At 39.8% G+C, this 218,607-nt stretch carries 198 protein-coding genes, 5 tRNA genes, 2 pseudogenes and 1 riboswitch; of the genes and pseudogenes, 92 read left to right on the plus strand and 113 right to left on the minus strand.

Annotated elements, in window-relative coordinates; genetic code table 11:
• Nucleotides 1-329 precede the first annotated feature (329 nt).
• From C502_RS0102595 to C502_RS0102605, 3 genes are read right to left on the minus strand one after another with little or no spacing between them, the layout of a single operon-like run.
• On the minus strand, nucleotides 330-1,388 hold the full coding sequence (locus C502_RS0102595) for a DUF6670 family protein (RefSeq protein ID WP_018677305.1): 1,059 nt from the start codon (nucleotides 1,386-1,388) through the stop codon (nucleotides 330-332).
• 16 nt (nucleotides 1,389-1,404) lie between these two features.
• Nucleotides 1,405-2,238: a CDP-diacylglycerol--serine O-phosphatidyltransferase gene (pssA, locus tag C502_RS0102600; RefSeq protein WP_018677306.1), complete on the minus strand. Its 834-nt coding sequence runs from the start codon at nucleotides 2,236-2,238 to the stop codon at nucleotides 1,405-1,407.
• A gap of 38 nt (nucleotides 2,239-2,276) precedes the next feature.
• A complete protein-coding gene (locus C502_RS0102605; RefSeq protein WP_018677307.1) occupies nucleotides 2,277-3,134 on the minus strand; it encodes a 23S rRNA (adenine(2030)-N(6))-methyltransferase RlmJ in 858 nt (285 codons plus the stop codon).
• Nucleotides 3,135-3,252: 118 nt separating this feature from the next.
• On the opposite strand from C502_RS0102605, the gene C502_RS0102610 reads away from it, so the two are divergent.
• Together C502_RS0102610 and C502_RS0102615 are read left to right on the plus strand one after the other, a co-directional pair.
• The gene (locus C502_RS0102610) at nucleotides 3,253-3,876 is read left to right on the plus strand and encodes a 2OG-Fe(II) oxygenase (protein WP_018677308.1); all 624 of its coding nucleotides are present in this window, start codon (nucleotides 3,253-3,255) and stop codon (nucleotides 3,874-3,876) included.
• A 63-nt stretch (nucleotides 3,877-3,939) separates the two neighbouring features.
• Complete coding sequence (locus tag C502_RS0102615; RefSeq protein ID WP_018677309.1) at nucleotides 3,940-4,467, plus strand: hypothetical protein; 528 nt, start codon at nucleotides 3,940-3,942, stop codon at nucleotides 4,465-4,467.
• 28 nt (nucleotides 4,468-4,495) lie between these two features.
• Here C502_RS0102615 and C502_RS0102620 read toward each other — a convergent pair whose 3' ends face one another.
• From C502_RS0102620 to C502_RS0102635, 4 genes are all read right to left on the minus strand, one after another.
• Entirely contained in the window at nucleotides 4,496-4,738 is a 243-nt protein-coding gene (locus C502_RS0102620; RefSeq protein WP_018677310.1) for a DUF2789 family protein, read from the minus strand.
• Between the two features lie 157 nt (nucleotides 4,739-4,895).
• Complete coding sequence (locus C502_RS0102625; RefSeq protein ID WP_018677311.1) at nucleotides 4,896-5,882, minus strand: malate dehydrogenase; 987 nt, start codon at nucleotides 5,880-5,882, stop codon at nucleotides 4,896-4,898.
• Nucleotides 5,883-6,049: 167 nt separating this feature from the next.
• Complete coding sequence (locus tag C502_RS0102630) at nucleotides 6,050-6,736, minus strand: ribonuclease T2 family protein (RefSeq protein ID WP_081401088.1); 687 nt, start codon at nucleotides 6,734-6,736, stop codon at nucleotides 6,050-6,052.
• A gap of 28 nt (nucleotides 6,737-6,764) precedes the next feature.
• On the minus strand, nucleotides 6,765-8,672 hold the full coding sequence (locus C502_RS0102635; RefSeq protein WP_171067605.1) for a lytic transglycosylase domain-containing protein: 1,908 nt from the start codon (nucleotides 8,670-8,672) through the stop codon (nucleotides 6,765-6,767).
• 299 nt (nucleotides 8,673-8,971) lie between these two features.
• On the opposite strand from C502_RS0102635, the gene miaB reads away from it, so the two are divergent.
• The 4 genes from miaB to C502_RS0102655 all read left to right on the plus strand — a co-directional run bounded on the left by miaB (nucleotide 8,972) and on the right by C502_RS0102655 (nucleotide 12,484).
• Nucleotides 8,972-10,423 (plus strand): tRNA (N6-isopentenyl adenosine(37)-C2)-methylthiotransferase MiaB, encoded by a 1,452-nt coding sequence (gene miaB, locus C502_RS0102640; RefSeq protein WP_018677314.1) that lies wholly within the window; start codon nucleotides 8,972-8,974, stop codon nucleotides 10,421-10,423.
• Between the two features lie 40 nt (nucleotides 10,424-10,463).
• On the plus strand, nucleotides 10,464-11,540 hold the full coding sequence (locus tag C502_RS0102645) for a PhoH family protein (RefSeq protein WP_018677315.1): 1,077 nt from the start codon (nucleotides 10,464-10,466) through the stop codon (nucleotides 11,538-11,540).
• Between the two features lie 148 nt (nucleotides 11,541-11,688).
• Entirely contained in the window at nucleotides 11,689-12,174 is a 486-nt protein-coding gene (gene ybeY, locus C502_RS0102650) for an rRNA maturation RNase YbeY (RefSeq protein WP_018677316.1), read from the plus strand.
• A gap of 10 nt (nucleotides 12,175-12,184) precedes the next feature.
• Nucleotides 12,185-12,484: an antibiotic biosynthesis monooxygenase family protein gene (locus C502_RS0102655; RefSeq protein WP_026315722.1), complete on the plus strand. Its 300-nt coding sequence runs from the start codon at nucleotides 12,185-12,187 to the stop codon at nucleotides 12,482-12,484.
• A 71-nt stretch (nucleotides 12,485-12,555) separates the two neighbouring features.
• Here C502_RS0102655 and C502_RS0102660 read toward each other — a convergent pair whose 3' ends face one another.
• Together C502_RS0102660 and C502_RS0102665 are read right to left on the minus strand one after the other, a co-directional pair.
• Nucleotides 12,556-14,694, minus strand: coding sequence for a TonB-dependent siderophore receptor (locus tag C502_RS0102660; protein WP_026315723.1), 2,139 nt, complete (start codon nucleotides 14,692-14,694; stop codon nucleotides 12,556-12,558).
• A gap of 285 nt (nucleotides 14,695-14,979) precedes the next feature.
• A complete protein-coding gene (locus C502_RS0102665; RefSeq protein WP_023274642.1) occupies nucleotides 14,980-15,867 on the minus strand; it encodes an energy transducer TonB in 888 nt (295 codons plus the stop codon).
• Nucleotides 15,868-16,109: 242 nt separating this feature from the next.
• On the opposite strand from C502_RS0102665, the gene C502_RS0102670 reads away from it, so the two are divergent.
• From C502_RS0102670 to C502_RS0102680, 3 genes are all read left to right on the plus strand, one after another.
• Nucleotides 16,110-16,790: a hypothetical protein gene (locus tag C502_RS0102670; RefSeq protein WP_023274643.1), complete on the plus strand. Its 681-nt coding sequence runs from the start codon at nucleotides 16,110-16,112 to the stop codon at nucleotides 16,788-16,790.
• Between the two features lie 198 nt (nucleotides 16,791-16,988).
• Complete coding sequence (locus C502_RS0102675) at nucleotides 16,989-17,693, plus strand: DUF3108 domain-containing protein (protein WP_018677321.1); 705 nt, start codon at nucleotides 16,989-16,991, stop codon at nucleotides 17,691-17,693.
• An 88-nt stretch (nucleotides 17,694-17,781) separates the two neighbouring features.
• Nucleotides 17,782-18,357, plus strand: a complete 576-nt coding sequence (locus C502_RS0102680; protein WP_018677322.1) for a xanthine phosphoribosyltransferase — start codon at nucleotides 17,782-17,784, stop codon at nucleotides 18,355-18,357.
• A gap of 50 nt (nucleotides 18,358-18,407) precedes the next feature.
• On the opposite strand, the gene C502_RS0102685 is transcribed toward C502_RS0102680, so the two are convergent.
• Nucleotides 18,408-19,190 carry a YwqG family protein gene (locus tag C502_RS0102685; protein ID WP_018677323.1) on the minus strand — a complete coding sequence of 261 codons (783 nt, stop codon included), beginning with the start codon at nucleotides 19,188-19,190 and terminating at the stop codon, nucleotides 18,408-18,410.
• A gap of 171 nt (nucleotides 19,191-19,361) precedes the next feature.
• Here C502_RS0102685 and thyA point away from each other — a divergent pair, with 171 nt between their 5' ends.
• From thyA to msrA, 4 genes are all read left to right on the plus strand, one after another.
• A complete protein-coding gene (gene thyA / locus C502_RS0102690) occupies nucleotides 19,362-20,204 on the plus strand; it encodes a thymidylate synthase (RefSeq protein ID WP_018677324.1) in 843 nt (280 codons plus the stop codon).
• A 21-nt stretch (nucleotides 20,205-20,225) separates the two neighbouring features.
• On the plus strand, nucleotides 20,226-20,735 hold the full coding sequence (locus C502_RS0102695) for a dihydrofolate reductase (protein WP_018677325.1): 510 nt from the start codon (nucleotides 20,226-20,228) through the stop codon (nucleotides 20,733-20,735).
• An 18-nt stretch (nucleotides 20,736-20,753) separates the two neighbouring features.
• A complete protein-coding gene (locus C502_RS0102700) occupies nucleotides 20,754-21,809 on the plus strand; it encodes an Lnb N-terminal periplasmic domain-containing protein (RefSeq protein WP_018677326.1) in 1,056 nt (351 codons plus the stop codon).
• Nucleotides 21,810-22,164: 355 nt separating this feature from the next.
• Entirely contained in the window at nucleotides 22,165-22,689 is a 525-nt protein-coding gene (gene msrA, locus C502_RS0102705; protein ID WP_018677327.1) for a peptide-methionine (S)-S-oxide reductase MsrA, read from the plus strand.
• 52 nt (nucleotides 22,690-22,741) lie between these two features.
• On the opposite strand, the gene C502_RS0102710 is transcribed toward msrA, so the two are convergent.
• The 5 genes from C502_RS0102710 to C502_RS0102730 all read right to left on the minus strand — a co-directional run bounded on the left by C502_RS0102710 (nucleotide 22,742) and on the right by C502_RS0102730 (nucleotide 26,466).
• Nucleotides 22,742-23,146, minus strand: coding sequence for an ExbD/TolR family protein (locus C502_RS0102710; RefSeq protein ID WP_018677328.1), 405 nt, complete (start codon nucleotides 23,144-23,146; stop codon nucleotides 22,742-22,744).
• Between the two features lies 1 nt (nucleotide 23,147).
• Nucleotides 23,148-23,768 carry a MotA/TolQ/ExbB proton channel family protein gene (locus C502_RS0102715; protein WP_018677329.1) on the minus strand — a complete coding sequence of 207 codons (621 nt, stop codon included), beginning with the start codon at nucleotides 23,766-23,768 and terminating at the stop codon, nucleotides 23,148-23,150.
• Between the two features lie 42 nt (nucleotides 23,769-23,810).
• Entirely contained in the window at nucleotides 23,811-24,569 is a 759-nt protein-coding gene (locus tag C502_RS0102720; RefSeq protein ID WP_023274645.1) for an energy transducer TonB, read from the minus strand.
• A 246-nt stretch (nucleotides 24,570-24,815) separates the two neighbouring features.
• On the minus strand, nucleotides 24,816-25,679 hold the full coding sequence (gene purU / locus C502_RS0102725; RefSeq protein WP_026315724.1) for a formyltetrahydrofolate deformylase: 864 nt from the start codon (nucleotides 25,677-25,679) through the stop codon (nucleotides 24,816-24,818).
• A gap of 85 nt (nucleotides 25,680-25,764) precedes the next feature.
• Nucleotides 25,765-26,466, minus strand: a complete 702-nt coding sequence (locus C502_RS0102730; protein WP_018677332.1) for a TetR/AcrR family transcriptional regulator — start codon at nucleotides 26,464-26,466, stop codon at nucleotides 25,765-25,767.
• Between the two features lie 119 nt (nucleotides 26,467-26,585).
• Between C502_RS0102730 and C502_RS0102735 the strand changes: the two genes are divergently transcribed.
• The 4 genes from C502_RS0102735 to C502_RS0102750 all read left to right on the plus strand — a co-directional run bounded on the left by C502_RS0102735 (nucleotide 26,586) and on the right by C502_RS0102750 (nucleotide 30,532).
• Nucleotides 26,586-28,040 carry a coniferyl aldehyde dehydrogenase gene (locus C502_RS0102735; protein ID WP_018677333.1) on the plus strand — a complete coding sequence of 485 codons (1,455 nt, stop codon included), beginning with the start codon at nucleotides 26,586-26,588 and terminating at the stop codon, nucleotides 28,038-28,040.
• A gap of 168 nt (nucleotides 28,041-28,208) precedes the next feature.
• Nucleotides 28,209-28,445, plus strand: coding sequence for a 50S ribosomal protein L28 (gene rpmB / locus C502_RS0102740; protein ID WP_018677334.1), 237 nt, complete (start codon nucleotides 28,209-28,211; stop codon nucleotides 28,443-28,445).
• 12 nt (nucleotides 28,446-28,457) lie between these two features.
• Nucleotides 28,458-28,613: a 50S ribosomal protein L33 gene (gene rpmG / locus C502_RS0102745; protein WP_003654787.1), complete on the plus strand. Its 156-nt coding sequence runs from the start codon at nucleotides 28,458-28,460 to the stop codon at nucleotides 28,611-28,613.
• Nucleotides 28,614-28,816: 203 nt separating this feature from the next.
• Nucleotides 28,817-30,532, plus strand: coding sequence for a cation:proton antiporter (locus C502_RS0102750; protein ID WP_018677335.1), 1,716 nt, complete (start codon nucleotides 28,817-28,819; stop codon nucleotides 30,530-30,532).
• Between the two features lie 71 nt (nucleotides 30,533-30,603).
• On the opposite strand, the gene C502_RS0102755 is transcribed toward C502_RS0102750, so the two are convergent.
• The 10 genes and pseudogenes from C502_RS0102755 to C502_RS0102795 form a co-directional block, all read right to left on the minus strand.
• Nucleotides 30,604-30,882, minus strand: a complete 279-nt coding sequence (locus C502_RS0102755; protein ID WP_018677336.1) for a hypothetical protein — start codon at nucleotides 30,880-30,882, stop codon at nucleotides 30,604-30,606.
• Nucleotides 30,883-30,994: 112 nt separating this feature from the next.
• Nucleotides 30,995-31,498, minus strand: a complete 504-nt coding sequence (locus tag C502_RS0102760) for a DUF6586 family protein (RefSeq protein ID WP_018677337.1) — start codon at nucleotides 31,496-31,498, stop codon at nucleotides 30,995-30,997.
• A 112-nt stretch (nucleotides 31,499-31,610) separates the two neighbouring features.
• A pseudogene (locus C502_RS19675) lies at nucleotides 31,611-31,730 on the minus strand (ASCH domain-containing protein); the annotation flags it as partial.
• A gap of 6 nt (nucleotides 31,731-31,736) precedes the next feature.
• Entirely contained in the window at nucleotides 31,737-31,982 is a 246-nt protein-coding gene (locus C502_RS0102765) for an RNA recognition motif domain-containing protein (protein WP_026315725.1), read from the minus strand.
• Nucleotides 31,983-32,047: 65 nt separating this feature from the next.
• On the minus strand, nucleotides 32,048-34,027 hold the full coding sequence (locus tag C502_RS0102770) for an ATP-dependent helicase (protein WP_018677339.1): 1,980 nt from the start codon (nucleotides 34,025-34,027) through the stop codon (nucleotides 32,048-32,050).
• Between the two features lie 118 nt (nucleotides 34,028-34,145).
• Nucleotides 34,146-34,718 (minus strand): HdeD family acid-resistance protein, encoded by a 573-nt coding sequence (locus C502_RS0102775; protein ID WP_018677340.1) that lies wholly within the window; start codon nucleotides 34,716-34,718, stop codon nucleotides 34,146-34,148.
• Between the two features lie 175 nt (nucleotides 34,719-34,893).
• On the minus strand, nucleotides 34,894-35,652 hold the full coding sequence (locus C502_RS0102780) for a hypothetical protein (RefSeq protein WP_018677341.1): 759 nt from the start codon (nucleotides 35,650-35,652) through the stop codon (nucleotides 34,894-34,896).
• Between the two features lie 104 nt (nucleotides 35,653-35,756).
• Nucleotides 35,757-38,396, minus strand: coding sequence for a type I DNA topoisomerase (gene topA / locus C502_RS0102785; protein ID WP_018677342.1), 2,640 nt, complete (start codon nucleotides 38,394-38,396; stop codon nucleotides 35,757-35,759).
• Nucleotides 38,397-38,429: 33 nt separating this feature from the next.
• Entirely contained in the window at nucleotides 38,430-38,879 is a 450-nt protein-coding gene (locus tag C502_RS0102790; RefSeq protein ID WP_018677343.1) for a hypothetical protein, read from the minus strand.
• A gap of 204 nt (nucleotides 38,880-39,083) precedes the next feature.
• A complete protein-coding gene (locus C502_RS0102795; protein WP_018677344.1) occupies nucleotides 39,084-39,329 on the minus strand; it encodes a SlyX family protein in 246 nt (81 codons plus the stop codon).
• A 32-nt stretch (nucleotides 39,330-39,361) separates the two neighbouring features.
• On the opposite strand from C502_RS0102795, the gene C502_RS0102800 reads away from it, so the two are divergent.
• Nucleotides 39,362-41,257, plus strand: coding sequence for an ATP-binding cassette domain-containing protein (locus C502_RS0102800; RefSeq protein ID WP_018677345.1), 1,896 nt, complete (start codon nucleotides 39,362-39,364; stop codon nucleotides 41,255-41,257).
• 63 nt (nucleotides 41,258-41,320) lie between these two features.
• On the opposite strand, the gene C502_RS0102805 is transcribed toward C502_RS0102800, so the two are convergent.
• Entirely contained in the window at nucleotides 41,321-41,842 is a 522-nt protein-coding gene (locus tag C502_RS0102805) for an O-acetyl-ADP-ribose deacetylase (protein ID WP_018677346.1), read from the minus strand.
• 124 nt (nucleotides 41,843-41,966) lie between these two features.
• Between C502_RS0102805 and C502_RS0102810 the strand changes: the two genes are divergently transcribed.
• Nucleotides 41,967-42,905 carry an LpxL/LpxP family acyltransferase gene (locus C502_RS0102810; protein ID WP_018677347.1) on the plus strand — a complete coding sequence of 313 codons (939 nt, stop codon included), beginning with the start codon at nucleotides 41,967-41,969 and terminating at the stop codon, nucleotides 42,903-42,905.
• A gap of 272 nt (nucleotides 42,906-43,177) precedes the next feature.
• On the opposite strand, the gene C502_RS0102815 is transcribed toward C502_RS0102810, so the two are convergent.
• Nucleotides 43,178-44,287 carry an endonuclease/exonuclease/phosphatase family protein gene (locus tag C502_RS0102815; protein ID WP_018677348.1) on the minus strand — a complete coding sequence of 370 codons (1,110 nt, stop codon included), beginning with the start codon at nucleotides 44,285-44,287 and terminating at the stop codon, nucleotides 43,178-43,180.
• A gap of 189 nt (nucleotides 44,288-44,476) precedes the next feature.
• Here C502_RS0102815 and asd point away from each other — a divergent pair, with 189 nt between their 5' ends.
• The 5 genes from asd (at nucleotide 44,477) to truA (ending at nucleotide 50,284) form a co-directional block, all read left to right on the plus strand.
• Nucleotides 44,477-45,595, plus strand: a complete 1,119-nt coding sequence (gene asd / locus C502_RS0102820) for an aspartate-semialdehyde dehydrogenase (protein WP_018677349.1) — start codon at nucleotides 44,477-44,479, stop codon at nucleotides 45,593-45,595.
• A gap of 141 nt (nucleotides 45,596-45,736) precedes the next feature.
• Nucleotides 45,737-47,191, plus strand: coding sequence for a type IV pilus assembly protein FimV (locus C502_RS0102825; protein WP_018677350.1), 1,455 nt, complete (start codon nucleotides 45,737-45,739; stop codon nucleotides 47,189-47,191).
• 61 nt (nucleotides 47,192-47,252) lie between these two features.
• Nucleotides 47,253-48,458, plus strand: coding sequence for a hypothetical protein (locus tag C502_RS0102830; RefSeq protein WP_018677351.1), 1,206 nt, complete (start codon nucleotides 47,253-47,255; stop codon nucleotides 48,456-48,458).
• Between the two features lie 44 nt (nucleotides 48,459-48,502).
• Nucleotides 48,503-49,471, plus strand: a complete 969-nt coding sequence (locus C502_RS0102835) for an asparaginase domain-containing protein (protein WP_018677352.1) — start codon at nucleotides 48,503-48,505, stop codon at nucleotides 49,469-49,471.
• A 15-nt stretch (nucleotides 49,472-49,486) separates the two neighbouring features.
• Nucleotides 49,487-50,284, plus strand: coding sequence for a tRNA pseudouridine(38-40) synthase TruA (truA, locus tag C502_RS0102840; protein ID WP_018677353.1), 798 nt, complete (start codon nucleotides 49,487-49,489; stop codon nucleotides 50,282-50,284).
• 42 nt (nucleotides 50,285-50,326) lie between these two features.
• On the opposite strand, the gene C502_RS0102845 is transcribed toward truA, so the two are convergent.
• Nucleotides 50,327-51,334 (minus strand): AraC family transcriptional regulator, encoded by a 1,008-nt coding sequence (locus C502_RS0102845; RefSeq protein WP_018677354.1) that lies wholly within the window; start codon nucleotides 51,332-51,334, stop codon nucleotides 50,327-50,329.
• Between the two features lie 229 nt (nucleotides 51,335-51,563).
• Between C502_RS0102845 and infA the strand changes: the two genes are divergently transcribed.
• Nucleotides 51,564-51,785 (plus strand): translation initiation factor IF-1, encoded by a 222-nt coding sequence (gene infA, locus C502_RS0102850; RefSeq protein ID WP_001284370.1) that lies wholly within the window; start codon nucleotides 51,564-51,566, stop codon nucleotides 51,783-51,785.
• Between the two features lie 64 nt (nucleotides 51,786-51,849).
• Here infA and C502_RS0102855 read toward each other — a convergent pair whose 3' ends face one another.
• Nucleotides 51,850-52,224 carry a lysozyme inhibitor LprI family protein gene (locus C502_RS0102855; RefSeq protein ID WP_409360628.1) on the minus strand — a complete coding sequence of 125 codons (375 nt, stop codon included), beginning with the start codon at nucleotides 52,222-52,224 and terminating at the stop codon, nucleotides 51,850-51,852.
• Between the two features lie 162 nt (nucleotides 52,225-52,386).
• Between C502_RS0102855 and C502_RS0102860 the strand changes: the two genes are divergently transcribed.
• Entirely contained in the window at nucleotides 52,387-52,773 is a 387-nt protein-coding gene (locus C502_RS0102860) for a hypothetical protein (RefSeq protein WP_018677356.1), read from the plus strand.
• A gap of 66 nt (nucleotides 52,774-52,839) precedes the next feature.
• On the opposite strand, the gene leuB is transcribed toward C502_RS0102860, so the two are convergent.
• The 4 genes from leuB to leuC form a co-directional block, all read right to left on the minus strand.
• Complete coding sequence (leuB, locus tag C502_RS0102865) at nucleotides 52,840-53,919, minus strand: 3-isopropylmalate dehydrogenase (RefSeq protein WP_018677357.1); 1,080 nt, start codon at nucleotides 53,917-53,919, stop codon at nucleotides 52,840-52,842.
• A 45-nt stretch (nucleotides 53,920-53,964) separates the two neighbouring features.
• Complete coding sequence (locus C502_RS0102870; protein WP_018677358.1) at nucleotides 53,965-54,540, minus strand: hypothetical protein; 576 nt, start codon at nucleotides 54,538-54,540, stop codon at nucleotides 53,965-53,967.
• Between the two features lie 148 nt (nucleotides 54,541-54,688).
• Nucleotides 54,689-55,336: a 3-isopropylmalate dehydratase small subunit gene (leuD, locus tag C502_RS0102875; RefSeq protein ID WP_018677359.1), complete on the minus strand. Its 648-nt coding sequence runs from the start codon at nucleotides 55,334-55,336 to the stop codon at nucleotides 54,689-54,691.
• Nucleotides 55,337-55,433: 97 nt separating this feature from the next.
• On the minus strand, nucleotides 55,434-56,852 hold the full coding sequence (leuC, locus tag C502_RS0102880; RefSeq protein WP_018677360.1) for a 3-isopropylmalate dehydratase large subunit: 1,419 nt from the start codon (nucleotides 56,850-56,852) through the stop codon (nucleotides 55,434-55,436).
• 404 nt (nucleotides 56,853-57,256) lie between these two features.
• Between leuC and C502_RS0102885 the strand changes: the two genes are divergently transcribed.
• From C502_RS0102885 to C502_RS0102895, 3 genes are all read left to right on the plus strand, one after another.
• Nucleotides 57,257-58,855 carry a hypothetical protein gene (locus tag C502_RS0102885; RefSeq protein WP_018677361.1) on the plus strand — a complete coding sequence of 533 codons (1,599 nt, stop codon included), beginning with the start codon at nucleotides 57,257-57,259 and terminating at the stop codon, nucleotides 58,853-58,855.
• A gap of 229 nt (nucleotides 58,856-59,084) precedes the next feature.
• Entirely contained in the window at nucleotides 59,085-59,291 is a 207-nt protein-coding gene (locus C502_RS0102890; protein WP_018677362.1) for a DUF2061 domain-containing protein, read from the plus strand.
• A gap of 59 nt (nucleotides 59,292-59,350) precedes the next feature.
• Complete coding sequence (locus tag C502_RS0102895; RefSeq protein WP_018677363.1) at nucleotides 59,351-60,214, plus strand: LysR family transcriptional regulator; 864 nt, start codon at nucleotides 59,351-59,353, stop codon at nucleotides 60,212-60,214.
• A gap of 16 nt (nucleotides 60,215-60,230) precedes the next feature.
• Here C502_RS0102895 and C502_RS0102900 read toward each other — a convergent pair whose 3' ends face one another.
• From C502_RS0102900 to C502_RS0102915, 4 genes are all read right to left on the minus strand, one after another.
• The gene (locus C502_RS0102900) at nucleotides 60,231-60,989 is read right to left on the minus strand and encodes a glycine-rich domain-containing protein (RefSeq protein ID WP_018677364.1); all 759 of its coding nucleotides are present in this window, start codon (nucleotides 60,987-60,989) and stop codon (nucleotides 60,231-60,233) included.
• Nucleotides 60,990-61,070: 81 nt separating this feature from the next.
• On the minus strand, nucleotides 61,071-61,817 hold the full coding sequence (locus tag C502_RS0102905) for a sporulation protein (RefSeq protein WP_018677365.1): 747 nt from the start codon (nucleotides 61,815-61,817) through the stop codon (nucleotides 61,071-61,073).
• Nucleotides 61,818-61,871: 54 nt separating this feature from the next.
• Nucleotides 61,872-63,308: a DUF2252 domain-containing protein gene (locus C502_RS0102910; protein ID WP_018677366.1), complete on the minus strand. Its 1,437-nt coding sequence runs from the start codon at nucleotides 63,306-63,308 to the stop codon at nucleotides 61,872-61,874.
• A 149-nt stretch (nucleotides 63,309-63,457) separates the two neighbouring features.
• A complete protein-coding gene (locus tag C502_RS0102915) occupies nucleotides 63,458-64,108 on the minus strand; it encodes an HAD family hydrolase (RefSeq protein WP_018677367.1) in 651 nt (216 codons plus the stop codon).
• Nucleotides 64,109-64,291: 183 nt separating this feature from the next.
• Here C502_RS0102915 and C502_RS0102920 point away from each other — a divergent pair, with 183 nt between their 5' ends.
• From C502_RS0102920 to C502_RS0102940, 5 genes are all read left to right on the plus strand, one after another.
• On the plus strand, nucleotides 64,292-64,768 hold the full coding sequence (locus tag C502_RS0102920; RefSeq protein ID WP_018677368.1) for an RNA pyrophosphohydrolase: 477 nt from the start codon (nucleotides 64,292-64,294) through the stop codon (nucleotides 64,766-64,768).
• Nucleotides 64,769-64,860: 92 nt separating this feature from the next.
• Nucleotides 64,861-67,155, plus strand: a complete 2,295-nt coding sequence (ptsP, locus tag C502_RS0102925) for a phosphoenolpyruvate--protein phosphotransferase (protein ID WP_018677369.1) — start codon at nucleotides 64,861-64,863, stop codon at nucleotides 67,153-67,155.
• Nucleotides 67,156-67,600: 445 nt separating this feature from the next.
• Nucleotides 67,601-69,121: a catalase gene (locus tag C502_RS0102930; protein WP_018677370.1), complete on the plus strand. Its 1,521-nt coding sequence runs from the start codon at nucleotides 67,601-67,603 to the stop codon at nucleotides 69,119-69,121.
• An 85-nt stretch (nucleotides 69,122-69,206) separates the two neighbouring features.
• Nucleotides 69,207-69,647: a thiol-disulfide oxidoreductase DCC family protein gene (locus C502_RS0102935; protein WP_018677371.1), complete on the plus strand. Its 441-nt coding sequence runs from the start codon at nucleotides 69,207-69,209 to the stop codon at nucleotides 69,645-69,647.
• Nucleotides 69,644-70,051, plus strand: a complete 408-nt coding sequence (locus C502_RS0102940) for a DoxX-like family protein (RefSeq protein WP_018677372.1) — start codon at nucleotides 69,644-69,646, stop codon at nucleotides 70,049-70,051. Before C502_RS0102935 ends, C502_RS0102940 begins: the two co-directional genes overlap by 4 nt.
• On the opposite strand, the gene C502_RS0102945 is transcribed toward C502_RS0102940, so the two are convergent.
• Nucleotides 70,038-71,090: an MBL fold metallo-hydrolase gene (locus C502_RS0102945; protein WP_018677373.1), complete on the minus strand. Its 1,053-nt coding sequence runs from the start codon at nucleotides 71,088-71,090 to the stop codon at nucleotides 70,038-70,040. The two genes, C502_RS0102940 and C502_RS0102945, sit on opposite strands and share 14 nt — an antisense overlap.
• A 386-nt stretch (nucleotides 71,091-71,476) precedes the next feature.
• Here C502_RS0102945 and C502_RS0102950 point away from each other — a divergent pair, with 386 nt between their 5' ends.
• A complete protein-coding gene (locus C502_RS0102950) occupies nucleotides 71,477-72,367 on the plus strand; it encodes a LysR substrate-binding domain-containing protein (RefSeq protein ID WP_018677374.1) in 891 nt (296 codons plus the stop codon).
• A 71-nt stretch (nucleotides 72,368-72,438) separates the two neighbouring features.
• On the opposite strand, the gene C502_RS0102955 is transcribed toward C502_RS0102950, so the two are convergent.
• From C502_RS0102955 to C502_RS0102975, 5 genes are all read right to left on the minus strand, one after another.
• Nucleotides 72,439-73,047, minus strand: coding sequence for a glutathione S-transferase family protein (locus C502_RS0102955; RefSeq protein ID WP_018677375.1), 609 nt, complete (start codon nucleotides 73,045-73,047; stop codon nucleotides 72,439-72,441).
• Between the two features lie 52 nt (nucleotides 73,048-73,099).
• Entirely contained in the window at nucleotides 73,100-73,798 is a 699-nt protein-coding gene (locus tag C502_RS0102960; protein ID WP_018677376.1) for a helix-turn-helix transcriptional regulator, read from the minus strand.
• 76 nt (nucleotides 73,799-73,874) lie between these two features.
• Nucleotides 73,875-74,549, minus strand: a complete 675-nt coding sequence (locus C502_RS0102965; RefSeq protein WP_018677377.1) for an HAD-IA family hydrolase — start codon at nucleotides 74,547-74,549, stop codon at nucleotides 73,875-73,877.
• Complete coding sequence (locus C502_RS0102970) at nucleotides 74,546-75,478, minus strand: RluA family pseudouridine synthase (RefSeq protein WP_018677378.1); 933 nt, start codon at nucleotides 75,476-75,478, stop codon at nucleotides 74,546-74,548. The genes C502_RS0102965 and C502_RS0102970 overlap by 4 nt, the downstream gene beginning before the upstream one ends.
• 62 nt (nucleotides 75,479-75,540) lie before the next feature.
• A complete protein-coding gene (locus C502_RS0102975) occupies nucleotides 75,541-75,888 on the minus strand; it encodes a hypothetical protein (protein ID WP_018677379.1) in 348 nt (115 codons plus the stop codon).
• A 376-nt stretch (nucleotides 75,889-76,264) separates the two neighbouring features.
• Between C502_RS0102975 and C502_RS0102980 the strand changes: the two genes are divergently transcribed.
• The 4 genes from C502_RS0102980 (at nucleotide 76,265) to C502_RS0102995 (ending at nucleotide 81,994) form a co-directional block, all read left to right on the plus strand.
• On the plus strand, nucleotides 76,265-79,669 hold the full coding sequence (locus C502_RS0102980) for an Rne/Rng family ribonuclease (RefSeq protein ID WP_018677380.1): 3,405 nt from the start codon (nucleotides 76,265-76,267) through the stop codon (nucleotides 79,667-79,669).
• 189 nt (nucleotides 79,670-79,858) lie between these two features.
• Entirely contained in the window at nucleotides 79,859-81,700 is a 1,842-nt protein-coding gene (locus tag C502_RS0102985; protein ID WP_018677381.1) for a long-chain-acyl-CoA synthetase, read from the plus strand.
• A gap of 120 nt (nucleotides 81,701-81,820) precedes the next feature.
• Nucleotides 81,821-81,896, plus strand: a tRNA-Lys gene (locus tag C502_RS0102990).
• A 22-nt stretch (nucleotides 81,897-81,918) separates the two neighbouring features.
• Nucleotides 81,919-81,994 (plus strand) — tRNA-Lys (locus C502_RS0102995).
• A 123-nt stretch (nucleotides 81,995-82,117) separates the two neighbouring features.
• Here the strand turns inward: C502_RS0102995 and hemW are convergent.
• Nucleotides 82,118-83,272, minus strand: coding sequence for a radical SAM family heme chaperone HemW (gene hemW, locus C502_RS0103000; RefSeq protein WP_018677382.1), 1,155 nt, complete (start codon nucleotides 83,270-83,272; stop codon nucleotides 82,118-82,120).
• 113 nt (nucleotides 83,273-83,385) lie between these two features.
• Between hemW and C502_RS0103005 the strand changes: the two genes are divergently transcribed.
• A complete protein-coding gene (locus C502_RS0103005) occupies nucleotides 83,386-83,847 on the plus strand; it encodes a DMT family transporter (protein WP_018677383.1) in 462 nt (153 codons plus the stop codon).
• Nucleotides 83,848-83,877: 30 nt separating this feature from the next.
• Nucleotides 83,878-85,239, plus strand: a complete 1,362-nt coding sequence (locus tag C502_RS0103010) for an MATE family efflux transporter (RefSeq protein ID WP_018677384.1) — start codon at nucleotides 83,878-83,880, stop codon at nucleotides 85,237-85,239.
• A 101-nt stretch (nucleotides 85,240-85,340) separates the two neighbouring features.
• Here C502_RS0103010 and C502_RS0103015 read toward each other — a convergent pair whose 3' ends face one another.
• Nucleotides 85,341-85,694 carry a hypothetical protein gene (locus tag C502_RS0103015; protein ID WP_018677385.1) on the minus strand — a complete coding sequence of 118 codons (354 nt, stop codon included), beginning with the start codon at nucleotides 85,692-85,694 and terminating at the stop codon, nucleotides 85,341-85,343.
• 138 nt (nucleotides 85,695-85,832) lie between these two features.
• Here C502_RS0103015 and C502_RS0103020 point away from each other — a divergent pair, with 138 nt between their 5' ends.
• Both C502_RS0103020 and C502_RS0103030 read left to right on the plus strand, forming a co-directional pair.
• Nucleotides 85,833-87,125 carry an ABC1 kinase family protein gene (locus C502_RS0103020; RefSeq protein WP_018677386.1) on the plus strand — a complete coding sequence of 431 codons (1,293 nt, stop codon included), beginning with the start codon at nucleotides 85,833-85,835 and terminating at the stop codon, nucleotides 87,123-87,125.
• 323 nt (nucleotides 87,126-87,448) lie between these two features.
• Nucleotides 87,449-87,697: a type B 50S ribosomal protein L31 gene (locus tag C502_RS0103030; RefSeq protein WP_018677388.1), complete on the plus strand. Its 249-nt coding sequence runs from the start codon at nucleotides 87,449-87,451 to the stop codon at nucleotides 87,695-87,697.
• Between the two features lie 104 nt (nucleotides 87,698-87,801).
• Here the strand turns inward: C502_RS0103030 and C502_RS0103035 are convergent, their stop codons facing one another.
• From C502_RS0103035 to C502_RS0103050, 3 genes are all read right to left on the minus strand, one after another.
• The gene (locus tag C502_RS0103035; protein WP_018677389.1) at nucleotides 87,802-88,128 is read right to left on the minus strand and encodes a DUF190 domain-containing protein; all 327 of its coding nucleotides are present in this window, start codon (nucleotides 88,126-88,128) and stop codon (nucleotides 87,802-87,804) included.
• A gap of 15 nt (nucleotides 88,129-88,143) precedes the next feature.
• Nucleotides 88,144-88,524, minus strand: coding sequence for a fluoride efflux transporter CrcB (crcB, locus tag C502_RS0103040; protein ID WP_018677390.1), 381 nt, complete (start codon nucleotides 88,522-88,524; stop codon nucleotides 88,144-88,146).
• Nucleotides 88,525-88,657: 133 nt separating this feature from the next.
• A riboswitch (Fluoride riboswitch) is annotated at nucleotides 88,658-88,724 on the minus strand.
• Nucleotides 88,725-88,783: 59 nt separating this feature from the next.
• Complete coding sequence (locus C502_RS0103050; RefSeq protein ID WP_018677392.1) at nucleotides 88,784-89,641, minus strand: DUF2071 domain-containing protein; 858 nt, start codon at nucleotides 89,639-89,641, stop codon at nucleotides 88,784-88,786.
• 138 nt (nucleotides 89,642-89,779) lie between these two features.
• On the opposite strand from C502_RS0103050, the gene C502_RS0103055 reads away from it, so the two are divergent.
• On the plus strand, nucleotides 89,780-90,112 hold the full coding sequence (locus C502_RS0103055) for a HopJ type III effector protein (protein ID WP_018677393.1): 333 nt from the start codon (nucleotides 89,780-89,782) through the stop codon (nucleotides 90,110-90,112).
• A 53-nt stretch (nucleotides 90,113-90,165) separates the two neighbouring features.
• Here C502_RS0103055 and C502_RS0103060 read toward each other — a convergent pair whose 3' ends face one another.
• On the minus strand, nucleotides 90,166-90,831 hold the full coding sequence (locus C502_RS0103060; protein WP_018677394.1) for a hypothetical protein: 666 nt from the start codon (nucleotides 90,829-90,831) through the stop codon (nucleotides 90,166-90,168).
• A 231-nt stretch (nucleotides 90,832-91,062) separates the two neighbouring features.
• Here C502_RS0103060 and C502_RS0103065 point away from each other — a divergent pair, with 231 nt between their 5' ends.
• On the plus strand, nucleotides 91,063-92,277 hold the full coding sequence (locus C502_RS0103065; RefSeq protein WP_018677395.1) for a winged helix-turn-helix domain-containing protein: 1,215 nt from the start codon (nucleotides 91,063-91,065) through the stop codon (nucleotides 92,275-92,277).
• 75 nt (nucleotides 92,278-92,352) lie between these two features.
• Here C502_RS0103065 and C502_RS0103070 read toward each other — a convergent pair whose 3' ends face one another.
• From C502_RS0103070 to C502_RS0103080, 3 genes are read right to left on the minus strand one after another with little or no spacing between them, the layout of a single operon-like run.
• Nucleotides 92,353-92,955 carry a flavin reductase family protein gene (locus C502_RS0103070; RefSeq protein WP_018677396.1) on the minus strand — a complete coding sequence of 201 codons (603 nt, stop codon included), beginning with the start codon at nucleotides 92,953-92,955 and terminating at the stop codon, nucleotides 92,353-92,355.
• Nucleotides 92,956-93,006: 51 nt separating this feature from the next.
• The gene (locus tag C502_RS0103075) at nucleotides 93,007-94,203 is read right to left on the minus strand and encodes a TIGR03862 family flavoprotein (protein ID WP_018677397.1); all 1,197 of its coding nucleotides are present in this window, start codon (nucleotides 94,201-94,203) and stop codon (nucleotides 93,007-93,009) included.
• Nucleotides 94,196-94,840, minus strand: coding sequence for a class I SAM-dependent methyltransferase (locus C502_RS0103080; protein WP_018677398.1), 645 nt, complete (start codon nucleotides 94,838-94,840; stop codon nucleotides 94,196-94,198). Before C502_RS0103080 ends, C502_RS0103075 begins: the two co-directional genes overlap by 8 nt.
• Nucleotides 94,841-94,931: 91 nt before the next feature.
• Here C502_RS0103080 and C502_RS0103085 point away from each other — a divergent pair, with 91 nt between their 5' ends.
• Nucleotides 94,932-95,123: a DNA gyrase inhibitor YacG gene (locus C502_RS0103085; RefSeq protein WP_018677399.1), complete on the plus strand. Its 192-nt coding sequence runs from the start codon at nucleotides 94,932-94,934 to the stop codon at nucleotides 95,121-95,123.
• Here C502_RS0103085 and C502_RS0103090 read toward each other — a convergent pair.
• From C502_RS0103090 to C502_RS0103110, 5 genes are all read right to left on the minus strand, one after another.
• A complete protein-coding gene (locus tag C502_RS0103090; protein ID WP_018677400.1) occupies nucleotides 95,120-95,764 on the minus strand; it encodes an MBL fold metallo-hydrolase in 645 nt (214 codons plus the stop codon). The two genes, C502_RS0103085 and C502_RS0103090, sit on opposite strands and share 4 nt — an antisense overlap.
• Nucleotides 95,765-95,794: 30 nt before the next feature.
• The gene (gene hemH / locus C502_RS0103095) at nucleotides 95,795-96,811 is read right to left on the minus strand and encodes a ferrochelatase (protein WP_018677401.1); all 1,017 of its coding nucleotides are present in this window, start codon (nucleotides 96,809-96,811) and stop codon (nucleotides 95,795-95,797) included.
• Nucleotides 96,812-96,880: 69 nt separating this feature from the next.
• On the minus strand, nucleotides 96,881-97,909 hold the full coding sequence (locus tag C502_RS0103100) for a DUF4062 domain-containing protein (protein ID WP_018677402.1): 1,029 nt from the start codon (nucleotides 97,907-97,909) through the stop codon (nucleotides 96,881-96,883).
• Nucleotides 97,910-98,009: 100 nt separating this feature from the next.
• Entirely contained in the window at nucleotides 98,010-98,891 is an 882-nt protein-coding gene (gene murI, locus C502_RS0103105; protein WP_018677403.1) for a glutamate racemase, read from the minus strand.
• Between the two features lie 43 nt (nucleotides 98,892-98,934).
• Complete coding sequence (locus C502_RS0103110) at nucleotides 98,935-99,558, minus strand: DUF1285 domain-containing protein (protein WP_018677404.1); 624 nt, start codon at nucleotides 99,556-99,558, stop codon at nucleotides 98,935-98,937.
• A gap of 187 nt (nucleotides 99,559-99,745) precedes the next feature.
• Here C502_RS0103110 and C502_RS0103115 point away from each other — a divergent pair, with 187 nt between their 5' ends.
• A complete protein-coding gene (locus C502_RS0103115) occupies nucleotides 99,746-101,458 on the plus strand; it encodes an electron transfer flavoprotein-ubiquinone oxidoreductase (protein ID WP_018677405.1) in 1,713 nt (570 codons plus the stop codon).
• A gap of 48 nt (nucleotides 101,459-101,506) precedes the next feature.
• On the opposite strand, the gene C502_RS0103120 is transcribed toward C502_RS0103115, so the two are convergent.
• Nucleotides 101,507-102,103, minus strand: coding sequence for a LysE/ArgO family amino acid transporter (locus C502_RS0103120; RefSeq protein WP_018677406.1), 597 nt, complete (start codon nucleotides 102,101-102,103; stop codon nucleotides 101,507-101,509).
• A gap of 3 nt (nucleotides 102,104-102,106) precedes the next feature.
• On the minus strand, nucleotides 102,107-102,364 hold the full coding sequence (gene tusA, locus C502_RS0103125; RefSeq protein WP_018677407.1) for a sulfurtransferase TusA: 258 nt from the start codon (nucleotides 102,362-102,364) through the stop codon (nucleotides 102,107-102,109).
• Between the two features lie 175 nt (nucleotides 102,365-102,539).
• On the opposite strand from tusA, the gene C502_RS0103130 reads away from it, so the two are divergent.
• From C502_RS0103130 to C502_RS0103140, 3 genes are all read left to right on the plus strand, one after another.
• A complete protein-coding gene (locus tag C502_RS0103130) occupies nucleotides 102,540-103,379 on the plus strand; it encodes an HlyC/CorC family transporter (RefSeq protein ID WP_023274603.1) in 840 nt (279 codons plus the stop codon).
• Nucleotides 103,376-104,935 carry an apolipoprotein N-acyltransferase gene (gene lnt / locus C502_RS0103135; RefSeq protein ID WP_018677409.1) on the plus strand — a complete coding sequence of 520 codons (1,560 nt, stop codon included), beginning with the start codon at nucleotides 103,376-103,378 and terminating at the stop codon, nucleotides 104,933-104,935. The genes C502_RS0103130 and lnt overlap by 4 nt, the downstream gene beginning before the upstream one ends.
• A 270-nt stretch (nucleotides 104,936-105,205) precedes the next feature.
• The gene (locus tag C502_RS0103140; RefSeq protein ID WP_018677410.1) at nucleotides 105,206-105,466 is read left to right on the plus strand and encodes a DUF2798 domain-containing protein; all 261 of its coding nucleotides are present in this window, start codon (nucleotides 105,206-105,208) and stop codon (nucleotides 105,464-105,466) included.
• 63 nt (nucleotides 105,467-105,529) lie between these two features.
• Here the strand turns inward: C502_RS0103140 and C502_RS0103145 are convergent, their stop codons facing one another.
• The 3 genes from C502_RS0103145 to gspF all read right to left on the minus strand — a co-directional run bounded on the left by C502_RS0103145 (nucleotide 105,530) and on the right by gspF (nucleotide 107,816).
• Nucleotides 105,530-105,874 carry a hypothetical protein gene (locus C502_RS0103145; RefSeq protein ID WP_018677411.1) on the minus strand — a complete coding sequence of 115 codons (345 nt, stop codon included), beginning with the start codon at nucleotides 105,872-105,874 and terminating at the stop codon, nucleotides 105,530-105,532.
• A gap of 263 nt (nucleotides 105,875-106,137) precedes the next feature.
• Nucleotides 106,138-106,587 carry a type II secretion system major pseudopilin GspG gene (gene gspG / locus C502_RS0103150; RefSeq protein WP_035308241.1) on the minus strand — a complete coding sequence of 150 codons (450 nt, stop codon included), beginning with the start codon at nucleotides 106,585-106,587 and terminating at the stop codon, nucleotides 106,138-106,140.
• A gap of 23 nt (nucleotides 106,588-106,610) precedes the next feature.
• Entirely contained in the window at nucleotides 106,611-107,816 is a 1,206-nt protein-coding gene (gspF, locus tag C502_RS0103155) for a type II secretion system inner membrane protein GspF (RefSeq protein ID WP_018677413.1), read from the minus strand.
• 156 nt (nucleotides 107,817-107,972) lie between these two features.
• On the opposite strand from gspF, the gene C502_RS0103160 reads away from it, so the two are divergent.
• From C502_RS0103160 to hslO, 3 genes are all read left to right on the plus strand, one after another.
• Nucleotides 107,973-110,198, plus strand: coding sequence for a primosomal protein N' (locus C502_RS0103160; protein ID WP_035308244.1), 2,226 nt, complete (start codon nucleotides 107,973-107,975; stop codon nucleotides 110,196-110,198).
• A gap of 258 nt (nucleotides 110,199-110,456) precedes the next feature.
• Nucleotides 110,457-112,274 (plus strand): cation:proton antiporter domain-containing protein, encoded by a 1,818-nt coding sequence (locus C502_RS0103165; RefSeq protein WP_018677415.1) that lies wholly within the window; start codon nucleotides 110,457-110,459, stop codon nucleotides 112,272-112,274.
• A gap of 118 nt (nucleotides 112,275-112,392) precedes the next feature.
• On the plus strand, nucleotides 112,393-113,268 hold the full coding sequence (hslO, locus tag C502_RS0103170; RefSeq protein ID WP_018677416.1) for an Hsp33 family molecular chaperone HslO: 876 nt from the start codon (nucleotides 112,393-112,395) through the stop codon (nucleotides 113,266-113,268).
• Nucleotides 113,269-113,485: 217 nt separating this feature from the next.
• Here hslO and C502_RS19715 read toward each other — a convergent pair whose 3' ends face one another.
• Nucleotides 113,486-113,590 carry a DUF6881 domain-containing protein gene (locus C502_RS19715; protein WP_369346758.1) on the minus strand — a complete coding sequence of 35 codons (105 nt, stop codon included), beginning with the start codon at nucleotides 113,588-113,590 and terminating at the stop codon, nucleotides 113,486-113,488.
• A 148-nt stretch (nucleotides 113,591-113,738) separates the two neighbouring features.
• On the opposite strand from C502_RS19715, the gene C502_RS0103180 reads away from it, so the two are divergent.
• Nucleotides 113,739-114,683, plus strand: coding sequence for a DnaJ C-terminal domain-containing protein (locus C502_RS0103180; protein WP_018677418.1), 945 nt, complete (start codon nucleotides 113,739-113,741; stop codon nucleotides 114,681-114,683).
• An 11-nt stretch (nucleotides 114,684-114,694) separates the two neighbouring features.
• A complete protein-coding gene (locus tag C502_RS0103185) occupies nucleotides 114,695-115,021 on the plus strand; it encodes a chaperone modulator CbpM (protein WP_018677419.1) in 327 nt (108 codons plus the stop codon).
• Between the two features lie 36 nt (nucleotides 115,022-115,057).
• Here the strand turns inward: C502_RS0103185 and C502_RS0103190 are convergent, their stop codons facing one another.
• The 4 genes from C502_RS0103190 to rpsO all read right to left on the minus strand — a co-directional run bounded on the left by C502_RS0103190 (nucleotide 115,058) and on the right by rpsO (nucleotide 120,612).
• Nucleotides 115,058-116,281 carry a magnesium transporter CorA family protein gene (locus C502_RS0103190; protein ID WP_018677420.1) on the minus strand — a complete coding sequence of 408 codons (1,224 nt, stop codon included), beginning with the start codon at nucleotides 116,279-116,281 and terminating at the stop codon, nucleotides 115,058-115,060.
• A gap of 140 nt (nucleotides 116,282-116,421) precedes the next feature.
• Nucleotides 116,422-117,738 carry a dicarboxylate/amino acid:cation symporter gene (locus C502_RS0103195; protein ID WP_018677421.1) on the minus strand — a complete coding sequence of 439 codons (1,317 nt, stop codon included), beginning with the start codon at nucleotides 117,736-117,738 and terminating at the stop codon, nucleotides 116,422-116,424.
• Nucleotides 117,739-117,997: 259 nt separating this feature from the next.
• Nucleotides 117,998-120,085, minus strand: coding sequence for a polyribonucleotide nucleotidyltransferase (pnp, locus tag C502_RS0103200; RefSeq protein WP_171067607.1), 2,088 nt, complete (start codon nucleotides 120,083-120,085; stop codon nucleotides 117,998-118,000).
• Between the two features lie 257 nt (nucleotides 120,086-120,342).
• Nucleotides 120,343-120,612 (minus strand): 30S ribosomal protein S15, encoded by a 270-nt coding sequence (gene rpsO, locus C502_RS0103205; RefSeq protein ID WP_004774141.1) that lies wholly within the window; start codon nucleotides 120,610-120,612, stop codon nucleotides 120,343-120,345.
• Between the two features lie 238 nt (nucleotides 120,613-120,850).
• Between rpsO and C502_RS0103210 the strand changes: the two genes are divergently transcribed.
• Nucleotides 120,851-122,149 (plus strand): EstA family serine hydrolase, encoded by a 1,299-nt coding sequence (locus C502_RS0103210; RefSeq protein WP_018677423.1) that lies wholly within the window; start codon nucleotides 120,851-120,853, stop codon nucleotides 122,147-122,149.
• Nucleotides 122,150-122,857: 708 nt separating this feature from the next.
• Here the strand turns inward: C502_RS0103210 and recD are convergent.
• From recD to C502_RS0103225, 3 genes are all read right to left on the minus strand, one after another.
• A complete protein-coding gene (gene recD, locus C502_RS0103215; protein WP_018677424.1) occupies nucleotides 122,858-124,597 on the minus strand; it encodes an exodeoxyribonuclease V subunit alpha in 1,740 nt (579 codons plus the stop codon).
• Nucleotides 124,598-124,696: 99 nt separating this feature from the next.
• On the minus strand, nucleotides 124,697-128,422 hold the full coding sequence (locus tag C502_RS0103220) for a UvrD-helicase domain-containing protein (protein WP_018677425.1): 3,726 nt from the start codon (nucleotides 128,420-128,422) through the stop codon (nucleotides 124,697-124,699).
• 3 nt (nucleotides 128,423-128,425) lie between these two features.
• The gene (locus tag C502_RS0103225) at nucleotides 128,426-132,106 is read right to left on the minus strand and encodes an exodeoxyribonuclease V subunit gamma (RefSeq protein ID WP_018677426.1); all 3,681 of its coding nucleotides are present in this window, start codon (nucleotides 132,104-132,106) and stop codon (nucleotides 128,426-128,428) included.
• Between the two features lie 182 nt (nucleotides 132,107-132,288).
• Between C502_RS0103225 and C502_RS0103230 the strand changes: the two genes are divergently transcribed.
• Nucleotides 132,289-132,795 (plus strand): hypothetical protein, encoded by a 507-nt coding sequence (locus C502_RS0103230; protein WP_018677427.1) that lies wholly within the window; start codon nucleotides 132,289-132,291, stop codon nucleotides 132,793-132,795.
• Between the two features lie 30 nt (nucleotides 132,796-132,825).
• Here the strand turns inward: C502_RS0103230 and pap are convergent, their stop codons facing one another.
• A complete protein-coding gene (pap, locus tag C502_RS0103235; RefSeq protein ID WP_018677428.1) occupies nucleotides 132,826-134,244 on the minus strand; it encodes a polyphosphate:AMP phosphotransferase in 1,419 nt (472 codons plus the stop codon).
• A gap of 204 nt (nucleotides 134,245-134,448) precedes the next feature.
• On the opposite strand from pap, the gene C502_RS0103240 reads away from it, so the two are divergent.
• From C502_RS0103240 to C502_RS0103290, 10 genes are all read left to right on the plus strand, one after another.
• Complete coding sequence (locus C502_RS0103240; RefSeq protein ID WP_167320983.1) at nucleotides 134,449-135,156, plus strand: FFLEELY motif protein; 708 nt, start codon at nucleotides 134,449-134,451, stop codon at nucleotides 135,154-135,156.
• A gap of 191 nt (nucleotides 135,157-135,347) precedes the next feature.
• The gene (ubiE, locus tag C502_RS0103245; protein ID WP_018677430.1) at nucleotides 135,348-136,289 is read left to right on the plus strand and encodes a bifunctional demethylmenaquinone methyltransferase/2-methoxy-6-polyprenyl-1,4-benzoquinol methylase UbiE; all 942 of its coding nucleotides are present in this window, start codon (nucleotides 135,348-135,350) and stop codon (nucleotides 136,287-136,289) included.
• A gap of 10 nt (nucleotides 136,290-136,299) precedes the next feature.
• Entirely contained in the window at nucleotides 136,300-136,980 is a 681-nt protein-coding gene (locus tag C502_RS0103250) for a ubiquinone biosynthesis accessory factor UbiJ (protein ID WP_018677431.1), read from the plus strand.
• Between the two features lie 12 nt (nucleotides 136,981-136,992).
• Entirely contained in the window at nucleotides 136,993-138,612 is a 1,620-nt protein-coding gene (locus tag C502_RS0103255; protein WP_018677432.1) for an ABC1 kinase family protein, read from the plus strand.
• Between the two features lie 120 nt (nucleotides 138,613-138,732).
• Complete coding sequence (locus C502_RS0103260; protein ID WP_018677433.1) at nucleotides 138,733-140,052, plus strand: FAD-dependent oxidoreductase; 1,320 nt, start codon at nucleotides 138,733-138,735, stop codon at nucleotides 140,050-140,052.
• Between the two features lie 26 nt (nucleotides 140,053-140,078).
• Nucleotides 140,079-140,465 (plus strand): VOC family protein, encoded by a 387-nt coding sequence (locus C502_RS0103265; RefSeq protein ID WP_018677434.1) that lies wholly within the window; start codon nucleotides 140,079-140,081, stop codon nucleotides 140,463-140,465.
• A 248-nt stretch (nucleotides 140,466-140,713) separates the two neighbouring features.
• Nucleotides 140,714-141,136, plus strand: a complete 423-nt coding sequence (locus C502_RS0103270; RefSeq protein WP_018677435.1) for a hypothetical protein — start codon at nucleotides 140,714-140,716, stop codon at nucleotides 141,134-141,136.
• Between the two features lie 82 nt (nucleotides 141,137-141,218).
• On the plus strand, nucleotides 141,219-141,986 hold the full coding sequence (gene hisIE, locus C502_RS0103280; RefSeq protein WP_018677437.1) for a bifunctional phosphoribosyl-AMP cyclohydrolase/phosphoribosyl-ATP diphosphatase HisIE: 768 nt from the start codon (nucleotides 141,219-141,221) through the stop codon (nucleotides 141,984-141,986).
• Nucleotides 141,987-141,995: 9 nt separating this feature from the next.
• Nucleotides 141,996-143,498 carry a UvrD-helicase domain-containing protein gene (locus C502_RS0103285; protein WP_018677438.1) on the plus strand — a complete coding sequence of 501 codons (1,503 nt, stop codon included), beginning with the start codon at nucleotides 141,996-141,998 and terminating at the stop codon, nucleotides 143,496-143,498.
• A 23-nt stretch (nucleotides 143,499-143,521) separates the two neighbouring features.
• Entirely contained in the window at nucleotides 143,522-144,904 is a 1,383-nt protein-coding gene (locus tag C502_RS0103290; RefSeq protein WP_018677439.1) for an ATP-binding protein, read from the plus strand.
• Between the two features lie 57 nt (nucleotides 144,905-144,961).
• Here the strand turns inward: C502_RS0103290 and C502_RS0103295 are convergent, their stop codons facing one another.
• The gene (locus C502_RS0103295) at nucleotides 144,962-145,471 is read right to left on the minus strand and encodes a hypothetical protein (RefSeq protein WP_018677440.1); all 510 of its coding nucleotides are present in this window, start codon (nucleotides 145,469-145,471) and stop codon (nucleotides 144,962-144,964) included.
• A gap of 506 nt (nucleotides 145,472-145,977) precedes the next feature.
• Between C502_RS0103295 and C502_RS0103300 the strand changes: the two genes are divergently transcribed.
• The 6 genes from C502_RS0103300 to C502_RS0103325 are packed head-to-tail and all read left to right on the plus strand — an operon-like array spanning nucleotide 145,978 to nucleotide 152,193.
• The gene (locus C502_RS0103300; RefSeq protein WP_023274605.1) at nucleotides 145,978-148,821 is read left to right on the plus strand and encodes a monovalent cation/H+ antiporter subunit A; all 2,844 of its coding nucleotides are present in this window, start codon (nucleotides 145,978-145,980) and stop codon (nucleotides 148,819-148,821) included.
• Between the two features lies 1 nt (nucleotide 148,822).
• Nucleotides 148,823-149,191: a Na+/H+ antiporter subunit C gene (locus C502_RS0103305; RefSeq protein ID WP_018677442.1), complete on the plus strand. Its 369-nt coding sequence runs from the start codon at nucleotides 148,823-148,825 to the stop codon at nucleotides 149,189-149,191.
• Nucleotides 149,191-151,002: a monovalent cation/H+ antiporter subunit D gene (locus C502_RS0103310; protein WP_018677443.1), complete on the plus strand. Its 1,812-nt coding sequence runs from the start codon at nucleotides 149,191-149,193 to the stop codon at nucleotides 151,000-151,002. Before C502_RS0103305 ends, C502_RS0103310 begins: the two co-directional genes overlap by 1 nt.
• Entirely contained in the window at nucleotides 151,002-151,529 is a 528-nt protein-coding gene (locus C502_RS0103315) for a Na+/H+ antiporter subunit E (RefSeq protein WP_018677444.1), read from the plus strand. The genes C502_RS0103310 and C502_RS0103315 overlap by 1 nt, the downstream gene beginning before the upstream one ends.
• On the plus strand, nucleotides 151,526-151,801 hold the full coding sequence (locus C502_RS0103320; RefSeq protein WP_018677445.1) for a monovalent cation/H+ antiporter subunit F: 276 nt from the start codon (nucleotides 151,526-151,528) through the stop codon (nucleotides 151,799-151,801). The genes C502_RS0103315 and C502_RS0103320 overlap by 4 nt, the downstream gene beginning before the upstream one ends.
• 11 nt (nucleotides 151,802-151,812) lie before the next feature.
• Complete coding sequence (locus C502_RS0103325) at nucleotides 151,813-152,193, plus strand: Na+/H+ antiporter subunit G (protein ID WP_018677446.1); 381 nt, start codon at nucleotides 151,813-151,815, stop codon at nucleotides 152,191-152,193.
• Nucleotides 152,194-152,856: 663 nt separating this feature from the next.
• Here the strand turns inward: C502_RS0103325 and C502_RS0103330 are convergent.
• From C502_RS0103330 to tpiA, 9 genes are all read right to left on the minus strand, one after another.
• Nucleotides 152,857-153,258, minus strand: coding sequence for a ribosome-binding factor A (locus C502_RS0103330; RefSeq protein WP_004659268.1), 402 nt, complete (start codon nucleotides 153,256-153,258; stop codon nucleotides 152,857-152,859).
• Nucleotides 153,258-155,972, minus strand: coding sequence for a translation initiation factor IF-2 (gene infB / locus C502_RS0103335; protein ID WP_018677447.1), 2,715 nt, complete (start codon nucleotides 155,970-155,972; stop codon nucleotides 153,258-153,260). Before infB ends, C502_RS0103330 begins: the two co-directional genes overlap by 1 nt.
• 10 nt (nucleotides 155,973-155,982) lie before the next feature.
• Complete coding sequence (gene nusA / locus C502_RS0103340) at nucleotides 155,983-157,467, minus strand: transcription termination factor NusA (protein WP_018677448.1); 1,485 nt, start codon at nucleotides 157,465-157,467, stop codon at nucleotides 155,983-155,985.
• A gap of 37 nt (nucleotides 157,468-157,504) precedes the next feature.
• Nucleotides 157,505-158,029 carry a ribosome maturation factor RimP gene (rimP, locus tag C502_RS0103345; protein ID WP_018677449.1) on the minus strand — a complete coding sequence of 175 codons (525 nt, stop codon included), beginning with the start codon at nucleotides 158,027-158,029 and terminating at the stop codon, nucleotides 157,505-157,507.
• Between the two features lie 201 nt (nucleotides 158,030-158,230).
• A tRNA-Met gene (locus C502_RS0103350) sits at nucleotides 158,231-158,307 on the minus strand.
• A gap of 87 nt (nucleotides 158,308-158,394) precedes the next feature.
• Nucleotides 158,395-158,471: transfer RNA gene (locus C502_RS0103355), tRNA-Met, on the minus strand.
• 44 nt (nucleotides 158,472-158,515) lie between these two features.
• A tRNA-Leu gene (locus C502_RS0103360) sits at nucleotides 158,516-158,600 on the minus strand.
• Nucleotides 158,601-158,657: 57 nt separating this feature from the next.
• A complete protein-coding gene (gene secG / locus C502_RS0103365) occupies nucleotides 158,658-158,987 on the minus strand; it encodes a preprotein translocase subunit SecG (RefSeq protein ID WP_018677450.1) in 330 nt (109 codons plus the stop codon).
• A 16-nt stretch (nucleotides 158,988-159,003) separates the two neighbouring features.
• On the minus strand, nucleotides 159,004-159,792 hold the full coding sequence (gene tpiA, locus C502_RS0103370) for a triose-phosphate isomerase (RefSeq protein ID WP_018677451.1): 789 nt from the start codon (nucleotides 159,790-159,792) through the stop codon (nucleotides 159,004-159,006).
• A 369-nt stretch (nucleotides 159,793-160,161) separates the two neighbouring features.
• Here tpiA and pilB point away from each other — a divergent pair, with 369 nt between their 5' ends.
• From pilB to coaE, 4 genes are read left to right on the plus strand one after another with little or no spacing between them, the layout of a single operon-like run.
• Nucleotides 160,162-161,871 carry a type IV-A pilus assembly ATPase PilB gene (gene pilB / locus C502_RS0103375; RefSeq protein ID WP_018677452.1) on the plus strand — a complete coding sequence of 570 codons (1,710 nt, stop codon included), beginning with the start codon at nucleotides 160,162-160,164 and terminating at the stop codon, nucleotides 161,869-161,871.
• A gap of 24 nt (nucleotides 161,872-161,895) precedes the next feature.
• A complete protein-coding gene (locus C502_RS0103380) occupies nucleotides 161,896-163,122 on the plus strand; it encodes a type II secretion system F family protein (protein WP_018677453.1) in 1,227 nt (408 codons plus the stop codon).
• Complete coding sequence (locus C502_RS19625) at nucleotides 163,122-163,982, plus strand: prepilin peptidase (protein WP_018677454.1); 861 nt, start codon at nucleotides 163,122-163,124, stop codon at nucleotides 163,980-163,982. The genes C502_RS0103380 and C502_RS19625 overlap by 1 nt, the downstream gene beginning before the upstream one ends.
• Nucleotide 163,983: 1 nt before the next feature.
• The gene (coaE, locus tag C502_RS0103390; RefSeq protein WP_018677455.1) at nucleotides 163,984-164,589 is read left to right on the plus strand and encodes a dephospho-CoA kinase; all 606 of its coding nucleotides are present in this window, start codon (nucleotides 163,984-163,986) and stop codon (nucleotides 164,587-164,589) included.
• Here the strand turns inward: coaE and C502_RS0103395 are convergent.
• From C502_RS0103395 to ppnP, 3 genes are all read right to left on the minus strand, one after another.
• Complete coding sequence (locus C502_RS0103395; protein ID WP_018677456.1) at nucleotides 164,586-165,497, minus strand: DMT family transporter; 912 nt, start codon at nucleotides 165,495-165,497, stop codon at nucleotides 164,586-164,588. The two genes, coaE and C502_RS0103395, sit on opposite strands and share 4 nt — an antisense overlap.
• Nucleotides 165,498-165,527: 30 nt before the next feature.
• Nucleotides 165,528-166,277 carry a 23S rRNA (guanosine(2251)-2'-O)-methyltransferase RlmB gene (rlmB, locus tag C502_RS0103400; RefSeq protein ID WP_018677457.1) on the minus strand — a complete coding sequence of 250 codons (750 nt, stop codon included), beginning with the start codon at nucleotides 166,275-166,277 and terminating at the stop codon, nucleotides 165,528-165,530.
• A gap of 166 nt (nucleotides 166,278-166,443) precedes the next feature.
• A complete protein-coding gene (ppnP, locus tag C502_RS0103405) occupies nucleotides 166,444-166,770 on the minus strand; it encodes a pyrimidine/purine nucleoside phosphorylase (protein ID WP_018677458.1) in 327 nt (108 codons plus the stop codon).
• Between the two features lie 357 nt (nucleotides 166,771-167,127).
• Between ppnP and recN the strand changes: the two genes are divergently transcribed.
• The 3 genes from recN (at nucleotide 167,128) to ruvX (ending at nucleotide 169,893) form a co-directional block, all read left to right on the plus strand.
• The gene (recN, locus tag C502_RS0103410) at nucleotides 167,128-168,789 is read left to right on the plus strand and encodes a DNA repair protein RecN (RefSeq protein ID WP_018677459.1); all 1,662 of its coding nucleotides are present in this window, start codon (nucleotides 167,128-167,130) and stop codon (nucleotides 168,787-168,789) included.
• Between the two features lie 113 nt (nucleotides 168,790-168,902).
• Entirely contained in the window at nucleotides 168,903-169,457 is a 555-nt protein-coding gene (locus tag C502_RS0103415; protein ID WP_018677460.1) for a YqgE/AlgH family protein, read from the plus strand.
• Complete coding sequence (gene ruvX, locus C502_RS0103420) at nucleotides 169,450-169,893, plus strand: Holliday junction resolvase RuvX (protein WP_018677461.1); 444 nt, start codon at nucleotides 169,450-169,452, stop codon at nucleotides 169,891-169,893. The genes C502_RS0103415 and ruvX overlap by 8 nt, the downstream gene beginning before the upstream one ends.
• A gap of 271 nt (nucleotides 169,894-170,164) precedes the next feature.
• Here the strand turns inward: ruvX and C502_RS0103430 are convergent, their stop codons facing one another.
• The 3 genes from C502_RS0103430 to C502_RS0103440 all read right to left on the minus strand — a co-directional run bounded on the left by C502_RS0103430 (nucleotide 170,165) and on the right by C502_RS0103440 (nucleotide 173,524).
• Nucleotides 170,165-171,166, minus strand: coding sequence for an HlyD family secretion protein (locus C502_RS0103430; protein ID WP_018677463.1), 1,002 nt, complete (start codon nucleotides 171,164-171,166; stop codon nucleotides 170,165-170,167).
• Nucleotides 171,167-171,237: 71 nt separating this feature from the next.
• Nucleotides 171,238-171,438, minus strand: a complete 201-nt coding sequence (locus C502_RS0103435; RefSeq protein ID WP_018677464.1) for a DUF1656 domain-containing protein — start codon at nucleotides 171,436-171,438, stop codon at nucleotides 171,238-171,240.
• Complete coding sequence (locus C502_RS0103440; RefSeq protein WP_018677465.1) at nucleotides 171,431-173,524, minus strand: FUSC family protein; 2,094 nt, start codon at nucleotides 173,522-173,524, stop codon at nucleotides 171,431-171,433. The genes C502_RS0103435 and C502_RS0103440 overlap by 8 nt, the downstream gene beginning before the upstream one ends.
• A 430-nt stretch (nucleotides 173,525-173,954) precedes the next feature.
• Between C502_RS0103440 and C502_RS0103445 the strand changes: the two genes are divergently transcribed.
• Nucleotides 173,955-174,728, plus strand: coding sequence for an IclR family transcriptional regulator (locus C502_RS0103445; RefSeq protein WP_018677466.1), 774 nt, complete (start codon nucleotides 173,955-173,957; stop codon nucleotides 174,726-174,728).
• A 219-nt stretch (nucleotides 174,729-174,947) separates the two neighbouring features.
• Here C502_RS0103445 and C502_RS0103450 read toward each other — a convergent pair whose 3' ends face one another.
• The 7 genes from C502_RS0103450 to C502_RS0103480 all read right to left on the minus strand — a co-directional run bounded on the left by C502_RS0103450 (nucleotide 174,948) and on the right by C502_RS0103480 (nucleotide 182,846).
• The gene (locus tag C502_RS0103450; protein WP_018677467.1) at nucleotides 174,948-176,108 is read right to left on the minus strand and encodes a hypothetical protein; all 1,161 of its coding nucleotides are present in this window, start codon (nucleotides 176,106-176,108) and stop codon (nucleotides 174,948-174,950) included.
• A 121-nt stretch (nucleotides 176,109-176,229) separates the two neighbouring features.
• The gene (gene pgsA / locus C502_RS0103455; protein ID WP_018677468.1) at nucleotides 176,230-176,817 is read right to left on the minus strand and encodes a CDP-diacylglycerol--glycerol-3-phosphate 3-phosphatidyltransferase; all 588 of its coding nucleotides are present in this window, start codon (nucleotides 176,815-176,817) and stop codon (nucleotides 176,230-176,232) included.
• Nucleotides 176,818-176,922: 105 nt separating this feature from the next.
• Nucleotides 176,923-177,720 carry a thioesterase family protein gene (locus C502_RS0103460; protein WP_018677469.1) on the minus strand — a complete coding sequence of 266 codons (798 nt, stop codon included), beginning with the start codon at nucleotides 177,718-177,720 and terminating at the stop codon, nucleotides 176,923-176,925.
• Nucleotides 177,721-177,824: 104 nt separating this feature from the next.
• Complete coding sequence (gene uvrC / locus C502_RS0103465; protein ID WP_023274606.1) at nucleotides 177,825-179,624, minus strand: excinuclease ABC subunit UvrC; 1,800 nt, start codon at nucleotides 179,622-179,624, stop codon at nucleotides 177,825-177,827.
• A 98-nt stretch (nucleotides 179,625-179,722) separates the two neighbouring features.
• The gene (locus tag C502_RS0103470) at nucleotides 179,723-180,592 is read right to left on the minus strand and encodes a hypothetical protein (protein WP_018677471.1); all 870 of its coding nucleotides are present in this window, start codon (nucleotides 180,590-180,592) and stop codon (nucleotides 179,723-179,725) included.
• Between the two features lie 127 nt (nucleotides 180,593-180,719).
• Complete coding sequence (gene lpxO, locus C502_RS0103475; protein ID WP_018677472.1) at nucleotides 180,720-181,634, minus strand: lipid A hydroxylase LpxO; 915 nt, start codon at nucleotides 181,632-181,634, stop codon at nucleotides 180,720-180,722.
• Between the two features lie 153 nt (nucleotides 181,635-181,787).
• The gene (locus C502_RS0103480) at nucleotides 181,788-182,846 is read right to left on the minus strand and encodes a GGDEF domain-containing protein (protein WP_018677473.1); all 1,059 of its coding nucleotides are present in this window, start codon (nucleotides 182,844-182,846) and stop codon (nucleotides 181,788-181,790) included.
• A gap of 656 nt (nucleotides 182,847-183,502) precedes the next feature.
• On the opposite strand from C502_RS0103480, the gene fadB reads away from it, so the two are divergent.
• Both fadB and fadA read left to right on the plus strand, forming a co-directional pair.
• Entirely contained in the window at nucleotides 183,503-185,656 is a 2,154-nt protein-coding gene (fadB, locus tag C502_RS0103485) for a fatty acid oxidation complex subunit alpha FadB (protein ID WP_018677474.1), read from the plus strand.
• 12 nt (nucleotides 185,657-185,668) lie between these two features.
• Complete coding sequence (gene fadA / locus C502_RS0103490; protein WP_018677475.1) at nucleotides 185,669-186,841, plus strand: acetyl-CoA C-acyltransferase FadA; 1,173 nt, start codon at nucleotides 185,669-185,671, stop codon at nucleotides 186,839-186,841.
• 45 nt (nucleotides 186,842-186,886) lie between these two features.
• Here fadA and C502_RS19435 read toward each other — a convergent pair whose 3' ends face one another.
• Nucleotides 186,887-188,023, minus strand: coding sequence for a hypothetical protein (locus C502_RS19435; RefSeq protein ID WP_018677476.1), 1,137 nt, complete (start codon nucleotides 188,021-188,023; stop codon nucleotides 186,887-186,889).
• The gene (locus tag C502_RS19095; RefSeq protein ID WP_018677477.1) at nucleotides 188,001-188,210 is read right to left on the minus strand and encodes a hypothetical protein; all 210 of its coding nucleotides are present in this window, start codon (nucleotides 188,208-188,210) and stop codon (nucleotides 188,001-188,003) included. Before C502_RS19095 ends, C502_RS19435 begins: the two co-directional genes overlap by 23 nt.
• 347 nt (nucleotides 188,211-188,557) lie before the next feature.
• Here C502_RS19095 and C502_RS0103505 point away from each other — a divergent pair, with 347 nt between their 5' ends.
• On the plus strand, nucleotides 188,558-189,181 hold the full coding sequence (locus C502_RS0103505; RefSeq protein WP_018677478.1) for a PH domain-containing protein: 624 nt from the start codon (nucleotides 188,558-188,560) through the stop codon (nucleotides 189,179-189,181).
• A gap of 53 nt (nucleotides 189,182-189,234) precedes the next feature.
• On the opposite strand, the gene C502_RS0103510 is transcribed toward C502_RS0103505, so the two are convergent.
• Nucleotides 189,235-189,747 carry a hypothetical protein gene (locus C502_RS0103510; protein ID WP_018677479.1) on the minus strand — a complete coding sequence of 171 codons (513 nt, stop codon included), beginning with the start codon at nucleotides 189,745-189,747 and terminating at the stop codon, nucleotides 189,235-189,237.
• Nucleotides 189,748-190,051: 304 nt separating this feature from the next.
• Here C502_RS0103510 and C502_RS0103515 point away from each other — a divergent pair, with 304 nt between their 5' ends.
• Nucleotides 190,052-190,750, plus strand: a complete 699-nt coding sequence (locus tag C502_RS0103515) for a YidX family protein (protein ID WP_018677480.1) — start codon at nucleotides 190,052-190,054, stop codon at nucleotides 190,748-190,750.
• Between the two features lie 54 nt (nucleotides 190,751-190,804).
• Here C502_RS0103515 and C502_RS0103520 read toward each other — a convergent pair whose 3' ends face one another.
• Entirely contained in the window at nucleotides 190,805-191,554 is a 750-nt protein-coding gene (locus tag C502_RS0103520) for a hypothetical protein (protein WP_018677481.1), read from the minus strand.
• Between the two features lie 177 nt (nucleotides 191,555-191,731).
• Here C502_RS0103520 and C502_RS0103525 point away from each other — a divergent pair, with 177 nt between their 5' ends.
• The 5 genes from C502_RS0103525 to C502_RS0103550 all read left to right on the plus strand — a co-directional run bounded on the left by C502_RS0103525 (nucleotide 191,732) and on the right by C502_RS0103550 (nucleotide 196,807).
• Entirely contained in the window at nucleotides 191,732-192,427 is a 696-nt protein-coding gene (locus C502_RS0103525; RefSeq protein WP_018677482.1) for a DsbA family oxidoreductase, read from the plus strand.
• Between the two features lie 393 nt (nucleotides 192,428-192,820).
• Nucleotides 192,821-193,006 carry a hypothetical protein gene (locus C502_RS0103535; protein WP_018677484.1) on the plus strand — a complete coding sequence of 62 codons (186 nt, stop codon included), beginning with the start codon at nucleotides 192,821-192,823 and terminating at the stop codon, nucleotides 193,004-193,006.
• Between the two features lie 11 nt (nucleotides 193,007-193,017).
• On the plus strand, nucleotides 193,018-194,457 hold the full coding sequence (locus C502_RS0103540; RefSeq protein WP_018677485.1) for a hypothetical protein: 1,440 nt from the start codon (nucleotides 193,018-193,020) through the stop codon (nucleotides 194,455-194,457).
• A gap of 193 nt (nucleotides 194,458-194,650) precedes the next feature.
• On the plus strand, nucleotides 194,651-195,784 hold the full coding sequence (locus C502_RS0103545; protein ID WP_018677486.1) for a hypothetical protein: 1,134 nt from the start codon (nucleotides 194,651-194,653) through the stop codon (nucleotides 195,782-195,784).
• 135 nt (nucleotides 195,785-195,919) lie between these two features.
• Entirely contained in the window at nucleotides 195,920-196,807 is an 888-nt protein-coding gene (locus C502_RS0103550) for a hypothetical protein (RefSeq protein WP_023274798.1), read from the plus strand.
• Between the two features lie 94 nt (nucleotides 196,808-196,901).
• On the opposite strand, the gene htpG is transcribed toward C502_RS0103550, so the two are convergent.
• The 5 genes and pseudogenes from htpG to C502_RS0103575 all read right to left on the minus strand — a co-directional run bounded on the left by htpG (nucleotide 196,902) and on the right by C502_RS0103575 (nucleotide 202,827).
• Nucleotides 196,902-198,821 carry a molecular chaperone HtpG gene (gene htpG / locus C502_RS0103555; protein ID WP_018677488.1) on the minus strand — a complete coding sequence of 640 codons (1,920 nt, stop codon included), beginning with the start codon at nucleotides 198,819-198,821 and terminating at the stop codon, nucleotides 196,902-196,904.
• 118 nt (nucleotides 198,822-198,939) lie between these two features.
• Nucleotides 198,940-199,294: pseudogene (locus tag C502_RS18040) on the minus strand (lysozyme inhibitor LprI family protein).
• Nucleotides 199,295-199,428: 134 nt separating this feature from the next.
• Nucleotides 199,429-200,013 carry an OmpW/AlkL family protein gene (locus C502_RS0103565; protein ID WP_018677490.1) on the minus strand — a complete coding sequence of 195 codons (585 nt, stop codon included), beginning with the start codon at nucleotides 200,011-200,013 and terminating at the stop codon, nucleotides 199,429-199,431.
• 395 nt (nucleotides 200,014-200,408) lie between these two features.
• Nucleotides 200,409-201,830 (minus strand): Na+/H+ antiporter family protein, encoded by a 1,422-nt coding sequence (locus tag C502_RS0103570; RefSeq protein WP_018677491.1) that lies wholly within the window; start codon nucleotides 201,828-201,830, stop codon nucleotides 200,409-200,411.
• A 121-nt stretch (nucleotides 201,831-201,951) separates the two neighbouring features.
• A complete protein-coding gene (locus tag C502_RS0103575) occupies nucleotides 201,952-202,827 on the minus strand; it encodes an alpha/beta fold hydrolase (protein WP_018677492.1) in 876 nt (291 codons plus the stop codon).
• Between the two features lie 118 nt (nucleotides 202,828-202,945).
• On the opposite strand from C502_RS0103575, the gene C502_RS0103580 reads away from it, so the two are divergent.
• Nucleotides 202,946-203,431 carry a PaaI family thioesterase gene (locus C502_RS0103580; protein ID WP_018677493.1) on the plus strand — a complete coding sequence of 162 codons (486 nt, stop codon included), beginning with the start codon at nucleotides 202,946-202,948 and terminating at the stop codon, nucleotides 203,429-203,431.
• A 65-nt stretch (nucleotides 203,432-203,496) separates the two neighbouring features.
• Here C502_RS0103580 and C502_RS0103585 read toward each other — a convergent pair whose 3' ends face one another.
• The gene (locus tag C502_RS0103585) at nucleotides 203,497-203,856 is read right to left on the minus strand and encodes a YMGG-like glycine zipper-containing protein (RefSeq protein ID WP_018677494.1); all 360 of its coding nucleotides are present in this window, start codon (nucleotides 203,854-203,856) and stop codon (nucleotides 203,497-203,499) included.
• A 262-nt stretch (nucleotides 203,857-204,118) separates the two neighbouring features.
• Here C502_RS0103585 and C502_RS0103590 point away from each other — a divergent pair, with 262 nt between their 5' ends.
• Nucleotides 204,119-204,973 carry an alpha/beta hydrolase gene (locus C502_RS0103590; protein ID WP_018677495.1) on the plus strand — a complete coding sequence of 285 codons (855 nt, stop codon included), beginning with the start codon at nucleotides 204,119-204,121 and terminating at the stop codon, nucleotides 204,971-204,973.
• Nucleotides 204,974-205,087: 114 nt separating this feature from the next.
• Here the strand turns inward: C502_RS0103590 and rpoC are convergent, their stop codons facing one another.
• The 9 genes from rpoC to tuf form a co-directional block, all read right to left on the minus strand.
• Nucleotides 205,088-209,281: a DNA-directed RNA polymerase subunit beta' gene (gene rpoC, locus C502_RS0103595; RefSeq protein WP_026315731.1), complete on the minus strand. Its 4,194-nt coding sequence runs from the start codon at nucleotides 209,279-209,281 to the stop codon at nucleotides 205,088-205,090.
• A 143-nt stretch (nucleotides 209,282-209,424) separates the two neighbouring features.
• The gene (gene rpoB / locus C502_RS0103600; RefSeq protein ID WP_023274799.1) at nucleotides 209,425-213,513 is read right to left on the minus strand and encodes a DNA-directed RNA polymerase subunit beta; all 4,089 of its coding nucleotides are present in this window, start codon (nucleotides 213,511-213,513) and stop codon (nucleotides 209,425-209,427) included.
• A 307-nt stretch (nucleotides 213,514-213,820) separates the two neighbouring features.
• Entirely contained in the window at nucleotides 213,821-214,186 is a 366-nt protein-coding gene (rplL, locus tag C502_RS0103605) for a 50S ribosomal protein L7/L12 (protein ID WP_018677498.1), read from the minus strand.
• Nucleotides 214,187-214,234: 48 nt separating this feature from the next.
• Nucleotides 214,235-214,741, minus strand: a complete 507-nt coding sequence (gene rplJ, locus C502_RS0103610; protein ID WP_018677499.1) for a 50S ribosomal protein L10 — start codon at nucleotides 214,739-214,741, stop codon at nucleotides 214,235-214,237.
• 247 nt (nucleotides 214,742-214,988) lie between these two features.
• Nucleotides 214,989-215,684: a 50S ribosomal protein L1 gene (gene rplA / locus C502_RS0103615; RefSeq protein ID WP_018677500.1), complete on the minus strand. Its 696-nt coding sequence runs from the start codon at nucleotides 215,682-215,684 to the stop codon at nucleotides 214,989-214,991.
• Between the two features lie 3 nt (nucleotides 215,685-215,687).
• Entirely contained in the window at nucleotides 215,688-216,116 is a 429-nt protein-coding gene (rplK, locus tag C502_RS0103620) for a 50S ribosomal protein L11 (RefSeq protein WP_004637639.1), read from the minus strand.
• Nucleotides 216,117-216,229: 113 nt separating this feature from the next.
• Nucleotides 216,230-216,763 (minus strand): transcription termination/antitermination protein NusG, encoded by a 534-nt coding sequence (gene nusG / locus C502_RS0103625; protein WP_018677501.1) that lies wholly within the window; start codon nucleotides 216,761-216,763, stop codon nucleotides 216,230-216,232.
• Between the two features lie 7 nt (nucleotides 216,764-216,770).
• Nucleotides 216,771-217,211 carry a preprotein translocase subunit SecE gene (gene secE / locus C502_RS0103630; protein ID WP_018677502.1) on the minus strand — a complete coding sequence of 147 codons (441 nt, stop codon included), beginning with the start codon at nucleotides 217,209-217,211 and terminating at the stop codon, nucleotides 216,771-216,773.
• Between the two features lie 194 nt (nucleotides 217,212-217,405).
• On the minus strand, nucleotides 217,406-218,596 hold the full coding sequence (gene tuf / locus C502_RS0103635) for an elongation factor Tu (RefSeq protein ID WP_018679175.1): 1,191 nt from the start codon (nucleotides 218,594-218,596) through the stop codon (nucleotides 217,406-217,408).
• Nucleotides 218,597-218,607: the final 11 nt, after the last annotated feature.

Below are 218,607 nucleotides of genomic sequence, written 5' to 3' on the forward strand. Positions count from 1 at the left end.
ATTTTTACCATTCAATCAATGAAATATTTTCGATCGATCAATCAGTAAAAATCCACACAAGTTGTTCTTCTATTCTCTTAATGATCTTCTCGATGATTCGTCATCATCAAGCTAGGTCGGCTATGTTACTCTAATTTCAACTAAAGTCAACAGGTAATTTAGATATTTTCAAAACCTACCAATCTTTCCAAGAATCCAACCTTTAAGCCAAATCCTTGTTTCTCAACAAGTTTTTATCTGCATCACCGCCGATGGATGTGCATTCTACAGTATTTCAGATCGCTTGCAAGTGCTTTACTCAAATTTATTTAAATTATTAAATCAAGCGCCTATTTTTTACACAAATAAGGCTGAAAATGCGGAATTTGGTCCATTATTTGTTCAGATTTATTTTTTTCTTGCCAATGTAATGGTCTGCAATCGATATATTCACAATATCCTGAACCTTTGTGATTTTCATTATTCCATATCAATTCATAATGAAAGCTACCAACATAACCCGCCCCTAACCCAAATTTATAATCTCCTCGGCTTTGAGCTTTGAGTTGAAATATAATTTGGTTCTTTTCTTGGTATTGCCACATAAATTCTCGTGCCAAATACATTTCACGTCCATCTGGTGTTTGAACTTTAGGATAAACACGCGTGATATCAAGGATGACTTGATGATCATAAAGAATTGATCTCTGTTCATTCGACTGTATTTCAATTCTTGAAAAAACAATATTGTTCCATTGGTTTCTTAATTCAGACAAGATGATTTGCAAGTTTGCACTCACTTGTATGACTTGATACGTAAAAAAATGAAAGGCAATAAAGGGGAAGTAAATCGCTCGCGCGTGTTTCAATATTCCTTGTGCTTCAATTTGATATTTTTGTTTTTTATATGTGATTTCACCTTCGCATTGACAACGGGCGTACCAATAATCCCCCACTCCCCAATGTAAAGCTGAATGATTTTCGATGTCAGCACGAATATTCACGGTAAGTTGACAACTTAATTCTTCATCTATGCGCTTAAAATAATAATTAGGAAAATCAACTTGTATTTGATCAACATCTAAAAATTGATAACGATCTTGCTCTAATTGACATTGTTCTTTTGCACTGTAACTTTTAAGGTGCCCTACTGTAGACAAACCACTGGTGACCAGAACGGTAGCGGTATCAATTGCTGTTGTAGTAATGGCACTTGCATTATAGCAAATGGGAATACGCGGTTGCCCGATCAGACTAATAAAATTTAAATAATGAAAAGGCTCAGGTAAATTCGGCAGAATAAGTGCCTGATAAACAATCTTAAATAAGCCTTTGGGCGGGTAGAAGGTTAAAGCATCTGACTTATTGAGGTTCAGCTGCTTTAATTGATTATTACTCATCAATGGCATACTGAACCTCCATATTTTAAGTTGTTATTTTTGAATCATTCTTTTTAGCAAACAAGGTCGTTACAAATCCTGAGAGTGCATAAATAATACACACAACTAAGATTCCTACTGGAATGTTGTACGTGATTGCAGCAAAAATCAAGACTACAGGCAACATCACAACAAAAGGTACACGTTTACGATCCATTTGTTTAAACGAGTAGTATTTGATATTTGAAATCATCAGCAACCCAACCACGATCATTACAATACAGTTAATCACCTGAATCACAATATCTTTCAGATCAAAAACAAATGGATAATCACGACCAACCCAAACTAAAGAAATGACCGTGACTGCTGCAAGTGGACTCGCGATTCCAATAAAGTAACGTTTATCTACAACACCGATTTGCACATTAAAACGAGCTAAACGAAATGCAGCACAGGCGGTATAAATAAAACAACATGCTAAGCCAATACGCCCCAGATCATGCAAACTCCAGCTATACATCAAAATTGCAGGTGCGACACCAAAAGCAAGTAAGTCAGAAAGTGAATCATATTGTTCACCAAATGCACTTTGCGCACCAATCGCTCGTGCAACTCTCCCATCTAAACCATCAAGCAACGCAGCTAAAAATATGGCATAAATTGCTTGATTAAAGTTGCCATTCATACTGGCAATAATCGAATAAAAACCAGAGAGTAGTGCCGCAGTAGTTATTAGATTAGGCCATAAATAAATACCACGACGTTTCACTTTTTGCCCTTCATGCGTTTGTTCTTCTTCTTCAACTTCAAAGGTGATGCCATCAAAAGAATGATCATCTTTATTTAAGTCAGCATCAGGTTTAAGAGAATTTGTCATTATTTTCAATTCCTCGAGAATATTTTGACGCTGATGGGTTATTCACCCACCAACCAACGCACAGCAGCATGACCACCATTTTCACTCATGCGTAAATGTGGAAATAGCCATTGTAATGCTTGATCTGCATCTTCTGAGAATTTCCAAGGTGGATTAATCACAAGTAAACCACAGCCATTCAATCCAACTGGCGTGTCGTCTGGCCATACACAAATTTCACAAATGAGCTGACGGCGAATTCCCGTTTTAAACATTTTCTTTTCAAAACGTTCAATCATCGCGCGGTCTTTAATTGGATACCAAACTGCGAATACGCCTGTTGGCCATTTTTTATGGGCAGCTTGCAGCAATTCAACCAATTGTGGGAAATCTTTACGCTCAATTTCATAAGGTGGGTCAATCATGACCAATCCACGCTTTTCTTTTGGTGGAATTACACCCAAAAGACCTTCATAAGCATCACGCTCATGTAAGCCTGCACGTTTATCACGAATGTTAAAATACAATTGTTGAAACACATCACGTTGCATTTCAAAAATAGTCGCTTTATCAATATCACGCATGCCTTCAAGTGCAAACCAAGGTGAACCTGGGTAAGCGCCTTTACCAGAGCCTGCACGCATATCTTCAACAACTTTAAGATATTGTTTTATACCTTCAGGTGCATTACGTTTAATCGACTCATCAAGCTTGACCAAACGGTGTATACCCGTTAAGAACTCACCTGATTTTTGTGCTTCAGAAGTAGATAAATCATATTTACCTGCACCACCATGTGTATCTATATATCGATAAGGTTTATCTTTAGCATTTAAACGAGCAAGCAGTTGAAGCAAAAGCACATGCTTCATAACATCGGCAAAGTTACCTGCATGGAAATGGTGACGGTAATTCATGTTGACAATTATTCCTCAATTCAGAGGATAGTTTAACATGAAAGAAAAAAGTATTCTTTAGCGTTGATGTGATCGTCTAAAATTGTACTGTAATCAGATGAATATTCAGTGGAGCGCTATGCAAGACCCCCTACTCTCTCAGGCTTTAAATCTTCACCCATGGAACTTAGACCAAGTTTTGGATGATTTAAATGAGTTTGGCTTTGCCTTGATTGATGATGTCTACTCAAATGACTATGTACGAACTCTTGCACATGAATGTACGTCTCATCTTGCGGAATTCAGAGCAGCAGGCGTTCAAAATGGTGTCGTCAGCCATATTCGCAGTGATCATATTTTATGGATTAATGGTCAACTTCCACTTGCACAACAACATATTCAAACTTTAGAACATCTATCTCAAGCTTTAAATCAGGCTTTTTATCTGGGTATTAAAGAAGTAGAAGCTCATTTCGCTTGTTATAATGCAGGTGAGTTTTATGCATTACATCGCGATAATCCGCAACAGAAAAATGACCGAATGATTTCAACCGTTTTCTATTTGCATGAACACTGGCAAGACGATTGGGGTGGTCAATTACGTTTGCAGGATAAAAATGGTCAGTGGCATATCATCCAACCCTTAGCGAACCGTCTCGCTATCTTTCAAAGTGATTTATTACACGAAGTACTTCTATCTAAACAGCAACGTTTATCCATTACCGCATGGCTGCGCAGTGGTCATTCGATTTGGCACGGCTAAACCTTTAAATTCCTGAAAACAGCCCGATATAGTTTCTCATAACTGATGATTTTGGATCAATGAATGTCTACTGAAACTCAACAAGTCATTGCTCGAATTGGTGAAACCGACCAACTCTTTTTAAGCAACAATACGCCTGAACTTGCTTTAGAACGCGCTGATCTGCGCTTGCAGTTGGTCGTTTTGAGCCATATTCGTCAGGAACAACTGCACTTTCTCCAAGAAGCAATCGTGCTCCTCGAACAAGCACGTATTGAATATGAGGAAATGCCTCTCGATTTATATTTGAATTTATCTTTATATCTCGCCAAAGCCTATATGATTTACTTTGAGCTAAGCAAAGAGCAGCGTTTCGCCTTAATTACACAGCAAATTCTTAAACCTCTGGCATATAACGATCACTTAGATATTTATTTTTTCTTGGCTTACGCTTCAGCAGCGAAACAAGAACCAGCATTAACACGACATTGGTTGAAAAAATATGTGTCTTGCTTAGACCATGATTTAGAATTATTACAAGCGCACCCTGCTTTCGCAATTGCTCGTCAAGAAGACTGGTTTAAACTGCTAATTCAAAGCAAAGCTCACTAAACGAGCTTTGCTTTTACTAAGGATGGGATCAGTGGGTACTATCGACATGTAACTGCTGATTCAACTCATCAATCACGATTGCCCATTCATCATCTTTCTCAATATGACTTTTTAAAAAATCTCGCTGACCCGCACTCCAAAATACGGCTTCATGTAATTTTTGATCCGCATTGAGTTGATGTTCTTTTACAAAAGTTTCAATTGCTGCTTCATCAGCACTCAATCCAAGCTGTTCAAATAACAGTTCAAGTGTCGGTTGTTGTTCAAACATTATTATTCTCCAAACGATTTACCTTATAGAAATAATCTAACAGTAAATACATAGTGTCAGCATATGCATGCCTATATTTTCTTGTTGTTTTTTGTGTTTATACATAAAAAAAGCACCCCTCAGAAAGGAGTGCTTTTCAACTTATCAAAATGATAAATTAGTTTAACATGTCCGCAATTGCAGCACGTTCATCTTCAAGTTCTTGAAGTGTGATGTTCATACGCTCACGGCTGAACTCATCAATTTCAAGACCTTCAACACGTGTGTATTCGCCATTTTCACAAGTTACTGGCACACCGTACATTACGCCTTCTGGAATACCATAAGAACCGTCTGAAGGGATACCCATAGTTACCCATTTGCCGTTTGTACCCAACGCCCAATCACGCATATGGTCGATTGCAGCATTTGCAGCAGAAGCAGCAGAAGACAAACCACGTGCTTCGATGATCGCAGCACCACGTTTACCAACAGTTGGAAGGAACACATCTTTGTTCCATTCTGCATCGTTGATCTTGTCTTTTAAGCCTTCGCCATTTGCAGTTGCAAAACGGTAGTCAGCATACATTGTTGGAGAGTGGTTACCCCAAACCGTTAATTTTTCGATATCAGAAACAGCAACACCAGCTTTTTGAGCAATTTGAGTCAAGGCACGGTTGTGGTCAAGACGTAACATTGCTGTAAAGTTTTTCGCTGGAAGATCTGGAGCAGATTTCATTGCGATATAAGCATTGGTATTTGCAGGGTTACCTACAACCAATACTTTAACGTCACGGCTCGCAACTTCGTTGAGTGCTTGACCTTGACCGATGAAGATCTCGCCATTCACTTTTAACAAGTCAGCACGTTCCATACCAGGACCACGTGGACGTGAACCAACTAATAAAGCATAGTCAGCATCTTTAAATGCAACTTTAGGATCATCAGTCCCGATCATGCCCGCCAATAATGGGAAAGCACAGTCATCAAGTTCCATCATCACGCCTTTAAGCGCTTGTTGAGCTTTCTCAAAAGGAACTTCAAGCAATTGTAAAATTACTGGTTGATCTTTACCTAACATTTCACCGCTTGCGATACGGAATAATAAGCTATAACCAATTTGACCAGCAGCGCCTGTAACGGCAACACGAACGGGTTGCTTCATGTGATATTCTCCAATGAGATGCGTTTGCACGATTGAACGCTATGGTGGTTCAATCGAATTATCATAAACGGCAAAGATTGTACTCTAAAGCGAACACAGATGCATGTAAAAGAGAATGAATTTCAACAAAAGTCTGATAGAAAATACAAATTAAGTCAGGGAAATATTTAATAACTTCCTTTAATTGTAAATTCATTCGGGCAACCCGTTACAATATGGCTTGCACATTGTTTGTACTGACCATTTTTTTGATAACACACCCGAATCTCAGTCAAAATAGAATCAAACTTTGAAGACTGACAAGTAAAACGAATACCATTCGGCGGTAATGACGGATTTAATTTGGTAAATTGTTGTCTAAGATTTTCTTTTTGCACTTCAATCGTGTTTGGACTGGTCAAATCCGCAGGGACTTTCAGGCGCTCAGCGAAATTAATCACTGTTCTGAAATATTGACTGGCATTCATCGGTACACATCCACCCACATTTTGCCAGAGTTGCACTCGCGCATTTTCATCAGGCATCACTCGTGCAACAACTTTCGCTTGTAAAGGTGTCAATTTGGCAGACGTTTTCGTTTCACAATCGCGCCCAGCAGGGACTTCGGGCAATAGACTAGAAATTGTGAGGGAATACCCTTCTAAACACTTTCGCTGTTTTTGTCTTGATGAATCAAATGAACAGGCAGCAGGTGTCATTTGCACGTGCATCACATAGCCTGCGATATCCTGACTATCAGCTGCATATAATGGCGAACCAACTGACAAGACAAAGTAACAGACTAAAGCCTGCACCCATCTCATTAACCGTCCCTTGAATAAATTCATAGATTTCATCAAATATAAGAACTTCATTATTTCAAATTAAACATTATTGTGTCTTTTAGGGTTCATTACGTACTGGAATCGTACTCATGCGCTGTTCTAATGATTGCGCACCCTGCCCTAACACGACACCATAATGGGTTGCATTGGTCATGACATGTTTTACATAGTCGCGTGTTTCCAACAAAGGAATGGTTTCCGTGTATTGATCAGCTGCCATGATTTGGAAATCAGGCTGCCAACGTCTCGCTCGATTCGGCCCTGCGTTATAACCTGCCGTTGCTAATACTGCATTACCGCTCAGTTGGCTCTGAATCATTGAAAGATAATAAGTACCATAACGAATATTGGTATTCATTTCACTCAAAGCTGCTGGGTTATAGGTTTCACCCATTTGGCGAGCCACCAGTTTTGCCGTATTTGGCATGATTTGCATTAAGCCACCCGCACCAACATGAGAACGTGCAGACGTGACAAAGCGGCTTTCTTGGCGCATTAAACCATATGCCCAAGCAGGATCAATACCAGCATTGTAACTGTGACTGGTCACATTGCTACGATGTGGTGTTACATAGCGATAAGTATCATTATGCCGAGATGTTGTACGATCAGCCGCATAAATTGCACGATCATACCAACCCATATCATGTGCTTGCTTAGCCGCAGCTAAAAGCAAGCCATCATCATGTTGCAAATAGGCTTGGCGAACTGCCCAGTTCCATTCACGATTAATATAATTTGCTGGAGCATCTACATTTTTTAAGGCAAATGCCCGTTTAAAATGAATATTTTGATTTAGGCGTTGAATATCTTGTGAACTTGGCTGTTCATTATAAGGTTGGTGGTTATAGCGCTCACCTAAGCGATCCTTCGCCAACAAGTTATGGTAATCATCACCAGCTTGTGCCAGCTTGCGGTAAATCTGTTGTGCTGCTTGCTTTGAAGCAGTATCCGAGCGTTGCTCAGATGCACGCGCTAACCAATATTGCCAACGATCTTCTTGTTTCTGCGTAATTGACATGGCATCAATCGCGCGAATCAAACTTTCCCATGCGCCAAATCGAATGGCTTGACGTGCGTAAATTTCAGCTTCTTCTGGGCTGAATGGATAACCATAACTTTGATCATAAGCATTTAACACTTCACGATTAAAGCCATTCTTCATCACCGTTGTACCACCGATATAACCGATCGTGCGATACAAATATTTCTGTACAGGCTGCGGTGTATCTTGAGCAACTTTTTGAAGATTACCCAAAGCATTGGTGAAATCACTGTCTGCAACACGACCTAATGCAAAAATTAAATAGGCATAATCAGCATCATTGGCTTTCGGAGCGGTCCACAAATATGCTAATGGATTGGCTTGAATTTGATTCAACTGAGCTAAGGACAAATCCAGACCTATAGTTTGTGCTGTCGCAATCGCTAAACCAGATTGCCCCGCACGGAGTTGTCCCCAAAGTCGTTGTTGGCGATCTTGAGCAGTCATCAATGGGCTAGATAACATAAGTCGACCTAAACCATTACATGATTCAGGTTGGGTATTTGTGGTTAACCAAATATCTTTGTATTCCGCAAAAACCAGACTATCGCCTGTTTTGGCGCGAACTTGTGCAACCGCACAACTCTCTTCTTGGTCGGGGTTCGTCACATAACTGAGTACAGGTTTTGCTTCGGTAAAACTGGCTTGTTTTACTTTTTCCTCAACATAATCTGCCGCCAATTTTTCTGCCATCGCGGATTGAGGATAACGTTGCGCAAAACTAATAATTGAAGATGCGGGTTGTAACCCAAGATTGTTATTGAGTTTCCAATATTCTGGATAATAGCCTAGTGCATCATTTTGCATTTCATATTGGTATTGATCGAGTAAAGCAAGATTGCCTGAACTCGCAGCAGGTAATGCATCATTAAATTGCTCGTCCAAAGCATATACAGATGAACATATAACCATACCGCCCATCGCAATCAGCTGACGGAAGTTTTTCTTGTTATTCACTTTATGACTAACGGTTGTTATAAATTGGTGTTGCTTATTCATCTTCATCAATACGTTTGCTCAATTTTTCCCGCCATTATAGTGTAATAAGTCTAAGTTCCAACTATTGTTGTGTTATGTAACTTACTGATTCATATTCATTAAAATTTATCCATTTTTATTCACAAACTGTCCATTTTTGTCAGTTTTTTATTCTCTGCGTTCAGGCAAAAATGCTGTTATAATCCGCGGTTTGTTTAAATCCACCTTGTTTAGGAGCCTGCATGACGGTTCAAACATTCATTCCAAGTGCTGTAAAAGCTGCTTCAGAAAACACTGTTACCCAGCCAACGCACACCGCTGATGTTTCAATTAAAAAATTATTTATTGAAACGCAAGGGTGTCAGATGAATGAGTATGACAGTCATCGTATGGCAGACTTATTGGGTGATTCGCACGGTTATGTGCTGACTGACAATCCAAACGACGCAGACATTCTGCTGATGAATACCTGTTCGATTCGTGAAAAAGCACAAGAGAAGGTCTTCAGTGGTTTAGGTCGTTGGCGCAAACTCAAAGAACAGAACCCTGATCTCGTGATTGGTGTTGGCGGTTGTGTTGCCTCTCAAGAAGGTGACAATATTCAAAAACGTGCGCCTTATGTCGATATGGTATTTGGTCCACAAACCTTGCACCGTTTGCCACAAATGCTAGATCAGCATCAAGCACAGATCGAAAAACCAAAGAAAGAAAAGATCAAATTGGTTGATATTTCTTTCCCAGATATTGAGAAATTTGACTTTCTGCCCGAGCCACGTGTTGAAGGCTTTAAAGCATTCGTTTCAATTATGGAAGGCTGTTCTAAATACTGTTCATTCTGTGTTGTACCTTATACCCGTGGTGAAGAAGTTTCTCGTCCACTGGATGATGTATTGGCTGAAATTGCAGGTTTAGCTGAAAAAGGCGTACGTGAGATCAGTTTACTTGGTCAAAACGTGAATGGCTATCGTGGTGAGACCTTTGAAGGCGAAATTTGCACCTTCCCTGAACTACTTCGTTTAGTGGCTGAAATTCCAGGGATTGGTCGTTTACGCTATACCACCTCTCACCCACTTGAATTTTCTGATGATTTAATTCAATGCTATCGTGATTTACCGCAAATGGTTTCGCATTTACATTTACCAGTACAAAGTGGTTCGAACGATGTATTGCAAGCCATGAAGCGTAATCACACCATTGATGTCTATATCGATAAAATTGCCAAGCTACGAAAAGTACGCCCAGATATGCATTTATCGAGCGACTTTATTATCGGTTTCCCAGGTGAAACAGATCAGCATTTTGCTGAAACCCTACAGTTCATTAAAGATTTAGATTTCGATCATTCTTATAGTTTTGTGTACTCAAAACGTCCGGGTACGCCTGCATCAGACTTACCAGATAGTACGCCTGAGCAAGTCAAGAAAGATCGTCTCGCTCAAGTTCAGCAAGTGATTAAACAATCGAGTATTGATAAAACAGATGCAATGCTGGGTAAAGTTGAACGCGTCTTGATTGAGAAAGTATCAGATAAAGATCCGAATGTCTTAATGGGCACTGCGGATAATACCCGTTTAGTCACCTTCATTGGTGATGCAACATGGGTTGGACGCTTTGCAGAAATTGAGATCACTGAAATTAAAACTTTAAATTTAGTTTATGGTGAACTCTTGAATCTTGAACCTGACGTGGCGTAATGTAAGGGGTACTCTTACAAATCGACAAAAAGGGTTTCTCTTGACTGCAGCGATTCAACGTACAGTAATGTTCCCAGAAATTTCAATGGAACGTTTGAAAAGCATGCTCGGTGCGTATAACGGGCATATAAAGCAAATCGAACAACGTTTGGATGTCAAAATTAGTCACCGAGGCGATGCTTTCTATCTTGATGGTAGTATCGAAACGGTCGAAAGAGCCGAAGCATTATTGCAACGGCTCTATCAAGAATCAGAACTTTCCCCTCAAATCAGCGCCGATGTTCTTCATTTAATGATTCAAGGTTCACAGACAGACCGTGAACTTATAGAAGATGCAGATCAAGAACATACGGGCTTAGATAACGTTTGGTTACAGACCCGTAAAGGGCGAATTAACCCACGTGGTGCGAACCAAAAACGCTATGTGCAACGTATCTTACAAAGTGATATTTCATTCGGTATTGGCCCAGCAGGGACAGGTAAAACCTACCTTGCGGTTGCTGCCGCAGTAGATATGCTTGAACGTAACGAAATTCAACGTATCCTATTGGTTCGTCCTGCGGTTGAAGCGGGTGAAAAACTGGGCTTTTTACCAGGTGATTTAACCCAGAAAATTGACCCCTACCTACGCCCACTTTATGATGCACTCTATGAAATGCTGGGCTTTGATAAAGTTGCCAAACTGATTGAACGTCAAGTCATCGAAGTTGCCCCACTGGCCTATATGCGCGGACGAACGTTAAATCATTCCTTTGTCATCTTGGATGAAGCACAAAACACCACACCTGAACAAATGAAAATGTTTTTAACACGTTTAGGGTTTGGTTCTCGTGCAGTCATCACAGGTGACGTCACTCAAGTCGACTTACCTCGTGGGCAACAATCTGGCTTGGCACAGGCGTTACGTGTACTTGAAAATATAGATGAAATCCATATCACTCGTTTTCACTCTCGAGATATTGTGCGTCATCAACTGGTACAAAAAATTGTCGAAGCATATGAGGGCTGGGATTGTGAACAACAACGCTTATCTGCTGAAGCTCGTGCCGAACGTAAAGCTCGACAAGAAGCACTGACTGCAGAAAATGACTCTGCGGCAGATGCACAACACATTTAGAACAACCCTCTAACCCTCTGTTTAGAAAAATCCCGCTAAGTCCCCCTTTAATAAAAGGGGGACTTTCCACGAAATAAAGGAAATACTTACATTCGTGAAATGCCTTCCTTTAAAAAAGGAGGTCGGGAGAGATGATTAAGGATCTATTTTGAAAATCAACTTAAGCCTTCAACAAGACTTTCAAGCAACTGAATTACCACTTAAACGTGGTCAAATGAAAAAGCAGATTGAAACTACACTACGCCATGTCGGTTTCGATGTGGACTGTGAAATAGGGATTGCCTGTGTTGATCTTGCAGAAAGCCATGAGCTGAATCTGCAATATCGTGAAAAAGATAAACCCACCAATGTGCTGTCTTTTCCAAGCGACATCCCAGAAGAAATGCTCAGCTTACTGGATGCAGAACCTCTAGGTGACTTGGTGATTTGTATTCCTGTGGTTTTACAAGAAGCAACTGAACAACAAAAGACGCCAAGCGATCATTTCACCCATTTACTGGTTCATGGCGTTTTACATTTACTTGGCTATGATCATGAAACCAGTGAAGCTGAAGCAGAAGAAATGGAAGCTTTAGAAATTGAAATTCTCAAAAAACTAGGGATCACCAATCCGTACCAAGCAGATGAGATTTAATCAAGCTCCTATGTATATCGTCATTTTTAAAGCCAAGATCAAACAACTTGATTCGACCTACTCAGAAATGGCACAAAAACTGAGGAATAGAGCATTAAGCCAATTTAACTGCGCCAAGTTCGAAGCATGTAGTGAAAATGGTTTTGAAATTGCACTGTCTTATTGGCATAGTCTTGAAGATATTAAACATTGGCAACAAGATGCAGAACATCAAGTTGCGCAACGCTTAGGCAAAGAAAAGTGGTATCAGGACTTTAGTGTGGAGATCTGCAAAGTTGAACGTGCTTATTCAAGTCAAAATGGCTTGTGAATAACACGCGACTTATCCACATGTGTAATAAAAAAACGGCTGAATTCAGCCGTTTTTTTATTATTTATTTTTTAGAATTGATAACGTAAGGTCAATGTTGCATTACGTGGAGCGCCATAGACCATGCCATTCATACCAAGACCTTCATAATATTTTTCATCAAATATATTATTTAGGTTCAATTGTGCCTTGATATTCTGATCAAAATCATAGCCGACCATTAAATTAGTCAATACATAGGCATCCTGTGTAATTTGACCTAAACTTTCATCTACGTAAGTCTTGCTCTTATAATTTAAACCACCGCCCACGCTCCATTTATCCAATTTATATTTGGTAAATAGATTAGCAGTGGTGCGTGCTGATGTCGTTTGTACTTCTTTATCATTCGCATCTTTAGCATTGAAATGAGCGACACCAAAGCTCATATTCCAGTTTGGTAAAATCTCGCCATCTAGTTCAAATTCAACGCCTTTGCTCTTTACTCCATCTACACTACGATAAGCATCAACAGGTTGACCATTCACCGTAATTTTCTCTCCTGTGATCTCTGCAACATTATCCTGCTGGGTCTGGAATACTGTAAATGCGGCATTTAATTTGCCCTCATAGAATTCACCTTTTAAGCCTGTTTCATAATTTTTACCTTCACGGGGATCCAAATATTTACCATCCAGACCTCGTTTATCTTCTGGCTTAAAGATACCTGTATAACTGGCATACCATGAATAATTATCCAGAAAATCAAAGATTAGACCTGCATAAGGAGTAACCTCGTTATTAAACTCCCGATTACCATCACCATCTTCACTTTCATATTTCCAGTTAGATAAACGTACGCCTGTTACCAGTTTTAAAGGTTCTAACAGGGTAAATTTACCTGCGACATAAGCGCCTGTTTGAGTCGTTTTATTGGATGGCATTTTATTGTTGTTATTGATTGAACCCAGAAGTCTTGAATTTGCGGCTTCATCAAAGTCAATTACATAATCATCAAGCAATGGATTACCATAAGCGGCATCCGTTTTTTTGCTCTGGTTATACATAAAGCCTGCGATCACTTCCTGCTTTAAACCAGCAATGGTAAATGGGGCTGAAACTGAAGCATCCACATTATTCTGGGTAAATGTAGATTCACTCGTATAAGGATATAAATCCGATGCACTATTGGTCGCCTTGTCTGCACCATTCAGATCCCATATATACAATAAAGCAGTTTCGCCTTTTAATTGACGATAGTCATAATTGACATTTAGGCTAATGTCATTCCATAATTTTTGTTTAAATGTGGCAAACGCAGAAGTTGTATCCGCATTCCAGTATGTCCAGTCAGAAGTAACTGTTTTAGAACGGTCGAAATTAGTACGTGTACCATCGCTATAAAATGCTGGCAAACCACCCCATTTAATCCCATTTCGTTCAAGATTCTGATAACTTGCACCTACTGATAAATAGGTACTATCGGTTAAGTCTGCATCAATCACACCATAAACCAGATTATTGTCTTTATTATAGTGATCAGCAAAGGAATCCATTTGCTCGTGTTTTACCACCACACGACCACGAACACTGCCATCCGAGTTTAATGGCGTAGAAACATCGGCAGTACTACTCCATGCATTCCATGAACCTAAAGAAGTACTAACATTTCCTGTCAACTCTTTAGAATTTGCATGTTTTCTAACCATATTAATCGCAATGGCAGGGTTTCCTGCACCTGTCATCAGACCATTCGCCCCTTTTACCAATTCTACCCGATCATATAGACTTAAATCTGGATCGCCCGCATTATCAAAATCTGAAGTGCTTGGCACACCATCAAACAAGTAATAATCGACATCAAAACCACGAGCCGTTGGATATTGGCGCTCATCCCACTGGTTTACAGTAACACCTGTTACATTCTTCAGTAATTCCTGAAAAGAATTGATATTGGCATCATCCAAATATTCACGGCTAATCACTTTAACTGATTGCGGTGTTTCACGTAGAGACAAATTCAGCTTTGTAGAAGTATTAGTACTCTTTGCTGTATAACTTTTTGTCCCTTCTGTGGTTGCTGTATTTTCCTTCTCTGCATTTACAGTAATGGTCGGTAGCACAACATTTTCAGTTGTTGATTCAGCGTAAGCAAATGATGGTAAAAGCACCGCCATAGCGAGCATCAGTGGATGTGCTTTGAAAGTTTTTAACAATGTATATTGATACATGGAAGAATGCCCTTGATCGTATGGAACATTTGAAAACATGCACGCCTACCCCACAGCAATACTTAAAAAGGATGCACGCATTTCAAAATTAAAGATAATCTAAAATATACAGCGAATGATAATTGTTTTTATTATTATTTCAAATTTATTAAGGTGAATTTAATTGTCTGTTTTTATTTAATTAAAAATAGGGTTAAAACTTGCTAAAAATTAATATTTTGATTTTTATGAAATTTTTAATTGATTTTTTATGATCACAAATTTCTATCGAGCTGAGATATGAGTTCAATGTACCTCGAACTCCGCATCTACAGGGTCAAAACGCCATGTCCGAATAATGCGTAACTCAGAAATATCTTTTTTCATATTGGCATCGAATGCTCCAAATGGCGCACCACGGCGAACCGATGCTTTTGCCGCTTCATCTAAAATGGCATGCCCAGAACTCTCAATTAAACGAATTGCACGGATTCCGCCTTCTGTATTCAAAATCACCATCAAACGAACTTCACCTGCTAAGCGTTGTTGTTTTGCTTCATCTGGATAATAACGGTTACCATACAATTCAACTTTCTGACGGAACTTGTCGAGATAAGCCGCAGATGCATCCTGTTTTGCCTGAATCCCATCGATGGTTTTAATCCGTTGTTTACGGCTGAAATCTTGCTGTCGCTGTAAATATTGTGCTTCTAGGCTCGCCACCATCGCAGCTTTTGCCTGAAATTGACTTTGTAACTCATCTAAGGTTTTTTTACGTTCACTTTGTTCTGCTTGTTTTTGCCAACTTAGAATCGTCATTAAGACTTTTTCTTCAAATTTTAACTCTCGTTTTTGCTGAATCTTTTCTAAGCTTTCTAACTCAGACTCCCCTGTTGTCGCATCTGCTTTCATCGGTGCAGGCATATCACTCGACATACGATGTGCTTCACGAAAATCACCTGAACCTTTTTGATCAGCTTGTGCTAAAAAATCTGCATCTTTGACCTTATCTTGGCTTGGGCGAACCGTGACGGCGATTTCTTTAGTTGAGGTATCGGTCGGTGACGGCATTGCAAACTGAATTGCGAGCACAGCGCCATGCAGAAGCATCGCTAAAGTAACGGCCCCAACAAAAATTGGATCTTGCCACCAGAATGTAGGCAATTTAGATTGAAGATTTATATTCTTTAGCATGGTATTAAGCGGCAAAAATGCCTTATCCCCAACGGTGATAACCGTATAAAAACCCAACCAATATTCAAAATTTTACAAAAATGTGATCCACTTATGGCTAGAGTGTTTTGATACCATCATTTTATGAAAATGTAGCAATTAATTTTGCTACACTGCAAGTCAGAAATTTATTTTTATTTTTTATTGAATGCAAAGATCGTGGCATTGCTATCCCTATCAATTCACTTTCTGGAACAACTTTTATGCAAACGCTAATTTCATCCGTTGTTAAACGTCTACGTAAAGTTTACCAAAAAGCCGAAGAATTCATTGAAGAGGAAAGAGAGTTTTCACTCTCACAAGTTTTTGTCAATGCGACAATGGAACGCTACGTCACAGAAAAAGTAGCAATCATTAAAGATCTTCATGCCGATCTATATGATGGATGGCTACGTTTATATGCCACCATTGATGTGAAAGGTTTACATACCACCTTGTCTGTTGACTTAAAGCTTATTCAGATGGAAATGAATAAAGATGTGCAACTCATGGTATTTGAACAAATCAGCAATACTCAAGTGATCGAAGCTAGTTTTAAAAATATTTTCCAGAAATGGGGCTTCTATGTTGCGATTTGGTATTATCAAAAATTTCGTGATGAAGACCCACTCGGTAAAATTTTAGAACATTTTGAAGTTGTTTCAGTCCAAGATGAATTACTTTATTTGGATTTAAATCGCTGGTTTAAAAAGAAAGCAAGTATTATTGAAACACTAAGTAAAGTTCATGTGAACCGCGCGAGAGTTCGCCCTGCTGAGTTAATTGTTTGGGGCAATGTTAATTTAGCTGCTATTTTGTACCCGCCGAATGACGATGACTTTGATGAAGATGGGTTAGAGGACACAGAAGTTACGCCAATTCAGCAAAAAGATGTGAGAAAATAATCAAATGACATCTGTGTGGCATGGGCTGTTCCAGTGCATGCCGCTAAAATAAATATCTTCATGATACATACGAAAAATTAACAAGCATTTAATAAAAAACCTGATTTTTTCTTCATAATCTACAGGCATAATAACGACAAATCGTAATGATAAAGAGTGATTTCGTTATCTGTAATCATTCCAAGGATATATACTGTGATGACAAAGAAATTATTGAAAGTAGTTGGTATTACTTCAGCTACCATTCTAAGTGTGAGCTTATCTAGTCACGCATTAGCCATGACTCCATTCCAAGCAAGCTATCAATTCAGCTATAACAATAAAAACCTCGGCTCAGCAACACGCACACTTTCCCAACAAGGTAATAACTGGACTTATCAATTTAGTGCAAAAGCGGGTGGAATTGCGTCTGCTTCTGAAACCAGCCAATTTAGTTTTGCAGAGAATAAGATCACTTCGCAAAAATTTAGCCGTAGCAGTAAAATTTTGATTCACAGCAACACGATGAGTATTAACTTCAATCCGAATAGTAAAATCATCAACACCAAAAAAGATGACACTGCACGTTCATTTGCATGGCAAGCAGGTGCATTGGATGAACTCAATGCTGAATTGCAAATTCGTGAGGATTTAAAAAGTAATTCTTTAAAAACCAAATATTTAATTGCTGATGCAAAAGCATTAGACGATCGTCGCTTTGTCAAACAAGGTACGGAAACAGTTAAAACAAATTATGGGACGTTCAGCACCATTAAAGTGGTCATGCAACATGATCGACCTGAGCGTAACACCGTATTTTGGTTAGCGCCAAAACTCGATTATCTACCTGTCAAAATGGCACATAACGATGGTAAATCGTCTTATGGCTTATTATTAACAGGCTATTCAGGTAAGACCAACTAACCATTTGGTCAATTTTAACTTGCAATTTTTTAGATGCTTTTTAAAATATGCCTTTGCTTGAATAAGCATCCGTTTAGAGGATTCTCCCGTGTACGCTTTAGAACAGAAAATCTTAAATGAAGGTATCGTTCTATCTGATCAGGTTTTGAAAGTCGATGCTTTCTTAAATCACCAAATTGACCCTGTGTTAATGCAACAGATTGGTAAAGAGTTTGCTGCCCGCTTTAAAGATGCTGGCATTACTAAAATTATTACCATCGAAGCATCAGGGATCGCACCTGCGATCATGACAGGTTTAGAACTCGGTGTTCCTGTGATTTTTGCTCGAAAATACCAGTCATTAACGCTCAAAGATGATCTTTACCGTTCTAAAGTGTTCTCGTTCACCAAACAAACTGAAAGTACCATTGCGATTTCAAACAAGCACATCAATTCAAGTGATAAAGCACTCGTGATTGATGATTTCTTGGCAAATGGTCAAGCAGCATTAGGTTTAATCGACTTGATTCATCAGGCAAATGCTGAAGTTGTTGGTGTAGGTATCGTGATTGAAAAGTCATTCCAACCTGGTCGTGATGTATTACTTGAAAAAGGCTATCGTGTTGAGTCTTTAGCACGTGTTGAGTCTTTAACTAATGGCAAAGTTATTTTTGTCACAGAATAAGATTCAACATTGAATAAAAAAGCGGATGAATCTTCATCCGCTTTTTTATATTAGCAACAATCCCAGTTATACAAGACTTTGGAAAAGTCACGTTTCTTTAAGTCTTCAGGATGAATAAAGAAATTTGCCACACCACAATCACCCCACATAATATTGACTCCTTTACTATCATCAGTATCGACCTGAAATAGTAAGGTATAATCCATAATATTTTTGTTATAGTCTCGTGGATCAGATTGAGTAAAATACGGATAACCGCCTAAGCGATGTCCCATTGCAGACAATGTCTCACTATATGCTACATAGAAGTCATTTTCACCTGTTCCAATATTAAAACCATGGTCATCAATACTGATTGGCTGCTGCTCAAGTTTAAATTCAACTGCGTATTGTCCATCAAAAGGTAAATAATCAAGATCATCTTCCTCGATTTCAATATCAGAAAAATCCTGTTTAAGCTGCTGAATATCATCAATCACATGCTCAAAATACAAAATCCGAAAATCTGATTGCTTTTGCTTATTGTCATAATTCATACCAAATGAATCATCAGCTGCAATATAAAATTGCAAAATCCCCTTGTCTGGGAAATTAGGTAAACTTGGAATTTCAGCAAAATTAAACTGGGCCAATAAAGCTAGAGGGTTGCCATGAGAATCTAAAGGATAAGCAACATCTAAAGGTAAATACGGTTTTCCGCCCACCTTACTCTGCCATACAGTTAATCTATCATTAGGCGTGAGTTGCATACTGACTGTTGGCAAAATAGTAGCCGATATTTTTTCTAAGAATGGCTGCAAACTGTTCGGCAAACTTTCTGGTTTAAAATTCATTGTATTCATTACCCATGTCGTTATTTATAGAATCTAATATAAAACAATCGGCTATACTGGAACAGAGCATAAAGATTCGACTGCGACAATCAATGTCGCCAAATTCAAAAGATATTTATTACATAATTCTGATAAAATCAGCGCGATAAAAATTTGCGATTAGGAATCACGATGCGCACTTACTTAGACCTTTTACAACATATCCTCGACAATGGCGGCGACAAAGGCGACCGTACTGGCACAGGTACACGTTCAGTATTTGGTCATCAAATGCGCTTTGATCTTTCTAAAGGCTTTCCACTATTAACGACAAAGAAAGTACACTTCCGCTCTATCGTGATTGAACTATTATGGTTTCTCAAAGGGGATACCAATGTTCAATATCTCAAAGACAATAAAGTCAGCATTTGGGATGAATGGGCAACCGCAGAACAAACTGTACGTTTTGGTCGCCCTGAGGGTGAACTTGGTCCTGTTTATGGACATCAATGGCGCAACTTTGGCGCAACCCAAAATGAAGATGGTAGCTATCAGCAAAATGGTTTTGATCAAATCCAATGGCTTATAAATGAAATCAAGACCAATCCAAATTCACGTCGTTTGATCGTTTCAGGTTGGAACCCAAATGAAGCAGGGAAAGTGGCTTTACCACCGTGTCATACCCTGTTCCAATTCTTTGTACAAGACAACAAACTATCATGCCAATTGTATCAGCGTAGTGCTGACGTGTTCTTAGGTGTGCCCTTCAATATCGCTAGCTATGCACTACTTACGCATATGGTTGCTCAAGTTTGCGGTTTAGGTGTTGGGGACTTTGTTTGGACGGGTGGTGATACTCATTTATATAGCAACCACTTTGAGCAAGCACAATTACAACTTACCCGTGAGCCTCTGCCTTTGTGTCAATTAAAGCTCAATCCTGAGATCACCGATATTTTCGATTTTAAATTTGAAGATATTGATATAGTCGGTTATGAGTCACACCCTGCAATCAAAGCACCCGTTGCAGTTTAAATAGATCAGAGAGAATATAAAATGGCATGGCAAGGTCTTGAAGTTGTACACGTTGTGGCAATGGATAAAAATAACTGTATTGGCAAGGGCAATGCTTTGCCGTGGCATATCTCAGCCGATCTAAAACACTTTAAGGCAATTACCCAAGGTGGTGTTGTGATCATGGGGCGTAAAACCTTAGAGTCAATGGGACGCGCACTTCCAAATCGTGTGAATTGGGTCATCACGCGTGATTTAGATTGGCAATTTGAGGGCGTTAAAGTAGCACATAGCATTGAAGATGCTTTGACTCATGCACTTACAGACGTACAACACTCTGAAAAAGCATCTTTATTTATTATTGGGGGTGGAGAGATTTTTACTCAAACCCTTGCGATTGCCGATCGTCTTGAATTAACGCATGTTGATTTAGATGTACAAGGCGATGCACATTATCCAAAAATCTCTGAGGATTTTCGTAAAGTAAACTCAGAACAACACATTGATGAAAAATCAAATATAGCCTTCGAGTTTGCGACCTACCAAAAATAAAATGGATCGCACATCATCATGCATAATATTGGGTCACGTGAGTTTTTACTTGCTCTAGGCATTGGACTGTTACACAGTTGCTTTGCCTTATTTGTGATCCTCTCAAGTATATGGTTATGCTTTGCTTTATGGATTCAACAGCCTCTTGGAATAATCATTAGCCGAACCATCATCATACTTTGGGGATTGTTTGCGCTCAGCTTGCTTGGTGTTTATGTTAGTGGACATATTTTTAGCCGCCGCACTGATCTTTTAATTTATGGTGTAGCTTTTGCCTGCTCACTGGTTTGGTATTTTTCCTTAGAAGCGCGACAAGATCGCGACTGGAATCCCGAAGTCGCTGAGCAACTTTCTTATCAAAAGCAAGGTAACTTGGTACAACTCCATAATGTGCGTAATTTTAATTGGCATAAGAACGGCAGTTATGACATTCATTGGGAAAATCGTACGATCGACCTGAATAAAATTACAGGGGTCAATGTCATCACCTCCTACTGGATGGGACCTCAGATTGCACATACCTTAGTCAGTTTTGATTTCTCAGATCAAAAGCCTTTGGTTTTTTCTATCGAAATTCGTAAAGAAAATGGTGAGGAATTTTCTGCTATTGGTGGCTTCTTCCGTAAATATGAACTTAGCTTAGTGGCTTCTGATGAAAAAGATCTGATTTATACGCGAAGCAATATCCGCAATGAACAAGTTTACTTATTTCCAATCCGAATGCCTCAAACCGAGCGTAAAGCCCTATTCATAGAATATCTCCATAAAGCAGATGAATTACGTGCTGAAGCAAAATGGTATAACACGCTGACGAGTAACTGTACGACATTGGTTTTTGACATGATCCAAGCAATCAATCCACAAACCTTACCTAAAGATTATCGCTTATTCGCTTCGGGTTATTTACCCAACTATTTATATGATTTAAAAGCACTTAATCAAAATTATAGTATGAAAGAGTGGTATCAATTAGCGCAGATTAATACCCGTGCTAAAAAATATGAACAGCAAGATAATCAATCCAGTGAATACTTTTCAAAAGTCATTCGACTTGGATTACCAAAAGCCGATTAACAGCCCCCCTTTAACAAAACCATACTCAATCTCCTTATCGAATTCATCTTGATCTATTTAAATCAAGATAGATCAACGGGTATTTCATATCATCATCACTGTAGATCACAAATCGTCAGAGCCTAATCAGACGAAGGGCATTTATGAAAATAGGATAGGATGAGCTGATAGAAAATAGACTTAAGTTTGTAAATCAAGCTAAGGAGATTCTTATGAATTTTATGATATAAACTTGGTCACTTCATTGATTTGATATCATAAAAAGTGAAGAACGCTGATTCAGAGTGGGCTTTTACTTTTGGGTGACTTCGTATACTTTAGTAGTATTCTTAGAATTAAAAAATTGGGGAATTTCATGCAACAAGCATTACTTGGTGGTGGTTGTTTTTGGTGCGTAGAAGCGGTCTTTCTACAACTCAAAGGTGTCGACAAAGTTGTGAGTGGTTATGCAGGCGGTATTGTACAAAATCCAAATTATGAACAAGTCTGTCAAGGTAATACACAACATGCTGAGGTGGTATTGATTGACTTTGATGAACAGCAAATTAGTTTTATACAACTCTTAAATGTATTCTTTGCGACACATGACCCAACGACTTTAAACCGTCAAGGGAATGATATAGGTACTCAATACCGTTCTGTTATTTATTATTTTAATGATGAACAAAAGCAACAAGCTGAACACATTATCCAAGATTTAGATGATGAAAATTTAACTATTGTCACAGAACTAAGCCCTGCTCCAATTTTTTATCCTGCAGAAGAATACCACCAAAATTTCTATGCACGTAATCCATCACAAGGTTACTGCAATTTTAGCATTCCCCCGAAACTGTCAAAATTACGTTCCAAATATCTAGAATTGCTGAAACCTGAATAAGCATAAAAAAAGCAACTCTCAATCGGGTTGCTTTTTTTCACATCAAACAGTCTTAATTTTCACTGACAAATGCAATATCACTTAGACCTGCTTCGCTTGCACGAGACATCACTTGTGCAACCGTATCATATTTTGATTCTTTGTCTGCACGTAATTGTACAGTTGGTTTTTGTGCAGCTTGACTCTCTTCTTTAAAACGCTTCTGCAACTCATCTAAGCTAATGATTTTCGCATCCCAAGCGACTTCACCCTTATCATTAATACTAATGGTTATCGTCTTAGGCGGTGCATCTACAACCTCTGCCGCTGTTTTTGGTAAAGCTAATGGAATTGATGGGTTAGCAACCGTTGCTGTGACTAAAAAGATAATCATCAATACCAACATAATATCGATCAGAGGAATGAGATTCATCTCATTCATGCCACTGTCGTGGTCTTCACCCAATTGAAAGCCCATCTTAAGCTTGACCTCCAACTAAACTTTGTTGAGTCGCTTTAGTTTCTGTCTTTACTGCTGTCTCTTGCTGCAACATCGTATCAATTAACAAGCCATGTGCTTGATCTTGTAGGTCATGCGCTAGCCCACGATTGAAACGTACACAAATGTTGTAAGCCAGTACCGCAGGAATCGCAACAGATAAACCTAAACCTGTCATGATCAATGATTCACCAACAGGTATTGCAACTTGGGCTAAACCAGCCTGACCTTCCGTACCGACAGCAATCAGTGCATGGAAAATGCCCCAAACTGTACCGAACAAACCCACAAATGGCGCAAGCGAAGCAATCGTTCCAAGCACAGAGATACCTTTTTCTGCTTGAGATTTTTCTGCCGAAATTTGACGAAGTAATGCTTGTTCTGCAACAGCTTTACGTTGCTCAAAAGTCAAAGGTTGCAGTTTAGATTTAAGTGCAGCCAAAGCTTGAACAAGTTGAGCATAAGCCTGTTGTTTTAATTGGCGTGTTCCTAATATGCGTAGAATAAAAATCGTCCACGTTGCAATCGACATTGCTAAAAGGATGAAATACAGCGTTTTACTTACTGCATCTGCATGTTGCCAATAAACTGAAAAGTTCATATACGAACTCCTGATTTAATCTGTCACTAGGACGCAAATTTATTAAGGATTAAACTCAAACGGCTGCTCTGTTTTGATTGGATAAGCAATACCATTTTCCATATACGGTTTAAATTTTGAACTTCGTATCGCACGCAAAGTTTTTTCATCAATATTAGGCAAACCACTACTACGTGTAATACGTACATTCGTGATTTTTCCTTTCTCATCAGCCTCAATATACACACTAATTAAACGAGTTTGATTCTCTAAATCTTTGGGTGTAAATGATACTTTTGGAGATCGACTCCACTGAATACCTGACCCACCAATTGAAACTCGCTTCGGTGATGGATCTGCAACTGGTTGAGCTTTAGGAGCTTCTGGAACTGGTTGCTGTTTATCAGATACTTTTTCAGTCACAGTCGTACTAATGACTTTAGTCTCGACTTTAGACTCAACCTTAGGTTCAACTTTCTGAACGACTTGTTTCGGTACTTCAGTTTTTACCTGTTGTACTTTTTCAATTTTCTTTGGTGGCGGAGGGAGCTGTTTTTCAACAATTTTAACCTCTTTCACTTCCTTTTTAGGTTCAGGCTTTGGTTTTTCCTTCGGTTTAGGTAATTCTGGTTTAGGTGGTTCTTGAATTTTAACGAACTTGACCTTAAGTGGTTCTTTCTCAATTGGTTTCAACTTAATCGGTTTCATGTGGCTAACAGCCCACAAAGCACCTACATGTCCAATCACAACCGCAACTAAGGCAGTGATGATTTTCTTTTTCATCGAGTGTGGCATGTTGAATATCGCAGGAGATTGACTCATAAGAATCTAAGTACCGATATAGATGGTGACGTTTTACAAAGTAAAAAACGATTTCACACATCAGATAGAACAATAAAAGTGGCACAATAATAAATGAGAAGTGTTTTCATTTGCAACTGGTTTTTTGTGAATCGTATACAACCCATTGATCAAACTACACTTAATAAAATCAAATGTTATAACATAACATATAATAGCATAAAAAAAGCATGCGAATCAGCATGCTTTTAGAAAATTTAGTTTTAGTTAGAAAACAACAGTTTTATTGCCATCAACAATAATACGATCTTCCAAATGCCATTTGACCGCACGTGCCAATACGTTACGCTCAACATCTTCACCTAACTCACGTAACTGCTCTACATTATAGTCATGGCTGACACGTTCAACATCTTGCTCAATGATTGGACCTTGATCCAAATCAGCAGTGACATAATGCGCTGTTGCGCCAATTAACTTCACCCCTTTCTCATAGGCTTGCTTATATGGATTTGCACCAACGAAAGCAGGCAAGAATGAATGGTGAATATTGATAATCTTCATTTCCCATTGTGCAACAAAATCTTCACTCAGAATCTGCATATAACGCGCTAAGATCAATAAATCATTGCCTTGCATCATGTCATTAATTTGTGCATAAGCTTCAACTTTATTGTCTTTATTCACAGGCACAACATGGAATGGAATACCGAAGTTTTCAACAGACTCACGTAACGCTTCATGATTTGAAATCACTTGAGTAATTTCACATGGCAATGAACCACGTGCATGACGCCATAAAAGCTCTAATAAAGCATGATCCACTTTAGAAACGAGGATACCCACTTTCTTTAGTTCACCAACAAAAGTCAATTTCCATTGCATTTCATAACGTTCAGCAACATTGGTAGCAAATGTTTGCATCAATGCTTCTTTACGAGAATGTAAATGATCAAGTTCAAACTCAACACGCATAAAATAACGCCCGCCTTGAGCTTCTGTTGCGTACTGATCAAGTGCGGTAATATTTGCTCCCTGATGATACAAAAAGCTCGATACAGCTTGCACGATTCCAGGCTTGTCTTCGCAAGTAATCAGTAATCGTGCGGTATGGGCGGTCGTCGTGTTCATGTGGTTAATATCACTTATTCGAATCAAAGTTAAAATCAAGCCGAGCATTCTAGCTCTTTTTTGCTTGTGACTAAATACCTATCACTTATTCATCACTATCATTTTTCAGATTAGATAAACTCGCAAACAAGTCAGATGGGCCTAAAGACTTTAATAATTGTTCATACGTTTGACGACTTTCACCCATTAAATACGGGCCTTCCAAGAACACCATTTGTCGTAAAGCTTGCCATACCCATTTTTCTTCCAAATGGTTGTTGTCACTGATATGACCTGACATATACAAAAAGTTAGTCCAGTTGGTGAGTACAATCCACAAGTTGATAATCAACGCTTCAATTTCCGAATCGGTCATTTTCATCAAACCAGCATCTACAAAGGCACGATAAATTCTTTGCCCTTGTTGCATCACTTGCCCAGCAAACCGCGGATAAATCTTTCTAAAATCTTCGTTATTTTCAACAAGGTGATAAACATCACGATGAATAAACCGATAAGCCCATAATTGATTGCTTAACACTTGAAAATAGCTAATTTTATCATTGGCATTCAGTGGACGATCTGTCGGCAATGCCAACATTTCCAAAGTCTCTGCCTGATACTGCTGAGCCAATTCTTTAATAATTTCTTGTTTATTTCGAAAATGATAATACAAATTGCCAGGACTAATACCAAGTTCAGCCGCAATGTGATTGGTTGTTACTGAACGTTCGCCACGCTCATTAAACAACTGCAAACTGATTTGCAAAATTCGATCTTTCGTTTTGTTCGGTTTAATGTGCGACATTGATTTTAACCATCTATAACATTATCAATAGGTTATAAAGCAAACCCATAAAGTGACTTGACACTTTAGAGTATTTACTCTAAAAATTAAAAAATAATAAGCTTTTTTGGTCCACTCCTATGAACAGTCAAACAAAAACAACCGCAATGACACCTCATGCTGATGTGAAACGGTTACAAGATTTGCTTGAACAGCAACAAGCAGCGTACCAACGCCATCCAGTTCCAAGCGCCAAAGAACGTATTGAGCGCTTAGCTCGACTTAAAAATGTCTTGGTAAAATATCAAGATCAATTTGCTAACGCAATTAGTCAAGATTATGGCAATCGTGCCATTATGGAAACCAAAATTGGCGAAGTTTTAACGTGTTTAGAGCATATCAAATACTATAGCAAGAATTTAACTGAGTGGATGAAGCCCTCTAAGCGTCATATCAGCATGTTACACCAACCTGCAAAAGGCTGGGTACAATATCAACCATTGGGTGTCATCGGAGTCATTGCTCCGTGGAACTATCCATTATTGCTCTCTGTTGGCCCACTGATCTGCGCATTAGCTGCGGGTAATCATGCCATGATCAAGATTTCGAGTGCATCTTCTCAGTTTGGTGCTGTATTGGAAAATGCACTTGCTGAAGTGTTCCCTCAAGAACTGGTTACAGTTGTCAATGGTGGTGGCGCAATTTCAGATGCATTCAGCCACTTAGCATTCGATAAATTAATTTTTACAGGTTCAACGTCAGTCGGCAAAACAGTCATGGCCGCTGCTGCAAAAAATCTGGTTCCTGTTATTTTAGAGTTAGGAGGCAAATCACCTGCTCTTGTACATTCTGCAATGAATATTCGTGATGTAGCACAGCGCATTGCAGTCGGTAAACTTTGGAATGCAGGTCAAACGTGTGTTGCGCCAGACTATATGTTTATTCCGAAGGGTAAGACAGCAGAGTTCACCAAGCACTATAATGACTTTGTGAATACCATGTACCCAACCCTACGTGATAACAATGACTACACCTCAATTGTGAATGACAAGCAATACAATCGCCTTCAAGGCTATTTAGAAGATGCACGTGACCAAGGTGCGACGATTGTAGAGTTAAATAACAAGAAAGAATCATTACAAGAAGTTCGTAAAATTGCACCAACCTTACTCACAGGTGTGACCACAGAAATGGAAATCATGAAGAATGAGATCTTTGGTCCAATTCTTCCTATTCTAGAATATGAACATATTGAAGATGCACTTCAATTCATTAATAGTCGCCCACGCCCACTGGCATTCTACTATTTTGATATTGATATGGCTCGTGCTGATTATGTTGCAGGACGTACCCATTCTGGGCATTTTGGTATTAACCAAACCCTCACACATGTTGCACAAGATGACCTACCATTTGGAGGTATTGGTGCATCGGGTATGGGTAAATACCATGGTAAAGAAGGTTTCTTTAGTTTCTCTCATGAACGCTCAATGATGTCAAACCCTGTAAGCCCTAAACTCTATAGTTTAAAATTCATTCTACCCCCGTATAACAAACCAACACATAAACTGCTTTTGAAAACACTATTCCGCTAAGCTGATCAAGGCATGATCTATCACACTAAATCATGCCTAGTTTTTACCAAATTCGCTTGTCTTTTAATCGTATTTTTGGTATAAAACGCCCCTTGAATGATTTCATCTGTTTACTTGAATGGCTAGTTGCACGAATTTGTGCTGTATAAGCTAGCAATGGAGTTCACCATGTCTAAGGTTTGCCAAGTTACCGGCAAGCGTCCTATCGTTGGTAACAACGTGTCGCACGCAAACAACAAAACCAAACGCCGGTTCGAGCCGAACCTGCACCACCACCGTTTTTGGTTAGAAAGCGAAAAGCGTTTTGTACGTCTTCGTTTAACCACTAAAGGTATGCGTATTATTGATAAATTGGGCATTGAGAAGGTTGTTTCTGATCTTCGTGCTCAAGGTCAAAAGATCTAAGGAGTCTGAGCAATGCGTGATAAGATTCGTCTCGTTTCTACAGCTGGTACTGGTTATTTTTATACCACTACTAAGAACAAACGTACTATGCCGGAAAAAATGGAAATCAAAAAATTTGATCCAAAAATCCGTCAACACGTAATCTTCAAAGAAGCTAAGATTAAATAATTTTAGCTTCTTTAAAAAACGACTTCTTTTGAAGTCGTTTTTTTTGCTTAAAAGAAATGGATAAAAAATTATGATTTTTTTTGATAATTAAAAAAATTACCATCAACAAATTCGATTTTACTTGTTACAATTTATTCGATCTTTTCTTGGCATGTTTTATGCCGATTTATTTCTACCTTAACCGCAATGATTAAGGAGTTTCAATGCCACATGATGTTGATTTAATTATTTTGCTTGCTGTTGGTTTTGGTATAGCGCTTATTTTTGGCTATATCGCAGCACGTTTACGTTTACCCCCTTTGATTGGTTATTTAGTTGCTGGGATTATTATTAGCCCCAATACACCAGGTATCGTCGCTGACATACACCTTGCTAACCAACTCGCCGAACTTGGAGTGATGTTCTTAATGTTTGGCGTAGGGATGCATTTTTCCCTCAATGATTTATTACAAGTTCGCCGTATTGCACTACCAGGTGCTATTTTACAAATTGCAGTCGCAACACTATTAGGCGTTGCCGTATCCATGTTTTGGGGCTGGAGTTTTGGTTCAGCACTCATTTTTGGTTTGAGTCTCTCTTGTGCCAGTACCGTGGTATTACTCAAAGCACTTAGTGATCGCGGCTTACTCGACTCTGTAAATGGCAAAATTGCAGTAGGTTGGCTATTGGTTGAAGATCTTGTTATGGTCTTGGTCTTAGTACTATTACCTGCAACAGCCGTTTTACTTGGCGGACATCCTTTAGCTGGGACTGATCCATCTCAAAATATTTGGATCACCATTGGACTGACATTACTGAAAGTAACAGGCTTTATTGCCTTCATGCTGATTATTGGTAAACGTCTCATACCAATGATTATGCAACGCGTTGCTCGTTTAGGTTCACGCGAGTTGTTCACACTCACAGTCGTTGCATCGGCTGTTTCAGTTGCTTATGGTTCTTATGCAGTTTTCGGTGTTTCTATGGCACTAGGTGCATTCTTTGCGGGCATGGTAGTGAAAGAATCTGACTTTAGCCATCGTGCTGAAGAAGAAACGCTTTCATTACGTGAAATCTTCGCGATCTTGTTTTTTGTTTCAGTTGGAATGTTATTCGATCCAAAAATTTTAGTGGAACAACCCTTACATATTCTAGCCGTTGTTGCCATTATTATGATCGGTAAAACTTTAGCTGCCATGGCTTTGGTTTTATTCTTCCGCTATCCAATTAATACAGCGTTAACTGTCGGTGCAAGTTTAGCTCAAATTGGAGAGTTCTCGTTCATCCTAGCGACACTCGGTCTATCACTCGGCTTACTCACTCAAGATGCACAAAACCTGATTCTTGCAGGTGCATTATTTTCAATTACACTCAATTCATTCGTTTTCTCCGCCATTGAACCGGCACAACGCTGGATACGTGAACGCTCACATTTAGCTCGCTTATTAGAGCGTAGTGGCGACCCGCTTGCCATGCTTCCTGATGAAGTCGATCAAGCTTATTTACGTGATCAGGTGGTGATTATTGGTTATGGTGGTGTAGGACGACGCATTAGTGAAAATCTGATGCAACAGAACATCAAAGTAGTGATTGCTGAAGAAAATCGCGAGATTGTCGAGAAACTGCGTGAACAAGGAATAGCTGCCGTAAGTGGTGAAGCAACAGAACCTTATGTACTGATTCAAGCCCATATTCAGCATGCGCGCTTATTGGTCATTTCCCCGATGGATATTTTAGATATTCATCGTATTGTCGATATTGCAAAGCAATTAAATCCCAATATTCAGGTTTTGATCTGTGCTGAAAGTAAGGAAGAAGCTGCTGTCATCCGTGATGAAAATATCGGTGAAGTCTTCTATGCAAAAGAAGAAATGGCAAAGAATATGAGTCATCATATCCTGAGTCAAATCAAACTTGCTCATCAAAGCACGTCACATTAGTGTTTACTGCTTAATCGCATAAAAAACGCACCCAAGGGTGCGTTTATATCAAACTATCTATTCCAATTCTTTTAACTAAAATGCTGTGGCTGCTCATCAATCACTTCTGCTTGAAGCTGATTCATCTGTTTTTCTAACAAGCCAAATAAAGCAGCCTGAATCATATGCTGTGCAACGGCTGGTGTCTGATCACCTAAGATCTTTTTTACATCTTCACTAAACTGGATTTTGACTAAAGGTTCTGCTTCAGACCCCGCATTACGCAAAGCAAGCTCACCGCCTTCGAGTTGCACCAACTCAAGAACTGCTTCTTGACTACCAAATAACTCTTTTAACTGTTGCATTGACATACAATTACTCCATGTTTCTACATGGTGGCAAAGCACTGTTGTACTTTGCAATCTCACGTCTTATTTATATAGGTACTATTTACTCATATTTCAAGTCTATGTTTTATTCGACTTAAAACTCAACCATTTCATTACGGAAACCATCAATCAAATGCGTTAACTCTCGATGCCATTCACGTAAAATTTTCGCATCGGGCAACCATGCTTGCGAGCTTTGAGTCACTTTAATAATCAGATTAGATGAGGTCTCATTTTCAGGTTCTGGTGCAGTTGGTTCTGGTGCATATTGACACAAACGATAGGCACGTTTTAATTCTGCAATAAATCCATCTTTAGCCAATTGCTGTAATACAGCGACTTCTGGGGAAACTTGCCCTTTATCCGCCATCTGTTCTTCAATCGATTTAAACATCGGCTGCAAATCATTTAAACGATAATAACGTACTAATTCTTGCAAGAACGCTAAAATCGCACCATGTAAATGAAATACGGCTGACTCACGATGTGCCTGTGCTTGTTGAATATGGTCAGTTTGCTCAGCTTGTTGACATGCAAGTCGGGCAAAATACAATTTTTGATTGGTACGATCAGCATGGTAGCGAGCAACACGAGACATAAGAAATCCCTATTTTCATTTCATTTAAATCAGGACTGATTGTAAAGCGAATTGATGCTGAAACAAATAGCACTCATAACATCAATTCAATACGATAAAGTTTACGCTTTGCTATTGTATCGAGTGGCAAAGTTTCGGGCTGCCAAGAGCGAACATTAAGGGTCTTTACCCCCTGTACAATTCGCTCTGCATTTGGAACAACAATCGATAAAGCTTGATATTGCTTTAGTATTCAGAATTAAGCTTTATCTTCTGCTACTTTTACTTTAATGCCAGAACCTTTGACTTTTAAAGTATTTAGTCCTTTAACTGCCTTAATTGCTTCACGTGGATTAGACATTTCAACAAAACCAAAACCTTTTGATTTTCCTGTTTTAGCATCCTTCACTACAACACAAGAGTCCACTTTTCCATACGCTTTGAATAAGTCGAGGACTTCTGCATCTGTAACCAAACGATCTAAATTACGAACTAAAATTTTCATGCTAAAACCCGAAAAATGATTCATCATTCAAGATAATGAATCAAAATAAATTGAATAGATCTAGTTTAATCGAGATCAATACCAAAACCTAAACTTATTGCAGGGTTCCGTTGCCATTTACTTTGATTAAATGCTGAAGCAACTTGGCGATGAATCTGAATATCAACTAAATGTTGAGGTAAATCATTAAGGAAATAGCTTTCTACTTTTCGACCTAACTCATCATATTGATCTTGCGACCATAAATTTAAATTCTGTTTGGTCAAAATCAATTCATTTTCAGCACGCGTTAATGCAACATAAAGTACACGACGTTCCTCTTCCACATCATCAAAATCACCTTGCGCACGTGCATGTGGATATTGAGTCGGGGAAACATGTGGCACATAACAGACTTTTTGTTCCGCCCCCTTAGCAGAGTGAATCGTGATAAGTGTTACTAGATCTTGATCAGGTGTTTTATCTATTTCTGAAACTGAAATGGGATCAAGTACATACTCCTCCAAGAATTCTCCAAGTGAACTATGCTTACGTGCCAGTTGCTTGACCAAATCAAAGTCTTTGACACGGCGTGTCCAGTCTTTGGTTTTATAATTATTTTGCAACTGTTCATTCAGGGCATCCAGTGCTAAACCAATACAAGCTTCCACTTGCTGTTGTAATACATCCAACTGCATCAAAATCAGAATCGCTTGTTGTGGTACTTTGCCGTGTCGCTCTAAGCGCTGACACCGTGCTTCAATATCGGGAAGTTGAATCAACTCCTGCGCCAACTTACTGGCACCGACATCACCCACGCCATCCCACAGGGTCAGAAAGCGCATCCAAGCCAAATCATCCTGTGGATTAACACTAACCCGAAGCAGACTTAAAACATCTTTAACATGTGCGGATTCAAGCAACTTTACCCCACCAATGAAACGATAAGGAATGTTAGCAGCAATTAATGCCCCTTCTAGATAACGACCGCTAAAACCTGAGCGAAGCAGCACCATATGCGCTGCCCATGCCGCCCCTTGCCTATGACGGCGATTCAAATCTTGAACGATCCAATTGGCTTCTTCAAACTCATTGCTCAAGATATGCAATTGTGGCTTTAAACCTTTACCGCGATAAGCCTGTAAATGCTTGTCATATCCAATTTGGCTTTGTTCCAACAACCAATTTGATAAATCCAAAATGCCTTGTGTAGAACGATAATTCATGTCTAAAGTCAGTACCTCAGCATCAGGTACACGTTCTTTAAAGTGGTGAATATTTTCAAAATCGGCACCACGAAAGCCATAAATCGACTGGGCATCATCGCCAACACAAAAGAGTTTAACCTTGCCAATCAAGGGTTGCAGCAACGCCCATTGCAAAGGATTCGTGTCCTGCATTTCATCAACCAACAGTGCCGAACAAAACCCAATCACCCACTCCACCAGCTCAGGTGAGTTTTGCAAATGTACTGCAACGATCGCTAAAATATCATCATAATCGAGAAAATTTCGTTCTTGCTTGCGCTGTTCATACGCTTTCATTAACTCAGTAATTTGTGCCTTATACTCAATCGCTTGGGGTAACTGTTCAACCAAAGCATCTGAAAGTTTGCTTTTAGTATTACGTGCATAAGAATATAAATCACATAACTCTGCCGCCTTCGGCAATACATTTCCTTTATCTTTGCCACGTAATAGACGGAACATTAGCAATTGATCATCTCGGTCAATAATACTGAACTGGGTCAGACCAAAAGCGCGAGGATTACGACGCAATAAATACATACAAAAAGTGTGGAATGTTGAAGCACGTAAACCTTTCACCTGCCCACCCATGTGCTGCTCAACACGCGTAACTATTTCACTGGCAGCTCGGCGAGTAAAGGTCAGAATTTGAATCTGCTGCGCGGGCAAACCCTGATCAATTAAATATGCTGCTCTCGCCACAATCGTTTTGGTTTTTCCACAACCTGCCCCTGCCAAAACCAAGCAGTTTTGTGCAGTTGTGGTGGCTGCTCGTTTTTGTTGTGGATTCAGTTCATCAATTAGCTTGGCAAGCGTCATACAATCGATCAATTAAAAATGAACTGCTATTTTAACAGACTCTGGCAATCGAAAGATTTCCCACTACAAAAACAAAAAAGCATGTAAAAATACATGCTCTCGCTTTTGGATTCACACTTTAAACCGTTGTGGAACTATGTGGCAATTGTTTGATCGCACTTGCCAGTGTTAGGTAGTTAATCCCTTGGAATAGAATATCAATCGCAAGGAACATCCCCAATACCCAAAACGGAGAATCAGGTGATGATAAAATCAGAACCCCAGTTAATAAAGTCAAGATGCCTGAAAACAGTACCCAGCCCCAACCAGAAATCGGTCTAAGAATAAATGCATTTGCAGTTCGGATCACCCCTGCAATAATAAGCGCAATCGCTAAGAAGCTGGTTAAGACCACCGCAGTAATCACAGGTGTGGTAAAGGCAAAATAGCCTGCTGCTAAATACAGTACACCAAACAATGCCCAGAGCCAGCGTGTTCCGCCCTTAAAGACCATGAATGCCGCAACAAAATGTAGAACACCACCCAACATCATTAAAACACCAAACAACAATACGGCGGATAATGTTGCAAATGGTAAAGCAGCTAAAAGAACCAAACCAAAAATAACCAATAGCGTACCTAATAACAGATACCATTTGCGATCAGTGTGGAGTTGATTACGAATCAGATCATTACCCACTGTTTTCATCATTATTACTCTTTTATCATCAATGTTATACGTCTATATTGGGCGTATTTGTCGCTAAATTCTGTATAAAGCATGTTGAGAATTAATGACAGAATGTCAGAAAATTGGTGTTTTATTTCATATTTTTTATTCTGATTAGCATTTTAACGGTATGGATAAGTCAAAACTTATCCACAATTTATTTCATCCAGCCAATTTCTTGTGCTGTAAGCTGACGAATGACGGTTTGCTCTAAATCATTTGGCATTTTACTTTTATGTTCTGACAGCGGAATACGCCCGCCCATAATTTCAGCCTCGGTTTGAGGGTATAAAGGGTGTTGATCTGCATCTGCATAACCAATCGGAAAAATAGGTTCTCCAGTATTTAAGCTATATTTATCTGTCGCCCCGAAACCATGCAATAACTCATGTGTGAGTACCACATTATTCTGTGCTGCTTGTTTTTGTGAAGCAAATAAATTCACTGACCCGATTCGCCCTCGCTCTAGTGCTGTTGAATGTTTGAGCTCTTTAGTTTGCTTAGGATCATAAAAATTTAAATATAAGGTTAAAGCTGGTGTACCATCTATAGATTGATGCTGTTTCCACGCATAAAATCGAAACTTCAGACTCCACAAAATATTATTCAGGAGACTTGGTTGCTCGGACATCTTCGGGGGTATTTGATGTAATTCACGTCCGACCTGAACAATGAAATAGCTACTTTTTCCTCGATATTTTTGGCTGTTTTCCTCCAAATATTGTTTTACAACTGCAAAATCACTGTATTGTAATTGTTGAATATATTGTTGAGTGCTCGCTAAACCATCCGCATTGATTGGATGTAGAAGAATATTGATCGGCTTATTCCAATCCTGATTCTGGTCACGATAGGCATTGACTGCAACAATCAATAGCACTATCAATAAACACGCAACTCGAATATTTTTCCACATAGAAATCGCCCCAATAAAATGCAGATGCTCTTTTTTTTAATTCACTGGTCGAACATCAATAAAAAATGCCAGCAAATCGCCAGCATTTCTTATTCTACAAAACGCTAAGCTTCAACCCATTTCCCATTCTTGAAAACAAGACTCCACTTGGTTTGTTTTCCTTCAAGCGTCTCTGAACCCACGTATTGCTCTTGATTCTTACGACTGAATTTCACTACCGTTGGATTACCTTCAGGGTCGACATCTGGTGCTTGCAACAAGAACTGGTATTTTGGATCAAGTTGATCCGCTACACTTCGTAATTCAGCAACTTTGGGCGCACGCGTTTCACGGATTTTAGGGAACTTGCTTGCTGCCAAGAATAAACCTGCTGCGCCATCACGTAACACAAAAAAGTCGTCATGTTTAGTTGAACGCAAGTGTTCCATTTTGATTGGGTCTACACGTGGTGGGGCAGGCTGACCACTCTTTAATACTTTACGGGTATTGTCACAGCTTGAACATGCGAAGTACGGGCCAAAACGACCTGTTTTTAACTGCATCTCACCATCACATTTATCACATGGAATGGTTGGGCCATCATAGCCCTTGATCTTGAACTCGCCTTCTTCGACTTCGTAACCATCACAATCAGGGTTATTACCACAGACATGCAATTTGCGCCCACCATCCACCACATAGCTATCCATTGCGGTACTACATTTAGGACAACGATGTTTCGACATCAAGTCAGCAGTTTCAGCACCATCATCGTCCGACAATGCAGCCAAAGATTCGACTGGTGTTAAGTTCAAGGTACCTTTACAACGTTCTTTCGGTGGTAAGTTATAACCTGAACAACCTAAGAATACGCCTGTCGTTCCTGTACGCACTTGCATTGGACGAGCACATTCAGGACATGGCACATCAGGCACTTCTACAGGTTGATTACGGCGCATCCCGCTCTCACCTTGTGCATTGGTCAAACGCTTTTTAAAGTCACCATAGAACGTATCGAGTAACTCTTTCCAGTTACGCTCACCTGTCGCAACACGGTCTAATTGACCTTCTAAATCTGCGGTAAAGGCATAGTTCATCAAGTTATTAAAACTTTCATCAAGGCGGTCGGTAACAATCTCGCCCATCTTCTCAGCAAAGAGACGACGGTTTTCTAGCTTGACATAACCACGCTCTTGAATGGTCGAAATAATCGCCGCGTAAGTTGACGGACGACCAATACCTTTCTTCTCTAACTCTTTCACCAAAGAGGCTTCGGTAAAACGCGCAGGCGGTTTAGTAAAATGTTGGCTTGGGTCAAGCTTTTCTAACTTGAGTACTTCACCGACTTTCACTGCAGGTAATAAAATATCATCATCTGATTTATTGGCACCACGAACTCGGGTAAAGCCATCAAACACTAAAGTACGACCTTTGGCTTTTAACTCAACATTTGATGCTTCAACCGTTAGCGTTGAAGATAAATATTCAGCAGGTGTCATCTGACAAGCAACAAATTGACGCCAAATTAGGTCGTATAAACGCTGAGCATCACGCTCTACACCCGCAAGCTTATCACCGGTCAATCCTACATCAGATGGACGAATGGCTTCATGGGCTTCTTGTGCACCTGCTTTATTGCCATAACGATTTGGCTTGGCGGGTATATATTTATCACCAAAATTTTGTTGGATATGGTTACGCACCATATTTACAGCGTCATCACTCAAAAAGGTTGAGTCGGTACGCATATAGGTAATGAAACCACCTTCATACAAACGCTGCGCCAGCATCATGGTTTTCTTTACAGAGAAACCTAAGCGTGTACTGGCTGCCTGTTGAAGCGTTGATGTAATATACGGCGCACTCGGATTCACCTTCGTCGGTTTATCTTCACGTAATGCGACTTTATATTCAGCATCTTTTAAGACATTTAATAATGCATCGGTTTCAGCTTTATTTTTGAGTTTAAGCGTTTTACCCGCCTGTCTCACAGCTTCTAAACGAATGTCATCTTTTTTAGAAACGATATCTGCAAAAACCTGCCAATATTCTTCTGGGATAAAAGCACGAATTTCACGTTCACGCTCAACCACCAATTTTACTGCAACAGATTGCACACGACCTGCCGATAAACCACGAGCAATTTTTTCCCAGAGTAATGGTGAAACCATAAAGCCCACAACACGGTCAAGGAAACGACGTGCTTGTTGAGCATTGACACGATTAATATCTAACCGTGTTGGTTGCTTAAATGCTTCTTGGATAGCGTTCTTGGTAATTTCATTAAAGACTACACGATGAAAACGGCTGTCATCGCCACCAATGACTTCTCTCAAGTGCCACGCAATCGCTTCCCCTTCTCTATCCAAGTCCGTTGCGAGATAGATTGCATCTGCATCTTTGGCGAGTTTTTTCAGTTCAGCAACGACATGCTCTTTACCTGGTAGCACTTCATAATGTGCAATCCAATCATGTTCTGGGTCAACCCCCATCCGATTGATCAATGCAGATTGTGATTTTTCAGCTTTTTGTTCATCAGTTAGCTTTGTTCGTGTAGCAGGCTTTTTTTCTGTTGATTTTGCCCCACCACCTGTCGGTAAATCACGAACATGACCGACAGACGATTTCACAATAAATTGTGAGCCTAAATATTTATTAATGGTTTTCGCTTTTGCAGGCGACTCCACAATCACTAAGGCACGTTTAGTTGCAGCAGAGGCTGGAGCTGCTGTGCTTTTTGAAGCAGAGCGTGGAGTATTCGCCATAATAAATCGTTTTTCCTATAATCAATCAAATAATTAGCGTTGTGCCAATTCATGTAAATAAGCTTTCATATCTTCAAGTTGCGTGGCTCTTAGGTCAGTTTCTTCATCCCAATACAGCCCAACGCAGTTTGCCTGCATATCAATAGCATAAACTCCTTTTAATGCAATGGGTAAGTCATTAAATTTCTGATCACCTTGCACCACTTGAAGTTTGCCATCAACGGCTCTTGCTCGCATGAGTGCCAAACGAGCATCAGGAATGAGCACACTATAATAAGCCACCATACTGGCACGTTTTTCAGAAGCCATTGGAACTTTTGTCCACTCAGGTGCAACGATTAAGCGTGGATGTAATCCCATCTTCCGAGCTTGATCTCGCATCATCCCCAATGCTTTTTCTCGAGGACTCACACGTAGACCAAAAATCGAGCCTAATACAAATAGTACTATCGCAACCGTGATCCAAATTCCAACGTTACTCATAATGTAGCCCAAAACTTCCTTTTATTAGCGTTACATAACTTGAATCAAAAACGCAAGTTTTCCTTGCTATTCTATTCAGAATAAGAACTTAAACCTGACGATATCATCGTAATTTAACGTTATTATTCTGAAATTTAAAAATATTATTCCCTAAAAGTATGACTAAGTTTTAACTCAAATCCTTATTATTCAACATCTATATGATCAATAATGCGGTGGTTTATCACTCATCGGATCAAAAGGTGCAATCCCTTCTGATAAATCTGATGATTCAACTCGACGATATAAAAGTTGCATTTGTTTTTTTAAAATTGCGATTTCTTGAGTCTGAATCGCAAGCTGTTCATTCAATTGTTCAACTAAATCGTCTAAAAATGCAATTCGGACTTGCAAATCTTCAATGGGTGCGGACAATGACGCGTGATCATCACAATTTTGTTGTTTAGTCATTTCAGACCTCATCTGAGCTTTTAGGAAACATTATGGCCTATATTACTTTAAGGGATGTCCACCTCGCATTTGGTGGGCCTGCCCTACTCGATGGCGCACACTTTAACCTAGAACGTGGCGAACGAGTCTGTTTAATCGGTCGTAATGGTGAAGGCAAGTCTACTTTACTTAAACTGATTGAGGGAAGCTTATTACCTGATACAGGTGAAGTTTCGATTCAAAATGGTTTAACTGTTTCAATGTTAGCCCAAGACGTTCCAATGGACTCAGGCAAAGTGGCTGATATTGTGGCAGATGGTGCGGGTGAAGCTGCTGCTGTACTCAAAGCTTATCATGAAGCAAGTGATGCCTGTGTGTTGGGTGATATGGAAGCCTGTGATCATATGGGCATGTTACAACACAAGCTGGATCAGCTTGATGGTTGGGCACTCGAAAATAAAGTGAACTCTATTCTCAGTAAAATGGGACTTGATCCGAATGCCGATCTAGCCGATTTATCAGGCGGTCGTAAGCGTCGTGTATTATTGGCACGTGCATTACTGACTCAACCAGATGTGCTATTACTCGATGAACCTACCAACCATTTAGATGTAGAAAGTATTGAATGGTTAGAGAAATTCTTACTCGATCAAAACAATTTGACCTTGTTATTTATCTCGCATGACCGTTCATTTGTAGATAGCATTGCAACTCGTATTGTTGAGCTTGATCGTGGTATTTTACGTAGCTATGAAGGTAACTATTCACGTTATTTAGATCTTAAAGCACAACAAATGGAAGCAGAAGAAAAACAAAATGCTTTATTTGATAAAAAATTAGCTGAAGAAGAAGCTTGGATTCGTCAAGGCATCAAAGCACGCCGTACCCGTAATGAAGGCCGTGTCCGCGCATTAAAAGACTTACGTGAACAATCTAAAGCACGTCGCTCGCAACAGGGCAAAGTCAGCATGGCGACTCAAGATGCGAATCGTTCTGGCAAATTGGTATTTGATATTGAGCACTTAAGTGTCACCTTTGGTGATAATGCACCGATTATTAAAGGCTTCTCTGCATTGGTTATGCGTGGTGATCGTATTGGTTTAGTCGGTGACAATGGTGTCGGTAAAACGACCCTGATCAAAGCTATTTTAGGTGAAATCGAGCATGGTGGTTCAGTTAAAACCGGTACTCAACTGGAAGTTGCCTATTTTGACCAGCTACGTAACGCTTTAGACCTCGAAAAAACAGTGATGGCAAACGTGTCTGAAGGCTCTGACTTTGTCGATGTGAATGGTGGTCGCCGTCATATTTATAGCTATTTACAAGACTTCTTATTCTCGCCAGAACGTGCTCGTACACCAGTAAAAGCATTATCAGGCGGTGAACGTAACCGTATCTTATTGGCAAAACTGTTGCTGAAACCATCAAACTTAATCGTCATGGATGAGCCAACCAATGACTTGGATATGGTGACGCTAGAGTTACTTGAAGAAATGCTGTCTGACTATAAAGGTACGCTATTGCTAATCTCGCATGACCGTGCCTTTATGGACAATGTTGTCACGTCAACATGGGTCTTTGATGGTAAAGGTAATATTGATGAATACATTGGTGGTTATCAAGATTATCTAGAACAGCGCCCAGATGACAAAGTCGTCGATCAAAAAAGTGACGTCAAAAAAGCGCAAGCAAAAGCCGAAGCTGCTGCACAGAAGAAAGTAAAACTCAGCTATAAAGATCAGCGTGAGTTAGAACAACTCCCTGCTGAGATGGAAAAGCTAGAAAAAGAACAAGCTGAACTTTCAGCAAAACTTGCAGATGGTTCTTGGTTTGTGAGTGATGCCAATGCAGCAACGTTAGCGAGCCAACGCCTTGCCGAGATTGAAGAAGCTCTGCTTGAAAAATTGGAACGTTGGGACATCTTAGAAAATATGTCGAAAGGCAACTAATATCTACAAAGTGACTATCCTTTCGGGGATAGTCACTTCATTTCAAGAGCTTAGTCAACTGAGTTAAAAATCAGCTTTAAGCAATTGGTAAATATTAAAATTTTCATCATCAAAACAGACAAAAGTCACTTCTTGCACCCAATGCCCTTGGTTCAACTCTGCTTGAATGGTTTTTAAAGCAATTTCAGCCGCGAGCTGTTTTGGAAAATGGTAAATTCCAGTTGAAATATTTGGAAATGCAATAGATTTCAGCTCCAAACTTTCAGCAAGTCTAAAACTATTCCGATAAGCATTTTCTAATAAATTTATTTCGTTATGCTGACCATCAACCCATGTTGGTCCAACGGTATGAATGACATATTGAGCAGGCAAATGTCCCGCCGTTGTTACAACAGCCTCACCGACCTTACAACCACCTTGCTTTGCACGAATCTTCTGACAATCTGCCAAAATCTCCGCCCCACCACGGCGATGAATTGCACCATCCACACCACCACCGCCTAGAAGTGACGTATTTGCGGCATTAACAATCGCAGCAACAGCGATTTGAGTAATATCTCCCTTTATAATACTTATCGTTTTCAAAATACTCTCCTTATTCAGTCAGTGATCATAAAATCAATCTGGTTTTACCTTACAGTTAAAGTTGCAAAACTCAGTTCATGTTACACTGTTTGCAAATTCAATTTAATTCACATATCTAAGTTCTATGAGTCAAAAGCAGCCTTATAAACCTGGCGAATTTCAATGGGAATTTCTATTACCAAAATATTGGAAAATTTGGATCGCTATCACGTTCTTGATGCTATTAGCCATTCTTCCTTGGGCAATACAATGGCGATTGGCACATGGTTTAGCATATTTATGTTGGCACTTACTTAAATCACGTCGCAAAACAACGCTACGAAATTTGGAAGTTTGTTTTCCTGAATGGTCGCCCGCAGAAGTCGAAACCCAAGCCAAACAGGTCTTTGTGGATATGATGGTGGGGGTCTTTGAAACTCTAAATGCGTGGTATTGCCCAAAATGGTTTGATCATCGTTCTAGTGTTGAAGGTTTAGAACATCTCACCAATGCTCAAGCTAAAGGCAAAGGTGTTTTATGTTTAGGCACACATAGTACCTTACTTGATGCAGGCGGCTATCTATGTTCACGCTATTTTCCACTGGACGTTGTGTATCGCCCACAGAACAATCCAATGCTCGACATGCTGGTCTATCGCTGTCGTGCACCGATTTATAGCCATCAGATTGATCATGACAATATGCGTGGACTTATTCGTCAGCTTAAACAAGGTGATGCCATTTGGTATAGCCCAGATCAAGATTTTGGTTTAAAACAAGGCATCATGGCACCTTTTTTTGGTGTCCCAGCAGCAACCGTTACCGCCCATCGTCGCTTAATGAAGATGGCAAACGCAGCTGCTATTCCTTTATATTTTTACCGATATGGCGATATTCGAAATCCACAATATAAAGTTCGACTTGAAGCGGAAGTTGAAGGCATTCCAAGTGAAGATGAACTCAACGATGCAATACGTGTCAATAAAATTATAGAAGCACAGCTACGAATTGCTCCAACGCAGTGGATGTGGTTCCATCGTCGTTTTAAAACTAGAGCTGAAGGCTACGAGAATATTTATAAATAAATTAAAACCCGAGTTTCGCATCCTGCAAAACTCGGGTAAATGAGGTTGTGCTTTCACATCATTTTTTATTATCTTGCTTCCATCGCATGCATCATATCCATAATGCGTTTTTCCATTTCAGCGTCGCTATCCTTAATCGGAAATCCATTCCTGCGTCCCTGTGCTGATGTATTTAGAATAAACCTTTTAATAGCACTCGACTATTCGCTGTCGACCTAAATCACTGTACGATATTGCTTACACCACGCTATATTTAGATTTCACTCATTGATCTATTTATGTGGTTGAGCTAATTCATCTACAACTTGTTTTTCCTCTTGCTCAGCCTTTTTTATTCCCTCTTGAATCGCCTGTTCTGCTTCTTGTTCATCGTCAACCGTTTGTTCTAACTCTTCTTGCTGTTGTTCAAAAATACGCCCCGTTTGTAAAACCACATAAATCGGAAAATGATCTGAACCAATATGAGACAACCGTTTCATCTCAACCAAGCCAAAATCAGTACTATGAAAAATATGATCCAAAGACCAACGTAAGAATCGATAGTCCGCATGAAAGGTATTCATGAAATATCGCCCCACTCGAGGATCAAGCAAGCCGCTTATACGTTGGAATAAACGGGTTGTTCTTGACCATGCCACATCATTTAAATCACCCATGACGATACAACTTTGATCTAAATCTTTAATTCGATCACCAACCATTAAAAGTTCAGCATCTCTTAAAGTTGAATCTTTAGCTTCAGTTGGGCTTGGTGGTTTGGGGTGTAAACAATATAATTGGACATGGATGCCTGAGCGCAATTTGACCGAAGCATGTATCGATGGAATCTCATCACTTAAAATAAACTTAATCTCAGGCTCAATTAAAGCTAGACGACTATATAAATGCATACCATATAAATTATCTAAAGGCACAGCAACACGATACGGATAATCTTGCTCTATCGGTTCTAATGCCTTTTGCCAAATCTGATCAGATTCAAGTGTTAAAATAATATCTGGCTGTAAGGCATGAATATGCTGTTGAAGTAAATGATATTTATTATTGGGGGTTAAGACATTTGCCACTAACACCGAAAGTTGTTGCGCTGTATTTAATTGCTCATGCCGAACTTGCTGAACTTGTTTTTTCCATATAGGTGTATAAGGCAATATCATTTTCAATTGAAAAGCGACCGCTGCAATTACTCCTAGCAAGAACAACTCTCTACGCAAACTCCATTCAGTTTGTATAAATAACAAACCAACTAACGTCACAAGACCTATCGCTAAAATTTGCAATCGTGGAAAGTCAGCTCCTCGAAACCACCACTCATCACGGGGTATCAAAGACCACAGGCTTAGCCAAATAACCAATACTGCACAAAATTCAATCCATATCATGTTAATTGTACCCTTAGGATTATTTGAGATTCCTGAATAAAGTTATAGCTTTATCAATTTTCTATCTAATACAAACAAGTTATTCCACTCAACAAAATTATCGTTTTATTTACGTAAAGCTTGCAGTTGTGGTCGCTTTTGATACACTCTAACCCCTTTAAAGTTTTTTACATACCGAGGCAAAATGACATGAAAGTAGGTCTGGTCGGTTGGCGTGGGATGGTTGGTTCTGTCCTGATGCAACGTATGGTTGAAGAGAATGATTTTGCTCATATTGAGCCATTCTATTTTTCTACCAGTAATGCAGGTGGCGAAGCGCCTTCATTTGGTGGTAAGACTGCCCCAGCACTTATGGATGCATCAGACATTAATAGTCTGAAGCAAATGGATGTCATTTTAACCTGTCAAGGTGGTGATTATACCTCTGAGGTTTTCCCTAAGCTGAAAGCTGAAGGTTGGGATGGTTACTGGATTGATGCTGCGTCTACACTACGTATGGCTGATGATGCAATCATCGTACTTGATCCAGTTAACTTAAACGTGATCAAAGATGGTTTAGTCAATGGTACTAAAACATTTGTAGGTGGTAACTGCACCGTTTCTTTAATGTTGATGGGCTTGGGTTCTCTATTCCAAAATAATTTAGTGGAATGGGCAACTTCGATGACTTATCAAGCTGCTTCTGGTGCTGGCGCGCAAAACATGCGTGAACTGATCACTGGTATGGGCTATTTGTACAACAACACCAAAACCTTATTAGATGATCCAAAATCTGCAATTCTTGACATTGACCGTCAAATTGCTGAATTACAACGTGGCGAAGGTTTTCCGAAATCTAACTTTGGTGTGCCATTAGCAGGTTCATTGATCCCTTATATCGACAAACAACTCGAAAGCGGTCAATCGAAAGAAGAATGGAAAGGTCAAGTTGAAACCAACAAGATTCTAGGTAATCAACAAATCGTTCCGATTGATGGTCACTGCGTTCGTATTGGTGCAATGCGTTGTCACTCTCAAGCCATCACTTTGAAATTGAAAAAAGATGTTGCGCTTGATGAAATCGAAGACATGATTCGTCAATCAAGCCAATGGGCGAAAGTCGTTCCGAATACACGTGAAGCATCAATGACTGATCTTACCCCTGTTGCGGTGACTGGTACTTTAACTGTTCCAGTCGGTCGTTTACGTAAACTCAATATGGGTAAAGAATATCTAGGCGCGTTCACAGTGGGCGATCAGCTACTTTGGGGCGCTGCTGAGCCATTACGTCGTATGCTTCGCATTTTAGTTGAATACAAGAACGCTTAAGCAAAAACATTTAAAAAACAAAAGCCGATCACATTTGATCGGCTTTTGTTTTTTATGAAAGATGAATATTTTACAATTCATTTACATCACGGTAATGTATACTTTTGAATTGACTAAAACATCACTTTTTCATGGATCGAGATGACTGTTTATAACAAATTAAAAATTGCCATTTTAGCCATATTTTCTTCGCAGCATCTTTATGCGATTACGCTTGATCCACTACAGATTCAGTCCACGCCAGGTGAATTACTCTATGCAGAAATGAGTTTTCACCAAGCAGATACAAGCTCTAAACTAGATGTCAGTTTGGCAACACCTGAAGATTTAATGATGATTGGTGCGGCACATCAACCACCTGCAAACCTTAATTTTTTTACACGCCGTAATAATCAAGGTGAAGGTGTTATTGTTATTACTTCATCGCGACCAATCAATGATGCTGAACTTAATATTATTCTTAAAATTCAAGAAAGTGGATCATCTCATTTAAAACATATCAAACAACCGATTCGCCAAAATAATAAAAACACCATTGCAAAAACAAGTAATGAAAAATCACTTGCACCAAAATTTATTGTGAGCGAGAAAGATATTGCTTTAAATCTACCTGTCAGTGCGCACTTCAGCACAACAAGTGCCAAAGAACCCGACCTAAAGCAAGAAAGACTCTTAAATGCACCTTTTACACTTCCACCAACCTTGAATGTATCTGAATCAAAAAACTCAGTTGCGACTACGGTATCCATCATCACACCAAATAAAGTTGAGCCATCAATAATAGAAAGTATCCCACCGAAAACCATTGATACAATCACCACAAAAACCGAATCTAAACAGAACGTAATACCAGTAATACAAGAAAATAATCAGTCAATAAATCCTACTGCGAATGCAAAGGTTACGCCTACAGTTGAAAAAGATTTAAAAAGTACTGAAACAAAAATAAATGAACAAAAAGAAAAAACTCAGTATCAAGCCAAAAAGATGGCATCGGATATAAAAAAGAAAATACTTCCACCGAAATCAACGATGGTGCCTGAAGTACAAACTTCACAACAACATGTTGTACAACGTAATGAATCTCTGTGGAGCATCGCTCAACAAATCGCAGCACAAACACAACAGCCTGTTGCTAAAGTTATGACTCAAATCAAAGCACAAAATGAACATGCCTTTATCGGAGGTAATGCAAATCGACTTAGACAAGGTTCACATTTAAATTTCAACCTAAATACGACACCACCCCGCCAAAACCAAACAACAAATCAAACGGCTGCGCAAATAACACGTCCAACATCTGGAAAAGCCAAATACCGCTTACAACAAGCAGAAATGTCGCTTGTCGCTGAAAGCAATCAAGATTCAAGTACAGGAAGTGCGAAAAAAGACACATTACAGCAAAAAACCAGTGCAGATTTATCATTAAAAGTTATGACAGCACGAGAAAAAACCGTTACATTACAAAGAAACGTAACACAGTTAGAATTGGCATTACGTAACAAGGAACAACGTATTCAGCTACTGAATGCTCGACTTGCCGAGCTACAAGATCAGTTGAAAGCACAGCAGGAAACTAAAAAGCCAACACGCTAAGTTACGAGAAGATTCTCATAAATTTGCACCAAAGCGGCTCTATCTTCAAGGGGTATAGATCATGTCAACTATAATAATTGTACTGCTAATCGTTGTATTAGTTGTTGCAATCGTTTTAAAAAAACGCAGTGACAACCAAAGTGCTGCAACACCTAAAAAAGGTGCTACAGGCAAAGCAACAAAGAAAGCAGCTACAAAAAAAACTTCACGTACGAGTTTAGCACGTGAAGAACAAGAATCTGCCCCACCCGCAACGACTGCGATTTCAGATGCCTTACGCCAAAAAATCGAACAACAGATTCAAAGTGGTCAGTATCAAACAGCTGAAGCTCAAATCAATCAAGTATTAAAACAAGATAATTCCCAGCATGAATTATATTTATTCTTACTTGATATTCATTTGGCGCAAAAAGATGATTTTGCGATTGATCAATTGATCAAACACATTCATGCACTAAAATTAGAAGATATCGCTCAAGCAGCTGAAGCGAAACAACGTGAATATGAGAAAAACAAACAACCCGATGCAATTGAATATAGTTCTAGCTCAGCAAATAATTTTCATCAACAACCGCATACAACGGTTCAAACACCGATTCAAAATAATAATGCCGATTTTGATGCATTAGCTCAGTCACAAACGAGCCAATCTTTTGATGATTTACAATCAGACTATAGCCCTGTTCCAACAGTAGAAGAAGTCAAATCAGTTGAACCTGTGCCTGAAGTTCAACCCTTAGACTTTAATTTTTCATTTGAGAAAAAAGAATCAGTTGAAGCTGCGCCAGCGATAATTGAATCACCAGAAATCAAAGAAGCTGCACCTTTAGAATTTTCATTTAATTTAGACTCTACTCCCACTGTTCCTAACGTTGAAGAAACAAAAGCTGAACTAGATTTTAGTTTTTCCAATTTAGAAGTTACAGAACAGAAAATAGAAACAACTCCCACTTTAGATTTCACCTTTGAGTCAAAAGCAGATAAGCAAGTTGAAGTTACTGAAACTGCTACTGAATCATTTGTTCAAGTCGAGCCTATCGAAGCAATTGCTGAAACTGTATCAGTTGCCGCTCATGATCCTTTAGTACAATCATTTCCTGACCTACAGCAGTTAGATGAAGCAGAACTTAATTTAGACCTCGTTGAACAATATATTGAGCTAGGTGCCTATGAGTCTGCACGCGAATTATTAAAAAGCAGCCAAGCACTTTTAAATGCGGAGCAACAACAACGCTCACAAAATTTACTGAATCAAATAGCTTCCTGAATTTGATCAGTCTAATATAAGCAGTCTCTCAGACTGCTTTTTTTATGATGAAAAAAATTGCTTTAATCTATATGGGTGGGACATTTGGTTGTATTGGTGAACCACTCATGCCAATGCCTCAACAGGAATTTTTACCTTTATTAACCAAGGTGATTCCCTCTCATTTATCAGTCGAATGTTTTGCTGCACCAAGTATTAAAGACAGTAGTGCTTGCACTGCAACAGACTGGCTGAAATTAGTACAACAAATCCAGCAATTACAACGCACTGGTTTCCAACACTTTGTCATTATTCATGGAACAGATACGCTGAGCTATGCTGCGGCAACACTCGCCCGCTTCTTGGGGCACTCCTGTCATGCCATTATTACAGGTAGCCAATATCCTTTACTCAATATTGAAGGTAACAATACCCGCGAATTCACTGATGCGATTGGAAATCTATATTTCGCCCTCGAACAGGTGCTTAGCTTACCTAGCGGTACTTATCTTGCTTTCCATCAGCAAGTTTTTCATGCACAAACCACATTAAAAGCACATACCACAGAACTTGATGCTTTCGTTGGTGTCAAAGCAGAACAATCTTGCAAAACCACATCTGCTTATTTTATTGTAAAAGATGAACAGATTAAGCAAGCAGATCAACTCAGCCTGCTCAATTTGATGTTGCAGCCGATTGCAAAAGAACAATTGATTTTACAGTTAAAAAGCATACTGATTGCCCCACCTCACTTTCTAGTTTTTCAAGGTTTTGGTACAGGCAATATTGCCATCAATGATGAAATTCTGGGCTTATTTGAGCAATTGTATCAACGACAATGCCTGCCGATTGTGAGTACCCAAGTCACCTTTGGGCAACTAGATCAACGTTATGCGGTAAGCTCATGGATTCAAACTGCCAAAGTTTTAGTCAATGATTGCCATAGCCATGCCGATTTATATGCAAAAGCACTGCAAATGTATTTAAAATACCCAACCCACGAACAATGGTTCGAACATTGGCATCAACACTAATAGTGAGGTTAGAACATGCAACGTTATGCAATTGGTATTGAATTTTGCGGTACTCAATACCGTGGTTGGCAAACCCAACAGGCTGGCGTTATCACTGTTCAAGAAAGCATAGAAAAAGTTCTAAGTAGCATTGCCAATGAACCGATTGTATTGCATGGTGCGGGTCGTACGGATGCGGGTGTGCATGCAACCAACATGGTGGCGCATTTCGACACTGACGCAATCCGCCCTGAACTCGGCTGGATTCGCGGGGCTAACAGTCAACTTCCCAAAGATATTTCAATCCAGTGGATTAAATGCATGGATGAAAATTTCCATGCTCGTTTTAAAGCCGTGGCACGACGTTATCGTTATGTGGTGTATAACGCCCCCACTCGCCCCGCCTTATTGTATAAGCAAGTGACTCATCTCTATCAAACCTTAGACATACAGAAGATGATTACCGCTGCAACAAAATTCGAAGGAACTCATAATTTTGAAACGTTCCGTGCAGCAGCATGCCAGTCCAATCAACCTATACGCAATATCAAACATTGTCGTTTATTTGAACATGGTCGATATCTGGTCTTAGATATTCAAGCCGATGGCTTCTTGCACCACATGGTGCGGAATATCATGGGATGTTTGTTGGAAATCGGACAAGGTCTGTATGAGATTGATCATATTGATACCATGTTTGCCGCAGAAGACCGTACCGCTGCGGGTATTACCGCTCCTTCTGATGGTCTGTACTTTATCCAAGCCTATTATCCAGATGAGTTTGATCTGCCGCAGTTGCCTTTAGGGCCACAATGGTTGAATCTACCAGAATAAAAAAAGCCTTATCGTCAGATAAGGCTTTTTCTTGTGTAACAATCAACGCTGCTTACGCTTACGATATTCGACAGGCGTTTCATTGGTCCAGCGTTTAAAGGCACGATAGAAAGTACTTGGTTCAGAAAAACCAGTGAGGTACACAATCCGTTCTACACTTTCATTGGTATTCGCCAATAGTTTTTTCGCTAAACGACAACGATAATCTGAAAGAATCTGCTGAAAACTCGTATTCGCCTCACTAAGTTGTGTTCTTAAGCGACGTGGTGTGATGCTCAACTGAGCAGCAACTGTTTCTAAGGTTGTTTCACCACTTTCTAAAGTTGAACCAATGGCACGGCGAACTTCACCCACTAAATCATAACGCGCTAATTCTTGTAACTTCTCAATGGCGAGTTGTTCATGCAGTTGCAGTAATTCTGGTTCAGCTTGCCACAATGGATAATCAAGTACAGCCGCATCAAAATATAAGCGTGTTGCTTTTTGTCCTAAACTGACAGGACAACCATATACTCTGAAATATTCATCATCATTTGCGCCATCATTAAAATTAAAATCAATATAAATCGGCTGAAATTGACCTTCAGTAATAAATTTAAAGAAACGCAAAATACCTGACATGGCACATTCAGAAAAATGGCGATTGACTAGGTTATCAGACCAAAATTGTTCGCCATTGGTTAAATAACAACGACCATCTTCCACTATTAGCTTTGCATCAAAGGCATCACTAATCAGGCGTTGATAAGCCAAAGCTCGTTTTAAGCCTTCACCAAAGGTTTCACTACTGATAAATAAATGTTCAATCACTTGACCACGATAAAGCGGTAAATACTCACCTAAATGTAATCCAATATCTGGATCATGGCTGACATCCTGTGCTGCAATCCAAAAAGCATTTTGTGCATTCAATGGTGTTCGTGCATTGGTATCAATTTGATTAAGTGCCACTCCTGCTTTTGTTAGAATCTCTTCAGTTGGCAATCCTGCTTTACGAATTGCCTGATAACCAAAGCGCAATACAACTGATGCATCTGTTAACTGACCCACGCAGCGCCCTTCCCTGTAGATACTTTATTATGACAATAGCAATAATTTTAGATTAACGTTGATTGACCAAACTGACAACAATATTCTGCTACTTTTGTTAAAAAAAATTGTCAATTGTCTGACAGTTTTCATCAATAAACATCTAAAAGGTTTGCTGCGAGTTAACCTTGTAAAATTCAAATAAATTGACTATAATTTGCCCCTTTCCAATTTGATCATCAGGTAGGCTATGGCCAATAAAGAGGAACTCATTGAGTTCGAAGGCGTTGTCACCGAAACGCTTCCTAATACGATGTTCCGTGTACGTTTAGAAAACGGTCACGAAGTTATTGCTCACATTTCTGGTAAAATGCGTAAACACTATATCCGTATTTTGACGGGCGACAGTGTAAAAGTCGAAATGACACCTTATGACTTAACAAAGGGTCGTATCACTTACCGCGCGCGCTAAGAAATTCGTGAATGCAAAAAAGCCACATTTTTGTGGCTTTTTTTCTATGCTTAATTCCTGTTACTTATTCACTTAACCGTGTTGTCTTACATCCAATGGTTTGACACTCGCGTAACCGTTCCACTAACCAATGATTACGTTCTTGTGTCGTACTCAGTCGGCATTGCACATTTACACTATTTTGCTGATCATCAGTACACTGAGCATCACGATGACGAATCCATGCGAGCTGTGACTTTTTAAGGATTTTTTGTTGTGTATCATTAAGTTGATGTCTTAATTGCTGATAGTTTTTATTTAAATCGGCATCAGCGCTGGCATAAATTTTATTGGTACAATAAATATCATCATAGGTATTACGAGCCTTATCACAATTATCTGCATAGCTTAATGGCGCTAAAGCTCCACATATAAGTCCAAATATTATCTTGCGCATCAAGTTTTCCCAATCGCTTCATTATGCAACATATCTAAGCATATTTTATTTGAATTGAATATTGCCCAAGGATAGACAAGTTTGTATATTTTTGTCTTTATTTGATTTAAGCAATACAATACATAAAATTTAAATATTTCATATCAATATAAGGAAATTATCAGGATGAATTCTAAATATTTTATATTTGCTTTTTTTCTCATTCTACAAGGTTGTGCAACGCCTGGATGGCAATCTGTTAAACTCCAAGACTACTTACAACCTTATATTGGTCAATCAGCCGATAATATTCAACAAAATCTTAATCTGAGAAGCCTAGGCTATCAAACATTAAAACAACCTCAAAAGACCAATCAAAATTTAGTTTTTACAGTACTTCGACCTATGAATATCCCTATACCTATGAATATGGGAATTTCAGATGGCTCTCGTCTTTCCACGAGCACAACTTATAGTCAATCTTATGACATCAATTTTTACTGTCATATTATCTTTGAACTCGATCAACAACAAATCGCTCGCTCGATTCGTTATGAAGGCAAGGCTTGTTAGTTCGCCTATATACATTAAGTTATAAAAAAACGCAGCTTAAGCTGCGTTTTTGATTGGCTATAACTTTTAGTTAAGTGCTGAAACCACAGCTTCACCCATGGCATCTGTACCAACTTTTGTCATGCCTTCAGACATGATGTCAGCTGTACGTAAACCTTGATCCAAAACTTGACCTACTGCATCTTCAATCGCTTTCGCGGCAACTTCTTCACGGAAAGTGTAACGCAACATCATTGCGACAGAAAGAATCGTTGCAAGTGGATTCGCGACATTCTGACCTGCGATATCGGGTGCAGAACCATGACATGGCTCATACATGCCTTTACCATTCTCATCTAAAGATGCAGAAGGCAACATACCAATAGAACCTGTTAACATTGCAGCTTCATCAGATAAAATATCGCCAAATAAGTTACCCGTCACAATCACATCAAATTGTTTTGGCGCACGTACTAACTGCATTGCTGCGTTATCAACATACATATGTGACAATTGGATATTTGAATACTGAGCTTGCTGCAAATCAGTGACCGTTTGCTTCCATAATTCCGTGACTTCTAATACGTTAGCTTTATCGACAGAGCAAACCTTACCACCACGTAAGCCAGCAAGTTCAAAAGCAACTTTAGCAATACGTTTGATTTCACTTTCAGAATAAACGTCGGTGTTATAGCCTTGTTTCTCACCATTCTCTAATTCACGAATACCGCGTGGTTGACCAAAATAGATCCCACCCGTCAGCTCACGAACAATCAAAATATCTAAACCTGCAACAATTTCAGGTTTCAAACTTGAAGCATCTGCCAATTGCGGATAAAGAATCGCAGGACGTAAATTAGCGAACAAATTCAATTCACTACGAATTTTCAATAAACCACGTTCTGGACGAATCGAACGTTCAATCGTATCCCACTTCGGACCACCAACTGCCCCCAATAAAATAGCATCTGCATTTTTTGCTTGTTCACTCGTCACAGCAGGATACGGTTCACCATGTGCATCAATCGCGGCACCACCCAGTAAACCTTGCTCCCATGTCAAACCTAAATTAAATTTTTGATTGACCGTTGTTAGTACTTTTTCAGCAGCACCAACAATCTCAGGACCGATACCATCACCCGCTAAAATTAAAATATGTTTAGACATTTATTTTCCAATTTCCTATGTACAGCAGTTACGACTGCAAACCAATTAAATCTTTTTCTCAATAAACTCGCCTAAACCTGTACTCACATCAAATGGGCGACAGAATCGACGAATCGTATGTTGCGCTTGCTGTAAATCAACACATAATGGCTCAGGTACAGAAACATTGAGTAAACTACCTGAACGATATGCTCGGTCTCGGTACATTTTAAAGGTATAGCTTTGGTGGGGCTTGAACGCATGAATGACATGGAAGGTTTCAGCTCGATCAGGCGAAATCGGATAGAATCGAATAACGACCTCATATTGCTTGGCAGGTACATTTAAGTAGACTTGTTGTTTTCTACTAAAAACTGAACCTTGTAATCTGACGATTCCTCGCTCCATTGCCTGTTGGCTAATGCGATGCGACTTTGCATCAATTACAGCAAGATCACCTATTCTTTCAAACTCGCAATTTTCGACCCCTGAACAATATAAAGTTACATTATCCGCTTTATTTTCTAATGTCGTTTGTGCGATACGAACTTGATCAACCACATTCGGAGTATTCTGACATGCGGTTAACAACGTACCAACACCTAAACACAGTAAAATACTGCAAGCGAGTCTTGTTTTCATTATTCAGGCCCAGTCCTCATATCATGTAAACATGCAAGCAAATAGATTTACTCGCATGTTAACAAGAGTTCAATGTCTGTGCTATGGCTATGTTTAAAATCTCCCAAGACATTAAGCCATGTTTATATTGATAAAATATAAATAAAACCTAGGCTTGTATATCTTGAAATACCCAAGGACGTACTTGTTTGGCTTTTTCTTCAAAAGCACGAATATCATCCGCAACTTGTAAAGTTAAACCAATATCATCCAAACCATTCAATAAACAATGTTTGCGAAATGGCTCAATCTCAAATTTAAATGCGTCACCTTTTGGTGTACGTACTTCTTGTGCTTCTAAATCAATCGTAAGCTGATAGCCTTCTTCAGCACATTCTTTGAATAACTGATCCACGATCTCTTCAGATAGGATCACAGGCAACATGCCATTTTTAAAGCAGTTATTAAAGAAAATATCAGCAAAACTTGGTGCAATCACGGTACGGAAACCATACTCATTTAAAGCCCAAGGTGCATGTTCACGGCTTGAACCACAGCCAAAATTAGTTCGTGCCAACAAAATAATTGAGCCTTGATAGCGCGGTTTATTCAACACAAACTCAGGGTTAATTGGACGCTTACTAATATCTTGACCCAAATAACCTTCATCTAAATAGCGCAATTCATCAAATAAGTTATCACCAAACCCAGTACGTTTAATAGATTTCAAAAACTGCTTCGGAATAATCAAATCGGTATCGACATTGGCACGGTCTAATGGTGCAACGATACCTTGTTCTACAGTGTATTTTTTCATTTTAAAACTTCCAATTAACTGATTAATCTCCCTAAATCCCCCTTTATGAAAGAGGGACTTTTCCCCTCTTTACTAAAAAGAGAGGCTGAGGGAGATTTTAGAAACTACGTACGTCAACAAAATGACCTGCGATTGCTGCTGCTGCTGCCATTGCTGGACTCACCAAATGGGTACGACCACCGTTCCCTTGACGACCTTCAAAGTTACGATTTGAGGTCGAAGCACAATGCTCACCCGGTTGTAACTTATCAGCATTCATGGCTAAGCACATTGAACAACCTGGTTCACGCCATTCAAAACCCGCTTCCAAGAAAATTTGATCTAAGCCTTCTTGTTCAGCTTGCTGCTTCACTAAACCAGAACCAGGCACAATCATCGCCTGTTTAATACTCGAAGCAACTTTACGCCCTTTAACCACATCTGCTGCGGCACGAATATCTTCGATACGAGAATTGGTGCATGAACCAATGAACACGCGATCTAACTGAATATCAGACAAAGCTTGACCAGCAGTCAAACCCATATATTGATAAGCACGACTCCAGTCATTACGTTGCACATCATCTTTGGCTTGTTCTAAAGTTGGTACAGCCTGTGAAACTGGAATCACCATTTCTGGAGAAGTCCCCCAAGACACTTGTGGTTCAATCTCTGCACCATTTAAGACAACAACCGCATCAAATACTGCATCTTCATCCGAATGCAAGGTATCCCAATAAGCGATTGCTTGATCCCACTGTTCGCCTTTCGGTGCATAATTACGATCTTTTACATAAGCAATGGTTTTATCATCTACAGCAACCATACCCACGCGCGCGCCAGCCTCGATTGCCATATTACATACGGTCATACGACCTTCAATCGACATATCACGGAACACTTGACCGCCAAACTCGATGGCATAACCTGTACCACCAGCTGTTCCAATCTTGCCAATAATCGCCAACACTACATCTTTCGATGTCACGCCATTGCCTAACACGCCATCAACACGAACCAACATGTTTTTTGATTTTTTCTGTACTAAACACTGAGTTGCCAACACATGCTCAACTTCAGAAGTTCCAATACCATGCGCTAAACAACCAAAAGCACCATGTGTCGCAGTGTGTGAATCGCCACATACCACGGTCATACCCGGCAAAGTTAAACCTTGCTCTGGACCAACCACATGCGCAATCCCTTGACGAATATCATTAATACCAAATTCAGTGATATTAAAGGTCTTACAGTTATCATCTAAAGTTTGAACTTGGATACGAGACGTATCATCTTCGATCCCTGCAATGCCTTGTTCACGCTCTTTTTTCGAGGTTGGAACGTTATGGTCAGGTGTTGCGACATTGGCACTTAAACGCCAAGGTTGGCGATTAGCAAGTTGTAAACCTTCAAATGCTTGGGGACTGGTCACTTCATGTAATAAATGACGATCAATATAAATCAAGCTTGAACCATCATCACGTTGCTTAACTAAATGGTCATCCCACAATTTGTCATATAATGTCTTGCCTGCCATGTCGTCGCTCTCCAACGTGCTTGTCATAGGACTGGGTAATCTTAATATTGATTTATTATAACAATCGTTTCACATAAATCTAATTTATCATTTTTATTGGTTGCAAAACTTTTAGGAATAATTTATCAGCAAGAGCATTTTAAATATATTTATAGAGCACTTAAGAAAAGCAAACAAAATAAACTATAATATTTTGATTATTATTAAAAAATAATTTTATTTCGTTCCATTATTAAATATAGTTATATAGAATAATCAACACTGAGAAAAATATATAACAGTTTATTCATCAGCAAAAATAAAGATTTTCAAAAGCAATTTTTACAATACGCAACCTTTTATGTCACATGTTCAGTGTCATCAGTGCATAAATCCTAAAAAACCTGAACTCATGGAACAATTCAATGCAAAATATCTTTAAACAGCTTCTTGCCCCAACATGGCAACAACGTCAACAAGCCGCAAAAGCCTGTTCCGAATACTATAGTTACGAAGATGATCTCGCTATTGAAACCAAACAACAACTTCAAGAATGGCTACTAGAATTAGGTGAACAAAAGAACCTTTATTTGACTGCTATTTTATCATTTTGGTCACACGTTACAAATTTAGAAGCAAAATATAAGGCTGCATCTAGTCGTCATATTAATGCTTTTTATCAAGCATGTATTGATCGTGCAACCTGTGAAAGTTGGCGCAAACAAGATCTAGAAAAGCATTTTCCATTGGATGAAAATGATGAGAAACTTCAAATTGACTGGCTAAGTAGTCCATTTACCCCCATTCACTTTATTGTTAATTTGACGGATGAACTTGAACCATTACAGCAACAACTCATCGATATGTTGCCAAATCTAGCCTCTCATGTGGGTGATTTGATCAAACAAACCCTCGCTAAAATGCCACAAATAACCGATACAACGTATCAAGCCTGTTTGGAGGAGTTTAGAGATTCTTGCAACACAGGGAACTTTCAAAAATTTGCACAACATATCAATACACCTGCTCGTATATTGCAATGGTGTGATTATTATTCTCTTGAAAATAATAGAGATGCAGAAATCTTAGATCATTATTTAGATATTGCAGAATATGCACCACAACATAGTGCAACACAAATTCTGACTGCATTAATTGATTTTTATCAATGCTATCCCTCTATTGAAAGAACACCCCAACTGCTCCACACTTTTGCCAGCCTTTGTCAGCATACAGGTGCTTTTCCTCCTTTCGTGATTGATTTTGCGATGCAGGTTTTAGCACAAGAACGTGAAGAAAGTGCAAGTTTTTGGGATGAGTCATTGGTTTATTTCTTAACCCATTATGATGCCGAAACATACACTGATGACATTAGCTATTTTCTTGACCATCCTCACGAAAGATATCATTACACTGCCTATGCTGCACTACTAGCAATAGACAACATTAATCACATTCCTACCCCACTTACAGGGCGACTCATTAAATATGGACTATTTGAAGGTCGATTTGATCCAAATTTTCAAGGTAAAGCAGATCATTTTTTTACACTGGTAAAATCAATAGACGTTATTCATCTCAAACAATTTGAATCTATCTTCAAACAGGCACTAACAGACTATCTGGATTTCGAATTTTATGACGACCTAGTTGAAGATATTTTACCTATTTTAATATACCTCACAGAACAAGGTATTGATTTAAAATCAGATATAAAAACCATTATCGAAAAACTTGAGTTGGAATATGCTCAGGATATTGATATAGATGAAGATCAACCTGCTTCAAACATAGATGAAATTTTAGCTCAGAGTAAAACAGAAATGACTACGTTAGGCTTAACGAATGATGAAGCTGAGCTAGAGTTACAACAATCTATGCTGTTGATGAAACAACTTTTTGGTGTGGCGGAAGATCAAACTTTAGAAGAGAAATTCGAACAAAACCGTCAAGATACTACTCAAGAGGACAGCCCAGACGAAGTAGGCATTTTGCTACGCAAACTGAAACTACTCGCTACTTAAGATTAGTTTTAACGCAAAAATGGTTCTGTTGCACTTGGTCGCTGAACTTACCTTGTGCAACACTAGCTCAAAGTCGTTTTAGATAATCCTAACATTTTGAATCCCACAGCAATTGAGCAAGTTAAACCTATCATCTTCAAATCCAATCATCATCAATCAAAATTTCCTTTTTACTTTTCAAATGATAATGATTATTATTTATATAAATAAAATTTATTTGGTGAGCACCATGTCAAACATCCAGCAATTTGTACTCAACAATCAACGAACGTTAAAGAAAACCTTGAGTTACTATATTCTCCATATTAGTGTTGCCATGTTGGTCGCCTATGCCATTACAGGAAACTTGCTCATGTCTGCAACCTTGAGCTTACTTGAACCGACCGTACAGGCATTTGCTTTTTTCTTCCATGAAAAGATTTGGAATCGTTTTTAGTTGAATCTCACTCAATAACGACTTACCTTAAATTTTAGAATGCTCTTGGATAAATCAATATGAATCTCGCTGCTTTTGAAGCATTTGTCAAAGTCATGGAAACCAGTTCAATTTCTTTAGCAGCTGAACAACTTTTTATTACTCAACCTGCGGTAACCAAACGAATCCACAGCCTTGAAGATTATTTTGGGGTAAAACTGTTTGAATCCGCAGGACGAGGTATCCAACCGACCCATGCTGCACACTCTTTATTACCCAAAGTGAGAACATGGCTCAATGAACTGGGCGAAATTCACCATACACTCAGCCATGAGCAAACTCAGGTTCAAGGTCGTTTAAAAATTGGCACCAGTCACCATATCGGACTGCATCATTTGGGAGAACCATTGAAGAACTTTGTGCAATGTTTTCCACAAGTCAGGTTAGATGTTCATTTTGTTGATTCAGAGCAAGCCCATGAACAAGTTTTAGCAGGTGAATTAGAGTTAGCATTCTTAACGTTACCGCCGATTGGCGATGATCGCCTCAACTATTTGACAATGTGGAATGATCCTTTGGTTTTTGTCGCATCACCCTTTCATCCATTGGCTCAACAAACACAACTCACATTAGAAGATTTAATCGCTTATCCAAGCCTCTTACCCGCTGCACATACCTATACCAGTCAGATCACATTGGCTGAATTTGAAAAGAAAGGCTTAAAACCTAAAATCAGTATGAGCAACAATCCTTTAGAATCAATCAGGATGTTAGTTTCTATTGGTTTAGGTTGGTCGGTATTACCTAAAACATTGGTGAATCAAGATTTAAAACAACTTGATCTGAATCTCGATATGCAACGTCAACTGGGTATGGTGTGGCATCCTGCACGGATTCAATCTAAAGCGGCGGAAGAATTAATTAATATGATGCAACTTGGCTAGGCTAGCTAAAACTAAGTTAGTCACCACCTCCGCCACAACTGCTACAGCTACTGCCACAACTGGATGAAGATGATTGAGATTGCATATATTTTGCAAAATCTTTAGTCATTTGCGCCAGTTCAAACGATTGTCCATTTTCCCAACCCAACACCTGATCAACCGCAAATAGTCGTGGCAATTGCATCGTATTGCTTGGATTATATCCATGTAACATACAGCTATATTTCCAAGCTTCAAATAATTGCTTTGCTTGTTCTTCTGCTCTCGTTGTTCCGTCATAAAGGCTATGATTCAACGTTCGACCTATGGTTTGTTCACATAATTGCTGATATTGGATCGGATATTGCAACATCACATGCCATAAAGCATCGACTGCATGTGATGGCATGGCATAGGCTTGTTTTTGCATCACATGTAATGCTAAGTAATCTTTAAATCCAAGTTCAATCAGTCGACGTTGTTTTAAGCTCAGTTCGGGATATTGTTGTTTTAATTTATTCCAAAACATCGGATCAATTTTGAATTGCTCAATCCTCTCTAATTTGTCTCGTCTCGTTCGAGCAATCAACGCTTGATTCACAACAATCACTGTCCAAATGAACGGAATTAGCACCCAAGCCGTAAAAAATTGCTGTTGCCAGCTATACATGACCAATAAGACTAAGATGGGTAACATGATCCAGCGTGTTTTGATCGTAGGTTGCTGGCGTTTTAATTTGAGTAATGCATCAAGCATATTGGAAGTCTGTTCTTCCTGATTTGTTTTTATTTTCATACTGTCATCTTAAGAACAAAAGATGACAGTTATATGACATTAAAACCTCCCAATAATTATGGGAGGCATCGATGATATAGATTATCCTATTTTTAACAAACGGCGAATTTGTTGCGTCACTTGATCCACATCTAATTGCTGATTTGGAAGTGTCATTGTCAATAGCTGATCTGAACGCAAGGTTCGATCCACTTCTAACATCACATGCGTTTGATGTGCTTCTGCAACAAATGACACTTCAACCTCATTAAAGCCACTGAACAGATGTGAAGAAACAAACTCTAATTCTTGGTAGCAACCAATGGTTGATCGAAAATTACGTGCCGTGAGTTGTCCTTTTTCTACATCGACACTCGATAAGACAAAACCACATTGTTGCATTGCTTGTAAAAACACTTGCATGGTTGGTGTTGGTAACACGCTTAAATAATCACGATCAGTTGCATCTAGTCCCCAATCAACATCCATATGTGTATTGATCCAAACGCGAGTCCCATTACGGCGACAAGATACCTCTGTTATCGGCGTCTCCTCAGGTAACTGCATCGTAAATGGAATATGATGAGATTGATGTGCAGCTAATAAAAAATTTGAACTGATTAACCACTGATCCAAGATCAAAGGCTGATTAAATTCATGATCCCCTGACTCAACTTCGGCGATGGTCATCAATTGTAAATATAAACTATTGATTTCTTTATCAGATGAGCCGCCTTTAAAACTAATTTCCCCTTCTAATGTTCCACCCGCTTGTAAAGTTGGATTATGCAAACGTGTTTCCACAGTCACACCTTGCACACCCAAACCTGACATAATTTTATTAAACATCTTTCTTAAACCTTTTGAATTATTTCATTAAATCTGTAGTAACGTACTTATTGATTAAAGTGCTTCATCTCCAGCAATTTGGATCTTAGCATCTGCCACCGCATCCATAAATTGCTGATAGTCCTTTAAATTACGCTCTGCATATTGTGTTGCATACTGCTGTAAGACTTCTACAATGGTGCTTCCCTCACCGAGATAGCCCATCAAAACATCGGCGTTTCCTGCTTTTGCATGTGCATGCGCTAAAGCTAAGCCACAGCTTTCGGCATATTCATAAAAATAGTCATCATCCATATCCGCTAAATCAACTGAGATTTTCATATCACGGAGCTGACGCACATGGAAATGTTTTTCTAAGCTAGAAAAACCGAGGAAAATATCGCTTGCCGCCTGCATCAACTGCTGACCATGTATGACACGCTCACCTTCATGTTTCACTTTTTCAAGGAATAAAGGGCTCAAGATTGAAGGATTAGCTTCTTTCATTTGCAAGATCAAAGGTTCACGATCTGCATCCTGAAATAAAGCAATCGCCGATCGTGTTCCAACACTCCCCACCCCAACCACTTTTAAAGCAACATCACTACGTTGATAGCGGTCAAATAAAACTTGGCGATCGTATTTTAATGAATCACGATATTGCTGAAAGAAAGTCTCAACACTTTGGCTAAAAGGTTCATCCGTATTGGGATGCCAGAGCAATGGTGCATCATCAACGAAATAGCGAAATCCTGTTTCTTGATCTTGTTGTGTGAGTTTTGGTAAAACAGAATGCGCATTTCTTTTTTGTGCTGAATCAAGGTGCTTCTCTCGCTTCTTTCTCAGTTTTCGACATTCCGTATTTTCTAACAACGTACTGGCATCGACTTTGTCATACCAAACTTGTAGCGGTGATAATTCAGTATTTTGCAGTAGATGTTGGCGATAACTATTCAGCATGGTTTTAATGGCTTTTAAACCGACTTTATCAGCAAGATCAATATCACGTGCTGCAATCACAAAACTGGTCGCTAAACGTTTTAAATCCCACTCAAATGGCGCAACTAAAGTTTCGTCAAAATCATTAATTCCAAATAACAGATTACGTTCAGGGCTAGCAAAACCACCAAAATTGCTTAAATGACAATCCCCACAGATCTGTTGAAATAATCCTGAGTTATGTTGTTCCCAAGCTTGATCAAACAACATTAATGACGGCATACCACGATAGAACGTAAAGGGTGAAACACTCATACGCTTGGCACGAATTGGTTTAAGTTGCTCTAAACGCGCTTGATTGCTCCAATCATAAATCGTTAAAGCCGTTGTACCTTTTGGTCGTTCTGACAATTGTGATAATTGCTCACGCGGAATTTTTTTACGTTGCGTTTTACCTAATTTAAAACCTTCATTTTTGGTAAGTAACTTACCTTGATAGCTGTGTCTGGTAAGATCAATGCTCTCTTCTGTCCAAAGTTGTTTTGGTAATTTAATTTGTGGTGCTTTTGGCATGATCCCCTCATCATTTTTAAAATAAATTTTTCTACTCTTATAATCTTGCTAACAATTTGATTCAATGTTTTTATTTAATATCCTCTTTATCCTAAATAAAAAAATAGACGTTATTAAAACGTCTATTTTTCGGAACTTGAACAACTACATTAAATCGACCAGTCTTGAATATTCCAACTCTGTTCTTGCGCTAATTTTTCTAAACGATCGTCTGGATTCACCGCAATCGCATGGGTTGCATATTCAAGCAAGAAACGATCATTGATTGAATCTGAATACGCCCAAGACTCATCGACTTCTCGTCCTTGTAACCACTGATCCAAACGAGCCAGCTTTCCTTTTTGATAACAAGGTAAGCCCGTCACCTTACCCGTATATTTTCCATCCAGCACTTCGGCATTGGTGGCAATAATTTCGGTAATCCCAAATTCACGAAAAATCGGTGCAGTAATAAAATCACTGGTTGCAGTAATCCCAACAATCACATGTCCCATATCCTGATGCTTCTTGATTGCATCAAATCCTTTTGGGCGCATCTGTGGGCGAATCACTTTCTGCATAAACAACTGATGTAGTTCAGTTAAATAAGTATTGTCATGCTTGGTCAAGAATTCAAAGACAAATTCATTATAAGCAATCGGGTCAAGCTGCCCTGCCTTATAGTCCTCATAGAATTTGTCATTCATTTGACGATGATGAACTGGATCAACCAAACCTTCATTCACTAAAAACTCACCCCATGAGTGGTCAGAATCGGTATTTAACAGGGTGTGATCTAAATCAAACAAAGCCAATTTCATATAAATGCTCATTTAAATGCAAATTAAAGAAAAAAAACGTAAATCTATTTCCGTAAGTGACTAAAAATTCGTTAAGATCATAGCAATTTTAAACATTTTACTTTGACCTTTTTCGAGTTGGACGTGAAGAGTGACTGTCCCCGAGATCAAAGTCAACGATATAGAGAAAATTTAGGTAGCCAAATGATCGACTCAGAAGGTTTCCGACCCAACGTCGGGATCATTTTGGCAAACGATGACGGACAAGTTTTATGGGCAAAACGCATTGGTCACAATGCTTGGCAATTTCCACAAGGAGGGATCCAGTTTGGAGAAACCCCTGAACAGGCACTTTATCGTGAACTGAGAGAAGAAGTCGGTTTATTGCCCGAACACGTCCAAATAGTAGCGCAGACTAAAAGTTGGCTGCGTTATCGTTTGCCACATCGATACATTCGGTCAGATTCTGATCCCGTATGTATTGGACAAAAGCAAAAATGGTTTTTACTGAAGTTAACGGCATCGCCCCATCATATTCAGTTAAATCTATCAGACCCACCCGAGTTTGATGAATGGCAATGGGTGAGTTACTGGTATCCGTTAGGTCAAGTGGTCAACTTCAAACGAGATGTTTACCGCAAAGCCATGATGGAATTATGTTTACAATTACCGCAGCGTTAATCGTCAACAAATCATCACTTTAAGCAATGATTTTTGATAAAAGAGCTGTTATAACTAGACCGATAACGATTTATAAATTGGAGTAAACATCCATGTCAAACATGCAACTCGACACGCTTAGACGCATTGTGCAAGAAATTAATGCGTCCGTCAGTTTGCATGATTCTTTGGACATTATGGTCAATCATGTGGCTGAAGCGATGCATGTGGATGTGTGCTCAATTTATTTATTAGATGAACGAAATAAACGCTATGTGCTGATGGCTTCAAAAGGTTTGAAACCTGAAGCTGTCGGGCATGTTTCTTTAAATGTCGGTGAAGGTCTTGTCGGTTTAGTCGGTAAACGCGAAGAAATCGTCAACCTTGACAACGCACCAAAACACGAACGTTTTGCTTATTTACCCGAGACAGGTGAAGAACTGTTTAATTCATTTCTCGGCGTACCCGTCATGTACCGCCGTAAAGTGATGGGTGTTTTGGTCGTTCAAAATCAAGAACCTCAAGACTTTAGTGAAGCGGCTGAATCATTTCTTGTCACCTTATGCGCACAACTCTCTGGGGTAATCGCACACGCGCATGCGGTCGGAAATATTGATGTCTTCCGCAAACCCACCAGTGGCTCATCTTACAAAACGTTCCAAGGTGTTTCGGGTGCTGGAGGTATCGCCTTAGGTCGTGCCATCGTACTCTACCCACCTGCCGATCTGGCTACAATTCCTGATCGTGAAGCCGAAGATATCAGTGATGAACTCGACTTATTAGATCAAGCGATTGCTGCGGTACGTCTGGAGATTCAATCTTTAGATGAAAAAATGAAAGATTCATTGATGTCAGAGGAACGCGCATTGTTTAGCGTGTTCTTACGGATGTTAGATGAAAATGCCTTACCAAGTGAAATTAAAGATCACATTCGTACAGGAAGTTGGGCGCAAGGCGCTGTTCGTAAAGTCATTGATAAGCATGTGGCGCTTTTTGCACAAATGGAAGACGATTACTTACGTGAACGTGTCTCTGATCTCAAAGACCTCGGTCGTCGCATTTTAGCCTGCTTACAAGAAAATGATTCGAGTCACCGCGAACTCAGCCCAGACAGTATTTTAATTGGTGAAGAAATCAGTACGGCTGCCTTGGTGGAACTGCCCGTAGATAAGATTGCTGCGATTGTAACCTCTGAAGGTGCAGCCAATTCACATATGGTGATTGTGGCACGTGCTTTAGGCATTCCAACTGTAGTGGGCGTGACTGAATTACCGATTACCACCCTCGATGACATTGAAATGATTGTCGATGCTTATCAAGGGCGTATCTTTGTTAACCCACCACGCCGTTTGCGTCAACGTTATAAAGAAGTTCAAAAAGAAGAAGAACAAATCGCAAAAGATTTGAAACAATACGAAACCAAGGATGCAATTACCCCTGATGGTGTCTCTATTCCCTTGTTCGTCAATACAGGTTTGATGATTGATGTGGTTCGTGGGGTGCAACGGGGGGCGAAAGGCGTTGGTTTATATCGTAGTGAAATTCCATTTATGCTACGTGAACGCTTCCCTGGTGAAGAAGAACAACGTGCGATTTATCGTCAACAATTAAGCCATTTTGCCAATAAGCCTGTGATTATGCGTACCCTCGATATTGGTGCGGATAAAGATCTGCCTTATTTCAGCATTGAAGAAGAAAACTCGGCATTAGGCTGGCGTGGTCTACGCTTTACCCTCGATCATCCTGAGATTTTCTCGGCACAAATTCGTGCGATGCTGAAAGCCAGTATTGGTTTAAATAATTTACATATCTTATTACCCATGGTCACCAGCGTCAGTGAAGTTGAGGAAGTTCTTTATTTATTAGAACGTGACTGGATTGCTGTTCAAGAAGAAGAGCAGGTTAAAATTACCAAACCGAAACTCGGCATTATGGTTGAAGTGCCGAGCGTACTTTTTCAAATTGGTGAATTCGCTGAGTTAGTTGACTTCTTTTCTGTTGGTTCGAATGACCTCACCCAATATTTACTGGCCGTTGACCGTAATAATCCACATGTCGCCAACGTTTATTCACACTTTCATCCATCAATCTTACGTGCCTTAAAACGCTTAGTCGAAGACTGCCATGAGTATCAAAAACCGATTAGCGTTTGTGGAGAAATGGCAGGTGATCCCCTCTCTGCAATTATACTAATGGCAATGGGTTTCGATACTCTATCAATGAGTTCAAGCAATATTTTACGCGTCAGAAAAGCAATTTGTCATGTACCAATGGCTGATGCAAAGAAACTTTTAGACGATGTACTACAAATGAACAACCCATTAATAATTAAAAGCTGGTTAGAGCATTATTTTAGAACACATGGTTTAGCGGATATGGTTAAATTGAATCGTTTAATTAGTGCTTAAAATGATTTAAGGTGCCTTCTTTAAGGCACCTTAATTACATAATTCATACCTAGATTTATCTATATATTTATATCTCTCATTCTTTTTCTTTGCTGCTATGGAATGGCTAAAACAAACATTAAAATAAAATAAACATTTATTTTTAAATAATTTTTATAAAATTTTAACAATTTTCATATCCACAAACACTCGGCTCATGTTTAAGATTTAAACAGCTTCAATCGAATAAAGCATTTATGACATCAACTTTAATCCATTGGAAAAAAAGCGTTCATCAACCTAGAGTAAAAATATAAATGATGTAAACACATTCATTGCAACACCAAGTTTAGGCATCTGTGATCACGATACCCAACACATAAATGAATTGTAAACACATCTCTTTCGTAGACGGTCAATCAACTGAGATGACTAAGCTCACAAGTCATTTTAATGGAGATAAAACATGAGCCAAGACGACAAAAAATGTCCTTATAGCCACTTAACGACTGACTTTGGTGCCCCTGTAGTCGACAACCAAAATAGTATGACAGCAGGCGCACGAGGACCATTATTAGCCCAAGATTTATGGCTGAATGAAAAACTGGCTAACTTTGTCCGTGAGGTGATCCCTGAGCGCCGTATGCATGCCAAAGGTTCAGGTGCATTTGGTACATTCACTGTCACTCACGACATTACCCAATATACTCGCGCTAAAATTTTTAGCGAAATTGGTAAAAAAACTGAAATGTTTGCACGCTTTACCACGGTTGCAGGTGAACGTGGTGCTGCGGATGCTGAACGAGACATTCGTGGTTTTGCATTAAAATTCTATACCGAGGAAGGTAACTGGGATATGGTGGGAAATAACACCCCTGTCTTCTTTTTACGTGACCCACGTAAGTTTCCTGATTTAAACAAAGCTGTTAAACGTGATCCAAAAACCAACCTTCGTAGTGCCACCAACAACTGGGATTTTTGGACTTTACTCCCAGAAGCCTTGCATCAAGTCACCATCGTTATGTCAGATCGCGGTATCCCCGCAAGCTATCGCCATATGCATGGTTTTAGTAGCCATACCTATAGCTTTATTAATGCAGCCAATGAGCGTTTCTGGGTGAAGTTCCACTTTAGAACGCAGCAAGGAATTAAAAACCTAACCGATGCCGAAGCAGGTGAATTGGTGGGTCAAGACCGTGAAAGCCATCAACGTGATTTATTTGATGCGATTGAACGTCAAGACTACCCAAAATGGACACTCTTTGTTCAAGTTATGGCAGAACAAGATGCAGAGAAAGTACCATATCATCCCTTCGATTTAACTAAAGTCTGGCCTCATGGCGACTATCCACTGATTGAAGTGGGTGAGTTTGAACTCAATCGCAATTCTGAAAACTTCTTCCTAGATGTTGAACAATCTGCTTTTGCACCAAGTAACTTAGTCCCTGGCATTAGCGTTTCGCCTGACCGTATGCTACAAGCACGCTTATTTAACTATGCCGATGCACAACGCTACCGTTTAGGTGTGAACTATCAACAAATTCCAGTCAATGCAGCACGCTGCCCTGTTCATAGTAATCACCGTGATGGTCAAGGTCGTACTGATGCCAATTATGGTGGCTTACCACATTATGAACCAAACAGCTTTGGTCAATGGCAAGAGCAAGCGCAGTACAAAGAACCCCCATTAAAAATCACTGGTGATGCAGATTTCTGGGATTATCGTGAAGATGATCATGACTATTTCAGTCAGCCTCGTGCTTTGTTTGAATTGATGACATCTGAACAGCAACAGGCATTATTTGACAATACTGCACGCGCGATGGGTGATGCATTAGACTTCATTAAGTATCGTCATATTCGAAATTGTCATGCGTGCCACCCGGCTTATGGTGAAGGTATAGCGAAAGCATTGGGCATGACTGTATCTGATGCACAAGCTGCTCGTGAAACTGATCCAGCTCGTCATTTGCCAAGCTTTCTTTAAATGTTGAAGTAAAAAGTCATCTTCGGATGGCTTTTTTCATGTAGCTGGGTCACAATTTATTCAATATCTCATCAGAAAAATAACAATGCCAAATCAATTAGAGCAATTGATCCAAACCCACAACATCATCCTATTTGATGCAGAATGTGTGCTGTGTTCGGCTTGGGCAGACTTTATGATCAAGCATGACCACGACTATCAATTCAAACTTGCATCTGTCCAGTCAAATTTAGGGCAAGCCTTGCTAATAAAATATCAACTCCCAACTGATCATTTTGAAACGATGGTATTGCTTGAAAATCAAAAACTTTATACAGAATCAGATGCTTTTCTACGGATTATGCAACGCTTAGACTTCCCTTATTCAACACTCAGCTTTGGAAAAATGATTCCCAGAGTAATTCGCAATTTTGCTTATCGTCGGATTGCTTTAAATCGTTATCGTCTTTTTGGTAAAACAGAACAGTGCTATCTCGTTACACCTGAAACTCAGCAACACTTTCTATTGGATGATGTCTGCGCATGAACAGTGCAAACCAAACTATTCAACAGATTTTAAAATTCTGTCAGTTCGTGATCGCAAGCCTTTGGATTTATCAAGGCTTAATACCCAAACTAATTTTTCAGGTTGCAGATGAGCAGTATGTTTGGCAACAGTTACATATCCCAAGTATTTATATTCCATATTTAGTTTCACTCTCAGGCATTGCCGAGATGATTTTTGGCAGTCTATTTTTATTTGTGACACACAAATATTTGCATTGGCTCAGCATCATGAGTCTGGTTGGGTTATTTATTTTTGTTTTGTTTATCTACCCAGATCAAATTTATCAGGCATTTAATCCAGTCGTCATGAACATCGCTATGGCAAGCCTTTCCATAATTGCTTTGTGGTGTATAGATTCAATACAACAGACTAAGCGCGAATAAAGTGTCCTTCACGAATACAATAAAAGGGATTGATCAGTTTCGAAGATGATTTCATGGCTTGCTGCAACTCATGTTCTGGTGCATCACGATCTTCATCTGTGAGCTGAAAAGTTCGGAAATGAATTGCCAATGAACGATGGGCATGTAAATCTAAATGAGCATGGAAAGCATCTTGAGGATTCATATGGACATAACGCATCAATAGGCGTGGTTCATAAGCACCGATTGGTAACAATGCCACACGTGCATCACCATAACGTTCATGGATCTGCTTAAAGTGACTTCCATAGCCTGTATCCCCTGCAAAAAAACAGTGTCCAGTCTTTGCCAAAAGAGAAAAACCACCCCATAAAGCCCGATTTTGATCACGTGTTCCGCGCCCAGAAGCATGCTGAGCAGGTGTATAGGCAATTTTTAGTTCATCATGAAAAGGGATTTCTTGCCACCAATCCATTTCAATCAGATGTAAATGTTTCGGTAGATAATAACCATTGCCCAAACCTGTATAAATGGGCATTTTAAATTTTTGATGTAACCAATCTAAAGTTGCCAAGTCCATATGATCATAATGATTATGGCTTAACAAAACGGCATGAATGGTTGGGAGCTGTTCTAACGCAATTCCTGCTGGACAAACCCGTCGAGGACCTTGCCCATGCTTTGGACTCACGTATTCGCACCAGACAGGATCGGTCAGAAAATTATAAGGGCCAATCTGAATCAAAACCGTTGCATGCCCCACAAACCAAATCTGCCAATTATTTAAATCTGCATGGGGGCGATTTTGTGGCAACTCCAACATCTGATTGCGGCTATTTAACTCATGCGCTCGATCAACATTCCAAGTATAAGATTTACGCGTTGCCAACCATTTCAATAAACCCTTACGATCAAAAGGCGTGAGCGGTTTTTCCAAGTTATAAAAGCGATCAATGCCACAATGGTCAGAAGACTCATGCGGAAATGGAGGTTTTCCCCAAGTATGGCTCAAGCAAGATTTGGTCGGCAATTGATAGGTTAATGTCGGCTTATCTTTCATGTACTTCTTCTTTGGTGGACTTAAATCACACGAGGCTCTGTCTGTTTGGTATGTTAAACAACCCTTTCACTCTAACGTTTTCAAATCAATCTAATTGTATAATTTTTTTAGAAAGTTTAATCCTGACTAAACAATCGAATTTGATCCTAACATAAGCTTGTTAGTTATGCTGATTTTCTCTAGCTGAGTCAATACAATTTTAAGGTCGTGTTAAAGTTTTATTACCGACTGACTTGATTAGACTTTAGCAAATTTCTAATACATTTTTTATATTTTAAGAAAAAGTATATTGTTTATAAAATAGCTGCGATATAATGCACAACTAGAATTACTTTCGAATACTTATATTTTTAAAAATAATAGTAAAACACACTCGGATCAGTGTTATGGAATTACGCCATTTACGTTACTTTATTACGGTTGCTGAAGAACTCAGTTTCAGTAAAGCTGCTTTAAAACTACATACTGCACAACCCTCTTTAAGTCAACAAATCAAAGACCTAGAAGATGATATTGGCGTTCAACTATTTTATCGCACCAAACGCAAAGTTGAACTTACAGAGGAAGGGCAGGTTTTTTTAGAGCAAGCACGACTGACTTTAACCCAAGCTGACAAGGCTGTTACTATGGCTCGTCAAGTTGCTGCTGCTAAAGTACAATCTTTAAGAATTGGATTCGTTCCATCTGCTGAAATCCGTATTTTTCCTTATATTTTTCCACGCTTACGCGTCAAAATACCTAAACTACAAATTCGCACACTTAATCTAAAAGAAAGTGATCAAATTATTGAGTTAAAGAAAGGTGACTTAGACGTTATTTTTATTAATCAAGACTTTCAAAATGATATTTTTTCGAGCCAATTGATCTTAACAGAACCCTTAGTTTTTATGCTTCCTAAACAGCATCCCCTAGCCCAGCTCAATGAAATCACAATAGCCCAACTAAATGATGTCACGCTTACGATACTGTCACACAAACTATCACAACCTCTTTCACACACAATTTTTAAATATATTGAACAACAGCAAATTCAGTTCAAAAGTATCCATGAAACCAATACGATTGCTGAAAGTATTCAAATTGTTGCTGCTGGTCATAGCTGTACCATTTTACCTTCTTATATGCAGGCATTAGCAACTGATCAAATCGTCGTTCGCCCCCTAAGTCACCCACTTCCATGTCTAGATGTATTTATGAGCTATAACAAATTGGAACCTACCCTCGCAACAGAACAGTTCTTAGCTGAAATTAATCAAATATTTGAATTAAATATTTAAAAGAATAAAGATAAGCAAAAAATTAAGATAAAAAAATAGCTGTTCAATACAGCTATTTTTTTATCTACGGTTTAAGCCTTACTAAAAAATGCTGCAAACTTTTGATAGCTTGCACGTTGTTTTACATTTTCTAAGTATTGCTCAATCACGGGATGTGTCTGTATTTGACCCATTTTTAACTGCCAAAACAACATCGCTGCAACTAGCACATCTGCGGTTGTAAACTGTTGACCACACAAATATGGATCAGCTTCACTTAAGCCCTGAATAAAAGCCTGATAAGCTTCTTGATAATCGCCATAACCAACAAACATTTTCTGATCAAGTTTTATATCAACACCCAACATTTTATTGGTTGATGCAGCTTCCCAAGGTCCTGAAATAAACATAAGCCAACGATAATACAAGCCTCTCTTAGGATCGTTTAATGCAGGAGCTAAACCTTTATCCGCAAATTTATCCGTCAGATAAGCACACACTGCACCAAGCTCATAAATCACCACATCCCCATCAACAAGAGCAGGAACTTTGCCAAAAGGATGGATTTTTAAATATTCGGGTGCTTTCATTTCTGTTTGGTATGCAACTTCTATCCGTTCACAGGTCACCCCTAACTCAATTAACAACCAATCAACAACCGCACCTCGAGACTGAGTATTTGTATAAAATTTAAGTGTCATTTTTCATATTTCCTTGTTTGTTGGTGTTATTAAAATTTAATGGTTTGAATTGTCAGTTTTTGTCAGTAGTCGAACGACAAACCTCTTGTGTCCACCATTGTTGAAAAAGTTGTTGTTTGAATTGTGGGTATAATTCTTGACTCAGACTTAAGCTTTGCATGCGATCGAGCCTAAAGTTTCGAAAATCACTGCGTAACTCACACCAAGCAGCGAGCACAATCTTGTCATTAAAATAACCTAAAGCAAATGGCCAGACTGTTCTCGCACTTGCTCGCTGTTGTTCATCCACGTAATCAAAAAAGATTTTAACTTGAGACCGAATCGACACTCGAACTTGCTCTACTAATGCTTGATTGACAGGCAACCATACATTAAAAGCTCTGAGTGTCGTTTGCTGCAATAAATTTTGCCGATGCTCAGGCAATACCGCATTTAACTTTGCCAATACTGAAATTGATGCTTCATTCAAAGCTTGATCAGGAACACTTTTCAGCCAATATAAGGCTAAAAACATGGCTTCAATTTCAGTTTCATTCAAAGTCATCGGAGGGAGGAGAAAATCTTCTTTAAGTTGAAATCCCAATCCTGCTGCGGCATCAATATGAACGCCCTGCGAACGTAAGCTTTCAATGTCGCGATAGACACTACGCTGACTGATCTGCAAACGCTCTGCCAAAATCTGCGCTGTCACGGGATAACGATATTCTCGAAGGAGTTGTAACAGATGAAGTAAACGAATTGAACGACTCATACTGTTCCTATTGTTATTATGAATGATGGGAAAATTGACTCTCCCATCTTTTGTCGTTGTATATGACTTGGAATGCTTAGCCTTCAGTTAAAGCCGTTTGTTCTAATACATTTTGCAAATAAGCATGTAAATCCTGCACATTATGAGCAATCGTTAAAGGCTGGTATTGTTGCAAAGTTTCAATACTATGCACCCCATAACTGACGCCAATACGTGGCATATTCAGATTTCGAGCCATCTCTAAATCGTAACTGGTATCCCCCACCATGATGGCGCATTCAACTGCTACATCCAACTCAGCAAGAATCTCCTGCAACATCAATGGATCAGGTTTAGACTTGGTTTCACTGGCTGCACGGGTAATGTCAAAAATTTCATGACTATGGGTTTGAGTCAACACACGATCCAAGCCCTTACGACTTTTACCTGTCGCAACTGCAAGCTTTAAGCCCTGCTGTTTTAAATCAGCCAACAGCTCTGCCACACCACTAAACCATGCATCGCCTTTTGAATTGGCAACATAATGATCCGCATAGCATTGCAAAATGTCTGGCTGTAAATCAGGAACTTGAGGAAACAGGATTTGCATCACTTCAGGTAAACCTAAGCCAATGATGCTTTTTGCGGCGTCATCCGTTAAAGGCTGTTCAAATTGCTGCGCTGCATATTGCAGACTTGCTACGATTTGCCCAACCGAATCGAATAAAGTGCCATCCCAATCAAAAATCACCAATTCGATATTTTGACTCATTTCTGCTTTCTCAATTCATTGATCACTTGTTGCATATCTTCTGGCATTGGCGCTTCAATCACTGGATAGTTTGGTATTTCTAAGCGCATTGCATGTAAGCACAAACGTCTTGCTTCTGGGCCTTTATAAGCGGTGTTATGCCCATACTTATCATCACCGACCAGAGGATGCCCAATACTTAAACCATGCACACGAATCTGATGGGTACGTCCAGACAAAGGCGAAGCATGTACCAACGTTGCTGTCTTAAAGCGTTCTACCACTTTCAAATCAGTTTTACTTGCCTTACCTTCTGAAGTAACACGTACGCGACGTTCACCATTGGCAAGCTCATAACGCAATAAGGGTGCATCAATCATTTGCCGATCTAGGCTGATTTGTCCTTTGACAATTGCAGCATAGGTTTTTTGAATTTTATGTTCACGCAATAAGTCTTGAAGCAGTTTTAAGGTGCTGCGTTTCTTACTAATCATGACTAGACCCGAAGTATCACGGTCAATACGGTGAATCAATTCTAAATACTTTTTACCTGTTGCAGCACGTAAGGCTTCGATCAAGCCATATGCCACACCACTGCCACCATGGACGGCAATACCAGATGGTTTATTCACGACCAATAAGCCTTCATCTTCGTAGACCACGCGGCTGAGTAAGCCTTGCGCCACGCTATCACTCACAGGTGCAGCCGTTTCATCCTTTTGTTCATAACGAATTGGTGCAACCCGAATCTGATCGCCAATGCTCAAACGTGTTTCTGCTTTTATTCTTTTTTTGTTTACACGTACTTGTCCTTCACGAATCAAACGGTAGATTCGACTTTTGGGTACACCTTTTAATCGGGTAAATAAAAAATTATCTATTCGCTGCCCGTCTTGATGCTCATCCACGTCAAACCAAGTGACACTTTGCCATTGTTGTGTAGAATTCATACGCTCGATTAATCCAAGATTTGCTAAATATGATTAAAAATTGATCATTTAGCTAAGTTATTTCACAAGAAACCTAAACTTAGCCCATAGGCAGATGCCGCAAGGTTTGATATATTCAGCGCACGGATACCACCGTAAGTGAGTATCAGATCAGAAATTTTATTTAGATAAAATTTTACATCGACGAGATATTCACCAACAACTCGGATAGGTCCTAAAGAATTATGCCGACGCCGAAGGCTTATTATATCGGCAAAATGGCAAACTGTTGCGTTTAATTGTGCATCTGCACATACAGTTTGTTCATAAAAAATATGTTGCCAGCAAATTTGTTGGCTATTAAACGTAAACTGATCCACATCAGACAATTTGCTCCCTGATGTCGCATTCAGGCTAAAGCGTTGATGCATTGGAACTGCTAAGCAGAGATACGATGATCATTCCGTATCAAGACTTCCAGATGGATCGACTTCAATGCTCAAGACAGTGAAAGTCGCCATCCAATGCACCGCTCACCCGCCAGTGAAGCGTCTAGGAACTTTGATTATGCTGGGTCTAACGATATTTCACAGATGTAAAACATGGATGAAATATCAATAGGCTAAAGATTAAGGCAGTATTGCTGACATCGAAATAACCGTATCAAAGCACAAACTGAATATTTACGTCAGTGGTTTCAGAGCATGATCTACAAAGCTGCTTCTGAGTCTTGATCGCGCCAATTTGATGTTTGCTCAAAAGTATTGGGCTTGTTGTTTGTGTGCATCACTATTAGGTGTCACACCCATGAAACGTATGTTGATTAATGCAACCCACGCCGAAGAAGTTCGCGTTGCACTGATTACTGGTAATCGTCTTTACGATTTCGATTTAGAAAATCGTACGCGCGAACAAAAAAAATCAAATATTTATAAAGGTCATGTCACTCGCGTTGAGCCGTCTTTAGAAGCGGTTTTCGTTGAGTACGGCGCACAGCGTCAAGGCTTTTTATCCATGCGAGAAATTGCAAACTCGTATTTCAAAGCAGATCCTCGACAAACTTCAAATATTCGTGAACTTATTACCGAAGGCACGGAGTTACTGGTTCAAGTTGAAAAAGAAGAACGTGGCAATAAAGGTGCCGCGCTTTCGACTTTCATCTCACTTGCTGGTCGTTATTTAGTTTTAATGCCAAATAATCCGAAAGGTGGCGGTATTAGCCGTCAAATTTCAGGTTCGGTACGTGAAGAACTGAAAGAAATTTTGGCCTCTTTAAACATACCACGTGGCATGAGCGTGATCGTGCGTACAGCGGGCATTGGTCGTACACAAGAAGAGTTACAACTCGACTTGCAACACTTACTTGATCTTTGGGCACAAATCCAAGGTTCAGCAAGTTCTGGTCCATCACCAATGTTGGTTCATCAAGAAGCTGGCGTCGTAACACGTGCGATCCGTGATTATTTACGTGATGACGTGGCTGAAATCCTGATTGATAGTGAACAAGCCTACAACGAAGCGTATAACTTCGTAAAAGCAGTGATGCCACGTCAGTTAGACAAATTAAAAACTTATACCTTGAATGAGCCATTGTTTGCTCATTTTGGGATTGAAAGCCAAATCCAAACCGCTTATGAACGTGAAGTCAAACTTCCATCTGGCGGTTCTATCGTGATTGATCAAACTGAAGCTTTGGTTTCAATCGATATTAACTCGGCGAAATCAACCCGTGGTCATGATGTTGAAGAAACGGCGCTCAATACCAACTTGGAAGCAGCCGAAGAAATCGCACGTCAACTTCGTTTACGCGATATCGGTGGTTTAGTGGTCATCGACTTCATTGACATGACCAAAGACCGTAACCAACGTATGGTTGAAGCAAAATTACGTGAAGCGACACAAAGTGATCGTGCACGTATTCAGTTCGGTCAGCTTTCACGTTTTGGTCTCATGGAAATGAGCCGTCAACGTTTACGTCCTTCTTTGGAAGAAGCAACAGGTTATGTCTGCCCACGCTGTCATGGCACAGGTATGGTACGTGACTTACGTTCGCTGTCACTTTCAATTATGCGTAAAGTGGAAGAAATTGCCTTACGTGAACGTCAAGGTGAAGTACAAGTTGAAGTGCCTGTTGAAATCGCAGCATTCTTATTGAATGAAAAGCGTCACAGTCTAGTTTACTTAGAACAAACCTCAAATGTACGTGTCACTGTATTGCCTCACCCGCACTTGGAAACACCACATTACCAAATCCAGTTCAATCCAGACGGCTTTGCACCATCAAGCTATGAACGTACCGAAGCAACACGTTCAAGTGAAAAAGAACTAGGCTATGAGTCTTCTGACTGGCATTTAGAAGAAGCAGAACACACGCATGCTGCACCTGCACAAAACAATGCAGCAGCGCAGCAAAAGAAAGCAGCACAACAGCAAGCTGCTCAACCTAAACAAACACAACAAGCAGTTGCACAAAAGTCAGCTAGTCCTTGTGCTTGGTTAGAAAACTTATTTGTTCAAAAGCAAGCGCAAACCACTGATCAATCACGTTCAGCACAAAATGCAGCGGCATCAATTGAACAAATGATTAATAACGGTGCGGTAAGCCGTGGTCAATTTGGTCAGGTCAATGTTCCTGTTGCAACGACTGAAGCAGTCGCACCTGTTGCAAACAATGCTTATATTTCACAATCACCAGTGAAACAAGAAGCACGTGAATCATTTGAGAAAGATGAGAAATCTCATCGTCCAAATCAATCACAAAACCAAAAGAAACGTAAGCATAAAGAACAACGTGAACAGCATTCACATGTGCATGAACAACAACCGAATCAAGTGCATGAAGAAATCGTTCAAGTCCCTTCTCGTCAAGAACAACCATCACGCCAAGAGCAACGTGAGTTAAAGCGTCAGCAAAAACGCCAACAACCACAAGAGCATCAAAGCCAACAGCAACATCATGATGCTGTACATGGGAATAATGATAGCACTCCATTACCACGTCGTGATCGTAATAACCAACAACGACCAAACCGACCAAATCGCCATCGCGACCAAAGTGTTCTAAACGAAACGCCAATTGCAACAGAACCTGCTGTTAATCCTCAGCAAGTTAAAGTTGATGTAATTAATGCACCTCGTGCCGAACCCATGAACACAGCACTGATCGTAAACATTGATCAAGGTCAAAGTGAAATTGTTGCACTCAACGCACAACAAACTTCAGCCCCTGCTGCAAAAGTAGAAGCTGCACCTGTTGTTGTAGAGAAGCCTGAAACAATTGAACCTGTTCAAACAGAACAAGCCGTTGTTGAAGTTGCAGAAGAAGTCGCTGTGGCAGAAGAAACAGCTCAAGCACCTGTAAAACGTGCGAGCAATGATCCACGTTCACGCAGTCGTCAACGTAGTGCTCAAACTGCGCCAAAAACAGCTGTACCTAAAATTGCACCATCGCAAATTCCAACGCTGGGTCAATACACCTTAGGTAGCTTGATTCGTCATGTCTATGGCGAAGATTGCACAATCTTAATTGAGCAATTTGGCTTAGTGACGACCTTCAACCGTGCTTTACAAAAGTTCGTTGAACAATATGCAAGCAGCTTGGTGACTACAACTGAAGAGGAAAAACGTCCTGTAACACGTGATGTTGAACTTCCAAATCAGAAACAGACTGAAGAAGCCGAACCAGCAGCAGTGTTAGCATTAACACCACCTGAAGCCACTGCAATTCGTGTAGCCAATGACCCTCGTGAGCGTCGCCGCTTAGCGAAACTTGCTGCAGAGCAAGCAAAAGAGGCGCACATTGCAGTAAGTGAAGAAGCACCATCACCTACTGAAGCAGAAACGACGGTAACAATAGAAAGTAAAGTGGAAGAAGCCGTTGTAGAACAAACTGTTAAAGCTGAAGAGGCTATTGTTGCTACAGCACCAGAACAACAACCACTTGAACTGACTACTGTTGAATCAAGCGCGATTACGGTCGTTGAATCTGAAACTGCGGTAAGTGAAGTAAACTTGTCTAGTGTTCCAGAAGCGACTGCTATTGAAAGCCTTGAATCAGTACTACCTGTTGTTGAAACAAGCGTATCAGAACCAAGTAGTGCCACGATTGAAGATGCTGAAGATGAAGCTGCCAAGGCAGAAAAAGATAAATCAAGCCGCCCTCGCCGTCCGCGTGGTCGTCCACCGAAAAAAACCACACCTGGCAATGAATAATTTGCTAAATTGCACGCAATAAGCTAAAGCCTAGTCATTTCGATGACTAGGCTTTTTTGTTATTTTATCAGATTAGGTTGATTGCTCTAGGAACTTACCAGTAAAAACAACATCAACAACAATGATGTTAATGGTTGTGTTCTAACAGATAGCCACTTTTGGACTGATCGAAAAATAAACAGGATTGATATGAGCCAAACTACGCAGACCGATATTATTACCCTTAGTGATGTTGCAACTAGAATTCCCAACTTCATCACTAAAGTACCTCATATCCTCAATGGACTTAAACAAGCGTATATACGAACGCCAACCTCACCTGCAGGTCTAGGCATCGCCTTTGAAAAAGCCGTGAAGCGTAACCCACAGGGTATTGCATTACTATTTGAAGATCAAAGTTACAGCTACCAAACACTCAATGAATGGGCAAACCAAATTGCGCATTATTATTTATCTCTTGGCGCTAAAAAAGGTGATGTGATTGCAGTGATGGTTGAAAACCGTCCTGAATTAATCGTATCCATTGTCGCTTTAGCAAAAATTGGCGTTACGATTGCACTGGTCAATACTTCACAAGTTGGTAAAGTCCTTGCTCACAGTATCAACTTAGTCAATCCGATTGCGGTGATTGCTGGTGAAGAAGTTCGTGCTGCAATTGATGAAGCTCGTCAAGATTTAAAAGTTCCACAAGACCGTTTCCATTGGTTTGCTGATCAAGAAACACGAAAAAATGCAGGCACAGCACCAAAAGGTTATGTCAATCTTGCACAACAAATTGATCAATTTCCTAAATTCAATCCATCTACCACACGTACGGTAACGGGTAAAGATGGTCTGTTTTATATCTATACTTCGGGTACAACGGGCTTACCAAAAGCGGTTATTTTTACACATAGCCGTTGGACACTGGCCTATGGTACTTATGGGCATATTCTCAATCTTGGTAAAGATGACGTGATGTATGTGACCCTTCCACTCTATCATGCGACAGGTGTGGTGGTGTGCTGGTGTGGTGTGATTGCAGGTAGTGCAACACTTGCAGTCCGTCGTAAATACTCGACCAGTGCATTCTGGAAAGATGTTCAAAAGTTCAATGCTTCGGCAATTGGCTATGTTGGTGAACTCTGCCGTTACTTAATTGATGCACCAGTCACCGAACAAGATCGCGCTCACCGTGTCACCAAAATGATTGGTAATGGGATGCGCCCAAATATCTGGGGTAAATTTAAAGAACGATTTGGTGTAGAAGAAGTACTTGAACTCTATGCATCAAGTGAAGGTAATGTAGGCTTTAGCAATATTTTTAACTTTGACAACACGGTCGGCTTCTCTCCAACACCTTATGCAATCGTTGAATTTGATAAAGAAAAGAATGAGCTCGTTCGTGATAAAAAAGGCTACTGCAAGAAAGTAAAAACAGGCGATGTCGGCTTACTTGTTGGTAAAATCACTAGCCGCTCGCCATTTGATGGCTATACCGATCCAGAAAAAAATAAATCTGTCATTTTGAAAGATTTGTTTACTAAGGGTGATTCATACTTCAATACTGGAGACTTGGTTCGTGACATCGGCTTCCGACATGCACAATTTGTCGATCGTTTAGGCGATACCTTCCGTTGGAAAGGTGAAAACGTTTCTACAACAGAAGTTGAGAACATGGTCTGCGAATATGACAAAATTGTAGAGGCAGTGGTGTATGGTGTTGAAATTCCAAATACCAATGGTCGTGCAGGTATGGCAGCAATCACGTTGGTCGATGGCGCAGAACTCAATGATGCTGATTTGGGCAATATGGTGAATGTATTTAAGAAATGCTTGCCATCATATGCAATTCCAGTATTTTTACGCATTCAAGCAAAGGTTGAAACCACTGGTACGTTTAAATACCAAAAGAATAAACTTAAAGAAGATAGCTTTAACCCAAGTAAAACGTCTGAACGTTTACTGGTTTTATTACCAGGTGCGACGAATTATTGTGATGTAAATGCTGACATCTTTAATAATATTCAAAGTTATCAATACCGTTTCTAGTATACTTTTTAACTAAACAAGAGGAAATTGTGCTTTTTATAAACAAACATGCAGATGTTTTTAAATTTCCTCTTGTGTTAGTTGAATAACTTGCTAGAATACGCAACATCAAAACGAGATGGGTCGTTAGCTCAGCTGGTAGAGCAGCGGACTTTTAATCCGTTGGTCCCGCGTTCGAATCGCGGACGACCCACCATTTAATGTTTTGAACCCTTATCGGGTCGTTAGCTCAGCTGGTAGAGCAGCGGACTTTTAATCCGTTGGTCCCGCGTTCGAATCGCGGACGACCCACCAAATTCTAAAAAGCCCCATCATGAATGATGGGGCTTTTTATTTTGTGCGAATTATCTTTCTAAAAGATGACAACAATATTTACTTACTTTAAGCGTCCTTGCTCAAAGTAAGCTTGTACTTAAATTACAAAAAACTTTCCAACACCGAATTTAAAAAGATATGTCCCTGCTCTGTGCAAGCAATTCGATTCACATCCGCGACCAAGAGTTTTTTGTCACGTAATTCTTTCAGGCTTTGATTTAAATCGCTTAAATCTAATCCTGTACGCTGAGTATAAAATTCAGCAGCAACCCCATCATTTAAACGCAAAGCATTCATCATAAATTCAAATGGTAATTCATCTGCGTCAATACGTTTCATTTGTACATGATCAGCAGGCACTTTGGCTAAATAATCTTTCGGCAAACGGGTTTTCTGAAAACGATAAATACCTTCAGGGCGTGTTACCTTGCCATGCGCACCTGCTCCAATCGCCAAATAATCACCAAATTGCCAATAATTCAAATTATGTGCGGATGGCTTTTCCTTACGCCATGCAGAAACCTCATAATTAATATAGCCATTGGCTTTTAAATACGCCTCACCCAGTTCTTGAATATGCTCTAAGGTTTCATCTTGTGGCAGTACAGGCTGAGTTCTAAAAAAAACTGTATTGGGTTCAATCGTAAGTTGATACCAACTGATATGCGTTGCACCCTGCTCTACTGCAAGTTTAAGATCTGTTAATGGCTGTTCTTCCGTTTGTTGCGGTAGACCATGCATGAGATCAACATTGACACGTTCAAAGCCTGCTTGGCGTGCTTGTTGAATGGCATCTAAAGCATTATTGGCTGAATGGATTCGACCTAAACGTTGTAAATGTTCAGGATCAAAACTTTGTACACCCAATGATAAACGATTGATGCCAACGGCTAAATAATCTGCAAATGGATCATGTTCCACTGTGCCAGGATTGGCTTCCAGTGTGATTTCACAATCTGCTTTAAAGTCTAATCGAGCTTTTAACTGATCAAACAACCACTGATAACCTTGTGCTGAAATTAAAGACGGCGTTCCACCTCCAATAAACACACTATGAATTGATCGACCTTGCGCCATTTCAACTTGGGTCTCAAAGTCAGCCACCAGTGCCTCAAGATATTGCCGCTCCAAATCCATCGACAATTGTCCATCTGGAACTGCATGTGAGTTAAAGTCACAATAAGGACATTTACGCACACACCAAGGCATATGAATATAGAGTGAAAGTGGAATATTTGCTGGATTTAACTGACTCAAAATAGAAGCTCAATAATAGAACGATGCTATTTTAACATGACTCCATCAATCAGCTTATCATCATCTATGGATTCAGTTAGACTATTCTCCCAAAGAACAATTAGATTGATAAGATGATTAAAATTTCTAGCCAATTGCTATTTATTCTCCCCCTCGCGTTAGGTGTCGGTATTGCAATGGCGTTTCAAACTGCAATTAATTCACAACTTAGAGAACATTTACATTCTCCATTTCAGGCTGCATTACTTTCTTTCTTGGTGGGTACACTTGTCCTCGCATGTATGGTTTATTTTCAAAGCGCAGCAAAACCAAGCTTAGGGGAACTGGCTCAAATTCCATGGTTTCTTTGGATTGGTGGCTGCCTTGGGGTTTATGCAATTAGCATGAGCATTTATACTGCACCTAAACTCGGATTTTTGACTTTTTCAGGTTTAGTCATTTTCGGACAATTGGTGATTTCAATGTTGCTTGACCATTTTGGTTGGTTAGGTACAGACAAAACACCGATCAATTGGCAACGTTTATTCGGTAGTCTTGTGATCTTCATTGGTGTGTTATTCACCCTACAACGCTAATTCTCTCCCATTTTAATAAGAGTATTTTTTGTGCCTCATGCCACAACCAAACGCTTTCAACTTAAACAACTATTTCATTTGATGTTTCCGATTCTCATTACCCAGTTTGCTCAAGCGGGATTGGGTTTAGTGGATACGATTATGGCGGGACATCTTTCTGCTGCTGATTTAGCCGCGATTGCTGTTGGTGTTGGTCTATGGATTCCGATTATGCTGTTATTTGCAGGAATCATGATTGCCACGACCCCTTTAGTGGCTGAAGCACGTGGTGCAAAAACACCAGAGAAAATTCCAACGATTGCCCGTCAATCCTTATGGGTTGCGGTCATCCTCGGTATCGTATCGATGTTGATTTTACAATTTATGCCGATGTTTTTACCGTTATTTGGCGTTCCTGAAAGCTTATTACCGAAAGCAAGCCTGTTCTTACATGCGATTGGCTTTGGTATGCCTGCGGTGATGATGTATGCAGCTTTGCGCAGTTATTCAGAAGCATTAGGGCATCCACGTCCTGTGACTGTGATTAGCTTAATTGCATTATTGGTATTGATTCCTCTGAACTTTATTTTTATGTATGGCTTTGGACCTATTCCAGCCTTAGGCAGTGCAGGCTGTGGTTTTGCAACCGCAATCCTACAATGGCTTATGCTTATTACACTCGCGGTTTATATTTCAAAAGCAAAAGCTTATCAACAAGCACCTATTTTCACACAATGGGAAAAACTGGATTTATTTTGGGTCAAACGAATTCTTAAACTTGGGCTTCCAATCGGTTTAGCTGTTTTCTTTGAAGTGAGTATTTTTAGTACGGGGGCAATTGTACTCAGCCCACTTGGTGAAAATGCGATTGCAGCACATCAGATTGCGATTTCGGTCACTTCACAGTTGTTTATGATTCCCTTATCTCTCGCCATTGCACTGACGATTCGTGTTGGTATGTATTATGGTGAAAAGAACTGGCACGCAATGCGTCAAGTACAAACAGTAGGTTTAATCAGTGCAACGGTTTTTGCTGCCTTGACCATGACCTTAATTGCTGTCGCGCGCCCATATATCGTAGCGATCTATACGACTGATATTCACGTTATTCCAGTCGCGATGTATCTCTTGTGGTTCGCAATGGCGTATCAGCTAATGGATGCATGGCAAGTAAGCGCTGCAGGCTGTCTACGTGGCATGCAAGACACGCAAGCACCGATGTGGATTACCCTGATGGCATACTGGGTGATTGCTTTCCCAATCGGTTTATATTTGGCACGTTATACAATTTGGGGAGTAGCAGGTGTTTGGTTGGGATTGATTATCGGTTTAAGCATCGCCTGTGTGTTATTGATAGGTCGTTTATATTTAAACAATAAACGTTTAGGACAAATGATTAACGCTAAGCTTTAGGAAAGATCTGCTTGCAATGTCGAGGGAGAACACAGTTCTCCCCTACCATCGTCATATGTGTACAGACGAACTGCGTTCGCCTATGCAGATGATTATCACCTTTACAGTTGATCTTTGAGTAATAACCAATCAGCCCAGTCAACGCCACTTACTCGGATATGATTACCCATGCTTTTACTTAAAACGGCACTGGGATCATCATTAATATTGCCATACATACTCCAACCACTCCCTAAGCGTTGACCAAGTGCAATTATTTCCAACACAAGTTCCGACCAAGAATAGTTTTCGTCATGTCCAAATTCCAACGTTGCCATGTAACCGCCTTTATTATATTTCTCAATCTTTAAGCTTATTGGTACTCTTTCAAATACATCTATACATTGCTGTATGATCTTTTGAGCAGAACGTTCTGATGTCGCATTGACATGTAATTTCCAGATCGATTTTGGCATTTATATATCAAAACTTATATTTATAGAGCATCTAAATATCTTATTACACGACTTAACATTTTGTTATAGGCAATTTAAGTTTTGTCGCCTATGATCAGGGTATCACTTTGAAACTGAATTGAATGAGGTCAAGCGAATATGGCAAAACATGCAAGCTCTCCCAGTAGACGTTTTTTAAAACTGGCTGGTATGACCGCAAGTATTGCCAGTAAAAGCGTCGCCAATTCGATACGCAACCTTACCGCAGATGAAGAACAGAAAAATGCAGCGCGTAGCCAATTGTTCCAAGACATCGGTCTACAAATTGCCGATACGCTGGGTGAAATGAAAGGTGCGGTAATGAAAGTCGGGCAAATTGCCTCGCAATATAAAGATATCTTTCCACCTGAAGTCGCCAAAGCAATTGCCAAACTACAACGCCAAGCCCCTGCTATGCCATTCGCAGCCATTCAACAACAAGTTGAAAAAGAACTAGGGAAACCTTTAAACCAAATCTTTAGGTCTTTTGAAACTGAACCTTTTGCAGCAGCTTCGATTGGTCAGGTACATCGTGCCGTACTGCCGAACGGGCAAGCGGTTGTAGTGAAAGTGCAATATCCAGGGGTCGACCAAGCCTGTGAAAGTGACTTAAAACAAGTCCGCCTCGCATTGCGCTTAATGGGTGTAATAAAGATTGATAAGAAGCTGCAAGATCAATTATTTCAAGAGATTCAAGACAGTCTTTCTGCTGAATTGAACTATGAAATTGAAGCACAAAACCTTGAAGTCTTTAAAATCTTTCATGAGAAATTAGATGCTCAAGTCATCATCCCAACTGTTTATAAAGACTACTCATCTCGCCGTGTACTGACGCTCAGTCTTGAACAAGGCGATTCGATTGAAACCGCCAGTACATGGTCAGTTGAAATCCGCAATCAAATCGGTCGTCGTCTGATTCGAGCCTTGGGACAGGAAATGTTTTTCTTAAAACGCTTCCATTGTGATCCGCATCCAGGCAATTTTGCTTTCCGAGAAGATGGCAGTGTGATTATTTATGACTATGGCAGCGTCAAAACACTCTCACCTGAAATCATTCAGCATTTTAAAGCACTGGTCAACGCAGCTCGCCAAGAGAATATTACGCAAGTCGAAGACTTACTGGTAGAACTACACTCGATTGCTGAGAAACAAAAGTTTCCAAGTGAACTCTATCTGCAATGGATTGAAATCCTATTGCGCCCATTAAGCACGCATTATGACTTTGCTGAAAATTCATCCCACCATGATGGGATGCGACTGGTTAAAAAGTCATTGAAATATTGGGATGTGTTTAAACCCTCCCCAGATACGCTCATGGTTAACCGTACGATTTCAGGACATTACTGGAACCTCATTCACCTAAAAGTGCATGATAACCTCAATGATTTATTTGAAGAGCTCGTTCCGAACTAATCCCCCCTTTGCAGTAATGCTGATCAGTTGAGCGTAATTTCATTATTCCTGATTGATAAATCTCTCCGAACCCCTCTTTGAAAAGAGGGGGAACAGCACTGAATTTTGAAACACTCTCTTCTTTGAAAAAAGGTGAGCAGCATCCCTTTGCAAAGGGACGATTAAAAATGCTTAACTGACTGGCATTACCCTTTTGTAGCCTCATTGTGAATGGGGGAAATCACCTATTCGCTCCAATTGAAATAAAAAACTTGAAATAGATAAGATTGACGTCATGTATTGTTATGTTATAACATTTCTACAAATAACAGGAGTCATTCAAAATGCGTAAAGATATTCACCCTGCATATCAGCAAGTACTGTTCCACGATACCAATGCAGATGCTTATTTTTTAATTGGCAGTACACTACAAACTAAACAGACCAAAGAATATCAAGGTCAAGTTTATCCTTATGTCACCCTTGATATTTCAAGTGCATCACATCCGTTTTATACAGGTGAAGTACGTCAGGCAAGCAATGAAGGTCGTGTTGCAAGCTTCAACAAACGCTTTGCTCGCTTTAGCCGTTAAGGTTAATCTTATTTTAAGATTTACAGATTAGGCTATAAATATTCGAAGTCTAAGGCTATATCTCCTCCGCTTAGACTTCTTTTTTTATGCCTAGATAATGTCTGCTACACATCTGTGGACTGCCCTACAACACCAAATTCAATCGGTGTTTTGACATAGAATAACGAAATCTCTTTATTATTCAGATGATCCAATAATTCCGTTGCCTGTTCAGGGCTTACTGCAAACTGAATTTGTATCGGTCGATCTGCCAGCTCAAAAAAACCAGCAGAATGGAATAAACCTTGATGATCCACACCTTGTATCCCAGCTAATACTGTTGCGCCGCGTAAATTCATTTGCTTTGCTACAGCCAACAACCACTCACTCATCGCTTGTCCCTGATAAGTTCGATTTTGTGCCGTGTAAAAGGTTATTAAGAATCCATTCATATCATCACTCCCAAGCTATGCAGCACTAAGCCATTGATGCAAACTCATTCCCAAAATCGTAAAGATGAGCGAGCCAAGTACATGAATTAAAATTGCTGCACAGGCATAACCTAGCTTACCACTTTGTAATAAGGCAATAATCTCAGCAGAAAAAGTTGAAAAGGTGGTTAGTGCGCCACAGAACCCCGTGATCACAAACAGCTTGTAATTCGGACTGAGTGAACTTTGAGAAAAATATGAAATTGCAAAACCAATAATAAAGCCACCGACAAAATTGACCGTAACAGTACCCAATGGAATATTCGGAAAAATCGGATTGAGTTTTAAACCCAAAAACCAACGTAACCATGCACCGAGTACCGAACCTAAAGCAATCGAAAGTAATGGATAATACATAACTTACTCCAAACCTGAGGTTGGAGATAAACAGACATCAAACATAGATTGATAAATATTTTTCTGAAAATTTGTCATCTGCGAACTCCAAAAATGGGAACAGAGCACGCACAAACCTACGCCCCCTGTTCAGGGTAACATAGGCATCATTAGCCACAATGGCGGTTTGTAATAGGAGGAATGCCATCTCCTTTGCTCTAAAATAACATAATTTTTAGACAACTCAACTGCTGTGTATAAACACAAAGTTATCCACAATTTATTGAGATTCTGGCAATACTTTTTCTCCAACTACATAAAAATCCAGTTTAGGAACTACAAAAGCAAAGACCTCTGCCTCACAATCTAAACCAAATTGTTGTAATAGCTGTGGCGCTTGTAATGCGCTAATTTTAGCAGCTTGAATCTGTTGAAACTGTACAGGCATTTCAATATCACCCTGAGACATCCGTGTTGGTTGATCCACCCACTCCGCCCATGCATGGTCTTGATCAACCAAGAACCGAACGGCTTCATCCCATGAAGAAAATAGTGGTTGCCATGCAAATGGCAATTGCTTTGCTGCCGTGATGTGTACATCACTCATCAAGGAATAATCTGCATCGACGACGATCTCAGTATGAATACTTTTATCTTGTTCATTTTCTTGATGATGAAATTTTGAAGCATATTGTGCAGGCATCACATCACTGGCAACACGCCCACCAATCACATACAGTGCTTGGTCAACAATAACTTGCTCAAAAATAACGGTTTTAGGATAAGTGCCATCCAAGTAAAAACGCCAATTGCTTTGTTGTGGTGATGGCATCAACTTGCGCAGTTTAGCCAAAAAACTAAATCCAAAATGATGGTGCTGATAAGTGAGAATGGTAAAGATGGTTTTACCTTGTTTTTCCCATAAAGGAACATGTTGCGGATAACGTTGACGAACCTGATCAACATCGACCAACCAAGATAAATAAACAATATGGCTGACCTGACTTTGCAAACGCATAAAGGGCAATAAACGCATCATCAAACGACGAAGTTGCAATAACAAGCGACAACTTAAAACGTGGGTTAAAAATCGCAACCATTGTTTTGATGCCGGTAACTTTAAACGATGTCTATTCATTATGATTCAATATATTAATCACTATTCTGAGCATAGACTGCGAATCCCTTTACGTCTAGTTCTAGAGCCGACAGACTTCTATTCTGCACGTTCAATGTTATGATGCAGCCATTGATTTAACCAACAGGGAATTTTGAAATGGCGCAAAGCTTATTGGCACAACTCAAAGATGGTTCTGCAAAATTTGCAGATGTATTGGCATTTATTGAAGCACGTTATCAACATACACCGACGGCTTTTCAGAATGGCACACAATTAAATGCTGCCACTGAAAACCAAGGCAGCGCCAAAGTGTTTTCTTTTGCCAAGATCGAAGGTTTAAATGCTGAAAATACTTTAAGTTTGTTTGCTGAACACTATGCTTCAGTTCTTGCAACACCTGAAGCAACCGACCATCAAAATATTCGTCAATTTATGCAAAATGGTTGGGATGGTATTAAATTTGAAGGTGATGCTTTAACTGCACGCTGATCTTAGAAAAGACAGGAAGGCTATTTTACCTTCCTGCTTACTGACTACCTTAATTATGCATTTACCATCAAAGCGGCAAAAATTCCCATTGCAAGTATATAAAATACGATCGGTAATCCCAAAAACCAAAGCTTTGCCCAAGCATTGGTCTTAAATACCGATGTTGCTGCTCGATAACTCACCCAACACGACCAAAACATAAAAGGTAATGCCACAAAATTCAGAATTGATGAGTTTTGATAGGCATCAAGATAATTGCTATACATCAATGTCTGTAGCATCGTGACGATAATAACAGGTAAGGTCGCAACCAATCCTTGCAAAGCCCAAACATGTCGAGCCAGTTGTGGATCTGCGTCTTTTACACCTGAAAATTGTAAACGCTTTTTATACCACCAACCATGGATAAGCCAAGCAAATACCGCAGTGATTGCTCCCATCCCCAAAACGAGTAACCAATAACTCCACCACGTATCCGTAACATCAAGCATCATTGATGTGCGATTTCCAACTTCTGCTTTAAGCAAATTTTGATCAACTCGATCCATTACAGCAAACACGCCGATCAAGTAGGCAGCAATCATGATACTGCGATGATGATAGACAGCTGCTAAAGAAAAAAACTTTTTGGGTTGAAAGAACAACAACCATAAATTTTGAGGTGCAAATGGTAAAATTTCTTTTTGTTCCTGTTTATCTAAAGATAATTCAGTATTCATACATACTCTTAATAACTTGTTTTAAAATATTTTATGTTCTAATAATAGCCAATACTGTCATGAAAAAGAAGTTTCTTTGATCACTTAATAAAATGATACACATTTTCATTTACCACCTCACTGTCGTCAAATATCCCTCCTTTAGTCCAGTGGTTGGGATACTATCAACTTCTGGGCTGAACTATGAATCACCAACAACCATGGTTTAAATAAAAATAACGAAGGGAAATCATGTCGATTAAACAAACTGACCTATCCAAAAAACTCAGACAAATTACATTAGAAGCGCAAGGACTTATTCAAGAACAAGCATTTGGCTCAGGAAAAGCTGCCGTCCTTTCGGCATTAGAACAGTTAGGTTATATACAAATCGACACCCTCTCCGTTGTCACACGGGCACATCATCATACGCTTTGGACACGCATTCCAGATTATCAACCACAATGGCTCGATCAATTGGTCACTGAACGCCACATATTTGAATATTGGTTTCATGCTGCATCATATTTGCCAATGCAAGACTTTCGCTTTGCCCTCCCCAAAATGTTAAGCATAAAAAATGGCGAGTCTCGTTATTATCAGGCAGATACTCAAGTCATGCGTAATGTATATGACAAAATCCGTATCGACGGCCCACAAAAATCCAGAGCGTTTGAAAGTTTAAGTAAAAACAACGGCAGTTGGTGGAATTGGAAGCCGACCAAAATCGCGCTTGAGCAGCTTTTCATGCAAGGGGATTTAATGATCAGCGCCCGAAGTGGAATGGAAAAAGTATATGATATTCGTGAAAGGGTGCTTCCTAACACCGTCAATACAACACCACCCACAGCATTAGAATATGCTGAATATCTAGTTAGAAAATATCTTAGAGCATATGGTTTTACGACCATGAAACAAATGACACATTTGCAAACTGGTTCAGTATTACGCAAAAATATTGAAACAATCCTCAATCAAATGCTTGAGGACAACATCATTCAAAAGCTTGTGACGCCTGAGATGCAAATCATCTATGTACTCACAGATCTATTTGAAAAGACCGATGCTACACATCACCCAAAACTTTCCTTGCTCTCACCTTTTGACAACTCAATTATTCATCGTGAACGAGTCAAAACCTGTTTTGATTTTGATTTTCGCCTTGAATGTTATACCCCTCAGCATAAAAGAAAATATGGCTACTTTTGTCTGCCTATTTTATTTGGCGATGTGTTTATTGGTCGAGTTGATTGCAAAGCGCATCGTAAAAGTGGTCAATTTGAATTAATTCATTTACATGTCGAAAATAGACAAATAGATATGGCATTGTGGCTGACACCATTTCTCAACACGCTACATCGTTTTGTGCATTTTAACCAGTGTCAGTCCATACATGTCACGCAAATCAGTCCCTCTGAATTATCAGACACGATTCGCGAGTTTATTGAAATGCGTCAGATGATTTAAACGCTGGAAGTAAAGCCAGAATAGAAAGAATAAAAATATCAGCGATGACACCACTCTTTTTCTGAATCCTTATTTTTAAGGTCTCGATAATTTATGTAAATCCGTGCTTAAACTATAAAAATCGCCACCCATTTTTCCAACACTGTCGAGCCGCTGCTGATCAATCATCTGACCATCCCACACATGATCATCGACATAAATCGATTTCACATCCAACAACACCACTGTTCCACCTGATGGCAGTGAACTGAGTTGAATCACTTCTCTTAAATGGCATTCATAGCGGATAGGCGCATGTTTTACTGCCAAGGCCGCAACAGTATGACTGGATTCAGACTCAATCTGCGCAAACTCAAACTCACTTTGTTCTGCTGCGAGTAAGGCACAGGATAGATTCATTTTCTCAAGCAATTGTGAATTGACAATATGAACCGCACATTGTTTGGTCTCGATTAAATTTCTCAAAGTATCTTTATCTTGCCCATGTTTTGGGTTGACTTGCGAATACCAGAGGATCGGGGGATTACAACTCGCCACATTAAAAAATGAATAAGGTGCAATATTGGCAACCCCATCCACAGACAGAGTACTAATCCACGCAATTGGTCGAGGTGTAATGCCACCGACCAACAGTCGATAGATTTCATTTGCATCTAAATTTGAAGTTTCAAAAATCATATTTGGCACTCAATATTTCAATCATCAAATCACTTTACGAGATCGTCAGCATTACCGACCTGACTGAATAAAGTGAAACACACCTTCCCCTGCTGCTCGGCCCGTGGCAAAACAAGCCGTCAGTAAATATCCCCCTGTTGGAGCATCCCAGTCCAGCATTTCACCACAGCAAAATACATAAGGATTGGATTGCAATTGAAGTTGCGGAGACATTGCGACTTGCTTCACGCCTCCTGCACAGCTAATTGCCTCTTCAATTGGACGAAAACCATCAAGCGAAATCTTGAGATGTTTGATCTGCTGTGCCATTTGCTGGGCATCTGACCATAGATGCTTTGCGACGACCTCACGCAGTAAATTAATTTTGACATTGTCCAAGCCTGCTTTACGCCAAAGGTTGGTAAGTGACTGCTTTTTATTGCCCTGTAATTTTTTTTCTAATTGTTCAATATTGAGATCAGGGAGTAAGTCTAGTTGTAATTGTAAGTTTTGCTTTTGGCTCAACTGTGTTCTTAAATCACGTCCCAGTTTATAAATTACCCCACTCTCAAAACCATAATGAGTAATGATGATATCACCATGTGTCTTTCGCTCAGATGTAACCCACGCATCAACTCGTTTGAGTGGCTGACCAAAACAATCTTGCATAAACGGCGACCATTGTTTCAGTACACCTGCATTGCTGGCTTGAAATGGCTCAATTTCATCGCTGGAAAGCCATTGCTGCCAAGCCCCATCACTGCCTAATTGTGACCATGACACCGCACCACATGCCAAAATAATCGCGTCATAACTTGCTGTGAACTGCTGCGTTTGATTTTCAATCGTGAGTTGATTGTTAGATAAATTGATACAACGATGGCGATAATGAAATTTCACACCATTCTGAATCAAGCGTTTTAACCAAGCACGAAGTAACGGTGCTGCCTTCATTTCCACAGGAAACACACGCCCCGAACTTCCCACATAGGCATCAATACCCAGGCTTCGCATCCAGTTTTGAATCCATTGAGCATCCCATTGTTTCACCCAAGGGCTCAACCAATCCGCACGATCATAGCGCTGTACAAAAGTCTCTACCGGTTCAGCATGTGAGATATTTAAACCCGTTTTTCCTGCCATAAGAAACTTACGGGCAGCCGAAGGTTTTTGTTCGAAGACGTCGATTTCATAATCATATTGGCTCAGCACTTCAGCAGCCATCAAACCCGCTGGGCCTGCACCAATAATCGCAATGCGTTTAGACATCAAGGTTCTCTTGAGTATTCTGCCCTTGCAAAGGTGCAAAATCATCAAAACGGGTTGTATAGCCTTCTGGTTTACGAATGATCAGTTGTTGGCACAACTCGCCACGTTCTAAGTACTTAATTTCAAAATGAGTTCGTGCAGAATCTGCTGCAATTCTTTGTTTTTCATACGGTAATTTCCACAGCTCAAGTAACTGCTGTTCTGCTTCATCAATATATGCAGGGATATTACTTGCGAGCGTAATCGTACCATTGGGCTGAAGGCGAGACAGTAAGAACTCAAAGAATGGCATATTGAGCCAACGCTGTGCAGGATTATGCGGCTCTGGGTTTGGGTAAAGAATAAAAAATTGTTCCACTTGAGCTGGAAACAAAGCATGTACCACCCACGGCAAGGCATCGGCATGTACTGGATGTAAATATTCACGTGGCTCTAGTTGATGCTGCTTTTGCATCGCTACAAACTTTTCTTTGGTTCGTTCAATTGCATACAACGCTGTGTGCGGATGTTGCCCAGTAAACAATAAGGCATGTTTGCCTTTTCCAGCACCAATTTCGACACAAATCGGTGTATTGGGAATGGCAGTAAAATCACGAGGCACTTGCATACGTTGTGCTTGAAATTGACGAATCGACATAATCTCATCAAACTATCTAAAAATCGGCATAAGTCTAACAACTCACCTTACTTTTGCCTAATCTATTTATTTTATGTTTTAGGAATTTTCTATGCCACGTACATTTCCCTGCCCCCGTTGTGGTGAAGCTAGCACTTGGGAAGCTAATGAATTTCGTCCTTTTTGCTCAGAACGTTGTAAATTGATCGACCTAGGTGCTTGGGCAAGTGATGAATATAAAGTACCTACTCAAGATGCCCCTCAAGCAGGCTTACAACGCCAAGAAGATGATTACGAGGACTAACCTGCCTTGCTTGCAACGAATGGGTTAAATTGCTTTTCATAGCCAATGGTACTGATGGGTCCATGACCTGAAATAAATTGAGTTTCATCAGGCAAACTAAAGCATTCTCGTTGAATTGAATCGAGTAATTGCTGATGATTGCCTTTTGGAAAATCAGTACGCCCAATCGAACCTTTGAACAATACATCACCTGTCCATAGCAAACCATGTTTGGCATTATAGAACATCACATGACCTGGGGTATGACCTGGCGCAAAACGGACTTCAAACTCATCTTCACCCAGTTTCAACGTTTCTCCACCTTCTAACCACTGATCAACTTTGACAGGTTGTGGGATCGGGAAACCATAGCGTGCTGAGACTTCTTGAATCATATCAAGCCAAAACTGATCTTCTTTATGCGGCCCAATCACTGGAATATTCCATGTCTCAGCAAGTTCACCCACCGCACCTGCATGATCAAGATGCCCATGCGTTAACCAAAGTGCTTTAACATGTAAACCGAGTGCTTCTACTTGTTGTTTGAGTACAGCAGCATCGCCACCTGCATCAATCAAAACAGCATCTTTACTTTCACTATCCCAAAGAATAGAACAATTTTGGGCAAATGCAGTAACGGGTACAATTTTGACTTGCAACATAAAAAACCTCTGGCGAAATAAAACATCAATTTAACGATGGGCTAAGGTATGAGTGAGGGCATCAAGATTAGCCTGAACTAGACTGGCAAGCAAATCAATATGCGCTTGATCACTGTTCAAAGCAGGAATATAAGCATATTCTCCTCCGCCAGCATGTTGAAACAGTTCTTTATTCTGGATCGCTAGCTCTTCCAATGTTTCTAAACAATCCGCCGAAAATGCAGGACTCAATACTTGCACTGATTTAACTTTTTGCTCACCCCATTGCTGTAAAATCACATCCGTATATGGCTTCACCCATTCCTGCTTACCAAAGCGAGATTGGAAACTAATAGCCCATTCATGCTCATGTAAATGCAAGGCCTCAGCCACCAATTTCGCTGTCATGCGACAACGATCAGCATAGGGATCGCCTTTATCCGCATAAGGTTGTGGAATCCCATGAAAAGACATCAATAATTTTTCAGCTTTACCATATTTGGTTTGATAATTTAAAACACTATCAGCCAATGCCTGAATAAACATTGGATGTTGATAATAATCTTTAATTAACGTGAACCCAGGTAAATGGCGTTGTTTGGGAATCCATTTTGCAACAGCATCATAAAGAGGGGCTGTTGATGTAGCTGAATATTGCGGAAACAAGGGTAAAAGAATGACATGCTCTTGCGGATCTTTTTCAAGTTGCTCAAAAACAGTATAAATACTCGGTTGCCCATAGGTCATTGCGGCTACAACCGTGAGGTCAAATTGATGATTCTCATCTGTTAAGCGTTGTTTAATCAATTGTGTTTGCTCAAGTACGATTTCACGCATCGGAGAATCTTTTGACCACACGGAAGCATAAGCCTCAGCCACTCGTTTGGGACGGAATGTCAGGACAAATAAATGTAAAATAATCCACCAAATCGGTTTGGGGATTTCAATGACTCGTGTATCTGATAAAAATTGTTTTAAGAATCGGCGTACTGCGGGCACAGTGGCTTCGTCTGGTGTACCTAAATTTGCTAAAATCACAGTCACTTTTGGTTTTGGTGTAGCTGACATAGATCGCTTCCGCTATAACTGAATTTCTTCAATTACTTTAGCAGTTTTATCATTATTTTTTAAATGGAATTAATGCATAGTCTTCATTTGAAAAACTCGATTACTATCTAAAATATTACTTTCCAAGAGCTTCTGACCTTTCTGAGTTAATTGCCATAACATCCGTTGGCGATCATCACGCCCAGTTGGCATAATCCATTCATTCTGACGCATCTGCATCTTAATCTCATGCAATGCACGAATATTAATTTGCGCACGAGAAACTGCATGCGCTCTTGGCATTTCTACACGCGCATCTTCCAAACCTGTTTCATTCAAATATTCATTCATACGTTTAGAAAAATATTCTTCAGGTGTTGGGATCACAAAAGACGAACCCAATACATTGAGTAATTGTGCCCATGTCATTTTACGAAATGGTTTAACTTCTTTGAAATTACCATCTTGATAAGCATGCATACGATATTCAAATGAATACAGCTCATGCATTGAAACCTTAAGCACAGTCGAAATTGGATCAGCTTCGCGACTTCCCATCTCTGTTTCGAGTTGTTTGACTTTGGCACGTAAAGTATCGATCTCATCTTGTAAAACCTGTGTGTTTTGTGGGCGCACCCACCCTACTACAGGATAACGCTCTAACATTTGTGGCATGTTTGAACGCACCGCAAGTTCTAAATCACGTAAGGTACGGTAGCTAAAGACTTGGTCAACTTCATGTTGGAGTTGCTTTCTAAATTCTTTAAATTTTTCTTTTAATTCTGGCTTATTGTCATGCAAGTTAGACTCACGAGATTCAGGGTCTTCATGCATAAATACAATAACGGGCTTCTGTTTGGTCATCGCATAAATATATTCCAGATGCATATAACCGACACCCGAAACAGATTGTTCTCCGTACTGACTACCTAACAAGATCACAACGTAATCACAGTCATCAATCTGACGACGAGCAATCGAAGTACTTAATGGTGTACGTTGTTCTAAGCCCCATGAAAAGAAACCCATACCCACTAAAGTCTGAGTCAAAACCGCTCGTTCTGGTTGCATTTCATTGCCAGACGTAGAAATAAACACTTGATAACGAGTATCTTGCATAGGCTAAGCCCCAATTCACTTATCAATAATTTTAAGCTATTTTGCTTAAATTTTATTAATAGATAACCCAGATAAAACCCCAAATATGGTTATACTTTAATCACTTAAGAGTAATATCATCTAAATTTCGAATCGTCCATGTTAGTTGTTCTGGTAGTAGGTGTTTGAGTACTAATGTTAACTCAATCGCATTATTACCGCTGACATAACACTCAATACGTGTAATATTATGACTTATTTTGTCACATAATAACCTATTTTTTATCAAAATATATGCAGTTTGTCGTGCGACTGCCTGCCCAGAGTCAATTAATCTTAATTTTTCACCAAAAACCTGACGAATCGCATGTTTAAGAAATGGATAATGCGTACAACCCAACACTAAAAAATCCGCACCCTGAGTCACGACAGGCTGCAAGATTTCTTCCAAAACACTCAAACAACCTTGACTCATTTGCTGCCCAGATTCAACAAAAGGCACCAGTTCTAAACTTGTTACAGCTAAAACTTTCACTCCCGCAGGCTCAGCAAATTTCATCACAACATCTTTGATCAACTGACCACGAAATGTTGCTGGTGTTGCAAGCACTGCGACCACTTTGGACTGTGTCTGAATGACCGCAGGTTTTAATGCTGGAACTAACCCAACGATCGGGAAACGTTCGCCATAATGCTCACGTAAATAATCCAAACTAAACGCCGAAGCCGTATTACAAGCAACCACCGCGATTTTACAGCCTTGACGATAAAGCCATTCAATTGCTTGTGCTGTTAATTGACGAATTTCCTGATCTGAACGAGCACCATATGGAACATGAGCGGTATCTGCATAATAGAGAATACGTTCATTTGGCAAATGTTGAGCAATTTCTTGTGCAATCGACAATCCGCCTACTCCCGAATCAAAAACCCCAATCGGTGCATCTGAAGATGCATGCGGCATAGGATTTAATAAGAAAGGTATAGGTTGAATTGCTGTCATACACACATAAGCACTTGTCTATCTAATCTTTTAAGCTTAAACCTCAGGTGCTCAAATGCAAGACCAAATCACCACTTTTTAATGTTAAAACTGTTTCACCTTGTACATTTTCAGACAAAGAACCGTAGTTCACGAGATGATAAAAACTTTGGCGTTGAATCAACGCATTGATCCCAAAACGGACATGGACATAAGGACGTAACTCCCCCGCATATTCGCGCATAAAAATAGGATGCTTTTCATCCACAATGATCACATCTTGATTGATTGTTGTCAGTTGCAAATAAAGTTTATTTTCAATCTCAATTTGATCCACCTGATTGATCAATAAAGGCTCATCTTCAACCTCAATTTCAATTTGCTCAACAGGTGTCTTGAGATAAAATTTACCATCCTCTTTCCATAGCACCGTACTAAATAAATCCAATAGCGCTTGTCGCTTGATCAATTGACCTTCGTGCCACCATTCTCCATTGGCTTTTACCTGTAAATTCATCTTGCCACAATGATTTGGATGCCATTGGTCTAAAGGTGGGATTGACCTTTTGTGACTTTGCTGTACATCTTTTAAGTATTGTGAAATGTTCATTAAGTTTCTATCATCAGGAAACACGATTTTTCCCTGATTTTCTAAAGGGTTTAGTGGAGAATCATTTTCATTTATCATAGTTTATGCCTTGCTGACGAGAAAATATGACCGCTCAGCCAATTGGCGAGATCAAGGTTTAAAACTATACTATCCCAAACGTTTGCAAGCACAATCATAACATTTGTGTTTGGCAATTCAGAACACTCATGGCAGCGCCGAATCGCAATATTACGGTTGCCACCCTTAAAAATATGAGGAGTCCTACATGGAACACATCGAACGTGAAGCGATGGAGTTTGACGTAGTGATCGTAGGCGCAGGCCCTGCGGGTTTATCTGCTGCGATTAAAATTCGTCAATTAGCGATTGAAAACAACCTACCTGATCTTTCTGTATGTGTTGTTGAAAAAGGCTCTGAAGTAGGTGCGCATATCCTTTCTGGTGCTGTACTTGAACCACGTGCCATGAATGAATTGTTTCCGAACTGGAAAGAAGAAGGTGCGCCATTAAACGTTCCTGTAACGGACGACGAAACCTATTTCTTACTCTCTGATACCAAAGCACAAAAAATGCCGTATTGGATGGTACCAAAATCAATGCATAACGAAGGGAACTATGTCATTTCTCTTGGTAATGTTGTGCGTTGGTTAGGTCAAAAAGCTGAAGAACTTGAAGTTTCTATCTTCCCAGGTTTTGCTGCTTCTGAAGTACTTTACCATGAAGATGGTACGGTAAAAGGGATTCAAACAGGTGATATGGGGATTGGCAAAAATGGTGAGCCAACACATAACTTCACGCCTGGTTATGAACTGCATGCAAAATATACCTTGTTTGCTGAAGGTTGCCGTGGTCACCTCGGTAAGCGTTTAATTGCAAAATATAATCTTGATAAAGATGCTGATCCACAACATTACGGGATCGGGATTAAAGAACTTTGGGAAATCGACCCAGCTAAACACAAACCAGGTCTAGTCATGCATGGTGCGGGTTGGCCTTTATCTGAAACTGGTTCTGCTGGTGGTTGGTGGCTATACCACGCTGAGAACAACCAAGTAACTTTAGGTATGATCGTAGACTTATCTTACGAAAATCCAAATATGTATCCATTTATGGAAATGCAACGTTGGAAAACACACCCAACCATTAAGCAATTCCTAGAAGGTGGTAAGCGTATTTCTTACGGTGCACGTGCGGTTGTGAAAGGTGGTTTCAACTCTTTACCTAAACTGACTTTCCCAGGCGGTTGCTTAATTGGTGATGATGCTGGTTTCTTGAATTTCTCAAAAATCAAGGGCTCACATACAGCAATGAAGTCAGGTATGCTGTGTGGTGAAGCAGTATTCGAAGCGATTGCTGCTGGCGTAGAAAAAGGTGGTGATCTTGCGATTGCTCGCGCGCTTGAAGGTGATGACCATTTTGCTAAAGAGTTAACTGCTTATACAGATAAGTACAATAATTCTTGGTTAAAAGAAGAGTTATATCAAGCGCGTAACTTTGGTCCAGCAATGCACAAGTTTGGTACTTGGATTGGTGGTGCATTTAACTTTATCGATCAAAATATCCTTAAAGTCCCATTTACGTTACACGATTTAAAACAAGACTTTGCTGCGCTTAAAACTGTAGATGCATCAACGTTCAAACCAAACTATCCAAAACCAGATGGTAAGTTGACCTTTGACCGTTTATCTTCAGTCTTCGTATCGAATACAGTACATGAAGAAAACCAGCCTGCTCACTTGAAGCTGACTGATCCATCAGTGCCAGTGAATGTAAACTTACCAAAATGGGATGAGCCTGCTCAACGCTACTGCCCTGCTGGTGTTTATGAAATCATGGAAAATGATGATGGTTCTAAGCGCTTCCAGATCAATGCAGCAAACTGCGTACACTGTAAGACTTGTGACATCAAAGATCCATCACAAAACATTACTTGGGTAACTCCTGAGGGTGGTGGTGGTCCTAACTACCCGAATATGTAATATCATTCAAAAATCCGAGTTTAGACTCGGATTTTTTATTTCTTAAATTTAGCGCAACAATGAAAGTGCAATCATCCACATCACCACCCCAATGATCCCATCAAGCAATTTCCATGCTTTCGGATTGGCAAAAACAGGACGTAGCAAACGAGCACCAAAACCCAGACTAAAAAAGAACAAGAAAGACGCAGAAACAGCTCCTGCTGCAAACGCCACTTTATCAGTATATTGTGCTGAAATTGAGCCGAGCAACACCACTGTATCTAAATAGACATGTGGATTTAACCAAGAAAAACTCAAACATAACATCAAAGTTTGTGCCAATGTTGTAGTCGGTTGTATTGAAGCAACGAGACCACTATTGGATTTATAGGCGTTATAAAAACTACGTAAGCCGTAAATAAATAGGAAGGCAGCACCAAAATATTTCATGACTTGAATCAGCCCTACCTGCTGACTCAAAATCGATGCAAAACCGAAGACACCAAAGCAAATCAAAACTGCATCGGATAATGCACAAACAAGGCAAACCCAAAACACATGTTGCTTTAACAACCCCTGTTTCAATACAAAAGCATTTTGTGCGCCAATCGCTAGAATTAAAGAGAAACCTAACAATAAACCTGAAATATATGTAGAAACCAAAACTTAGCCTTTTTGTACTAAGTAACGATATTCGGTATGACTATTTGCATCGAGGCTTTCTTCTTTAAGCAGTAACTCATGCCCAAGATGCATACAAAATTTTGGAATATCCCATGAGGTAGAAGGGTCTGTGGCAAGTACCTCAACAATATCACCTGATTTTGCTTTACGAATCGCTTGATGCAACATCATGACTGGCTCAGGGCAACGCAAGCCTCTAGTATTCAGTTGAACCGCAGGAAGTTGAGGTTGTTCAGACATCATCATACTCATCTATTTTAATGTTCATATTTTACCATAAAGTCATCAGATAAAAATCCTCAACCGCCTTTTAGAAAACTGTACGTTTATTACATAGTTTTATTGATGCATATCCGCTTTTTCTTCGGTATGATGAAAATCATCTAATTGATATAGAGAGTCTTTAGGAAAGATCATGATCGAGGAATCCAGTCCGTCGTGGGGTATGCGTGGCTTAAGAAAATGGTTAGGTACTGCACCTGAAACCCGCGATGAATTACTCAAGTTAGTTCAAGACTCACGTCGCTTTTTAGAACCAGATACAGTGGCGATGCTTGAGGGCGTACTTGATCTCCCAGCAACAAAGATTCGAGAAGTGATGACGCCACGCACAGCGATTATCAGCTTACAAGAAGATGATCAACTGCTAGATATTTTGGATGTACTGATTGATTCTGCACATTCACGTTTCCCCGTGTTTTCAGCAGATCAAAGCGATAATGTGGTCGGTATTTTATTAGCGAAAGACCTTTTACCTTTCCTAACCGAGCGTCATGTCAAAGTTGATATTCATTCACTGATGCGCCAACCTGTCTTCGTGCCTGAAAGCGCTCGTTCAGATCAAGTCTTGCGTATGTTAAAAAATACACAAACACATATCGCGATTGTGATTGATGAATATGGTTCAACCTCTGGCTTAGTCACACTTGAAGATATTCTTGAAGAAATTGTGGGCGAGATTGAAGATGAACATGATATTGCCGATGAAGAAGCACTGTATATCGTCCCAGATAATGACCCAACCACAGCAAATACGTGGATCGTGCAAGCACTTACACCAATTGAACATTTCAATACTATTTTAGATGCAGATTTTTCTGACGATGAAGTTGAAACTATGGGCGGTTTACTGCTGCAAGAGATTGGTTTAGTCAGCGATTTACAAGGTCAAACCATTGAGCTTGGCGATTGGCAATTTACCATTATTGAAGCAGATGCACGCACTATTCATCTGATTCGAGCTGTCCGTCAATGAGAAGCTATTTTGAAAAGCTATTAAATTTATCTCAACCACAAAAACAAGTTCCTTTTGTTTTTCCACTTCTGATTGCGCTGATTTCAGGTGCAATCTTTAGTTTGGCATTAGCACCGTATTATTTCTGGTGGTTAGCGATCTTATCACCCGCATTACTTTATGCGGTTCTACGTCAACGTAGCCCGAGACAAGCTTTTGCTTTAGGTTGGGCTTATGGTTTTGGTTTATGGTTTGTGGGTGCATTTTGGCTCTATACCTCGATCCATACCTATGGTGATACCAACGCATTTTTAAGCATTTTAATGATTGCCTTTATGGCAACTGCAATGGGCTTATTTAGTGCTTTTCAAACTTGGTTGTACCGCCGCTTTTTCCCTGAAACCCCCTTAACCTTTGCCCCTATTTGGGTATTATTCGAATGGGCAAAGACTTGGGTCTTCACAGGCTTTCCATGGCTGTTTGCAGGCTATGCATTTACTGAACGATTATTAGATGGTTATGCACCTTTATTTGGTGTCTATGCCGTTTCTTTCGTTGTGATTGTACTTGCCTGTGCCCTTGTTGAAATTTTAAATCGTCGTTGGTTTTGGGCTGTTCCTTCAGCGCTGCTAGTGTTAGGCGCATGGGGCTCTGGATTCATTCAATTTGTTCAACCCAAAACAGCCAAACCGCTAAGTGTGTCATTGATTCAAGGTAATATTCCTCAAGACCTCAAATGGTTGACTGAATATCAAATTAAGACCCTAGAAATCTATGCCACCCTCACCCGTGCTGAATGGGGACGTGATCTCATTGTTTGGCCTGAATCCTCTATTCCATTATTTCAAACCGATATTCCAGAGTTTTTAAAAGCAATGGATACTCAAGCAAAAAAAGCGGATAGCGCTTGGGTAACAGGGATTCCTTATTGGGATATGCCTAAGTCTCAGCAAGTCGGTGAGCCACTGTATTACAACAGTATTATGGCATCAGGCAGTGATTCACATGGCTTATATAAGAAGCAACGTCTTGTGCCCTTTGGTGAATATATTCCATTATCAGGTATGCTGAAATGGGTTTTACCCGCGATGCAAAATGATATCAGTATGAGTGGTTTCTCACGTGGGGAAGCAGACCAAAAGCCGCTCACCATCAAAGGACATGCACTTGCTGCTGCCATTTGTTATGAAGTGGCTTATCCAAACCTCACCCGTCGCAATGCAACAAATAGTGATTTTTTAATCACCGTATCAAATGATGCTTGGTTCACGGGTACAGCAGGCCCTTGGCAACATTTACAAATGGTACAAATGCGTGCCAAAGAAAATGGGCGTTGGTTTATTCGCGCGACCAATACGGGTGTGACAGCGTTTATTGATCACAATGGGCATATTGTGAAACAAGCTCCTTTAGATCAGGAATTTGTATTACGTGGTGATTTACCTGCTATGCAAGGGCAAACGCTATATAACCGTTTGAGTGATTATCCAATTCTGATTTTTTCAGTTTTTTTACTCATTTTGGGTTGGATTTATCGTCCACGCAAAGTCGATATTTCGTTTAAATCACGAAGATAAATAATAGAAACCTTATTTCCCAGATGTTCATCGAACTCTGGGAAATAAACAATAAGAACAGATATCTGCATATTGAATAGTAATTTTCATTAATAATAACTATTTTTATTTGTAGTACTTCATGATAAATTAATTCTGCTCATCATAAAGCCGTAAACGTTTACGTCAATCAACGTGCCAACATATCTCCAACAATGCTTGGGGCTATTTGATCATGATATTTTTTTATCGTGATTAGGCACTGGCGTTTGTTGGTTTACGGAGTAAAAAATGCAGAATTCAAAATCTTCTTTTAATTTTCAAAAGATTCCAAATCGTTACGCTTCAATTGTTTTACCTTTCTTCTTATCCATTATTATGACCTTTATTGTGTCATGTATTAGTACGCTCAAAAGTATGGGCTTTGAGCAGTTCTCTTTTACGATGTGGATGTCAGCTTGGGGAATTTCATGGCTAATCGCTTTTCCTGTTTTGCTTTTAGTCCTGCCAGTCGTTCGTAAAATGACAATCATATTGGTTCAACCTACTTAGAATATAGGCAATAAAAAACGTAGATTTTATATCTACGTTTTTAAATCAAGCGATCTAAAATATTTAAATTAGGATAGAGAATTGTACCGATAAATAAGCCACTAAACTCGATAAAAATAACATTGGGATATAACGGTAGGCATTAAATAACAATTGTTCATATTTAGAAATCAGCTCATGATTATTCCAAACACTGGTTTTTAAAGCACTTAAAAAACAAAGCACAAACCATGCACTCAACATACTCAGCGCAAAAAAACCAATCATTATTTGGCTACTACCCTCAGTCGTTTGCCATAAGGACAAAGCACCTTCACTCATCGGTAATAGGCTTAAAATGAACAACACAGATTTCAGCATTGCCCAATGAAACTGATTGAGTTCATCTAACACAAGAAATGCTTTCATCTGTTCTCTCCATACCTGATTTAAATGGTCTGAATTTATTATGCAAAGCTTTGATCTTAATAAGAAGTCTATTTTTCTGCATAATTTATTTTTCTTGTAACTATTAAACATGGGAATAATTCTTATTATAAATCTCAATATGCACAATATTTTTAATTTTATATTTTTCAAATACTTGCATTAAAAACTCAATTAAAAAACATTATCACTTCATTCCCTATTTATTTTATTTAAAAATGAAGTGATATTGCCTTATTTAAAAATTATGGCTGATAATAAATATCTGCATCATTACCTTCACCACCTTCTTTACCATCTGCTCCAAATGAATATAAATCAAATGCGCGACCTTCACGACCTGGAATCACATACTGAACATCATTTTCCCAACTGTCTTTTGGATAACCACCTTTAACATAACCACCTGGCAACCAGTTTTTAGCGACCGCAGGTTTGTTGACCAAAGCATCTAAACCACCATCTTGCATGGATGGGTAACGACCATTATCCAATTTATACTGATCCAAAGCGCCAGCAACGCCTTTGAGCGTAATACTCGTCGTATCAACTTTGGCTTTTTCACCACGTCCCATTACGTTCGGAACGATTAATGCAGCCAAAACACCTAAAATTACAATAACAACCATCACTTCAATGAGTGTAAATCCAGACTGTTTGTTCATCATCTTACGCTGCATTTTTTGCTTATTCATATCCATCTCTTTCATGTCACTCATCAGATCATATTGTTCATATTAATAATTGGCAACATGACCGCAATCACAATCACCAATACAATTGCTGCCATAAAAATCAGCATCAACGGCTCGAGTAAAGCCAATAAAGTTGAGATAAACGTCGTTACCTCACGATCTTGCATGGTTGAAGCTCGATCTAACATTCGATCTAATTCACCAGAAGCTTCACCACTTCGAATCATTTGTACCATCATTGAGGGAAAATAACCGCAACGCTCCAATTGTGTTGCCAAATTACCACCTTCTGTTACACGCTCCATCGCCACTTCAATTGCATCACGAATCACCCAGTTATTACTGACTTCCGCACCGATACGTAAAGCTTCAACCAATGGTACGCCTGAGCGAGTTAAAATCGATAAGGTACTGGCAAAACGTGCTGCATTTATACCACGTGAAAGTTTACCAAATAGTGGCAACCTGAGTGTTAATCGGTCAAAGGCATAATGCCCTGCGGTTGTTCTTAGAAAGCGGGTAAATAGAATGATCGCAATAAAAGCGAGAATCAGCATTCCGATCCATGTATGTCGAATAAAGGCACTCGCTTTCATGAGCGCTACGGTAATCCAAGGCAAGGCTTCTTTACTTTGCTCAAAAGTTTTGACGATCTCAGGTACAACATAGGTCATCAAGCCCATCACAATCCCGAATGACATCAGCATGAGGACTATTGGATAAATCATCGCACCCTGAATTTTCTTTTGCATCGCAAAACGGTTTTCAGTGTAGTCTGAGAGCTGATCTAAAATCAGATCGAGGTGCCCAGAGCGTTCGCCTGCCGCAACCGTTGCAATATAAAGCTCAGGGAAACGACCTGCTTGTTGCATACTTTGTGCTAATGAATGCCCTTCCAAAACCTTGGAACGCACCGCAATCAATAAGTTTTGTACATGAGTCTTTTCACTTTGTTTACTGACCGCACGTAATGCTTCTTCCAATGGAATCCCCGCAGCAACCAAAACTGAAAGTTGGCGCGTCATCAATGCGAGGTCATAAGCACTAAAGCTTTTTGCAAACCAAGAACGCTGTTGTTGTTTATCTTTTTGCTCAACGGCATCGACCGCAATGGGTGTCCATGCTTTATCTCGCAACTGTTGACGAATTTGGCGTGCAGAATCCCCTTCAAGCACACCTTTATGTTGCTTTCCAGAAGCATCAAGAGCAGTAAATTGATAAGCAGGCATGGTTCTGTTGTAATTGTCCCAAAATAGTTGTCGTTACTGTTGCATCCGTGTCGTGGAATCATTCATATTCATTTATGTTTATCAACATAACGCACTGCACTTTAGCATAATTCCATGACATGCAGTCATGCCATTTTACACGTGATTGAAGCCTTTATGCCTACCCCAAATTCTAACGCTATTCTGTACCGTATTCGAGTTGCAATACCCGTTTATGTGTATGACACGTTTGACTATACGGTCAGTGCTGAGCAATACGATCAAGCACAGGTTGGCGCACGTGTTGCGATTTCATTTGGTCGGCAAAATCTGATTGGAATCATTACTGAAAAAGTTGATCCCAATGACCTATTCACAGGGCAATTCAAACTTAAAGCCATCACGGAATTACTCGATCAGGAATCAATTCTAGATCAACAAGTTTTAACTTTGTTGACATGGTCAGCACAATATTACCAATTCCCAATTGGTGAGGTCATGCAAAGCGCCTTACCTTCGCTACTAAGGCAAGGACGAGCTTTAGATATTCTATTTCATCAATGGAAAATTATCCCAAATGACAACCCTGATGCTTTATTAAAACGTTCTCAAAAACAATATGATGCTTACCAAATTCTCAAACTACATCTACATGGTACAACCGAAAATATTTTAAATCTCAGTGGTATCGAAACAGCTACACTCAAAGCACTAGAGAAAAAAGGTCTGGTTGAATGTTGTCTTGAACCACATGATTTCACCCCAACACCTGTGCAATTGGCTCAAGTTCCCTTAACACCGAATGAAGATCAGAAAAAATCCATTCAGCAAATCCTAAAAGCACTCCATCATTATCAAGCATTTTTACTTGATGGCTTGACAGGCAGTGGTAAGACTGAAGTCTATTTGCAAGTCATGTATGACGTGTTAAAACAAGGCAAACAAGTGCTGGTGTTAGTCCCTGAAATTGGTCTCACACCTCAAACCGTTGCTCGTTTTAAATCACGTTTTCATTGTGATGTAGCGTTATTGCACTCAGGTTTAAATGACTCGAAGCGTTTACAGGCATGGCAACAGGCTCAAACAGGTAAAGCCTCGATTATTATTGGCACTCGCTCTGCGACCTATACGCCACTGCCTCGATTAGGTTTGATCATCCTTGATGAGGAACATGATCTCTCGTATAAGCAACAAGAAGGTTTCCGTTACCATACCCGTGATGTGGCGTTATATCGTGGGCATTTGCAAGGCTGTCCCGTCATTCTCGGTTCTGCCACCCCGAGTATTGATAGCTATCATTTGGTGGAATCAGGCAAGTTGCACTTGCTTGAACTAAATCAACGTGCGGGTGTTGCTGTTTTACCAAAAATGCATGTCATTGATTTAAAAATTGCCAAAAAGAAGCATGGCATCAGTCAAAGCTTACTTGAGCAGATCAAACACACCCTAGAGCGTAAAGAACAGGTACTCATCTTTTTAAATCGACGTGGTTATGCTCCTGTTTTGATGTGTGAAAGCTGCGGTTGGCAAGCCAATTGCCCACATTGTGATGCGCACTTTACCCTACACGCTCAGCCCTATCATTATTTGCATTGCCACCATTGCGGTACCATCAATCGTCTTCCGGAGCATTGTCCTGCATGTCAAAAACAAAGCTTAAAAACCATAGGTGCAGGAACAGCAAAACTTGAAGAACACTTACAAGAATTGTTTCCCCACAATGAAGTGATTCGAGTCGATCGAGACAGCACCAGTCGAGTCGGCAGTTGGCAGAAGATTTATGACCGTATTCAACAAAATAAACCCAGTATTTTATTGGGCACGCAAATGCTCGCCAAAGGTCATCACTTCCCTCATGTCACTTTAGTTGCCATTTTAGATATTGATGCAGGCTTGCTCAGCGTCGACCCTCGTGCGCCTGAACGAACTGCACAACTGATTGTACAAGTAGCAGGGCGCGCTGGTCGTGGTGAACATAAAGGTAGTGTCTATTTACAAAGCTTGCGTCCCGATCACCCGATGTTGACGACGTTAATTGAGCATGACTACCGTACTGTCGCCAAACAAATGCTGGCTGATCGCAAGATTGCCATGCTCCCCCCGTATCGTTATGCAGTATTGATTCGGGTTGAATCTAAGGATCGAGACTATAGCCAACAATTTTTAGCGGACATTGCGCAACAATTACGGACAATCGCTGGCGATATCGTGGATATTTGGGGGCCAATTCCTGCACCGATGGAACGTAAAGCAGGACGCTATAGGGCGCATATGGTGATTTTGTCTGCCGATCGTGCAAAACTGCATTTCTATTTACGTCAGTGGTGGCAGCAAGTGGTACATTTACCGCGTCAGCATCTGCTGAGACTCTCGATTGATGTTGATCCACAAGAGTTTAGTTAATTGAATAGTCTGATGTGAAAAGCGATCAAGTGCTTTTTCAAAGAGGATTGATACTGCATTTCACTTGATCACCCATCCTTCGTGATCGAGACTGGTAACATGAATATTGCTTATCCAACATACATTTGAGATCAACGACGTAACGTATTCTCCCACTGAGTTAAAAATGATGTTTCCAACCATCATATTTCAGATACTATTTTTACATGCGACTCATTTGAGTTAGTCTGAACCTAATAGAAAAATTTGAGGCATTCAATGTCTTTACTGCTACCGATCATTTTTTTACTGGCTGCAACTTTAATTTTTGTTCCTCTAGCAAAACGCTACATCGGCACTCCTGTTTTGGGTTATCTCATGGCAGGACTTTTACTTGGCTCAAGTATTTTAGGACTTATTGAAGATGTACAATTCATCAACCAACTCTTGCTCTTGGGCATGATGATGGTGATGTTTTGGATCGGTTTTAGCTTTCGACCACAACAACTTTGGCTAGAACGTCATGCGATTCTGAAAAATAGTGGTACACAACTTGCGTTCATTGCGACCCTACTCATCAGTATCTGTTATTTATACTTGCATGACTTGCTCACCAGTATCATTCTTGGACTTGCCTTAGCCTTTTCTTCAGTTGTATTAACTCAACAATTACTTCAACAAAAACAGCAACTCAATAGCAAACTTGGACAAGCAAGCTTAGCCACCTTGCAATTTCAAGCTTTTATTGCTGTGATCTTCATTTCACTCTTTCCTTTACTTGAAGATACTGCTTCCACACGACACGGTATTGCTTATTTTGCTGCGATTATTGCGACCATTTCAGGTTTGTTTTTAGCAAGTCGTTATGTAGTTCGACCAGCTTTCCGATTTTTAGCAGGTAGAGGCAGTATTCAATTAATCCCCGTTTTGAGTTTATTGATTGTGCTCTCTGTTATTTTAATTATGGAGGTTCTCAATATTCATGTTTTGATTGGTGCATTTTTAGCAGGATTACTCTTAACTGAGACCGAGTTTAAAGCTGAAGTTGAACGGATTATTCAGCCTTTTAAAGAGCCGATGGTTGGGCTATTTTTCCTTACGATTGGCTTAGGACTTTCACTTGAGCCTTTAAGGCAATCCCCATTATTCATTTTAGGTTCGATTTTCGGTTTGGTCTTGATCAAAGTTGCTGTTATTGCCGCGATGAGTTATTACCAGCAACGCCATGCCAAACTGAGTACGCTTTTTGCACTCACACTTGCGCAAAGTGGTGAACTGGCTTTTATTTTGCTCAAACTGGCAGAAAGTGAAAATTTAATCACCAACAATTTAGTGACATCTAGCTTACTGATCATCTTTGGTTCTATGTTACTAACCCCACTCCTGTATTGGCTATTTGATACAAAAATTTCACCAAGACTAAATAAACAAGTTGCTGTACAAATTGAAGATATTCCACAGCACCCTATTTTAATTATCGGTTTCGGTCGTTTTGGGCAAGTGGTTGCACGTACTTTACATGCGCAAGGCAAACGGTTTAGTGTGATTGATAGTAATCAACCTGATGCCCATTTTATTGAGCAATATGGACATCGTTTCTTTGATGCTGATGTCACTCAAGTCGAAAATCTACGCTCCGCAGGTATCGAATATTGCAAATTATTGATTCTTGCAATTGATGATGTTGAAGACAGTATGAATTTGACACGTCACCTTCGTTTAAATTATCCAGATTTAACTTTATTTGTCCGTGCGCGTGATCGACACCACACCCATTTACTCCATGATTTAGATGTACTGCATATTTGGCGTGAAACCTATGCTTCATCATTAGCACTGGCTCAGCAGGCACTGATCCAAACTGGGCTTTCAGTTGAAGAAGCTCAAGCTCAAATTGCATTATTTAAACAAGAAGATGAACGATTACTTGAACAGCAACATTGGATTCACCTAGAAGAAGAGTGTATTGAAAATTATCCAAATGCGATGGCAGAGCTCGAGTATTTGTTTGAAAACACAAAAGCTTTCGTGTCAAATCGCACGAGCAGTGATCAAAACATACAAAGTGATGCAAATTCACTCAATGGAACATCTTGAGTTTTGGCAAACTGACACCATTATTGACTGCATAACCATGCCCTTTTTATAAAGCCCAGAGTGCTTTACAAGGCAAAGCGTTGCTTTGTTTTCCCCTGAGGGGATACTGGAGAAAAATATGTCTGATTTACGCCAACGCTTTTTTATCGAAGATTGCCCTATTCGTGGTGAAGTCGTTCATTTAGAAGAAACACTACAAACCATTTTGGCGCAACGTGAATATATGCCTGCGGTACAAAGCCTATTGGGTGAAATGTTAAGTGCAATTGCCCTACTTGCAAGTACATTGAAAATCCGTGGTTGTATTAGCTTACAAATTCAAGCAAGTGGCACATTCAAATGGGCTATGGCGGAATGCAACCATTTAGGTGAAGTTCGTGCCTTAGCTGATTATGAGGAAGATCCACGCTTTGTCGAAGGCACGGACAGTCGTACTGTGCTTGCTGCCTTAATCAATCCAGTATTGTTTATTAATATTGAACCTGAACACGGCGAACGTTATCAAGGTATCGTACCGCTTGATCAACCGACTTTGGCAGGTTGTTTGACTCAATATTATGATCTGTCTGCACAGATTCCGACGCATATCGTATTAGCAACCAATAGTAAACGTTCAGGTGGCTTATTGATTCAATTGCTTCCACGCAATGACGAAGAAGAGCAAAAGTTAGTCGATGAAGACTTATGGCCACGTTTAACCATGTTGACTGAAACCCTGAAACCAGAAGAACTGACTGATCTTTCAGCCAATGAAATTCTATATCGCCTTTACAACGAAGAAGAAGTGCGTTTACCTGAAGTCGAGCAGTTAAAGTTTGGTTGTACCTGCTCAAAAGAACGCTGTGCCAATGCCCTGATTCAGATTGGCGTTGATGCAGTACATGAAACTTTAGAAGCACAAAACCCAATTCAAATGGATTGCCAATTCTGTAATACCCGTTATGAGTTTTCAGCAGAAGAAGCTTTAGGTTTGTTTGGTGAGCATTTGAGTTAACCCCAAATAACTCCTGTGTTATAGACACATGGGAGTTATTTCATTCATCAATACAACTGGTCTTTATCATTGCCTGATTCCAAATATTTTCAAATGCTTCTTTTTATATGATTTCAATAATAATTTGTGGATCAGCTTCTATTACGTCTTTAAATAACCAATTATATTTTGAGCTAAAACTAAAATATTCAAGCCCATCAATACTTAAACACTCTCACTAACCACCTCTAAAAACTTCGATTTTACGAATTTCTTCAATTTCATCATTTAGTTCTCCATAGATTAAACACGGCTCATCAACAAAATCATGAATCCATTGCACTTCCAATATTGCATCAATGCCCCTCAGTAAATTAAGTTAGCTGTTGCTCTTTCAATTTTTTGAAACAAGATCAAAACACAACACCTCTATCCTTTCTGTCTCAATCATCAAATAATAGAACGAAAAGCAATAGATTAGATGATAAGTAATGGCAAAAAATTATTATGAAGAGCTGGGTGTTTCCAGAGATGCCGCAGCAGATGAAATCAAAAAAGCCTATCGAAAACTGGCGCGTAAATATCATCCAGACATTAGTAAAGAAACTGATGCTGAAGCCAAAATGCAAGCCATTAATGTCGCTTATGACACCTTAAGTAATCCCGAAAAAAAAGCGGAATACGATCAAATGTTAGATCATCCACAGGGCTTTTCCAATTTCGGACAAGGCAATCAAAGTGGCTTTGATGGCTCACAGTTCTATCGTCAAAGTTCAGGCGATGGTGCAGACTTTAGTGGTTTTGAAGACTTATTTGGTCGCTTTGGTTCAGGCTTTGGTGGCGGGCAACAACGTTCGCAACGCCAGCAACGTAACCATCGAGGTGAAGATCAACATGCCAGTATTCAAATTGATTTAGAGATTGCCTACCACGGTTCAACTCAACAAATCACACTACAAATCCCAACCTATAATGTGTATGGTGAACCAGAAGTACAGCGTAAAACCCTAGAGGTCAAAATTCCAAAAGGAATGAAAGAGGGTCAACAAATCCGCTTAAATGGTCAAGGACAAAGTGGTATCAATGGCGGTGAAAATGGCGATCTGTATATTGAAATCCAATATAAAGATACCGACCGAATCCGAGTTGAAGGGGCTGATGTTTATCAAACCATTGATGTGAGTCCTTGGGAAGCAGGCTTAGGGCAAAGCATCGAAGTCAATACTCCTGCTGGGCAGCTCAAAGTCAATTTACCGAAAAATGCCAAAAATGGACAACAACTACGTCTCAAAGATAAAGGAATACCAAACAAAACCGCAGGGCATTTATACCTGATTATTAATATTGTTTTACCGCCAGCGCACAATGAACAAGAGCAACAGGCTTATCAACAATTTGCCGATGCCTTTCCTTCATTCCGACCTCGTGCCTCATAAGGAGTAAGCTCATGACAACCATTCAATACAAAGAAATTCAATATAACGGTCACTACCAAGTTGAAATCATTGATGAACAATTGGCACTTGATCTTGAGCATTTTGCAGAGGCATGTGGTCAAAGTACTGATTGGGTCTTAAAACTGATTGATTACGATATATTACAGATCAAAGTCGATCCGCAAAGTTATCAATTTATTGGTGAGGATGTCGCTCGGGCACGTCGAGCCTATCGTTTACAACGTGATTTCGATGCAAGCTTATCTGCCGTTGCAATCATGCTTGACTTAATTGATGAAGTACAACAACTCCGCAAGCAGCTCAAACACTTTCATTAAGCCATCATATCGATATCAATGACTAGACTAAACTCATTATTTCAGTTTAGTCATTTTCTCGACTTCTTTTAGCGTTTGCTTAATCGGCTCATAATCCAAGAACCATAACAAATTAACATTGCGCTGTTTATGCTGTTGTGCCAGTAAATCAATCACACTACGCTCACCACGTCCAACCAAATGTTGCTGATAAAAGTAGTACAGTAATACCACCGTGCTCATCATCATCACCGCGAGCATAATCCAAAATCCAACAGGTGATTTCAGCCCAGGAATAAACTCAAAGTTCATTCCATATACCCCAGTCAATAAGGTTAATGGCGCAAAGATTGCGGTAATAATTGCCAGAATACGCATATTTTCATTGGTTTGATTGGCAATCGCAGAGAAATGTAAATCAATTGCCGATTGGATTGCATTTCTTAAACGCAAAGTATGCTTTTGTACCCGTTCCACATGACTCATTAAATCATTGAGACGAACCAAGAGAATGTCTTGATTCTTATGCTTATGTTCACCAACAACATGATGATAATTATCAACTAACTCATCTCGAAACTCCTGTAAGGTCTCTATTTGTTCCTCACATAAATTTTCGATTTGCTGGAATGCCATATCTTCATGAAAGAGTTGATGCCACTGTTTAAAACGGCGGTTGCCCTGCAAAAGTTGCTGTTGCCAATATTCAACACGACGTGTCAATGGTGTACGCAAATTCAAATAACCATCAATCATGCTATTCAGTAATCTTAAAGATAGATCAGCAGGTGTACTGGGTAATTTACGTGGCTTATTTTGTTCAGCAATTGCCCGCTCCATAATCACTTGAATACGCTGAATATAATTTTCTACTGCCTTATTACCCTGCTCTCGCACACTCACTAAAACACTCGGCGTTAGAATAAAACTCATCGGTGTGGTGGCTAAACCAAAGACACTTTCATGTGATTCTGAAATGCCATCACTTTCTAAAATCTGATCATCAGGACTAATCAACTTCCGAAATACTAAGAGATCGTACTCTTCAACGGTATCGAAAGCACAAGGATGCTCAATATTAAGCAAATCTCGCATATGAAATTCATTCAATACCAGCCCTGTGTGCTCATAAATGTTTTTCTGCCAAGACTCGGTATGATTGACCAAATCCTGTCTCAAACTATCGACCCATAAAAACTCAAGCGTATGTTCTGTTTGTTGTTGCACACTAATAAAAATCGTATTTTCACTGTGATGACGATAAAAATAATAAAGCTGCATAGGGGCAAAATGAGTCTGAATATCGATAGAAATGCTGCCATGAAGCTCGATAAAAAGCTACGGTTATTACATTGCAAGTACAGCACCAAATAAAAAAGCCCCATATGCGAGGCATCGGGGCTTTTAAAAGGTAGAAGGTATTACACTTCTTTTTCTGTCGGACGATGTTTCAACACGTGATCAAGTTGTTCTTTATCCAAAGCATTGTCCCATTTCGCAACCACAATCGTTGCACAAGCATTCCCCACTAAATTGGTTAAAGCTCGGCACTCTGACATAAAACGGTCGATCCCCAAGATCAATGCCATACCAGCTACTGGGACGGCAGGTACAACTGAAAGTGTCGCAGCCAAAGTAATGAAACCTGCACCTGTAATCCCTGCTGCACCTTTAGAACTGAGCATTGCAACCAAAAGGATCGTAATTTGTTGAGTCAGGGTCAATTCAATATTACATGCTTGTGCAATAAACAACGCTGCCAATGTCATATAAATATTGGTACCATCTAGGTTAAATGAATAACCTGTCGGAATTACTAAACCGACCACCGACTTTTCACAACCTGCTTTTTCCATCTTCGCCATCAATGACGGTAAAGCCGCCTCTGACGAACTTGTTCCAAGTACTAACCACAACTCATCTTTGATATAACGAACTAAATCAATAATCGAGAAACCATTATAGCGTGCCACAGCACCTAGAATAACAATGACAAATAGTAAAGCGGTAATATAGAAAGTCGCAATCAGCAACATTAAATTACCAATTGAGCTGATCCCATAAGCACCAATCGTAAATGCCATCGCACCAAATGCACCAATCGGCGCAAATCGCATCAACATACCCACCAGTGTAAATACAGGATTGGTTAACTGTTGTAGAAAGTCCGTCACTGGACGACCTAAATCACCTGATTTCGCCAAAGCTAAACCAAACAATACAGCCACAAATAGCACTTGAAGAATTTGACCTGAGACAAATGGGCTGACTAAAGTGTCAGGGATGATATTCATCAAAAAGCCAGTAATAGTAGATTCATGCGCTTTGGCCGCATATTCATCCACTTTGGTGCTGTGCAAAGTACTTGGGTCAATATTTAAACCATGACCCGGCTCAATCACATTTCCGACGATAAGACCGATCACCAAAGCTAAGCTTGAGAAGGTCAAGAAGTAAATCATCGCCTTAGCAGTAACACGACCCACACTGCCGAGATTCTTCATCCCTGCAATACCTGTCACGACCGTCAAGAAAATTACAGGCGCAATAATCATTTTTACTAATTTAATGAACGCTTCACCTAATGGCTTCAAGCTCTCACCAAACTCAGGAAAGAAATGACCAAGCAATATCCCGGCAACAATTGCAAAGATCACTTGTACATAAAGAATCTGATAAAACTTGGGTTTCTTTGGCGGTTGGTCATCTTGACCTGCGGCTACATGATCGACAAGCATGTGCGATATTCCTTCATATTGGATGAGCAAATAGACTTCCGAGTGTCTATCTAAAACCACATAAACACAGGCAGGAACGGAAATTTTGGGAATTCTACGTTAATTAAAGTGCTCACAATAAAAGCTATAGACTAATGTCTAATATAAAAAACAATTATGTTTATAATTTTTTAAATTTATGTCTTTAACAATCATCTACTTAATAAAAAAGCGCATTGTTAAAACAATGCGCTTTTTTTAAGCGAAATGCTTGATGGCATTAAGCTTGATCAATATCTTTCATTGTCAACTTGATACGACCACGGTTATCGACATCAGCAACTTGTACTTTAATATCTTGACCTTCCTTCAATACGTCAGTCACATTCGCAATACGCTCATTTGAGATTTGCGAAATATGAAGTAAACCATCAGTACCTGGCATGATATTTACAAATGCACCAAACTCTACGATACGAATAACTTTACCTGCATAGATCGTGCCTGGCTCAACTTCAGCAGTCAGTGCTTGGATTTTTGCAATCGCAGCTTTAGCAGCCGCTTTCGTTTCACCAAATACGCGAACGGTACCATTGTCTTCGATATCAATCGCCGCTTTAGTTTCTTCAGTAATGGCACGAATCGTTGCGCCACCTTTACCAATCACATCACGAATTTTGTCTGGATTGATGTTGATCACTTCGAATGTCGGAGCATGCGCATTGATTTCTGAACGAGCACGTGAAATGACTTTATTCATTTCATTGAGGATATGCATACGACCAGCAAATGCTTGGTTCAATGCAACTTCCATAATCTCTTCAGTAATCCCTTCAATCTTGATGTCCATTTGAAGAGCAGTAATACCATTGGCAGAACCAGCAACTTTAAAGTCCATATCACCTAAGTGATCTTCATCACCTAAGATGTCAGAAAGTACTGCAAAACGCTCACCTTCTTTTACTAAGCCCATTGCGATACCCGCAACTGGCGCTTTCAATGGAACACCTGCATCCATAAGTGATAATGAAGCACCACATACAGAAGCCATAGAAGATGAACCATTCGATTCAGTGATGTCAGATACGATACGAATCACGTACGGGAAGCGATCAGCCGCAGGAAGAACTGCTTGTACACCACGACGTGCTAAACGACCATGACCGATTTCACGACGCTTAGGACCAGATTCACGACCTGTTTCACCTACAGAGTATGCAGGGAAATTGTAATGCAACATGAAGTTGTCAGTTTTCGTACCAGAAAGCGTATCAACCATTAATGCATCACGTGTATTACCTAAAGTCGTTGTCACCAACGCTTGAGTTTCACCACGTGTGAATAATGCCGAACCATGTGCGCGATCTAGGACACCCACTTGAACGTCGATACCACGAACAGTTTTAGTATCACGACCATCAATACGTGGCTTACCTGACAAAATGTTGTCACGTACAGTACGGTATTTAAGGTCTTCAAATAATTCGTTTACTTCGTCAGCAATACCTGTTTCGTCATTTTCAGGAACGAATTGAGCAACTGCTTCTGCATAAAGTGCATCAAGTGCCGCATAGCGGTCTTGTTTCACAGCAATCGTGTATGCTTCTGAGATTTTAGCTTCGAAAGCTGCTTTTAATTGCTCAAGTAACGCTTCGTTTTTGCTTGGAGCAACCCAAGTTGATTCAACTGCGCCCGCAGCAGCAGCAAATTCTTTAATCGCTTGAACTGCGATTTGCATTTCGTCATGACCAAAAAGTACAGCACCAAGCATTTGATCTTCTGAAAGTTCTTTCGCTTCAGATTCAACCATTAATACAGCAGACTCTGTACCTGCAACCACAAGGTCAAGATCACTTTCTTTTAATTGTTCATGGTTCGGGTTTAAAACATATTCACCGTTGATTAAACCAACACGCGCACCTGCAATTGGGCCACGGAAAGGTGTACCGGCAATTGATAATGCTGCTGAAGTACCCAACATTGCAGCAATATCAGCATCCATTGTTTTATCAGAAGAAATAACGCTTGCCGTTACTTGAATTTCATTGAAGTAACCTTCTGGGAATAATGGGCGAATCGGACGATCGATTAAGCGTGAAATTAAAGTTTCTGCTTCAGAAGCACGACCTTCACGTTTACCATAACCACCTGGAATACGACCTGCAGCATATTGTTTTTCTTGATAGTTAACAGTAAGTGGGAAAAAGTCTTGACCCGCTTTTGCTTTAGGTTGAGCAACCACCGCAACAAGTACAGTTACACCACCCATTGTGACAACAACTGTGTTCGCTTGACGCGCAACACGACCCGTTTCTAGTACAACTTGATGTTGACCAAATTGAAATTCTTTACGAATGATATTAAACATTGACATGTATTGTATTTTCCTAATTTTATTCTAGTGAGACCCCTAAGGTTTGGCATTCAGACTACAACTGCTGTGTAGATAAATGACAAAGCTTAGAAGCCATCGCACTAGATCAAAAATTTTAAATAAAATTAAACACAAAGAAGGAGCGAACAAGCGCCCCTTCTAAAAATCACCTAAGGTAAATTAGGCGAAACTTTATTTTCAATAATAAAGCATTGCGACATGCGAAATAATGAAAACAAAGTAAAATCGAATTAACGACGTAAACCTAATGCGCCGATCAAAGCAACATAACGACCGTGATCTTTACCGTTTAAATAATCAAGTAATTTACGACGCTGGTTAACCATACGGATCAAACCACGACGGCTGTGGTGGTCATGTTTGTGTTCTTTAAAGTGACCTTGCAAATCATTGATTTGAGCACTCAATAAAGCCACTTGTACTTCTGGTGAACCTGTGTCGTTTTCAGCACGAGCAAATTTAGCAATGATCTCTGCGCGATCTGCGTTAGTTAAAGCCATTCGATTTCTCCGAGATGCTTAAAAAATAAATGATATGGATCAGTTGAAATCAACTGACTGCCGTGCATCACTACAGCAAGTCGTCTATTTTAAGTGATCTGTCGCTATATTGCAAAAATGTTTTAACTTCTTTGGCATTTCGGCAGCTGACAGCATTGAACAAAATAGGCACACTATCAAGTATCTGTTTTCAATTTATGACAGAGATGAAAGAAAACGAAAATATTGCGAGGGAATCGTGAAAATTTTATCAACCAATACCTGTTATGTACCCAATGATCTCAATCAAGTCATTCGCTCAAAAGATGAAGTTGCAGCTGAATTGGGTGGAATGACTGAAAAACAGATTCAAAAAATTTGGAGTAGTGTTGAATGTCTTTATAAAACAGGAAACTACCCATTAATTACTTTATGTTTACGTCGTCAGGGGAAAATCCTTTTAAACCGTAGTATTGGTTATGCACAAGGCAATTCGCCAGATGGCTTAGCCGCTGATGCTAAAATTGGCACACCAGATACGCCTATTTGCTTATTCTCTGCATCAAAAATGGTCACTGCGATGCTGATTCATATGTTGGATGAGCGTGGTGATCTGAATCTACTTGATCCAATTAGTTACTATATTCCTGAATATGGTGTGAATGGCAAACGTCGCGCCACGATTTTTCATTTACTCTCCCACCGTGGTGGTATTCCACGTATTGACAGTGAAGTCACACCTGAGCTTCTATTTAATCAAGAAGAAATTTTAAAACGTCTTTGCGCAGCCAAACCAGTTTCACCATCAGGCACTCATCTCGCCTATCATGCAGTGACTGCAGGTTATATTTTAGGTGAAATTGTTCAGCGCGTTACAGGACAAAGTGTTCGTGAGTTTCTAGCTGAGAACATTGAGAAACCAATGGGTTTAGACTATTTCAATTATGGTTTAAAGCCTGAATACCGCCCAGATATGGCACTGAACTATGCAACGGGTATTCATCCAAGCTTAGGCACAGATCACTATTTAAATCATGTGCTTGGCGGTGGCTTACAATTAGCCGTTGATGTCACCAATGATCCTCGTTTTATGGATACAATTTGCCCTGCTGGAAATATTTATACCAGTGCTGAACAAGCAGGACGTTTCTTTGAAATGTTACTAAGCGGCGGCGAGTATCAAGGTAAAGAAATTATGAGCGCAAAAACGGTATTTCGTTCAACGCTTCCGACCTCTGGAACGAGCTTAGACCGCACCCTGCTTGCACCAATGCGCTATGCTCTTGGACCGATGCTTGGCAGTAATCCTTTAGGTTTATTTGGACCAATGACTGGACAGGCTTTTGGTCATATCGGTTTCTCAAATATTTTATGTTGGGCTGATCCAGAACGTGATATTAGCGTATCACTTTTAACCACAGGAAAATCTGTGGTTGGGACGCATTTACCTGCGCTCGCAAAAACACTTTATCAAATTTCAACGAACTGCCCTAAAATACCGAAGAATCAACGTCGCTCATTATTTGCAACAGATCGCCATGAAGCGGATATCGTCTAGCCAGAAAATATAAAAAAAAGAGCCCAAGTCAGACTTGGGCTTTTGCGCGTTACTTATAGTTATTTTCATTTTACTATTATTATTTGCTTATACTTTTATTAAACTACCGTCAGACCCTCTGAACGTATTTTCTACATCATTTTTATGCTCTTTTCATTTGTGTATTTAGTCCCTTTGTACTGACTATTCTGTCAGAAGCAATTGTGGAGAAAAATAGCATTTTTCTCATCTCAGTGTAAGCCAAAACGTACAGGTCTGTATAACATTTAACTTAATAATACACAAAAATTGTCAAACAATCATGTTTTTAATTTAAACTTGTGGTTCAAACCTTATATAGAAAAACTAACTATATAATAAAAGAAGCTTAAACCCAATATCATCGATTAAACGGTACTTGATTAAAATAAATCCGATGATGATCATCACATTAACACTATATTTATTTGAAAATAAAAAAGCCTTGTAGTCTCTCCCAAAACTACAAGGCTTAGCGGCTGTAAGTTTCCTCTTTTATCACTTACCTCACTGTAAGTTCGCTGTCTAATTGACTTTATTATTATATTTGTGCGATTTACCTAGCTTTCCTTGCTAGGCTCTTTGTGTGTACATGATCTCAAAAACAGTTATTTCACTCTAGCGACAATATCTCGAATTCGTGTAAGCTTTTACTTACAAAACAGTGAATTTTAAAGAATAAGTTCACAATCAACCTAAATTGATCTTTTGCACTAAACCACTCCGTCGTACAGTCCGAATTGTAAGCGCTTGTTGCAATGCATTCGGATCAGCCAAGATACTCACCACTTTTTTAGCACGGGTTACGGCGGTATAAATGAGCTCCTGACTCAATAATTTTTCTGCCTTCGCATCTAAAACAATTGCCGTATGCGTAAATTCAGAGCCTTGAGATTTGTGAATTGTTAAAACAAAAGCCGTTTGCATATTTCGAGGCAAACGATGAGCTGCTATCCACTTATTTAAGCTTGGAAAAAATACTTCAAATTGCTGTGGCTGACTTCGATGCTTAAAACAGATGCCGATATCACCATTGGAAAGTCCGAGTTGATAGTCATTATAGGTCATCATGACAGGTCGACCGATATACCAATCTCCCACCGCAATTTGTTTAAGTTGCTGATTCAACCATCGTTCTGCATAGCGATTTAACTGCTCTATACCTAAAGCGCCATGCTTGACTGCTGCAAGTATCCGATAGTCATCAAATGCCCGAATCACCTGTTGAATGTCATCTGCTGCATCACCTAGGTAGATATAGTCATTTAAAGCTGCTAGATAGTTTTGAAATCCATACATCAGTTTCTGTTGATAAGGCTCAATATCATACTGCTCTGGCAAATATTCCAATTGAATCAGATCAAGCATCTCTTTGGAGAATGTAATCGGTTGCAAGCCCTCTGCTTTGACAATTTCTGACTCTAACTTCGACAAAACGGAATGATGTGCTGTTGCATGTTGCTGAGCTTGAATAAATCGTGCAAATTGCCCAATTTTGGCTTCATCTGAAAAGCGACGGCTATTTTTAAGCTGCACACGGTTCTCTGCCAAAACATCAACTTGCTGTAAATCCGCCAAAACTGAGCCGACGTCAACCGAAGCCAATTGATTGGCATCGCCCAATAAAATAATACGACAATGATCAGGAACCGCTTCAAATAATGCAGTTGCTAGATTTAAATCCAGCATTGAGGCTTCATCCACCACGATCACATCATAAGGTAAGGGTTGTTTCTGATCAAAACGAGGCGTTTGTCGATTTCCCATGCCCAATAACCGATGTAAGGTTTGCGTCGTTTGGTTACGCAATTCATCGGTAATGAGACCTGATTCCAATAGTTTTGGATCATTAAAGGAATTTTGCAATGCCTCTTGCATTCGTTGTGCTGCTTTCCCTGTCGGTGCTGCCATCGCAATACGAATATCAGGAATCATCTGGTTCAAGGCAGCAATAATACGTGCCAAGGTATAGGTTTTACCTGTTCCAGGTCCGCCCGTAATGATACTGAGCCATTGTTGCAATACCATTTTCAATGCAGCTTGTTGATATTCATCACTCAATAAATTTTGATAGCTTGAAAGGTCTATAGTCTGAGTCGTTTGTCGCTTTAATCGACAAATCTGATGAGCGAGGCGTTGCTCTAGTTGCCAATATCGGTATAATGCCAAGCCCTGCTGATCGTAGACACATGGGGCAACCTGAGTTGTTGCGATTTCGCTCGAAACAGCTAAATCGCCCAGTGCTTCAAGCTGTGTTGTATCGACTTGGATACAACTGTCACCTTGCAAGCTGGCTTCAACCAATTGCTGTAAAATATGCGCAGCGTTAACTGCTTGAGCAGACTGAGAAAATGGTGCTTGTGTGAGGTAGTTACTCCACATATTCAACCAAGTCATTTGTTCTGACTGACCACTGATTAGCTTGTCCACAGAGTTATCCTCAAACTTACCCACACGCTTGTCCACAAGGTTATAAACACTCTTATCCACATGATAAGTTTTTGTTTAATCTAAAATCATCTATTTTATCTACACTATTTTTCCTGCTTTATCCTCAGCGAAATATCCGAGAATCGCATCTAAGCGTAAAATAAACTCGTCCTCAGGTTTCCAGTAAAAATAACCCTGCTGTGCTTGCCCATTCATCCCACGCAAATACAAATAAGACGCACCGCCCAAATGCTGTTGCATATCGTAATCCTGCAATTTCACACTGAGATAACGATGCAATGCCACTAAATATAAAGCGGCTTGTAACCAATAGCTCGACAACGACATGCTTTCAGCAATCTGTGCTTGCTGATAATCCGCCTGTTCTGCACCCAGATAATTACTTTTATAATCGGCAATATGGTAGCGCTGGCCATCAAAATAAACCAAGTCGATTGAACCATTCAGATAGCGAGCAGATTTAGCCTCAAGTAACTCAGGCATGTCGATGCCATATTCCTCAAAGAGTTGCTGCACCCGTTGCATGGCAAGGACACGGTCTGACAATGCCAAATAAAACGGACACTCTGATAGATATTGCCCTGTGACTAATTGTTGTAGTTGAAAGCTATGATTGAGAGGTGTCTGTAATACTTCAGCTAACCACGCCACAATCCATTCATATAATTGCTGCTCTGCATTTTCCTGTTCTGGAAAATGTTGTTGGTACTGTTCCAACAGTGCTGACCATAAACCTTGATAGGTATTTTTAAAACGACGGCGGATTTCTTCACGCCATGTCTGAGGTCGTTGGAAATCAATCTGCTCAAAAATTTCGTGCAGAAAATTCCCTGCTAACGTCCCTTTCGGGAAATATTGTTTAATCCAAGCAATCGGTTGAGCCGTTGCTCTATTCTCCAGTTCAGCCAGATTCAACTCATCTTCTGCTTGCTCAAAATCGGCATCAATATTGGCTAAACGATCAACACGATTCGCTTTGTGTTTTAAATGCTGCGCGAGGTAACTAAAACTGGTCTTAGCGCGTGCATAAAAACGCTGCGTAGGTAACAATTTTGCTGAAATAATAATGTTCTGTTGTGAGTGCTGTGTCTGTAAAGCCTGTGGTCGTTCTAAAATCAAAGCCTCATCCAAGCTATACGGATGCTGGAAGCTTGCTCCTTGATTCTTCCAAAAGGCGAGACCTGAGAACTCATTTTTCTCGCCTTTTTTAGGCGGTGCAAATACTGCATAAACACGATGACTGGCTCGTGTCAGTGCCACATACCACAACCGATTCTGTTCAGCTAAAGCACGTTGTTGATGTTGATCCAGTTCCGTTTGTTGTAAGAAGTTTTTATCTGCAATGGCGACGACACGTTGGGTTCTGGTTTGTCCTGTTTCAGGCACTTGAATGTCTGTTGTTGAGAAATTTAAGGTTTTTTGTACTTCTGAAAAGGCTTTATTCGCACCTAGCAGAAATACGATTTTATATTCTAGACCTTTGGATTGATGGATGGTCATCAACTGCACACCCGCCTCATTCGACAGCTTGTGTTCGAGTTCCCACTCCCGATCACTAGGTGAGTGCAATTGTTTTAAATACCAGTGATACAGGTTTTGTATGCCTTGCACATGCTCGCTACGCCGACTCAGGATATCGATGAGGTGACGCAAATTCACCACAGCTCGCTCATTGTCTTTGCTTTGGGTGGCAACCAATTGCTGCCAAATACCAAACTGGTTTAGACAACGCTGCCATGCTGCCAAGAAACCTTGATTGAGCCACATCTCACGAATATCATCGAATTGCTGGATATAATGGCTTAACCCCTCGGCACTTTGTTCCAATGCCAATAACCGAGTTAAATCAAAACCAAATAAACGACTCAGTAACGCACGTTTTAACTTGGCTTCATCATAAGGATGAAGTAATGCGGTGAATAATGCGCCTACATCTTGCGCAATCGCTGAATCAAACACACTACGTTTCGAGGGTCGATTTACCCGAATCCCAATGCGCTCTAGCACATATTGCACTTCATCGAGTTGGCGATGGCTACGGGAAAGCACAGCAATATCATCCTCACCGATCGCTTGCTGTGTCTCAGCGTCTAAATATAATTGCTTGGCATATGCCTGATTCAGTAAGGTCTGAATTTTCCAAGCCACTTGAGTCGCTTGTTCACTCCCCTCTTGCAACTGTAACCAACGCAAAGGTGCAGGATTAATCTGTGCATGTTCAATTAAAGCAGGATGTGGACGTGAACCTGCTTGAATCGGGTCATACACAACCTGTTCACCAAAATCCATCTGTCGCTGAAATAGTGCATCTACCACTTCTACCAACTGCTTGACGGAGCGATGGTTATGAATCAATTTATATTCATGCCCTTGCTTCGCCATAATATCCTGATAAGCATTCAGGAAAGTCAGCATATCTCCACCACGGAAACCATAAATCGCTTGCTTACGGTCTCCCACCATAATCATGCAACCCTTTTGATAACGTTGCGGATGCCGCCAAATACTGGCTAACATATCATCCTGATCTTGGTTGGTATCCTGAAACTCATCCACTAAAATCAACGGATATCGTGCTTGTACAAACACCGCAAAACGTTGCCCTTGCTCACCTTTTAAAGCTTCTGAAAGTGTTTTAATTTGCTGAGCAAAAGTGGTTTCACCTTTTTGTTGCAACACTTGGGGTAATCGTTTTTTGACTTGCTGACAAAGATGAAACTGTAAATAGGTATTGAATTGATCTAAATCATTTTGAATCTTAAGTTTCATCTCCGAAATATCTTTTAATAACTGAATCAAAGGATGCTGGTAAAAACAGTCCTGAATGCTTTGATCACATTTATTAAAAATACTGCTTCGAGTTTGCCCTTTGGAATCTAAAAATAAAACATCGATGTCGTTGAACGCTTTTTGATTAAAATAAATATCTATACCCTGTTCTTGAATTTGCTGAGCTAGCCGAACTAAGCCTGTTTGAAAAATGAAATGAAAACGATCTTTTGCAAAAGCCTTTTTATTAATAAATTTATAATATGCGCCATCGAGTAGATAATAATCCTGTAACTCTTGTAAGTATTGCGATGAAGTTGCTGCGAACTGATGTAAGCATGATTCAAACTCAACTGTGCTAAACACAGGTAAATCTACTTGTTTCAAATGTGCTGAACTAAAATTCAAACTTTCTTCAACCACTTTAACATACTGATCAACGCTCTTTAGTTGCTGACTCATATATAAAAAATCAATCACTTGCTGTGGCTGTAATTGAATCCATTCTCTTAATACATCATGAATCAGTTGACGCGTATATGCTTTTGCATCTTCGGTGATTTGAGCACGTTCAATTTTGCCACTTTCAAAGGCAAATTCTCGCAATAGCTTTTGACTGAAGCTATCTAGTGTTCCAACAAACAACTCATCTAATTGATCAATCACCAATTTTAGCCGTTCACAAGCATACGCCATACGAGGTGCAAAGCTTTGCAAAAGGTGTTGCTTCAGTGGGTCTGACTCATGTTCTACGAGTTTATGAATATCCGTTTCTAATACGCTACGTAATGGCTCTAAATATTCTTGAATCTCGACCAAACGTAAACGAATACGGCTTTTTAGCTCGGCAGCAGCAGCACGCGTAAAAGTCGTAGCAATCACCTGATTAGGTAAATATTTTTCTAGAAAAATCCGTACCATCAAACTCGATAAGGTATAGGTTTTACCTGTACCAGCGGAGGCTTCAATCAGATGTAAACCTTCAAATTGAATATCACGAATGGGTTGATAAGACACTGGATATTGTGAACTCATGTCTTACTCCACACGTAGGAATTCAAAAATCGGTTGGTACAATGCATAAGCATAATGATCACAGGCATAGTGTAATAACGCGGTTGCATCCTGTTCCTGTAAAATAAATTTCCAGTCATGATGCAATTTACAAGCTTCGTTTTGGGTCATATCCAAACCAGAGAAATCCCCTGTATCATTCCAGTCTTTCAACACTTGTTTTTGGCTATCTTCAGCTAAAATTTGCTTTGACTCTAACTCAATCCATTCATGCTGTTTGCCTTTTTCCAACGGTTTTAACAATAATGCTGCGGGTAAAACCACAGGTTGTTGCTGTGCATCCTGCCATAATCGCAACCAATCATTTAAATAAGACTGTGCTTGCTCAGTATCGAGTCCTTCACAAATCACGGTTTGATCGCTAAACACCACAATACGGCGTTTCTTAGTTACTGAATCGCTATTTAAGAACGTGAGCCACAACAAATATTCCAACCAGACTTTGGTCAGCCGTTTGGCACGTGCGCTAGAAGCATCCAAACTCACCCAGTCTTGTGTCAATTGTTTAGGGGTCACACAACTCATTTGTAATTGTTTCGATATCCGCCAAACACGCTGTGTCGTTTCCGTTGGTACAGCCGCATATTGTTGTAAACGCTCTAATAAGCGTTGTTGCTCTAAACAACTTTGCTGCCAAGCACTTTGCTGAACCTTGCCAACAGGTAATTGATCTTGCAACATGTCCAATGAAAGCGTTTCATCACGCTGCTGTAAAAAATGGCGAATCGCATATTTGCCTAAACCATCTAACAATAAAGGCTCACTTTGATCCAGCACTTCCGCACCACTCAAATTTTCCACACCCAAGGTTTTTAAATACAATCGTGCAGGGAAACACACATCCTGAATCCATTGCTGACTATTCAAAATAAGCATTTCATTCTGTTCAATTGGATAAGCTGTATTGACCCAAGCTTGTCGTTCACCTTTGACTTGCTGAATTTGCGATGCCACTTTAAACCAGTGGTCTTGATAACGCACAGGACGATCAGCAATAAAGCCCCGTGGATCAAAAGGCTGTAAGCGATGCAGATGGTAGAGTGGATAGAGCTGTGAAGGGATTTGGAGTTCTTTATACATTTCCTTTAACAGAATCTCCTCTACCCCTTCTTTATTAAAGAGGGGAATTTCCTCACTCTCCCCCCTTTGAAAAAGGGGGGCTGGGGGGGATTTAATAATGAGTTCCAAATGATCTCGGAAACCTTGCAATACACTAGACGGCTCTCGCACTTCACCATCGCCAAAATCAAAGCCATTATAAAATAACCAAATTTGCTCTTGTGCCAACAATACCGCATCCAAGAAAGCCCCTTGGTCATCTTCTAAACGAGAACGATCACCCAATTGTTGACGTAATACATCCATTAAATCAAAAGGAACATGGCTATCCCGATTTGGAAACTTACCTGTATCCAAATTCAATAACACAATCAAACGATAAGGAATCGGGCGAATTTGTCCAATTTGGCTAAAAGTAATTTGCCCCGTCGGTTCAACTTGTGCCGACTGACTTTCTAAGCTGCGTTGGATTTCTTCGATAATATAAGGCAATGGCAGAGAAATTTGCCGTAACTGATTTTCCGCATCGTCATAATAACTTGCCAAGGTCAACATACGTTCTTGCTTTTGGATAATCTCACGAACGGCTTTTAATGCCACGATATCCGCTTGTTCAAACTCTTGGACATCTGCTTTGATATAGTTTAACCATGTTTCTACAGGCAAACGTTGCCCTTGTTCATGTGCCACCAACCAATTTCGACGCGCTGATAAATCATGATAAATCTGAATCAGAATCCCAATCAACTCAAAGTCACTTGGCTGTACCAATGCATAGCTGAGCGTTTGTTTCACCATCACATGCGCAGGCACTGCAATCCCTAAAGCTAAGCGATCCAGAGCAAATTTAAGGCTATAACGATAGTCTTGATCATCTGCACTTAAACTTTGTTTGAGATGTTGCTCGTCCAAACCACGTTTGAAACCAGCATCATTGAGCAACGCCAAGATACGCTGGGCTTGGCTATAATCGAAACCATATCGTTGCTGAGTTGCTGATAAATTCAACCAATCCGCAAAGTCATCTTGCGTCAAACGCCCTTGCGTCAGTTGTAAACGTCCGAGTACGGCTCGCCATGCATTTAAGGCATCTAACTGTGCCACACCTGCAATTTTGACAGGTAAAAAGACTTCATGATCATTGGGTGCCGAAGGGAAAATACTCCGAATGAGTGGCTCAAGTTCAGTGAGATTTGGGGTCAAAATCAATACATCACTTGGACGGCGAGGTATTGCATCGGCTTGCGACAACCAATGCACCAACTGCTCTTTTAACACTTCCAGTTGTCTGATACTAGAATGACACACATGAATCTGAACCGATTCATCATCCGCAGCCAATTCATATTGCGCTGCGATCGGTTCAGCCAAATAGAAAATATCTGACTGAATTTTACCTAGTAAGTTCTCAGGAAAATGATCAACAAAGGCATCAACCCAATTGCCTTCTTCCCCTGCTGAGAGTTGAGACAATAAGGAGAAGTTATCTCGTGCCTGTTTACCTAACCGTGTCAACAAGGGATGACGAGATTCACGGTTTAACGCATTAAAACCTAAACTAAAGCTTTCAAAAAATGCCGAGATTTCTGCATCAGTTGCCTTGGGGTTTTTAGCAATAAAACGTTCTTTAACGCCCAAATCGTATCGCTGTTTCCATAACGGATCGACGCTGTCTGCCCAATATTCTTGCGATGGGTTATAGTGCAAAATCACCACATTCAGATATTGCCCCAAACGGCGTAAAAACTGTAACTGGCTCGGTGGCAAATCCAAGATTGTAAATACAATCACCTGATGCGGTAACTGTGATAATGCCTGTGATCGTGTCTGTGGGTTATCTAAAATTTCCCAAAAATCAGCATCAATACCTTGCATTTCAACAAAATCGGCATGGAAATATTTTTGCCATAACCAACGCTGCCAAGCTTCTAGCTGTTCAGTTTGCTGTAATGTAAAGGCCGACGTTTGTTGATCCGTTTGCGACATTAAATGTTCAATATTCAGGGCTTTATTTTGCCCCCAAGCCGATAGCCAGTTACCTGAACAAGTACACTGACCTTGGCATCGACGTTGACAATAACCACGATAAATCATGTAGTTGCTAAATAATTGCGAGACTTGTTCTGCGACCCAATACAACATACTTTGCTTTTTAAGCTGTTTTTCTGTGCTGTGTTGCAACTGATCTGCACTGTCATAAATCCGTTGCACAATCGAATATAAAGGATGATCTTGTGCAAGGATATTTTGTTCAGGCTGAATCGAAGATTGTAAGGCTTGATGGATACGCCATTTTAAAATTAATCGTGGAATATTGGCTTTACGAACCTGTTCTTTGTTTTCAAGTACTTGTTGATAGGCATACCATTGAAAACCGCGAATTTTTTGATGAAATTGATAATTGGCAGTCATACCCTGCTGTTCAGCAATTTTCTGGGTCAACCATTGCTCTTGTGCGGGGCTAGGGACAATAAAATGCTGGGTTTTAAACACCTGAAATACGGAGCTACTCGGTTGGGTAATTGATGCCATCACGCCTTGTAATAACACATCGAGACGTTGACTTTGAATAACATGAATACCCATGTATGACTATAACCTCATCAAAAAACGATTATTTTATTGCACGAAAACGTACATATTTATCACTATACAACTTCATATAACTATGTCACGTTAAACACACAAGGAAATAAAAAATTGTTTTGAAATCTACCATTCCATACGATTAAATGTACGATCAAGGGATAGACTCTAGGTATAACTTTATGAAAATTGAAAAAATTCCTGATGCCATTGACCCAAGCTTAAACTTGGAACAAATTCGTGAAGAATGCTTAGCACTCACAAAAAATCGCGCATATTGGTCAGCAGGTGCAGCGATTGTACCCATCCCATTTTTTGATGTGGTGGTTGATTTGGGCATGTTGACACAAATTATTCCCTATATTAATGCTCGCTTTGGTTTAGCACCTGAACATATCAGTGTTTACGACCCTGAAACTAAAAAAGTGCATTGGGATGAACTACGCAAACGTGGTTTCGAATTTTCAGGTTTCGTCGTCGCTCGAACTGCAATGAAAAAATCCTTTAATGGTTTTTTTACTAAAATCGCAACCAAGCAAGTGACGAAGTTTATTCCTTTAGGCGGACAACTTGTTGCTGCAAGCCTCGGTTATTTTATGATGCGTAAGATCACTGAAGCACATATTCAAGACTGTTATAATCTTGCCAAGCGTATTCAACAAAAGAGCCGAAGTACCATCGTGGCTTAATCAGCAATTCTTGTGATGATATAAGGCGGTTTAACCCGCCTTAAGTTGCTTTAAAATCGCCTTTAAAACTTCGATTCGTGCTGTATTTTTATCATCAGTAGAAATCACATACCACGGCGCATAATCAGTATGGGTTCGTTCAAACATATCCGCCGCCGCATTTAAATAGTCATCCCATTTATCACGATTACGCCAATCTTCTTCAGTAATCTTGAAACGCTTATGTGGGGTTTGTTCACGATCTTTAAATCGAATTTCTTGTTCATCTTTACTGATTGCCAGCCAAATTTTCACAATCACGGTTTGGCTATCTACCAAGTTTTCCTCGAAACGGTTGATTTCGTGATAAGCACGTTGCCATTCAACAACTGAGGCAAATCCTTCTATACGTTCAACCAGAACACGTCCGTACCATGTACGATCAAAAATGGTAATTTTCCCGCCGTCGTTGAGTTTATTCCAAAAACGCCATAGATAAGGACGGCGTAATTCATAACGCTCAGGCGCAGCAATACTATGAATTTCATACTCACGTGGATCTAATTTTTTGACAATTCTTTTTATTGCTCCCCCTTTACCTGCGGCATCCATACCTTCAAAAGCGACGATTACCTTTCGCTCATCATAACGTAGTGCATCCGCCACTTTTTTGGTTAATTTATTCAATTCCTCTTTATAGTCATCTTTGTCTAGGCTTTGCTTTGGGGGTTCTAACAATGCAGTTGGAATCTGCGCTTGCTGCCATTTTTCAGTGACTTTGGTTTGATGGTCAGGCAACTCTTGTAAGGTTTGCAATACATACTGGGCAAAGCATTGATCACGTAAGGCTTCGTCTTCACCGTCAATCACAAACCAATCATCGGTAAACCTTTGGCTTAAACCTTGTAACGTATCGTACTGTTTTTTATTGCGCCAATCTAAGCCATGCAATTTATGCCAATGCTGTTCAGAAGCATCGATTTGGTCTAAGCGTTTTTGTAAAGACTTCCACGATAAATCAAACCAAACTTTGACCACATGCACATTATTATGTTGTAAATCATGCTCAAAAGAACGCATCTGTTCGATATAAGCATCAAACAATGTTTCATCTAATGGTTTTGACACATGCATGGCGGTTGAAAGCAAATCACTGTACCAATTCCCAAACATCACCACGATCTGACCTTCAGCAGGAATAAAGCGCGTATAAGACTGCCAAAAGGTTTGATAGGTCGTTAATAACCGTGGTGCATCGGCTTTAACTCTTAAATAGCGTGGATCTAACCATTCTCGTAATTGTTTAACCGCTTCACCTTTACCTGCCAGTTCAATCCCACTCACCAAAATCAGAACACTTTTTGCATTTTTCTTATCTTGACTATCTTTTAAAGCATATTGGGCTTCAATCAAATCTAAAGACAGTGCAGCTTCATCACGCAATTCAAATTTTGGTTGTTGTACACTCATATTCGGCTCTAAATGGCTCATTATTAAGAATAAGTATAGTGAAATCTATTTCACTGCATGCAAAACCCTTGTACAGTTTCTGTAGAACTCAATCCGTGTATCAACATAGTGACCGATTGTTAGACATTTAGAGTTTATGCTGTCATGGTTCTTCGTTATGATGCAGCCTATGATTTCCTGGTTTTATTTTATTTGAGTTCGAATATGTCAAAACTCGCTGCATTTGATCATCTTTTATTACAATACCAAACTTTGAATTACCACCAAAATCCAGCACTTAAGCAACGTCTGCACGAAGTACAAGCATGGATGAAAACACGAATTGCAGGAACACACCAAGAATTTTTTGCCTTGCCTGAAAATCAACTGATGGCACAATATTTTCTCAATCGTTTATATGGTGGCCCAGACTTTGATGCAATTGCACAACAAATCGAACGCCTCTTAAAGTACGCCCATAAAGCAGAAAAGTTATTACCTGAAAATGCAATAAAAACAGGAACTAAATCGGTCAGTCTCGCCGTACTTGCGACACGACTCGATGAACAAGTCGCAGAACAACTGCTCGAAGATTATCCTTTAGACACACCCTTAACTGATGACATCATGCGCCAGACCTTAGTCAAACTCGATCAAGGTGATGCACGTTATGAACAATTACAACTACTTGATGAACTTGGTGTCGCATTAGATAAATACATGCGTTCAACCATGATGTACGCCGCATTTAAAATGTGTAAAGGTATTGCCAACAAATATCAATTTGAACAAATGTATGAATTCATTCAAGAAGGTTTTGTAGCAATGAAACCGATGAAATCTGCAGCAGCTTTTATCAAAACGTTTACCGAGAAAGAACGTGAAATCATTGAGAAAGTTCATGCAGGTCATCCTAACCCCTTTCGTGGCTAAGTTTGATCGACCATCCCTCTTTGATTAAAGGGGGATTTTTTAAGCCCATAACAAAAATTAAAATACTTTTGAGCAAGTGACTTTCTGTATATTATTCATAACAATGATATGCTAAACCCTGTAAAAAAATACAAAATCTGTCATGATGCATGCTGATTCGTGCCGCTAGAGCGAAAGTTTAGGAGAAAACAATGTCTAACGAAAACCAACAGCCCACCCCAGAAGTTGAGCAAAACCCAAGTTCAGACAAAGTCAGTCCCTTCCTAAGCTCGCCACTCCCTCAAGGAGCGCCTCAAGGTCAGCAACAATCTTTACAACAAGGCTTGGCATCGACACCTACTGGTTCAGTACCAAAATATAATTTACCGCGTGGGGCAAACACAGGCAATGTCGGTCAAACCACACACTTTGGTTATCAAACTGTAAATAGTGATGATAAAGCCCAAAAAGTTGCCGAAGTTTTCCATTCAGTTGCAAGTAAATACGACATTATGAATGACCTGATGTCATTCGGTATTCACCGCCTTTGGAAACGATTTGCAATTAATATGTCAGGCGTTCGCCGTGGACAACATGTCCTTGACATCGCCGGGGGTACAGGCGACTTGGCTAAAGTATTTAGCCGTGAAGTCGGGCCACAAGGTCATGTCGTACTGTCAGATATTAACGAATCTATGTTAAATGTAGGTCGTGATCGTCTGCTTGATGCAGGCTGTACCAATGTTGATTTCGTACTTGCCAATGCTGAAACCTTAGAACCATTTGCAGACAACAGTTTTGATTTACTCACCATCAGTTTTGGTTTACGTAACGTGACCGATAAAGATGCGGCATTACAAGCCATGTATCGTGTACTCAAGCCAGGTGGTCGCCTACTGGTACTCGAATTTTCAAAACCAGTCTTTGAACCATTTTCAAAACTCTACGATTTTTACTCATTTACAGCACTGCCGATCATGGGTAAATTGGTCGCAAACGATTCTGAAAGCTATAAATATCTTGCTGAATCAATTCGTATGCATCCAGACCAACGTACGTTAAAAAGCATGATGGAACATGCTGGCTTCCAAAGCTGTGACTATCACAACCTCACTGGTGGTATTGTTGCAGTTCACCGTGGATTCAAACTTTAAGGTTTAAGATATGTGGTCGATTTTAGCACTCGGTGCAGTCGAACGTATCATTCATCATGTGATTGACTTGGATGCGATTACACGCATTCAGCTCAATCAATTGCAAGGTCAATTATTGCGTGTTGTGATCAATAGCCCACAACTGTCAGTTGATGTTTTCTTTGATGAAAATAAAGTTCGCCTTGAACCCACCGTAACAGGACAAAGTCAAACGCCTTCTATTTTTGAACAACGTCCGTTTGATTCTCAATCTAAGTTGACTGACGCAACTGCAACATTACAGGTTGAAAATGTTGTTGAGTTGGTTAAATTATTGCTGAGTGATCTAGATCAGATTGGTAATATTCCCTTACAGGGCGATTATCATCTATTACAAGATATTCAAAGAATTATGCAACAGGCTGAGCCTGATCTTGCTGCGCATCTTTCCCCTTGGATTGGCCCACAACTGGCACATGAATTGGGTAAGATTCAACTTGCACCAACACAACTCAAACGCTCATTACAAAGCCATTTATTCTTTGTTGAAGATACTTTAAAAGAAGATAGTGGTTTATTTGCTCCACGTTGGCAAATGGACGATCTCAATCGTGAGACACGTCAACTCAATCAAGAATTAGATCGTTTAGAAGCGAGATTTCAGCAGTTACACGCTTCACTCAATCCACAAAAACAACCCTCACAAGACTAGGTAAGGTTTTATATGATTCCGCATGTTACACGGTTACTCGAACTCTGGCGTATTGCAGCACACTACCGCCTTGACACCTTGTTCCCTGCGGAAGAATTACCAGTTAAAGCACGCCATGCTCTAAACATTATCAAGACCCATCCTGCGGCATGGTCAAGCCGTGAGAAAAAGAATCCGCTCAAGCTCAAAGAAGCTTTAGAGGATATGGGACCCTTAGCGATTAAACTGGGGCAATTGCTTTCTACTCGTCGTGATTTGATTCCACCAGAAGTATTATCAGAATTGGTGTTGTTACAAGACCGTGTCAAACCCTATGACACCCAATTGGCAAAACAACGTATCCAAGAATCACTCAAAGCAGATGTATCCACATTATTCTCTCGCTTTGATGAGCAACCCCTTGCTGCGGCATCAATTGCACAAGTTCATACTGCTGCCTTACACGATGGTCGTGAAGTGGTGGTTAAAGTCACTCGCCCTGATATTCGCAATCAAATTCTGCAAGACTTTGAAATCTTGGCATGGCTCGGTGATTGGCTTGAAAATCGTTTAGAAGCAGCACGTGCGCTGCATTTATCTGAAATCATTCAAGACTATCGTCAAATTATCTTGAATGAGCTTGATCTGAGTCTAGAAGCGGATAATACCCGCCGTATGCGTCATTACTTTACAGGCTCAAGCATGATGTATGTGCCTGAAGTCTATATGGACAGTAAAGATGTCATGGTAGCCGAACGCATCACAGGTGTGCCTATTTCAGATATCGCAACCTTTGATCGTTTGGGTATGGATCGTGCTGATTTGGCTGAAAAAGGTTTAACCATCTTCTTTACCCAAGTGTTTCGTGACAATTTCTTCCATGCCGACATGCATCCGGGTAATGTGTTTGTTGAAACAATTAACCCAAGCAACCCACGCTTTATTGCGTTGGACTGTGCCATCATGGGTGAATTGTCTAAGCATGATCAAATGACGATTGCACGGATGTTGCTTGCAGTGATGAACAGCAACTTTATGCAATTGATTCAGATTGTACATCAAGCAGGTTGGATTCCGCCGGGGACTGACCAAGATGCCTTGTCGCGTGAAATGCGTCGCACAGTTGGGCCGATGGTTTCAAAACCAATGGATCAACTGGATTTCGCAGGAATTTTAATTCAAGTCATGGATATTGCGCGTCGTTTCCATTTAGAAATTCCACCGCAATTGATGTTGTTACTCAAAACCTTGGTACATGTTGAAGGCTTAGGCACAGATCTTTACCCACAACTTGATATTTGGAAACTGGCAAAACCGATTTTGACCGAATGGGTCAAAACCAATATGAACCCAGTTAAAAATATCAAAGAACTCGGGCAACAAATCCCAGACTTGTTATTAGGCGCTCAAGACTTACCGACCCTACTGATCGACAGTTTAAATGGTTTAAAAAACCAATCCGCATGGCAGGACAAACAACTCCGCGAAATTCAGCAAATGCGTTTGCAAATGCAACAACAGCAACGCCGTAGTTGGATGTTTGGCAGCACCATGTTGATTTTACTGACCATTGCCATCATCAGCCCTTGGTTTGTCTCAGTGGTCTTGATTGGATTGAGTGCGCTGATCGCACTTTGGCGAATTATGAAATAAGTTCTAAATCCCTTGTACTGACAAGGGATTTTTTATAAGCAAGATTTATTTTCAAAAATTGCCGTGATTCAATTAAGATCATAGCTAAACAAATTTATAGATCCTTAAAAAGAACAAATAATGAAAACACCACACTTTGCCATTATTGGTTCAGGTACAGCAGGACTGGCGACTGCGATTTTGCTCGCACGAGAAGGTCATCAGGTCACCATTTTTGAACAGGTTGAAGAACTATCGCCTGTTGGCGCAGGTTTGTTGCTACAACCTGCGGGTTTGGCTGTTTTTGAACATTTAGGCGTACTCGATCAGGCGTTAAAACTCGGTGCAAAAGTCACAGGTTTAGAAGGAAAACTTGCAAATAAACGTCTCTTGGTGAATAGCCACTATCATCAGGCAGGCAACAACCTTTATGGTCTCGGCATCCATCGTTCCACGTTGTGCTATATCCTCACTCAAAAACTCGCTGAATATTCAAGTCATGTCACTTGGCGAATGAACCATCATATTGAACGCATTGAAGAACAGCCGCATGAAATTCGATTATTTGGCACTGATCATCAACAACACAACTTTAATGACTGTTTCGATGCGGTACTGATTGCCAATGGCGCGCGCAGCCAACTTCGCCCCAAAGCATGGGTCAAAGTTGATCAAGCTTATCTGTGGGGTGCAGCGTGGAGTATCGTGCCTGAATGCTTAAATTTAAATCCTGAAATTCTACATCAATTCTATGATCGTTCTAAAATCATGATGGGTGTTCTGCCTACAGGTGCAATACCCTCCGCACCGCAACAACGACTTTCCAGTGTGTTTTGGAGTTTACCAACATCACAACTACAATCATTCTTAAAAGATGAATCAGCGAAACAGCAATGGTTAAAGCAAGTGTCAGATCGTTGGTCTGATGTTGCTGAATGGCTAGAACAACTTTTATTGGATGAACACAATCAACCGCAATGGTTGTCTGCTCAATATCGTGATGTGGTGATGTCTCGATACGGACAAGGTCGAATCGGGGTGATTGGTGATGCTGCACATGCCATGAGTCCACAACTCGGACAAGGTGCGAATATGGCACTTTTGGATGCGTGGGCTTTTTCCCAATCATTACACGCTGCTCAGAAAAACCAGCAAATTGACTGGTCAATGTTATGGCAACACTATCATCAACAGCGTCGTTCCTCGACACAGTTCTATCAGTTTCTCAGCCGTTTACTGACTCCACTTTATCAATCTGATCATTGGTGGGCGGGTGGCATACGTGATCTCACTTTTCCGTGGATGTATCAAATCCCCTATTTTCGTAAAGAAATGGCAATTACCATTTCAGGTTTAAAAACAGGTATGTTCCAACATATGAGCTATCAACAGATTGCTGAATACCAGCACAATCAAAATGTCTTGATTCAAAACAATCAATCATTACCTGAATATGACTAAGATCAAAAACAAGAGTTGAATTAAATATGAAAATTAGTCATTTAGATCATTTGGTTTTGACAGTCGCTGATATTGAAATCAGTTGTCAGTTTTATCAGTCTGCCCTGAATTTTGAGGTGATTACTTTTGGTGAAAACCGCAAGGCACTTCAATTTGGTTCGCAGAAAATCAATTTACATCAAGTCGGAAAAGAGTTTGAACCTAAAGCATTTCGTCCAACCTCAGGTTCTGCAGATTTATGTTTTATTGCTGAGACGCCTTTAAAGGATGTGATTGCACATCTTCACGCATTAAACATTGAGATCGTTGAAGGCCCTATCGAAAGAACTGGAGCAATCGGAAAAATTTTATCAATCTATTTACGTGATCCAGATCAGAACTTGATTGAAATTTCGAACTATCTAAATACTTAAAAAATTAAAACTCATACGCCAATCTCAACTTAAAATTGGTCTAAACTCAAATAATCCCCCTAAATCCCCCTTTTAAAAGGGGGACTTTCCACCAAATGATTTAAGTTATTAATTTCGTGGGACTCCTCCCTTTTTCAAAGGGTGAGCTGCGGTTGTAGCAGTGCAAGGAGGGATTTAAGAAAATATGGAAATATTATTTTTATAAAAGTTGAGATTGATGTAACTCATCAATAAAAATAAGGTTAAACATGAAAGATAGTTTTCTATGGGCGTTATATCGGCAGAAGAAATCTAGTGTAATTATTTATATTGGATTGTTTTTATTACCCAGCTTATTAGATATTCTAAGCTTTTTTGATGAAAAATACGCATTTCCTTTTTGGTACACAAATCCGCAATCCACAGTCGGACGTATGATTGAAAATTCGAGTTTTTGGTGGATGATATTATTTAACTTGATTCCATTCTTTTTATTACTTTTTATTCATCAAAGATTTTTAATTAGAATGCTGATTATTTGGGCTTGCTTATCAGGTGGCTATTATGTGCTTAATAGTTGGTTTATCGCTGATTATGCAAACTCAACTATATCTACAATTATTTTGACTCTAATTTTGATTCGATCTGAAAATAGTAAATTACTGAGATCATTTACCCAACCAAGCACCTAAAGCATTTTTTACCCAACAAGCATAGCCAACCCTAGTCACAACCGCTACACTAACGGCTTTCCGCTCAATGGATTTTTCACTCATGTCAAACTGGTTAGATGAAGTTAAATTTGATTCCAATGGTCTTGTTCCTGCCATTGCACAACATCATCAAACTGGTCGAGTGTTAATGGTTGCGTGGATGAGTCGTGAAGCATTACAACTGACTGCTGAGAAAAATCAAGCGGTGTATTATTCACGTTCACGTCAAAAATTATGGCACAAAGGTGAAGAATCAGGGCACTTTCAAACGGTACATGAAATTCGTTTAGATTGCGATGCCGATGTCATTATTCTACAAATTGAACAGCACGGCGGAATTGCTTGCCATACGGGTCGTGAGTCGTGTTTTTATCGTAAACTCACGCCACAAGGTTGGGAAATTGTTGATGCTCAACTGAAAGATCCAACTGCAATTTACGGTGCATCTGCGAAAGTCGAAGCACACGATCATGGTCACGCTGAACAAGTTGACGTACTTAGTCACTTAGGGCGTTTGATGCAAGAGCGTAAAAAAGCTGAAGCGGATAGTTCTTATGTTGCGAGCCTATACAAAAAAGGCATTAATAAAATTTTAGAAAAAGTTGGCGAAGAAAGCATCGAAAGCATTATTGCAGCCAAAGATTATGCAGCACATGCCTCTTTAGAAAATAAGCATGATCTGATTTATGAAGTTGCAGATTTATGGTTCCACACTATTGTCATGCTCGGCTACTTCGACCTTGATCCACAAGAAGTCCTTGATGAACTTGCTCGTCGCCAAGGTCTTTCTGGTTTGGTTGAAAAAGCCAACCGTAGCCAAGAAGCGTAACCCCTGCCTGTGTCGAATATCGAGAAACCCAAAGCCACCTATGAGCAAGCGATTGCGATAGACAATGCACGTTTAGGTCAATCCTTTAAAGTGATTGCGTATGCTGGCACAGGTAAAACCACGACTTTACAAATGATCAGTGATGCCATGCCCGAACGGCGTGGTATGTATTTAGCTTTTAACAAAGCCATTGCATCTGAAGCACAGAGTAAATTTCATGGCAATGTAAATTGTCGTACCTTTCACTCTCTTGCCTTTCGTAGCGTACCACGTGGCGTAACTGATAAATTACGACTACCGCGTTTAAGCCCAAGTTTTATTGCTAAAGAATATCGTTTAGAGCCTATTACGCTCCGTCGTTTAATGGGTGGACGTTACGAAAAATATGTATTGATGCCAAGTCGTCTTGCGAGTTTGGTTGCTAATGCTGTCAGCTATTTCTGCTCGACCAGCTCACAATATCCTGCCCCTCGCCATATTCAAGCACCGAACTGGTTACATCAAGATGATATTGAATCGTTACAACAACACTTATATCCAGCAGTTGAACGTCGTTGGTTAGAGTCGATTGATCAAAATCATCAAGCAGGCATTGGTCACGATATTTACCTCAAACTTTGGGCATTATCAGAACCCAATATTCCGACAGATTATGTTCTGTTTGATGAAGCACAAGATGCTGACCCACTCATGTTGGGCATTTTACTCCGTCAAAAAAGCACACAAGTGATTTATGTCGGTGATGCACATCAGCAAATCTATGCTTGGCGCGGCGCAGTCAATGCCATGCAACAAATGCCATTACATGAAAGTCGCTTAACCACCTCTTTCCGTTTTGGCGATGCAATTGCTGATGTTGCAAATAGTCTGCTGGGTGCATTAAACGAAACTGTTCCTCTACTTGGCAATCCGAATGTTAAATCGAGTGTCGTGAATAAACCGCATACCAAAATGCGTGATGCAATTCTATGCCGTACCAATGCGAGAGCAATGGAACTATTACTCTCAGGTTTAGTACATGGTGACAAAGTCGGTTTGCAAGCCGATCACCAAAAACTCAGTCGTTTTGTCGATGCAGCCAGTTTACTCAAACAAGGCAAACGCATTACCGATGTACCCGAATTGGCTTGGTTCAACTCTTGGCATGATGTGCATGAATATTGTGAAACCAATGATGGTAGTGATATTAAGCCCTTAGTTAAACTGGTTGATGATCACGGTACTGAGCCACTCAAAAAAGCGCTTGCTAAAATCACGCCCATTGAACAAGCAGATTATGTGATTTCCACCGCACATAAAGCCAAAGGCTTGGAATGGAATCGTGTGCATATCGAAGATGATTATCAATTTAAAATCAATGGACTAGAGCATAAAATTACAGATGAGGAATTAAGACTACTTTATGTTGCCTGTACTCGTGCTAAAGTAAGTTTAAATATCCATCATCTTTACGATCTCATACAACAATTAAAACGGGGCGCTCCCTCAAGTCTTCGTCAGTCCGTAGGTTAAGCGCTTATGTTCAGGGGGAGCTTATGCAACTTGAATCGGTGCTATTTAAACATGTTGGAATGTTTCGAGATTTAACAATTAAATTTCAACCTGCAGAACGTCCCATCACGCTTATTTTAGGTGAGCAAGCCACAGGAAAAACCACCGTTTTACGAAATATCTATCAAGCCCTGACTTGGTTTTCCGCGCGTTATAAAGATCTTCGGACTGCGGGTGTCGTGATTGCGGATCAAGATATTATGTTGACGCGCTTGCAAGCCAAAGTTCAGCTTCAAGTCCGCATAAGCAGCGAACTGAATAGTAGCCTGCCAGAAAGTAGCTCTGCGCAGCAAACCGATACTCAAAGCTGTAGTTGGAAATTATTTAAAACATTTAACAGTCAAGGCGTGGGCATTAGCCAAGTTGAAACTCAACAACTAGATCAAATGGTGTCGTTGTATCAAAAAACCAGCCTTCAAGACCCTTTATTTAGTTTACCGTTAATTGCCTACTATCCTGCTGAACGTTTTGTGCAAGAGGTCAATTTACAAAGTAAGAATGCACCAGGAACATTACAAGACATTTCAGCCTATGACCTCACCGCACTTCCATACACCACCTTTGCCCGTTTTTTTGAGTGGCTCAGAGAAATTAGCGATGTTGAAAATGCTCACTCTGCTCATATCGTTCGGCGGTTAATGGGCAATGATTTTAGCCAACAGAACCAGTCTGAGATTTTGCAGCAACTACAACAAGAGCTGATCAATCACCCAAAACAATTTTCAGCACCTAATTTATATGCGCTGAAAAAAAGCTTACATACGATTTTCCCAGAATTGAATGATATCTATATTCAATATATCCCTAAGCTTCAATTAATGGTGCGCTACCGCGATCAGACCATTCCTTTTCAACAGCTATCAGCCTCTCTTAAAACATGGATTGCATTGGTCGGGGATATTACACGTCGTTTATGTTTGCTTAACCCACATTGTTTTGACCCATGTTTAGAAGGTGAAGGCATATTATTGATTGATCAGATTGACCACCAATTAGATCAAAATATAAGTGCTGAGATTTTAGAGCGTTTGCATCAAGCATTTCCAAGACTACAAATTATTGCGTCGGGTAATCGCGATGAATTGCTAGAGCATGCCTTAGAATATCAATGCTTAAAGCTAGGTAATAAAGGAATTTATGAGATAAATATTGAAAAATCTCAACAACAACTTTCACAACTTTATAATGAACTGAATCGAGCAGATGATGCCGGTTTTTCGCAAAATCAAAACTTACTAGAATCAGAAACTTTGATCAGTAAAGTAGATCAGCTCTTTCAACAAATCAAAGCTTTAGATGAGCAGGAAAAAAATAATTTGCTTCATCTTCTGAAGATTGATGATACGCCTCAAGAGACATCATTTTGAAAAAGTAGAGTTCATTCAATTCCAATCGAGACATCAACCTGAGAAACTATTCTCCCCTCATCTTTGATGAAAACTTTTCTGAACTTGCTTTACCATTGCATGATGCTTCTTATATGCAGCATGCATGTTTGCTAAATCGAGTGTTCTTTTACGACCACAGTACCAAGCACAATAGCTGAATAAAGCGATCATAATGAATGAACCGATTATCATAGGCATGTTGGCTATCCCCATATAAATAGCGGAGACCAGTCCAGATACCAAAAATAAAGACATAAGCCCCATAATCACTGCACCAATAATCAGTGCTGTACGATTTAAAAATGCAATCGCTATAAGCAGCGCAATAGAAAGCATAATGATGAATAAAACCACAGCTTCTGCAAATGATTGTGAAGCAAACTCTGCAATAAGATGATGCTGAATAGCCCTTATATATCCGCCCATCATAAAGAATAGAAAAAATGCAATTAAATAAATTGTTTTTGGAACGTTCACCTTCATTGGAAGAGGTGAACCATTTTTTATGTGATCAGATGAAAAAGTTAGATCAAGATTGTTTTCCATATTAGCCCCTAAAAATCAATAAAATCTATAGCGTATTCATTGGCTATTACATCCTCATTGAATATTCATATGTTCAACATAAAGTTCTATTATTTAACCACATAAAGCAGCCATATGATGGTCAAATCACACAGCGGCTCTCTATCTTGATTAACCCTGTATGATTCGCCCTTCTCACTCAATACAACAAAAGATAACGAGATCAGCAAGTGATGATAAGCAATAAAATTGAAGTAAAAAAATGCTATAAATAGCTTTAACCAAAGAATCTTTTTTCAGCCATTCTATTCAAAAGATGTTGTTAGTTTCATGTAATAACATCAGATTTTTGTTGATTTTTTATAGTAAAATAAAATTCATTTTTTACTTTCAAGTTGTGCAATACAACTTGCTCTTTTCGTTAACTTGATTGGGTTTCGCGACTTTAAACCTTGGCATTCTCTTTGAACGCCTTAAGTCCTGAAAGAAAATCCACCTTTAGGTCTCTCTCGACCTAAATCATTGACATGGATACCAGTGTGCTACCGATTATTATTTTATTACCACTTATACTTGGCACGACCCTTGTCTCACAATTGCAACGTATTTCACGGGGCGTGATGGCACTTGGGGCAATTGGCATCAGCCTAAGTTGTTTTATTTTACTGCTTAACCAAGCAGAAACTGTGCTACAAGGTCATGCTATTCAACAAAGCTGGAATTGGATTCCACAACTCGGCATTAATCTGAGTTTTCGCCTAGATGCCTTAGGCTTATTGTTTAGTTTACTGATCAGCGGTATCGGCACACTGATTTATATTTATGCCTATTATTATCTCAGCCCTAAAAACTCTCTTGCTAAACTCTACCAATTGCTCATGCTGTTTATGGCAGCTATGCTTGGAATTTCTCTCTCAAATAATTTAATTATTCTCTTGGTATTTTGGGAACTCACCAGTATTTCCTCATTCCTGCTTGTCGGTTATTGGAGTCAATATGATGCCGCCCAACGTGGCGCACGTATGGCACTCACCATCACGGGAATGGGTGGTTTAGCAATGTTAGGGGGCTTTGTACTCCTAGGGCAGATCACAGGGACTTATCAGATTGATCAACTGGTCTTAATGAAAGATTCCATTCAACAACATCAATTATTTATTCCAACGCTACTTTTAATTTTATTAGGTGCATTTACCAAAAGTGCGCAATTTCCTTTTCACTTTTGGTTGCCCAATGCAATGGCAGCACCCACCCCTGTTTCAGCCTATCTACATTCAGCAACGATGGTGAAAGCAGGCATTTTCTTATTAGCACGTTTAGCCCCTCTATTTATTGGTGCTGCGCTGTACCACAACATTGTGACCTTTGTTGGTCTATTTACCTTGTGTATGGCAGCAGGTTTCGCCATTTTCAAAGAAGATCTTAAAGGTCTGTTGGCATATTCGACCATCAGCCATTTAGGTTTAATTGTTTGTTTGCTTGGTATTGGTTCACCACTTGCTGTTGCAGCCGCGATTTTCCACATCATTAACCATGCAACATTTAAAGCAGCCTTGTTCATGATTGCAGGCATTATTGATCATGAAACAGGTACACGTGATTTACGTAAGCTCAGTGGTATTTGGCAAGTGCTCCCCTTTACAGGGACATTAACCATGATTACGGCTGCCTCGATGGCAGGTGTTCCGCTCACCAATGGTTTTCTTTCCAAAGAAATGTTCTTTACTGAGTTACTGGCAAATTTGTCTGGCCCAGTAATGGTGATTTCAGCAATTGTTGCAACTCTGTCAGGGATTTTCGCGGTCAGTTATTCCATTCGTTTAGTGCATGGCGTGTTCTTTGATGGCAGCATTGGTCAACAGGTTCCAAACAAAGAAGCACATGAACCCGCTTTAGGGATGCGCTTGCCAGCAATTATTTTGGCAAGCTTATGTATTTTAGTTGGTATTTTCCCTGCCTTACTGGCAGGAACAATGGTCAATAGTGTAACGCGCGCAAGTTTGGCACAACCCGAATTTGAAGGTATTCATTTAGCAATTTGGCATGGTATTAATGCTCCTCTAATGATGAGCCTCATCGCCTTGATTGGTGGTGGACTGTTTTACTTTACACTCGCTAAAAATGGACGACTGAGGAAGATCGACCTCGATCCTTATTTAGGAAAGTTTCAAGGCAAAATCTTATTTGAGTTATTCCTTAAACATCTGTTACTGACTAGCCTAAAAATTAAAAAAGCAACAGAAACAGGGTCGCTACAAAGTTATCTGCTTTGGATTGTTTTATTTAGCATCATCATGGTCGGGCTACCATTATTCAACCAAGGTCTGACCACAGGCACACGAGAACTCACCCATGCACCGTTGGTGGCAATCGTATTATGGCTGACGCTATTCTGCGGATGCTGGATGATGCTCTGGTTTCACCATGAGCGGATCAAAGCCGTTTTGATTAGTGGTGCAGTCGGACTGGTCGTCACCATGGTATTCGTAACGCTATCTGCACCAGACTTGGCGCTCACTCAAATTACCGTTGATGTCGTCACCACCGTCTTATTATTGATGAGCTTATCATTATTACCACAATTAACCCCTTATGAATCGAGCCGTCCACGCCGTTGGCGAGATGCGAGCTTGGCGATTGCAGGTGGTGTCGGAATTGGTTGGATTACATGGCTGATCTTAACCCGTGAACATAATTCCATTTCATGGTTCTTCTTACAACAATCAATACCATTAGGTGGTGGCTCAAATGTTGTCAACGTCATTCTCGTTGACTTCCGTGGTTTTGATACCTTCGGTGAAATTGCCGTACTCGGTATCGCTGCAATTGGTGCGCTTTGTCTGATGGATGGTATGCGTGCGCATGGAACCACCATGACACAAGGCTTATCTTATCGTTTTAACCCTTCGCCATTGATGTTACGAATTTCTGCTTCATGGGTACTTCCTCTCGCTTTAGTCGTGAGCATCTATATCTTCATGCGTGGTCATAATTACCCTGGTGGTGGCTTTATTGCAGGTTTAATCACCGCAATGGCGCTGATCATTCAATACATTGTTTTAGGTCAAGATAAAACCGAACAATTGATTAAAGCCAGATCTGGTCGCCTCTATGAAATATGGATCGGCTCAGGCTTAGCGATAGCAGGTCTCACAGGCATCGCTGCTTGGTTCTGGTCACGCCCGTTCTTAACAACAGCACATATTTATGTAGAACCCCCTTTATTTGGAAAAATGCATTTAGCTTCGGCTGTCTCATTTGATCTCGGGGTTTACATGACCGTTGTTGGTGCGACGATGCTGTTAATTTCGGTCTTAGGTGATTCACGTCACTCAAGTATGTCTGGACCTGTTCCAAGTGGAGATAAATAAAATGGTTAGTATTGAATTTCTACTCGCTTCAGGAATTGGTCTACTGAGTGCAACAGGCATCTATTTAATTCTACGTGCCAGAACATTTCCTGTTGTGCTTGGTTTAGCCATGATTGGCTATGCCGTAAACTTATTTTTGTTTGCAATGGGGCGTACTCAAATTAATGCACCTGCAATCATTACCGAAACAACCAAAGTAACCGACCCACTCCCTCAGGCATTGGTACTGACTGCAATTGTCATTGGTTTTGCAACCACGGCTTTTATCGTACAGCTTGCACTGCGTAGTCGTTACGAGTCTGGGACAGATCATGTTGACTCAAAAGAAGAACCAACCTTGACTTATGACCCACGCGAGGATGAGCCATAATGTTTGATTTCAATAGTTTTTGGCATGCTCATACTCCAATTTTAAGTATTCTCATTCCAGCATTTACCAGTTTTTTATTGGTTTTGTTGGGGAATCCAGGTTCTGGTTCTTTAAAACAAGATTGGCGACAACCATGGCGACGTGGCATTAGTCTAGGTTCTACACTTCTAGGCCTAATCACAGCAATCAGTTATTTGATGATCGCCAATACAGGTCAAGTCACCGTTTACCAACTCGGTGAATGGTCTGCGCCCTTTGGGATTGTCTTAGTCCTCGATCGTTTATCTGCATTCATGTTGGTGCTCACTTATGCACTTGCCGCACCTGTCATTTGGTATGCCAGTGATAACTGGGATACACGAGGGCGCTACTTCCATACCATGTTCCATTTTCTACTGATGGGATTAACAGGTGCATTTCTCACAGGCGATTTATTTAACTTATTCGTGTTCTTCGAAATATTGTTAATGGCATCTTATGTACTGCTATTACATGGTCAAGGTCGCCCCCGCTTCCAACTCGGGGTACATTACGTCACCATTAACTTAGTAGCGTCTGCCCTGTTCCTCATTGGTTTGGGCATGATTTATGGTAGCGTTGGTAGTTTAAATATGACCGATGTAAGTCGCCTCCTTCCAACTTTGGATAGTGATCAACATAAACTTGCAATTGCAGGTGGCTTATTACTCTTTGTGGTATTTGGCATCAAAGCAGCAATGTTACCTGTTGGCTTTTGGCTACCCAAGACTTATGCCGTTGCAAGCACTCCTGTGGCAGCTATTTTTACTATCATGACCAAAATGGGAATCTACGCCATTTTACGGGTCAATGGCACCGTCTTTGATGATGCGCTCGCACAAAGTATTTTTAAAAATACCTTACTGATTATTGGCTTAATCACTTCATTTTATGGCGTGATTGGTGCAATTGCTGCTGAACGCCTACGCCGTTTTGTTGGCTTTATGGTGCTATCATCTATTGGTACATTGCTGATCGCAATTGCGATGTTCAACACCCAAGCTTGGTCAGCAGCATTATATTATTTAGTACATAGTACGCTGGTTGCCGCCGCATTCTATTTATTCTGTGGTTGGATGACCTCGCAACGTGGTTCTTTCAAAGACCATTTAAAAGTTGCACCTAAAATCAAACAGGAAAAAGCAGCAGCATTTACTTATTTTACCATTGCATTGATGATGGCAGGTTTACCCCCTTTCAGCGGTTTCTTAGGTAAAGTGTTTATCTTACAAGCAACCGCTGAAACGCCTTATCAAGGGTGGATTATTGCCGTTATCCTTGTTGTTAGCCTACTCAGCATTATTGCACTTACCCGTGTTGGTTTTATCCTGTTCTGGCGTGCAAGCCCACCTGAAGCAAATCCAAAAGAAGCTGCTTATGCTGCCTACCAAGCTTTACCTGCGGTTGCGCCAAATCGTAATGACAAAGCAATCTATATGCTTTTGGCAGGACTAATTGCTTATGTCATATTTGCTGCCCCTATTCAAACCTATACCGTTTTAACCGCACAGCAAATCCAAAATCATGCACTTTATCAACAAAGTATTTTAAAACATGATATGCAAGGTCGTGCGATTAGTGTGCAGCCATTTGATGCAGGTTATTTACCTGAAACAAAGTATGGTGGTGAAGTCGAAGATCATAATGCCCTATTAATTCCAGATGTGATCTCGAAACCAACGTTACAAGGCGAGCATATTTCTGAATATAAACAACGCCAAATAGCCGAGCAAACTTTGGCTAGTCCCACAATTCCCAATACAACACAATTAAAACCGATGGAGGAACACTAATGCAAAAACGCGCTTTGCTTGATCATTGGTTTCCTCATCCCTTTGTGTCATTTTTAATTTTTGTGACGTGGTTAATGCTGTCACATAGTTTAGATATTGCTGACATCTTTACCGCATTGTTATTAGGCATTCTGATTGCTCGTTTGGTTAGCCCTTTCATTACGCGTACACCACGTATTCACTGGTTACCTGCAATCAAATTATTTTTTGTGGTGTTATGGGATATTGTGATTTCTAACTTTCGTGTGGCTAAAATGGTACTTGGGCCAATGGATCAGTTACACCCTAAATGGTATCGCGTTCCACTAGAAACTGAGCATGAGCAAGTCAATACGCTATTAGCCATGATTATTACCACTACACCAGGTACGGTATCTGCGGGGATTGATCAAGAACGTGGTGATATCTTAGTTCATGCGCTGAGTACTGATCATGCCGATCTAGATATTCAAGACATCAAGCAACGCTATGAAATGCCTTTGCTCGAAATCTTTGATGTAAAGATCACAGAAGGAGCAACTCAATGACCATTTTACCTTATGCAGTTGGTATCAGTTTAATTGCGATCACGATTTCAATGTTTCTTTGTCTAACCCGTATGATTATTGGGCCATCTGTTGTTGATCGCTTGCTTGCACTCGACACCCTTTTTCTTAATGCAACGTGTCTGATTGTGGTATTGGGCATCTATTGGGCAAGTACCAATGTATTTGAAGGTGCTTTATTGGTGGCTATGCTCGGTTTCGTTTCGACTGTTGCACTGGCTCGTTATTTTACCACTGGGCATGTGATTGATTAAGGAGATCGGTTATGCAAATAATTCTTGAGATTATCATTTCGTTCTTTTTGATCTTTGGTGCATTCTTTATGCTCGTAGGTTCAATTGGGATGATTCGCCTACCCGATTTATTTATGCGTCTGCATGCACCGACTAAATCAAGTACGCTAGGGTTAGGGAGCTTTTTAATTGCAGCTATGCTATTTGGAGCAACACAAGGTCGTTTTGGTTTTGCTGAATTATTAATTACTTTATTTGCCTTTATTACTGCCCCAGTATCTGCAAATTTGATGGCACAAGCTGCGATTCATTTACGTCTGCGTTCAACCAGTGGTGATGTGCCAGAAGCTTTGAATCGACCATTACCTTGGCAACGTTATCGTCGTGTTGCAGAAAAAAAAGATCAACTATAGTTGGTCTTTTTTATTGAATTGCAATTTTTGGCAATATTCTATCAATAGATCAGCCTTTCATTATTTATCAGATCCTATAAATATAGTTGCTCACATTGGTTGATCATCAGCACATTCTTATACGCCTGACTCGACTGGCCACGAATACTCAACATATTGGTTTTTTGATCAATATCATAAGTAATCTCGATATAGTTAGAAGAATTGGAACTGATTGCATGACTGTTCAATATTCGAGATAAATCAATCTGGTTTAGGTCTAGCGCCAATCAAAGTCATTTACATAATCGACAACTGTCTCACCTGACCATTGAACAAAAATTCGTATCTAGACGAGCTTTGTTGTATAAATGGAATTCATCCATTAATGCTATACGAATATTGTGTTTCGAATTGTTGAATGGTTTTAATTGCTTGTTATCGGTAAGCTTGCCACTTAATTACTATTATCTTGTCTCTTTTCAATACAAAATTGTCTATATATTTTTTGAATTATCTAGGAAAATAACTTTAGAATGAGAAATATTTATCCTTAAAGCTGATTTCTTAGATTGCCAAAAAACTACAAATTATAGAGTTAAGCCAACGTTCCATATCACTCCCTATTTTTATAAAAATCTTAGAACATAAAAAAGCCACCCTAAGGTGGCTTTCTTTTAGAACTTATTCTTTATCGTCTTGCCCTTGTTCAGGCAGATCCTTCACAGCTTCCGCGATCAGACCAAACATATAGTTACCATAAGCATTGGTTTTATCATAATGGAAACGCAATCTTGGCGTAATACGTGTCTTGATACGACGGCTCAACTCATGACGCAAGAAACCAGATGCTTTATTTAATACATCTAAAGTCTCTTTATTTGCGACTTCACTTTGCTCATCACCAAGCTCACGCCCCATTACAGTAACATAAACTTCAGCATAACCCATGTCTGCACTGACTTTCACCGCAGAGATGGTCACTAGACCACCTAAGCGAGGATCTTTAAGCTCTTGACGGATCAGTTCAGACAACTCACGTTGTACTGAATCCGCCATGCGCTTTAAGCGTTGGCTACCCGCCATTAAAGACTCCGTTTAATCAATTGAACATCATAGACTTCGATCTTGTCTTTGACTTTGATGTCTTTATAGCCTTTCACCGCAAGACCACATTCCATACCGGCACGAACTTCTTCAACCACTTCTTTATAACGACGAAGAGATTCAAGTTCACCTTGGAATACAACCACGTCATCACGTAATACGCGAATTGGTTTATTACGGTGTAACATACCTTCAAGTACCATACAGCCTGCTGCTGCACCAAATTTACTTGAGTGGAACACTTCACGCACTTCTGCAACACCCAAGATCGTTTCACGATGTTCAGGTGCAAGCTTACCGCTCATTGCAGCTTTTACATCATCAATTAAATGATAGATGACGCTGTAATAACGAATATCGATGCCATCTTGATCAGATTTTTGACGAGCGGTGTTATCTGCACGAACGTTGAAACCTAATAATACTGCTTCTGAAGATTCAGCTAAAGTTACATCTGACTCAGTGATCGCACCAACACCAGAACCAATGACACGAACTTTCACTTCATCTGTAGACAGCTCATCAAGCGCAACATGTAATGCTTCTAAAGTACCACGCACATCTGTTTTGAGTACGACATTCACATAAGGAATATCTTTTTTACCCATAGATGCCATGATGTTTTCAAGACGCATTGCACTCGCACGCTCTAGACGCTTATGACGCTCACGGTCAGAACGAGCATCAGCAACTTCACGTGCTTTCTTCTCATCATTGACGACAAGAACTTCATCACCCGCCATTGGCGCATCAGGTAAACCTAAGATTTCAACTGGAATTGAAGGACCAGCAGAAGTAATACGTTGACCATTTTCATCAACCATCGCACGAACACGACCATAAGATGAACCAGCAAGTACCAAGTCACCAATGTTCAATGTACCATTTTGTACAAGAATTGATGTTACTGCACCACGACCTTTGTCAACACGTGCTTCGATTACAACACCTTGTGCCGCACCTTCAGCTGAAGCTTTAAGCTCCATCAATTCAGCTTGGATCAAGATTAAATCAAGTAAACCATCGATACCTGCACCAGAGTGTGCCGATACTTTTGCAATTGGAACATCACCGCCCCACTCTTCAGGTACGATACCTTTAGTGGTTAATTCATTTAAGACACGGTCAACATCTGCAGACTCTTTATCCATTTTGTTGATAGCAACAATAATTGGAGTACCCGCTGCACGTGCATGGTCGATTGCTTCAGCAGTCTGTGGCATTACACCATCATCAGCAGCTACAACCAGAACCACGATATCCGTTGCTTTTGCACCACGTGCACGCATAGACGTAAACGCTGCGTGACCCGGTGTATCTAAGAAAGTAATAATTCCTTTCTCAGTCTCAACATGATAAGCACCGATATGCTGTGTAATACCACCCGCTTCACCCGCTGCCACTTTAGAGCGGCGAATACGATCCAGCAATGATGTTTTACCATGGTCAACGTGACCCATGATTGTCACGACTGGTGGACGAGTCGTTTGTTCACCACGTGCTTCTTCAGCGGCTTCTAATAAATTATCTTCAGCTTGTGTATCCGAAACTAAGACAGGGTTATGACCCATTTCTTCAACAACGAGTACCGCAGTATCTTGGTCAATCGCTTGATTTTGAGTAACCAACTCACCCATTTTCATGAGTGTTTTGATCACTTCACGAACCTTAATTGCCATTTTTTGAGCAAGATCAGCAACAATGATTTTTTCACCAATCTCAACATCATAAACTTGCTTTTTAACAGGTTTTTCAAAACCATGTTTATTGGCTTGGCTGGTTTTTAAACCACGCTTATGATGGCTTTTGCTGAAGCTTTGCTCTGATTGAGCATCACCACCACGACCGCCTTTTTTACCAGCACGTGGGTTTGCAGTTGCACCACCACGTTTGATTTCACGGTCTTCCTTATTAAAGGAATCTTCATATGCTTGACCAACAAGGCCAGCAGCTAAAGGTGAATCATCAATGACACGAATTGTTGTGGTTGCATCATCATTTGAATATTTTGATGCCATTTTACGCATTTGCTCAAGTGTACGCTGTTGAGCTTCTTCTGCGGCTTTACGACGCACGACTTCTTCAGTTGCTTTTAACTGAGCAGTTTGTGCTTCACGTGCTTTCTTCTGTTCAGGCGTTTCTGTTGGTCTTACAACAGGTGCTTTAATGATTTTATCGCTATTACGCTTTTTCACCACAACAGCCGCTTTTGCTGGTGCTTGAACTGAACCACCAGAAGTATGCGCTGCACGCATCGCTTCTAAAGTCGCGTTGGCTTTTTGCTCAGCTACATCACGTGCATTTTGAACTGCTTGATCACGTGTACTTTGCTCTACACGTGCTTTTACATCTGCTTCTACACGTGCTTTTGCTTCAGCTGCAAGTAATTCAGGGTTCGGTTTAGCAAAAACTTGTTTCTTGCGAACTTCAACATTAATGTTTTTTGCTTTACCCGACGTACTTGTTACTTTAGCAGTACTGGTTGTTTTACGTTTCAACGCAATTTTTCCTGTGTTACCACTGTCCTGACCATGTACTTTTTTCAAATGATTGATCAAAGTATTCTGTTGTTCAGCGGTAATAATGTCATCTGCTTTACGCTGTGGTAGACCTGCTTCGCGAACCTGCTCTAGGAGTTTCTCTACAGGACGTTCTACGCTGAGCGCTAACTCTTGAATCGACTTGTCCGTCATCTATTATCTCCTAGTTAAACCATGATTCACGTGCTTTCATGATTAATTGACCTGCTTTGTCATGACCTAAACCGTCGATATCTGAAATATCATCAGTTGCTTGATCTGCCAAATCATCAATCGTAATCACACCACGCGCCGCCAATGCATAAGCAATCTCAGTGGTCATACCATCCATACTGAGAAGTTCTGCACTTGGCTCTTGAATATTTTCTTGCTGTTTCAATGCATCAGTTAAAGCAGCTTCTTTCGCACGGCTTTGCAACAATTCAACCAAATCAGCTTCAAGCTCAATTTCATCAAATGTTTCTGCTGGAACGTAAGCAATCTCTTCTAATGAAGTAAAGCCCATTTCAACTAAAGCCATTGCTAAGTCTTCATCAATATCGAGACGTGATACAAACATATCAAGATATTGTTGTGCTTCATTTTGCTGACGAGCACGATACTCTTCTTCTAACATCATGTCGAGTTTATAACCCGTTAATTCCGATGCTAGACGTACATTTTGCCCTTGTGAACCAATTGCACGGGCCAATTGATCATTGGTTGCAAAAATGATATCCGCACTACGTGCATCTTCATCTAGTACAATGCCTGATACATCAGCCGGCTCTAATGCGCTTGCAATATATTGAGCAGGATCATCAGACCACACTACAACATCAATACGCTCACCATTTAGCTCTTGTTGCACCGCTTGAATACGTGTACCACGCATACCAATACATGCACCAACAGGATCAATACGATGGTCATTAGTCTTCACTGCAATTTTAGCACGTACACCGGGTTGACGGGCAGCCGCTTTAATTTCAATGATTTCTTCAGAAATTTCTGGAATTTCTTTTTTCATTAATGCAATCAGCATTTCAGGGCGTGCACGAGACAATAAGAGTTGTGCACCACGACCTTCACGATTTACGCTGTACAAAATCGCATTCATACGCTGTTTAGGACGTAAAATTTCTTTGTGGATGGTTTCTTCACGTGCCAAATAAGCTTCAGCGTTGTCACCAAGATCAATGATAAAGCCATCTTTGGTTTGCTTTTTCACTTCACCGTAAATCAACTCACCTACTTTAGATTCATAAGCATCTGCAACAAGTGCTCGCTCTGCTTCACGAATCTTTTGTACAATCACTTGTTTTGCAATTTGCGCAGCAATACGACCAAACTCAATCGACTCAACTTCAAGCTCACGAATATCACCAATCGACCATTTTGATGCATCCACATCAGAAATTGCATCCTGACATGCTGGCATTTCATGATCTTCATCCGCAACTAGCGTCCATTGACGGAAGGTACGATAGTCGCCCGTTTTACGATCGATCTCAACACGAAGTTGAGCTTCTTCTGAATTTGTGCCTTCGTAAAATTTTTTCTTCGTTGCTGCAACAAGTGCCTGTTCTAATGCTTCGAAGATTGCTTCACGACTAACACCTTTTTCATTACTAACCGTTTCTGCAACGGTAAGAATTTCACGGCCCATAAGTCACCTACCGATTTCTTATAAAATTAAGTTAATATTAGTCTTGATAGATTAAATTTGCTTTATCAATATTATTACTATCAATTTCAAGCACATGTTGACCTTCTACTTCAACCTGAATTATTTCATTTTCCAGATCTACAGAAAGTAATTTAGCTTGGAACTTACGACGGTTCTCGACGGCAGCAATTAATCGTAAAGCGACTTGTTGCCCAGTATATGCAGGCAATTGATTCAATTGAAAAAATGGACGATCCCAACCTGGTGATGAAACTTCTAAAGCGTATTCACCAGAAATAGGATCATGGACATCAAGCATTGCACCGACTTGTTGCGTTACTAAAACACAATCTTGAACGCCAATACCACGACCTTGCTCAACTTCACCATCTTCATTAAGAACAGGTTCTACATTCTCATTGAGCGCTTTATCAATATAAATGCGTAATAAAGAACGTTTGCCTTGTGGCAGGAATTCAATCCCCCACAGATCCACACCACAAGCAGCTACAGCTGGTGCGATAAGATCATATAATGCTTGAGATTTATTTGATAATTTCATTTACTCTCGTCGCTCTCATGCGAGCCTATCAATCAATCTTAACCGTATAGTGAAGCACGACTATTTGACCAATTGATGTCGGCAACTACACGATAGCTAAACAACCAATAAAAAAGGGCGTAATCGCCCCTATATTACACAGAAAAGCGTAGCCCACTGTGCAAAAAGGCCCACTATAACTGTGAGCCTCTTTTAGAAACTTGGTAGCGGGAGCTGGATTTGAACCAACGACCTTCGGGTTATGAGCCCGACGAGCTACCAGACTGCTCCATCCCGCAACAACGTGCAAAAATTATATACAAATATAAAGAAAAGTCAATTTAAGTTTCTTTACATTTGCTTGACTAAGTTGCACCTTAATCAAATGGTAGCGGGAGCTGGATTTGAACCAACGACCTTCGGGTTATGAGCCCGACGAGCTACCAGACTGCTCCATCCCGCAACAACATATACACTGCATACACCAAACTTACTGGTTATTAAGCTTGGTGCGGAAGGGGGGACTTGAACCCCCACGCCCTAAAGCACTACCACCTCAAGGTAGCGTGTCTACCAATTCCACCACCACCGCAGCTTTATGGGACGCATCATATGCCTTTAAATGAAAAAAGGAAAGGATTAATTCAACTTATTCAGTCGTTTTTGGCGCGTTTGGTGAAGTTTCAGTCGATGTGACTGGTGCAGAAGTTGATGTCTGTACAGATTTTAAGCTGTATGCATCTGTAGTTTGCTTTTTCGCAAAGATTGCAAGAGTTAAGCTGGTTGCAAAAAATAGTGCTGTAAAAATCGCAGTTAAACGCGTCAAGAAGTTACCCGCACCTGATGCGCCGAAAACTGTAGCAGCACCGCCACCACCAAATGATGCACCTGCATCCGCACCTTTACCTTGTTGCACCAAAACCAACGCAATAATTAATATTGCTAGAATGATGTGTACAACGAGTACAAAACTATACATCTCTATTCCTCGTTATTTACTTTTGTGCAAATGCACTTGCAATTTGGTAAAAAGATTGTGCATTCAGTGATGCACCGCCTACTAAAGCACCATTAATATCAGGACATGCCGCCAACTCAACTGCATTTTCAGCTTTCACACTACCACCATATAAAATGGCAATATTTGCACCCCAAGTTGTAATTTGTTTTAAACCTTCACGTATTTTCACATGCATGGCTTGAGCATCTGCTGGTGAAGCCGTTTTTCCCGTACCAATCGCCCAAATAGGTTCATACGCTATCACAATATTCTGCCATTGTTCAGTTTTAACGACAGATGCAATATCGCAAATTTGTTGTAACACCACTTGTTCAGCAACACCTTGTTCACGTTGCTCTAAACTTTCACCCACACAATAAATGACTTTCAAATCTGCATTTAATGCATTATGCAATTTTGCTTTTACAGTTTCAGCATCATCACCAAATAATTCACGACGTTCGGAATGTCCAATTAAAACAAAAGCTATCTGGCTATCTCTAAGTAACTCAGCACTGACTTCGCCTGTATAAGCACCAGTGCCCGATACTTTAGATAAGTCTTGAGCGACCGTAAAGATTGTTCTATTCGCATCTTTTAATTGTGCTTGTATATTGGTTAAAGCAATTAAAGTAGGCGCTACACCAATATGGCACCGTTCAGAAGGAATCTCTTGTTGTTGCAACAATTGTTTAAATTCTTCTATTAATTGAAAGGCATCAGCCTGCATTGGATTCATTTTCCAATTGCCAACAACCCAAGGGGTAATCGTCGAACTCGACATACTTCGCCCGCCTACTTACTAATTTCTAAAAAATGCTGCATATTTTACACGGATTTTCATAAAATTCAGTTTTTTCTTTAGCGTTTAAATTCTAGTTTTAGTATTAAAACGCTCAATGGCCTGTTTAAACATTTTTAAAGCAGTGAAAACCATATTTATTTGAAATCATGTCGATTCTTGAAATATATTTTTTATGTTTTTGAGCCAACACGACTATACTTAAAAAATTAATTTGTAAAAAATTCGATCAGTTCAAAGTTTTTAATACGAATCAAGTCAAAAACGACACTTTCTCTAGTAGTATTTTTGCGTAACAAAAGTATAATTTTCATAATAGCTATTATAACCATATTGTCATAAGGCGGACAGATGTCAGGACTACATACGTCTCCAAAATTTTCGGGGTTTATTCGACGCTTAGTCGAAGATGGTCATATGACTGCAGCAAACATGCAAAATGCAATTGATGCTGCAAAAAAGGCTAAACAGGATATTGTTGCTCATCTGATTGAACACCATCGTCTTGCTCCTCTTACAATTGCGGAAGGCATTTCATTAGAGTTTGGTGAACCACTTTTTGATTTGGCTGTTTACGATACAGCATTACTACCACGTGAATTAACCGATAATAAGCTCATACAAAAACATCGTGTTGCGCCGTTAATACAACGTGGGCAGATTTTATATGTTGCGACAAGTAACCCAACCAATATTGATGCTTTAGATGCCATTCGTTTCAATACAAAGCTCAATATTGAACCCATCATCGTTGAGCACAATAAACTTGAAAAATTAATTGAACAACAGTTTGGTGATACAAGTAGTTTTGATTTTGGTGATAGCGAAGATTTTGACCTCGATGTAGATGTTAGCCAAGATACAACTCAGGATGATGAGACACCTCAAGGTGATGAGTCTCCGATCGTTAAGTACATCAACAAACTCTTGATCGATGCTATTCGCATGGGTGCATCTGACTTACACTTTGAACCTTATGAGAAATCATACCGTGTTCGATATCGTGTCGATGGTGTATTACGCCAAATCGCCAATCCGCCATTACAAATGGCAACCCGCTTAGCTTCTCGTTTAAAAGTCATGTCGCAAATGGACATTTCTGAAAAACGTATGCCGCAAGATGGTCGTATTAAACTCAAACTATCAAAAACAAAAGCAATTGATTTCCGTGTCAACTCTTTACCGACGCTCTTCGGTGAGAAATTAGTACTGCGTATTCTAGATCCATCTAGTGCAATGCTCGGGATTGAAGCTCTCGGTTATGAAGATGAGCAAAAAGCATTATTTATGGATGCGCTTGAAAAACCTCAAGGGATGCTATTAATTACGGGTCCAACAGGCTCGGGTAAAACGGTATCCTTATACACAGGTTTAAATATTCTAAATACCGAAGATACTAATATCTCTACAGCAGAGGATCCTGTCGAAATTAACTTGGAAGGCATTAACCAAGTTAACGTTAATCCAAAGACAGGTTTAACTTTCTCTGCCGCACTTAAAGCCTTCTTACGCCAAGATCCAGATGTCATCATGGTCGGGGAGATTCGTGACCTAGAAACTGCTGAGATTGCAATCAAAGCAGCTCAAACAGGTCACATGGTGATGTCTACCCTACACACAAACAGTGCTCCTGAAACCTTGACTCGCTTACGCAATATGGGTGTACCTTCATTTAATATTGCAACCTCAGTGAATCTTGTAATTGCACAGCGCTTGGCTCGTCGCTTATGTTCACAATGTAAGGCACCTGTTGATGTACCGAAACAAAGTCTTTTAGAGTTAGGATTTACTGAGCAAGATTTAGCTAATCCAGATCTTCAAATCTTCCAACCAATTGGATGTGCAGAATGTCGTGAAGGATACAAAGGGCGTGTAGGTATTTACGAAGTGATGAAAGTTACTCCTGCTATCTCGAAAATTATCATGGAAGATGGTAATGCGCTACAAATTGCAGCAGCATCAGAACAAGCTGGTTTTAATAATCTACGCCGCTCAGGTTTGAAGAAAGTAATGCAAGGTATTACTTCTTTGCAAGAAATTAACCGAGTTACAAGTGAATAAAATTAATAAAAAGGATTGATGGTCATGGCAGCTAAAAAAGCGCAAATGATGCCTACTTTTGCCTATGAAGGGGTGGATCGTAAAGGGGCAAAAATTAAAGGAGAATTACCAGCACGTAATATGGCTTTAGCTAAAGTTACATTGCGTAAGCAAGGTGTTACCATTAAAAACATTCGAGAAAAGCGTAAAAATATTCTCGAAGGTTTGATGAAAAAGAAAGTCACCACTTTAGATATTACAATATTTACTCGCCAATTAGCGACCATGATGAAAGCCGGTGTTCCTTTAGTCCAAGGCTTTGAGATCGTGGCAGAAGGCTTAGAAAACCCAGCAATGCGAGAAGTCGTACTTGGTATTAAAGGTGAGGTTGAAGGCGGTAATACTTTTGCAGGTGCTTTACGCAAACACCCACAGTATTTTGATAATCTATTCTGCTCACTGGTTGAATCGGGCGAACAATCTGGTGCACTAGAAACCATGCTAGATCGTGTTGCGATCTATAAAGAAAAAAGTGAATTATTAAAGCAAAAAATCAAAAAAGCCATGAAATATCCAATTGCGGTGATCGTAGTTGCTCTTATTGTTACGATTATTCTAATGGTAAAAGTAGTTCCTGTTTTCCAAGATTTATTTAGTTCATTTGGAGCTGACCTTCCAGCATTTACTCAAATGGTCGTTAATATGTCAAAATGGATGCAAGAGTATTGGTTTATTCTTATCTTAATTATTGGCGCAATAATTACAGCTTTTCTTGAAGCCAAAAAACGTAGTAAAAAATTTCGGGATCTTTTAGATAAAATGGCACTCAAAGCTCCTATTTTTGGTGATTTGGTCTATAAAGCAATTATTGCCCGCTATAGTCGAACTCTTGCCACTACATTTGCTGCGGGTGTCCCTTTAATAGATGCACTAGAGTCTACAGCTGGTGCAACGAATAATGTTGTTTACGAAGAAGCCGTAATGAAAATTCGCGAAGACGTTGCAACAGGTCAACAACTTCAATTTGCGATGCGTGTGTCAAATAGATTCCCGTCAATGGCGATTCAAATGGTTGCGATTGGTGAAGAATCAGGTGCACTCGATAGTATGTTAGATAAAGTCGCAACACACTTTGAAAATGAAGTAGATAACGCAGTCGATGGTTTAACTTCGATGATGGAACCTTTAATTATGGCTGTTCTAGGTGTATTAGTAGGTGGTTTAGTTATCGCAATGTATCTCCCAATCTTCCAAATGGGTTCTGTGGTCTAATGCAAGAATTCCTTTTTTATTTTACTCAAAACCCAATTGCTCTATATATCGCAGTTGGGCTTTTTAGTCTATGTATTGGTAGTTTTCTAAATGTTGTCATTTTTAGAACACCCAAAATGATGGAACAAGAGTGGCGACAAGAATGTCAAATACTTATAGATCCAGAACAACCAATGATAGATGAGCATAAATTAACCTTAAGTAAACCAGCATCTACCTGCCCTAAGTGTCAATCAACGATTCGTTGGTATCAAAATATTCCTGTTATTAGCTGGTTAGCTCTTCGAGGAAAATGTGGTTCTTGCCAAAATCCGATTAGTATTCGCTATCCATTGATTGAGCTCTTAACTATGAGTTGCTCACTCATTGTCGTTGCAGTGTTTGGCGCAACAATACAAATGTTATTTGGCTTAGTTTTGACATGGGTTTTGATTACATTAACGTTTATTGATTTCGACACTCAACTACTACCGGATCGCTTTACCCTCCCTTTAGCAGCATTAGGTTTAGGCATCAATAGTTTTGTTATCTACACTTCGGCTGCTTCGGCTATTTGGGGCTATTTGATCGGCTTTCTCTGTTTATGGATTGTTTATTATATTTTTAAGCTAATTACAGGCAAAGAAGGTATGGGCTATGGTGACTTTAAGCTACTTGCCGCCTTAGGTGCTTGGATGGGACCAATGATGCTTCCTTTGATCATTTTGCTTTCATCCATAGCTGGTGCTGTTATTGGTATTATATTGATAAAAATTCGTGGTGAAAATCAACCTTTCGCATTTGGCCCCTATATTGCAATTGCAGGCTGGATTGCATTTTTATGGGGTGATCAAATCATGAAAGTTTATTTAGGTGGTTAATATGAGTTTTATCTTGGGAATTACGGGCGGTATCGGCAGTGGTAAATCAGCTGCTACACAATGGTTTGAATCCCAAGGTATTACTGTTATCGATGCGGATATTGTTGCGCGAGAAATTGTTGAACCTGGTCAACCGTCTTTACAAGCCATTCAACAGTCTTTTGGAGATTGGGTATTATTAGAAGATGGCAATCTCAATCGACGTGCGCTTCGTGAATACATTTTCCAATTTCCAGAAGCTCGCCAGACCCTAGAAAAGATCACACACCCCGCGATTCGCCAATCAATTATTCAGCAACTACAGCAAGCTAAAAGTCCATACGTGATCTTAGTTTCTCCACTGCTATTTGAAACCAATCAACATGAACTGGTACACCATACCTTACTGATTGATGCCGATGAGCAAATCCAGTTACAACGTGCGAGTCAACGCGATGGTCAGAATGAAGAACAAATTCGAAAAATTATTGCAGCACAAATGTCACGTACTCAAAAGCAGCAACTTGCTAATGATACCGTCTTGAATGATGGTTTATTAGAACATTTACATCTACAACTTAAGCCTTTACATCTAAAGTATTTACAACGTGCTGAGCAAGTATTCTAATCTTGCTTTTGTTGTGCAAGTTGCTGGCTCAGCGTGTCTTTTTTAAACCAGCGCCAAGGTTGTAATGCCCCTACCCCCATCCCAACCAAACCACAAGCAATTGCCGCATTCAATGGCTCATCCAATAATGGAACAGCAATCACCGCAGCCATAAAGGGTGCTAGAGTCACGATACTGCCTGTTTTGAATGCACCTAAACGCTCAATGGCTGCAACATAAGTTAAGGTTGCAATAATTACCACCAAGACGCCATGAAATAGACCCTGGATGAGCAAATGGAGAGGTTCTGCTTCTTGAAAATGCTTTGGGATAAATAAAATATAGATGGGTAAATAAATAATTGCTGACCAAATCGCGACACTCGCCATAGAATGCCATGCCGATAATTTCCACTGTTTAAGTAAAACAGTAAAAATCCCCCACCAAACTGCACTGATAAAAAAGAGTAAATCACCCAGTCCCAAGGCTGAGGCTTGATCATGCAGCATTAAATAACTCATAAGAGCCAATGCGCTTAGCATAATACTCAAGCTTAACCAGGTATGTTTATCAAAAGGTTGTCTAAACAATAAATAAGCGGCAACGGCGGTACACAGTGGAATACAGCCATTTAAGAAAATTGCAGCATGGGCTGCTGGTGCTTGCAGAAAAGCGGTATAAACCGTTAAACAATAAGCCAAACCACCTGTTAATGCCAAAATCACAGGGCGAGGATGCCACAAAAAAGCTAAATCTTTTTTGTAAATGAGTATCGGCATTAAGGTGAGAAAAGCAATTGCAAAACGCATTGCCACCAAATCCCAAGCACTGACATGCCAATGTAAATTTAAACGGGAGAAAATGGTAAATCCCCCCCAAATACACATTGTAATTAAAACAAATAGATAACCTTGCGTACGAGCAGTCATTTAAGATTACATTGGCAATACTTGTGTGAATTATACAACACTACGTTGACGGCATGCTTCATAAAGTGCCATACCTGTTGCGACACTCACATTTAAACTCTGCAAATCACCAGACATCGGAATATATACCGTGTGATCACATTGTGACTGCGTAATCGGTCTCAAACCCGTATCTTCTGCACCCATCACAATTACCACAGACCCACTAAAATCACATTGCTGAATCGGTAATGCTTTTTCATCTAACATCGTACCGATAACACGTGTATGGGTTGTGTCTTTCAAATGTGCTAAGGTTCGAGCCAAGTTCGTCACTTGAATAAATTTAACCTTTTCTGCTCCACCTGCAGCAACTTTACGTGCAGTAGGTGTCAAGCTTGCTGAACGATCACGAGGCACAATCACCGCCTGAACACCCATCGCAGCCGCAGTACGAATACATGCACCCAAATTATGGGGATCAGTCACTTGATCAAGTGCCAATAACAAAGCATTTGGGTTTTGTTGCATCAATTGATCTAAATCTGTTTCATTTAATACAGGGTGTGGACGTACTGCCGCAACGACCCCTTGATGAAAAGGCAAGCCTGCTAGTTTTTCCAAACTATCGCGACTCGCTTGTTGAACGCTCACACCAAATGGCTCTGCAAGCTGTAAAATCTTTTGCAGACGCTGATCATCACGACCTTTTAAGGTAAATAGAGTCAAAACTCGCTCAGGCTCTAACTCCAATAATGACTCCACCGAATGAACGCCATAATAATATTCAGGTTTTGCCATGAACGACCTCTAATAGTTTCATATCAACGAAAAATAAAAATCCTGCAAAGTAACTTTACAGGTGAGGAGCGAATAGCTCCGCAAGGGAATTTAATAAAAAAATCCTGCAAAATGAATTTACAGGATTCTCTTTAGGTATAGTGTACCCGATTTAGGAAGCGATCAGTTAACCTTCTAAATGACACACATAATCAAGTACTTCATCTGTTTCAATGTGGAAAACACTGTTTCCTGGTACATAGAATGACTGACCTGCACGGAATAGTTCACTTTCAGTACTATCCGCAATTTTCACGCGACATTCACCAGAAATGATTTCCATACGCTCAGGTACATGCGTTTCAAAAGTTAACGCTTGTTCAGTGGGTAAAATCACACCTAACGTCTTTTTTGTACCATCTTCAAATTGTACGGTATGGCTAATACAAGTCCCACCAAAATACACATTTGACTTCTTAATGACCGTAACATGATCAAACTGCACTGAACTCATGCCTACTCTCCAAATAATGCAGCATTTATATTAGGTTATGATGGACGTAGTTTAATTGTGCCTGCGTCACTAATCAATCCATTTTTATCATGCTTTAGCAGCAATTTTCATGCCTTTCTACTAAAGTCATGAGCAATGCACAGCAGCTTGATTTCAGCAATACAAAAACCAATCCATAAACGGCACACGTAAAATTATAGATACGCCTCTTATTTTACTGATTTATTTCCAACAGCATCATATTTCAAACGATTCAAAAAATAATGGCTGTTTTAGCTCAAGCAACCAAGATACTCTTGTCGCATGGGCAAAATTTCTCTATCTTTAAGCAAAAGATTTTGTGCATTGGATGCATTTATGCTCACCCATTTAACTTTAATTAATTTTGCACTCGCTGACCACTTAGCATTAGACATTGAACAAGGTTTTAATGTCCTGACTGGTGAAACTGGCGCAGGTAAATCTTTATTGTTAGATGCATTATCTGCCTGCTTAGGTGAACGTACTGATACCAATTATGTCCGTTATGGTGCAGATAAAGCAGATTGCACCGCAGTTTTTAGCTATCAACCTCAAAGCGCTGAAGCCAATTGGCTCACAGAACATGAATTGGGTGATGATTCTGGGGAAATCCATTTAAGACGTGTCATCTTTGCTACGGGTCGGAGCAAAGCATGGATTAATGGACGTCCAAGCAGTTTGGCTGAACTCAAAGAAATTGGGCGTTTACTGGTACAACTTTATAGTCAACATAGCCAACAACAATTACTTGAACCGCCATACCCTAAACATTGGTTAGATCGTTATCACAATTTTGCAGAACCCGCAGATGCTGTACGTGATGCTTATAGTTGTTGGCAAAAAAATATTCGTCAGCACCAAGCTGCTTTAGAAGCTCAAGCAACACGTATTCAAAAAATCCAAAGTTTAGAATCACAAATTGAAGAACTCGAAGATGTGATTCAAATCGATTATCGTGACACAGAACAAGAATTTGACCGCCTCAGCCATCATGAACATATCATGCAAGACTGTGGTTATGCTCTAAATGTCTTAGATGAAGCTGAGCAAAATATTACGCAAGAAGTTGCCTCTATTATTCGTCGTTTAGAATCTCATGCAGGTCGCAGTGAACAACTCGCTAGCATTTATAACTCTTTGTTAAATGCACAAAGTGAAATCGAAGATGCGACATCAAGTTTGCGTCAATTCATTGACCGTCAAAGTTTTGATCCTGAGCGAATGGAACAACTCAATACAACCCTAGAAGTTTTCCATCGCCTCGCTCGTAAATATCGCACCCAGCCTGAGAGCCTTAAACAGGACTATGCAGCATGGCAACAAGAACTAGAACAATTACATCAACTTGAAAATCCTGAAACATTAGCGGAACAGGTAGAAATTTCTTATCAAGAATTTATACAAAAAGCACAACACTTAGATGAGATTCGTCGAGCTGCGGCAATTCCGTTAGCCAAACAATTGACTGAGCAAGTGAAACCTCTTGCCTTACCAGAAGCATACTTCGAGTTTAAGTTTGAGCCAATGGAACCAGCAAATGCTGAAGGTCTCAGCTTTATTCAACTTTTGTTTACTGCCAATAAAGGGATCCCTGCCCAACCACTGGCACGTGTTGCGTCTGGTGGTGAACTCTCTCGTATTGCGTTGGTTATGCAAGTCATGAATGCTGAAAAAACTGAAGCTGAAGTATTGGTTTTTGACGAGATTGATGTGGGAATTAGTGGTGGTACTGCCGAAGTGGTGGGGCGTTTACTCGCTGACCTTGCACAGCACGTACAATTACTCTGCATTACCCACCAAGCCCAAGTAGCAGCGCAATCCGATCAACATTTATTGGTGAAGAAGCAACAAACCGATCCAGCAAGCAGTACCATCATTGAACTTGATGAAGCGCAGCGCATTTTAGAGTTAGCACGAATGTCTGGCGGCGTGGAAATTAGTGAAACGACTTTGCAGCATGCTAAACAATTGCGTCAATTAAAATTTCAGTCCGCCTAAATGGAGCAAAGAAATATTAGAAAATGATTGGCGAAATCCAATCATCTCTTGTATGTTGATAAAAACAACCCATATCGATAGATCAGCATAATATTTGATGGAGAACCGCCTAGGTGACGAAACAATATTTAACTCACCGTTGTCTCATTGCTCCACCAGACATGGCAGATGACTCTTTTGCAAACACAGTCATTTATATTGCTCGCCATGATGAAGATGGCGCTCAAGGTATCATTATCAACCGCCCTTCTGAGCTACAAATCAAAGAGTTACTCAATGATTTAGAGATTGATGCGGACAATGTACAACCTCATGCCGTGCTACAAGGTGGGCCTTTACGCCCAGAAGCAGGATTTGTCTTACATACAGGTCAACCCACTTGGCATTCTTCGATTGCAGTTGGCGAAAATGTGTGTATTACCACCAGCAAAGATATTTTAGATGCGATTGCGCATAATGAAGGTGTTGGTCGTTATCAAATTGCTTTAGGTTATGCCAGTTGGGGCAAAAATCAGCTCGAGGAAGAAATGGCACGTGGTGACTGGCTGATGTGTGACTCAGATATGGATTTGATTTTTAATCTACCATATGACGATCGTTGGGATGCAGCCTACAAAAAAATTGGTGTAGACCGTACATGGTTTGCTTCAGAGATTGGTCATGCCTGATTTAAAAACCTCACAATCGATTATGGCCTTTGATTTTGGTACTCAAAAAATGGGGATTGCGATTGGTCAATCGAGTATTGAAAGTGCCAATCCCCTGCCTTTATTCGTCATGAAAGATGGTATTCCTGACTGGAATAAATTGTTAAAACTCGTCAAAGAGTGGCAACCAAATCTTTTTTTAGTGGGCTTACCCCTCAATATGGATGATAGTGAATCTGAGCTATCTGCTCGCGCACGAAAATTCGCACGTCGTTTACGTCACCAAACCAATATTGCAACGTGGATGGTGGATGAACGCCTGACTACACGTGAGGCGAGAGAAGAGCTTGAGTTTTATCAAAACAGAGGACAAGCAAAGCGTTTATCAGCTGATAGTTTTGCCGCTGCGCTGCTGATCCAAAGTTGGTATCGTGACCCTGCGGGAATAACGCCTTAATCAAACAATATTCGCGATTCTAAGTCAAAAGACGAATAATTCTATCTTGTCTTTTGGTATCTACATCAAATCCGAGTTGGTAGAACACACGTGACGAGCAACATGGATGTTGCGCTGTTAAGTGGTGTGAATATGGACGTAGCATCAAATCCAATCAAGGTCTTTATTACTTTTCATTTTTCAAAAATAATCAAAACACCAATACAAACACGATCCAACTTTTCCAAACTGATGCGATTGCACCCACACCACTGATCACAAACGACAGAACTCATTTCTCAATAATTCGAACCGTCGCAGTACGCCCAGAAACAAAAGCCAAAGGATTCTGGGGTTGCTCATCTAATACGATCTTGACAGGTACACGTTGCGCTAAACGTACCCAACTAAAGGTTGGATTTACATTCGCCAATAAATTCGAACTGCCTGAACGCTCACGATCTTCAATCCCTGTGGCAATGCCTTGAACATGACCACGAATCAATTGACGATCCCCCATTAACTGTACGGTTGCAGCATCACCGACATGGATACGATTCAATTTAGTTTCTTCAAAATAACCCACCACATAAAGTTGATGACGATCTAATAAAGCAGCAACCGCTTGCCCTACCTTCACATAATTACCCACACGTAAATCAAAGTTGGCTAAAGTCCCATCCGCAGGTGCAACAACCTCTGAACGGTTCAAATTCAATTGGGCTAAATGTAAATTACTATTCGCGACTTCAATCAACGCTTGCTGTTGTTGAATAGCAGCATTCGCCTGTTCAATACTCGCTGCGAGTTGTTCACGTTCAGCCACAGCTTGATCACGTGTCGCAAAGACCTGATCTTGCTCTTGCTTAGAAATTGCGCCATCCATCAAACTGGTATATCGCGCTGCATTCTTTTCAGCCAATTTCATATTCGCTTCAGTTTTGACTAAACTCGCCTTAGTACCCACTAAATTTGCATGTGCTTGCGCTAAACCTGCTTTGGCTTTAGCCAAATCAGATTTGGCTTGCTCAACGTCAAGTGCTTGACGCGCCACATCAATTTTAAATAGCACCTGACCTTTTTTCACCGTCTGGTTATCTTGTACCAAAACTTCAGTCACCAAACCATTAACGTCTGAGGCAACTTGAATCACATCACCCCGTATCCGCCCATCACGCGTCCACGGTGCGGCATTATAGTAATTCCACAAATGTACAACTGCATAAACCGCGATCAGAACCGCAATGATTAATACCATCGGACGTATGATTTTTCGCACATCAAATGCATTCATGTTCATCACCTTTACCACATCTCTTTAAATCATTAAATTTCAGAATGAGCATCTATTTAGAAACTTGAAACCTATAGCCAAATGAATAGCCAATGCACGAATAGCAACAAAACCATGTAAAAGCACAAATTGAAAATACTCGGCAGCGCAATCCATCCTTTCATCACTAAGCGGTCAATCAGTGGACTCAGCAACTTAAAAAGCACATAGGCAATAATTGCTTGTACCAAAAGGATTGGAATATAAATCCCATAAACATTGATCTCACCCATGTGACACACCTACGCCATATATTTCCGAATACATCTGTTCTGTTGAGACATGCCCAATGCTTTCACAAATATTATTCAGAGAAATCAACATTCTTTGAGCCAATTGCTCATCGTCAATCTGCTGTGCAATTCTTTGTAATACTGCTATTTGCTGTACGATTTGAGCTGAAAAATGGTTCAAAGAAAGCTGCTTTTCTTGTCGTTGAAAGTACTCAGCAAGTTGCTGCTGCAAGAGATTCACTTCACTTTGCAAGTCAATGCATTCAGGCAATTTGTGACTAATCTCTTGTAGCCGTACTAAATCAATAATCGAACTACTCTCAATCAATGCATTTTGAATCGAGGTTTTAATTTCAGGATTCTGAACCATTTTGGTATTCAGTACCCCGACACGATCTAACATGCCGCGCAAATGAATTTTAAACTCGCTACCATAAGAGAGTGTCAGTGCTTGACGCATGGCTTGATAATGCAAGGTTAAAATCCGTGTGGCACTGATATCAGGAGAAACTGCCCGTACAAGATCAATCACGATCAATGAAACCAATACACCGAGCACCATTGCAAATGAACTATCCAAATAAGAAACAGCATCTATGCTGTATTTGTTATGTAGATTCAGCCCCATCATGGTATTAATCCCAAGTACCATTCCCACAGGCATCAACATCTGATTTGCCATCATGCTGACAGCCACCAAAAACACAGGAAATAGAACCAGAGCCAGTTGCCAAAAATGCGTGACATGCGGAAAAATGCCGAAAGCATATAAAAACACCAGTCCTGCCGAAACAATACTGCCCCAGATAAAGATTCGTAGTACAGGCACAGGATTATCCAAAGCGGTCAAAATACAGGCTGTAATTGCCCCCATCTGTGCCATCATAAAACCTGCTTTCCAGCCTGAAAGAATCCATGCACCTGTTACAATGAAGGTGATTAGAACCGCACTGATTCCACCTCGAATCGCAATTCCATGGTCACGATGCAAACTTGGATATTTCGTCGTTATTGCAGTGATTTCTGTTGGAATTTCTTTATTGCCTTGCTGAATCTGCTGCCAAAGTAATTTGACCGCTAGAATATTGGTAATAAAATGGCGAACATCCATTTTCAATGCTGCCAGTACAATTTGTTGTTCGGGCGTCGCAATTGCAATCAATTCAGAAAAATCCTCCTCAAAACCACGAGGCAAGGTCTGCAAATCCGTAGGGATTAAAACTTTCTCTTGTTTTAAAAATGCCAAGCTATGTTGACGGATTCTACTCAAATGCGGAGCAAGATTAAGCAGTTGCATGTGTTCAAGCTGTTTTACCCGTTGAGATAATGCGACGAGATTGGCCACCACCAAAGACACCTGATGCAGCATTTCTTGTAAGGGTTTCGTCATTCCCTTCAATTCACCTTTTTCATAAGCCAAATGTACAGCCAAGGCATGAATATCGGAGGTATCACGGGTAATGACCGACAGAATTTGTGTGTAATTCTCAGGTGTTTTTTGAACCGTAATTAGCTTTTCAAAAGTTGCTTCTAAATCATTGAGTGTTTTATTGACACGCTGCTTAATCATTGCGCCAACATGAACAGGAAAAAATGTCGCCGAAACAACGGCTGTCGAGATGACCCCCACAGAAATTTCCAGTACCCGTGCAACAGCGATATCAAAAATATTATAAGTATCAATATAGGTAATTGCGTTATAGACAATCATGGCGGTTGAATAACCTGCCAACATAAAGACGTAACTACGCGGCGTTCGGTCTAACAAAGAAACATATAAAGCAAAGCCCACCCATAAAGACAAAATAACCGTGAATAACCACGGCGTATTGATAAAATACGGTGTCAACATCAAGGCAATGATCGCCCCTGCCACAGTACCAACCAAACGATAAACACATTTTGAGGACACCATGCCTGAATAAGGATTGGCAATAATCATCACGGTTCCAATCGACCACATCGGATTAATCAAATCCAGCTCGAATGAAATAAACAATGCCAACATGCCTGCCACAAATGTTTTGCACGCAAAGATGAGGTCGAGTCGGCTCGGTCGAAAAGCCAACAATTGTTTAAATAGCATGAACGTGTCTCTATTCAGCGTCAGTCTGATTAGTCCTATCTATAACGCCACAACTTGATGTGAAGAATCATCTAGCTGACTTAAAAGGATTAAATCAGTCCGATAGGAATAAAGCTGATGATTTGGAATGGTGCGCAATACTTGGAACTTTTGAGGACAACTCCCCTAAAAGTTATTATCCAAATAAGACATTGTGCTACCAATTTTTCCAAAACACAGCAAAATAGTCAACACAAATTATCACTATTTGATAATTTTCAATTTTAATTTAAAATAATACTCATAAATTCATCATCAATTCTCAGTTTAATCCTGAATTTATTGATCAAGAATAATCCGACTTAAAAGTCCATACCCGACTTCAGGCTTTTCTGTTATAAAGCAATAAAAGTTCGATTTTCACGTTATTTTAAGGAGTAGACAACGCATCATGGCAATTTCGAGTTTTGGTAAAATTCTCACCGTGCTGGATTTATTTTCGGTTTCACGTCCGATTATCAATGTCGATATCATTTGTGATGAGCTTGGTCTCTCCAAACCCACTGCCTATCGCTACCTTAAAGAATTGGTTTCTAGTGATATTTTGAAACGGATTAGTGGCACATCGGGTGATTACACTTTAGGCTCTAAAATTGCCGTTCTAGATTATATTTCGCATAGCACTGATCCTCTGATTCAAATCAGTATCCCTTTTATGCGTGACATCGTAGATCGGACTGAATTGTGCTGTTTACTAACCTATCTCAATCATGACTATTGTATTGATCTACATCACGAAACCTTTAAAGAGGCTGAACTGATCTCATACGGTAGAGGTTGCCCACGCCCTGTTTATGTAGGCGCATCACCCAAGATCGTGATTGCTCATCTGAGCAAGCAACAAATCCAAGCCTACTATCAACAATTTACGCAAGAACTTGCTCAAGTTGGATTTGCAGAAAACATAGATGAATTTATGCAGCAAATGCGAAAGATAAAAAAACAAGGCTTCTATTTATCGCAAGGTGAGATTGACCCAATGGTGTGTGGTCTCTCTGTACCGATTCGCTTTTCCACCAAAGAAGCACCGATTGCACTTACTTTAGTCGCTTCAAAGAATCGTTTTGACTTTCTGAACATCCAAAAATTAATTGAAATTTTGCAAAATAATGCCGCACAAATTGAACATAAATTTGCAACACTTTCAGAAAATCAGCTTCCTTAAATATGAGAATTTTAAAAAATACTTACATTTTTATACGTTGTAAATATTAGTAAATTCTCATATTATGATTATGTTCTTCAGCATACCCTTTAAAAAAGTGTGTGACTATCCTCAGAGAACTAAGCTCATCCTTGTTATGGGCTTTTTTCTTAGCTGTAGTTTTATGAAGCCACAAAAAAGCCTTCTATATCGAGAAGGCTGTTTAAAATACCAATCAAATTAACACATAATTTTATTGATCAATCTAGCTTCAACGAGCATCTGTTCAGTTTGGTCAGCGGTCATTGCAATGAGATATTTGCCATTGGAATAGTAAAGTGAACCCTCGGTATTGAGCGCATAACCCAACACACCTCGCTTCAACACTTTCTGTTCTCCAGCAGCCGAATATTGAATCAACTCCCAATTACGAGGGATCACGCCTGCAAACTTTTCACCTGCACTTTGATTTTGTTGCAAAGCTTTCTGAGCTTTAATTAAATTACCTTCAACAAATAATTCTTCTTCCGATTTCTGTCTTGCCTTGGCTGGATTTGCACCTGACGTCGACTTTAGAGATTCACCCGTATAACGCTGCGTAAAGAAATCTAACCAACCAATCACAGCACGAATAATTTTAAAAGGTGCGTATAAAATATCTTTAAGTGAACTTCCACTATAACTCTGATTTTTATATGGACGTTTAAGAAAATACAGTTGCCCCGTTGCATCGATTTGTGGCTTATAAAAATCATAGCGAGGATCACTGATCATTGTTTCAAGCTCCCCTGTCTTGAGATTTAAACGACAAATTTCTTTGGGCCCAACACTGACATTGCCTTGTTGATCATAGGCAAAACCACAACTATCGTAATACACAATATCAGGCTGTTGAGGATCAAAACAAGGATGCTCATCTTGGCAATCCCCTTCAGTAATATATTGAAGTCGACTTGAGTCCAGCCCTAGCACACAAAGATGGCGTTCATAAGCATATCCTTTACTTGCAGATAAAATTAACCGTTTATTCTGAGCTTCATAATCCAGATGATGGACAACAAACTCATTATTCCTCAACACGAGCGCTTCTGCTTGCTGCGGGTCTAGCAATGATTTGATATAGATTGCACAACCATCTTGTAATCGTGCTGCATAAATCATTTGCTGATCATCGGTTAATACTGCATCAACAGGAAAAATATTGGCAAATTCATCAGCATCATCATACTGGCTCATCCCCATAAATTGAGCACCAGTACCTGTTGTTTTCCATTGCTTACGCTGCTTAATTTCTTGCAAATTTTTCTTATATTGGCTCACGGCTTGGCAATCAATGCTTTGCGTTTTTTGACCTTGAAGTTGATGGAGTGCTTGATTTGATAAATATAATAAAGATGACATGTAATCGTGTTCCTAACTTATCATTTTTAGCATTCACGATATTGATTTAACCCAATAGTGAATGCTTTGATTATCTAGATTTCTTATTAAATTTGAATAAAACGTTGCTGAAAATTATGTTTTAAGGCTGTTTCAAATATGGCCATGCAGCTTTCATATAAATGAACATCGACCATAAGGTCAAAATAACAGCAGCATAAAGTAGCGCATAAGCCCACATTTCCAATGGTTTCCAATTCAATAAAAATACACTGATCGCAATCATTTGAAATGCTGTTTTATATTTCCCGACAGTTGAAACTGCAACGCTCGTACGGGCACCCAATTCTGCCATCCACTCACGCAGTGCAGAAACAGTGATTTCACGAGAAATAATGACAATTGCAGCAAAAGCCATTGAAATCGTCGGTTGCCATTGCACCAGTACAATCAATGCAGCAGCAACCATCAGCTTGTCAGCCACAGGATCAAGAAACCGACCAAAAGCAGAGGTCTGATTTAAAGTTCGTGCCAAATATCCATCAAACCAATCCGTAATTGCTGCCAGTACAAATATTGCTGTGAGCACCAAATGACGCATCATGCCGCCATTATGCTCAGCAATTCCAATTGCTGGTGGCCAATATGCAATCACCAAAAAAACAGGAATGAGGGCAATACGTGCCAAGGTCAAAATATTAGGAATGTTCAGGATTTGCCCTGTACTCATAAACACCGCCATGTTGTTTGCATCAAATAAGCATGTCGCATAAAGGATGTGCCGAGATTGTATCCATATGTAAGCAACTTTATACGAAATGCATCGCAGTGTCGACTAGGCAAAAACGGCAACTGTTTGGCTAAGTATTGCAATCAGGCGATTTTCACGATCCCAAAGATAGGCATATTCTGTTGAATAGCCATGTTCAGCATATTCAGTCACCACCTTATATTTAAACCAGTCCTGTAGTTGATTTGCAATTGGATGCAAATAGGTAATCTGCCATGTTAATGAGCTTGCAGGCGCAGGAGTTTTAAACATCGGTAACACACCTGGTGGCCAGACATCCATTAAAGCGAAAAGATCTGCCAATTTCATGTCACGGTTTGTATGTAAATCAGCACTAAAACGACTCCAGCCACCAAAATCAGGCAGTTTACTACCCGCCATAGGATAGCTTCCCTCAGCCCAACAGAGTTCAAACTGTTGTAAACATTGTGGCATCAAACCTTCGATATAAGCCGTCTTATCCAATTGTTCAGGTTGAGGATAATGAGGGACTTGTGGCAAATTCTGAACATGAATACGAGATTCACGCTGTGCCCCAAAACTTGCAATGAGGATACTTTGCACAGCATCGGCTTGCCATAATCTAACTTCTAGCGTGGTGACTGATTTGCCTTGTCGTAAAACCTCAGCCGTAAGCTTGGCTTGTCCTTCTTGTACAGGCCCAACAAAGGTTATATTGCAGCTTAATAACTGTTTTGCAGCATCATTCACGACACTCAAGGCTTTTTGTGCAAGTAGACCTGCAACTAAACCACCAAATACGGTACGACCTTGTAACCATCCTGATGGAATATCAATCCATTCTTGATGTTCAACCTGCTGGTATAACGGAAGCAATGACATCTTTTTTCCTTAATCGTCAAAACATCTCATCTTTGAATGTTTTTATCTATTTGTGAATGATCATTGACGCATCAGTCATTGGGAGATTAAGCCAATTGGTCAAATCACTCATGCAAAATCTTATAAATTGTTCTCGCCATCACTTCACCCAAACCCGATACCAACATCAACTCTTTTTCTGATGCTTTTAATACCCCTTGTATGCCACCAAAATGAGTCAGTAAATCTCGGCGACGTTTTGGGCCTAGTCCTGGAATCGCCTCCAAGACCGAACTACTCCGGCGTTTATCACGCTTTGCCCGATGCTTAGTAATCGCAAAACGATGGGCTTCATCTCGCACTTGTTGAATGAGATGTAATGCTTTGTGATCTTCGGGCAATTGAATCTTGGTACCATCAGTGAAATGCAGTGTTTCTAATCCTGGCTTACGCCCTTCACCTTTAGAGACACCAATCATAAAAGCATCAAGCGCTAATTCTTGCATGACCTGCATCGCCATATGCAACTGCCCTTTACCACCATCAATCAAAAGCAGGTCAGGTAACATATTCTTTTTATAACGGCGTATCAATGCTTGGCGCATCGCCGCATAGTCATCACCACCCGTAATATCCTGAATCGCGAATTGGCGATAATCTCGTTTTCTCGCCCCACCTTGATCAAAGACCACACAAGACGCGATCGGTGCTTCGCCCATAGTATGACTGATATCAAAACATTCAATCCGATCAATTGGACGGCCCACCACTTGTTCAAGTTGGTGAAACCGTTCTGTCAATTCTAGATGATTACTGAGTTTGCCTTTAATCGCATGTTGTACATTCATTTGCGCCAGTTCTAGCCACTCAGCTCGCGTCTCACGTACTTTATGTTTAATCTGTACTTTCTTATTAAACGTTTGCTGTAATGCCTCTTCCAACTGTTTCTGATCTGGGATATCGACATTAATAATCAGTTCTGTTGGTACTTCATCAGCCACTTGAAAATAAAAGTTTGCCATAAAGTCGCTCAGCATTTGAGCCAAATCATCTCCCAACATATCAGGAAAATAGCTTTTACCACCCAGCATCCGCCCATTACGCACATACATGATTTGCACACAGGTCACACCCGCTTGATAGGCAATCGCTAAAATATCGGCTTCGCCCTTGATTTTAAATACCGCTTGTTGTGCCTGAACCTCTCGTAGCAAAGCCAAACGATCGCGATAAAATACCGCTTTTTCAAATTCGAGTGCTTCGGCAGCTTGCTCCATTTTTCCAATCAGTTCTTGGTTGAGTTCTTTGGTGTCACCCTGTAAAAAACGAATCGAATTATCAACATCATCTTTATATGCCTCAGGGCTAATCAAACCCACGCAGGGTGCGGTACAACGCTTAATTTGATACTGTAAACAAGGGCGTTTACGTTGAGAGAAATAACTATTTTCACACTGACGTACATTAAAGAGTTTTTGCAAAATCAGTAAGGTATCTCTAGCACTATAGGCACTTGGATAAGGGCCAAAGAACTTACCAATTTGATGCTTGCCTTTACCACGTCCACTGGCAATCCGTGGATAAGGCTTATCTGCTGAAACGAAGATATAGACGTAAGATTTATCGTCACGCAACATAATATTGTATGGCGGACGATGTAATTTAATCAGATTTTGTTCGAGTAATAATGCTTCTGTTTCAGAACGAACAACCAAGCTTTCAATGTCATAAATTCGCGCGACTAAAGCCTGTGTTTTTGGATGGTCAATGGTTTTAACAAAATAGCTCGATACACGATTCTTTAAATTCTTTGCCTTGCCGACATACAATAACTCCCCATCTTTGCCTAGCATTTTATATACACCAGGCAATTGAGTCATATGAGCAAGTATTTTCTCAATGTGTTCACGAGCGTTTGGATTCACAGAAAACCTTATTTAACCAATTCAATCACTAATCCTAATTCAATATCATGGAGGCAAGTGATTGAAAAGTCCACTTAGTCGCTTTTCAGTCCCTCAAGTTATAATTTTACTTGCTTGTATTTCGTTAATAAGGCCTTGGTTGCCGTCTCATTGAGATAATCACATTGCAACTCGCTAGCAACATCGGGTACAGCACTCTTTTTCGAAATATAACGCCCTAAATATTGCTGATTTCCGATTTTAAAGAAGGTATTAAAGAGATTAGACGTATCAATCACCTGCCACGGCGTGCCATTCCATACACCTTGATTTTTAAGTACAGTACTGCCATTGATCGTTAGATTCTCGATTTGATTTTGATCAAACACGATAAAATCTTTATTACTTTGTACTTCAGTCAATTTCCAGCAAGTCGAGCCTGTAGGGAATTTGTCCTCAAACTGCTGAAATAGAATAGCATATAGAATATGATTAGAGACACTCCAAGCGCTTTCTTGGTCACCGCTACTTTTATAGAGCCCATAATAAAATAAGTTTTCAGCGTAATTTGCAAAACTCACTCCAGTTAAATTAATTTTCTCAAAATGATATTCAACCACTAGATTTTCATTTTCTCTCATATTTGTTGGTTTAAATTTGAGAATTGCTTGAGTCGTTGTTTCAGTCAATGACGCTTGCTGTCCCCAAATAAAATTTTGACTTGTGGCTGGTGTATTTAATGTTGGGACACCTTTGTCTGAAAAGTAATATTTATGAGATTCGGAAGGATATGTCGAGTTCAACGGTATTGGTGACTGTTCACTGAGCGTATCAGTATCTATACGATAGGTTTTGACATTAATATTATTACCACCATAAAGATCTAAACCATAGAACACCTTTTTATTAGATGCTTCTGTATTTTCTGTACCTTCTTCACAAGCACTCAGACCTAGCATAGAAATACAAATTAATAATATTTTTTTCATTATCTTTTCTCATAAATATAAAGCGAGTCGATTATGCTTAATTTAACCATTCCATACAATAATTCTATGTACTACTATTTGATGCATATATAAAAAACGCCCTTATGGGCGTTGATCATATACAAATTTAAAATACATAAGGTCGAATGAAAATAAGGAAAAATAAACCTAACATTAAAAACCATTTTAGGAAGTAGTATAAAGTTTGGTTTCTTGCTTTCAAAGCTTTTGCTTTCAGACGAACTTGATAAACATAACCAAATGCTTTATTCAAACCGCCTGTTTGATCACCCACTTCATTGGGTGAACTTGCCGCAGTCATGACACTTTTGCCAAACCAGTGATTAAACTTTTCCATAAAACGTGTTTTTAAGGGGCGTTCTACATCCGCAAAAAAGATAATACGATTTTGGTCAGTGGTGTTTTCTGCATAATGAATATAAGTTTCATCAAACACCACACTCTCACCATCACGCCATGAGTAACGTTGACCATCGACATCAATAAAACAACGATCATCGTTTGGCGTGATTAAGCCCAAATGGTAGCGTAATGAACCTGCGTATGGATCGCGATGCCGAACTAAACGGCTATCAGGCGCAAGTTCTGTAAACATCGCAGCTTTAATACTCGGTAAAGTCTTTAATAAAGCGGTTGTTTTAGGGCAAAGCTCTGCTGCGGATGGATGAGCGGAGTCATACCATTTTAAATAAAAACGCTTCCAACCTGTTTTAAAAAAAGAGTTAAAACCTAAGTCATCATAACTACTAGAAGCCTTAATACCGCCTATTGCATATAATGCTTTGGCTTCATCACGAATCATTTCCCAATTTTCATCCAGAACTTTGAGATCGTTAAAATATTGAGTCTCAATATAAGGTTGATTCGGCACTTTAGAAAATAAGTACATTAAGAAATTAACGGGCGCAAATAACGTTGAATGGTCAAAAAATTGACGATAAAACGAATGTCTAACCTGACCACGACGATGAATATACAAAGCAGAAATAATAAAAATTGCTAATATGATCCATTTAACCATTGGAGAAATCGACAAAAGAAGAAGCCCTAAATTTTAACATCGTGTTTTGTAATTTCTAGCCAGTTTTAGTTTAATAATTTCTTCATTTACTTATTAATACAAATTAAATATAAATATCAAAAAGTTAGGTTAAATATTTTTTGATAAAATTTGTTATTTTTTTATTTTCTGTTCTTTCTTAACCAAATACATCTTTGCATCTGCTTCATGAATTAACTTCGATGCTTCTAAATAACCATCAACATGATCGGTTTGTTTGACACCTATACTGAGCGTAATATTTGGTTCAATTTGGTAAACATATTTCAGTAATCTAGGAACAAAGCTCTCAATTGCTTGTTGTTCTGTACAACGCGGAAATACGATACAAAACTCATCTCCCCCGCATCTAAAACAATGATCATCTAGTCGTGCAACATATCGTATGCCATCAGCCACTATCTTTAATATCTGATCACCCTTGGAATGCCCAAAACTATCATTAATCTTTTTAAAATCATTAATATCAATAAATACAACGGTCACGGGCTCTAAAGCTCGCTCAGCCGTACAAATCGTAGCATTCAAAATACGATTTAAATGACGAACATTTAATAATCCAGTTAATGGATCCGTTTGCGACAACGCTTCCATTTGCTCAGCTCGATCTTCCAAAACAGTTGCATATTGCTCAATCTTTTCTTTAGAACTTTTCAACTCACTGACTAGGCTCCATACATAAGTTTCGACTACCAAGGAAATATCAAACATAAATAACTTTTCTAAAGTTGAGCGAACTTGTTGAAATTCTTCAGTATCCCCCAATTGTTGGTAAATCAAGGAAATAAGCATGGTTTTTAAATGATAAATAGCTGATAAATATAATTTTGGTTCCACACCGATTCGTTTATGCACCAACCCTATCCGTAAACGATTATTGACATAATTTGCATCATAATTCCCTAAAAATAACTGTGCCAAATATTCACGCTGCGCGCGCTGTAATCGTGATAGCGTATCAACATCACCAATTAAGATAGCAATTTCAGAAACTGAGGTTTGTTGTTCATAAAACTCGATAACAACCTGATCAAGTAAATGTTCTAACTTTGATCCCAACTCCACCAATTGCTGTAATTCTTTATTCGTTAAAGACAGCAGTGATTTTCTATATTCTATTTCTTCACTGGAAATATGCATTTGCTTCATTAATGTTTGATCCGTTGGCTTCATCCCTATTCACCTTTCACCAAACAAGCTCTATTTAGACCAATAAAGCTATGTTGCAATAATTACAATTAATTACTCATGCTCGTCTGAGCACATGGGAGGACTCAGTTCTAGGCGCATGCTTACGACTTTATCGAGTTAAAATGAGTAAAAATCAAGCATAACTAACAGTTTTGGTCATACGATTAAACTCGTTTTATACCCTATTGAAACGGCTAAATATAAGAAACCAATATAAAACCTTAGCACTTCACTTATTTACCTAGTTTTAAAGCAAGAAATAAGCCAAACAAAATCACAAATAAACAAAAACAGTGATGTAATAATCATTTTTATTTCAGATTTAGATACACATATCCATAGCTCAAAATTTTGTTAGCTTCTCAAACTGATTAGACCTAAGACGTTAATCACTAAAGCAATCGAAAAGACACCGATAACAATTGTTTTATAAGGGAAATTTATATTTTTTCCTTTACGAACAATCAAAAAATATAGTCTCTACAACAATAGATGACCCTAGCGTCACGGCTTGATACAACTTGTTATGTCCTTTTTGGATATAGTTATCGTAAGATTAGCGAAGTATTTTGTGCGCCACACCGCACACACGCTTTATGACATCAACTCAGAATCCTCCACAACAAGGGAGATCAGGCATGATCCACGCTGGCAATGCCATTACCGTCCAAATGCTTGCGGACGGAATTGCAGAATTCCGCTTTGACTTACAAGGTGAGTCGGTTAATAAATTTAACCGTGCAACCATCGAAGACTTCCAAGCAGCGATTGCTGCAGTGAAAGCCAATAACGACATTAAAGGTTTAGTGGTTACCTCTGGTAAATCAACGTTTATCGTTGGTGCAGATATCACTGAATTTGGCGACAACTTTGCCGCTGGTGAACAGGCAATTGTTGATTGGCTTATGCCAGTACATGACGTCTTCAATAGCTTTGAAGATTTAGACATGCCTAAAGTTGTTGCTATTAACGGCACAGCACTTGGTGGCGGTTTTGAAATGTGCTTAGTGTGTGACTATCGCGTCATGTCTGAGCAAGCCCAAGTTGGCTTACCAGAAATCAAACTCGGTATCTATCCTGGTTTTGGTGGTAGCGTACGTTTAAGCCGCGTCATCGGTATCGACAATGCTGTTGAATGGATGGCAATGGCGAATCCTAAAAAACCAGCTGCTGCACTTAAAGATGGTGCGGTAGATGCGGTTGTTGCTGCTGACAAATTACAAGAAGCTGCTGTTGACTTAGTGAAACAAGCACTTGCTGGTCGTTTGAACTGGAAAGCAAAACGTCAAGAAAAATTAGACGCAATCAAATTGAACCCGCTTGAACAAATGATGGCGTTCAATACAGCGAAAGGTGCGGTACTTGCTAAAGCAAATCCTGCACAATACCCTGCGCCTAAATTGTTACTTGACTCATTACAAGCAGGTGCAAGCCTAACGCGTGATGATGCATTAAAAGCAGAAGCTCAAGGTTTTGCTAAAGCAGCAATTACTCCACAAGCAGGCGCATTGATTGGTTTATTCATCAATGACCAAGTTGTGAAGAAAACTGCGAAGAAATATGAGAAAGGTGCTCACCCTGTAAACCAAGCAGCTGTATTAGGTGCGGGTATCATGGGTGGTGGTATTGCTTACCAAACGGCAAGCAAAGGCACACCAATCATCATGAAAGATATTGGTAACCCTCAACTTGCACTTGGTATGAAAGAAGCGAATGGCTTACTGACCAAGCAAGTTGAACGCAAGAAAATGAAACCTGCGCAAATGGGTGAAACACTTGCTCGCATCCGCCCTACTTTAAGCTACGATGAGTTTAAAGAAGTGGATATCGTGATCGAAGCCGTGACTGAAAATCCAAAAGTAAAAGAAATCGTGCTTGCTGATACAGAAAAACATGTTCGTGAAAACACGATCATTGCTTCTAACACGTCTACGATTTCAATTACACGTTTGGCAAAAGCATTACAACGTCCTGAAAACTTTGTTGGTATGCACTTCTTTAACCCAGTACACATGATGCCATTGGTAGAAGTGATCCGTGGTGAGAAGACATCTGATGAAGCGATTGCAACCACTGTTGTTCTTGCTCAGAAAATGGGTAAAACACCAATCGTTGTCAACGACTGCCCAGGCTTCTTAGTTAACCGTGTATTGTTCCCTTACTTTGGTGCATTCGACCTTCTTGTAAAAGATGGCGCGGATTTCCAACAAGTGGATAATGTGATGGCGAAATTCGGCTGGCCTATGGGTCCTGCATACTTGATCGACGTTGTGGGTATCGATACAGGTGTTCATGGCGCAGAAGTTATGGCTGAAGGTTTCCCTGACCGTATGAAGCCAGACTACAAAGGTTCTATCGAAGCTATGTACGAAGCAAAACGTCTTGGTCAAAAGAATGACGTTGGTTTCTACAAATACGTGTTAGACAAGAAAGGTAAGAAAGCGAAAACTGTTGATCCAACAGCTTACGAAATTATTGCACCTTTCATCACTGGTGAAAAACGCGAATTTGATAACCAAGAAATCATTGACCGTATGATGCTTGCTTTCTGTAACGAAACAGTTCGTTGCTTAGAAGACAACATCGTTGCAACTGCTTCTGAAGCAGATATGGCGATGATCATGGGTGTAGGTTTCCCTCCATTCCGTGGTGGTCCATGCCGTTACATCGACCAAACAGGTGTTGCTGAATACGTTGCGCTTTGCGACAAATATGCACACTTAGGTAAAGCTTATGAAGCGCCACAGATGTTGCGTGACATGGCTGCTAACAACAAAAAATTCTACGGTTAAGGAGCAACGTGAATGGCTACTTTAAATCCACGTGACGTTGTAATTGTTGATGGCGTTCGTTCAGCAATGGGCAAATCACGTAACGGTATGTTCCGTAATGTACGTGCCGACAGTTTATCTGCTGAATTAGTACGTGCACTTGTTGCTCGTAACCAGTTTGATACCAACGAAGTTGAAGACGTAATTTGGGGCTGTGTAAACCAAACTTTAGAGCAAGGTATGAACATTGCTCGTAACATTGGTTTATTGGCTGACTTACCTAAGACTGCTGCAGGTCAAACAGTAAACCGTCTTTGTGGTTCATCTATGCAAGCGCTTCACACTGCTGCTGCACAGATTGCAACCAATCAAGGTGATGTATTCATCATCGGTGGTGTAGAGCACATGGGTCACGTCGGTATGATGCACGGCATCGACCTTAACCCAGAAGCGTCTAAACACTATGCAAAAGCATCTAACATGATGGGCTTAACGGCTGAAATGTTAGGTCGTATGAATGGTATCTCTCGTGACGAACAAGATGCGTTCGGTGTTGAATCTCACCGTCGCGCTTGGGCTGCAACACTCGAGGGTCGTTTCAAAAACGAAATCGTTGGTGTTGAAGGTCATGATGCGAATGGCTTCAAAATCTTGTGTGACATCGACGAAGTAATTCGTGCTGATGCAAACCTTGAAGCGTTCAAAGCATTGAAACCAGTATTTGACCCTAAAGGCGGTTCAGTAACAGCAGCAACTTCTTCTGCTCTTTCTGATGGTGCTTCTGCAATGTTACTTATGTCTGCTGAACGTGCTCAAGCATTAGGTTTAAAACCACGTGCTGTGATTCGCTCTATGGCAGTTGCAGGTTGTGATGCTGCGATCATGGGTTACGGTCCAGTTCCAGCAACTCAAAAAGCGCTTAAACGTGCTGGTTTAACGATGGCGGATATCCAAACTATCGAATTAAACGAAGCATTTGCTGCTCAAGGCTTATCAGTAATGAAAGGCTTAGGCGTTTATGAGAAACAAGACATCATCAACCACAATGGTGGTGCGATTGCATTAGGTCACCCATTGGGTTGTTCTGGTGCGCGTATCACAACGACATTGTTGAACGTGATGGAACAACAAGATACGCAAATCGGTCTTGCGACGATGTGTATCGGTCTTGGTCAAGGTATCGCGACAATTATCGAACGTGTTTAATCAACACTGAGATAAAAAGAACCCCGCTTATTGCGGGGTTTCTTTTTAAGAGTTTGATTTAAAATTTTTTACAAAATTTGCAATATGCTCCATTCCATCAAACGTGGAGGGAATTTTTTCATCTGAAGAAACAATCGAAGAAAATATAAGATTCTCGAACTTTTCGAAACCTTCTTTATTTGCTACTTTTAATTCTTTAGATTTTTCTGCATAACTTTGAATAAATTGACACAAAGTCATGCGTAATTCTAATTGCATGATTTGAGATTTTATCGATCTAATATTATGTAAAATAATTCTAAAAAACCAAAAGAGAATAAATAATAGTGTAATTGATGGTAAAGCTAAAACTACTAAGTGTACGGTCTTAAAATTTTCGTCAAAATTATTGAATAACCAAATAAACTCAACATTAGGTATTCCTGCCATAAAAAATATGAGAATGTAATACTGAATATTGAGTCCAAATAGCTCATCATCTTTATTTTTTTTAAGCTGAGAAAAGCCTTGATATAAACCCACAAAATTAAAAGCTGTCTGATAAGTATCTAATTTATCTTTAAGATTTTTTACAGCTGATTCTTTCTGCTCGTACTCAATATTCCAAGTATCAATTTTGGCAATTGACTCATCTTTTGTTCTAATAAATTCCTCAACCTTATTAATATCTGTACTTTTCATTGCACGTGATATAGCTAGAGCATGCTCAGAATGAAACTCATCTTGCATAATCAATGTTGGTAAATCATCAAAAAGATCTAAACACCAAGCTGATTTGTCAAGAAACTGACCTCTATTTTCTCTAACCAACTTATTTAAAAAATAATACTCGTGACCTTGATCAATATAAAAGTTACCTCTAAAACTCAGTTCTTTGAAATAAATTATTAAAAATATAGCCAACCGATGTAAACGGACGACTTCATCATCTTTTCCAAAATTTGCAAATCCGCCATCCCAAGCTCTTTCGAGCTTTAAGCCTGCAAAATTTCGACATGTAATAAGTCGATTATTGAGCGTGCTTATAAAAGAACTATCATTTATATTGCTATGAAGAGCTAAAAGTGCTTTAGCTAACTCCCCATTAAAACCATCGTGTTCGACATACTTTTCAGCAATATTCAGAATTTTTTGTATCGCTTTTAAAGATTCTTGAATATTAAATTCGAATTTTTCGCTCATTCCCCCTCCCTCTCACAAATAAAATAAAATTTATTAACCAATTACCAACTGCACCAACAACATCGACAACATCGACAACATCGACAACATCGACAACATCGACAACATCGACAACATCGACAACATCGACAACATCGACAACATCGACAACATCCGACTTAGTATGTTGCAATACTTCAATCTTCATTAAAAGTGCTTAACCATTGGTTTTTTAAAGAAAGAGGAAGTTGTCCCACATAAAATATCTCTCATTACTAAAAATTAATCTCTTTATATCTACAAACCTAAAAAAGAATATTTAGATTCTAAATATGCGTAAAATAGGTTTTATTCAAGGTATCGCGACAATTATCGAACGTGTTTAATCAACACTGAGATAAAAAGAAAATCTCCGCTATATGCAAGGATTTTTTTTATGTGATAGAAATTCGTTTCATCGTTGTATCGAATTTTTAAAATACAAATACCCACTGTAGACAGAACCATACACTGCAAATTATGATCGCAGTTCCAACAAATAATAAGGTTCTAACAATGTTTAAAAATATGGCAGCCGATCTCATGGGAACAAGCGATATCGGCAAAATTATTGAACCTAAAGATTATGATAAGACCGATATTGATGACTATATTTTCCATGAAGACAATGAAAAGATTTTCTTTTTGATCAAAGCAAAAACTGACGAATACTGCTTTACCAATACCGCTTTCATTCATCTAGATGGTACAAGTGCGGTCAGCAAAAAACGGACATTGAATCGCTATCCATATAAACACTATCAGATTAGTCGGGTGCTTCTAGAAACAGCAGGTACAATTGATCGGGACGTCGAAATCAAATTCCAACTCGGTGGCGCAAGTTATTCAATTGATATTGAAAAATCACAAATTGAAAAAGTCCGTGATCTATATAAAGCCCTATTTAGTATCGGTGAAGCATGCAAAGAAATTGAACGCCAAATGAATTCGCTAGTCATCACTCAACAAGCTGTGAATAACATGTTTTCTCTGCGTGAATTACCAGAGCAAATTCTATTGAACTTACCTGACATTATTTCTCAGACCACCATTCAAGTTGAAAATAAGTTTACTGAACGTCGTAAACAAATTGAGAACTATGATTTCTCTGCAATTTTTGAGCGTTACCTAAAACAATAAGATAGAAATCCCCCGCTTATTGCGGGGTTTTCCATATAAGCACAATATAAAATTTAACGTATCGGAAAATTTTGAGATGTTTTTAAACCAGCATCAATCTGTTGTTGTAATCTTAATAAATCATCCAACCTCACTTTTATCGATCCATCACGAAATGTATCGGCATTATCTCGATTAATGTTTAATGGTTCTAATATTTTAAATACACCATTACTTGGATTAGATGACTGAAACCCCATTGCGACAGCTAAAATATAATCTTCTAAAAATGGTGAAACTTGAGACAAATCAGGCTGCAAAGCGTTTGCTTGATAGTCAATAGAGCTTGTGGTTTCAGTTAACTGAGCATTTTGAATGTCTGTATGCTGCTTCTGTATGTAATGCTGTAGAGCTTGGCGTACCTTTTTATCTTCTTGAAATGGAGTAGGCCCTACGACTTCTTCACGTAATTCAGATTCTGCCATAATACGAATGGTCGGTAGAGTTGTAACCTCATCCGCGTGTACTACTGGCAATCCGACAAAAGTAAATACCATCATCAGTGCTGATCGTTTTAGAAAGTCCATCGCTTGCTCCAAAAATGAGTCACCATGTTTACATGTAGTGAATAAAATAAAAGCATCTATAGAACAGGCTACAACAAAGTCACACTTGATTCAGTATGGCTCAGATAAACGGTAAATTTCACCAAAATTTTAAACGAGAAATCAAATCTATCCGTATTAGCGATCATGTTTAATCTTTGTAAAGATCGCCATACTTAAGAGAAAAGTCCTCGCTTCTACTTAGGTTTTTCATTATGGTCTTTTAAATATTGTATGAATATCAATTATTTTTTAAATTTTAAACTTAAATCATTAGGAGAACTGGATGTTTTCAACTCTAACTAGAACAACCAGCGCTATCGCAATTACAGGATTATGTTTAACGGGATGCGCAACCAAAACACTGATTAACAAAGACAACAAAACCTATACTCGAACAGAACGTGTCACTTTAGTTGAAGACAATGTGGTTGCTTTTGGGCGACCTGCGCAAACATCGTCAAATTTACCCAAAGACAGTATCGTAATTGCAGGGCAAAAAAACAGCTATATTTTGACTCAAGGTGGTTCTCAATTTGTGAGCTTGATCAGTAAACTTGATGCTAAAAATATTCAAATAACACGGGACTTAAGTTTTTATTCTGAAAAGAATGATGGTAATTTTTCAGGTACATTGCCACTTTCCTATATAAAACTTAAAGAAGATTTAAGCAAAAAAGATCTAGAGTTCTTTATTGAAAATGGCGCAAAAGAATGTTCATCCTCAAGCGATGAGCGTATGTATGCACAGCGTTTCTGTTTTGATATTAAGCTTGCTGGTGTCGTGTACCCTGCTGCAAATAATCTCACCTCATTAAAAGCGTTAAGTAAGCCATATCAAGTGACGATTTATACCAATAAAGAAGAAAGCTACAAATCCAAATCAGGTATGAACCCTTTAGAAAAACTGGTTTTACTGCCTTTTGCTGTAGCGATTGATGTTGTGAGTTTACCGTTCCAAGCAGCAGAAAAGATTTTCGACTAAAGTTGATCTTACAATCAAGCAATGATTCACAGGCTGAATCCTTGCTTGATCGAACTACAATTCTTCATCTAATACTTCAACATTACTTTTCTTAATTTTTTCCATCTTCGCATTTAGCCTGAGTACATCCTGATATAAGTTATTAAACTTTTTCACTTGTATTGTTTCTTGAAAAAGAATCATTTTGCCTTGTTTCTGCCATGTGTAGGTTTTCAACATATCGAACATTGCCTGTGCTTTTTCTATAATTTTCTGTTCAATCGGGAAAATATCATGTGCTTTATCTACTTTAAGGTTATGTTCTAATTTAACTTGCAAGGATTTTCTCATTTCATTATGAATAGCCAAACTTTTTGCCTGTTTAAGTGAATTGGTCTGTATTTGTTGCCGTTTTCGTTCATATTCAGCCGATATTTTCCGAACCTCGCGAAGCATTTGTTCTGTTTCTTTATAAGCTTGCTGACGATCTTGATCCAAACGCTCTACATCTAAAAAAGTATCCCAATTTGCTGCTTTGAGTTGTCTTAAATAATGATTTCGCGCTTCAACATTTTGCATCCAATAATTAAGTAAAAATTCTGACATCAACTTATAGTCACCTGACAAACGATCATCATGCACATTGATCTTCACAGGTTTCGACCAATCCTGCGCTTGGTCATACAGCTCACGCATTTTCTCAGCCATCACTACTTCAAACATTTGTTCAGTATTGGCTGCTTTTGGCTGCACACGATATTGATAGAAAAAGAAAGTACTTATACAAATTACAATGACTGCAAAGAATAATAGAAAACGGCGCATACAGCCTCCAATCTTAATTATATTTTTTATGTTCTTTATCTCAGTTTAATCAATAAAACACAGCGAGTTATATAATTTTTTATTTCATTTCTCGTAACGGAGTATTACATTTTCATCGCTTTAAATTCAACAACACCGCCCCTATTATTGGTTTAACTAAAATTGTAGAGATATACCATGCGTGTAGATATTTGGTCAGATGTAGTTTGCCCTTTTTGTTATATCGGTAAAAAGCGTCTTGAACATGTTGCTGAACAAGCGGGTATCGAGCTTGATATCTATTGGCATAGTTTTGAGCTTGATCCAGATGCACCTACAAAACATGACACATCGAATACTGAACGCTTAGCGCAGAAATATGGGCGTAGTTATGCAGAGATGGAAGAAATGGAGCGTAATGTCGCTGCTATGGCAGCAGTCGAAGGCATCGACTTCCAATGGCAAAAAGCCAATTCAGGCAATAGTTTTAATGCCCATCGGATCATTCACCTTGCTCAAAGTAAAGGTTTAGGCAATGAGGCAGAAGAAGCGTTCTTTCATGCTTATATGACCGAAGGTCTTGCGATTGGTGAACGTGAAGTCGTGGAAGAAATAGCGTCACGGATTGGTCTAGACCATGCTGAGGTTGAGTATGTGCTGGATTCAGATGAGTTGGCAGATTTTGTGCGTCACGATGAAAAAATTGCACGTGAGCAATTGAATGTGACTGGCGTGCCTTTTTTTGTCTTTGATCAAAAACTGGCACTTTCAGGCGCACAACCGCGTGAGATTTTCTTACAAGCATTACAACAAGCTCAATCAGCATCTACACAAGAAATCGAGCAAACCAATGCAGCTCAATGTAACGATGATCAGTGTGACATTCAGCCCTAACTATTTTTACTCAATCACAAGCTTCAAGATCAATTTGAAGCTTGTTCAGGACATTTTCAGAGACCACTATTCTTGTGCCTTCACCTATTATCCTGAAAAGAATACCGCTTGTCTTGAGCAAAAAATCTTGTAACAAAGTTAGTACCATTGTTGCTCAACTTTTGACTAACAAATTCGTGATGTGAATCACAAATTAATCACAAATTTATAGATATACTTCTATCTAGCTATCTATTTATCCGATTCATTATTTTAAAATGTTGATACTTTGAAAGCTAAAACATGATCAAAATCTCTATTTTGAATACCTAAATGAGATTTTTTACTAACTTGCAGTCTATAGATTTTGCATGGTTTTCTTCTATAATCGTCATAAAGTGACATTCTTTTTTTATGAAAATTCAAGAGTTACAAGCCTTAATTAATGGTGAAATTCAACCAGAACACATATGCATAGATAAGCTTGTAGCATTAGCTAGACAGCATACTTTGACGAACACACCTGAATACAAACTGTTAGAAAATGCTGTGGATATTGTACTGATTTATTATTTAAAACAGGCTCAAGCCTATCTCTAAGGAAACTATCAATGGACGTATTAGAGAAAGCATTATTGGTTGATGAGCTCAAGCATCTTATTGTTGGGCTTAATAATGATAAAACTTCACTTTTTGAAATTGCAAAGTCAAAACAGCGTATTAAAGACATTTGTGCATCGTGTGATGACCCCATTTTTCAAGATCAACTCACCCCTTTTAAAGAACTTATTCAGCAACAAGAGTTTTCGACAGATGAACTAGAATATTTTGGTTATGCATTAACGTATCGTGGTACTTTTAACTTTATGGGGCGAGTTGAACATGCGCTATTCGCTTCTGCCGATATGGGGTGGGCAGCTTTACGTCAATCCCAACATTGGCAAATTTGGGTTATTCGCCCGGCATTATCTTTTTTAAAAAGCCCTTGGCTAACGTCAACACAACAAGCAATAGAATGGTTACAAGCACATACAAACGAGTATATAAAAACAGATGACGAGTTAAAAAGTCTTATCCCTGTTTTGGAACCAATTCATCAAACCTCAACAGATTTATCATTAGAATTTAGCCAAGCAATTCACAAGGACAGATTATCTGCAATGAGAGAAGAAACTGCGAATTTTGAAGCACAACTTGAAGCCATTATTCAAGAAAAGATTCAATCTGTACCAAAAGCTCAAGTAGCAACGACGCCACCAGCAAGACCTAGACCAAGTTTTAGGCAAAATGTACGCCCAGTCGCAAATCTCAATAAAGCAAAACCTGTTGCTCTCAAAGATTTTAATTTAGATGGTTTACTGTGCCGACTTGAACGTATTGATCCCAAGACTTTTCCTTCTTTATACCGTGTAGAACTACATGATGAAATTGATCAAAATATTAAAATTGATTGGCTGTATTTAAAAGCAGAGAATGATGTACAACCCGTTTGGGATTCAGCTCAAATCTTTGTAGCAGAACAACTTTATGCTCAAGGTCAATTTTCCCATTATGTCGTGCTCATCGGTACACATAGTATTGAATATGCAACGACTGTATTGCAAACCTATACTGATCAAAAACATACAAAAACAAGCTCAATCCATCAAACTGACTGGATGATTTTTAAGAAGCATTATCATCAACATGAATTGTTATTCAATGAATGTATTATGAATGGAAATCTAGTATGGCAACGCGATGAACGTTCTTATCCATATATTCCAGCATCGTTTATTAATACACAAAAATTTATTCCTTTTGAAGAAACAACAGCCACATTTTTAACACCTATTATTTTATTAAGAGAACGCCAAAAAATTCGCGTCATACACGGTTCTGAACGGATTAAATTATCTAGCGAAGATCAAGCTTATCCTTATCTTTTATTAGATCGTACGGATGGCTATACATGGCAATTGATACGTCAAGTCATTAGTCAACTCCCCCAACCTATTTCCGTACATGACTTATATCAAGCGTTGGAGAATGCAGATATTTCCACGTCATAACTCCTGATTACTTGAGCAAAGTTGATCTATCCATCATCTTATTTACGGTGTTCTAGTCGTAACTTAGATGATGGTTTTTTCTTTGTAGGTGGATTAAGTTATAAAATTAAATTGCTGCTTTTTGTGTCTATATCTTGATTTAAATCATTAAATAATCAAAAGTTAAAACAATAACAATATATAAGTTTTGACTATGACTATTTTTCAACAAACGGTAACTTCACATCATCTTTTATACACCTTGTTTGCACTCTCTTTGGGGCTACCGACCATTGTGAATGCTGCAACAAATACAACTGGGCAAGAATCCAACAACCTTGCTGAAGCTAAAGTTACTAGCTCAGAAAGTCTTTTAGACTATGTACCTAAATTCGTAGATGCGACTCCAACATTTTTCCCTGAACAATCTAATCAATCCATCGTTCCACCAATGTCTCAAACAGAAGATAAAACATGGGTCGATCGCAAACAACGGGGTATTCGGGAATGGGCAGATCATACGTCAGTCAAAATCGATGATTGGTTTGGCGATGTTGACCCTGAGCGACCGGCATCTGCGACGATCCGCGTTATGGTTGACAATTATTGGAATAAATATGATGAATATGAAATCAAACCGCGTATTCGAGGGAAAATTAAATTACCGACCCTAGAAAAGAAATTCAGTGTGGTATTTGGTGACGATTCATTAGATGATGAATTTAGTAATAATATTGCCAATACCAATACTCAGCCCAATCAGGATCCTGATAAACGATTTGACTCTAAACAGACCCGTGACTCAAATGGTTCGATCGCATTACGTTGGTCTGACTTCTCCAAAAAACTCCCTTTTGAAACAGATGCCGATATCGGTATTCGTTCTGGAGATGATGTTTATCTTCGCTTAAGAGCAAAGAAAAATTGGGATCTACATAATGATTTCCACTTCAATGCCGAGCAAATTTACCGTTATGGCATTGATAGTGAAAACTATCTTCGAACCAATCTAGAACTAATTCACGCACGTCCCAATCAGCCATTTTTATCAAATCAATTCAGTTTGACCTATGCCGATACACAAGATGATGACCTCACTTGGGATAATCGAATTTTTCGTCAACATCAATTTTTTGCCAACAATAATTTCAACTACGGTCTCTATACTGGCGGTTATTACAACAATAATGACTTACGTTTAAACAGTTGGGGGCCTTTTGTTTCATGGAGACAGCCACTATGGCGTGAATGGTTCTATGTACAAGGTGATCTCAACTATTTTAATGACCATCGTGAAGACCGCAGCCATTTCATCAGTACCTTCGTCCGCCTTGAAGCCTTATTCTAAACGCATTTAAATCATGTAAATGCCCAATCAAACTGCCGATTGGGCATTTTTATTTCTAACAATCCTTCTAAACTAAATAAATTGTTAAGCTTTGATTGTTATCATCATGTCATTTTTATCTTTCGCTATTTCAGCATGAGTCAACGATACGCTTTGCCCGTGTATTTCTTGATTGTAGGAACCTTGTCTCTCGGTTATCTACAGCTCCCCTTATTGGCTGTTGTTTTAGCTTCGAGCAGAGATATTACACCCTCATCCATTGCTACACATCCAAGCTATACTAAAAACCGAGATCAACAAAGCCAGACTTTGAGTTGTACTCACCCAATCACACTCGATATTCAACAACAAACTAATGAACAATTGAGTCAAGAACTCATGAAAGTTTTTGGTCATGACTCATTATGGCAACGTGCACAACACCCCCAATCGACAAAGAAATTAGGAAAAAGTACTAAACATCATTCTCAGATAATCAGCCCGATACCCAGCCCTTTGAGCGCAAGTTGGACTACGATTTCCAGTTGGTTACCTTTTAGTAATGATCTTGATTTAGGTGCAAATTCAGAGACAGATATTTATGTCCAGTTTTTAGCAAAGAAACGGTGGGAATTATATTCAGGGCTACATCTCAATACAGAGCAAATTTTTCGTTATGGCTCAAGCAGTAAAAACTATACCGAAACTCACTTAAATTTAACCCGACAATTCCAACAGCAAAATCAGCTTGCCACACAATTTAACTTTTCTAAAACACAAGATACAGAATATATATGGAGTAATCGTACCTTTCAGAAGTTGAATTTATTGTCTCAAAATAATCTAAGCTATGGCATTTTTAGTACAGGTGATTACGAGAAAAAATCCCTACGTCTCAATGAATGGGGACCTTATTTTTCTTGGAAGCGGCCCATTTGGCGTAATTGGATCTATATGCAAAATGACATTAATTATGTAAACATGCCTGCCACGGAGCAAGGCTATTACTTCAACTACCAAATGAAGTTTGAAGCACACTTCTGATGAAAAGATCAGCATCACTGTGGATAACTTTAACGTTATCCATAGACATAAAAAAACCTCCGCCAATAAAGCAGAGGTTTTTTTATGCAGTTGCTTATTTCAATAATAAGCTATTAATGCGTTTCACATAGGCTGCTGGATCTTCAGGTAAAGCACCTTCTGCAATCACTGCCTGATCAAAAATCACATTGGCTAAATCATCAAACTGCGCTGAGTTCTCTAATTTTTTCACCAAAGGATGCTCAGGGTTAATCTCTAAGGTCGGTTTGATCTCAGGAACAGCCTGTCCTGCTTGTTTCAGCATACGAATCAATTGCGGAGACAACTCACCTTCACTGGTCACCAAACATGCAGGTGAATCAACCAAACGGGTGGTCACACGAACTTCTTTGGTCTTGTCTTTTAACGATGCACTTAAACGATCAACAACAGGTTTGAACTGTTCAGCTGCCTCTTCAAGTGCTTTTTTCTCCTCAGCATCTTGTAAATCACCGAGATCAACAGCACCTTTAGATACGTTTTGCAGTGGCGTACCATCAAACTCAAATACAAAGTTCATCGCCCATTCATCAACACGGTCTGCCATCAGCAAAACTTCAATGCCCTTTTTCTTGAACACTTCAAGTTGTGGTGAGTTTTTCGCAGCCGTTAAGTTATCAGCAGTCACATAATAAATCGCTTTCTGCCCTTCTTTCATTCGTGCTTTATAGTCAGCAAAAGACGTTGTGATTTCGTCACTGCTTGAAGTCGCATAACGTAATAACTTTAAGATGCGTTCGCGGTTACCCGTATCTTCGCCTAAGCCTTCTTTCAATACCGAACCAAATTCAGTATAGAAAGTTTTGAATTTCTCTTGGTCTGTTTCATCTTCCGACTTTGCTAAACCATCCAATAAAGTCAGTACACGACGTGCATTACCTTCGCGAATTGTTTTCACATCGCGGCTTTCTTGTAGAAGTTCACGACTCACATTCAGCGGTAAATCTGCACTGTCGACAACCCCCTGAACAAAACGTAAATAATTTGGAATCAAGTTATCTGCTTCATCCAAGATAAATACACGTTTCACATACAGTTTGATACCTGCTTTCGCTTCACGGGTAAAGAGATCTTGTTTGGCTTGACTTGGAATGTAAAGTAGCTGGGTATATTCAGTGCTACCTTCTACGCGATTATGTGCCCATGCCAAAGGCGCTGCAAAATCATGGCTGAGATTCTTATAAAACTCAATGTACTGTTCATCCGTGATTTCATTCTTGCTACGCGTCCATAGCGCACTCGCCGAGTTAATCGCTTCCCATTCATCTGTCTTGACCATTTGACCGCCTTTTGGTTCTTCACCTTCAGCGACCTCTTCCTCTTGCCGTACTTCTTTCTGCATTTCGATTGGCAAGCTAATATGATCTGAATATTTATTGATGATTTGTTTAACTTTATACGATTCTAAATAATCAAGTGCATCATCACGTAAGTGTAAAATGATGTCTGTACCACGAGTGGCTTTTTCAATGCTCTGAACTTCGAATTCACCTGTACCACCACTGATCCAGCGTACACCTTCTGCTAGATCTAGACCTGCACGGCGTGATTCAACCGTAATTTTATCAGCAACAATAAAGCCTGAATAAAAACCGACCCCGAATTGACCAATCAACTGTGCATCCGCTTTTTGATCGCCACTCAATTTCGACATAAAGTCTTTAGTGCCCGATTTTGCAATTGTACCCAAGTTATCAATCGCTTCTTGTTGACTTAATCCAATTCCATTATCTGAAATGGTTAAGGTCTTATAGTCTTTGTCTAAGCTGACACGGACATGTAAGTCTGGATCATTCTCATAATATTCAGGATGATTAATCCCTTCAAAACGCAATTTATCGCAAGCATCTGAGGCATTCGAGATCAGCTCACGTAAGAAAATTTCAGGGTTAGAATAGAGAGAGTGCGTCACTAAATGCAATAACTGGGCAACTTCAGCTTGGAAACTATAATTCTTTGATGCTTGTTCACTCATAAATGGCTCCTTATTTGATGATACTGATCTATTTAGAATGATTTATGAATGGTGCGTATCTATGATTTTTCAATCCTGAATCTTCATTTTTTTCATCTATCGATCAATAAAATGCCCATTAGAACGGCCCATGGCTTAACACACGCTCTTGTAACAATTGATCAAGCTGTTGTTGGCGTTGTGAATAAGCCTGTTGAATACACGCTATACTTGCAGCACACGCATTCCTTTGTTTCAACCATTGAAACTGTCTATCCTTTTCCGCATCTCTTCCCCCCCATAGGTAAAGCATGCAGAATAATCTGATACGTTGTTGCAAGTTTCACATCTGCATCATTTAAACTTTGATGACTACAGACCTGTTTTTCAGTTTTCAATTTTGCAGTTTTACAAGAGAAACTGGCTGCCTGAGTTTGAGCCAAAAATAATAAGGGGGTGAGTAATAATGCTGCACTTATCAATTTTTTCATCATGGGTCATTCACTTTTATTGAAGCTTGTTTCTCAGCATACAAAACTCTCTGCATTAAGCCTGTATCTGTTTTATATTGAAATCGCAACCATAAAAAACCTCACGAGTTGTGAGGTTTTTTTAGCCTTAAATGCGCTTAGAACTTATAGCTATAACCCACGGTATAAACGATCGGATTCAAGTCTAAATCAAATTTAGTCCCATTGGTTAATTTAACTTCAGGGCTAAGATCTGCATAACGCACATCCATATAAACACCCCAGTTTGTTGCATCAGCTGGTTGGAAATTAAAACCAAGCTGCCCTGCAAAACCGTAAGTATTTTTCACATCATCAGCAAGACCTTTTTCATGCCATGCAATAAAGGCTGTACCACCCACCCCAACATATGGAGTAAAACGTGTTGAGTTTTTAAAGTTATATTTTGCTGTAATTGTTGGTGGCAATTGACGAACACTCGCAACTTTATCACCATTCAATAAAACATCGTGGTTGATTGGGTTAGCAAGTAAAATTTCAGCTGAAAATGGGGTATCCCCAAAAAAATATTCAACTGATGGAGTAAAAGCAAATTCATAATCTGCTTTTAAAGTACCAACACCATTTACCGTTGTTTCATCAGTTGGAGCAACAACACTGGCACCGACCTTGACTTGAAAACCACCTGCAAATGCAGTTGATGATAACCCCAACAATGCAACAACTAATACTTTCTTTAACATTTAAACAACCTCTTTAAAAAAATTATGTTCTTGTCCAACATAATAAGCATGGGTTTTTACATTATGCAATACATATTAATTCCAACCTTTTTGATTGATTTTTTAATATATTGAATAATAAAAAAATATATTTGTTAAAATATGTAATAATCAATAATCCAGACCAATTCAATCAACTTAAACCACTATAAAACCTAGTATTTTTATCAAGATAAATTATTATTAAAATAAGATGAAGTTTTTAACAAAATTAAATTTAGATTAATTTAAAAATAGAATCACCTCCAATTAATACTAAAAATATATTATAAATCAAGATTAAAAAATAGACAAAAAATGTCATTTATTGATATTTTTTACAAAAAATAAAAATGGCTCATATAGAGCCATCAATATTATAAAACCATTGCTGCAATCCACCCAAAAATAAGTAGTGGAATATTAAAATGTAGGAATGTTGGCACAACTGTATCCCAAATGTGATCATGTTGACCATCTACACCTAAACCTGCGGTAGGCCCTAATGTTGAATCAGAAGCAGGTGAACCAGCATCACCTAATGCAGCAGCCGTACCAATCAATGCGATTGTTGCCAAAGGTGAGAACCCAAATTGTACACATAAAGGAACATAAATCACCGCAAGTACAGGCACACTTGAGAATGAAGAACCAATACCAATCGTGACAAATAAACCAATAAATAGCATCAAAAATGCAGCAAGTGCATGGTTATCACCGATGATATGTACGACACCATTCACCAAATGAGTAATATCACCTGTATGAGTCATTACTGAAGCAAATCCTGCCGCAGAAATCATAATGAAACCAACCAAAGCCATCATGCGCATCCCTTGCACAAAGACATCATCTGCCTCTTGCCATTTAAAGATGCCAGATGTAGACAACACCGCAAAACCAACAAGTCCACCCAAAATCATCGAACCCGAATATAACTGTGCAACTAAGGTTAAACTGATCGCAAGCAAAGCCATAAACATGGTTTTTTTAGAAATATAAGGGACATTCTCAGCTTCATGCTTTAATTCTTCAGCATCCGCTTTTAAATCATATTCTGCTTGTGTTGTTACTCTCAGTGGCTTATCCAAATCAATGGTAGTGACGGGTGAAATTGAGCGGTCAACGTATTCACGAGGCTTACGATAGCTAATGAATACAGCAACCAATGTACCAATCACCATGCCTAAAACTGGAATCGCCATTCCGATTGGCATCATCCCTCGCTCAACATGCAGTCCATATGCAGCACCAATTTTGTTGATATTTCCCATCAAAATTTGTTCAAGGAAAATAGCACCAAAACCAACTGGAAGAAAAATATACGTTCCGACTAAACCCAGAGTCAGCACGCAGGCTGCCGCACGTCGATCTAGCTTTAAATGATTCATTACTTTCAATAAAGGTGGAACAAGCACTGGAATAAAGGCGATATGCACAGGGATTAAGTTTTGAGAGAAAATCGCAGCAATCAGTAAAATCGTTAATAAAAGATACTTCACCTTTTTTTCTTGGTTTTTACTGGCTTCCATTCCCAATAAACCAATCAGTTTATGGGCAAGCAAGTCAGGTAAACCTGACTTGGAAAGTGCCAAAGCAAAAGCACCCAAAACAGCATAGGCTAAAGCAACTTCAGCACCATCCCCTAGGCCTGCATTAAAGGCTTCCACAGTTTGAGAAAGGCTCAGTCCTGCAACTAAACCACCAATAATGGCTGAAACCACCAAAGTGAGAACAACAGAAACGCGTGCCAGTGATAAAATAAACATCACGGCAATCGCAATTACGACAGCATTCATGAAAAAATTTAGGAGCAAAGAAAAGGCGATATTCTAGCAGATTCATTAAAATCTAGCTGAAAATACTGCCGAATTGCGATCTATCTTATGTGACTTTTATTCTGATTAATCCGCTAAACCTTTAAACAGTCTGACGTTGTACAAATTGATGGATCAGTTCAGCAATTTTAGTGGGTTGACTTAACACCGCCCAATGATTTGCATCTAGCTCTACATACTCAAAATTTTCGACCCATTTTGGCATAGACTCAGTCACGTACTCAGGACTTACAAAAGCATCTCGTTTCAATACGATCGCTTGAACAGGACACTGTGCATAACGTTGACGTGGCTGCGTTAAAGATGGAATAAAATTCGCACGGTACAAATTAATGCCATATTTACCATCTGCAACAATATTGGCATTCAATGGCAAATTTTGTTTCTTTTCTAAACCACTTAAAATCTTGCCCCATTTTTCTGGGCTAAAGAACGTCCAAACAGTTGGTGCAACCAAAGGTAAATGGAATGCGCCGATATACCAAGATTTAGTTAACATTTTCAACACATTGCTTGGTGCTGATTTAAATTTTTCACGTAAATACAAAGAAGCATGGTCTAAACAAGGACCAGAAATCGTCGTATAAGAGAGTAAACGACCTTTTAGTTTTGGTTCAGTCGCAGATTCCCAAGACTGTAAAGAACCCCAATCATGCGCCGCCATATGGAAATTACGGTTTGGTAAAACTTGATCAACCACTTCTTGTAAATCTAAAGATAAACGTGGCAAACGATAATCTTTAATACGCTTTGGAATCGAAGATAAGCCTGCACCACGAACATCATACGTCACAACATAATAGTCATCGACCAATTGCTCAATAATCGGTTCCCATACTTCCTGATTATCTGGATAACCATGTACCAAAACTAGAGGTATTTTCTTTTCATCGCCCCATGTTTTTACACAAAGTGTGTGTTGATCAGATGTGGTCACTGTTTTTACTTGTGCTTGCATAATTCTTTCCCATTTTGTTTTCAAACGGCATGATTAGTCAAAAAACAACCATTGCCAGCGATACAATAAAAATGATACTTATGGAGTATGAATAGAGTTGTCAGAAAAAAAATTGACCATGAAAGACTTTTTAAGAAAAATTCGAACCATTCCTGCTGTTTCTAAATTTATGATCAATCACTATTCTCCTTATCGTGGTGCAGGAATCGCGATCGAAACTATTGAACTAGACAACTATTTCATCCGAATTAAAATGCCACTCACGAGAAAAAACCGCAATATTGTCGGAACACACTTTGGTGGCAGCCTATATTCTATGGTTGATCCTTTTTATATGCTGATTTTGATGCATCATTTAGGTCATAAGTATATTGTTTGGGACAAAAGTGCTTCTATTAATTTCCTGTCACCTGGTCGTAGTACGGTCTATGCAGATATTAAACTCAGTGCAAAGGAAATTATTGAAATTAAAAAATTAGCTGAAAATCATGAACCGATTTTACGTCACTATACGCTCAACATTGTAGATGAAACGGGCAATCGAATTGCTGAAGTTGAAAAAGTTTTATATATCCGCCGTAAGAAATCCAAAGCAACCTCTTAACCTATTTGACTCAACTAAAAATGCCTGCAACAAGAGCAGGCACTTTGGACTCAAAGGATAAGAAATTATCTTTTTTTCTCTTGGATTGCAGCACCTGCTCCTCCTCCAATTGCTCCACCAATCGCCGCACCAGTATCACCACCAAAAATTGCCTTACCGACGACTGAACCAATGCCCGCACCCACTGCACTACTTGTGGTTGAATTGCGATTACCGCCTTTAGCATTGGCACCAACACCTGCACCCGCTGCCGCACCAACACCTGCACCTAAACCACCGCCGACATGATTACCTACACCACCGCCTACAGCACCACCTAGTGCTGCCGCACCAATACGTTGATCCGATGCACTCATATTCTGACAGCCTGTAAACATAAATGCTGATAACAATAGAGTCGACATTAAACTGATTGTTTTTTTCATGACCATACTCACTTCTATAGCTTCTACTGAAAAGCATAATCTTATTTTCTGCCCCAAATGATCAGATTATGTAATTGCTCTAAGTGCATTCTTTGCTTTTTGTAATAACCGCTAACAGCCTAAAAAAATCATTTGACCTCTAAACGATCACCTTGCTAGTTTGAAATCAACCTGAGCAAATAAGTTAGAGCCTTTCATCCAATAATCATGGCAAAAAGAATCCTGAATTCACTGTAGCATTCACATTTGAAAGGTAAAAAGAATGAAAATATTTGTTGTTCTCTCGATGCTGATATTACTCTGCCTCAATCCATCAGCACATGCAAATTTGTTCAATATCAAAACAACAGCCAAAATGAACTCATTGAAAAATGTTGCTTATGGTCATCATCCTGAACAAAGAATGGATATCTATTTTCCGTCTCAACCTCTAGTAGAAAAACAACCAGCACCATTAATTGTTATGGTACATGGCGGTGCTTGGAGCATAGGGGATAAAAATAATATGGCAGTAGCCAAAAATAAAGTGGAGTATTGGGGCAAACGAGGTTGGATATTTATTTCTATCAATTATCGATTACTTCCTGGTGCAACAGTACAACAGCAAACTCAAGATGTCGCAGCAGCATTAATTTATATTCAAAACCACGCATCTGATTGGCATGCTGACCCCAAACAACTTGTTCTGATGGGACATTCCGCTGGCGCACATTTAGTTAGCCTACTCAGCACACGTCCCGCTTGGTTAACATCACAACCTCAAGCTTGGCGCAGCACCATTGCTTTAGACAGTGCTGCTTATGATGTCGAAAAGATTATGCAAGCTCGACATGCTCAGTTTTATGATCAAGCCTTTGGCAATCAACCCTCAAATTGGAAAGCACTATCGCCTGCTTTGCAACTACATCAAGCTTTACCTAATTTCCTTGCTGTTTGTTCAACAACTCGTCCAGATCAACCATGTATTCAAGCACAACAATTTGTTCAACAAGCGCAAAGACTCGGCACCCAAGCACAGTTATTGGCACTTCCACTTTCACATCTTGAAATAAATCGGTTCTTAGGAAAAAATAATGAATATACCGAGGCTGTGAATCAATTTATACAAACTCATTAATTGATATTATTTGAATTGCAAAAAGCTAATCACTTTAAAGCGGTCATGCTGTGAAATTGCAATTTTCAAACATAAAAAAGGCACCCTGAGGTGCCTTTTTCAATCATTTCAAATTTAGAACTGATCTGAGTTTAATGCTTGACTAAATGCTTGATCAACATCACTGAAATCATTATGAAGTTCAATTTCTGCCGCTTCAGATTCTTGACGACGACGTTCTAAGTGATACGCAAGACCCGTACCAGCTGGAATCAAACGACCTACAACAACGTTTTCTTTCAAACCACGTAAGTCATCTTCTTTACCTGTTACAGCCGCTTCAGTTAACACGCGTGTTGTTTCCTGGAACGATGCAGCAGAGATGAATGAATCTGTAGAAAGCGATGCTTTAGTAATACCCATCAATTGACGTTCAAACTTCGCAGAGAATTTATTCTGTGCTGACACAGCTTGGTTCTCTTGAACAACACGGATGTAATCCACTTGCTCGCCTTTAATGAAGCTTGTGTCACCGCCATCAGTGATATCAACTTTACGCAACATTTGACGTACAATAACTTCAATATGCTTATCGTTGATTTTTACACCTTGGAGACGGTAAACGTCTTGAACTTCGTTCACGATGTAATTCGTTAATGCAACTTCACCTTTCAAACGCAAGATGTCATGTGGATTTTGTGGACCATCAGAAATGGTTTCACCACGGTTCACATGCTCACCTTCAAACACGTTAATGGTACGCCATTTTGGAATCAACTCTTCGTAAATCTCAGAGCCATCATCTGGGCTAATCACTAAACGGTTCTTACCTTTGGTCTCTTTACCAAAACTCACAACACCTGAAACTTCTGCAAGAATCGCGTGTTCTTTTGGTTTACGTGCTTCAAATAAATCCGCTACGCGTGGAAGACCACCGGTAATATCACGTGTACGTGAAGTTTCTTGTGGTACACGACCAAGTACATCACCCACACCAATTGTTGCACCATCACGAACGGTTACGATTGTGTTTTGTGGTAAGAAGTAGAATTGTTCGCCACCATCGGTTGTATCCAACACGATTGCAGGACGTAAATCTTTACCAGAAGCAGGACGTGCAGTCACTGGTAAAATTTCAACAGTGGTCATACCTGTCGCATCATCTGTCTTCGATGTTGCAGTTACACCATCAGCGATTTGGCTGAAACGTGCTTTACCCGCAACTTCGGTAACAAGTGGATGAGTATGTGGATCCCAAGTCGCTACGATACCACCAGCGTCAACAGCTTCACCATCTTTGATAATGATATTCGCACCATAAGGAATCTTATAACGCTCACGCTCACGACCTAAGTCATCTGCAATACCAATTTCACCTGAACGAGAAACCGATACTAAGTGACCTTTAGCATGCTGAACTGTTTTCACATTATGGAAACGTACTGTACCTTTGTTACGAACTTGAATGCTATTTGCAGCAGACGTTCGGCTCGCAGCACCACCAACGTGGAACGTACGCATCGTTAACTGTGTACCAGGCTCACCAATTGACTGAGCTGCCATTACACCAACAGACTCACCAGGGTTCACTAAGTGACCACGAGCCAAATCACGGCCATAACATTTAGCACATACGCCAAACGTTGATTGACAGGCAATGACTGAACGAACTTTAACTTCATCAACACCCGCTTCTTCAAGCTGTGCAGCGATTTTTTCGTCAATCAATGTACCACGTGCTAATACAACTTCATCATCAGAGGCACGACGTACATCTTCAGCAGTTACACGACCTAATACGCGATCACGTAATGGCTCGATCACGTCACCACCTTGAATGAATGGCGTCATCATTAAACCACCAGCCGTACCACAATCAGATTCAGTAATCACTAAATCTTGTGCCACGTCTACAAGACGACGAGTCAAGTAACCAGAGTTTGCAGTTTTCAATGCAGTATCGGCCAAACCTTTACGCGCACCATGTGTTGAAATGAAGTACTGAAGTACCGTCAAACCTTCACGGAAGTTTGCTTTAATTGGGGTTTCAATGATCGAACCATCTGGTTTCGCCATCAAACCACGCATACCAGCAAGCTGACGGATCTGCGCCGCACTACCACGGGCACCTGAGTCAGACATCATATAAATTGAGTTAAATGATTTCTGTTTCTCATCTTCACCTTGTTTATTTTTCACAACAGTGTAAGACAAGTTATCCATCATTGCTTTCGCAACTTGGTCGTTGGTACGTGCCCAAATATCGACTACTTTGTTATAACGCTCACCCGCAGTTACGAAACCTTGCTCAAACTGTTGTTCGATTTCGCGAACCTCTGTTTCAGATTTAGCAATAATCGCTTCTTTGTTTGGTGGAATCAACATGTCTTCCATACCAACAGATACACCTGAACGCGTCGCTTGACGGAAGCCCAAATACATCAATTGGTCAGCGAAAATCACTGTATCTTTTAGACCCAATTTACGGTAGCAAGAGTTGATTAGCTTCGAGATGTTTTTCTTGGTCATCTCAAGGTTGATCATATCAAAGCTTAAACCTTGTGGAACAACTTCCCATAACAAGCAACGACCAGGTGTCGTATCAACAATAATAGTTTGCTGTTCACGGTGACCATTTTCATCAATTACAGTCTGATGTACCCGTACTTTTACACGCGCATGAATCGCAACTTTTCCTGTTGCCAATGCACGGTTCACTTCATGGGTATCTGCAAACACCATGCCTTCGCCTTTGGCATTTACTGCATCACGAGAAATGTAGTAAAGACCCAAAACCACGTCTTGAGAAGGAACGATGATTGGCTCACCATTAGCAGGTGACAAGATGTTGTTCGTTGACATCATCAATGCACGTGCTTCTAACTGTGCTTCCAATGTCAATGGAACGTGTACCGCCATTTGGTCACCATCGAAGTCGGCGTTGAACGCAGCACAAACGAGAGGGTGTAAACGGATCGCTTTACCTTCAATTAAGATAGGTTCAAATGCTTGAAGACCTAAACGGTGAAGCGTTGGTGCACGGTTCAACATGACTGGATGTTGACGAATGACTGATGCTAAAACGTCCCAAACTTCTGGAGTCTCACGCTCAACCATTTTCTTCGCAGCTTTAATGGTTGTTGCCTGACCAGATGCTTGTAATTTTGCGAAAATGAATGGCTTGAATAATTCAAGTGCCATCTTCTTCGGAAGACCACATTGGTGAAGGCGTAAAGTAGGACCAACAGTAATGACCGAACGACCCGAATAGTCAACACGCTTACCTAACAAGTTTTGACGGAAACGACCTTGTTTACCTTTGATCATATCTGCCAAAGATTTCAATGGACGTTTGTTCGAACCCGTAATTGCACGACCGCGACGACCGTTATCAAGCAATGCATCCACAGACTCTTGTAACATACGTTTTTCGTTACGTACGATGATGTCTGGCGCAGCAAGATCAAGAAGACGCTTCAAACGGTTGTTACGGTTGATTACACGACGATATAAATCATTTAAGTCTGAAGTCGCGAAACGACCACCTTCAAGTGGTACAAGCGGACGCAAGTCTGGTGGAAGTACTGGTAGTACATTCATTACCATCCATTCAGGCTTATTGTTGGAATCATTGAATGCTTCCATCAATTTCAAACGCTTAGACGCTTTTTTAAGTTTCGTCTCAGAGGTTGTTTGAGGAATTTCTTCACGCAAACGTGCAATTTCAGCCTCAAGATCAATATCTTTCAATAAATCTTGAATCGCCTCTGCACCCATTTTCGCGGTGAATTCATCACCGTGTTCTTCAAGTGCATTGTAATATTCTTCGTCTGTTAAAAGTTGGTACTTTTCAAACGGAGTCATACCAGGATCAGTGACAACATAAGATTCGAAATACAATACGCGTTCGATATCACGTAATGTCATATCAAGAAGTAAACCGATACGGCTTGGTAATGATTTTAAGAACCAAATATGTGCAACTGGAGATGCAAGGTCAATATGACCCATACGCTCACGACGAACTTTTGCAGTGGTTACTTCAACGCCACATTTTTCACAAATGACGCCTTTATATTTCATACGCTTGTATTTACCACACAAGCATTCATAATCTTTTACTGGACCAAAAATTTTGGCACAGAACAAACCGTCACGTTCAGGTTTAAACGTACGATAGTTAATGGTTTCAGGCTTTTTAACTTCACCGTGAGACCATGACTTAATCATCTCTGGTGACGCAAGACCAATACGGATACGGTCAAATTCAACAGGTGCATGACCTTCTGAATCCGTTTTCTTACGCATGATATCGAGCAAGTCTTTCAATTTTTTTCTCCGTGTGTCGGGGAGCTACGCTCACCCGACTGGGTCACAAATATTGTTTTTTACTGAAATTATGAAATCTCCCCTAACCCCTCTTTGAAAAAGAGGGGAACTTCCCCCTTTAACAAAGGGGGATCGAGGGGGATTTAGTCACCATTTTTCAGTTCAATGTTGATACCTAAAGAACGGATCTCTTTGGTCAATACGTTGAACGATTCAGGCATACCCGGATCCATATAATGGTTACCATCTACAATGTTCTTATAGATGCGTGTACGACCTTCGACGTCATCCGACTTCACTGTAAGCATTTCTTGGAGCGTGTATGCAGCACCGTATGCTTCAAGTGCCCATACTTCCATCTCACCGAAACGCTGACCACCGAATTGTGCTTTACCACCAAGCGGCTGTTGAGTCACAAGTGAGTAAGAACCCGTTGAACGCGCATGCATCTTGTCATCAACCAAGTGGTTCAATTTGAGCATGTACATGTAACCTACAGTTACAGGACGATCAAACTGTTCACCTGTACGTCCGTCAAACAATACCGTTTGACCCGTACGTGAGATGTCTGCCAATTCAAGTAAGTCTTTAATCTGACTTTCTTCAGCACCGTCAAATACAGGCGTTGCCAATGGAACACCAGCACGTAAGTTGCCTGAAAGTGCCAAGACTTCCGCATCAGTTAAGCTGTCAAGCTCTTCTTGCTCACCACCGACCTTGTTATAAATCTTGTCTAAGAATTCACGCAGTTCAATCACTGTACGCTGTTCTTTCAACATTTTTTCGATTTTATCGCCAAGACCTTTCGCCGCCATACCTAAGTGAGTCTCAAGAATCTGACCCACGTTCATACGTGACGGTACACCCAATGGGTTCAATACGATATCGACTGGCACACCATTCGCATCATGAGGCATGTCTTCAACAGGTAAGATGTTAGATACAACACCTTTGTTACCATGACGACCCGCCATCTTATCACCAGGCTGGATACGACGTTTAACAGCGAGGTAAACCTTAACAACTTTCAATACACCCGTTGTTAATTCATCACCTGTAGAAAGTTTACGTTTCTTCTCTGCAAACTTCTCGTCAATTTCGTAGCTCTTCTCTTTCAAGAACACTTGAATCTGAGTTAAACGCTCTGCAATTGCTTCATCAGTCGGTTGAATTTCAAGTAAATCAACCAGCTCTAAACCAGACAAGACATCTGCAGAAAGTTTATCACCACGCTTAGTTGAGCCACCACCGTTAGACTCTTGACCTGTCAACAAACGAACAATACGTTCACGTGCTGCTTCTTCGAAGATTTTGTATTCTTCTTTCAAATCTTTACGGTATGCATCAAGCTGAGCTTTCTCAATGGCTTGAGCACGTTCATCTTTTTCCAAACCATCACGCGTAAAGACTTGAACGTCAATCACAGTACCTTTGGTACCAGATGGAACGCGTAAAGAAGAGTCTTTAACGTCAGCAGCTTTTTCACCAAAGATCGCGCGAAGTAGTTTTTCTTCAGGTGTTAACTGAGTTTCACCTTTAGGCGTTACCTTACCAACAAGGATGTCACCCGCAGTCACTTCAGCACCGATATAAACAATACCAGACTCATCCAACTTAGACAGTGCAGCTTCACCCACGTTAGGAATATCGGCAGTAATTTCTTCTGCACCTAACTTAGTATCACGCGCTACACATGACAATTCTTGGATATGAATCGACGTTAAACGGTCTTCTTGAAGTACACGCTCAGAAAGTAAGATCGAGTCTTCGTAGTTATAACCGTTCCATGTCATGAACGCGACGCGCATGTTTTGACCAAGCGCAAGTTCACCCATATCAGTCGATGGACCATCAGCCAAGATATCGCCACGAGCAACTTTGTCACCCAAGTTTACGATAACGTTTTGGTTGATACAGGTATTTTGGTTTGAACGTGTATATTTGATCAGGTTATAGATATCTACACCCGCTTCACCCGCAATCATTTCATCTTCGTTTACACGAATCACGATACGAGATGCATCAACATATTCAATCGCACCACCACGGTCTGCGATCACACACACACCAGAATCACGTGCTACGTTTGCTTCCATACCCGTACCAACAAGCGGCTTGTCAGCACGCAATGTCGGAACAGCCTGACGTTGCATGTTTGAACCCATCAATGCACGGTTCGCATCATCGTGTTCAAGAAACGGAATAAGCGATGCAGCAACAGAAACAACCTGCTGAGCAGATACGTCCATATGCGTCACTTTTTCAGGTGGCATACGTACAAATTCGCCCTGATGACGTACAGAAGCCATTTCTTCTGTTAAGTTACCATCTTTATCTACACCAGAATCGGCCTGTGCAATCACAGTCCCAACTTCTTCAATTGCAGATAAATATTCAACCTCATCAGTCACACGACCATCAACGACTTTACGGTATGGTGTTTCCAAGAAACCAAAGTCATTCGCTTTTGCATAGACAGAAAGCGAGTTGATCAAACCAATGTTTGGACCTTCAGGCGTTTCAATTGGACAAACACGACCATAGTGAGTTTGATGTACGTCACGGACTTCGAAGCCCGCACGCTCACGTGTCAAACCACCAGGGCCAAGCGCAGATACACGACGTTTATGTGTAATTTCAGACAATGGATTGTTTTGATCCATGAACTGAGACAATTGGCTTGAACCAAAGAATTCTTTGATTGCAGCAGCAACTGGTTTCGCATTGATTAAATCTTGTGGAGACAAATTATCTGTCTCTGCTTGGCTTAAACGCTCTTTAACAGCACGTTCAACACGAACTAAACCAACACGGAATTGGTTTTCTGTCATTTCACCAACAGAACGTACACGACGGTTACCTAAGTGGTCGATATCATCGACTTCACCTTTACCGTTACGAATTTCAACCAATGTACGCAGTACATCGATGATATCGTCGTGCGATAAAATACCTTCAACTTCACGCGATTTCTGATCTGTACCCACTTCGTAAGGACGACCCAAACGACGGTTAAACTTCATGCGACCTACTGGAGAAAGGTCATAACGTTCAGAAGAGAAGAATAAATTATTAAATAAGTTTTCAGCAGCTTCTTTTGTTGGTGGTTCACCTGGACGCATTACTTTGTAAATTTCTACTAATGCTTCTTCACGCCCTGAAGTTGTGTCTGCACGTAAACTATCAGCAATAAAAGAGCCACGATCAATATCATTAGTAAACAAGATATTGAACTGTTTAACGCCACCTTCAGCTAACTTCACCATGACTTCATGACTAAGCAGCGTATTTGCAGGAATCACATCACCATCTTTTAAGGTAATATCTTCAGCGGTAATACGTTCATATAAATACTCATCAGGTACAGAAAGTTTGGCTAAATTAGCCGCTTCCATTTGACGTACATGACGTACATTAATACGTTTACCTTGTTCAACAATGACTTTACCGTCATTATCGGCAATATCAAACTGCGCCATTTCACCGCGTAATCGATCTGGCACAAGATCAATCTGATAACTACCCATATCAAGATATACAGGCACTTTTTCATAGAATAAATTCAAGATTTGTGCATTTGCATAGCCTAAAGCGCGCAGAATTACAGTTGCTAATAGTTTACGACGACGGTCAATACGCACATAAACAAGATCTTTAGCATCAAATTCAAAATCTAACCATGAACCACGGTAAGGAATAATACGTGCCGAATACAACACTTTACCACTTGAATGGGTCTTACCTTTATCATGATCAAAGAATACACCTGGCGAACGGTGTAACTGAGACACAATCACACGCTCAGTACCATTGATAACAAAAGTACCGTTATCGGTCATGAGTGGCATTTCACCCATGTAGACTTCTTGTTCACGAACATCTTTAATTGATTTCGTTTCACGATCTTTAATAATCAAACGAATTTTTACGCGCATTGGTGCTGCATAAGTTGAACCACGTAAAATACATTCACGTACGTCAAACTCGGGCTTACCAAGACTATACTCAACAAATTCTAAAGCAGCATTGCCAGAATAACTTTCAATAGGAAAAACTGAACGAAATGCGGCTTGGAGACCGATATCTTCGCGATTTTTTGGAGTTTTACCGCCTTGTAAGAATGTACGATACGAATCGACCTGAATCGAAAGTAAGTACGGTGCTTCCATTACATGGGGCAATTTACCAAAATTCTTACGGATCCGTTTCTTTTCGGTATATGAGTATGCCATCTGGAGTCCTCGGAAAGTAAACTAAACCCGCCTGCAGAACGGGCTTAGAAGGAATTACGCAGGCCGATATGGCCACCACTGTTTACAAATGCTGCAATTTTTAGTGGTATTAAAACGCTTAACAATATTTTTATAGGCAAAAAAATATTGGTAAGCGTTTGATTTTCTGTTATTTGTTTGAAAAACACGCACTCAAACGTAAAACTAACAAAAAACGAGCCGATTATTGTAACGCAAAAAGGCTGATGACCCAAGAGCCATCAGCCATTTTTTGGAGCCGATTATAAAAAAATCGACTCCCTACACATTACTTAATTGTAACTGTAGCACCAGCTTCTTCAAGTTTCTTCTTAAGTTCTTCGCCGTCTTCTTTAGAAACGCCTTCTTTAAGAACTGTAGGAGCACTTTCAACAAGATCTTTCGCTTCTTTAAGACCAAGACCAGTTGCTTCACGAACTGCTTTAATTACAGCAACTTTGTTCGCGCCGAAAGAAGTCAATTCAACATTGAATTCAGTTTGCTCTTCTTCAGCAGCAGCAGCAGGACCAGCAGCTACAGCTACAGCAGCAGCAGATACGTTGAATTTTTCTTCGAAAGCTGAAATAAGTTCAACAAGTTCAAGAACAGTTTTTTCAGCAACTGCGTTTAAGATTTCTTCGTTTGTTAAAGCCATGAGAGTAACTCCAAATGGGTATTGAATGGTGTGAAAGTAGATTTAAGCTTAAGCAGCTTCTGACTCGTTTTTCTCTTGAAGCGCTGTAAGTAAGCGACCCAATTTCGAAATAGGAGCTTGAAGAACAGATGCAAGCATAGTAAGCGCTTTTTCATGGTTCGGAAGATTCGCAATAACGCTAACGTCTGCACCTTGATAAAGTTTGCCGTCAAATGCAGCAGCTTTTAATTCAAATGCTTTGTTAGTTTTAGCAAATTCTTCGAACAAGCGTGCAGCAGCACCCATATCGTCTTCAGAAGTTGAGAATGCTAAGATTGTTGGACCAACAAGGTTGTCATTCAAGATCGCGAATTGCGTATCTTGAAGCGCACGTTTAGCTAAAGTATTACGTACAACACGTGTAGCAACACCTAGTTTACGAGCTTCAACACGAAGAGTAGTTAATTGCTCAACTGTTAAACCTTGGTAGTCAGCAACAACGGCAGCGAACGCAGTAGAAGCAATTTCACTTACTTCCGCAACGATCTGTTTTTTGTCTTCGATAAGAAGAGCCATTGTAAAACCTCCTAACGGTGATTTATGCACCTAACAGGCACACTCCCAATTCGTAAGTCTTTCGACCTACACGTGGAGGAGGAACAAATCACACCACCACGTCTACTCAGACTGAGATATTAAGAAGTTCATCTAAAAAGAATCACTTCGTCTGAGGTCTTTGACGCTGATAAATATTTATTTATCAATTCAAAGTTTGCTTAGATTTACTCCAAGAGTAAATCTAAGGCTTTAAAATTTTTTCTAATTACTTAGAAACGTTGCTTACATCAACGATCAAACCAGGGCCCATAGTTGAGCTCAAAGTGATCTTTTTAACGTATACACCTTTAGAAGTTGCAGGCTTTAAACGTTTTAAATCTGCAATTAAAGTTTCAACGTTTTGACGTACAGCTTCTTCGCTAAAACCAAGTTGACCGATTGCAGCATGGATGATACCACCCTTGTCTACACGGTAACGTGCTTGACCAGATTTAGCATTCTTAACCGCGTTAGCAACATCAGGAGTTACTGTACCCACTTTAGGGTTTGGCATTAAGCCACGTGGACCAAGAATTGTACCAAGCTTACCAACAACACGCATTGCATCAGGAGCAGCAATCACAACGTCGAAATCAAGGTTTCCACCTTGAATGCTTTCAGCAAGGTCATCAAAACCAACGATATCAGCACCAGCAGCTTTCGCAGCTTCTGCAGCAGCACCTTGAGCAAATACTGCAACACGTACAGTTTTACCAGTACCCGCAGGTAAAGTCGTCGCACCACGAACAACCTGATCAGATTTACGTGGATCTACGCCAAGATTTACAGAGATATCTAAAGATTCTTTGAACTTCGCAGCTGGAAGGCTGTTAAGAACTTGTACTGCTTCTTCCAAAGTGTAAACTTTGTTTGCTTCAATAGCTGCAGCAATGGCTTTTTGACGTTTAGTTAACTTTGCCATGTCTTATAGCTCCACTTCCAAGCCCATAGAACGTGCAGAACCAGCAATGGTACGCACACGAGCGTCTAAATCAGCACCAGTTAAGTCTGGTTCTTTAGTAGTCGCGATTTCTTCTAACTGAGCACGAGTCAACTTACCAACCTTAGTTTTGTTTGGTACAGAAGAACCCTTTTGAATACCAGCAGCTTTCTTAAGAAGAATAGATGCAGGTGGAGTTTTCATGATAAAAGTGAACGACTTATCGTTGTACACAGTGATCACAACAGGAATTGGCAAGCCAACTTCAAGTTTTTGTGTAGCAGCATTGAATTCTTTACAGAATGCCATGATGTTTACACCACGTTGACCTAAAGCAGGACCAATTGGTGGAGATGGATTTGCTTTACCAGCTGGAACTTGCAGCTTGATATAGCCGTCAATCTTCTTAGCCATTGAAAATTACCTCTGGGTACAGACGCCGTTAGGCTCCCCAAAAAAATTAAACAACACCGAAGTGTTAGAACAACAATGCCCGATCAAATCGGGCGCTTATCAACCTACGCAGATTAAATCGTTTTTTCGACTTGTCGAAACTCGAGTTCAACCTGAGTTGGTCGATTAAATACATTAATTGTCAACGTTAAACGTGACTTTTCGTATTGAACTTCCTCCACGACCCCTTTAAAGTCAGTGAACGGACCATCAACAACGAGTAATTCTTCACCAGGCTCAAACATCGTCTTAGGACGAGGTGCCTCACCAGTGTTACGTACACGCGCAAGAATTGCATCAGCTTCACGTTGAGAAATTGGTGCTGGTTTTTCTGGTGTACCACCAATAAAACCAAGAACCTTTGGACATTCTTTTACGATATGCCAAGTATCATCATTCATTTCCATCTCGACTAATACATAGCCCGGAAAGAATTTACGCTCAGACTTACGCTTCTTACCATCCTTCATTTCCACTACTTCTTCAGTAGGGACAAGGACTTCACCAAAACTATCAATAACAGCGCTGCGCTGGATTCGATCATTAAGCGAACGCATTACTTGTTTTTCAAAGCCTGAATAGGCATGAATAATATACCAACGTTTCATTGCGCTCTTACCCGATAATTAACTTAATAAACCAACCTAACCCGTAATCGAAACACCATAAAAGTAATGATGCAACAACCACAACCAAAAGAACTTGCCACGATGTCGTGATCGTCTCTTGTTTTGTTGGCCAAGTCACTCGACGCAGCTCAATTCGCGCATCTTGCAATAAACGCAAAAAGCCCTTACCTTGATGGGTGGCGTATAATAAACCTAAAGCGACTACGATACAAGCCAAAACCACCCCAACACGCACCCAAATATCATTTGCAGGCGCCCAATGGGCAGGTAAATGTTGATTTACCAATGCCGAACCAACCAATAAAGCTATAGCAATCAACCACAAAACAATGTCAAGTGGAGAACTAGAGCTTACAACTTCTACAGCATTATTTCTTTGAGGGATTGGCGCGTCGCTTAGTGCGTCACGCGATTTATCATTCGACATTTTTTTACTCGTCGTAGAATTCGCGACTTATTATATGACAACTTAGCCAGAATCAAGCTTTTTTATTTAAAAAAAGTTATAGACTAGAAGGGGCTCAGCCCAACATCCAGTTTAGAGGTCATATCCTCTTACTGAACAACCAACTTACAACCCAGACCGAAAGCAGAATCTTCCAATCTGGGTACAACACAATATTATACAGTTACTTTCGCAACAACACCGGCACCTACAGTACGACCACCTTCACGGATTGCAAAACGTAGACCTGGATCCATTGCGATCGGGTGGATTAATTCTACTGACATCTCAACGTTGTCACCTGGCATTACCATTTCTACGCCGTCTTGTAATTGGATTGCGCCAGTTACGTCAGTTGTACGGAAGTAGAACTGTGGACGGTAACCGTTAAGGAATGGAGTATGACGACCACCTTCTTCTTTAGAAAGTACATATACTTCTGCATCGAATTTAGTGTGCGGCTTGATTGTACCTGGTTTAGCAAGTACTTGACCACGTTGTACGTCTTCACGCTTAGTACCACGAAGAAGAACACCACAGTTCTCGCCCGCACGACCTTCGTCAAGAAGTTTACGGAACATTTCTACGCCAGTTACAGTCGTTACAACTGTATCGCGGATACCAACGATTTCAACTGATTCGCCAACTTTAACGATACCAGATTCAACACGACCTGTTACTACAGTACCACGACCAGAGATAGAGAATACATCTTCGATTGGCATTAAGAATGCTTTGTCGATTGCACGTTCTGGTTCTGGAATATAAGTATCAAGCGCTTCAACAAGTGCAAGAACTGATGCTTCACCGTAAGGACCGTCATTACCGTTTAATGCTTGAAGCGCTGAACCACGGATGATTGGAGTGTCATCACCAGGGAAGTCATAAGTAGAAAGAAGTTCACGAACTTCCATTTCTACTAATTCAAGTAATTCTTCATCATCAACAAGGTCACACTTGTTAAGGAATACAAGAATAAATGGTACACCAACCTGACGTGAAAGAAGGATGTGTTCACGAGTTTGTGGCATTGGACCATCAGTCGCAGCACATACAAGGATCGCGCCATCCATCTGAGCAGCACCAGTAATCATGTTTTTAACATAATCGGCGTGACCAGGACAGTCTACGTGAGCGTAGTGACGGATTGGAGAATCGTATTCTACGTGTGAAGTATTAATTGTAATACCACGTGCTTTTTCTTCAGGAGCTGAGTCGATTTGTGAGTAATCTTTCGCTTCACCGCCGTAAGTTTTTGCACAAATAGTTGCAATCGCAGCAGTTAAAGTTGTTTTACCATGGTCAACGTGACCAATTGTACCCACGTTTACGTGTGGTTTATTACGTTCAAACTTAGCCTTAGCCATTTGATTTTCCT

The sequence above is a fragment of the Acinetobacter tjernbergiae DSM 14971 = CIP 107465 genome (assembly GCF_000374425.1).
In the GTDB taxonomy this organism is placed as follows: Bacteria; Pseudomonadota; Gammaproteobacteria; order Pseudomonadales; family Moraxellaceae; genus Acinetobacter; species Acinetobacter tjernbergiae.

Bases quoted from the DNA above. Each gene is read 5' to 3' on its own strand.
- C502_RS0103580 (WP_018677493.1), top strand. From the start codon at position 202,946: ATGAAAGACTTTTTAAGAAAAATTCGAACCATTCCTGCTGTTTCTAAA.
- ptsP (WP_018677369.1), top strand. From the start codon at position 64,861: ATGTCAAACATGCAACTCGACACGCTTAGACGCATTGTGCAAGAAATT.
- C502_RS0103470 (WP_018677471.1), bottom strand. From the start codon at position 180,592: ATGAAAAAAATATTATTAATTTGTATTTCTATGCTAGGTCTGAGTGCT.
- C502_RS0103220 (WP_018677425.1), bottom strand. From the start codon at position 128,422: ATGAGTTCACAATATCCAGTGTCTTATCAACCCATTCGTGATATTCAA.
- C502_RS0103085 (WP_018677399.1), top strand. From the start codon at position 94,932: ATGCCACGTACATTTCCCTGCCCCCGTTGTGGTGAAGCTAGCACTTGG.
- C502_RS0103015 (WP_018677385.1), bottom strand. From the start codon at position 85,694: ATGCCAAAATCGATCTGGAAATTACATGTCAATGCGACATCAGAACGT.
- nusG (WP_018677501.1), bottom strand. From the start codon at position 216,763: ATGAAACGTTGGTATATTATTCATGCCTATTCAGGCTTTGAAAAACAA.
- purU (WP_026315724.1), bottom strand. From the start codon at position 25,679: ATGAACACGACGACCGCCCATACCGCACGATTACTGATTACTTGCGAA.
- C502_RS0102970 (WP_018677378.1), bottom strand. From the start codon at position 75,478: ATGAATTCTACACAACAATGGCAAAGTGTCACTTGGTTTGACGTGGAT.
- C502_RS0102720 (WP_023274645.1), bottom strand. From the start codon at position 24,569: ATGAGTCAATCTCCTGCGATATTCAACATGCCACACTCGATGAAAAAG.
- C502_RS0102825 (WP_018677350.1), top strand. From the start codon at position 45,737: ATGACTGTTTATAACAAATTAAAAATTGCCATTTTAGCCATATTTTCT.
- C502_RS0103565 (WP_018677490.1), bottom strand. From the start codon at position 200,013: ATGTTAAAGAAAGTATTAGTTGTTGCATTGTTGGGGTTATCATCAACT.
- hslO (WP_018677416.1), top strand. From the start codon at position 112,393: ATGTCTGATTTACGCCAACGCTTTTTTATCGAAGATTGCCCTATTCGT.
- C502_RS0102625 (WP_018677311.1), bottom strand. From the start codon at position 5,882: ATGAAGCAACCCGTTCGTGTTGCCGTTACAGGCGCTGCTGGTCAAATT.
- C502_RS0103480 (WP_018677473.1), bottom strand. From the start codon at position 182,846: ATGAAGCCAACGGATCAAACATTAATGAAGCAAATGCATATTTCCAGT.
- C502_RS0103190 (WP_018677420.1), bottom strand. From the start codon at position 116,281: ATGCAGCTTTATTATTTTTATCGTCATCACAGTGAAAATACGATTTTT.
- nusA (WP_018677448.1), bottom strand. From the start codon at position 157,467: ATGGGCCGTGAAATTCTTACCGTTGCAGAAACGGTTAGTAATGAAAAA.
- C502_RS0102710 (WP_018677328.1), bottom strand. From the start codon at position 23,146: ATGGGCTTTCAATTGGGTGAAGACCACGACAGTGGCATGAATGAGATG.
- C502_RS0103265 (WP_018677434.1), top strand. From the start codon at position 140,079: ATGAAAATTAGTCATTTAGATCATTTGGTTTTGACAGTCGCTGATATT.
- C502_RS0102755 (WP_018677336.1), bottom strand. From the start codon at position 30,882: ATGTCAATGCAACAGTTAAAAGAGTTATTTGGTAGTCAAGAAGCAGTT.
- C502_RS0102695 (WP_018677325.1), top strand. From the start codon at position 20,226: ATGGCATGGCAAGGTCTTGAAGTTGTACACGTTGTGGCAATGGATAAA.
- C502_RS0102630 (WP_081401088.1), bottom strand. From the start codon at position 6,736: ATGAAGTTCTTATATTTGATGAAATCTATGAATTTATTCAAGGGACGG.
- hisIE (WP_018677437.1), top strand. From the start codon at position 141,219: ATGTCAAACTGGTTAGATGAAGTTAAATTTGATTCCAATGGTCTTGTT.
- rplA (WP_018677500.1), bottom strand. From the start codon at position 215,684: ATGGCAAAGTTAACTAAACGTCAAAAAGCCATTGCTGCAGCTATTGAA.
- C502_RS0102955 (WP_018677375.1), bottom strand. From the start codon at position 73,047: ATGACACTTAAATTTTATACAAATACTCAGTCTCGAGGTGCGGTTGTT.
- C502_RS0103435 (WP_018677464.1), bottom strand. From the start codon at position 171,438: ATGGGTGAGATCAATGTTTATGGGATTTATATTCCAATCCTTTTGGTA.
- C502_RS0103020 (WP_018677386.1), top strand. From the start codon at position 85,833: ATGGCAAAACATGCAAGCTCTCCCAGTAGACGTTTTTTAAAACTGGCT.
- C502_RS19625 (WP_018677454.1), top strand. From the start codon at position 163,122: ATGCAAGAATTCCTTTTTTATTTTACTCAAAACCCAATTGCTCTATAT.
- C502_RS0102665 (WP_023274642.1), bottom strand. From the start codon at position 15,867: ATGCTAAAGAATATAAATCTTCAATCTAAATTGCCTACATTCTGGTGG.
- C502_RS0103240 (WP_167320983.1), top strand. From the start codon at position 134,449: ATGTCAAAACTCGCTGCATTTGATCATCTTTTATTACAATACCAAACT.
- leuD (WP_018677359.1), bottom strand. From the start codon at position 55,336: ATGAAAAAATACACTGTAGAACAAGGTATCGTTGCACCATTAGACCGT.
- C502_RS0102885 (WP_018677361.1), top strand. From the start codon at position 57,257: ATGCAAAATATCTTTAAACAGCTTCTTGCCCCAACATGGCAACAACGT.
- C502_RS0102795 (WP_018677344.1), bottom strand. From the start codon at position 39,329: ATGACTAAACAACAAAATTGTGATGATCACGCGTCATTGTCCGCACCC.
- C502_RS0103070 (WP_018677396.1), bottom strand. From the start codon at position 92,955: ATGATTTTTGAAACTTCAAATTTAGATGCAAATGAAATCTATCGACTG.
- C502_RS0102890 (WP_018677362.1), top strand. From the start codon at position 59,085: ATGTCAAACATCCAGCAATTTGTACTCAACAATCAACGAACGTTAAAG.
- C502_RS0102595 (WP_018677305.1), bottom strand. From the start codon at position 1,388: ATGCCATTGATGAGTAATAATCAATTAAAGCAGCTGAACCTCAATAAG.
- C502_RS0102730 (WP_018677332.1), bottom strand. From the start codon at position 26,466: ATGTCGCACATTAAACCGAACAAAACGAAAGATCGAATTTTGCAAATC.
- C502_RS0103305 (WP_018677442.1), top strand. From the start codon at position 148,823: ATGGTTAGTATTGAATTTCTACTCGCTTCAGGAATTGGTCTACTGAGT.
- C502_RS0103510 (WP_018677479.1), bottom strand. From the start codon at position 189,747: ATGGACTTTCTAAAACGATCAGCACTGATGATGGTATTTACTTTTGTC.
- C502_RS0102905 (WP_018677365.1), bottom strand. From the start codon at position 61,817: ATGTTTAATAAAATTATGTCAGGTTTGGGTGTGCAAGGTGTGACTGTG.
- fadB (WP_018677474.1), top strand. From the start codon at position 183,503: ATGATCCACGCTGGCAATGCCATTACCGTCCAAATGCTTGCGGACGGA.
- pap (WP_018677428.1), bottom strand. From the start codon at position 134,244: ATGAGTGTACAACAACCAAAATTTGAATTGCGTGATGAAGCTGCACTG.
- pgsA (WP_018677468.1), bottom strand. From the start codon at position 176,817: ATGAGTACAGGGCAAATCCTGAACATTCCTAATATTTTGACCTTGGCA.
- rplK (WP_004637639.1), bottom strand. From the start codon at position 216,116: ATGGCTAAGAAGATTGACGGCTATATCAAGCTGCAAGTTCCAGCTGGT.
- C502_RS0103585 (WP_018677494.1), bottom strand. From the start codon at position 203,856: ATGAAAAAAACAATCAGTTTAATGTCGACTCTATTGTTATCAGCATTT.
- pnp (WP_171067607.1), bottom strand. From the start codon at position 120,085: ATGTTTAATATCATTCGTAAAGAATTTCAATTTGGTCAACATCAAGTT.
- secE (WP_018677502.1), bottom strand. From the start codon at position 217,211: ATGTCGAATGATAAATCGCGTGACGCACTAAGCGACGCGCCAATCCCT.
- C502_RS0102715 (WP_018677329.1), bottom strand. From the start codon at position 23,768: ATGAACTTTTCAGTTTATTGGCAACATGCAGATGCAGTAAGTAAAACG.
- C502_RS0103050 (WP_018677392.1), bottom strand. From the start codon at position 89,641: ATGAATAGACATCGTTTAAAGTTACCGGCATCAAAACAATGGTTGCGA.
- C502_RS0102950 (WP_018677374.1), top strand. From the start codon at position 71,477: ATGGAATTACGCCATTTACGTTACTTTATTACGGTTGCTGAAGAACTC.
- infB (WP_018677447.1), bottom strand. From the start codon at position 155,972: ATGACGGACAAGTCGATTCAAGAGTTAGCGCTCAGCGTAGAACGTCCT.
- leuC (WP_018677360.1), bottom strand. From the start codon at position 56,852: ATGGCAGGCAAGACATTATATGACAAATTGTGGGATGACCATTTAGTT.
- C502_RS0103075 (WP_018677397.1), bottom strand. From the start codon at position 94,203: ATGTCTAAACGCATTGCGATTATTGGTGCAGGCCCAGCGGGTTTGATG.
- C502_RS0102930 (WP_018677370.1), top strand. From the start codon at position 67,601: ATGAGCCAAGACGACAAAAAATGTCCTTATAGCCACTTAACGACTGAC.
- C502_RS0103255 (WP_018677432.1), top strand. From the start codon at position 136,993: ATGATTCCGCATGTTACACGGTTACTCGAACTCTGGCGTATTGCAGCA.
- gspG (WP_035308241.1), bottom strand. From the start codon at position 106,587: ATGAATAAGCAAAAAATGCAGCGTAAGATGATGAACAAACAGTCTGGA.
- C502_RS0103005 (WP_018677383.1), top strand. From the start codon at position 83,386: ATGATTAAAATTTCTAGCCAATTGCTATTTATTCTCCCCCTCGCGTTA.
- C502_RS0102700 (WP_018677326.1), top strand. From the start codon at position 20,754: ATGCATAATATTGGGTCACGTGAGTTTTTACTTGCTCTAGGCATTGGA.
- C502_RS0103270 (WP_018677435.1), top strand. From the start codon at position 140,714: ATGAAAGATAGTTTTCTATGGGCGTTATATCGGCAGAAGAAATCTAGT.
- truA (WP_018677353.1), top strand. From the start codon at position 49,487: ATGCAACGTTATGCAATTGGTATTGAATTTTGCGGTACTCAATACCGT.
- tusA (WP_018677407.1), bottom strand. From the start codon at position 102,364: ATGTCTGAACAACCTCAACTTCCTGCGGTTCAACTGAATACTAGAGGC.
- C502_RS0103195 (WP_018677421.1), bottom strand. From the start codon at position 117,738: ATGCTTGTCGATCATGTAGCCGCAGGTCAAGATGACCAACCGCCAAAG.
- C502_RS0102985 (WP_018677381.1), top strand. From the start codon at position 79,859: ATGAGCCAAACTACGCAGACCGATATTATTACCCTTAGTGATGTTGCA.
- C502_RS0103460 (WP_018677469.1), bottom strand. From the start codon at position 177,720: ATGTCATTGCTTCCGTTATACCAGCAGGTTGAACATCAAGAATGGATT.
- C502_RS0102910 (WP_018677366.1), bottom strand. From the start codon at position 63,308: ATGCCAAAAGCACCACAAATTAAATTACCAAAACAACTTTGGACAGAA.
- pssA (WP_018677306.1), bottom strand. From the start codon at position 2,238: ATGACAAATTCTCTTAAACCTGATGCTGACTTAAATAAAGATGATCAT.
- C502_RS0102900 (WP_018677364.1), bottom strand. From the start codon at position 60,989: ATGAAAATAAAAACAAATCAGGAAGAACAGACTTCCAATATGCTTGAT.
- C502_RS0103080 (WP_018677398.1), bottom strand. From the start codon at position 94,840: ATGTCGATTCGTCAATTTCAAGCACAACGTATGCAAGTGCCTCGTGAT.
- C502_RS0103590 (WP_018677495.1), top strand. From the start codon at position 204,119: ATGAAAATATTTGTTGTTCTCTCGATGCTGATATTACTCTGCCTCAAT.
- C502_RS0102660 (WP_026315723.1), bottom strand. From the start codon at position 14,694: ATGTATCAATATACATTGTTAAAAACTTTCAAAGCACATCCACTGATG.
- C502_RS0103395 (WP_018677456.1), bottom strand. From the start codon at position 165,497: ATGACTGCTCGTACGCAAGGTTATCTATTTGTTTTAATTACAATGTGT.
- C502_RS0103535 (WP_018677484.1), top strand. From the start codon at position 192,821: ATGAAAATTCAAGAGTTACAAGCCTTAATTAATGGTGAAATTCAACCA.
- C502_RS0102790 (WP_018677343.1), bottom strand. From the start codon at position 38,879: ATGAGTAACGTTGGAATTTGGATCACGGTTGCGATAGTACTATTTGTA.
- C502_RS0102760 (WP_018677337.1), bottom strand. From the start codon at position 31,498: ATGTCTCGTGTTGCTCGCTACCATGCTGATCGTACCAATCAAAAATTG.
- C502_RS0103110 (WP_018677404.1), bottom strand. From the start codon at position 99,558: ATGATAAATGAAAATGATTCTCCACTAAACCCTTTAGAAAATCAGGGA.
- C502_RS0103440 (WP_018677465.1), bottom strand. From the start codon at position 173,524: ATGCTATTTAAACAATTGTTGGCTTTTCGACCGAGCCGACTCGACCTC.
- C502_RS0102780 (WP_018677341.1), bottom strand. From the start codon at position 35,652: ATGTGGAAAAATATTCGAGTTGCGTGTTTATTGATAGTGCTATTGATT.
- C502_RS0103145 (WP_018677411.1), bottom strand. From the start codon at position 105,874: ATGAAAGCATTTCTTGTGTTAGATGAACTCAATCAGTTTCATTGGGCA.
- infA (WP_001284370.1), top strand. From the start codon at position 51,564: ATGGCCAATAAAGAGGAACTCATTGAGTTCGAAGGCGTTGTCACCGAA.
- leuB (WP_018677357.1), bottom strand. From the start codon at position 53,919: ATGTCTAAACATATTTTAATTTTAGCGGGTGATGGTATCGGTCCTGAG.
- C502_RS0103130 (WP_023274603.1), top strand. From the start codon at position 102,540: ATGATCGAGGAATCCAGTCCGTCGTGGGGTATGCGTGGCTTAAGAAAA.
- C502_RS0102965 (WP_018677377.1), bottom strand. From the start codon at position 74,549: ATGAGTCAAAATATCGAATTGGTGATTTTTGATTGGGATGGCACTTTA.
- C502_RS0103140 (WP_018677410.1), top strand. From the start codon at position 105,206: ATGCAGAATTCAAAATCTTCTTTTAATTTTCAAAAGATTCCAAATCGT.
- lnt (WP_018677409.1), top strand. From the start codon at position 103,376: ATGAGAAGCTATTTTGAAAAGCTATTAAATTTATCTCAACCACAAAAA.
- ubiE (WP_018677430.1), top strand. From the start codon at position 135,348: ATGTCTAACGAAAACCAACAGCCCACCCCAGAAGTTGAGCAAAACCCA.
- C502_RS0102635 (WP_171067605.1), bottom strand. From the start codon at position 8,672: ATGGGCGGTATGGTTATATGTTCATCTGTATATGCTTTGGACGAGCAA.
- C502_RS0102935 (WP_018677371.1), top strand. From the start codon at position 69,207: ATGCCAAATCAATTAGAGCAATTGATCCAAACCCACAACATCATCCTA.
- C502_RS0103515 (WP_018677480.1), top strand. From the start codon at position 190,052: ATGTTTTCAACTCTAACTAGAACAACCAGCGCTATCGCAATTACAGGA.
- C502_RS0102765 (WP_026315725.1), bottom strand. From the start codon at position 31,982: ATGAAAATTTTAGTTCGTAATTTAGATCGTTTGGTTACAGATGCAGAA.
- C502_RS0103320 (WP_018677445.1), top strand. From the start codon at position 151,526: ATGACCATTTTACCTTATGCAGTTGGTATCAGTTTAATTGCGATCACG.
- C502_RS0102670 (WP_023274643.1), top strand. From the start codon at position 16,110: ATGCAAACGCTAATTTCATCCGTTGTTAAACGTCTACGTAAAGTTTAC.
- rplJ (WP_018677499.1), bottom strand. From the start codon at position 214,741: ATGGCTCTTCTTATCGAAGACAAAAAACAGATCGTTGCGGAAGTAAGT.
- C502_RS0103250 (WP_018677431.1), top strand. From the start codon at position 136,300: ATGTGGTCGATTTTAGCACTCGGTGCAGTCGAACGTATCATTCATCAT.
- miaB (WP_018677314.1), top strand. From the start codon at position 8,972: ATGACGGTTCAAACATTCATTCCAAGTGCTGTAAAAGCTGCTTCAGAA.
- rimP (WP_018677449.1), bottom strand. From the start codon at position 158,029: ATGAAATTATCAAATAAATCTCAAGCATTATATGATCTTATCGCACCA.
- C502_RS0102870 (WP_018677358.1), bottom strand. From the start codon at position 54,540: ATGAAAACAAGACTCGCTTGCAGTATTTTACTGTGTTTAGGTGTTGGT.
- rpmG (WP_003654787.1), top strand. From the start codon at position 28,458: ATGCGTGATAAGATTCGTCTCGTTTCTACAGCTGGTACTGGTTATTTT.
- C502_RS0103310 (WP_018677443.1), top strand. From the start codon at position 149,191: ATGTTTGATTTCAATAGTTTTTGGCATGCTCATACTCCAATTTTAAGT.
- C502_RS0103330 (WP_004659268.1), bottom strand. From the start codon at position 153,258: ATGGCGGGTAGCCAACGCTTAAAGCGCATGGCGGATTCAGTACAACGT.
- C502_RS0103325 (WP_018677446.1), top strand. From the start codon at position 151,813: ATGCAAATAATTCTTGAGATTATCATTTCGTTCTTTTTGATCTTTGGT.
- C502_RS0103055 (WP_018677393.1), top strand. From the start codon at position 89,780: ATGGCGCAAAGCTTATTGGCACAACTCAAAGATGGTTCTGCAAAATTT.
- C502_RS19435 (WP_018677476.1), bottom strand. From the start codon at position 188,023: ATGAGCGAAAAATTCGAATTTAATATTCAAGAATCTTTAAAAGCGATA.
- C502_RS0102655 (WP_026315722.1), top strand. From the start codon at position 12,185: ATGTATATCGTCATTTTTAAAGCCAAGATCAAACAACTTGATTCGACC.
- C502_RS0103060 (WP_018677394.1), bottom strand. From the start codon at position 90,831: ATGAATACTGAATTATCTTTAGATAAACAGGAACAAAAAGAAATTTTA.
- C502_RS0103450 (WP_018677467.1), bottom strand. From the start codon at position 176,108: ATGTCATCTTTATTATATTTATCAAATCAAGCACTCCATCAACTTCAA.
- C502_RS0103090 (WP_018677400.1), bottom strand. From the start codon at position 95,764: ATGTTGCAAGTCAAAATTGTACCCGTTACTGCATTTGCCCAAAATTGT.
- C502_RS0103525 (WP_018677482.1), top strand. From the start codon at position 191,732: ATGCGTGTAGATATTTGGTCAGATGTAGTTTGCCCTTTTTGTTATATC.
- C502_RS0103035 (WP_018677389.1), bottom strand. From the start codon at position 88,128: ATGAATGGATTCTTAATAACCTTTTACACGGCACAAAATCGAACTTAT.
- C502_RS0103570 (WP_018677491.1), bottom strand. From the start codon at position 201,830: ATGAATGCTGTCGTAATTGCGATTGCCGTGATGTTTATTTTATCACTG.
- C502_RS0103540 (WP_018677485.1), top strand. From the start codon at position 193,018: ATGGACGTATTAGAGAAAGCATTATTGGTTGATGAGCTCAAGCATCTT.
- gspF (WP_018677413.1), bottom strand. From the start codon at position 107,816: ATGCCTGCTTATCAATTTACTGCTCTTGATGCTTCTGGAAAGCAACAT.
- C502_RS0103115 (WP_018677405.1), top strand. From the start codon at position 99,746: ATGGAACACATCGAACGTGAAGCGATGGAGTTTGACGTAGTGATCGTA.
- C502_RS0103295 (WP_018677440.1), bottom strand. From the start codon at position 145,471: ATGGAAAACAATCTTGATCTAACTTTTTCATCTGATCACATAAAAAAT.
- pilB (WP_018677452.1), top strand. From the start codon at position 160,162: ATGTCAGGACTACATACGTCTCCAAAATTTTCGGGGTTTATTCGACGC.
- C502_RS0102980 (WP_018677380.1), top strand. From the start codon at position 76,265: ATGAAACGTATGTTGATTAATGCAACCCACGCCGAAGAAGTTCGCGTT.
- C502_RS0102895 (WP_018677363.1), top strand. From the start codon at position 59,351: ATGAATCTCGCTGCTTTTGAAGCATTTGTCAAAGTCATGGAAACCAGT.
- coaE (WP_018677455.1), top strand. From the start codon at position 163,984: ATGAGTTTTATCTTGGGAATTACGGGCGGTATCGGCAGTGGTAAATCA.
- asd (WP_018677349.1), top strand. From the start codon at position 44,477: ATGAAAGTAGGTCTGGTCGGTTGGCGTGGGATGGTTGGTTCTGTCCTG.
- ruvX (WP_018677461.1), top strand. From the start codon at position 169,450: ATGCCTGATTTAAAAACCTCACAATCGATTATGGCCTTTGATTTTGGT.
- C502_RS0102975 (WP_018677379.1), bottom strand. From the start codon at position 75,888: ATGCATCAACGCTTTAGCCTGAATGCGACATCAGGGAGCAAATTGTCT.
- tuf (WP_018679175.1), bottom strand. From the start codon at position 218,596: ATGGCTAAGGCTAAGTTTGAACGTAATAAACCACACGTAAACGTGGGT.
- C502_RS0102830 (WP_018677351.1), top strand. From the start codon at position 47,253: ATGTCAACTATAATAATTGTACTGCTAATCGTTGTATTAGTTGTTGCA.
- C502_RS0103260 (WP_018677433.1), top strand. From the start codon at position 138,733: ATGAAAACACCACACTTTGCCATTATTGGTTCAGGTACAGCAGGACTG.
- C502_RS0103545 (WP_018677486.1), top strand. From the start codon at position 194,651: ATGACTATTTTTCAACAAACGGTAACTTCACATCATCTTTTATACACC.
- C502_RS0102675 (WP_018677321.1), top strand. From the start codon at position 16,989: ATGACAAAGAAATTATTGAAAGTAGTTGGTATTACTTCAGCTACCATT.
- C502_RS19095 (WP_018677477.1), bottom strand. From the start codon at position 188,210: ATGAAGATTGAAGTATTGCAACATACTAAGTCGGATGTTGTCGATGTT.
- C502_RS0102945 (WP_018677373.1), bottom strand. From the start codon at position 71,090: ATGAAAGATAAGCCGACATTAACCTATCAATTGCCGACCAAATCTTGC.
- C502_RS0103315 (WP_018677444.1), top strand. From the start codon at position 151,002: ATGCAAAAACGCGCTTTGCTTGATCATTGGTTTCCTCATCCCTTTGTG.
- recN (WP_018677459.1), top strand. From the start codon at position 167,128: ATGCTCACCCATTTAACTTTAATTAATTTTGCACTCGCTGACCACTTA.
- C502_RS0102915 (WP_018677367.1), bottom strand. From the start codon at position 64,108: ATGAAATTGGCTTTGTTTGATTTAGATCACACCCTGTTAAATACCGAT.
- C502_RS0103100 (WP_018677402.1), bottom strand. From the start codon at position 97,909: ATGCAAGATACTCGTTATCAAGTGTTTATTTCTACGTCTGGCAATGAA.
- C502_RS0103505 (WP_018677478.1), top strand. From the start codon at position 188,558: ATGTTTAAAAATATGGCAGCCGATCTCATGGGAACAAGCGATATCGGC.
- secG (WP_018677450.1), bottom strand. From the start codon at position 158,987: ATGTATAGTTTTGTACTCGTTGTACACATCATTCTAGCAATATTAATT.
- C502_RS0103185 (WP_018677419.1), top strand. From the start codon at position 114,695: ATGACAACCATTCAATACAAAGAAATTCAATATAACGGTCACTACCAA.
- C502_RS0103065 (WP_018677395.1), top strand. From the start codon at position 91,063: ATGTCGATTAAACAAACTGACCTATCCAAAAAACTCAGACAAATTACA.
- thyA (WP_018677324.1), top strand. From the start codon at position 19,362: ATGCGCACTTACTTAGACCTTTTACAACATATCCTCGACAATGGCGGC.
- rpmB (WP_018677334.1), top strand. From the start codon at position 28,209: ATGTCTAAGGTTTGCCAAGTTACCGGCAAGCGTCCTATCGTTGGTAAC.
- C502_RS0102835 (WP_018677352.1), top strand. From the start codon at position 48,503: ATGATGAAAAAAATTGCTTTAATCTATATGGGTGGGACATTTGGTTGT.
- C502_RS0102815 (WP_018677348.1), bottom strand. From the start codon at position 44,287: ATGATATGGATTGAATTTTGTGCAGTATTGGTTATTTGGCTAAGCCTG.
- C502_RS0103290 (WP_018677439.1), top strand. From the start codon at position 143,522: ATGCAACTTGAATCGGTGCTATTTAAACATGTTGGAATGTTTCGAGAT.
- C502_RS0103165 (WP_018677415.1), top strand. From the start codon at position 110,457: ATGTCTTTACTGCTACCGATCATTTTTTTACTGGCTGCAACTTTAATT.
- C502_RS0103380 (WP_018677453.1), top strand. From the start codon at position 161,896: ATGGCAGCTAAAAAAGCGCAAATGATGCCTACTTTTGCCTATGAAGGG.
- murI (WP_018677403.1), bottom strand. From the start codon at position 98,891: ATGACAGCAATTCAACCTATACCTTTCTTATTAAATCCTATGCCGCAT.
- C502_RS0103430 (WP_018677463.1), bottom strand. From the start codon at position 171,166: ATGAATGCATTTGATGTGCGAAAAATCATACGTCCGATGGTATTAATC.
- tpiA (WP_018677451.1), bottom strand. From the start codon at position 159,792: ATGTCGAGTTCGACGATTACCCCTTGGGTTGTTGGCAATTGGAAAATG.
- C502_RS0103225 (WP_018677426.1), bottom strand. From the start codon at position 132,106: ATGGGTATTCATGTTATTCAAAGTCAACGTCTCGATGTGTTATTACAA.
- C502_RS0102615 (WP_018677309.1), top strand. From the start codon at position 3,940: ATGTCTACTGAAACTCAACAAGTCATTGCTCGAATTGGTGAAACCGAC.
- hemH (WP_018677401.1), bottom strand. From the start codon at position 96,811: ATGTCAGCTACACCAAAACCAAAAGTGACTGTGATTTTAGCAAATTTA.
- fadA (WP_018677475.1), top strand. From the start codon at position 185,669: ATGGCTACTTTAAATCCACGTGACGTTGTAATTGTTGATGGCGTTCGT.
- C502_RS0103550 (WP_023274798.1), top strand. From the start codon at position 195,920: ATGAGTCAACGATACGCTTTGCCCGTGTATTTCTTGATTGTAGGAACC.
- C502_RS0103230 (WP_018677427.1), top strand. From the start codon at position 132,289: ATGAAAATTGAAAAAATTCCTGATGCCATTGACCCAAGCTTAAACTTG.
- C502_RS0103030 (WP_018677388.1), top strand. From the start codon at position 87,449: ATGCGTAAAGATATTCACCCTGCATATCAGCAAGTACTGTTCCACGAT.
- htpG (WP_018677488.1), bottom strand. From the start codon at position 198,821: ATGAGTGAACAAGCATCAAAGAATTATAGTTTCCAAGCTGAAGTTGCC.
- C502_RS0102770 (WP_018677339.1), bottom strand. From the start codon at position 34,027: ATGACGCTTGCCAAGCTAATTGATGAACTGAATCCACAACAAAAACGA.
- C502_RS0102810 (WP_018677347.1), top strand. From the start codon at position 41,967: ATGAGTCAAAAGCAGCCTTATAAACCTGGCGAATTTCAATGGGAATTT.
- rlmB (WP_018677457.1), bottom strand. From the start codon at position 166,277: ATGGCAAAACCTGAATATTATTATGGCGTTCATTCGGTGGAGTCATTA.
- C502_RS0103520 (WP_018677481.1), bottom strand. From the start codon at position 191,554: ATGCGCCGTTTTCTATTATTCTTTGCAGTCATTGTAATTTGTATAAGT.
- ppnP (WP_018677458.1), bottom strand. From the start codon at position 166,770: ATGAGTTCAGTGCAGTTTGATCATGTTACGGTCATTAAGAAGTCAAAT.
- C502_RS0103180 (WP_018677418.1), top strand. From the start codon at position 113,739: ATGGCAAAAAATTATTATGAAGAGCTGGGTGTTTCCAGAGATGCCGCA.
- crcB (WP_018677390.1), bottom strand. From the start codon at position 88,524: ATGTATTATCCATTACTTTCGATTGCTTTAGGTTCGGTACTCGGTGCA.
- C502_RS0103445 (WP_018677466.1), top strand. From the start codon at position 173,955: ATGGCAATTTCGAGTTTTGGTAAAATTCTCACCGTGCTGGATTTATTT.
- C502_RS0102685 (WP_018677323.1), bottom strand. From the start codon at position 19,190: ATGAATTTTAAACCAGAAAGTTTGCCGAACAGTTTGCAGCCATTCTTA.
- C502_RS0102750 (WP_018677335.1), top strand. From the start codon at position 28,817: ATGCCACATGATGTTGATTTAATTATTTTGCTTGCTGTTGGTTTTGGT.
- C502_RS0102960 (WP_018677376.1), bottom strand. From the start codon at position 73,798: ATGAGTCGTTCAATTCGTTTACTTCATCTGTTACAACTCCTTCGAGAA.
- C502_RS0103160 (WP_035308244.1), top strand. From the start codon at position 107,973: ATGCCTACCCCAAATTCTAACGCTATTCTGTACCGTATTCGAGTTGCA.
- lpxO (WP_018677472.1), bottom strand. From the start codon at position 181,634: ATGGTTAAATGGATCATATTAGCAATTTTTATTATTTCTGCTTTGTAT.
- C502_RS0103575 (WP_018677492.1), bottom strand. From the start codon at position 202,827: ATGCAAGCACAAGTAAAAACAGTGACCACATCTGATCAACACACACTT.
- rplL (WP_018677498.1), bottom strand. From the start codon at position 214,186: ATGGCTTTAACAAACGAAGAAATCTTAAACGCAGTTGCTGAAAAAACT.
- C502_RS0102735 (WP_018677333.1), top strand. From the start codon at position 26,586: ATGAACAGTCAAACAAAAACAACCGCAATGACACCTCATGCTGATGTG.
- C502_RS0102940 (WP_018677372.1), top strand. From the start codon at position 69,644: ATGAACAGTGCAAACCAAACTATTCAACAGATTTTAAAATTCTGTCAG.
- C502_RS0102610 (WP_018677308.1), top strand. From the start codon at position 3,253: ATGCAAGACCCCCTACTCTCTCAGGCTTTAAATCTTCACCCATGGAAC.
- C502_RS0102620 (WP_018677310.1), bottom strand. From the start codon at position 4,738: ATGTTTGAACAACAACCGACACTTGAACTGTTATTTGAACAGCTTGGA.
- C502_RS0102605 (WP_018677307.1), bottom strand. From the start codon at position 3,134: ATGAATTACCGTCACCATTTCCATGCAGGTAACTTTGCCGATGTTATG.
- C502_RS0103300 (WP_023274605.1), top strand. From the start codon at position 145,978: ATGGATACCAGTGTGCTACCGATTATTATTTTATTACCACTTATACTT.
- msrA (WP_018677327.1), top strand. From the start codon at position 22,165: ATGCAACAAGCATTACTTGGTGGTGGTTGTTTTTGGTGCGTAGAAGCG.
- rpoB (WP_023274799.1), bottom strand. From the start codon at position 213,513: ATGGCATACTCATATACCGAAAAGAAACGGATCCGTAAGAATTTTGGT.
- topA (WP_018677342.1), bottom strand. From the start codon at position 38,396: ATGGCGAATACTCCACGCTCTGCTTCAAAAAGCACAGCAGCTCCAGCC.
- C502_RS0102920 (WP_018677368.1), top strand. From the start codon at position 64,292: ATGATCGACTCAGAAGGTTTCCGACCCAACGTCGGGATCATTTTGGCA.
- C502_RS0102860 (WP_018677356.1), top strand. From the start codon at position 52,387: ATGAATTCTAAATATTTTATATTTGCTTTTTTTCTCATTCTACAAGGT.
- C502_RS0102800 (WP_018677345.1), top strand. From the start codon at position 39,362: ATGGCCTATATTACTTTAAGGGATGTCCACCTCGCATTTGGTGGGCCT.
- C502_RS0102775 (WP_018677340.1), bottom strand. From the start codon at position 34,718: ATGATGAAAACAGTGGGTAATGATCTGATTCGTAATCAACTCCACACT.
- rpsO (WP_004774141.1), bottom strand. From the start codon at position 120,612: ATGGCTTTAACTAACGCAGATCGCGCAGAGATCATTGCTAAATTTGCT.